The 185,194-nt window shown below is 70.2% G+C and carries 167 protein-coding genes and 5 pseudogenes; 74 read left to right on the forward strand and 98 right to left on the reverse strand.

The window, feature by feature from the left end:
• The coding region (locus IE198_RS17980) for a DivIVA domain-containing protein (RefSeq protein WP_189887682.1) at window positions 1-267 on the reverse strand (267 nt) is incomplete at its 3' end.
• Between the two features lie 143 nt (window positions 268-410).
• Here IE198_RS17980 and folP point away from each other — a divergent pair.
• The gene (folP, locus tag IE198_RS17985) at window positions 411-1,271 is read left to right on the forward strand and encodes a dihydropteroate synthase (protein ID WP_189887684.1); all 861 of its coding nucleotides are present in this window, start codon (window positions 411-413) and stop codon (window positions 1,269-1,271) included.
• 230 nt (window positions 1,272-1,501) lie between these two features.
• On the opposite strand, the gene IE198_RS17990 is transcribed toward folP, so the two are convergent.
• The gene (locus IE198_RS17990; RefSeq protein WP_189887686.1) at window positions 1,502-2,251 is read right to left on the reverse strand and encodes an LOG family protein; all 750 of its coding nucleotides are present in this window, start codon (window positions 2,249-2,251) and stop codon (window positions 1,502-1,504) included.
• A gap of 97 nt (window positions 2,252-2,348) precedes the next feature.
• Window positions 2,349-3,428: a succinyl-diaminopimelate desuccinylase gene (gene dapE, locus IE198_RS17995; RefSeq protein ID WP_189887688.1), complete on the reverse strand. Its 1,080-nt coding sequence runs from the start codon at window positions 3,426-3,428 to the stop codon at window positions 2,349-2,351.
• 79 nt (window positions 3,429-3,507) lie between these two features.
• On the opposite strand from dapE, the gene IE198_RS18000 reads away from it, so the two are divergent.
• Together IE198_RS18000 and IE198_RS18005 are read left to right on the forward strand one after the other, a co-directional pair.
• A complete protein-coding gene (locus tag IE198_RS18000; protein ID WP_189887690.1) occupies window positions 3,508-4,473 on the forward strand; it encodes a VldE C-terminal domain-containing protein in 966 nt (321 codons plus the stop codon).
• Between the two features lie 297 nt (window positions 4,474-4,770).
• Window positions 4,771-5,199 (forward strand): ATP-binding protein, encoded by a 429-nt coding sequence (locus IE198_RS18005; RefSeq protein ID WP_189887692.1) that lies wholly within the window; start codon window positions 4,771-4,773, stop codon window positions 5,197-5,199.
• A 76-nt stretch (window positions 5,200-5,275) separates the two neighbouring features.
• On the opposite strand, the gene dapC is transcribed toward IE198_RS18005, so the two are convergent.
• Entirely contained in the window at window positions 5,276-6,370 is a 1,095-nt protein-coding gene (dapC, locus tag IE198_RS18010) for a succinyldiaminopimelate transaminase (protein WP_189887694.1), read from the reverse strand.
• 140 nt (window positions 6,371-6,510) lie between these two features.
• Window positions 6,511-6,831 carry a ferredoxin gene (gene fdxA, locus IE198_RS18015; protein ID WP_003985062.1) on the reverse strand — a complete coding sequence of 107 codons (321 nt, stop codon included), beginning with the start codon at window positions 6,829-6,831 and terminating at the stop codon, window positions 6,511-6,513.
• Window positions 6,832-6,945: 114 nt separating this feature from the next.
• On the opposite strand from fdxA, the gene IE198_RS18020 reads away from it, so the two are divergent.
• Window positions 6,946-7,944 carry a GNAT family N-acetyltransferase gene (locus tag IE198_RS18020; RefSeq protein WP_189887696.1) on the forward strand — a complete coding sequence of 333 codons (999 nt, stop codon included), beginning with the start codon at window positions 6,946-6,948 and terminating at the stop codon, window positions 7,942-7,944.
• 20 nt (window positions 7,945-7,964) lie between these two features.
• Window positions 7,965-8,789 (forward strand): transglutaminase-like domain-containing protein, encoded by an 825-nt coding sequence (locus IE198_RS18025; protein WP_189887698.1) that lies wholly within the window; start codon window positions 7,965-7,967, stop codon window positions 8,787-8,789.
• Window positions 8,790-8,875: 86 nt separating this feature from the next.
• Here IE198_RS18025 and IE198_RS18030 read toward each other — a convergent pair whose 3' ends face one another.
• Window positions 8,876-9,229 (reverse strand): hypothetical protein, encoded by a 354-nt coding sequence (locus IE198_RS18030; RefSeq protein WP_189887700.1) that lies wholly within the window; start codon window positions 9,227-9,229, stop codon window positions 8,876-8,878.
• A 312-nt stretch (window positions 9,230-9,541) separates the two neighbouring features.
• Here IE198_RS18030 and IE198_RS18035 point away from each other — a divergent pair, with 312 nt between their 5' ends.
• The 6 genes from IE198_RS18035 (at window position 9,542) to IE198_RS35265 (ending at window position 16,168) form a co-directional block, all read left to right on the forward strand.
• The gene (locus IE198_RS18035; protein ID WP_229834056.1) at window positions 9,542-14,413 is read left to right on the forward strand and encodes an RHS repeat-associated core domain-containing protein; all 4,872 of its coding nucleotides are present in this window, start codon (window positions 9,542-9,544) and stop codon (window positions 14,411-14,413) included.
• A gap of 8 nt (window positions 14,414-14,421) precedes the next feature.
• Window positions 14,422-14,790 carry a DUF6193 family natural product biosynthesis protein gene (locus IE198_RS18040; protein ID WP_189887991.1) on the forward strand — a complete coding sequence of 123 codons (369 nt, stop codon included), beginning with the start codon at window positions 14,422-14,424 and terminating at the stop codon, window positions 14,788-14,790.
• The gene (locus IE198_RS35255; protein ID WP_268246484.1) at window positions 14,787-15,125 is read left to right on the forward strand and encodes a DUF6193 family natural product biosynthesis protein; all 339 of its coding nucleotides are present in this window, start codon (window positions 14,787-14,789) and stop codon (window positions 15,123-15,125) included. Before IE198_RS18040 ends, IE198_RS35255 begins: the two co-directional genes overlap by 4 nt.
• Window positions 15,122-15,475 (forward strand): DUF6193 family natural product biosynthesis protein, encoded by a 354-nt coding sequence (locus IE198_RS18045; protein WP_189887702.1) that lies wholly within the window; start codon window positions 15,122-15,124, stop codon window positions 15,473-15,475. The genes IE198_RS35255 and IE198_RS18045 overlap by 4 nt, the downstream gene beginning before the upstream one ends.
• Window positions 15,476-15,647: 172 nt before the next feature.
• Window positions 15,648-16,007: a DUF6193 family natural product biosynthesis protein gene (locus IE198_RS35260; RefSeq protein ID WP_229834076.1), complete on the forward strand. Its 360-nt coding sequence runs from the start codon at window positions 15,648-15,650 to the stop codon at window positions 16,005-16,007.
• A 44-nt stretch (window positions 16,008-16,051) separates the two neighbouring features.
• Window positions 16,052-16,168, forward strand: coding sequence for a DUF6193 family natural product biosynthesis protein (locus IE198_RS35265; protein WP_373299892.1), 117 nt, complete (start codon window positions 16,052-16,054; stop codon window positions 16,166-16,168).
• A 17-nt stretch (window positions 16,169-16,185) separates the two neighbouring features.
• Here the strand turns inward: IE198_RS35265 and IE198_RS18050 are convergent, their stop codons facing one another.
• On the reverse strand, window positions 16,186-17,628 hold the full coding sequence (locus IE198_RS18050; protein WP_189887704.1) for an ATP-binding protein: 1,443 nt from the start codon (window positions 17,626-17,628) through the stop codon (window positions 16,186-16,188).
• A 160-nt stretch (window positions 17,629-17,788) separates the two neighbouring features.
• Here IE198_RS18050 and IE198_RS35270 point away from each other — a divergent pair, with 160 nt between their 5' ends.
• Window positions 17,789-18,001 carry a DUF6193 family natural product biosynthesis protein gene (locus tag IE198_RS35270; RefSeq protein WP_229834078.1) on the forward strand — a complete coding sequence of 71 codons (213 nt, stop codon included), beginning with the start codon at window positions 17,789-17,791 and terminating at the stop codon, window positions 17,999-18,001.
• Here the strand turns inward: IE198_RS35270 and IE198_RS18055 are convergent.
• Window positions 17,994-18,197, reverse strand: a complete 204-nt coding sequence (locus IE198_RS18055; protein WP_189887706.1) for a DUF397 domain-containing protein — start codon at window positions 18,195-18,197, stop codon at window positions 17,994-17,996. The two genes, IE198_RS35270 and IE198_RS18055, sit on opposite strands and share 8 nt — an antisense overlap.
• Window positions 18,184-19,008, reverse strand: coding sequence for a helix-turn-helix domain-containing protein (locus IE198_RS18060; RefSeq protein WP_189887708.1), 825 nt, complete (start codon window positions 19,006-19,008; stop codon window positions 18,184-18,186). Before IE198_RS18060 ends, IE198_RS18055 begins: the two co-directional genes overlap by 14 nt.
• 117 nt (window positions 19,009-19,125) lie before the next feature.
• Between IE198_RS18060 and IE198_RS18065 the strand changes: the two genes are divergently transcribed.
• The 4 genes from IE198_RS18065 to IE198_RS18080 all read left to right on the forward strand — a co-directional run bounded on the left by IE198_RS18065 (window position 19,126) and on the right by IE198_RS18080 (window position 21,263).
• A complete protein-coding gene (locus IE198_RS18065; protein WP_189887710.1) occupies window positions 19,126-19,350 on the forward strand; it encodes a hypothetical protein in 225 nt (74 codons plus the stop codon).
• Between the two features lie 248 nt (window positions 19,351-19,598).
• On the forward strand, window positions 19,599-20,477 hold the full coding sequence (locus IE198_RS18070) for a hypothetical protein (protein WP_189887712.1): 879 nt from the start codon (window positions 19,599-19,601) through the stop codon (window positions 20,475-20,477).
• Between the two features lie 22 nt (window positions 20,478-20,499).
• Window positions 20,500-20,817 carry a hypothetical protein gene (locus tag IE198_RS18075; protein WP_189887714.1) on the forward strand — a complete coding sequence of 106 codons (318 nt, stop codon included), beginning with the start codon at window positions 20,500-20,502 and terminating at the stop codon, window positions 20,815-20,817.
• Complete coding sequence (locus IE198_RS18080; protein WP_229834059.1) at window positions 20,814-21,263, forward strand: hypothetical protein; 450 nt, start codon at window positions 20,814-20,816, stop codon at window positions 21,261-21,263. Before IE198_RS18075 ends, IE198_RS18080 begins: the two co-directional genes overlap by 4 nt.
• 98 nt (window positions 21,264-21,361) lie before the next feature.
• On the opposite strand, the gene IE198_RS18085 is transcribed toward IE198_RS18080, so the two are convergent.
• The 4 genes from IE198_RS18085 to IE198_RS18100 form a co-directional block, all read right to left on the reverse strand.
• Window positions 21,362-23,533, reverse strand: a complete 2,172-nt coding sequence (locus IE198_RS18085) for a hypothetical protein (RefSeq protein WP_189887716.1) — start codon at window positions 23,531-23,533, stop codon at window positions 21,362-21,364.
• A gap of 233 nt (window positions 23,534-23,766) precedes the next feature.
• Window positions 23,767-24,267: a DUF6113 family protein gene (locus IE198_RS18090; RefSeq protein WP_189887718.1), complete on the reverse strand. Its 501-nt coding sequence runs from the start codon at window positions 24,265-24,267 to the stop codon at window positions 23,767-23,769.
• Window positions 24,264-25,151, reverse strand: coding sequence for an N-acetyl-1-D-myo-inositol-2-amino-2-deoxy-alpha-D-glucopyranoside deacetylase (gene mshB / locus IE198_RS18095; protein ID WP_189887720.1), 888 nt, complete (start codon window positions 25,149-25,151; stop codon window positions 24,264-24,266). Before mshB ends, IE198_RS18090 begins: the two co-directional genes overlap by 4 nt.
• Window positions 25,152-25,189: 38 nt before the next feature.
• Window positions 25,190-25,384, reverse strand: a complete 195-nt coding sequence (locus IE198_RS18100) for a hypothetical protein (protein WP_100108922.1) — start codon at window positions 25,382-25,384, stop codon at window positions 25,190-25,192.
• A 169-nt stretch (window positions 25,385-25,553) separates the two neighbouring features.
• On the opposite strand from IE198_RS18100, the gene IE198_RS18105 reads away from it, so the two are divergent.
• Window positions 25,554-27,713 carry a S9 family peptidase gene (locus IE198_RS18105; RefSeq protein WP_189887722.1) on the forward strand — a complete coding sequence of 720 codons (2,160 nt, stop codon included), beginning with the start codon at window positions 25,554-25,556 and terminating at the stop codon, window positions 27,711-27,713.
• A gap of 7 nt (window positions 27,714-27,720) precedes the next feature.
• Here the strand turns inward: IE198_RS18105 and IE198_RS18110 are convergent, their stop codons facing one another.
• The 15 genes from IE198_RS18110 to IE198_RS18180 form a co-directional block, all read right to left on the reverse strand.
• The gene (locus IE198_RS18110) at window positions 27,721-28,773 is read right to left on the reverse strand and encodes a hypothetical protein (RefSeq protein ID WP_189887724.1); all 1,053 of its coding nucleotides are present in this window, start codon (window positions 28,771-28,773) and stop codon (window positions 27,721-27,723) included.
• Between the two features lie 220 nt (window positions 28,774-28,993).
• A complete protein-coding gene (locus IE198_RS18115; RefSeq protein ID WP_189887726.1) occupies window positions 28,994-30,082 on the reverse strand; it encodes an ABC transporter ATP-binding protein in 1,089 nt (362 codons plus the stop codon).
• Window positions 30,075-31,058: an ABC transporter ATP-binding protein gene (locus IE198_RS18120; protein ID WP_189887997.1), complete on the reverse strand. Its 984-nt coding sequence runs from the start codon at window positions 31,056-31,058 to the stop codon at window positions 30,075-30,077. Before IE198_RS18120 ends, IE198_RS18115 begins: the two co-directional genes overlap by 8 nt.
• Before the next feature lie 63 nt (window positions 31,059-31,121).
• The gene (locus tag IE198_RS18125; protein ID WP_189887728.1) at window positions 31,122-32,147 is read right to left on the reverse strand and encodes an ABC transporter permease; all 1,026 of its coding nucleotides are present in this window, start codon (window positions 32,145-32,147) and stop codon (window positions 31,122-31,124) included.
• Entirely contained in the window at window positions 32,140-33,063 is a 924-nt protein-coding gene (locus tag IE198_RS18130) for an ABC transporter permease (protein WP_189887730.1), read from the reverse strand. The genes IE198_RS18125 and IE198_RS18130 overlap by 8 nt, the downstream gene beginning before the upstream one ends.
• A gap of 69 nt (window positions 33,064-33,132) precedes the next feature.
• The gene (locus IE198_RS18135) at window positions 33,133-34,761 is read right to left on the reverse strand and encodes a peptide ABC transporter substrate-binding protein (RefSeq protein WP_189887732.1); all 1,629 of its coding nucleotides are present in this window, start codon (window positions 34,759-34,761) and stop codon (window positions 33,133-33,135) included.
• Between the two features lie 66 nt (window positions 34,762-34,827).
• Entirely contained in the window at window positions 34,828-35,772 is a 945-nt protein-coding gene (locus IE198_RS18140; RefSeq protein WP_189887734.1) for a GNAT family N-acetyltransferase, read from the reverse strand.
• Between the two features lie 50 nt (window positions 35,773-35,822).
• Complete coding sequence (locus IE198_RS18145) at window positions 35,823-36,311, reverse strand: GNAT family N-acetyltransferase (protein ID WP_189887736.1); 489 nt, start codon at window positions 36,309-36,311, stop codon at window positions 35,823-35,825.
• A 103-nt stretch (window positions 36,312-36,414) separates the two neighbouring features.
• Window positions 36,415-37,563, reverse strand: a complete 1,149-nt coding sequence (locus IE198_RS18150) for an ABC transporter ATP-binding protein (RefSeq protein ID WP_189887738.1) — start codon at window positions 37,561-37,563, stop codon at window positions 36,415-36,417.
• Window positions 37,556-38,614, reverse strand: coding sequence for an ABC transporter ATP-binding protein (locus IE198_RS18155; RefSeq protein ID WP_189887740.1), 1,059 nt, complete (start codon window positions 38,612-38,614; stop codon window positions 37,556-37,558). The genes IE198_RS18150 and IE198_RS18155 overlap by 8 nt, the downstream gene beginning before the upstream one ends.
• Window positions 38,615-38,628: 14 nt before the next feature.
• Window positions 38,629-39,591 carry an ABC transporter permease gene (locus tag IE198_RS18160; protein WP_189887742.1) on the reverse strand — a complete coding sequence of 321 codons (963 nt, stop codon included), beginning with the start codon at window positions 39,589-39,591 and terminating at the stop codon, window positions 38,629-38,631.
• Window positions 39,584-40,513 carry an ABC transporter permease gene (locus tag IE198_RS18165; RefSeq protein WP_189887744.1) on the reverse strand — a complete coding sequence of 310 codons (930 nt, stop codon included), beginning with the start codon at window positions 40,511-40,513 and terminating at the stop codon, window positions 39,584-39,586. Before IE198_RS18165 ends, IE198_RS18160 begins: the two co-directional genes overlap by 8 nt.
• Window positions 40,514-40,644: 131 nt before the next feature.
• On the reverse strand, window positions 40,645-42,261 hold the full coding sequence (locus IE198_RS18170) for a peptide ABC transporter substrate-binding protein (RefSeq protein WP_189887746.1): 1,617 nt from the start codon (window positions 42,259-42,261) through the stop codon (window positions 40,645-40,647).
• A 419-nt stretch (window positions 42,262-42,680) separates the two neighbouring features.
• Complete coding sequence (gene typA, locus IE198_RS18175; protein ID WP_189887748.1) at window positions 42,681-44,588, reverse strand: translational GTPase TypA; 1,908 nt, start codon at window positions 44,586-44,588, stop codon at window positions 42,681-42,683.
• 314 nt (window positions 44,589-44,902) lie between these two features.
• Entirely contained in the window at window positions 44,903-47,260 is a 2,358-nt protein-coding gene (locus tag IE198_RS18180) for an ABC transporter family substrate-binding protein (RefSeq protein ID WP_189887750.1), read from the reverse strand.
• 315 nt (window positions 47,261-47,575) lie between these two features.
• Here IE198_RS18180 and IE198_RS18185 point away from each other — a divergent pair, with 315 nt between their 5' ends.
• From IE198_RS18185 to IE198_RS18200, 4 genes are all read left to right on the forward strand, one after another.
• Window positions 47,576-47,821 carry an Rv0250c family protein gene (locus IE198_RS18185; protein ID WP_189887752.1) on the forward strand — a complete coding sequence of 82 codons (246 nt, stop codon included), beginning with the start codon at window positions 47,576-47,578 and terminating at the stop codon, window positions 47,819-47,821.
• Window positions 47,822-47,910: 89 nt separating this feature from the next.
• Window positions 47,911-48,732: a succinate dehydrogenase subunit SdhC gene (sdhC, locus tag IE198_RS18190; protein ID WP_189887754.1), complete on the forward strand. Its 822-nt coding sequence runs from the start codon at window positions 47,911-47,913 to the stop codon at window positions 48,730-48,732.
• A gap of 26 nt (window positions 48,733-48,758) precedes the next feature.
• Window positions 48,759-50,675, forward strand: coding sequence for a fumarate reductase/succinate dehydrogenase flavoprotein subunit (locus IE198_RS18195; protein WP_189887756.1), 1,917 nt, complete (start codon window positions 48,759-48,761; stop codon window positions 50,673-50,675).
• The gene (locus IE198_RS18200) at window positions 50,672-51,442 is read left to right on the forward strand and encodes a succinate dehydrogenase/fumarate reductase iron-sulfur subunit (protein WP_189887758.1); all 771 of its coding nucleotides are present in this window, start codon (window positions 50,672-50,674) and stop codon (window positions 51,440-51,442) included. Before IE198_RS18195 ends, IE198_RS18200 begins: the two co-directional genes overlap by 4 nt.
• Window positions 51,443-51,477: 35 nt before the next feature.
• Here IE198_RS18200 and IE198_RS18205 read toward each other — a convergent pair whose 3' ends face one another.
• The gene (locus tag IE198_RS18205; RefSeq protein ID WP_229834060.1) at window positions 51,478-52,557 is read right to left on the reverse strand and encodes a glycoside hydrolase family 18 protein; all 1,080 of its coding nucleotides are present in this window, start codon (window positions 52,555-52,557) and stop codon (window positions 51,478-51,480) included.
• Between the two features lie 87 nt (window positions 52,558-52,644).
• Here IE198_RS18205 and IE198_RS18210 point away from each other — a divergent pair, with 87 nt between their 5' ends.
• Entirely contained in the window at window positions 52,645-54,732 is a 2,088-nt protein-coding gene (locus IE198_RS18210; protein ID WP_189888002.1) for a TPM domain-containing protein, read from the forward strand.
• Between the two features lie 168 nt (window positions 54,733-54,900).
• Here the strand turns inward: IE198_RS18210 and IE198_RS18215 are convergent, their stop codons facing one another.
• From IE198_RS18215 to IE198_RS18245, 7 genes are all read right to left on the reverse strand, one after another.
• Window positions 54,901-57,483, reverse strand: coding sequence for a SpoIIE family protein phosphatase (locus IE198_RS18215; RefSeq protein WP_189887760.1), 2,583 nt, complete (start codon window positions 57,481-57,483; stop codon window positions 54,901-54,903).
• Window positions 57,484-57,630: 147 nt separating this feature from the next.
• Complete coding sequence (locus IE198_RS18220) at window positions 57,631-58,047, reverse strand: ATP-binding protein (RefSeq protein WP_189888004.1); 417 nt, start codon at window positions 58,045-58,047, stop codon at window positions 57,631-57,633.
• A 124-nt stretch (window positions 58,048-58,171) separates the two neighbouring features.
• Window positions 58,172-58,591, reverse strand: coding sequence for a (deoxy)nucleoside triphosphate pyrophosphohydrolase (locus tag IE198_RS18225; protein WP_189887761.1), 420 nt, complete (start codon window positions 58,589-58,591; stop codon window positions 58,172-58,174).
• A gap of 45 nt (window positions 58,592-58,636) precedes the next feature.
• Window positions 58,637-58,816, reverse strand: a complete 180-nt coding sequence (locus IE198_RS18230; RefSeq protein WP_189887763.1) for an SPOR domain-containing protein — start codon at window positions 58,814-58,816, stop codon at window positions 58,637-58,639.
• Window positions 58,817-58,984: 168 nt separating this feature from the next.
• On the reverse strand, window positions 58,985-59,737 hold the full coding sequence (locus IE198_RS18235; protein ID WP_189887765.1) for a GntR family transcriptional regulator: 753 nt from the start codon (window positions 59,735-59,737) through the stop codon (window positions 58,985-58,987).
• 699 nt (window positions 59,738-60,436) lie between these two features.
• A complete protein-coding gene (locus tag IE198_RS18240) occupies window positions 60,437-61,519 on the reverse strand; it encodes a DUF4190 domain-containing protein (protein ID WP_189887767.1) in 1,083 nt (360 codons plus the stop codon).
• Window positions 61,520-61,684: 165 nt separating this feature from the next.
• Entirely contained in the window at window positions 61,685-63,268 is a 1,584-nt protein-coding gene (locus IE198_RS18245) for a S8 family peptidase (protein WP_189887769.1), read from the reverse strand.
• Window positions 63,269-63,459: 191 nt separating this feature from the next.
• Between IE198_RS18245 and IE198_RS18250 the strand changes: the two genes are divergently transcribed.
• Complete coding sequence (locus IE198_RS18250; RefSeq protein WP_189887771.1) at window positions 63,460-64,548, forward strand: threonine synthase; 1,089 nt, start codon at window positions 63,460-63,462, stop codon at window positions 64,546-64,548.
• A gap of 73 nt (window positions 64,549-64,621) precedes the next feature.
• Window positions 64,622-65,125 (forward strand): hypothetical protein, encoded by a 504-nt coding sequence (locus IE198_RS18255; RefSeq protein ID WP_189887773.1) that lies wholly within the window; start codon window positions 64,622-64,624, stop codon window positions 65,123-65,125.
• Window positions 65,126-65,175: 50 nt separating this feature from the next.
• Here IE198_RS18255 and IE198_RS18260 read toward each other — a convergent pair whose 3' ends face one another.
• Window positions 65,176-66,009, reverse strand: coding sequence for an aldo/keto reductase (locus tag IE198_RS18260; protein ID WP_189887775.1), 834 nt, complete (start codon window positions 66,007-66,009; stop codon window positions 65,176-65,178).
• A 100-nt stretch (window positions 66,010-66,109) separates the two neighbouring features.
• Here IE198_RS18260 and IE198_RS18265 point away from each other — a divergent pair, with 100 nt between their 5' ends.
• Together IE198_RS18265 and IE198_RS18270 are read left to right on the forward strand one after the other, a co-directional pair.
• The gene (locus IE198_RS18265; RefSeq protein ID WP_189887777.1) at window positions 66,110-67,405 is read left to right on the forward strand and encodes an ATP-binding protein; all 1,296 of its coding nucleotides are present in this window, start codon (window positions 66,110-66,112) and stop codon (window positions 67,403-67,405) included.
• Window positions 67,402-68,532, forward strand: coding sequence for a tetratricopeptide repeat protein (locus tag IE198_RS18270; RefSeq protein WP_189887779.1), 1,131 nt, complete (start codon window positions 67,402-67,404; stop codon window positions 68,530-68,532). Before IE198_RS18265 ends, IE198_RS18270 begins: the two co-directional genes overlap by 4 nt.
• A gap of 159 nt (window positions 68,533-68,691) precedes the next feature.
• On the opposite strand, the gene IE198_RS18275 is transcribed toward IE198_RS18270, so the two are convergent.
• The 8 genes from IE198_RS18275 to IE198_RS18310 form a co-directional block, all read right to left on the reverse strand.
• On the reverse strand, window positions 68,692-69,417 hold the full coding sequence (locus tag IE198_RS18275; protein ID WP_189888007.1) for a GntR family transcriptional regulator: 726 nt from the start codon (window positions 69,415-69,417) through the stop codon (window positions 68,692-68,694).
• 92 nt (window positions 69,418-69,509) lie between these two features.
• Window positions 69,510-70,889, reverse strand: a complete 1,380-nt coding sequence (locus IE198_RS18280) for an aldehyde dehydrogenase family protein (protein ID WP_189887781.1) — start codon at window positions 70,887-70,889, stop codon at window positions 69,510-69,512.
• Window positions 70,886-71,890 carry a proline racemase family protein gene (locus tag IE198_RS18285; RefSeq protein ID WP_189887783.1) on the reverse strand — a complete coding sequence of 335 codons (1,005 nt, stop codon included), beginning with the start codon at window positions 71,888-71,890 and terminating at the stop codon, window positions 70,886-70,888. The genes IE198_RS18280 and IE198_RS18285 overlap by 4 nt, the downstream gene beginning before the upstream one ends.
• Window positions 71,891-71,922: 32 nt before the next feature.
• Window positions 71,923-72,843 carry a dihydrodipicolinate synthase family protein gene (locus IE198_RS18290; RefSeq protein ID WP_189887785.1) on the reverse strand — a complete coding sequence of 307 codons (921 nt, stop codon included), beginning with the start codon at window positions 72,841-72,843 and terminating at the stop codon, window positions 71,923-71,925.
• A gap of 72 nt (window positions 72,844-72,915) precedes the next feature.
• The gene (locus IE198_RS18295; RefSeq protein WP_189887787.1) at window positions 72,916-74,463 is read right to left on the reverse strand and encodes an FAD/NAD(P)-dependent oxidoreductase; all 1,548 of its coding nucleotides are present in this window, start codon (window positions 74,461-74,463) and stop codon (window positions 72,916-72,918) included.
• A complete protein-coding gene (locus IE198_RS18300; protein WP_189887789.1) occupies window positions 74,444-74,767 on the reverse strand; it encodes a (2Fe-2S)-binding protein in 324 nt (107 codons plus the stop codon). Before IE198_RS18300 ends, IE198_RS18295 begins: the two co-directional genes overlap by 20 nt.
• The gene (locus tag IE198_RS18305) at window positions 74,757-75,953 is read right to left on the reverse strand and encodes an NAD(P)/FAD-dependent oxidoreductase (RefSeq protein WP_189887791.1); all 1,197 of its coding nucleotides are present in this window, start codon (window positions 75,951-75,953) and stop codon (window positions 74,757-74,759) included. Before IE198_RS18305 ends, IE198_RS18300 begins: the two co-directional genes overlap by 11 nt.
• A gap of 88 nt (window positions 75,954-76,041) precedes the next feature.
• Window positions 76,042-77,415 carry an aminopeptidase P family protein gene (locus IE198_RS18310; RefSeq protein ID WP_189887793.1) on the reverse strand — a complete coding sequence of 458 codons (1,374 nt, stop codon included), beginning with the start codon at window positions 77,413-77,415 and terminating at the stop codon, window positions 76,042-76,044.
• A 111-nt stretch (window positions 77,416-77,526) separates the two neighbouring features.
• Here IE198_RS18310 and IE198_RS18315 point away from each other — a divergent pair, with 111 nt between their 5' ends.
• From IE198_RS18315 to IE198_RS18345, 7 genes are all read left to right on the forward strand, one after another.
• Window positions 77,527-79,275, forward strand: a complete 1,749-nt coding sequence (locus IE198_RS18315; RefSeq protein ID WP_189887794.1) for an ABC transporter substrate-binding protein — start codon at window positions 77,527-77,529, stop codon at window positions 79,273-79,275.
• Between the two features lie 14 nt (window positions 79,276-79,289).
• Window positions 79,290-80,219, forward strand: coding sequence for an ABC transporter permease (locus tag IE198_RS18320; protein WP_189887795.1), 930 nt, complete (start codon window positions 79,290-79,292; stop codon window positions 80,217-80,219).
• On the forward strand, window positions 80,216-81,202 hold the full coding sequence (locus tag IE198_RS18325) for an ABC transporter permease (RefSeq protein ID WP_189887796.1): 987 nt from the start codon (window positions 80,216-80,218) through the stop codon (window positions 81,200-81,202). Before IE198_RS18320 ends, IE198_RS18325 begins: the two co-directional genes overlap by 4 nt.
• Complete coding sequence (locus tag IE198_RS18330) at window positions 81,202-82,230, forward strand: ABC transporter ATP-binding protein (protein WP_189887797.1); 1,029 nt, start codon at window positions 81,202-81,204, stop codon at window positions 82,228-82,230. The genes IE198_RS18325 and IE198_RS18330 overlap by 1 nt, the downstream gene beginning before the upstream one ends.
• On the forward strand, window positions 82,227-83,243 hold the full coding sequence (locus IE198_RS18335; RefSeq protein WP_189887798.1) for an ABC transporter ATP-binding protein: 1,017 nt from the start codon (window positions 82,227-82,229) through the stop codon (window positions 83,241-83,243). The genes IE198_RS18330 and IE198_RS18335 overlap by 4 nt, the downstream gene beginning before the upstream one ends.
• Before the next feature lie 211 nt (window positions 83,244-83,454).
• Complete coding sequence (locus IE198_RS18340) at window positions 83,455-85,851, forward strand: collagenase (protein WP_189887799.1); 2,397 nt, start codon at window positions 83,455-83,457, stop codon at window positions 85,849-85,851.
• Window positions 85,852-86,201: 350 nt separating this feature from the next.
• Window positions 86,202-86,783: a Uma2 family endonuclease gene (locus IE198_RS18345; protein WP_189887800.1), complete on the forward strand. Its 582-nt coding sequence runs from the start codon at window positions 86,202-86,204 to the stop codon at window positions 86,781-86,783.
• Between the two features lie 110 nt (window positions 86,784-86,893).
• Here IE198_RS18345 and ychF read toward each other — a convergent pair whose 3' ends face one another.
• A complete protein-coding gene (gene ychF, locus IE198_RS18350; protein ID WP_189887801.1) occupies window positions 86,894-87,982 on the reverse strand; it encodes a redox-regulated ATPase YchF in 1,089 nt (362 codons plus the stop codon).
• A gap of 207 nt (window positions 87,983-88,189) precedes the next feature.
• Here ychF and IE198_RS18355 point away from each other — a divergent pair, with 207 nt between their 5' ends.
• A complete protein-coding gene (locus IE198_RS18355; RefSeq protein WP_189887802.1) occupies window positions 88,190-88,747 on the forward strand; it encodes a DUF6542 domain-containing protein in 558 nt (185 codons plus the stop codon).
• 81 nt (window positions 88,748-88,828) lie between these two features.
• On the opposite strand, the gene ppgK is transcribed toward IE198_RS18355, so the two are convergent.
• Both ppgK and IE198_RS18365 read right to left on the reverse strand, forming a co-directional pair.
• Complete coding sequence (gene ppgK, locus IE198_RS18360) at window positions 88,829-89,566, reverse strand: polyphosphate--glucose phosphotransferase (protein WP_189887803.1); 738 nt, start codon at window positions 89,564-89,566, stop codon at window positions 88,829-88,831.
• Between the two features lie 30 nt (window positions 89,567-89,596).
• A complete protein-coding gene (locus tag IE198_RS18365) occupies window positions 89,597-90,580 on the reverse strand; it encodes a 4-hydroxy-3-methylbut-2-enyl diphosphate reductase (RefSeq protein ID WP_189887805.1) in 984 nt (327 codons plus the stop codon).
• Window positions 90,581-90,902: 322 nt separating this feature from the next.
• Between IE198_RS18365 and xseA the strand changes: the two genes are divergently transcribed.
• The 3 genes from xseA (at window position 90,903) to IE198_RS18380 (ending at window position 93,130) form a co-directional block, all read left to right on the forward strand.
• Window positions 90,903-92,111 (forward strand): exodeoxyribonuclease VII large subunit, encoded by a 1,209-nt coding sequence (xseA, locus tag IE198_RS18370; RefSeq protein ID WP_189887807.1) that lies wholly within the window; start codon window positions 90,903-90,905, stop codon window positions 92,109-92,111.
• 54 nt (window positions 92,112-92,165) lie between these two features.
• Complete coding sequence (locus IE198_RS18375) at window positions 92,166-92,396, forward strand: exodeoxyribonuclease VII small subunit (RefSeq protein WP_189887809.1); 231 nt, start codon at window positions 92,166-92,168, stop codon at window positions 92,394-92,396.
• A gap of 143 nt (window positions 92,397-92,539) precedes the next feature.
• Entirely contained in the window at window positions 92,540-93,130 is a 591-nt protein-coding gene (locus tag IE198_RS18380) for a malonic semialdehyde reductase (RefSeq protein ID WP_189887811.1), read from the forward strand.
• Between the two features lie 168 nt (window positions 93,131-93,298).
• On the opposite strand, the gene IE198_RS18385 is transcribed toward IE198_RS18380, so the two are convergent.
• Window positions 93,299-93,874 (reverse strand): DUF4245 domain-containing protein, encoded by a 576-nt coding sequence (locus IE198_RS18385; RefSeq protein WP_189888010.1) that lies wholly within the window; start codon window positions 93,872-93,874, stop codon window positions 93,299-93,301.
• Window positions 93,875-94,009: 135 nt separating this feature from the next.
• Here IE198_RS18385 and glpX point away from each other — a divergent pair, with 135 nt between their 5' ends.
• A complete protein-coding gene (gene glpX, locus IE198_RS18390) occupies window positions 94,010-95,041 on the forward strand; it encodes a class II fructose-bisphosphatase (protein ID WP_189887813.1) in 1,032 nt (343 codons plus the stop codon).
• 93 nt (window positions 95,042-95,134) lie between these two features.
• On the opposite strand, the gene IE198_RS18395 is transcribed toward glpX, so the two are convergent.
• Both IE198_RS18395 and IE198_RS18400 read right to left on the reverse strand, forming a co-directional pair.
• Window positions 95,135-95,488 (reverse strand): WhiB family transcriptional regulator, encoded by a 354-nt coding sequence (locus IE198_RS18395; protein WP_100108866.1) that lies wholly within the window; start codon window positions 95,486-95,488, stop codon window positions 95,135-95,137.
• A 187-nt stretch (window positions 95,489-95,675) separates the two neighbouring features.
• On the reverse strand, window positions 95,676-96,341 hold the full coding sequence (locus tag IE198_RS18400; protein WP_189887814.1) for a DUF1707 SHOCT-like domain-containing protein: 666 nt from the start codon (window positions 96,339-96,341) through the stop codon (window positions 95,676-95,678).
• 456 nt (window positions 96,342-96,797) lie between these two features.
• Here IE198_RS18400 and IE198_RS18405 point away from each other — a divergent pair, with 456 nt between their 5' ends.
• Entirely contained in the window at window positions 96,798-98,474 is a 1,677-nt protein-coding gene (locus tag IE198_RS18405; protein WP_189887816.1) for a fumarate hydratase, read from the forward strand.
• 221 nt (window positions 98,475-98,695) lie between these two features.
• On the opposite strand, the gene IE198_RS18410 is transcribed toward IE198_RS18405, so the two are convergent.
• Window positions 98,696-100,237 (reverse strand): ricin-type beta-trefoil lectin domain protein, encoded by a 1,542-nt coding sequence (locus IE198_RS18410; protein WP_189887818.1) that lies wholly within the window; start codon window positions 100,235-100,237, stop codon window positions 98,696-98,698.
• 106 nt (window positions 100,238-100,343) lie between these two features.
• Here IE198_RS18410 and IE198_RS18415 point away from each other — a divergent pair, with 106 nt between their 5' ends.
• The 3 genes from IE198_RS18415 to IE198_RS18425 all read left to right on the forward strand — a co-directional run bounded on the left by IE198_RS18415 (window position 100,344) and on the right by IE198_RS18425 (window position 104,773).
• Entirely contained in the window at window positions 100,344-101,738 is a 1,395-nt protein-coding gene (locus tag IE198_RS18415) for a class II fumarate hydratase (protein ID WP_189887820.1), read from the forward strand.
• 70 nt (window positions 101,739-101,808) lie between these two features.
• Window positions 101,809-102,540, forward strand: coding sequence for a cytidylyl-2-hydroxypropylphosphonate hydrolase (fomD, locus tag IE198_RS18420; RefSeq protein WP_189887822.1), 732 nt, complete (start codon window positions 101,809-101,811; stop codon window positions 102,538-102,540).
• Window positions 102,541-102,874: 334 nt separating this feature from the next.
• Entirely contained in the window at window positions 102,875-104,773 is a 1,899-nt protein-coding gene (locus tag IE198_RS18425) for a SpoIIE family protein phosphatase (protein ID WP_189887824.1), read from the forward strand.
• Window positions 104,774-104,907: 134 nt separating this feature from the next.
• Here the strand turns inward: IE198_RS18425 and IE198_RS18430 are convergent, their stop codons facing one another.
• Entirely contained in the window at window positions 104,908-107,151 is a 2,244-nt protein-coding gene (locus IE198_RS18430) for a transglycosylase domain-containing protein (protein WP_189887826.1), read from the reverse strand.
• 236 nt (window positions 107,152-107,387) lie between these two features.
• Here IE198_RS18430 and IE198_RS18435 point away from each other — a divergent pair, with 236 nt between their 5' ends.
• Together IE198_RS18435 and IE198_RS18440 are read left to right on the forward strand one after the other, a co-directional pair.
• On the forward strand, window positions 107,388-108,335 hold the full coding sequence (locus IE198_RS18435; protein ID WP_373299887.1) for an SPFH domain-containing protein: 948 nt from the start codon (window positions 107,388-107,390) through the stop codon (window positions 108,333-108,335).
• Window positions 108,332-108,577 carry a type II toxin-antitoxin system antitoxin gene (locus IE198_RS18440; RefSeq protein WP_189887830.1) on the forward strand — a complete coding sequence of 82 codons (246 nt, stop codon included), beginning with the start codon at window positions 108,332-108,334 and terminating at the stop codon, window positions 108,575-108,577. The genes IE198_RS18435 and IE198_RS18440 overlap by 4 nt, the downstream gene beginning before the upstream one ends.
• Window positions 108,578-108,887: 310 nt before the next feature.
• On the opposite strand, the pseudogene IE198_RS35280 reads toward IE198_RS18440, so the two are convergent.
• From IE198_RS35280 to IE198_RS18450, 3 genes and pseudogenes are all read right to left on the reverse strand, one after another.
• Window positions 108,888-109,022: pseudogene (locus IE198_RS35280) on the reverse strand (ABC transporter ATP-binding protein); the annotation flags it as partial.
• A gap of 12 nt (window positions 109,023-109,034) precedes the next feature.
• Window positions 109,035-109,246 (reverse strand): annotated as a pseudogene (locus IE198_RS35285) (PadR family transcriptional regulator); the annotation flags it as partial.
• A 204-nt stretch (window positions 109,247-109,450) separates the two neighbouring features.
• Window positions 109,451-110,386 (reverse strand): LysR substrate-binding domain-containing protein, encoded by a 936-nt coding sequence (locus tag IE198_RS18450; protein ID WP_189887834.1) that lies wholly within the window; start codon window positions 110,384-110,386, stop codon window positions 109,451-109,453.
• Window positions 110,387-110,527: 141 nt separating this feature from the next.
• On the opposite strand from IE198_RS18450, the gene IE198_RS18455 reads away from it, so the two are divergent.
• On the forward strand, window positions 110,528-111,082 hold the full coding sequence (locus tag IE198_RS18455) for a peroxiredoxin (protein WP_189887836.1): 555 nt from the start codon (window positions 110,528-110,530) through the stop codon (window positions 111,080-111,082).
• 3 nt (window positions 111,083-111,085) lie between these two features.
• The gene (locus IE198_RS18460; RefSeq protein ID WP_189887838.1) at window positions 111,086-111,619 is read left to right on the forward strand and encodes an alkyl hydroperoxide reductase; all 534 of its coding nucleotides are present in this window, start codon (window positions 111,086-111,088) and stop codon (window positions 111,617-111,619) included.
• A gap of 108 nt (window positions 111,620-111,727) precedes the next feature.
• Here IE198_RS18460 and IE198_RS35290 read toward each other — a convergent pair.
• The 8 genes and pseudogenes from IE198_RS35290 to IE198_RS18495 form a co-directional block, all read right to left on the reverse strand.
• Window positions 111,728-112,043: pseudogene (locus IE198_RS35290) on the reverse strand (hypothetical protein); the annotation flags it as partial.
• 5 nt (window positions 112,044-112,048) lie between these two features.
• Complete coding sequence (locus IE198_RS18465) at window positions 112,049-112,510, reverse strand: hypothetical protein (RefSeq protein WP_189887840.1); 462 nt, start codon at window positions 112,508-112,510, stop codon at window positions 112,049-112,051.
• Between the two features lie 13 nt (window positions 112,511-112,523).
• Window positions 112,524-112,889: a hypothetical protein gene (locus tag IE198_RS18470; protein ID WP_229834063.1), complete on the reverse strand. Its 366-nt coding sequence runs from the start codon at window positions 112,887-112,889 to the stop codon at window positions 112,524-112,526.
• A 306-nt stretch (window positions 112,890-113,195) separates the two neighbouring features.
• The gene (locus IE198_RS18475; RefSeq protein ID WP_189887842.1) at window positions 113,196-113,948 is read right to left on the reverse strand and encodes a hypothetical protein; all 753 of its coding nucleotides are present in this window, start codon (window positions 113,946-113,948) and stop codon (window positions 113,196-113,198) included.
• The gene (locus IE198_RS18480) at window positions 113,945-115,285 is read right to left on the reverse strand and encodes an AI-2E family transporter (RefSeq protein ID WP_189887844.1); all 1,341 of its coding nucleotides are present in this window, start codon (window positions 115,283-115,285) and stop codon (window positions 113,945-113,947) included. The genes IE198_RS18475 and IE198_RS18480 overlap by 4 nt, the downstream gene beginning before the upstream one ends.
• Before the next feature lie 159 nt (window positions 115,286-115,444).
• Window positions 115,445-116,137 (reverse strand): aggregation-promoting factor C-terminal-like domain-containing protein, encoded by a 693-nt coding sequence (locus IE198_RS18485; RefSeq protein WP_189887846.1) that lies wholly within the window; start codon window positions 116,135-116,137, stop codon window positions 115,445-115,447.
• A 426-nt stretch (window positions 116,138-116,563) separates the two neighbouring features.
• Window positions 116,564-117,880 carry an RNA 5'-3' helicase PhoH2 gene (phoH2, locus tag IE198_RS18490; protein ID WP_189887848.1) on the reverse strand — a complete coding sequence of 439 codons (1,317 nt, stop codon included), beginning with the start codon at window positions 117,878-117,880 and terminating at the stop codon, window positions 116,564-116,566.
• 582 nt (window positions 117,881-118,462) lie between these two features.
• Window positions 118,463-119,224: an isoprenyl transferase gene (locus tag IE198_RS18495; protein ID WP_189887849.1), complete on the reverse strand. Its 762-nt coding sequence runs from the start codon at window positions 119,222-119,224 to the stop codon at window positions 118,463-118,465.
• 107 nt (window positions 119,225-119,331) lie between these two features.
• Between IE198_RS18495 and mgrA the strand changes: the two genes are divergently transcribed.
• Both mgrA and IE198_RS18505 read left to right on the forward strand, forming a co-directional pair.
• Complete coding sequence (gene mgrA, locus IE198_RS18500; RefSeq protein ID WP_189887851.1) at window positions 119,332-120,369, forward strand: L-glyceraldehyde 3-phosphate reductase; 1,038 nt, start codon at window positions 119,332-119,334, stop codon at window positions 120,367-120,369.
• A gap of 329 nt (window positions 120,370-120,698) precedes the next feature.
• Window positions 120,699-121,865: a winged helix DNA-binding domain-containing protein gene (locus IE198_RS18505; RefSeq protein ID WP_189887853.1), complete on the forward strand. Its 1,167-nt coding sequence runs from the start codon at window positions 120,699-120,701 to the stop codon at window positions 121,863-121,865.
• Between the two features lie 40 nt (window positions 121,866-121,905).
• On the opposite strand, the gene IE198_RS18510 is transcribed toward IE198_RS18505, so the two are convergent.
• A complete protein-coding gene (locus IE198_RS18510) occupies window positions 121,906-122,619 on the reverse strand; it encodes a prepilin peptidase (RefSeq protein ID WP_189887855.1) in 714 nt (237 codons plus the stop codon).
• Window positions 122,620-122,660: 41 nt separating this feature from the next.
• On the opposite strand from IE198_RS18510, the gene IE198_RS18515 reads away from it, so the two are divergent.
• The 4 genes from IE198_RS18515 (at window position 122,661) to IE198_RS18530 (ending at window position 127,041) form a co-directional block, all read left to right on the forward strand.
• Complete coding sequence (locus IE198_RS18515) at window positions 122,661-123,068, forward strand: DUF192 domain-containing protein (protein WP_189887857.1); 408 nt, start codon at window positions 122,661-122,663, stop codon at window positions 123,066-123,068.
• A gap of 166 nt (window positions 123,069-123,234) precedes the next feature.
• On the forward strand, window positions 123,235-124,170 hold the full coding sequence (locus IE198_RS18520; RefSeq protein WP_189887858.1) for a hypothetical protein: 936 nt from the start codon (window positions 123,235-123,237) through the stop codon (window positions 124,168-124,170).
• Window positions 124,167-126,362, forward strand: a complete 2,196-nt coding sequence (locus IE198_RS18525; protein ID WP_229834064.1) for a bifunctional polysaccharide deacetylase/glycosyltransferase family 2 protein — start codon at window positions 124,167-124,169, stop codon at window positions 126,360-126,362. Before IE198_RS18520 ends, IE198_RS18525 begins: the two co-directional genes overlap by 4 nt.
• Window positions 126,363-126,864: 502 nt before the next feature.
• A complete protein-coding gene (locus IE198_RS18530; RefSeq protein WP_189887860.1) occupies window positions 126,865-127,041 on the forward strand; it encodes a hypothetical protein in 177 nt (58 codons plus the stop codon).
• Between the two features lie 208 nt (window positions 127,042-127,249).
• On the opposite strand, the gene IE198_RS18535 is transcribed toward IE198_RS18530, so the two are convergent.
• Together IE198_RS18535 and IE198_RS36365 are read right to left on the reverse strand one after the other, a co-directional pair.
• Complete coding sequence (locus IE198_RS18535) at window positions 127,250-127,945, reverse strand: RNA polymerase sigma factor (RefSeq protein WP_229834065.1); 696 nt, start codon at window positions 127,943-127,945, stop codon at window positions 127,250-127,252.
• Window positions 127,946-127,967: 22 nt separating this feature from the next.
• Window positions 127,968-128,045, reverse strand: coding sequence for a hypothetical protein (locus IE198_RS36365; RefSeq protein ID WP_308426833.1), 78 nt, complete (start codon window positions 128,043-128,045; stop codon window positions 127,968-127,970).
• Here IE198_RS36365 and IE198_RS18540 point away from each other — a divergent pair.
• The 3 genes from IE198_RS18540 (at window position 128,044) to IE198_RS18550 (ending at window position 129,674) form a co-directional block, all read left to right on the forward strand.
• Window positions 128,044-128,388, forward strand: coding sequence for a hypothetical protein (locus IE198_RS18540; protein ID WP_189887862.1), 345 nt, complete (start codon window positions 128,044-128,046; stop codon window positions 128,386-128,388). The two genes, IE198_RS36365 and IE198_RS18540, sit on opposite strands and share 2 nt — an antisense overlap.
• 478 nt (window positions 128,389-128,866) lie before the next feature.
• Window positions 128,867-129,085, forward strand: a complete 219-nt coding sequence (locus IE198_RS18545; protein WP_189887864.1) for a hypothetical protein — start codon at window positions 128,867-128,869, stop codon at window positions 129,083-129,085.
• Window positions 129,069-129,674: a hypothetical protein gene (locus IE198_RS18550; protein WP_189887866.1), complete on the forward strand. Its 606-nt coding sequence runs from the start codon at window positions 129,069-129,071 to the stop codon at window positions 129,672-129,674. The genes IE198_RS18545 and IE198_RS18550 overlap by 17 nt, the downstream gene beginning before the upstream one ends.
• A 3-nt stretch (window positions 129,675-129,677) precedes the next feature.
• Here IE198_RS18550 and IE198_RS18555 read toward each other — a convergent pair whose 3' ends face one another.
• The 12 genes from IE198_RS18555 to IE198_RS18610 form a co-directional block, all read right to left on the reverse strand.
• Window positions 129,678-130,292, reverse strand: coding sequence for an OmpA family protein (locus tag IE198_RS18555; protein ID WP_189887868.1), 615 nt, complete (start codon window positions 130,290-130,292; stop codon window positions 129,678-129,680).
• Window positions 130,289-130,870 carry a hypothetical protein gene (locus IE198_RS18560; RefSeq protein WP_229834066.1) on the reverse strand — a complete coding sequence of 194 codons (582 nt, stop codon included), beginning with the start codon at window positions 130,868-130,870 and terminating at the stop codon, window positions 130,289-130,291. Before IE198_RS18560 ends, IE198_RS18555 begins: the two co-directional genes overlap by 4 nt.
• 43 nt (window positions 130,871-130,913) lie before the next feature.
• Window positions 130,914-131,546: a pilus assembly protein TadG-related protein gene (locus IE198_RS18565; RefSeq protein ID WP_189888018.1), complete on the reverse strand. Its 633-nt coding sequence runs from the start codon at window positions 131,544-131,546 to the stop codon at window positions 130,914-130,916.
• Entirely contained in the window at window positions 131,543-131,782 is a 240-nt protein-coding gene (locus tag IE198_RS18570; protein WP_189888021.1) for a Flp family type IVb pilin, read from the reverse strand. The genes IE198_RS18565 and IE198_RS18570 overlap by 4 nt, the downstream gene beginning before the upstream one ends.
• A 183-nt stretch (window positions 131,783-131,965) precedes the next feature.
• On the reverse strand, window positions 131,966-132,856 hold the full coding sequence (locus tag IE198_RS18575) for a DUF5936 domain-containing protein (protein ID WP_189887872.1): 891 nt from the start codon (window positions 132,854-132,856) through the stop codon (window positions 131,966-131,968).
• A 31-nt stretch (window positions 132,857-132,887) separates the two neighbouring features.
• Window positions 132,888-133,826, reverse strand: a complete 939-nt coding sequence (locus tag IE198_RS18580) for a type II secretion system F family protein (RefSeq protein ID WP_189887874.1) — start codon at window positions 133,824-133,826, stop codon at window positions 132,888-132,890.
• Window positions 133,823-135,307: a TadA family conjugal transfer-associated ATPase gene (locus IE198_RS18585; protein ID WP_229834068.1), complete on the reverse strand. Its 1,485-nt coding sequence runs from the start codon at window positions 135,305-135,307 to the stop codon at window positions 133,823-133,825. The genes IE198_RS18580 and IE198_RS18585 overlap by 4 nt, the downstream gene beginning before the upstream one ends.
• Window positions 135,304-135,675: a TadE/TadG family type IV pilus assembly protein gene (locus tag IE198_RS18590; RefSeq protein ID WP_189887876.1), complete on the reverse strand. Its 372-nt coding sequence runs from the start codon at window positions 135,673-135,675 to the stop codon at window positions 135,304-135,306. Before IE198_RS18590 ends, IE198_RS18585 begins: the two co-directional genes overlap by 4 nt.
• The gene (locus IE198_RS18595; RefSeq protein WP_189887878.1) at window positions 135,672-136,061 is read right to left on the reverse strand and encodes a hypothetical protein; all 390 of its coding nucleotides are present in this window, start codon (window positions 136,059-136,061) and stop codon (window positions 135,672-135,674) included. The genes IE198_RS18590 and IE198_RS18595 overlap by 4 nt, the downstream gene beginning before the upstream one ends.
• Window positions 136,058-137,308, reverse strand: a complete 1,251-nt coding sequence (locus tag IE198_RS18600; protein WP_189887880.1) for a CpaE/TadZ family protein — start codon at window positions 137,306-137,308, stop codon at window positions 136,058-136,060. Before IE198_RS18600 ends, IE198_RS18595 begins: the two co-directional genes overlap by 4 nt.
• Window positions 137,309-137,315: 7 nt before the next feature.
• Window positions 137,316-138,029, reverse strand: a complete 714-nt coding sequence (cpaB, locus tag IE198_RS18605) for a Flp pilus assembly protein CpaB (protein WP_189887882.1) — start codon at window positions 138,027-138,029, stop codon at window positions 137,316-137,318.
• A gap of 66 nt (window positions 138,030-138,095) precedes the next feature.
• A complete protein-coding gene (locus IE198_RS18610) occupies window positions 138,096-138,956 on the reverse strand; it encodes a hypothetical protein (RefSeq protein ID WP_189887883.1) in 861 nt (286 codons plus the stop codon).
• Window positions 138,957-139,213: 257 nt separating this feature from the next.
• Between IE198_RS18610 and IE198_RS18615 the strand changes: the two genes are divergently transcribed.
• Window positions 139,214-140,917, forward strand: coding sequence for a chitinase (locus tag IE198_RS18615; RefSeq protein WP_189887886.1), 1,704 nt, complete (start codon window positions 139,214-139,216; stop codon window positions 140,915-140,917).
• 88 nt (window positions 140,918-141,005) lie between these two features.
• On the opposite strand, the gene IE198_RS18620 is transcribed toward IE198_RS18615, so the two are convergent.
• Window positions 141,006-142,313: an Nramp family divalent metal transporter gene (locus tag IE198_RS18620; protein ID WP_189887888.1), complete on the reverse strand. Its 1,308-nt coding sequence runs from the start codon at window positions 142,311-142,313 to the stop codon at window positions 141,006-141,008.
• A gap of 222 nt (window positions 142,314-142,535) precedes the next feature.
• Here IE198_RS18620 and IE198_RS18625 point away from each other — a divergent pair, with 222 nt between their 5' ends.
• Complete coding sequence (locus tag IE198_RS18625) at window positions 142,536-143,867, forward strand: M14 family metallopeptidase (RefSeq protein WP_189887890.1); 1,332 nt, start codon at window positions 142,536-142,538, stop codon at window positions 143,865-143,867.
• Window positions 143,868-144,032: 165 nt separating this feature from the next.
• Window positions 144,033-144,761 carry an SCO2400 family protein gene (locus IE198_RS18630; RefSeq protein WP_189887892.1) on the forward strand — a complete coding sequence of 243 codons (729 nt, stop codon included), beginning with the start codon at window positions 144,033-144,035 and terminating at the stop codon, window positions 144,759-144,761.
• A 388-nt stretch (window positions 144,762-145,149) separates the two neighbouring features.
• On the opposite strand, the pseudogene IE198_RS18635 reads toward IE198_RS18630, so the two are convergent.
• The 4 genes and pseudogenes from IE198_RS18635 to IE198_RS18655 all read right to left on the reverse strand — a co-directional run.
• Window positions 145,150-145,675: pseudogene (locus IE198_RS18635) on the reverse strand (GntT/GntP/DsdX family permease); the annotation flags it as partial.
• A gap of 94 nt (window positions 145,676-145,769) precedes the next feature.
• A complete protein-coding gene (locus tag IE198_RS18640; protein ID WP_189887905.1) occupies window positions 145,770-146,174 on the reverse strand; it encodes a RidA family protein in 405 nt (134 codons plus the stop codon).
• Window positions 146,171-146,935 (reverse strand): IclR family transcriptional regulator, encoded by a 765-nt coding sequence (locus IE198_RS18645; RefSeq protein WP_189887907.1) that lies wholly within the window; start codon window positions 146,933-146,935, stop codon window positions 146,171-146,173. Before IE198_RS18645 ends, IE198_RS18640 begins: the two co-directional genes overlap by 4 nt.
• Window positions 146,932-148,341 carry a sugar kinase gene (locus tag IE198_RS18655; protein WP_229834070.1) on the reverse strand — a complete coding sequence of 470 codons (1,410 nt, stop codon included), beginning with the start codon at window positions 148,339-148,341 and terminating at the stop codon, window positions 146,932-146,934. The genes IE198_RS18645 and IE198_RS18655 overlap by 4 nt, the downstream gene beginning before the upstream one ends.
• Before the next feature lie 128 nt (window positions 148,342-148,469).
• On the opposite strand from IE198_RS18655, the gene IE198_RS18660 reads away from it, so the two are divergent.
• The 4 genes from IE198_RS18660 to IE198_RS18675 all read left to right on the forward strand — a co-directional run bounded on the left by IE198_RS18660 (window position 148,470) and on the right by IE198_RS18675 (window position 153,872).
• On the forward strand, window positions 148,470-149,744 hold the full coding sequence (locus IE198_RS18660; protein ID WP_189887910.1) for an amino acid deaminase: 1,275 nt from the start codon (window positions 148,470-148,472) through the stop codon (window positions 149,742-149,744).
• Window positions 149,745-149,868: 124 nt separating this feature from the next.
• Window positions 149,869-151,524 carry an N-acyl-D-amino-acid deacylase family protein gene (locus IE198_RS18665; RefSeq protein WP_189887912.1) on the forward strand — a complete coding sequence of 552 codons (1,656 nt, stop codon included), beginning with the start codon at window positions 149,869-149,871 and terminating at the stop codon, window positions 151,522-151,524.
• 150 nt (window positions 151,525-151,674) lie between these two features.
• Window positions 151,675-152,397 carry a sugar nucleotidyltransferase gene (locus IE198_RS18670; protein WP_189887914.1) on the forward strand — a complete coding sequence of 241 codons (723 nt, stop codon included), beginning with the start codon at window positions 151,675-151,677 and terminating at the stop codon, window positions 152,395-152,397.
• A gap of 776 nt (window positions 152,398-153,173) precedes the next feature.
• Complete coding sequence (locus tag IE198_RS18675; RefSeq protein ID WP_189887916.1) at window positions 153,174-153,872, forward strand: collagen-like domain-containing protein; 699 nt, start codon at window positions 153,174-153,176, stop codon at window positions 153,870-153,872.
• A 477-nt stretch (window positions 153,873-154,349) separates the two neighbouring features.
• Here IE198_RS18675 and IE198_RS18680 read toward each other — a convergent pair whose 3' ends face one another.
• Both IE198_RS18680 and IE198_RS18685 read right to left on the reverse strand, forming a co-directional pair.
• Window positions 154,350-155,624, reverse strand: coding sequence for a glycosyltransferase (locus IE198_RS18680; protein ID WP_189887919.1), 1,275 nt, complete (start codon window positions 155,622-155,624; stop codon window positions 154,350-154,352).
• Window positions 155,621-156,205 carry a tetratricopeptide repeat protein gene (locus IE198_RS18685; protein ID WP_189887922.1) on the reverse strand — a complete coding sequence of 195 codons (585 nt, stop codon included), beginning with the start codon at window positions 156,203-156,205 and terminating at the stop codon, window positions 155,621-155,623. The genes IE198_RS18680 and IE198_RS18685 overlap by 4 nt, the downstream gene beginning before the upstream one ends.
• 859 nt (window positions 156,206-157,064) lie before the next feature.
• Here IE198_RS18685 and IE198_RS18690 point away from each other — a divergent pair.
• Window positions 157,065-157,313, forward strand: coding sequence for a chaplin (locus IE198_RS18690; RefSeq protein WP_189887926.1), 249 nt, complete (start codon window positions 157,065-157,067; stop codon window positions 157,311-157,313).
• Window positions 157,314-157,496: 183 nt separating this feature from the next.
• On the opposite strand, the gene IE198_RS18695 is transcribed toward IE198_RS18690, so the two are convergent.
• Window positions 157,497-157,997: a DUF5949 family protein gene (locus tag IE198_RS18695; protein ID WP_189887928.1), complete on the reverse strand. Its 501-nt coding sequence runs from the start codon at window positions 157,995-157,997 to the stop codon at window positions 157,497-157,499.
• A gap of 918 nt (window positions 157,998-158,915) precedes the next feature.
• Here IE198_RS18695 and IE198_RS18700 point away from each other — a divergent pair.
• Window positions 158,916-159,215 carry a hypothetical protein gene (locus IE198_RS18700; protein WP_189887931.1) on the forward strand — a complete coding sequence of 100 codons (300 nt, stop codon included), beginning with the start codon at window positions 158,916-158,918 and terminating at the stop codon, window positions 159,213-159,215.
• A gap of 219 nt (window positions 159,216-159,434) precedes the next feature.
• Here the strand turns inward: IE198_RS18700 and IE198_RS18705 are convergent, their stop codons facing one another.
• A complete protein-coding gene (locus tag IE198_RS18705; protein WP_229834071.1) occupies window positions 159,435-160,079 on the reverse strand; it encodes a vitamin K epoxide reductase family protein in 645 nt (214 codons plus the stop codon).
• 233 nt (window positions 160,080-160,312) lie between these two features.
• Here IE198_RS18705 and IE198_RS18710 point away from each other — a divergent pair, with 233 nt between their 5' ends.
• Both IE198_RS18710 and IE198_RS18715 read left to right on the forward strand, forming a co-directional pair.
• Window positions 160,313-160,723 carry a rodlin gene (locus tag IE198_RS18710; protein WP_189887936.1) on the forward strand — a complete coding sequence of 137 codons (411 nt, stop codon included), beginning with the start codon at window positions 160,313-160,315 and terminating at the stop codon, window positions 160,721-160,723.
• Window positions 160,724-161,009: 286 nt separating this feature from the next.
• Window positions 161,010-161,243 carry a chaplin gene (locus tag IE198_RS18715; protein ID WP_189887939.1) on the forward strand — a complete coding sequence of 78 codons (234 nt, stop codon included), beginning with the start codon at window positions 161,010-161,012 and terminating at the stop codon, window positions 161,241-161,243.
• A gap of 93 nt (window positions 161,244-161,336) precedes the next feature.
• Here the strand turns inward: IE198_RS18715 and IE198_RS18720 are convergent, their stop codons facing one another.
• On the reverse strand, window positions 161,337-162,128 hold the full coding sequence (locus tag IE198_RS18720; protein ID WP_189887942.1) for a putative protein N(5)-glutamine methyltransferase: 792 nt from the start codon (window positions 162,126-162,128) through the stop codon (window positions 161,337-161,339).
• Window positions 162,129-162,503: 375 nt separating this feature from the next.
• Here IE198_RS18720 and IE198_RS18725 point away from each other — a divergent pair, with 375 nt between their 5' ends.
• The gene (locus IE198_RS18725; RefSeq protein WP_189887945.1) at window positions 162,504-163,715 is read left to right on the forward strand and encodes a pyridoxal phosphate-dependent aminotransferase; all 1,212 of its coding nucleotides are present in this window, start codon (window positions 162,504-162,506) and stop codon (window positions 163,713-163,715) included.
• A gap of 98 nt (window positions 163,716-163,813) precedes the next feature.
• Window positions 163,814-164,200 (forward strand): SCO4983 family protein, encoded by a 387-nt coding sequence (locus IE198_RS18730; protein ID WP_189887947.1) that lies wholly within the window; start codon window positions 163,814-163,816, stop codon window positions 164,198-164,200.
• Between the two features lie 104 nt (window positions 164,201-164,304).
• Here IE198_RS18730 and IE198_RS18735 read toward each other — a convergent pair whose 3' ends face one another.
• Both IE198_RS18735 and IE198_RS18740 read right to left on the reverse strand, forming a co-directional pair.
• Window positions 164,305-166,038 (reverse strand): WD40 repeat domain-containing protein, encoded by a 1,734-nt coding sequence (locus IE198_RS18735; RefSeq protein WP_229834073.1) that lies wholly within the window; start codon window positions 166,036-166,038, stop codon window positions 164,305-164,307.
• Window positions 166,039-166,268: 230 nt separating this feature from the next.
• Entirely contained in the window at window positions 166,269-168,089 is a 1,821-nt protein-coding gene (locus tag IE198_RS18740; protein ID WP_189887950.1) for a phosphoenolpyruvate carboxykinase (GTP), read from the reverse strand.
• Between the two features lie 207 nt (window positions 168,090-168,296).
• Between IE198_RS18740 and trhA the strand changes: the two genes are divergently transcribed.
• Both trhA and IE198_RS18750 read left to right on the forward strand, forming a co-directional pair.
• Window positions 168,297-168,974, forward strand: a complete 678-nt coding sequence (gene trhA, locus IE198_RS18745; RefSeq protein WP_189887953.1) for a PAQR family membrane homeostasis protein TrhA — start codon at window positions 168,297-168,299, stop codon at window positions 168,972-168,974.
• Between the two features lie 244 nt (window positions 168,975-169,218).
• A complete protein-coding gene (locus tag IE198_RS18750; RefSeq protein ID WP_373299890.1) occupies window positions 169,219-169,842 on the forward strand; it encodes a TetR/AcrR family transcriptional regulator in 624 nt (207 codons plus the stop codon).
• A gap of 179 nt (window positions 169,843-170,021) precedes the next feature.
• On the opposite strand, the gene IE198_RS18755 is transcribed toward IE198_RS18750, so the two are convergent.
• The 5 genes from IE198_RS18755 to IE198_RS18775 form a co-directional block, all read right to left on the reverse strand.
• A complete protein-coding gene (locus IE198_RS18755; protein WP_189888027.1) occupies window positions 170,022-172,394 on the reverse strand; it encodes a galactose oxidase family protein in 2,373 nt (790 codons plus the stop codon).
• 122 nt (window positions 172,395-172,516) lie between these two features.
• Window positions 172,517-173,719 carry a glycosyltransferase gene (locus IE198_RS18760; protein WP_189887959.1) on the reverse strand — a complete coding sequence of 401 codons (1,203 nt, stop codon included), beginning with the start codon at window positions 173,717-173,719 and terminating at the stop codon, window positions 172,517-172,519.
• The gene (locus IE198_RS18765) at window positions 173,716-175,500 is read right to left on the reverse strand and encodes an ArnT family glycosyltransferase (RefSeq protein ID WP_373299891.1); all 1,785 of its coding nucleotides are present in this window, start codon (window positions 175,498-175,500) and stop codon (window positions 173,716-173,718) included. Before IE198_RS18765 ends, IE198_RS18760 begins: the two co-directional genes overlap by 4 nt.
• Window positions 175,497-176,768: a glycosyltransferase gene (locus IE198_RS18770; RefSeq protein ID WP_189887962.1), complete on the reverse strand. Its 1,272-nt coding sequence runs from the start codon at window positions 176,766-176,768 to the stop codon at window positions 175,497-175,499. The genes IE198_RS18765 and IE198_RS18770 overlap by 4 nt, the downstream gene beginning before the upstream one ends.
• A gap of 155 nt (window positions 176,769-176,923) precedes the next feature.
• Window positions 176,924-178,957, reverse strand: a complete 2,034-nt coding sequence (locus IE198_RS18775; protein WP_189887965.1) for a thioredoxin domain-containing protein — start codon at window positions 178,955-178,957, stop codon at window positions 176,924-176,926.
• 163 nt (window positions 178,958-179,120) lie between these two features.
• Between IE198_RS18775 and IE198_RS18780 the strand changes: the two genes are divergently transcribed.
• On the forward strand, window positions 179,121-182,330 hold the full coding sequence (locus tag IE198_RS18780) for a tetratricopeptide repeat protein (RefSeq protein WP_189887968.1): 3,210 nt from the start codon (window positions 179,121-179,123) through the stop codon (window positions 182,328-182,330).
• Window positions 182,331-182,340: 10 nt separating this feature from the next.
• A pseudogene (locus IE198_RS35295) lies at window positions 182,341-182,713 on the forward strand (signal peptidase I); the annotation flags it as partial.
• An 88-nt stretch (window positions 182,714-182,801) separates the two neighbouring features.
• Here the strand turns inward: IE198_RS35295 and IE198_RS18785 are convergent.
• The gene (locus IE198_RS18785) at window positions 182,802-183,050 is read right to left on the reverse strand and encodes a hypothetical protein (RefSeq protein WP_189887971.1); all 249 of its coding nucleotides are present in this window, start codon (window positions 183,048-183,050) and stop codon (window positions 182,802-182,804) included.
• Entirely contained in the window at window positions 183,043-183,924 is an 882-nt protein-coding gene (mca, locus tag IE198_RS18790; RefSeq protein WP_189887973.1) for a mycothiol conjugate amidase Mca, read from the reverse strand. Before mca ends, IE198_RS18785 begins: the two co-directional genes overlap by 8 nt.
• 97 nt (window positions 183,925-184,021) lie before the next feature.
• Here mca and IE198_RS18795 point away from each other — a divergent pair, with 97 nt between their 5' ends.
• Both IE198_RS18795 and greA read left to right on the forward strand, forming a co-directional pair.
• Window positions 184,022-184,429, forward strand: a complete 408-nt coding sequence (locus IE198_RS18795) for a DUF4307 domain-containing protein (protein WP_189887976.1) — start codon at window positions 184,022-184,024, stop codon at window positions 184,427-184,429.
• Window positions 184,430-184,591: 162 nt separating this feature from the next.
• Complete coding sequence (gene greA / locus IE198_RS18800) at window positions 184,592-185,089, forward strand: transcription elongation factor GreA (protein ID WP_189887979.1); 498 nt, start codon at window positions 184,592-184,594, stop codon at window positions 185,087-185,089.
• Window positions 185,090-185,194: the final 105 nt, after the last annotated feature.

Consider the following 185,194-nt stretch of genomic DNA (forward strand, 5'->3'; position numbering starts at 1 on the left):
TTCGGCGATTCGGGCGTCCCGCTCGGCGAGCTCCGCGCCGAGGCGGCCGAGCACCTCGTCCACGTCAGCCATCCGGTAACCGCGCATGCCAACAGGGAGCCGTAGTGCGTCGACGTCGGCGCGGCCGACGGGCCGGTCCAGGGGCAGCGGGTCGACCAGCTGCTCGGGGGCGGCCTCGGGCAGTGCCGCGGAGTCGCTGCCGCCGATCACGACGAGGGTGACAGCCGCGATGACCACGACCATCGCGATCAGCAAGAACCAGAACACGAGCGACCCTCTCCCCGACTCCCGCGGCTTCCGGTACGTCCCCGGGGAACTTACCCGAGCGGAAAACCGTCCGGTGCTGATCGTGCCACGGGACACCGACAGCTAGGGTCGCAGGCGTACGAGCACAGAGGAGGAAACAGCGGATGCTGCGGCTGGGACGGCGCGAGTTCGACGCGCACGAGCCGGTGATCATGGCGATCGTGAACCGGACGCCGGACTCCTTCTACGACCAGGGGGCGACGTTCCGCGACGAGCCCGCCCTTTCCCGCGTCGAGCAGGCGGTGGCGGAGGGTGCCGCGATCATCGACATAGGCGGGGTGAAGGCAGGTCCCGGCGAGGAGGTGACCGCCGAGGAGGAGGCGCGTCGCACGGTCGGTTTCGTGGCCGAGGTGCGGCGGCGCCATCCGGACGTGGTGATCAGCGTCGACACCTGGCGGCATGACGTGGGCGCGGCGGTCTGCGAGGCGGGCGCCGATGTGCTGAACGACGCGTGGGGCGGCGTGGACCCGAAGCTCGCGGAGGTCGCCGCCCGGTACGGCGCGGGGCTGGTGTGCACACACGCGGGCGGCGCTCAGCCGCGTACGCGTCCGCACCGGGTCGCGTACGACGATGTGATGGCGGACATCCTGCGGGTGACGCTGGGCCTGGCGGAGCGGGCGGTCGAGCTCGGTGTCCGCCGCGACGGGATCATGATCGACCCCGGTCATGACTTCGGCAAGAACACCCGGCACAGCCTGGAGGCCACTCGACGGCTCGGGGAGATGACGGCGACGGGCTGGCCGGTGCTGGTCTCCCTGTCGAACAAGGACTTCGTCGGCGAGACGCTCGACAAGCCGGTCAAGGAACGGGTGCTGGGCACCCTCGCGACGACCGCGGTCTCGGCCTGGCTGGGCGCGCAGGTCTACCGGGTGCACGAGGTGGCGGAGACGAAGCAGGTCCTGGACATGGTGGCCTCGATCGCGGGCCACCGCCCGCCGGCCGTCGCCCGCCGCGGCCTCGCCTGACCGCCGTTCGGGAACGCTGGTCGCTGCCCCCGGCATACGGGGCGCCTGCCCCGGGCGGGAACTCGTGGCCCGGGTCCACTCCGCGAGCGCCCGCCTCCGACACCGGTCCGGAAGACCGCGGCCGGCCGACGGCAGGGCCGGCGCCACCACCGCCCATGCGCGACCGTCCGCCGCGGCCGACCCGGGGCCCCGGACGCATCCGGGGCCCGCACCGGTCAGTGCCGGGGCAGTTACCTGCCCGTCTCCTTCGAGACCATCGCCACCGCCTCGTCCACGTCGTCGGTGACGTGGAACAGCATGAGGTCCCTCTCCGACGCCTTCCCCTGGGCGATCACGGTGTCCCGCAGCCAGTCGATCAGGCCGCTCCAGTAGTCCGTGCCGAACAGCACGATCGGGAAGCGCGTCACCTTGCGGGTCTGGACCAGGGTCAGCGCCTCGAACAGTTCGTCCAGGGTGCCGAGACCGCCCGGCAGCACGACGAAGCCCTGCGCGTACTTCACGAACATCGTCTTGCGGACGAAGAAGTAGCGGAAGTTCACCCCGATGTCGACATGCGCGTTGATGCCCTGCTCGAAGGGCAGCTCGATGCCGAGGCCGACGGAGATGCCCTTGGCCTCGCGGGCACCCTTGTTCGCGGCCTCCATCACGCCCGGGCCGCCGCCCGTGATCACCGCGAAGCCCGCGTCGGCCAGGGCTCTGCCGAGCCGGACGCCGGCCTCGTACTCGGGCGTGCCGACGGGAGTCCGGGCGGAGCCGAAGACGCTGATGGCGCCGGGCAGTTCGGCGAGAGCACCGAAGCCCTCGACGAACTCCGACTGGATGCGCATGACCCGCCACGGGTCGGTGTGCACCCACTGGGAGTCGCCCTCGGTGTCGAGCAGCCGCTGGTCCGTGGTGCCCGGCCTGATCTGTTCCCTGCGGCGCAGTACCGGTCCCAGCCGCTGCTCCTCCAGCGCCCGCAATCCCTCGGGGTTGCTCATGACCTGCTCCCTCCGCCGAACATCATTCGCTTTGGCTCAGGGTAGGTCTGTCAACGTTACGAATGGCGAAATCGGGGCGATCCGCCAGGGTGCGGTGTCAGGAAGTGAGCCAGTCACGCAGCCGCTCCTCGCAGTGCGTGATCCTGTCCACGGCGACGTGCTCGTCCCGCTTGTGCGCGAAGAGCGCGTCGCCGGGGCCGTAGTTGACCGCGGGCACGCCGAGCGCGCTGAAGCGTGAGACGTCGGTCCAGCCGAACTTGGGCTGCGCGGTCCCGCCGACGGCTGCCATGAACGCGGCCGCCGCCGGGTGGGAGAGGCCGGGCAGGGCACCGCCTGTGTGGTCGTCCACCACGATCTCGCTCACACCGCAGTCGGCGAACACCTCGCGGACATGGGCCTCGGCCTCAGCCATGCTGCGGTCGGGGGCGTAGCGGTAGTTGACCACCACGGTGCACTCGTCGGGGATGACATTGGTGGCCACACCTCCCTCGATACCGACGGCGTTGAGGCCCTCGCGGTACTCGAGTCCATCGATGACTGGTCGGCGCGGCTCGTACGAGGCGAGGCGGGCGAGGATCGGGCCGGCTGCGTGGATGGCGTTGGACCCCATCCAGCTGCGTGCGGAGTGTGCGCGCTCCCCCTTCGTCCGCAGATGGACCCGCAGCGTGCCCTGGCAGCCGCCCTCGACCTGAGCGTCGGACGGCTCCAGCAGGACGGCGAAGTCGCCGTCCAGCCAGTCGGGGTGGGCCTCGGCCACATGTCGCAGACCGTTGAGGTGGGCGGCGACCTCTTCGTTGTCGTAGAAGACGAAGGTGAGGTCGCGGTTGGGCTCGGGAACGGTCGCGGCGATCCGCAGCTGGACCGCGACGCCCGACTTCATGTCGCTGGTGCCGCAGCCCCACAGGATGCCGTTCCCGTCGAGCCGCGACGGCACATTGTCGGCGATCGGAACCGTGTCGATGTGCCCGGCGAGCACGACCCGCTCGGTCCGGCCGAGGTGGGTCCTGGCCACGACGTTGTTGCCGTGCCGGTCGACGGTGAGGTGCGGCAGTTCGCGCAGCGCCTCCTCGATGGCGTCGGCGAGGGGCTTCTCGGTGCCGCTGACCGACGGGAAGTCGACCAGGGCGGCCGTGAGCGCGGGTGCGTCGAGGGTGAGGTCAAGCGCGGTCCGGTACATGGCTCGACGATATGCCGTCGCGGGCGGCGCTCGACCGGCACACCCCCTGGATCCGCGAGGGCTCCAGTACGGTAAGCGAGTGTCCGAGACCGCCTCTCCCGTCCGGCGCGGCCGCTCCTTGCGCTTCGTGGCCGCGTTTCTCGTGCTGCTGGCCCTCGTCGGTTACGTCGTGGTGCAGTACGTCACCGGCCCCGGGGCCCCGCGCTGCGTCGTGCGAACGGCCGAGGGCGACGGCCCGTCGTACGAGCTGACCTCCGAGATGGCGGGGAACGCCGCGACGATCGCAGCGGTCGGCACGACGCGCGGGATGCCGGAGCGGGCGGTCACGATCGCGCTGGCGACCGCCCTGCAGGAGTCGGCGCTGCGCAACATCGAACACGGCGACCGGGACTCACTCGGCCTCTTCCAGCAGCGCCCGTCCCAGGGATGGGGCACCCCGGAGCAGATCCTCGACCCCGTCTACGCGTCGGGGAAGTTCTACGAGCACCTCGCCGAGGTGCCCGGCTATTCACGGCTGCCGCTGACGGTCGCAGCGCAGCGCGTGCAGCGCAGCGGTTTCCCACAGGCGTACGCGAAGCACGAGCCGGACGCCACCTTGCTGGCCGCGGCTCTCACGGGCCGGGCATCGGCGACATTGACGTGCCGGACCGGGAGCGGGGGCCTGCCGGGCGACCCGGCCCAGGTGCGGGCGGAGCTGACCCGGGCGTTCGGGGCCGGAGTGCTGCCGAAGAGCGGGAGCGGCCGGGGCCGCGCGGGCGACGCGGACTCGCCGGACGTGACCGTTGCGGTGCAGTCACCCATGGGCGCCGAGGGCGCTGCCGGCGGAGGCGGCGGCAGCGGCCGGGGCGGCGGCCAGGCCGACGCCGCCGGCAGGCGCGGCTGGGAGCTCGCGCACTGGGCTGTCGCGCGGGCGGACGAGCTGCGCATCGACGAGGTCTCCTACGGCGGCCGGGTGTGGAGCGCAGCGGAGTCGCAGGACGGCTGGCGCCCGTCGGGCGCTGCCGCGGACGGCACGCGCGAGGTGCGGATCCGTATCGCACGGTAGTGCTGGACCGCCCTCGAACGAGGCAGTCCACTCTGTTTTGGCGCCGCTTCTTCCCCTCGCCGCGCCCACTCTCGCCGGCGACGCGAATTCCCTTGCGGTCGACGGGAAGTGACGGTTCGGCAGGCGGTGGCACATAGCCGTGTTTGCCCGTTTTCATCCGAGACCGATAATGCGATGCATTACCAACTCTTTACCTCGGCCCACCGCAACTTCTCCCCGCCTCCCCCCGGTTGTCAGGACGTCCGAACGCTCGGACACGCACCACATCCCGAACGTCCTCTCGTCCCAAGGAGCATCATGTCCCTCCCTCTGACCCGCCGGATCGCCCGTGCCGCGCTGATCGTCGCGGCGGGAGCAGCCCCCGTGGTCGGTGCGGCCGGCTCCGCAGGCGCCGTGGATCTCCCGCAGGCTCCGGTCGGGGGCCTCTCGGCCCTCGACGCGGACGACGTCAGCGGCACGGTCGACGGCGTCTCCAGGGAGACCACCGAGGTGGCCGGCCAGGTCGGCGGAAAGACGGCGCAGAAGGCTGCCCCTGTCGCGGCCAAGACCGTCGGCAAGGCGGCCGGGTCGACGGCGCCGGTGGCCGAGAAGGTCGCCGGTGACACCGCCGGGCAGGCCGGCGGCCTGGTCGGCGGCGCGGCCGAGGGCGGCGACCTGCCGACCGACGCCCTGACGGACGGCAGCCTGCCCCCCAGCTCCCTCGGCGGCCTGCCGCTCGGCGGCTGACGCCACGGACCACGTACAGGAAGGGCCACGGAAGAACGGCGGTTTCCAAGGGCCCTTCCTGTACTCGGCGGGGTGCTCAGCCGAGGCGCTTGACCGCAGCCTCGACGCGCTCATCGGTCGCGGTGAACGCCACGCGTACGAAACGCTCGCCGGCCTCCCCGTAGAAGTCGCCGGGCGCCACCAGGATGCCCAGCCCGGCCAGGTACTCGACCGTGTCCCAGCAGGGCTCGTCGCGGGTCGCCCACAGGTAGAGGCTGGCCTCGCTGTGCTCGATCCGGAAGCCGTGCGCCTCGAGCGCGGTCCGCAGGGCGGTGCGGCGGGCGGCGTACCTGGCGCGCTGCTCGGAGACGTGCGCGTCGTCGCCGAGCGCCGCGACGGTGGCCGCCTGCACCGGGGCCGGCGACATCATTCCGCCGTGCTTGCGGATCTGCAGCAGCTCGCCCAGCACGTCGGCGTCGCCCGCGATGAACGCGGCGCGGTAGCCGGCCAGGTTCGAGCGCTTGGAGAGCGAGTGGACGGCCACCACGCCCGCGTACGAGCCGCCGCAGACGTCCGGGTGGAGGACGGAGACGGGCTCCACCTCCCAGCCGAGCTCCAGGTAGCACTCGTCGCTGAAGACCAGCACGCCGTGCTCACGCGCCCAGGCGACGATACGGGTCAGCTCGTCCTTGCCCAGCACCCGGCCGGTCGGGTTGGACGGCGAGTTGAGCCAGAGCAGCTTCAGACCCTCCGGGTCGAGCTCGGTCGGGTCGTCGTAGACCACCGGCGTCGCCCCGCAGAGCCGCGCGCCCACCTCGTAGGTCGGGTAGGCGAGGCGTGGGTAGGCGATCCGGTCGCCCGCGCCCAGGCCGAGCTGGGTCGGCAGCCAGGCCACCAGCTCCTTGGAGCCGACGACGGGCAGGACGTTGGTGTGCGCCACGCCCACCGCGCCGAGCCGCCGCTCGACCCATGACGCGAGCGCGTCGCGCAGCGCCGCCGTGCCCCAGACCGTCGGGTAGCCCGGTGAGTCGGCGGCCTCCGTGAGCGCCCTCCTGATGACCTCGGGGACGGGGTCGACCGGCGTACCCACCGAGAGGTCCACGATGCCGTCGGGGTGGGCGGCGGCCATGGCCTTGTAGGGCTCGAGCTTGTCCCAGGGGAAGACGGGGAGTCGCGAGGAGACTGAGGGCACGGCGGCGCTCACTTTCGGGTCACGGGGCGCTTGCGGGTACGGGGACGTCCGGCGGGTCGGGCGTTGCGGCAGGCGGACGTCAAACGCCTCGGTCCCGTACGGACGACGAACCGTACGGGACCGGGGACATGCGGATCGGATCAGCCGTTCTGCGGCGGCAGGGCGGCGATGAAGGGGTGGTCCCGCTCGATCAGGCCGAGCTTGGAGGCACCACCGGGCGAACCGAGCTCGTCGAAGAACTCGACGTTCGCCTTGTAGTAGTCCTTCCACTCCTCCGGGGTGTCGTCCTCGTAGAAGATGGCCTCGACCGGGCAGACCGGCTCACAAGCACCACAGTCGACGCATTCGTCCGGGTGGATGTACAAGGACCGGGAGCCCTCGTAGATGCAGTCGACGGGGCACTCCTCGATGCACGCCTTGTCCTTGACGTCGACACAAGGCTGCGCGATGACGTAGGTCACGCTGTCGTTCCTCCTCGATAAGGGCTGGCTTGCGCGGGAGCGCGGCGTCGTCGATGCCCGCCTCTAGTATCTCCGTTCTTGGTAACGATCCGAACAGGAGGGGCTCACAGAGCTGTGGAATTCACTGCGGGCGGACAGCTCGAGATCCGGATCACCCCTGCTGACGTGGGCAAAAGGGTCTCGGTGCGACGCTTGAACGACACTGAAGCCTCGATCGCGAAGTTCACCGACACGGTCGGTGTTCTCGCATCCTGGACTGATGGAGTGCTGCTGATCACACGCCGGACCGGCGAGAGTGTCCGCATCCCGGAAACCTCTCTCGTCGCGGGCAAGGTCGTACCGGCGGCGCCCGCGAGGCGCAGAGGTGTCCCCGCGGCGGACTTCCTGGAGCTCGCCCGGGTCACTGCGCGCGCGTGGCGGCCCGTGGAGAGCGAGCGGCTCGGCGACTGGGAGCTGCGGGCGGCCGCCGGGTTCACCCGGCGCGCCAATTCCGTGCTGCCGCTCGGCGACCCCGGCCTGCCGCTGGACGGCGCGCTGGCCCGGGTCCGGGACTGGTACGCGGCTCGCGGCCTTCCCGCGTACGTCCAGACGGCGACCGGCGCGGCAGGGACACAGGAGGAGCTCTGCACCGAGCTCGAGGCACGCCGCTGGCGCCGTGAGGTCTCCGCACAGGTGCAGGTCGGGGGGCTGGCGGCGGTGGGCGACCTGGACGCCGACGTGTCGCGTGTCGTGCTCTCCCGTTCCGCCGACGAGGCATGGCTACGGCGTTACCAGCGGTTCGCTGTGCCTGGACCACATGTGCTCAGGGTCCTGGGCAGCGGCCCTTCGGTGTGGTTCGCCTCGATACCGGGCTCTGAAGGTGCTCCCGCTGCCATCGGCCGGTGTGTGGTCGACGGACGCTGGGCCGGCTTCATGGCGGTGGAAGTGGACCCGGCGAACCGCCGGCAGGGTCTTGCCTCGTCGGTCATGGCCGCCCTGGCCCGCCGGGCCCTCGACGAGGGCGCGTCGGCCGCCTGGCTGCAGGTGGAGTCCGACAACGACGGAGCGCGTGCGCTGTACGCCGCCATGGGATTCTCGGTACACCACCACTACCACCACTACCGGGCACAGTAGGCCGGGGGTACGAGTCACCCATGCAGGAGAACGAGCGGCGGTCCCGCTTCGCGGAGGAGGCCCGCTCCGAGCGCCCGGACCTGGCCCTGCTGTGCCTGCTCATCGGTGCGGAGGCGGACCCGTCGCTGGACGAGGCGGGCATGGACGCGGCCCAGATCGAGCTGGACCGCCTGGCCGGGATGCTCCCGTACGGGCTGCGCGGCCCGCAGGCCTGGGCGGCGGCCCTCGGGGACCTGCTCGGCGGCCGCGAGGGCTTCCACGGCACCCCCGGCGACTACCAGCACCTGGAGTCCTCGCTCCTGCACCAGGTCCTGCGCCGCCGCCGCGGACTGCCGATCCTGCTCTCGGTCGTATGGACGGAGGTCGCCCGCCGGGCGGGCGGCCATGTCTACGGGGTGGCCCTGCCCGGTCACTTCGTCGTCGGGTTCGGCGACCCCGACGAGCAGGTGCTGGCCGACCCCTTCGCGGCCGGCCGCGTCCTGTCCGACGCGGACACAGAACTCCTCGTCACCAGCACAACGGGCACCTCCCCGACCCCGTCCATGCTGACGCCCGCCGATCCGCTCACCGTGGTGTCGCGCATGCTCAACAACATCCGCGCCTGGGCAGCCCTGCGCCCGGAGCAGTCCGCGGTCGCCCTCTGGGCGCTCGACCTCCTGCTGCTCCTCCCCTCCCACCCGGCCCGCCTCCGATTCGAGCGTGCCCAGTTGCTCGTACAGCGCGGCGACTTCGTGACGGGCGCGGCGGAGATGGACGCGTACGCGGAAGTCGTGGACGCGGTCGAACCGACGGCGGCGGAGACGATCAGGGGCCAGGCACGGGCGGCCCGGGCCAGACTGAACTGAGGCGGTCGTGGGGTGTGGGGATGTCACACTTCGCGCTCGGGGAGGTCGACCCCACGCCCGCGGCGGTACGCCGGCGCGGGCACGACTCACCGGAACTCGTGCACGACCTCGATCTCGCCGACGATGTGGGCGTTGAACTCGTCCAGGTCCTCGGCCGGCACCCACAGCTCCAGAATCGTCTCCCCGCCGGCCTGCTGGACGGGGTACCGCGCGGCGAACTCCGACTCGACCTCGAAACGCGTGACGAATCCGGCGCCGTCGTGCTTGACGTTCCAGTCACGGGCGATGCGGATCGCGTAGTCCTCGTTGAGCACGGGATAGAAGATCGGCTGCTCCGGCAACCGCGGCGGCCAGGCCCGCCACCCCGACTCCCGTACGAGATCGAGCTCGACAGGGCCGGTGGGACGCCAGAGGGTGGTAGTGGCAGGGCTGCTGGTCATGAGATCGGACGATAACGCCGGGGCAGGCCACGGGCCACGGGTTTCCGAACGGGGCCGGGGGAGACGGAGAGCAGCGCCCCCACGGGCGGACCTTGCAGGTCGGTCCCACGCGATCGGCACGGCCTGCCGGTGTTCGTGACGTCGATGCTCCTGGGCGGCTCGGCCTGCCACTCCCGTACCGCAACGTCCTTGTGACGTTGGTCGCTTGTCGGGCCGTCAGCCCATAACCACCTTGGTCGACAGACCACGAAGTGAGATCTTTTTCGCACATGCATTCTGCGAACACGGGCTCGCACGGGGGGAATTCGCACTGTGGCCGTAACTGTGCCCGACTGGGCCGACACCCTGCTTGACGTCATCGGCGTCAACTGGCCGAACGTCGACGAGGACGCCTACCGCGACATGGCGGACACCCTTCGGGAGTTCGCCGAGGACCTCGAGGACGACGGCCATCTGGCGAACCAGCATGTGCAACGTTTGCTGTCGTCCGGCCACGGCGAGGCCATCGACGCCCTGAACGGCCACTGGGGCAAGGTCAAGGACAAGCACATCAAGGACATCGCCGGGGCCGCCCGCATCATCGCGGGCGCCCTGGACAAGGCCGCCACGGCGATCGAGGCGATGAAGTACGTCGCCATCGGCCATCTGGGTGTCCTCGCCGGCAAGGCAGGCGTCTCCATGGCCCTCATACCCGTGACCGGCGGCCTCTCGATGCTCCTCGGCGCGGCGGCCATCGGCGTCTGCCAGCAGGCCGTCCGCAAGGTCATCAAGGAGTGCATGGAGGAGGTCGTCGCCTACATCGTCGCCGCGATGACCGAACCGGCCGTCGCCGCGCTGGAGAACATGGCCGCCGACCTCGCCATCCAGCTCGGCGCCGACGCGCTGGGCCTCCAGAACGGCGTCGACATGAACCAGGTCGGCCAGGCGGGCAAGGACGGCTTCAAGGAGGGTGTGCAGGGAGCCAAGGACGCCATGCACCTCGCCTCCGCCGGCGGCTCGGCCGGCCCCGGCGCCGGCAAGGGCGTCCACATCGAGCACTCCGAGCATGAACGCGCCGGTACCAAGCTGAACCTGGTCAGCATCGGCGTCCACGGCAAGACCGCCGGCAAGCTGACGAAGGCCAAGTCCCACCACGGCCGCACCCGCGGCAGGGACGACATCGCCGGCGCGCTGGACCCGGTGGTCGACAAGGCCATGGAGGCCCTGGGCAAGGCCACCAAAGAGATGGGCGACCACCTCGGCAAGAAGCTGCCGAAGGCCGTCAAGGACATCTCCGACAACCAGAAGAAGACCGACCAGGACATCAAGGACAGGCTGGCCCGGCAGAACAAGGGGGACGGCGACGGGCGCGACGGCGCGAAGGGCGGCACCGGCTCCGGAGGCAGCCGGTCCAAGGACTCCGCCCACACCAAGCCGAATTCGCTCAAGGACGCCAAGGACGATCCGCGCCGCAACGGCATCTCGCTCGAGAAGAAGACCTGTGAGAACGACCCGGTGGACGTCGCCACCGGCGAGATGACACTGCCCCAGACGGATCTGTCCCTGCCGGGCGTCCTGCCCCTCGTCCTCCGGCGCACGCACCTCTCCGAATACCGCTACGGCCAGTGGTTCGGCCGTAGCTGGGCCTCGACCCTGGACGAGCGGATCGAACTCGACCCGCTCGGCGGGGGCGCGGTCTGGTCACGCGAGGACGGCTCCCTCCTGATCTACCCCCGGCTGCCGCTGCCGGACGACCTCGACGGCGTCCTGCCTCTTGAGGGGGTGCGTCTGCCTCTCCTGCACGGCGGCGAGGGCAACGGGGAGACCACCTATCGCGTCACCGATCCGCACTCCGGCCTGACGCGCTCGTTCACCGGCAGCCCTTACAACGAGTCGTCCGCGTACTGGCTCAGGGAGATCGAGGACCGCAACCTCAACCGGATCACGTTCACCCGCCGCGGCGACGGCAGTCCAACGGCCGTCACTCACGACGCCGGCTACCGCGTCACCCTTGTCGTCGAGGACTCCCGCGTACGCGAACTCGCCCTGCGCACCCCCGACGGACCGGTCACCGTCATGCGCTACGGCTACGACCCACAGGGCAACCTCGACGCCGTCACCAACTCCTCCGGCCTGCCGCTCCGCTTCACATACGACGCCGACGCCAGAATCACCTCCTGGACCGACCGGAACGACTCGACGTTCCGGTACGTGTACGACGCTGCCGGCCGTGTCGTCCGCACGATCGGCCCGGACGGCTACCTGTCCTCCACGTTCGCCTACGACGCCCACCCCGAGACCGGCGACCCCATCACGCGTTACACGGACTCGGTCGGCGCCACCAAGATCTACCAGTTCAACGACCGCCTCCAGGTCGTCGCCGAGACCGACCCTCTCGGCAACTCGACCCGGCAGGCCTTCGACCGGTACGACCGCCTCCTCTCGCGCACCGACGCCCTCGGTCGGACCACCACGTACACCTACGACGACCGCGGCAACCTCACCCGTGTCGACCACCCGGACGGCACCGCGGCCACCGTCGAGTACAACGAGCTGAACCAGCTCACCTCGGTCACCGGCCCGGACGGGGCGACGTCACGGCAGGAGTACGACGAACGCGGCAACCCCACCCTCTTCACCCGCCCGAACGGGTCGACGACCCGGCTCACGCACGGCCCGCGCGGCCAGCTCACCGGAGTCGACGACTCCCTGGGCGCGCTGGACCGACTGCACTGCGACGCGGCCGGTCTGCCGCTTGCGATCCGCGGCCCGCTCGGCACGATCACCCGCTACACGCGAGACGCATTCGGCCGGGCGACCAGGATCACCGATCCGCAGGGCCGCACGACCGAGTTGGAGTGGACGGTCGAGGGCAAGCTTGCCCGCCGGACCGACCCGGACGGCTCGCAGCAGTCGTGGACGTACGACGGCGAGGGCAACTGTCTGGTCCACACGGATGCGGTGGGGGGCGAGACCCGCTTCGAGTACACCCACTTCGACCTGGTCGCCGCCCGCATCACACCCGACGGCGCCCGTCACGAGTTCGCGCACGACACGGAGCTGCGTCTCGCCGCCGTGACGAACCCGCTTGGCCTCACCTGGAGCTACGAGTACGACGTGGCCGGGCGTCTCACCTCGGAGACGGACTTCGACGGCCGCACCCTCGCCTACACCCATGACGCGATGGGCCGCCTGTCCGCCCGTACGAACGGCCTCGGGCAGACGGTCCGCTACGAGCGCGACTCGGCGGGCCGCGTGATCACGAAGGATGCGGACGGTGCGGTCACCCGCTTCACCTACGACATCCACGGTCACCTCGCCAGTGCCGTAAGCCCGGACGCCGAACTGTCCTTCGTGCGCGACAGCTCGGGCCGCATCCTCCAAGAGATCTGCAACGGCCGGGAACTGAGCAACGCCTACGACGAGACCGGCCGCCGCATCCGCCGCACCACCCCCTCGGGAGCGGTCAGCACCTGGTCCTTCCCCGCGGACCTCCACGCCGAGCTGAACGCCTCGGGCCACCCTGTGGTCTTCGAGTTCGACGAGTCGGGCAGGGAGAGCACCCGCCGCATCGGCGACACACTGGCCATCGAGCACGGCTACGACGCCGGCGGCCGCCTGACCGACCAGCGCGTCCGGGGTGCCGGTGACCGGACCCTCCAGCACCGCACCTACACGTACCGCGCGGACGGCCACCTCACCTCGGTCGACGACCGGCTCGGCGGCCGACGGCAGTTGGAACTGACCCGCGAAGGCCGGGTCACGGGCGTCACCGCCGAGAACTGGAGCGAGCGGTACGCCTACGACGAGGCCGGCAACCAGACGGCAGCGTCCTCCCCCGGCGACGGTGACACCGACGGCCCGCGCGAGTACGTCGGTACCCGCATCACCCGCGCGGGCAGGGTCCGCTACGAACACGACGCGCAGGGCCGGGTCGTCCTGCGCCAGAAGGCCCGTCTCTCGCGCAAGCCGGACACCTGGCACTACGGCTGGGACGCCGAGGACCGCCTCGTCTCTGTCACCACACCCGACGGGACGCGCTGGCGCTACCTGTACGACGCGCTGGGCCGCCGAATCGCCAAGCAACGGCTGTCGGCGGACGGGACGACGGTCGCCGAGGAGGTGACCTTCGCCTGGGACGGCGACACCCTGTGCGAACAGACCACGTCGCTCGCCGACTCCCCCGATTCCATCGCCCTGACCTGGGACCACGACGGCGTGAAGCCGGTCACCCAGGTGGAACGCCGGCTCCTGGACCAGTCGGAGGTCGACCGCCGCTTCTTCGCGATCGTCACGGACCTGGTCGGGACGCCACGCGAACTCGTCGACGAGCAGGGCGAGGTGGCATGGCGCACCCGCGCGACCCTGTGGGGCACGACGACGTGGAACCGCGGCGCGAGCGCGTACACGCCGCTGCGCTTCCCCGGGCAGTACTTCGACCCCGAGTCGGGCCTCCACTACAACCGCCACCGCCACTACGACCCCGAGTCGGGCCGCTACATCTCCCCGGACCCGCTCGGCCTGACCCCGGCACCGAACGCGGTCACCTACGTCGACAACCCGACACGGTGGATCGACCCGCTGGGGTTGGCCACATGCCCGCACAGGGCGAAGGAACCCCGCCACAGCGTGGTGCTGGGCGTGAACCAGAGGCCCACATTCGCGTCGAATACGCTGGCGAGGTACCTACGCAATGACCCCAACGACCCGGATCACGACCCGAACAGGCCCCAGGACCCGGGAGCGCACACCTACAACGGTGGAGACTACGCCGGGATCGAAGGTGGAGCGCCCGTGTGGATGACCAATGTCATGGAAGCCATCCAGGATCGCAACAGCACCCTTTCCATTACCCTCGACGGAATGCAGCAAAGGGGCGGCGCCACCGGCGACTGGAACACGCCTGAGACGATCGTCGCAGCGTTCCAGAATGCAGTGGCGGACGGCTCTCCGTACTCCACCAAGGAAGGAAACAGGCCGCCCGACGGGCTTGGAACAGCCTGGGAAATGAGCCAAGTTGCCTACTACGTGAAGAAGTACGAGATGGATGTCGCGGACGGATACCCAGAGAACCTGCGCGACGGGCGCCCCTGGGAAGAGATCCACTGGTACACACGCGACGACGAGAACGGGGGCTACAGGGAGATCAAGATACCCAAGCCGGATATTCCTGAAATCCAAGTGCCCAAACTGAATGGACAGTGAAGCGCGAAATGCAGAACAATGATTCCATGGAGGCTGCAGCCATGGTGGCCTCCGAATGGCGGGCGATCCTGGAGTACGACCGCGACCTCATCGATCCCGCTATGGTCCGTGCCGCCTACGCCCAACCCCGCCTGCAGGAACTGTTTCCTCGCGTCAGCCACGGGATCCTGCACCTGAGCCGGTGCACGGGCTTCCCCTCATCGCATGACATCCCCCTGGTATACCCCCTGGTCAAGGGAGGCTTCCAGGTCTCTGGCACATCCGACACCGGAATCCTGGGCGAGGTGGCCACGCTCGAGGAGGCGTTCGCCCTGGTAGCGGTCAACCTGCCAGAAGGCTGCGGGCCAGCCATCATCGGAACGGCCAATGACCTGTGACCGCAGACAGCGTTACCGCTCAGTGGCTAGATCTCCTGCAGGCTCCATCGGACCTAGTCGATCCAGTGATGGTCCGAGCGGCATACGCACAGCCACGGCTGCGGGAGCTTTACCCCGGTGTGAGTCACGGCATCATGTTCTTCAAGCAAGGCGACGGACTCACGGGCACTCCCGTTGGAGGCTATGTATATCCCAGGGAGACCGGCCGCTTCTGGGTTCGCGGGCCCCTCGGCGTGGGCTCACTCGGTGAAGTAGACACACTTGAGGAGGCGTTCGCACTGGTCGTGGCGAGTCTCCCCCAGGACAGCGAGTCGGCCCCCACGGAGGAGCTATGACGCGGGCTGCGGAGATTGTGGCTGCCCAGTGGCAGCAGGTCCTGGCGTACGCCGATAGCGTGGTCGATTCGGTCATGGTCCGCGCCGCGTACGCGCAGCCGCGGCTGCGGGAGCTGCACCCCGCGGTGAGCCACGGCACCCTGTTCCTCAGCCGGTGCACCGAGCTGCCGGGCTCCCTCGTGCCCGTGGTGTACCGCAAGGTCGAAGGCGGCTACCAAGTGGACGCCCACGGCATCGGCAGCCTCGGCGAGGTGGACGCCGTCGAGGAGGCCTTCGCGCTTGTCGTGGCCAACCTGCCCAAGGGCTGTGGCCCGGCCGTCATCGGTACGGCGGTCGACGTCCCTGGCTGAGGTCGCCGGCCCGGACGGCGGTGGTGAAGGAAGCCCAAGCGGCCGGGGCAAACGTCACCGACGGGGCGGGTCAGCGCGAGGTGGCTCCGCCGCTGGTTGGAGTCGGCCTCCAAACCTCCATGCCACAAAGAGGAGCGTGACTCAGGTGGCGAAGGATAAGGGTGACCCGGGTGTGCCGGAGTCGGTCACCAAGGAGTGGCTCAGCGTCCTGTCGGAACCATCGAGTGTCATCGATCCCGCCCTGACGCGCGCGGCGTACGAGAATCCACAACTGCGGTCATTCCTTCCCCTGATCAGTCACGGATCTCTTCAATTCAGCCGCTGCACGCGGTACCCGTGGTCCCGGGACGTACCCGCGCTCTTCAGGAGGCGCGCCGGTGGCTTCTCAGTGATCCGTATGTGGGAAACGGGAGAGTCCGGCCGTCGCGAAGTAGGGGTGGCGGACACTGCGGAAGAGGCAGTCGCACTGCTCGTGGCAACTCTTCCCAGGGAGTGGGGACCTGCAATCGAAGGGACGTACGACGACCTGTGAATTCCAGGGAGACCGGCCGCTTCCGGGTACGAGAACCACTCGGTGTGGGGTCGCTTGGCGAGGTCGACACGCTCGAGCAGGCCTTTGCGCTCGTGGTGGCAAACCTGCCCGAGGGGTGCGGCCCGGCCGTCATCGGTACGGCGGACGACGTGCCTGGCTGAGCTCTCCCGACCGCTCGTCACGCCGGTGCCCACGCCCCCATGAGCTCTTCGGGACCGTACGCCGCCGTGACACCATCGGCCTTGAACCCGGACCGTGACACCGCCACCAGCTGGGTCCTGTCGTCAGCACCGGGAACGGCCAGGGCATCGCGGGCAAGGGCCGCCAGGTCCCTCGTGTCGAACGGCGTCCGCTCATGCCACTTCACCGAGCCGACGAACGAGATCTTCCGAGCGGGCACCCTGTCCGCAGCGACGATGTCCACCTCGGGGTTGTTCGTCCGCGGCCACCAACCGCCGATCTCGTACGCGTCCGGCCATGTGTCGTCCGGAAGCAGCCGGGCCAGTGCCGTTCGTACGACAGGTTCGATGGCTCGGCCTCGCCACGAGGTCCAGCCCTTCTCGACCGCCTCGGCGACCAGACGCCCCCGCCCACGTTCGACCTCGGCGATGCCACGCTCGAAGAAGGCGAGCCACAGCCTCAGGTACGGGTCCGCCACGCGGTATCGGCGGTCGCGGTCGCCGGGACGCGACGAAAGAGGGACGTCCACCGCGACCAGTCCCTTGTCGATGAGCTGCTTGAGCGCGGGGTTGAGCGACCCGGGGGGCATCGCCTTGTCCACCGATCCGGCCTTGGCTGCGATGGATGTGAAGGTGCGTTCCCCGGTTCCGATCACGGACAGCACATGCCTCGGCTGCAGGACTGCAGGGAACTCGGCCGCCAGTATCCGCTCGCCCGACACCAGTAGCGCGGAGGTCGGATCCGTCAGGCTGCGCCCCAGGAACGACGGGCGGTCCTCGCCCTCCCGCCACTCCTGGCAGACGAGGGGCAGCCCACCGGTGATCAGAAAGGCGTCGAACGCCTCGGCAGGCGGAAGGGCCGTCATCTGCATGACCTCGTACGGGGAGAGCGGCGGCAGCACCATTTCCACTCCACGCTGGTGGAAAGGACGCCCGTACGTCGACAGTTGCTCCATCATCGCGAGATCGCTGCCGATCAGGACGAGCAGAACGGGCTTGCGGCTGAGGACCCGGTCCCACACCGTCTGCAGCGTGCCCTCCATCACCGGGTCCTGTTCGAGGATCCAGGGAAGCTCGTCCAGTACGACGATGCTCGGGGAGTCGTCCTGCAGCACTGCTGCCAGTTGGCGCAGGGCTGTGTCCCAGTCCGCCACGCGCTCGACACCCGTCAGCAGAGACACATCCGGCAGCGACGAGTCACGGGCAGCCGACAGCAGCCGAGCCCGCTCACGCTGCGGATCCTCGCCGCGGGTCGCCTGATGTACGACATACGGAACGCCTGCCCGCTCGCAGAAGACATCGATCAACCGCGACTTGCCGACCCGGCGACGTCCACGCAACAGCAAGGCTCGGCCGCGCTGGTCGCCCCGGCCTTCGCGCACCCATTCCAGGTGGCGGTCGAGTGTCGCCAGCTCCGACTCCCGCCCGACGAAACCAGCCATGGCAGCTCCCGAGACTCGCCCCCAACTTACTCAATTCAATCATAGTAAGTTGAAAATGAGTAACAACCCAGTCACGCTGGGCGAGGGCGGCCCGCAACGGCGCAGGCACAGCGCCGCACGCATACCACGGTGACGACTACACGTACGGCACGCCGCCGGGCTGGAGACGGTCGATCCGGCCGGTCCCCCGCACCACGTACGCGCGGCCGCGGCTGCGGCTGCGGCTGCGGGCAGCCACAAGCTGTCGGCACGTGGCATCGGCGGCCTCGGCGAGGTGCACACCGTCGAGGAGGCCTTCGCGCTCGTCGTGGCCAACCTGCCCAAGGGCTGTGGCCCGGCCGTCAACGGTACGGCGGACGACGTCCCTAGCTGAGGTCGCCGGCCCGGACGGCGGTGGTGAAGGAGGCCCAGGCTCCCGGATCGAAGGCGACCGACGGGCCGGTGAGGCGCTTGCTGTCGCGGACCGGGACAGCGGTCGGGTGGGCCGCGTCCACCTCGAGGCAGTCGCCGCTGTTGCCGCCGCTGTGACTGGACTTCCGCCAGTCCGGAGCGTGTTCACTGCGCTTCATGCTCGTAATCCTCCGCGACGGACCTGATCAGCGCCAGGGACTTGCGGTGCGACAACGCGTCGCCCAGAGCGTGATCGTAGGCGACGTGGCAGTCCCGGACCACGGACGGGATCTCCCAGACGCGGCCCGTCTTCAGGCCTTCGACGTAGGCGATGGGCGGCAGGTCGTCGAACCGCATGAGCTTCACCTCGCCTTCCATCAGGGTGTGGTAGCCGACATCGAACGGCAGCACATGCACCCGGATACGGCTGCTCTCCCCCAACGCCACGATGTGACGAAGCTGTTCGCCCATCCCGGACGGTCCACCGACAGGACGGCGCAGCACCGACTCGTCGAGGATCGTCCACACCACAGGTGAGTCGAAGTTGTCGAGGATGCGCGCACGCTCCAGGCGTGTGACGAGCAGCCTGTCACGCTCTGACGCGCTCCTCGGCGGGTAGCCGGAGCTCAGCACTTCACGGGCGTACGCCTCGGTCTGGAGGATGCCCGGCACGACCTTCGGCGCGTACTCGCGGATCACCGTCGCCTTCTCCTCGAACTCCAGCGCCTCCGCGAAGTGTTCCGCCACCACCTTGCCGTCCAGCGCCGGGAGGAAGCGCAGGAAGAAGCCGCCCGCACCCAGCACCTGGTCCAGCCGCCGGGCGTCCGCCTCGTCCGGGCGGCGGCGGCCTGCCTCGATGTGGGCGATGTGGGTGCGGGACATGACCGCTCGTTCGCTCAGCTCCTCCTGCGTGAGGCCGGCCGCCTCGCGCCTGCGCTTCAGCTCCTCGCCGTACCTGGTTCGCGAGTGCGGGTTGTCCTCGATCGCCATCCGCCAAGGTCCTTTCGTGCCATACGCGTTGTCACGCGCAAACCCCTACCGAGCGTAATTGCGTCCCCGCCAGGCTGTGAGCGGTTCGGCACAGAGAGCTAGGAGATCAACGGAATTATGGGTGCAGCACACGTAGTAGGCGCCTTTGTCGCCCACGCCGGGACGGACGCCTACGGGCCCGGAAAGGTCATCGGTATGGACGGCGAACACAGACGCGTCAGGTTTGTGTACTTCGTCGCCACCATCCGGGCCACCGACCTTCGAACCGCTTCAGACCTGGAGACCGCGCTGGTCAGGGAGTGGCTGCAGCAGAAGGAGGCGCGATACGGGGGCCGATGGTGATGACCTTGCGCATCTCGCGCGACGGCGGGCGGACCTGGGAGCGGGCAGTCCTGTACCGGCCCGGGCGCGGGGTCGCCCCCATCGATTCGGGGATGCGATGGCCGCCCTGCACATGCCTCCGGTGCATTCACATGAAGTGACCGTGTGTATACAGAAGTTGATGTACGGTGAGCGCAAGACGGCCCCCGTCGCTGGTTGCAGCCGGCGCCGAGGGCCTACACCCCAGTGCTGTGGAAGGAGCACCGGAAATGCTTCGTCATGCTATCCCGCCTGCGCGTTTCTTCTCGCAGATCCCGAACGAGATCCTGCGCCATCCCCGCCTCAACTCCGACGCCGTACGGCTCCTGAGCTGGCAGCTCTCCCTCCCCGCCGACAAGCACGAGTCCCTGTCGGCCACCGCCGCCCGCGCAGGGATCAAGCCCACGGCCTTCCAGCGGGCGAAGAAGCAACTCCTTCAGGAGGGCTTCTTCCACGAATGGAAGGAGCAGGGCCGCGGCGGCCTCTGGCGCACCAAGCAGCTTGTCTCCAACGTCCCGCTGACCGGCGACGCAGCCGCTGCGCTCCGGGACGGGGAACCGGCCCACGCGAAACCGGTCGTCGGTGAACCGGCACCCCGGCCGGTCGGTCGTCATCCAGACCAAGAACGAGAGAAAGACACCTCCAACCCTCCGCAGGAGGCGGGCCCGGAGGCCCGCCAATTGGTCGGCACCCTGCGGGCGCTGGACCCCCGGCTGCGCGTCCCGCGCGGGATGCTCCCCGAACTCGCCGCCCTCGCCGCGCAGTGGCTGAGACTCGGCCACACGGCCGACAGCGTCCGGGAGAACATCAAGCGCTGCCTGCCCACCCCCACCGAGCCCATCCACCGGCCCGGCGGCCTGCTCCGCCACCTGCTGCGCGAAGCGCCACCGGTCCCGGTCCCACCCGAGCCGCCCCGCGTCGCCCGTATGCGCGAGTGCGCGGGCGACGGGCACACCCAGCCGCTGCTGTTCCGTCCGGTCGCCGACGAGGAGCTGTGCCCCGACTGCCGCCAGGAGCAGGCCGGGACGACGACCCGGCCGCCCGCAGGCGTCCTCGCGGCCGTAAAGGGCGTCGCCGCAGCCCGGTCCTTGCTCCGAGGAGGGGCGTAATATGCAGTGTTACGCTGACGTCATGGCCAAGACGCGCATCTCCATCAGCCTGGATCCGGCCGATGCCGACCTGATCCGGACGGTCGCTGCGGAGCACGGCCTGGACGTGTCCGCCTTCCTGGTGATGGCCGGTCGCAAGGAGGCGGCGCGACTGGCCCGCGTAGCAGCGTCGTTTGCGGATATCGACGACGCCATCGCGACGGCCGAGGCGGAGGCGGACGCTCTCACCTGGCCCCCGGAGCCGGACGTACATCCGGAGGAGGCCGCCCGGATCCGGGCCGAGATCGAGGTTGCCCGGGCACGGTCGGCCGCCCGGCGTCGCGGAGGTACGGCGGCGTGAACCTGGGCTGCCCCACGTGCCCCGACCTCTCGGCCCTCGGCGATGTGGTGTACGACGCCGGCATGCTGATCGCCCTTGCGGACAAACGACCGGGCACAGCGCTGGTCCGCCATCGCGAGTTCGCCCGAGGCGGTCGGCCTGTCGTGCCCGCTCCCGTGGTCGCGCAGGCCTGGCGCAGCGGCGCCACCCGGGCCCACCTCGCCCGAGCGCTCAAGGACTGCGCCGTAGTGTGCTGCTACACCGAGACGGAGTGGCGGCGGATCGGTGAACTCATCGGCCGCGCAGACGTTCCGGCCAAAAAGCGACCGGATCCCGTGGACGGGCTTGTCGCACTCACCGCCGTACAGATCGGCGCGACCGTCGTGGCGACGTCCGACCCCATGGACATCCAGGCATATCTGGATCAGCTGCCGGGCGCCGAGTTCGTGGTGCCTCTGCGGGTCTGATCGAGCAAGCCGGACCGGTCGTCCCGGTCTCGCGGAGAGGGACACGGCCCCCCGCCCTGCCGGGCAAGGGGCCATGTGAACCGTGGGAAGCCGGTGGCTCAGCTCGGGTTCAGCTCGATGACCGCCGTGCGCTCCGCCGGGGTCTTGCCGCGGAGGGCCGGGCCCATCGCCTGGGCGACGTCGTCCGCGGTGACCTCGTGCTGCTTGCCGTCGCCCTTGGTGATCATGACTCCGTCGAAGACGCCCTCGAGCAGGGTGTCGATGGCCTTCTTGTCGTAGACCTCGACCAGCCTGCCGTCGATCGCCTTCATCGACAGGATCTTCGGCAGCGACTTCGCCGGGCCGAACTGGATCGACTTGTCGCCCGCCTTGATCGTGATCAGGTCCGACATCGCGGGCTCCGCGAACTCCTTCATCGCCCGGTCGATCTCGGCCTGGGTGATCGTCGGCTCGCGGGTGGTCATGGGCAGTTCCACCACGTTGGGATCACCCGTCTGCACCTGGGTCCGGTAGGCGTCCTTGACCGAGATCATCGAGCGGCCCACGTCCAGCGACCGGCCGGGCTTGCCGGGGACGGCGACCGCTTTGCCGGGCTCGAACCGAATGGTGCCGTCGGTGGATGATCCGGCGGTGCCCGCCAGGTCCGCGAGGGCGACGCTCAGCTTCTCCTCGTCGACGACGATCACCGCCTCGGCGACGCGCTCGCCGCCGAAGAGGGAGCCGATGACGGAGACCGGGTTGTAGTCGCTGCCGGCGGCCCCGCGGACGGTTGCCTGGCTGTCGAGGGACAGTCCGGCCTTGTCCGGGGCGAGCTCGGCTTTCTCCCCGCCGATGGAGAGCTGCAGCGGGGCCTTGGCCCGCTCACCGAACGCCGCCTCGAGCTTGTTGACCGCCTCGTCCTTCGTTCCGCCGCCGATGTCGACGCCGAGGACCGTGGTGCTCTTGGGCACGTCGGAGTGGTTGAGCAGCAGCCCTGCCCCGTAGGCGACACCGAGCAGGCCGACCACGGCCGCGGCGGCCAGTACCAGCTTGGAACGGCCCCTCTTGGCCGGCGCGGGCGCCGGCGTCGGCCGGGGTGCGGGCCTGTCCGCCTCGCCGGGGCCCTCGGGGGCACCACCCCCGGGACCGGCCGGGAACTCCGGTAGGGAGAAGTCCGCGTCGTCGGCCCGCGGCGGGGCGGGCCGCTGGGACAGGATCGGATTGGGGCCGGTACCGGGACCGGTCTGCGGTCCGCCGAGCGGCGGGAACGGCGAACGGTGGGCACCGGGGACCACCGGCATGCCGCTGGTGAGCGTGTCACCGGAGACATGGCCATGGCCCGCGCCGCCCTCGGGCGCGGGCTTCTGCGGCGTGAGCACGGCCGTGTCGTCGGACATCCGCGGCGGGGGCGCGCCGATGCCCGGCGCCGGGGTGCCGGTGCGCGGGCCGAGCGGCATGCTGCCGGCGGCCGGCCCGGCCGTCGGCCCTGCGGGGCCGCCGTTGCGGTCCGGTGCACCGGGCGGACGGGCGCCGGGCGGAGGCGTGCCCGGCCCGGGCGGCGTGAAGCCGTTGCCGGGGCCACCAGGGCCGGCCGCGCCGGGTCCCCGGCCGGCGGGGCGGGAGGGCTCCGCGGGGGAACCGGCCTGCTCCGCGAGGGCCGCCAGACCCGAGCGCGGGGCCGCGGGTCCAGAGGCGCCGGGGCCCTTCGGGGCGCCCGGACCGCCAGGCCCGGGCACCGAACCGGCGGGCGCACCCGCACCCGTGCCGGCACCCGTGCCCTGCCCGGCCGTCGTCCCGGCCGCCGGCTTGCGCGGCGCGAACCAGTCGCTGGTGGCGGACTTCTCCTCGGCCGTCGGTGCCGACGGGCCCGTGGTCTCGCGCGCCGCTCCGGGGCGCGGCGTGCTGCCCGTACGCTCGCTCTCCCGCTCGGTGGCGGCCGATGCGGCTGCGGAAGCAGACCTGGAGCCCGAGCCCGACCCCACGCCGGAGCCCGACGCCTTGGCCGCGTCGGCGTCCGGCCCTGCGCTCACGTCGCTCATCGGCGTACGCATCACGACCGGCGGGATCGGCCGCGAACCCGGGATGTTGATCCGGATGCGCGTCGTCAGCGTCGTCTCGGTCTTCTTCTCTTCCGGCTGCTGCTCGGGCGCCGCTCCCCCGGTCTCGTCCGGGGCGTCCTGCGGGTGCAGCGACGGATACTGGCGCGATCCGTACGGCGGTGTCCCGGAGGGGTACGCGGCTCCACCGCGCCCCTGGGGGCCGGAGGACGAACTGTCAGTTTCACGACTCAAAGCAGGTTCTCCCGGTTGGCTTCGCCGCCCGTTCTTACTGGATAGCTACTGCTGCGGGCGGCTCGGCGGCGCGCACCACCATACTGGCCGCCGCCGACGGACACCCCGGGACTGCGGGAAGCAGCCCTGCGCCGACCGTACGGGCATGGTCAGTTCAGCGGCCTCCCACCCCGTGGGGCGACCCACCCTAGGGGGCGGGTCGAACCGGCTGCTTGCTGGGGTCCTGTCTGCGGCTACCCGCCAAGTCGACCCGGTCCACCGCCGGGTTGCGGCAACCGCGACATGGTGGCACACATCACAGCGACCGCCATGCCGCCGAGCATGAAGACGAGCGGTCCGATCCCGGCGCCGAACATCGCGTCGCCCTCCGGGCGCCCGGCGCTGAGCACGACGATCGCCGCCAGCCAGCCCACGGCCGACGAGGCCACCCCGAGCTGGGTGCCCGTCGCCCGTACGGAGGCGAGGAACAGACCGGCGGAGGCGAGCAGCGCCAGGGCCAACCCGCCGGGGAACCAGGCCGCTTGGACAAGTGAGCCCGCGGCGCCGACGACCGCGCCGAGGATCAGGAGCCCGAGGTACGCCGCGATCCGGCCGGGCCGGGGAGGCTGCGGGGACCGGGTGAGCCAGGAGCCGGGCACGTCCTGTCCGCCGCCGCTCCTGCCCGCGTTGCGCCTGTCCGCATTGCCCCTGTCCGCGTTGCCGCCGCTCCTGCGCGCGTTGCTGCTGCCGCTCATTCCGAGACCCCCGCGAAAAGGTCGTCCTCGCGCTCACCGGGCGCCGCGCCGGACTCCCCGGCGACCAACTGGTAGTACTCGGTGGTGAACAGGGGCTGGCCCAGATCGTTGGAGAGCGCGAAGAACGGTCCGTCCACCGCGATCTGGGTGGCATGAGCCCGCATCGCGGCCGCTTTCCGGTCCGCGTACGGCGTGCCGTCGATCTCCGCAGTGATGTCCGAATCATCCACTACACCGGGAACATCACTGATGTCGGCAACGCCTGGAAAGCCAGCTCCGGCGGCACGCAGCCGCGCGAAGCCTTCCTCAGCCGCCGATCGCGCGACACGGTTCCAGTAGATCTTCGTGATCCTGTGCGGGGTTCCGAGGTCCTGCCGGAAGCCGGAGTCCGCGGCCAGTTCGGCGGCGCGCATGGCCACACGGTGGGCCTGGATGTGGTCCGGGTGCCCGTATCCCCCGTCGGGGTCGTACGTCACGAGCACCTGGGGACGCACCGAGCGGATGACCTCCACGAGATGTCCGGCCGCCTCGTCGACGTCCGCGCTCCAGAACGCCCCTTCGCGGTGGTTCTGCTCGAGCCCCATCATCCCGGAGTCCCGGAAGCGGCCCTGACCACCGAGGAAGCGGTGGTCGGTGACGCCCAGTTCCTTCATGGCGGCGGCCAGTTCCGCGACCCGGTGCGGCCCCAGCCGGTTCTCCCGGTCCGGCGCAAGATGAGCGAGATCGTCCGGAATGACCTCGCCCTCCTCGCCCAGGGTGCACGTCACCAACGTGACGTGCACGCCGGCGTCGGCGTACAGGGCCATCGTGGCGCCGTTGTTGATCGACTCGTCGTCCGGGTGGGCGTGCACCAGGAGCAGACGGCGGGCGGGGAGATCCTTCATACGGACACCCTAGAGCGCACGTCCCCGCAGTGCCCCTGTCAGAACTTGATGCCCCCGATCATCCCCGCGACATTCGTCGTCAGCTCCGTGATGGTCGGCGCGATCGAAGAACTGGCGAGGTAGAACCCGAGCAGAACGCAGACCGCCGCGTGTCCCCCCTTCAGCCCGGATTTCCGGATCAGCAGGAAGACGACGATCGCCAGCAGCACCACCGCCGAAATCGAGAGTGCCACGGCGGTTCACCTCCACAGATATTCGGTCGGGACGGACCAGTTGCATGTGCCGGGACATGTGCCAGGAGGTTCATACCCACCTTGCGCTACGGATCATAACTATCCGTACCTAGGCATCGATCGGTGCACGGCAGCACACGGGGGCGCACACCGCCTAAGGTTCGGTCGCATGACGTCGACGCAGCCGCTCTCCTTTCCGCGTCAGTCCGCGCGGACGCAGCGCTTCACCCTGGGCGCCCCCCGCGCCTTCACCGTGTCGCCGGACGGGTCGCGTGCGGTGTTCCTGCGCTCGGCCTCCGGAACCGACCGGTCCGGGCTGCTGTGGGTGCTCGATCTGGACGGCAACGGCCCGCCGCAGGAACGACCGGCCGCCGATCCTCGGGAGTTGCTGGGCGGCGGCGCCGAGAAGCTGTCCGCCAAGGAGCGGGCCCGGCGCGAGCGCAGCAGGGAGGGTTCTGCGGGGATCGTCGGCTACGCGGTGGACCGGGCGGTCGAGTTGGCGGCGTTCACCCTGTCCGGGCGGCTGTTCACCGCCGAGCTGCGGGCCGGTACCGCACGCGAACTGCCCACTCAGGGGCCGGTACTGGACCCCCGGCCGTCCCCGGACGGCCGTCTCGTGGCGTATGTGGCGGACGGCGCCCTGCGGGTGACGGGCGCGGAGGGCGAGGGGGACCGTGCGCTGGCCGAGCCGGAGGACGAGCACACCACCTACGGCCTCGCGGAGTTCATCGCGGCCGAGGAGATGGACCGCTCGCGCGGCTTCTGGTGGTCACCGGATTCGGACCGGCTGCTCGTCGCCCGCGCCGACGAACGGGACGTGCGGCGCTGGTGGATCTCCGACCCGGCGCATCCGGACCGGGAGCCCGCGAAGGTCGCGTATCCGGCCGCGGGAACGCCCAACGCCGACGTACGGCTGTTCTTCGTCACCCTCGACGGGCAGCGCACGGAGGTGAGCTGGGACCGGAAGCGCTACCCCTACCTGGCGCGTGTGCACTGGTCGGCGGCAGGTCCTCCGCTGCTGCTCGTGCAGTCGCGGGACCAGCGCATCCAGCTCCATCTGGCGGCCGATCCGGAGTCGGGCACGACCCGGACGGTGCACGTGGACGAGGACGCCGCGTGGCTGGAACTCTTCCCCGGTGTGCCGGCCTGGGCCCCCGAGTCGTCGCACGCGCACGGCTTCGGCGGCGGGCGGCTGGTGCGGATCGCCGACGAGGGCGGGGCGCGGGTGCTCGCCGTCGGCGACCGGGTGCTGACCGGCGCACAGCTGCAGCTGCGCGCGGTACTGGACATCGGCGAGAGCGATGTGCTGGTCTCGGCCGCGGCGGGTGAGGAGGCCGCGCAGCCGGAGACCGGGGAGATCCACGTGTACCGGGTGAACGAGCTGGGCGTCGAGCGCGTCTCGGAGGGTCCCGGCGTCCATGCGGCGGTGCGCGCGGGCGGGGTGACCGTCCTCGCCTCGTCGCGTCCCGGAGTGAGCGGCGCCTCGGTACAGGTGCTCAGGGACGGCAAGCAGGTCGCGGTCGTCGCCTCGAACGCCGAGCAGCCGGTGCTGCGTGCCCGGCCGACGCTGACGGAGGCGGGCGAGCGGCGGATTCCGTGCGCGGTGCTGCTGCCGTCGGGACACCGGGACTCGGACGGCCCGCTGCCGGTGCTGATGGACCCGTACGGGGGCCCGCACGGCCAGCGGGTGGTGGCCGCACAGAACCCCCATCTGACCTCGCAGTGGTTCGCCGACCAGGGCTTCGCGGTCGTCGTCGCGGACGGCCGGGGGACCCCCGGCCGCTCCCCCGGCTGGGAGAAGGCGATCGCCGGCGACTTCACTCCCACGCTGGACGACCAGATCGAGGCGCTTCACTCGTTGGCCGGATCCTTCCCGCTCGATCTGACGCGGGTGGCCGTTCGCGGCTGGTCGTACGGCGGTTATCTGGCGGCCATGGCGGTGCTGCGCCGCCCCGACGTCTTCCACGCCGCCGTGGTGGGCGCCCCGGTGACCGACTGGCGGCTCTACGACACCCACTACACCGAGCGCTATCTGGGCGATCCGGCTGCGCACCGGGCGGCGTACGCGAAGAACTCGCTGGTCACCGACGACGGGCTGACGGCTGCGGAGGGCCCGGCACGGCCACTGATGATCGTGCACGGTCTGGCGGACGACAACGTGGTGGTGGCCCACGCACTGCGGCTTTCCTCCGCGCTGCTGGCCGCGGGCCGCCCGCATGAGGTGCTGCCGCTGACCGGAGTGACCCATATGACGCCGCAGGAGCAGATCGCGGAGAACCTGCTGCTGCTCCAGGTCGACTTCCTCAAGCGCTCACTCGGGCTGGAGTGAAGGGCAGTCACCAGTTCGGCGGCCGTGACGAGGGAGGCGGCGGACCGCCGTAACCGGACCCGCCGGGCGGATGTCCGTAGCCGGGCGGTGGCTGCTGGGCGCCGGGCCGGGGATCGTCCATCGGTCCCCTCTCGCCGCGCCGGGTCAAGAGGACGATCAGCACCGGCCCGGTGATCACCTCGAAGAGCGACGTGGCGGTGACCAGCTGGTACTCCAGCGGCACCGCACCGAAGTTCTCGAAGATCCGCAGATGGACGGCGACGTAGGTCCCCACCGCTCCGGACACGAAGGTGTTCACTGCCAGCATCGCGCCGAGCGGGCGGGAGAACACGGCCCTGGCGAGCAGGCCGACGCCCGCCGTCAGACCGAGGACCACGGCGGTGGCCGCCAGCCAGCCCGACGGCGGCGCGAGCAGTCGCTGCGCGACCCGCTCGCCGCCGACCATGCTGTCGAGATAGACCTCCTGGCCGACCGCGTACCCGAAGCGGATCTGCCACACCGTGATCAGAGCCGCGTCCAGGAGCAGCAGCGCCCCGGCGAGCCAGGCCACCACCGACGTCGGCCTGGTGGGCATCGGCCTGGCCGGGGCGGCACGCGGATCCTGGGGTCGGCCGGCCGCATCCGGCGGGCTTCTGCCGGCCACCGCGGTGATCGCGAGCCCGATGGCCAGCCCCAGCACGGCGAAGGTGCTCAGCAGACCGCGGGTGCGCAGCGATTCGGTGGGCTGGAGATATGCCCAGGAGGCGGTGAGGACCCACAGACCGGGCAGCCGGACGGCCAGGGTGAGCACCGCGGTCGCCAGCAGCGCGGAGGCCGCGACCGACGAGCGCAGCACGGCGACGGCCGTGCCCACGTACACCGCGACGAGCGCTCCGTCGACCGGCGAGCTGACCTGCGTGGGCATGGACAGGCTCTGCCGCGGGTCGGAGGCCCACTGCTCGAGGAAGTCGGCGAGGTCGTCCGACGCCGAGATGTCCCGAACGATCCACGCCCCGGTGATCAGTGCGAGCACGCCGCACAGCGCTGCTCCGGTGATCCGGGCCCCCCGCGTAAGAGTCACGCCGTCGATCCTGCAACGGGGGCATGACTCGAACAAGGCAGCGATCGGACAGTCCCGGACAACCGGCGCGCGGTGGTACGGCAGGACCGGCCGGGTCCGCATGGCACGGATCCGGCCGGTCTACGGCACCCGCACGGCCGTACGCTGCTGAGAATGGAGCGTCCGTATATCGGAATCGCGTCGGCCGAGTTGCCTGTCTGTAAACAGAACTGACGGCAACTCACACCGTGCCGGCGTCCCCGCTTCCGCCGGGCTGCGGTCCGCTCGGCACCACGTGCCGCTCCTCCGCGAAGTGGCAGGCCGACGGGTGCTGCACGGCCCCTTCGGCCGTCCGCAAGTGCGGCGGCACGGCCAGCAGCGGAACCTCCACCGCACACCGCTCCTGCGCTTTCCAGCAGCGGGTACGGAATCGGCAGCCGGACGGGATGTTGGTCGGCGACGGCACGTCCCCCGTGAGGATGATCCTCCTCCTGGCCTCGCCGGGGGGACCCCCAGCCGGTGCTCGCGCCTCGGGGTCGGGAATCGGCACGGCCGACAGCAGCGCCTGCGTGTAGGGGTGGGTGGGGTGGTCGTAGATCTCGGCGTCCCTGCCCACCTCCACGATCCGTCCCAGATACATCACGCCGACGCGGTCCGAGATGTGCCGGACGATGGACAGGTCGTGGGCGATGAACACATAGCTGAGCGAGAACTCGCTCTGCAGCTTCTCCAGCAGGTTGATGACCTGTGCCTGCACCGACACGTCCAGCGCGGACACCGGCTCGTCGGCCACGATGATCTCGGGCTGCAGGGCGAGTCCCCGGGCGATGCCGATGCGCTGGCGCTGCCCCCCGGAGAACTGGTGCGGGTAGCGGTTGATGTACTCGGGGTTGAGCCCGACGACGTCCAGGAGGTCCTGCACCTTCCCCCGGCGCGACCCCTTGGGCGCCACCTCCGGATGGATCTCGTACGGCTCGCCGATGATGTCGCCGACCGTCATCCGCGGGTTGAGCGAGGTGTACGGGTCCTGGAACACCATCTGGATGTTGCGCCGCACCGCCTTGAGCGCCCGCCCGGACAGCTGGGAGATGTCCTCCCCCCTGTACCGGATCGAGCCGGCCGTCGGCCGCTCCAGATGGACCAGCATCCTGGCGAGCGTGGACTTGCCGCAGCCCGACTCCCCCACGATGCCGAGCGTTTCGCCGGCGAACAGGTCGACGTCGACGCCGTCGACGGCCTTGACCGCCCCGACCTGCTTCTTGATGAGCACACCCCGGGTGAGCGGGTAGTGCTTGTACAGGTCGCGGACCTCGAGGATCGCCTCAGCCATGGAGTGTCGCCTCCCAGAAGTGGCACGCGCTGCGGCGCTCCTCGTTCACCTCGTACAGCGGCGGAGCGTCGGTGCGGCACACGTCCTGGGCCATCGGGCAGCGCGGGTTGAAGGCACAGCCGGGCGGGATGTGCATCAGATTCGGCGGCAGGCCCTTGATCGCGTACAGCTCCTGTCCCTTCTGGTCCAGACGCGGGATCGACTCCAGCAGCCCCTTGGTGTACGGGTGGGCGGGTGCCCGGTAGATGTCGTGGACGGGGGCGGTCTCGACGATCCGGCCGGCGTACATCACGGCGATCTTGTCGGCGACGTCGGCGACGACGCCGAGGTCGTGCGTGATCAGGACGAGCCCCATGTCGAGCTCGCGCCGGAGCTCGGCCAGCAGGTCCATGACCTGCGCCTGCACGGTCACGTCGAGTGCGGTCGTCGGCTCGTCGGCGATGATCAGGTCCGGCTCCAGCGACAGGGCCATCGCGATCATGATGCGCTGGCGCATGCCGCCGGAGAACTGGTGCGGGTACTGGCCGACCCGTTCCGCGGCGGCGGGGATGCGGACCCGGTCCATCAGCTCGACCGCCTTGGCCTTGGCGTCCTTGCGCGACATCCCCTGGTGGACGACGAACATCTCGCCGAGCTGGTCGCCCACGCTCAGTACCGGGTTGAGGGAGGAGAGGGCGTCCTGGAAGATCATGGCCATCCCGGCGCCTCTGATCTTCCGCCGCTCGTCCTCCCGCATCTTCAGCAGGTCCTGGCCCTTGAAGAGGATCTCGCCCCCGGTGATCCGGCCGGGCGGCATGTCCAGGATCCCCATGACGGCCTGCGCGGTGACGGACTTGCCGGACCCGGACTCACCGAGCACGGCCAGCGTCTCACCGGCATCGACGGTCCAGTCGACGCCGTTGACCGCCTTGGCGACCCCGTCGCGGGTGCGGAACTCCACCTGCAGGCCGCGCACGTCGAGCAGGCTCCCCGGCATGTCCGGCTCCGCGGACATCACTGCCTCGTAGGACGTGGCGGGCATGGCGGCTCCTCAGCGTGGTCAGCGCAGCTTGGGGTCGAGGGCGTCGCGCACCGCGTCGCCGAGCATGATGAAGGCGAGCACCGTGATCGCCAGTGCTCCGGCGGGCCACAGCAGCATGTGCGGGGCGTTGCGGACGTAGGGGGAGGCCGACGAGATGTCGATCCCCCAGGAGACGGTCGGTGGCTTGAGGCCTACGCCCAGGAAGGAAAGCGTCGCCTCCAGCGAGATGTAGGTGCCGAGCGCGATGGTCGCCACCACGATCACCGGGGCGACGGCGTTGGGAGCGATGTGCCGCAGCAGCATCCGTGAGCTGGAGGCCCCGAGCGCCCGGGCGGCCTGCACATAGTCGTTCTGCTTGGCGGTGATGACGGAACCGCGGGCGATACGGGAGATCTGCGGCCAGCCCAGCAGCACCATGAAGCCGACGACCGGCCAGACCGTGCTGCTGGTGATGACGGACAGCAGGACCAGGCCGCCGAGGACGACGGGAATGCCGAAGAAGATGTCGGTGAGCCGGGACAGGGCCGCGTCCCAGGCGCCGCCGAAGAACCCGGCGAGCCCGCCGAGCACCGAGCCGAGCAGCGCCACCCCGAGGGTGGCGCACACGCCGACGGTCACGGAGGCGCGCGCCCCGTAGACCGTACGGGTGTAGACGTCGCAGCCCTGCCCGTTGAACCCGAAGGGGTGGCCCGGCTGGGAGCCCTGCTGTGCCTTGGCGAGGTCGCACGAGTGCGGGTTGCCGGACGCGATCAACGAGGGCCACAGCGAGATGAGGATCAGGAAGAGGATCACCAGGGCGGAGACGATGAAGACCGGGTTGCGCCGCAGGTCGCACCAGGCGTCCGACCAGAGGCTGCGCGGCTTGGCCGAGGGTCCGGTGCCCTCCCGGCCGTCGGGGACCCGTCCGCCAAAGACGACCGACGGATCGCGTTCCAGGGTCTCGCCCTCGCTCATGGCGAGGTCCGTCGCACCGCCTGCTCCGGTGGCGGCGACGGCCGAGTGCGCGGGGTCGTCGAAGTGCGGGTTCTGCCGTGGCTCAGGCATAGCGGATCCTCGGGTCCAGAACGGCGTACAGAAGGTCCACCAGCAGGTTCGCCACGAGGAAGACGATGACGAGGACGCTGACGAAGCCGACGACGGTCTGTGTGTTCTGCCGCAGGATGCCCTGGTAGAGCTGGTATCCGACGCCGTGGATGTTGAAGATCCGCTCGGTGACGATCGCGCCACCCATCAGGGCGCCGATGTCGGTGCCGATGAAGGTGACCACCGGGATCAGGGAGTTGCGCAGCAGATGCCTGCGGATCACCCGGCTCCGCGGCAGGCCCTTGGCCTTCGCCGTGCGGACGTAGTCGGCGCGGGTGTTCTCCGCGATGGACGTGCGGGTGAGCCGGGTGACGTAGGCGAGCGAGACGGAGGCGAGCACGAGTCCGGGGACGATCAGTTCGTCGAGCCTGGCGTCGGTGGAGACGGACGGGTCGATGACGTCCCACTTGTAGCCGAGGAGCAACTGGAGCAGCAGCCCGGTGACGAACGTGGGCACCGAGATGACGACGAGGGTGAGCAGCAGTACCCCGCTGTCGACGGGCCGGCCCCGGCGCAGGCCGGTGACGACGCCGAGGACGATGCCGATGACGATCTCGAAGACGATGGCCACCAGGGTGAGCCTGATCGTGACCGGGAAGGCCTCGCCCATCAGCTCGGTGACCTGCTGTCCGTTGAAGGCGGTGCCGAAGTCCCCGGTGAAGACGTTGCCCATGTAGGTCAGGTACTGCTGCCAGACGGGCATGTCGAGGCCGAACTCCTTGCGCAACTGCGCGGCTGTCGCCGGGTCGCACCGCCGCTCGCCGCAGAGTCCCGCGATGGGGTCGCCCATCACGTTGACCATGAGGAAGATCAGCAGTGTGGCGCCGAGGAAGACGGGGATCATCTGCAGCAGACGCCGGATCACATAACGTCCCATGAAGGGCTCCGGGGGTCATGGGAAGGGTGACGGCCCGGAACTCGTGGCGCCGGGCCGGGCCTTCCGCCGTCAGTCGACCTTGATCTCGTTGTAGACGGGGACGCTGAACGGGTTGAGTGCGAGGTTCGAGATGCGTTCCGAATAGCCGGCGCTGCCGTTCTGGTACCAGAGAGGGATGGCGGCCATCTCGTCCCGTACGACCCTCTCGGCCTCCTTGAAGGTCTCGACGGCCTGGGCGGGGTCGCTCTCGGCGTTGGCGCGGTCGATCAGGCCGTCGAACTTCTTGTTGCTCCACTTGCCGTCGTTGGAGGAGGCGTTGGTGTAGTAGAGCGGCTGCAGGAAGTTCTGGATCAGCGGGTAGTCCATCTGCCAGCCGGCCCGGAAGGGGCCGGACATCTTGGACTGGGTGATCTGGTTGCGGAAGTCGGCGAAGGTGCCGATCGGGTTGCCGACGCAGGCCCGGTCGTTGCCGAGGGCGTTCTTGATGGAGTTGCAGACGGCGTCGACCCAGTCCTTGTGAGAGCCGGTGTCCGCGTTGTACGAGATCGTGATCCGCCCGCCCGGCAGACCGCCGGCCTCCGCGATCAGCTTCTTCGCCCGGGTGGGGTCGTACTCGCACGCCTGGCCGCAGAGCGTCGGATCGTAGCCGCCCTCCTCGCCGAGCACCGGCGAGGTCCAGTCCTTCGCCGGTGTGCGGGTCTGCTGGAAGATGGTGTCGGTGATCTGCTTGCGGTTGATCGCCATGGACAGGCCGGTGCGGAGCTTCGCCCCGTCGGGGGTGTTCCACTCCTTGTCGTAGAAGGGGAAGGCAAGGGTCTGGAGGATGCCGGCAGGGCTGTTGATGTACCGGTCGCCGAGGTCTGCCTGCACGTTCCCCAGCTGGGAGGCGGGCACGTCGTCGACGAGGTCGAGGTTGCCGGCGATCAGGTCGGTGTAGGCGGTGTTGTTGTCGGTGTAGACCTTGAGGTCGATGCCGCCGTTCTGCGCCTTGTCGGGGCCGGTGTAACCGTCCCAGCGGCGCAGCGACATCTGGGAGCCCTTGGCGTACGAGTCGATGGAGTACGGGCCGTTGCCGACCGGCTTGGCGAGCCAGGCGTCGTGGTCGTCGAAGAACGCGCGGGGCAGCGGGGAGAACGCCGCATAGCCGAGGGTCTCCGGCCAGGTGGAGAACTTCTGCGAGAGCTTGACGGTGAAGGTCCTTTCGCCGGTGACCTTCAGACCTGACAAGGTGTCGGCGCGGGCCTCGCCCTCCTCGGGGTGGACCTCGTCGTAGCCGTCGATGTAGCCGAAGAAGTAGGCGTTGCGCTGGTTGTTCTTCACATGGGCGCCGTAGTTCCAGGCGTCCACGAACGACTCGGCGGTGACGGGCTCACCGTTGCTGAACTTCCAGCCGGGCTTGACGGTGACGGTGAAGTTGACCGAGTCACTGGTCTCGATCTTCTCGGCGACCATGTCCTTGGCCTCGCCGGTCCTCGGGTCGTACTGCTTGAGCCCGCGGAAGATCATGTCGAGCACCTTGCCGCCCTGCACCTCGTTGGTGTTGGCGGGCTCCAGGGGGTTCTGCGGGTCGCCCCACGAGGAACTGATGATCCCGTCGGCCCCACTGCCGCCGCTGTCGCTCCCGCCGCCGCAGGCCGCCGTCGCGAGGACGACGGCGGCCGCGCATGCAGCCCACTTCGCGTGGGTGGCTCCGCGCATGGAGTGCCTCCTAGATCCCAAGCCGACTTGGGCCCAATATCGCTCCAGCCGGGATCTAACGCACTTTCAGGACACCCGGTCGGCGGGTGAGGGCAGCGGCAGGACGAGCTCCCAGGTGTCGATCGCGTAGTGCGGTGCCATCCCGTGCGCCTCGTAGAGCGACGCCGCCCGGCTCTCGTTGCGGGTGTCCACCGCCAGCCCGATGGTGTCCCGGCCACGGGCGGCGTACGTACCGAAGGCATGGCGAAGGAGGTGGCCGCCGAGACCGCGGCCCCGCGCGGACCTCCGTACGCCGAGGCTTCCGATCCAGCCCATGGTCTCCTTGTCGTCCCTGGTCAGCAGGACGGCCATGTCTCCTTCGCCCTCGACGGAGGCGATCCACATGAGCGAGCGGTCGCGGCGGCCGGAGTCCGCAAGCCACTGCTCGTAGGTGCGCGGGTGGTGGTCGACGTGCTCCGCGAAGGTCTCCTCCACCAGCGCATGGGCGGTCCGGTGGTCGGCCTCGGCGACGCAGTTGCGCAGCGTCACTCCGGCGGGCGGCTCCGGGACCCGGTCGTCGGCACTCAGCTGACGGGTCATGACCTGGTAGCGCCGCACGGTACGCCAGCCTCGGGCCTCGAGCAGCGTGGTGTCGAGCGTGGGCCGGATGTTGAGGTTCAGACGGAGCACCGCCCGATCGGCACCGCTCGGCGCGGCCTTGCGGGCCGCGCGCTCCTCGATCCTTTCGAGAACCAGCACGGCGGCGTCGGACCGGCCGGGCAGGACGTAGTGGTCGACGCCGATGTCGCCCTTCCCCGAGTCGCTCCACAGAATTCCGTACGCCACGAGGTCACCGTCGTCGTGCACCAGCCAGGAGTCCACCCCGAGGTCGACCTCGGGGTGCGGCAGGTCGGTCTCGACGGTGTGCAGCTCGGTGTCCGGGTGGCCGATCTCGGCGATGTCGACGGCGTTCAGCAGAGCGCATATGACGGGTGCGTCCACGGGCGTCGCGGGCCGGACGGTGAGTGACATGGCGCCACTGTTCGCTCCCCGCCCCCGCGCCCGCAACGCATTTTCGCCTCTCAGGCCGCCGGCTCCCGGGGGACGGTCAGGGCGACCACGACCTCGTCGTCCTCGAAGTCCCCGGTCGGCGTGAAGCCGAGGGCCGCGTAGAGCTTGGCCGCACCGCTGTTGTCCGGGTGGTAGGAGAGACGGATCTCCCGGCAGTCCGGGCGCTCGGACAGCAGCCGGATCATCGCCTCCATGGCCGCTCGCCCCACACCTCTGCCCTGTTCGTCGGCGTCGACGACCACGCCCCCGACCCAATGGGCGCCGTCGTTCTCGTCGAATCCCCACATGATGTGGCCGACCACGGTGTCGTCCGCCAGGACACCGAGCGATGTCCATGCCCCGCCGCGCATCGAGAGCAGCAGATAGCGGGCGGCGAGAGCGGCCACGAAACCGCGCTGCTCGTCGCGCGGCGCGACGTCGGCGACAGCCCGCCAGTTGCCGTCGTCGACCGTGCACAGCGCGATGCGACGGCCGGCTCGATCGGTCAGTCCGTAGTCCATTCGGACACCTTCCGGTGCAGGCGCCGTCCGGCGCAATGCCATTCCACGACGCACAGGGCGCCCACCCCCGAGGGGGCAGGCGCCCTGTGCGTGGGAGAGGGGACTACGCCGCGTGGACGACGTCCTTCTCCTCGGCGAAGTGGCACGCCGACTCGTGCGCGGCCGGGGTGTCCTGCCCCTTGAAGCGCTCGGGCACCGCGAGCAGCGGCACCTCGGTGGCGCACTTGTCCTCGGCCTTCCAGCAGCGAGTGCGGAAGCGGCAGCCCGACGGCGGGTTCGCCGGCGACGGCACGTCGCCGGTGAGGATGATCCGCTCACGGCCCTCGCGCATCTGCGGGTCGGGGACCGGGACGGCGGAGAGCAACGCCTGCGTGTAGGGGTGGGTCGGGTGGTCGTAGATCTGCACGTCGGTGCCGATCTCCGCCATCTTGCCCAGGTACATCACGCCGACCCGGTCCGAGATGTGCCGGACGATGGACAGGTCGTGGGCGATGAAGATGTAGGAGAGGTTGAACTCGTCCTGCAGTTTCTCCATCAGGTTGATGACCTGCGCCTGCACCGACACGTCCAGCGCCGAGACCGGCTCGTCGCAGATGATGATCTCCGGGTTGAGCGCCAGACCGCGCGCGATACCGATGCGCTGGCGCTGACCGCCGGAGAACTGGTGCGGATAGCGGTGGATGTACTCCGGGTTGAGACCGACGACGTCCAGCAGCTCCTGCACCTTGCGGCGCCGGTCGCCCTTCGGAGCCACCTCGGGGTGGATGTCGAAGGGCTCGCCGATGATGTCACCCACCGTCATACGCGGGTTGAGCGAGGTGTACGGGTCCTGGAACACCATCTGGATGTTGCGCCGGACGGCCTTCAGCGCACGCCCGGACAGCCTGGTGATGTCCTGGCCCTTGTAGAAGACCTCGCCGGCTGTCGCCCGCTCCAGCGTCATCAGCAGCTTGGCGACGGTGGACTTGCCACAGCCGGACTCGCCGACGATGCCGAGCGTCTCGCCCTGGTAGAGGTCGAAGGAGACCCCGTCCACGGCCTTGACCGCGCCGACCTGCTTCTTGAAGAGGATGCCCTGGGTCAGCGGGAAGTGCTTGACCAGGTTGCGCACCTGCAGGATCGGCTCACCGCGGCCCACCGGGGCCTCGATCGCCTGGACCGCCGCCTCCTCGGTGGCGGCCTCGACCGTCTCCACCTCGGAGACGTTGGGGGTCGCGTCCACGGCCTCGTTCGTCTTCTTGAGCTCAGCCATGGATCGTCTCCTTCCAGAAGTGGCACGCGCTTCCGCGGCCGGGCAGCTCGCTGCCGTCCTGCTCGGTCACCGGAACCAGCGCCGGGATCTCCGTACGGCAGATGTCGTCCGCCTTGGGGCAGCGCGGGTTGAAGGCGCAACCGGTCGGGATCTTCAGCAGGTTGGGCGGCAGACCCTTGATCGCGTACAACTCCTGGCCCTTCTGGTCCAGGCGCGGGATCGAGTCGAGCAGACCCCGGGTGTACGGGTGCGCCGGCCGCTTGTACAGCTCGTGCACGGGTGCGGTCTCGACGATCCGGCCCGCGTACATCACGGCGATCTTGTCCGCGACGTCGGCGACGACACCGAGGTCGTGGGTGATCAGGATCAGACCCATGTTGTACTCGCGCTGCAGCTCCGCGAGCAGGTCCATGACCTGCGCCTGCACCGTCACGTCGAGCGCGGTGGTCGGCTCGTCGGCGATGATCAGGTCCGGCTCGAGGGCCAGGGCCATGGCGATCATGATGCGCTGGCGCATACCGCCGGAGAACTGGTGCGGGTAGTCGCCGACCCGGGCCTTGGCGGCCGGGATCTTCACCTTGTCCATCAGCTCGATGGACTTGGCCTTGGCTTCCTTCTTCGACAGGCCCTGGTGGACCCGGAACATCTCGCCGAGCTGGTAGCCCACAGAGAGGACCGGGTTGAGGGAGGAGAGCGCGTCCTGGAAGATCATCGCGATCTTCCGGCCGCGGATCTTCCGCCGCTCGTCGTTGCTCATGGTGAGCATGTCCTGGCCGCGGAAGAGGATCTGACCGTGCGGGATCTTCCCCGGCGGCATGTCGAGGATGCCCATGATGGCCTGGGCGGTCACGGACTTGCCGGAGCCGGACTCGCCGAGCACGGCCAGGGTCTCGCCGGAGGCGACGCTGTAGTTCACCCCGTTGACTGCCTTGGCGACACCGTCACGGGTGTGGAACTCGACGTGCAGGTCGCGCACTTCGAGCAGCGGGCCGGACGCCTCGCCGCCGGCGCGGGGCGCCGGGACGCCTGCGGTTTCTTCGATGATGGTCACGTCGTACGCCCTCCTCAGCGCAGCTTGGGGTCGAGGGCGTTGCGAACCGCATCGCCGAACATCAGGAACGAGAGCACCGTGATCGAGACCATCACCGACGGGATGATCAGCACGTGGGGTGCGTTGCGCAGCTGCTCACGTCCACTGGACACGTCGACGCCCCACGAGACCGTCGGTTCGGCGAGGCCGACACCGAGGAACGACAGCGTCGCCTCCGCGGCGATGTAGCCGCCGAGGGCGATCGTCGCGACGACGATGATCGGCGCGACCGCGTTGGGCAGGACGTGCCGGGTCAGGATGCGCGTGGTCGAGGCGCCGAGCGCCTTGGCGGCCACCACGTAGTCCGCCTGCTTGATGGTGATGACCGAACCGCGGGCGACACGGGCGATCTGGGTCCAGCCGAGGAACACCAGGGCGAGGATGACGACCCAGATGGCGCGCTTCTCGAAGCTGGTGAGGACGACGAGCGCGCCCAGCAGGAACGGGATGCCCATGAAGATGTCGGTGATGCGCGACAGGATGGTGTCGACCCAGCCGCCGAAGTAGCCGGCGATCATACCGACGAGCGTGCCGAGGATGGTCACCAGGGCGGTGACGCCGACACCGACGATGATCGAGGCGCGGGCCCCGTAGACGACACGGGAGTAGATCGAGCGGCCCTGTCCGTCGTAACCGAACCAGTCGGGCTGGAAGAAGTGGCTCCAGTTCGGCTGGCCGAGGTAGTGGTTCGCCAGGTCGGCGTCGCGCGGCGAGGCACTGGTGAACAGGCCCGGGAACGCGGACACGATCAGGAGCAGGACGATCAGGCCCGCCGAGACCAGGAAAAGCGGGTTGCGGCGCAGGTCGTGCCAGGCGTCCGACCAAAGGCTGCGCGCCTTGGGCGCCTTGGTGACCAGCACGGTGTCGGGAGCGGCGGCGGTGGTGGTGACCGTCTCGGTCCCGGTGGACGCCGTGGTGGCCGCGGTCTTCTCAGGCATACCGGATCCTCGGGTCCAGGACCGCGTAGAGCAGGTCGACGAGCAGGCTGGTGAGCAGGTACACGAGAACGATCAGCGAGGCGATGCCCACGACCGTCGCGCCCTCGCGGCGGGTGAGCGCATCGAAAATCGTCTTGCCAATGCCCTGGACGTTGAAGATGCCCTCGGTGACGATGGCGCCGGTCATCAGGTTGCCGATGTCGGTACCGAGGAACGTGACCACCGGGACGAGCGAGTTGCGCATCAGGTGGACGCCGATGATCCTGTGGCGCGGCAGGCCCTTGGCGACCGCCGTGCGCATGTAGTCGGAGCGAAGGTTCTCCGCCATGGAGGTACGGGTCAACCGGGCCACGTACGCGAGCGACAGCGAACCGAGAACGATGGCCGGCAGCATGAGGTCGCCGAAGTTCTCGGAGTCCTGAACGGTCGCCGTGGTGACGCCCAGCTGGAAGGCGAAGATGTACTGCATCAGGTAGCCCAGCACGAAGGAGGGCATCGAGATCAGTACGAGGGTGAGGGCGAGCAGCCCACGGTCCCGCACGGAGTCGGGGCGGAGACCCGCGATCACTCCGAGACCGATGCCGACCAGCACCGTGAAGGTGAAGGCGAAGAGCGTCAGCCGGAGAGTGATCGGGAACGCCTGAGCAATGATGTCGGCGATCTCGCGCTTACTGGCGATCTCCGTGCCGAAGTCACCCTGAACCAGGTTGCTCATATAGGTGAGGTATTGCTGCCAGAGCGGCTGGTCCAGGCCGAGATCGCTCCGGATGGACGCCACGACCGCGGGGTCGTACGCCTGGTCCCCCATGAGCGCTCTGACGGGATCGCCGGGCAGCGCGTACATCATGGCGAAGATCAAAAAGGTTGACCCGATGAACACCGGGATCATCTGGAGCAGTCGTCGTGCGACGTAGCGCCCCATGGGTGCCTCCGTGAGGGGTTAACTGGGTCCGCGGGGCTGCCCAATGAGCGGACAGCCCCGCGGACCACCGCCGCCGCCGGATGACCGACGGCGGCGGGTGACGGCCGAGTGGGGATGAGGCCCGCAGGCGCTTACTTGACGGTGACTCCGGTCAGTTCCAGGTCACCGTGGAAGTCGACCTTCACGTTGTCGACGGCCTCGCCGTGGCCACCGTTGATCCGGTAGTACCACAGCGGGATGGCCGGCATCTGCTCGAGAAGCTTCTTCTCGACCTCCTGGTAGCCCTTCACGGCCTCTTCCAGGGAGCTGGCCTTGTCCGCCTTCGCCATCAGGCCGTCGATCTCCTTGTTGGAGAAACGGCCGTTGTTGGACTCGGCGCTGGTGTGGTAGAGCTCCTTGATGAAGTTCACGTTGACGGGGTAGTCGGCCACCCAGCCACCGCGGTACATCGACTTCACCTGGTCGTTGTCACGGGCCTCGAGGTCCGTGGGGAAGTCCGGCTTGGCGTCGCCGACGCAGTCGACACCGGTCGCCTTGCGGATGGACTCGCAGACCGCGGTCACCCACTCCTTGTGGCCGCCGTCGCTGTTGTACTGGATGAACAGCTTGTTCTCCGGGACGCCGCCGCCCTCGGTGATGAGCTGCTTGGCCTTCGCCGGGTTGTACGTGAAGACGTCCGTACCCAGGTCTTGGTTGCCCTTGACCTGCGGCGGCGTGAAGCTCGTCGCGGGGGTACGGGTGTTGTTCAGGACGGTCTTGGTGATCGTGTCACGGTCGATCGCCATGGACAGACCCTGGAGGACCTTGGGGTCGATGTCCTTGAACGTCTTGCTGTAGAACGCCGGAACCAGCGACTGGATGGCGGCGTAGGGCTGCTCAATGGCGCCCTTGCCGAGGTCCTGCTTGTACTTCGGCAGGTCCGTCGGGCCGACCTGGCGGATGATGTCCAGGTTGCCGGAGACGACGTCCTGGTACGCGGCCTCGAGGGTCGTGTAGCTCTTGAACTGGATGCCCTTGTTCTGCGCCTTGTTGGGGCCCTGGTAGTCAGGGTTGGCCGCAACCTGGATCAGCTTCTTGTGGGTCCACTTCTCGAACTTGTACGGGCCGTTGCCGACCGGCTTCTGGCCGAACGCCTTCGGGTCGTCGAAGAAGACCTTCGGCAGCGGCGCGAACGTCGCGTAGCCGAGCTTGTAGTTGAAGTACGGGACCTTGTCCTTCAGCGTGATCGTGAAGGTGGTGTCGTCCACGACCTTCAGGCCGGACATCTTGTCGGCCTTCGGGTCACCCTTCTCGGGGTGCACGTCGTCGTAGCCGGCGATGTCCGCGAACCAGAAGCTGTTCTGCTGGTTGTTCTTGATGTTCGCGTACCAGTTCCACGCGTCGACGTACGACTGCGCGGTGACGGCCTCGCCGTTGTGGAACTTCCAGCCGGACTTGAGCTTGACGGTCCAGGTCTTCGAGTCCTGCGTCTCCACCGACTCGGCGTTGGTGTAGACGATTTCGCCCTGGGCGTCGAAGTCCAGCAGTTGCGTGAAGAGCGACTGGATCACGTACGAGCCGTTGGTCTCGTTCGTGTCGGCCGGGATCAGCGGCTTCTGCGGCTCACCGACGTCGATCGAGACGTAGCCCTCGGGCTTGCCCGACGCGTTCTTCTTCCCCTCATCACCGCTGCCACTACCACAGGCAGTGGCCGCCAGGGCGACAACGATCGCTCCCGCGACCCACTTGGCGCTCTTGGCACCACGCATGGGTTCCTCCTCATGAGTCCACTTGTCACTACAAGAGGGACACGGTTCTACGCGCGCTGACACCCCTGACAGCGCTCGTCAAGTGCCCCGAGTGTGCTCGTGAGTCGGCGCTCCCCACAGCGCATGACCCATTGACCCGAGCTCAATGGAGCCAACTATTAAGTAGGACAGGCCTGTAAACCACACCTAAAGGGTCTCGTTTTGACAACATCAGAGAGGGGCTCCAGCCCGAAACCTGGACAAAGCGATCCCAGACAGACACCCGCGAAACGGACCGTTAACACATGTTCCGGAGCGCGGTGGCCGATATGCGGACACTCGGGCCAGGAAAAGGATTTGACGAACGGCCCGGCCCTCCGCAGTGTCTGCGGAGGGCCGGGCCGTGTGTTCAGCGATTTTGCCAGAGGTCTGGCGATCCGTCAGCCGTGCTTGGCGCGCGAAGCCGCGCGGCCGCGCTCCTTCTGGTCCAGGACGACCTTGCGGATGCGGACCGCCTCCGGGGTCACCTCGACACACTCGTCGTCGCGGCAGAACTCCAGCGACTGCTCCAGCGAGAGCTTGCGCGGCGGGACCACGTTCTCGGTGTTGTCCGCGGAAGCGGCACGCATGTTGGTGAGCTTCTTCTCCTTGGTGATGTTCACGTCCATGTCGTCGGAGCGCGAGTTCTCACCGACGATCATGCCCTCGTACACCTCGGTGCCCGGCTCCACGAAGAGCACACCGCGCTCCTGCAGGTTGATCATCGCGAACGGGGTGACGGCACCCGAACGGTCGGCGACAAGGGATCCGTTGTTGCGCGTGACCAGCGGCCCGAACCACGGCTCGTGACCCTCGTGGATCGAGTGGGCGATGCCGGTGCCGCGGGTGTTGGTCAGGAACTCCGTACGGAATCCGATCAGGCCGCGGGACGGGACGACGAACTCCATGCGCACCCAGCCGGAGCCGTGGTTGGACATGTTGTCCATGCGGCCCTTGCGGACACCCATGAGCTGGGTGACGGCGCCCATGTGCTCCTCGGGCACGTCGATCGTCATGCGCTCGACGGGCTCGTGCACCTTGCCGTCGACCTCCTTGGTGACGACCTGGGGCTTGCCGATGGTCAGCTCGAAGCCCTCGCGACGCATCTGCTCGACCAGGATCGCCAGCGCCAGCTCGCCGCGGCCCTGCACCTCCCACGCGTCGGGGCGCTCGGTGTCCAGCACGCGCAGCGAGACGTTGCCGATCAGCTCGCGGTCCAGGCGGTCCTTGACCTGACGGGCGGTCACCTTGCGGTCCTTCACCGCGGACTTGGCGTCGGCGCCCTTGCCGGTGCCACCACGACCGACCAGCGGCGAGGTGTTCGTACCGATCGTCATGGAGATCGCCGGCTGGTCGACCGTGATCAGCGGCAGCGCGATCGGGTTCTCCGGGTCGGCCAGCGTCTCGCCGATCATGATGTCCGGGATACCGGCGACGGCGCAGATGTCACCTGGGCCGGCCACCTCGGCGGGCTTGCGGGTGAGCGCCTCGGTCATCATCAGCTCGCTGATGCGGACGTTGGAGATCGTGCCGTCGCGCTTGATCCAGGCAACGGTCTGGCCCTTGCGCAGCTCCCCCTGCTCGACCCGGAGCAGCGCGATACGGCCGAGGAAGTTGTCGGCGTCGAGGTTGGTGACGTGCGCCTGCAGCGGGGCGGACTCGTCGTACTCGGGAGCCGGAACGTGCGCGAGCAGCGTGGTGAAGAACGGCTCCAGGCTGTCGCTGTCTGCCGGAACGGTGCCGTCCTCGGGCTTGGTCAGCGAGGCGACGCCGTCACGGGCGCAGGCGTAGACGATCGGGAACTCGATCTGCTCCTCGGTCGCGTCCAGGTCCAGGAACAGGTCGTACGTCTCGTCGACGACCTCGGCGATCCGGGAGTCGGGGCGGTCCGTCTTGTTGATGCAGAGGATGACCGGCATCTTCGCGGCGAGCGCCTTGCGCAGCACGAAGCGGGTCTGCGGGAGCGGGCCCTCCGAGGCGTCGACGAGGAGGACGACCGCGTCCACCATCGACAGACCGCGCTCGACCTCGCCGCCGAAGTCGGCGTGACCGGGGGTGTCGATGATGTTGATGGTGATCGGGGCCCCGCCGGCCTTGGGGTGGTACTTCACGGCGGTGTTCTTGGCCAGGATCGTGATGCCCTTCTCACGCTCCAGGTCGTTCGAGTCCATCATGCGGTCGTCGAGCTGCTCGGCGGCGTGCGCGGCGAAGGCACCGGCCTGCTTCAGCATGGCGTCGACCAGGGTGGTCTTGCCGTGATCGACATGGGCGACGATGGCGACGTTACGGATGTCGTGGCGCGTGGGCATGCGTGCTGGCGCTTCTCTCGATCGTGGGATACAGGCGTTGGATGTGTTTTCCTCATCCGCCCGCCGGGCGGACATGCCACGGCTTGTCCCATGGTACGGGGCCGCTGGGACAGGAGCCTCCCGGAACGATGGGGTCCGGGGCGAAGGAGGCGGGGATCACGCCGCGGCAGGGGGTGCGCCGGCGCGGTGGGGAGCGGACACACAGGGGTCGGCCCGGGTCGAGGGTCGGGCACGAGCTTGCCCGCCGGCGACGCCGGCGGGCAAGGAACTTGAGCCAGTTCTGAGGTTGTGACCTGCTGTTTTCCGTTCAGTCGCTACTTCTTGGCGCCAGCGCCGGGCTTTTTGAAACCGATGTCCTGGTAACGGGGGTCCGCGAACCCGAAGGCTCCCGCGTTGACGACGTTCTTGCGTGCCGCGACCAGCTCGGGCCGCTGGTAGAGCGGAACGGAGCCCGCGGCGGCCCAGATCCTGGCGTCGGCCTTGCGCATCAGATCGCGGGCGGCATCCTTGTCGAGCTCTCCGGCGGCCTGGGTGAAGAGCTGGTCGATGTAGTCCGTGCCGACCCGGGTGTAGTTCTGCTCGACCAGGAGCGAGCCGTCGGAGGCCGGCTTGGGCTTGGCGTAGATCGGCCTGGCGTCGGTCGCCGGGTAGGGGCTGGACGGCCACGAGTACAGGGCCAGGTCGTAGTCGCCGGAGGCGATGTGGTCCTTGAAGAAGCTCGCGTCGTCGACCTTGACGATCTCCGTCCGCACCCCGATCCGGTCGAGCATCTGCGCGATCTTGTCGCCGATGGTGCGCAGCACCTCGGAGCCGGGACCGGACGGCAGGACGAAGCGGAGGCGGAGCGGCTTCCCGTTCTTGCCGAGGGCGCCGCCCGCTGTGGCGCCCTCGGGTGCAGCGGTGCCGCTCGGGGCGTAGGCACCGGCCATACCGTCCTTCTCCCGGGCCTTCTTGTCGCTCGTGTCGCCGGAACCCTCCGCGTCGTCGCGCAGCGACGCGGCCTGGCGGTGCAGCGCGATGCTCTGGAGAGCGGCGGCGGGGGCCGGGGCGAGGATGTGCGTTGCGCGGGATCCGCTGCGTGGGTCGTGGTCGGCGGGCTTGTCGTCGCCGACGGTGTAGCGCCCGTCGCTCGAGGCGACGTCCTCGTTCTTCTCCGATGCCGCCTCCGCGGGTTCGGAGGAGGACCTCGACGAGGGCCCGCCCGAGGGCTCCCCCTCCTTCTTCCCGGCGTCCTTCTGCGCGTCCTCGGCCCTGCCCTTGTTCCCGGCCTCGCCTCCCGCCTCGGCCGGCTCCTCGAGCAGCCCGTCGGGCGTCCAGCCGGCGTCGGCGAGCAGCGCCTGCGCCTCCTGGGTGTCCTGCTTCCCGAGCGCGGCACTGCTGTCCGCGTAGGCGGCCTGGCCGGCGAGCGCGACATGACTGCCGGGCGGCTCTGCAGGCAGGCCGAGCGGAGTGAGGACGGTTTCGGCCAGTTCCTTGCGGTTCACTGCGCGGGCGATCGCGCGGCGGACCCGGTCGTCGGCGAGCGGCCCGGACTCGCCGTTCAGCGCGAGCTGGGTGTGGGCGGGCTCCAACGACTTGCGGACCTCGTACCTGCTGAGGGCCGACTGCTCCTGCGCGTACTTCTTCTCGGCTTCCGCCGCCCGTTTGCGGGCTTCCTGGGCGACCTCGGCGAGCTCCTCGTCGGAGCCGTGGGCCAGTGCCCAGGACTTCAGCGCGGTGGACGGGGCGGTGGCGGCGACGGGGCCGTAGGCGAGCGGGCGGCCACCGCGCCCGGCGTCCTTCACCGCGTAGGAGATACGTTCCGCCGCCGACGGGTCGATGTCCGCCAGGTCGAGCGTCCCGGCAGCCAGTGCGGCGACGCGCCCGTCGCGCGGCACGGCGCTCAGGACCAGCTCGTCGAGCTTGGGCCGCTCCCCCCACCAGCGGGGGTTGCGCACCAGAGTGGTCGTGTTGGCCTGACGGTCGATCCTGGAGATCCGGAAGGGGCCGGCGGTCACGTCCAGCTTGGTGCGGGCGCCGTCGTTGAAGGCCGCCGGTGTCCCGGTCACGTTCTTGGGATAGAGCGGTGTGAACAGCGACTGCCAGTCCGCGTACGGCTTGGTGAAGGTGACCTTGACCTCGAGATCGCTCTCGCCGCGCTCGATCTTCTGGATCCGGTCGTACCCGGCATTGCGGGCCGTCCAGTAAGAAGAATCCTTTCCGCTCAGGGCGCGCCACTGGGTGAGGAAGTCGGGTGCACCGATCTCGCGGCCGTCGCTCCACACCGCTTGCTGGTTGAGCTTGTAGAGCACGACCTGCTTGGGCTCGCGTTCGACGACCTCGGCGGATTCGAGATAGTCCGGATTACGCTGCGGCCGTCCGCTCTCGTCGAGGACGAACAGGGCGGGCAGCACGGCTCCGGCGATCCGGCCGGTGGTCGCATCCGCGTCCGCCTGGAAGGTGTTGAGGGTGGCGGGCATCGAGTCGACGGCCCAGCGCAGGGTGCCTCCGTCGGCCACGAGGCTGCGCTCGGCGGGCGAGATGTCCTGGGCCGGGGGCTTGCCCCGGTCCTGGTCCTCACCCGAGCTGCAGCCGGCGAGGACGGGGAGTACGAGCACTCCGCTCGCGAGCAGTGCGACGGGGCGGAGCCTTCGGGAGCATGTCCGCCCGCGAGGGGCTTCGACCTGGGACATGGCTTGTACCTCTTCGTCCTGTTTTGTCGAATTTAGAGATGATCACACCGATTCCCCACACTGAAGTGGACGGAGCGCCGCACCCGGCGGAGGCACGGCGCACCCGCCGCCAATGCCACCCGTGCGGGCGAACCAAGAACGCCGCACAACCGGACACAAGGGGCGAATATGGGGGGAGTGAGACAACAACCACCAAGGGCGCGCCGGTGGCGCACGCACCGGAATCGCGTACGTCCCCTTCACAAGCGGGGATGTGACGCGCGACACTCGCAGGCGCATGAACGACGCCGCACCCTGCGGAAGTGAGGGCAAGTCATGTCACAGCAGGAAGATCTGGCAGCGGTCCAGAGCCGCCTCGACGAGCTGGTCCGGCGCGTCGGACAGCTGGAGCAGACCGTGGACCAGCTGCGCGCCGCCGGCCCCGTCACGGCCGCCGCCGCGGCTCCGGCCGCCAAGGTCCGTACCGACCTGGTCACCATCCCCGACACTCCGTACGACAACGCCCTGTGGACGGACTCGGACGACGAGGGCCTGGGCGTCCGCGACCGGCACGCGCCCTGACCGGGGCGACGGCAGGACCGGCCCCTGACAGCGGCCCGTGAGGCCGCCGACCCAGTCCACACCCCGACCCACTCCACCCGGAGTCTTCGTTGGCCACTGGTACCGAACCACCACAAGTCAATACGGGCGTGCACGGGGACACGCGCGCCACCATCGCGCCCCGCCATCTGCGGACGGACCGCTGGTGGCTCGCCCCGGCCCTGACCGCCGCCGGACTGCTCGCCTTCATCGTCTACTCGACGTGGCGCGCCTTCGCGAACGACGACTACTACGCGGCGCCCTACGTCTCACCGTTCTACTCGCCCTGTCTGGCGGAGAACTGCCAACCGATGCACGCGGGCCCGAACTGGGAGATCTTCGGCAGCTGGTGGGGCCTGTCCCCCGCGCTGCTGATCCTGATCTTCCCGCTCGGCTTCCGGCTGACCTGCTACTACTACCGCAAGGCCTACTACCGGGGCTTCTGGGCCTCCCCACCGGCCTGCGCCGTCGCCGAACCGCACAAGAAGTACACCGGTGAGACCCGCTTCCCGCTGATCCTCCAGAACATCCACCGGTACTTCTTCTACGCGGCCCTGCCGGTCGCCGCGATCCTCACCTACGACACGGTGCTGGCCTTCCGCGACGAGAACTACGAGTGGGGCCACATGGGCCTCGGCACTCTCGTCTTCCTGGTCAACATCGTGCTGATCTGGGCGTACACCCTCTCGTGCCACTCCTGCCGGCACATCATCGGCGGCAGGCTGCGGCACTTCTCCGAGCACCCGGTGCGCTACCGGCTCTGGGGGTGGGTCGGCAAGCTGAACGCCCGCCACATGCAGCTCGCCTGGGTGTCGCTGTTCAGCGTCGCGCTCGCCGACTTCTACGTCTATCTCGTCGCGTCCGGCGCCTTCGACGATCCGAGGCTGTTCTAGATGGCTGTTGCAGAGGGAAGGTCCTGATGACTGAGCTCGAACGGCAGCAGTGGGACGTCGTCGTGGTGGGAGCGGGCGGCGCGGGCCTGCGCGCCGCCATCGAGGCGCGCGAGCGGGGCGCGCGTACGGCGGTGATCTGCAAGTCCCTGTTCGGCAAGGCGCACACCGTGATGGCCGAGGGCGGCATCGCCGCCTCCATGGGCAACGTGAACTCCAACGACAACTGGCAGGTGCACTTCCGGGACACGATGCGCGGCGGCAAGTTCCTCAACCAGTGGCGGATGGCGGAGCTGCACGCCCGGGAGGCGCCGGACCGGGTGTGGGAGCTGGAGACATGGGGCGCACTCTTCGACCGCACCAAGGACGGCCGGATCTCGCAGCGCAACTTCGGCGGCCACGAGTACCCGCGCCTCGCGCACGTCGGTGACCGCACCGGGCTCGAGCTGATCCGCACCCTCCAGCAGAAGATCGTCTCGCTGCAGCAGGAGGACGAACGAGAGCTCGGCGACTACGAGGCCGGCCTGAAGGTCTTCCAGGAGTGCACGGTGACCCGTGTCCTCAAGGGCGACGGCCGGGTTTCCGGGGTCTTCTGCTACGAGCGGGAGTCCGGCCGTTTCTTCGTCCTCGAAGCGCCCTCCGTCATCCTGGCGACGGGCGGCATCGGCAAGTCCTTCAAGGTGACCTCCAACTCCTGGGAGTACACCGGCGACGGGCACGCCCTGGCGCTGCTGGCGGGCGCCCCGCTGATCAACATGGAGTTCGTGCAGTTCCATCCGACGGGGATGGTCTGGCCGCCGTCGGTGAAGGGCATCCTCGTCACCGAGTCGGTGCGCGGCGACGGCGGGGTGCTGCGCAACTCCGAGGGCAAGCGGTTCATGTTCGACTACGTTCCGGACGTCTTCAAGGAGAAGTACGCCCAGTCCGAGGACGAGGGCGACCGCTGGTACGACGACCCGGACCACAACCGCCGCCCCCCAGAACTGCTGCCGCGCGACGAGGTGGCCCGCGCCATCAACGCCGAGGTCAAAGCGGGCCGCGGCTCCCCGCACGGCGGGGTGTTCCTCGACGTCTCCACCCGGATGCCGGCCGATGTCATCCGGCGCCGGCTGCCGTCGATGTACCACCAGTTCAAGGAGCTGGCAGACGTCGACATCACGGCGGAGGCCATGGAGGTCGGCCCCACCTGCCACTACGTGATGGGCGGCATCGCCGTCGAGTCCGACACCGCCGCCGCTCTCGGCGTACCCGGGCTGTTCGCGGCCGGTGAGGTGGCCGGCGGGATGCACGGCTCCAACCGCCTCGGCGGCAACTCCCTCTCCGACCTGCTCGTCTTCGGCCGCCGCGCCGGTCTCCACGCGGCCGAATACGCCCAGCGGCTCCCCGCGCGGCCCACCGTCGACGAGACCCGGATCGACGCCGCGGCGGCGGAGGCGCTGCGCCCCTTCAGCGCGGAGGGTCCGGCGGACGGCGCGGCCCCGGAGAACCCGTACACGCTCCACCAGGAGCTCCAGCAGACGATGAACGACCTGGTCGGCATCATCCGACGGGCGGGCGAGATGGAACAGGCCCTGGAGAAGCTGGCGGAGCTGCGGGTGCGGGCGAGCCGGGCCGGGGTCGAGGGACACCGGCAGTTCAACCCCGGCTGGCACCTCTCCCTGGACCTGCGGAACATGCTGCTGGTCAGCGAGTGCGTCGCACGGGCGGCCCTGGAACGCACGGAGAGCCGCGGCGGTCACACCCGCGAGGACTGCCCAGGCATGGAGCGTGAATGGCGCCGGGCGAACCTGGTCTGCCGGCTGGCCCCGGCGGCCGGCGCCGATCCGGCGAGCGGCCGGATCGAGCTCGAACGGAAGACGACCGATCCCATCCGTCCCGACCTGCTCGCCCTCTTCGAGAAGGAAGAGCTGGTCAAGTACCTCGCCGAAGAGGAGCTGACCGAGTGAGTGCGTACCGAGCCCACTTCAGGGTCTGGCGGGGTGACCAGGAGGGCGGCGGCCTCGAGGACTTCACCGTGGAGGTGAACGACGGAGAGGTCGTCCTCGACATCATCCACCGTCTCCAGGCCACGCAGGCGTCCGATCTCGCCGTTCGCTGGAACTGCAAGGCCGGCAAGTGCGGCTCGTGCAGTGCGGAGATCAACGGCCGGCCGCGTCTGCTGTGCATGACCCGTATGTCGGTCTTCTCCCGCGAGGAGACCGTCACGGTCACACCGCTGCGCGCGTTCCCCGTGGTGCGGGACCTGGTCACCGACGTCTCCTTCAACTATGCGAAGGCCAGGGAGGTCCCCTCGTTCGTGCCGCCACCGGGTGTCGCGGCCGGTGAGTACCGGATGCAGCAGATGGACGTGGACCGGTCGCAGGAGTTCCGCAAGTGCATCGAGTGCTTCCTGTGCCAGGACACCTGCCATGTGGTGCGCGACCACGAGGAGAACAAGCAGGCCTTCGCCGGACCGCGCTTCCTGATGCGGGTGGCCGAGCTGGACATGCATCCCCTCGACGCGGCCGCGGAGACGGGACTGGACCGCAGGGCGACGGCACAGGACGAACACGGACTCGGCTACTGCAACATCACCAAGTGCTGTACGGAGGTCTGCCCGGAAGGCATCAAGATCACCGACAACGCGCTGATCCCGCTGAAGGAACGGGCCGCCGACCGGAAGTACGACCCGCTGGTGTGGCTGGGCAACAAGATCAGGCGCCGGGAGGGCTGACCGCTCCCCCGGACGGCGGCGGGCCGGCCGGCCCGTCAGCACCACCCTTCGCGGTAGGCCTGCCAGTCGCCTTCCTCCGCCGCGAAGTCCACGTACAACGCGACGCCGAAACGCTTCCGGTCGCGGTCCGTGCGCCCGAGGCCCAGCCGGGTGCCGCGGACCGCGGCCGCGACCGTCTCCGCGTTCTCGTGGTGGCCCAGGTCGTCCTCGTGGAAGAACGGCAGCCCGACCAGCAGATCGGTGCTCTCCGGAGTCACCTCGAGCGCCAGCTCCGTCTGGTGCGCCACATAGCCGCCGTACATGAACTCCCGCGGCATCCAGGTGTCGTAGGACATGACCGCGATCTGGTCGACCCGTCGCGCCACCTGGCCGAAGAACTCCTGCGACCACCACTTCTCGCGGCCGGTGACGGCGGCGTTCACGCTGTGCGCGGCGGGCAGAGGGTCGATCTGGTGGGCGGCGATCGACAGCTGCGCCCTGCGGTGCCTCGTCAGGGTGCGCAGATCGTCGAGCAGGGACAGATAATCGCGGTCGCCGGAGAGGAGCGGCTCGAGGTCGAAGTGGACCCCCGCGAAGCCGGTGTCCAGGATCTGCTCGGCGGAGACCACCACCGCGTCGCGCGACCCCTTGTCGTCGAGGTGCAGTCCGTCGGGGCCGTCGTTCGCGAGTACGTCGCCGAGCCACGCCTGGACCCGGATGCCCGGCATCTCTCGGTGCACCGCGTCGATGAACCACCGGGCGCGGGGGTAGCGGCCGGCGGGCAGCGTGCCGTCGTGCTCCAGCGGGCCCGCGTGCACATACAGGTCCTTGATGCCGGTGCCGCGTATCTGCTCGGCGAACGCCTTCACGTCCGCGTCCTTCTTGCGGCCGTCCACCCACGCGTGGCCGAGCCAGATCGCGTCCTTGCCGCGGGTGCGGGTGCCGTCCTGCAGGTCGCCCGCGTAGTTGATGCGCAGCGTCACCGCCACGGCGAGCGGCGGAACGAGCAGGACCACCGCCAGCGCGAGGGCGACCCGCTTGGGCCACTTCAGCCTCGGGCTCCGCCATCTCCGCCGCAGCGCCCCTCCGCTGCCCTCCGGCCGAGTTCCTGTTGCCCCATTGCCGTTGATCTCCATGCGATGCAGGACTACGACCGGGCACCCGTGGTTCCGGGCGGTGCCGGGTCGCGGCGGGACAGACCGCGACTTAGCCTCCGAAATGTGATGCGAACAGCCGCCCGGGTCCTCCTCGCCGTGCTGACGGCGGCATGGTGGCTGATCGTGCCCGCCGCGGGACCGGTCACTGCCGACGACCCACTGGACCTCTCCCGGCAAGGCCGGATCACCGACCGCGTGGGTGCTCTCGACGACCGCGCCGCACAGGTGTCCCGCGCGCTCGACCGCCTCTACGACGAGCGGCGGCTTCAGCTCTTCGTCGTCTTTGTGTCCGGCTTCTCCGGCCGCTCCCCCCAGGAGTGGACGGCCACGACAGCCGCCAGGACCGGGCTGGGCCAGGAGGACGCCCTGCTCGCCGTCGCCACCCGCGAGCGGCAGTACGCGCACTGGGTCCACGGCGCCTCCCGCCTGACCGACGCCCACCTGGCCGAGGTGGCGGCGACGGCGGTGGAGCCCGCCCTGCGGGAGAACGACTGGGCGGGCGCCGCGATCGGCGCCGCCGACGGCTACGGCGCGGTACTGTCCGGCGCGCCCGTCCCCACGGTGAACATCACGCCCGGCAAGGCGCATCCGGGCTCGGGCGGCGGCGCCGGTACGAGGGCCGACCTGGTGCTGCCGATCGCGGTGGTCGGCGCCGCCGGAGTGTTCGCCGCGTACGCGTACATCAAGCGCAGACGGCGCACGGAAACCCGCACCACCCCCCAGGGCGGCCAGGAGGGCTGGGGCGCGCCGGAGGAGCCCCCGCTCCCGGAGCTCGACGCCAGGTCCAAACAGGCGCTGGTGGACACCGACGACGCGGTACGCACCAGTCAGGAGGAACTCGGCTTCGCAGCGGCGCAGTTCGGGGTCGAGGCAGCGCTGCCGTTCCAGGAGGCGGTGGAGCACGCCCGGCAGGAGCTGACCGCTGCTTTCCGGCTGCGTCAGCAGCTGGACGACGCCCGTCCCGGGGACGACGCCACCCGGCGCAGGATGCTGGACGAGATCGTCTCCCGGTGTGCGGCGGCCGATCGCCGGCTCGACGCCGAGTCGGAGGACTTCGACCGGCTGCGCGACCTGGAACGGAACGCGCGGCAGGCACTGGCCGCCGTAGAAGCCGCCTTCGAGGACATCAGCGGCCGGGTCGTCAGCGCCGAGGCCGCGCTCGGTGTGATGCGGGACCGGTACACACCCTCAGCCGCGGCGCCGGTCGCGAATGACGTGGAGCAGGCCAAGGACCGGTTGGAGTTCGCGACGAACAGTCTCGGCCGGGCCCGGCAGGCCGTCGGGGCGGACGACAACGGCACGGCCGCCGTTCAGGTGCGGGCTGCGGAGGCGGCCGTCGCCCAGGCCACCCGGCTGATCGAGGCCCTCGACCGCCGGGCTCAGGAACTGGCAGAAGCAACCGGGAAACTGCCGGACGCGCTGACCGAGACGGAGACGGACCTGGCAGAGGCACGCGGACTGCTCGAGGGAACCGAGGAAGGCACGTCGACCGCCACGCTCCAGGGCCGGATCACCCGCGCGGAGAAGGTCGTCGCAGAGGTACGAGGCGCCACGGAGGCCGGTCCGTACGACCCGATCGACGCGCTGCGCCGGTTGGGCGAGGCGTATGCGGGACTGGACGCGGCTCTCTCCGGGTCCAGGGAGCAGGAGCAGGGGACACGGCGCGCCCGGGCCCTGCTGGACCGGGCGATGCTCGGCGCACGCTCCGGCATCGGCGCCGCCGCCGACTACATCAGCACGCACCGCGGCGCCGTCGGCAGCGAGGCCCGGACGCGGCTGGCGGAAGCGCAGCGCCGGCTGGAACGGGCAGCGGCACCGGCCGGGGACGACGACGGGACGGGCGGCGATCCGCAGACATCGCTGGCGGAGGCGCAGCGGGCGGACTGGCTGGCGCAGCAGGCGCAGAGCCTCGCGGAGAACGATGTGCGCGGATTCGGGAACCCCTTGGGGCCGGGGGGTGCAACAGGAGTAGGAAGCGCTGGGGGTGGTCTCGGGGGCGCGGTGCTCGGCGGGATCCTCCTCGGCGGAACGCTCGGCGGAGGAAGGGGCGGCGGCCATGGCGGAGATCTCGGGGGCTTCGGCGGTTTCGGCGGCGGGCCCGGCAGCTTCGGCGGCGTCGGCACTCGCGGCCGGATGGGCGGTGGCCGTTTGTGACGCATGGCCGGTGTCCCGGATGGCGTTCAGGGAGCAGTGGCATGACCTACCAGACCGTTCCCGGGCGGGTCGCCCACGCGGCGGAGCCGCACGTCAATACAGCGGGAAGGGGCGGGGTGGCAGAAGGGTCCGCCGCACCCGCACCCACCACGCCGGACGGCGCCCCCCTCAGAACATGCTCAGCAACTGCTCCACCGTCGGCTCCGCCGACCCCTCTCCGTCCGGCAGCGCCAGTTCGAACCACACCGTCTTGCCGCGCGGGGTCCGCCGTGAGCCCCATGCCGCGCTCAGCAGGCCGACCAGTTGCAGTCCACGTCCGCCCTCGTCCGTGTCACGTGCCCGTCGGCGTCTCGGCTGGACCAGGCCCGCGTCCCACACCTCGCACACCAGCGTCCGGTCCCGCAGCAGCCGGAGCCTGATCTCGCCCTCGCCGTACCGCAACGCATTGGTGACCAGTTCACTGACGAGGAGTTCCACCGTGTCGACCAGGGCGTCGAGGCCCCAGGCCGTGAGCTGGCCGCGGGTCAGCTCACGGGCGCGGCCCACGGAGCGGGGCTCCCGCGACAGCCGCCAGTCGCCTACGGCTTCCGCGGGCAGCCCCTGGATACGGGCCATCAGCAGCGCGATGTCGTCCTCGCCGTGCCGGGTGTCGAGCGTGCTGAGCACGTGGTCGCAGACGTCTTCCAGCGGGCGTACCGGATCCGCGAGCGCGGTGCGGAAGGCGCGCAGGCCCTCGTCGAGGGGATGGTGACGGGACTCGACCAGGCCGTCGGTGTAGAGCGCGAGGAGGGAACCCTCGGGGACTTCGACCTCCACCTCCTCGAAGGGTTCGCCGCCCACGCCGAGCGGCATCCCCGGCGGCACGTCGAGCAGCAGCGCCTCTTCGCCGGGCTCGACGAGCACGGGCGGCAGATGGCCGGCGTTGGCGAAGGTGCAGCGGCGGGTGACGGGGTCGTAGACGGCGTAGACGCAGGTGGCGAGGTAGACCTCGGAGAGGTCGGCGTCGCGGGACTTGTGGGCGACCCGGGACGGGACCTGACCCCCGCCCCGGGGGCGGCCTGCCTTCGCGGGGCTGCCGAGCCCGCGGGCGATCTCGTCGAGCGCGGAGAGCACCTCCGCCGGTTCCAGGTCGAGCAGCGCCAGGGTCCGTACGGCGGTGCGCAGTTCGCCCATGGCGACGGCGGCCCGCAGGCCGCGGCCCATCACGTCGCCGACGACCAAGGCGGTGCGGTGGCCGGGCAGTTCGATGACGTCGAACCAGTCGCCGCCGACCTCGGTCGCGGTGGTGCCGGGGAGGTAGCGGCAGGCGATGTCGAGGCCGGCGGCTTCGGGGTCGCCGGGCGGCAGCAGGCTGCGCTGGAGGATGAGGGCTCGCTCGTGCTCCCTGCGGTACAGGCGGGCGTTGTCGATGCAGACGGCGGCACGTGCGGCGAGCTCGACCGCGAGCGCCCGGTCCCTTTCCCCGAACGGCTCGCTGCCCTTGGCCCTGGAGAACTGCGCGAGTCCGACGACGGTGTCGTGCGCCACCATGGGCACGGCAAGCGTCGACTGGACGAGGCTGCCGTCCTGACCGGGGATGGTCCGGACACTGGCTGTACGCAGAGCCCCGGCGCAGGGGGAGTTGAACGGGTAGCGGTGGACCTCGCCGACCGCCGTGGGGGCGCTGCCCTCGGGTGCGCAGCCCGGGGTGGTCATCAGCGGGGCGCCGGAGACGGCGCTGGCGAAGGCGACCCGCCGCAGTTCCGCGCTGCCGCCCCCGTAGCTCTCCGACCTGGCGGATCCCCACTGTCCCGGCGGGGCCTCGTCACCGGTGAGGAGGCCCTGGTAGAGGTCGACGGAGGCGAGGTCGCAGAAGCCGGGGACCGCGACGTCGAGGAGTTCGCGGGCGGTGGTCTCCAGGTCGAGGGAGTTGCCGATGCGGGCGCTCGCCTCGTTGAGGAGGGCGAGGTTGCGGCGGGCGTTCGCGGCTTCGCGGGCGGCTATGTGACGACGTGTGACATCGGTGCCGAGCCCGGCCACACCGACGGGCCGGCCGGATCCACCGTGTACGCGATAGAGGTTGATCGACCAGTGCCTGCGTTCCGTGCTTCCCGGTGCCGTGCCGACGATCTGCAGGTCGGTGACGGACTCGCCGGTCTCCAGGACCCGGCGCAGGGCGGCGTTCATCCGCTCGGCCTCGGGGCGGGAGAGGTAGTCGTGGACCGTGCGGCCTCGGTGGTCGTCGGCGGCGCCGCCGAAGACGGTGGCGAAGCGCTGGTTGGCGCGCTGGACGGTGAGATCCATACCGAAGAGGAGGAAACCGAATGGAGATTGGCCGAATATCGCCTGCGATGCGGCAAGGTCGGTCTCTATCCGGCGCAACGCCCGGACGTCCAGGACGATACAGAGCGCGGCCTGTTCGCCCCTGACCGTCTCACTGGGCATTACATAGATCTCGGCGAGGCCGTGGGCCCGGCCTCCTCCTGGCATACGGAAGGGAACGATTCCCGTCCATTCCTTGCCGTCGAGGACCTCGGCGACCCTGCGGTGGCCTCGTGGGCGAAGCTCCGCGGGCATGAAGACCTCGACCGGATCCTTGCCTCTGACCTCGTCGGCGGTGATGCCGAACAGTTCCACGGCCCGGTCGCTCCACTGGTCGACCAGTCCGTCGTGGCCGATCGAGAAGGAGGCCACCTTGATGTAGTCATAGATCGAGCCAGGCGGGCTGCTCTGCCATACGACATCACTCGCCGTCTCAGGTATTTCGCTCACGCGACCGTCCCCTCCAGCTCACCGCACCGGACCGGCCATGACCGCAGTATTCAGCACTACGGCTCCCACCGGCACGGCGTTCACGATCACAGAGAGGTCTCGTTCGTTTTGAGCCGACTCAGACGTGATCGTCGTCCCTGAAGACTCCTAACCAGCCAGGGCCAGCTCGAACCACACGGTTTTGCCCGTCCTTCCGCGCCGGGTGCCCCAGCGCCGAGCGGAACAGGCCACCAGCTGCAGCCCGCGTCCGCTCTCGTCCTCGGCGCGCGCGGACCTTTCGACCGGCGGATCCGGAAGCGGATCGGAGACTTCGACCAGCAGGACAGGGACCGTGTCGCCGCTCTCCGGGCGGAACAGCCGGAGGGTGATCGGGCCGGGGGTGTACCGCTGGGAATTGGTCACCAGCTCACTGACCAGGAGAACCGTCACATCCCCGACAGCGGTGTCCAGTCCCCATTGCCTGAGCGTTTCCCGGACGGCGTGCCGGGCTGTGCCCACCACGTTCGGTTCGGCCGGAAAAGTCCACTCGGCGCATTCGCCTCGGGTGCCGATCACCCCGATCACTTCCCCGATCACCAGCGGAACCGTGTCCCATTTAAGGGGGTTAATCAGCACATACCCTGTTTGCGGCGCGCCTTACCGTGCGCGGACCGCAATGGATGCACCCGCGGCTCGAACGGCGCACGGTTCAGCGGCGCGCACTCTCCCCGACTCCCTCGCGTCGGCGGCGGGCGCACGCGGCAACCGCGGGCCGGTCCTGGTCGAGCCAGTCGACCGCGTCGAGCTCGTCGGGGGCGAGCCAGCGCAGGGCGTCGTGGTCCTGAAGGGGCTCGGGCTCGCCGGAGACCAGCCGGGCCGTCCAGACCTGGAGCACATATCCCGGCCGCAGCGGCCACTCGCCGGGGACGCGCTCCACCGGCTCCGTCTCGATGCCCAGTTCCTCACGCAGTTCGCGCACCAACGCCTGCTCGGGCCGCTCCCCCGGCTCCACCTTGCCGCCGGGGAGCTCCCAGCGGCCGGCCAGTTCCTCGGGCGCGCTGCGGCGTGCCGCAAGGAGCCGGCCCTCCTCGTACACGGCACCGGCCACGACCACCACACGATCAGTCATGCGCCGGAGCGTACTGCCCGTCGCAATGCCGGGGGCGAGGCACCCTCAGCGCGCCGACCGGCCGATCCGCTCGACCCAGTAGAGCTGCTTGTGGCCGCGGCCGTCGAGCGAATCCGCGATCTTCTGTGCCTCGGCTTCGGTGGCGTACCTGCCGACGCGGTAACAGTTGCCGTTGTCGTCCTGCCGAATGACGAGCCATGGAAGAACAGCACCGCCGTCGGTCATCGCAACCCTCCCTCGGCCCGCCCGAGTATCCGTAACGATCGCCAGGAAACCGCAGTATGCATATGCGGAAGCCTACGCCTGGCCTTCACTGAGCGGATACGGGTTTTTACAAAGAGGCATGAAGAGGGGGCGCATCCGGCCGGATACACCCCCTGCTTGCCTACTGGCTCACTTCACCGGCAGGTGGTAAGCGATCCGGTAGCGGTCCGCCGGCACGACGACCTCGGCCGTCTCCACCGCGCGCCCCGAGGCGAAGTACGTCCGCTCGATGACCATGACCACATGCCCCGGGACGCCGCCGAGCGCCAGCAACTCCTCCGCGAGGCCGGGCCGGGCGCCGACCTCCTCCGTCACGTTGTCCACGACGATGTCGATGGCGGCCATCCGCTCGACGACACCGCAGCCCCCGAGCGGGCCGTCCTCGGGCAGCATGACCGGTGTGCGGCCGGTGACTTCGAGGGGCTCCCAGGAGGTGGAGAGCATCATCGCCTCCCCCGCGTCCCTGAAGAGGTAGCGCGTACGCATCACGCGGTCGCCGGTCTCGATGCCGAGCCGCGCCGCCACCTCCGGCGACGCCCCCTCCTGCTCGCTGCTGGACTCCCAGCTTCCCCTGGCCTCCTCCGCGGCCTGCTCCTGCCGGAACGGACTGGCGCCCGACGGCGGCCGGAAGCCGGATCGGGCGACCCTGCGCGGCACGGGCCGCTCGCGCACATACGTGCCCGAACCGGAGCGGCCCTCCACCAGGCCCTCGGCCATCAGGACCTTGCGCGCCTCGAGCGCGACCGTGTCGGAGACGCCGTACTCCTTGCGGATGCGGGCCTGCGAGGGGAGGCGGGTGTGCGGCGGCAGCGAGCCGTTCACGATCTTCTCGCGGAGATCGCTCGCAACGCGCAGATAGGCGGGCTGCTCACCGAATGTCACTGGCCACTCCCAACGGGTTGACAGACTGCAACAGCCTGGCAACCCTCGGTTGTGAACCGCAAGTATGGGCCAGGGTTTCACCCGAAGTGATGATTTGCCGCTGAGCAGAGGTTTAACGGGGGTACGGGCAGCCGGGCCACCCACCCTTGACCCAATGGTCCATACCAATATGTTTCCTGCGCACACGACTCCGTTCAGGAAGTCCGTTGCCGGTCCGTGCACAGGAATGAGTCCCCTGCGTCGAAGAACCTTTGCCCGGGCGGCTGTTGCCGTCAGCTCGCTCTCGCTCCTCGCCGCCCTCGCGCCTGCGGCGGCCGCGACCTCCGCCCTGGAAGCCCGCCACGGCGGCGGCCGGGGCCACCACCCGAAGCAGTCGTACAAGCGCGTCGGCTGCTTCACCCAGTGGGGTGTCCACGGCCGCGACTTCCAGGTCACCGACATGGACACCAGCGGCCGGGCCGGGAAACTCACCCACATCGACTACGCCTTGGGCAACGTGAACGCCGAGGGCAGATGCTTCACCGGCAACGTCCCCGGTGAGGCCGACACCTGGGCGGACTACGCCCGGCCGCTGTCGGCGGCCGACTCGGTGGACGGCATCGCCGACGCACCGGAGCAGCCGCTCGCCGACAACTTCAACCGGTTGCGGGAGCTCAAGGCCGAGTACCCGGGTCTCAAGGGTTTCGTCTCGCCGGGCGGCTACTCCTCCTCCGGCGGCGGGGTCGTGCTCAGACCGAGCACGTCACGGGCCGCGATCCGGGCCTGCTGGGTCAGCGTCTCCTCCGCCGTCGTCACCTGCGTCCAGAAGGTCTCCTCGTCCGCCGCCTTCGCGGCAAGGTCCCAGTGCCTGCCGGACGCCTCGAACTGCCGCGCCCTCGTACCCAGTGCGGCCGACGCCTCCTCGGGCCAGGAGCGGGCGCGCAGCGCTGTCGCCTGCTCGCGCAGGGCGCCCGACGTCCTTCGCGCCCAACTCCGGTACGCCACGGGGTCGTCGGCGAAATCGGCCTTCGGCTGCTCCGACCGCACCGTCTCCACCATGTGCTCGGCGTTGATGTAGGAGAGCTGGTCCGGGTCGTGGCTGTCCGGGCCCACGCGGAGCGACCCCTTGAGGGCGTCACCGGTGAAGGCGCAGGTCAGCATCCGGTCGCCGCCGGACCAGCTTTCCTCGGTCGGAATGTAGTAGTACGTCTCGAGGTCCTTCGGGAGCGCCCATGAGTCGCGCGCGTAGGCGGCGTTGATGTCCAGGCAGCGTTCTTCGGCGAACGTCTCACCCTTGGGGCCGGCGGGCGCCGGGTCGGACTTCTGCAGCCGGTGGGTGCCGCTCACCTCGGCGTCGTGCTCCTCGTCGCAGGGGACGATCTCGACGTTCACCACCACCCGCTCCAGATCACCGCCCGGCACGTTGAAGCAGTCGCCCCGGCGCAGGTCCTGGGTTCCCTTCGACCGGGCGGCGTCCTCGAAACCCGTCCGGAACCCGTTCCACGCCTCACGCGCGCCGCCCGTCACCACCATGAGCAGCACCAGCAGGGTGCTGATCGAGGACAGGACGATGCCCGCGATCGCCATGCCCTTGCCCCGGCCGCCCTTCCGGCGGAGCTGTCGGAGCGCGACGGTGCCGAGGATCAGTCCGAGGGGTGGCAGACAGCAGACGATGCCCACGACGAGGGAGGTGATGGCGAGCCCGTTCACCGGCACCGGCTGCGGCGGCCGGGGATACGGCAGGAGCTGCTGGTACGGCTGGTACTGCGTGTAGGGCTGCCCGCCCCGTGCGGAGGGGTCCACGGCAAGGCGCTCCTCGTCGGGTCCGCTGCTCGCACCCGACGCGAACAGGCGCGCGAATGATACGCGTGAGGAACGTCGAGGTGGGCGGCCCGGCGTGACACGGCGAAGGGGCGGCCGCGCGAGCGGCCGCCCCTGTGCTGCTGTGCCGGTCACCGGCTCATGGGCTCAGAACTGCAGTGCCCAGGAGTCGATCTTTCCGGTGTCCCACCAGGCGTTGTCGCTGACCCGCAGCTTCCAGGCGCCGTTGGCGGCCTCCGCCGAGGCGTTCACCGTGTAGGTGGTGTTGATGTTGTCGGCGCTGCCGCCGGTGCCGTAGTCCTTCAGCGTGTACGCGGTGCCGTCCGGAGCGACGAGCTGGACCCGGAGGTCACCGATGTAGGTGTGCTGGATGCTGACCGGCACGCTCAGGTCGGAGGGTGCGTTGCCCGAGATTCCGCTCACGGTGACCGGCGACTCGACGGTGGCGTTGTCGTTGATCGCGTAGTCGGTGGTGTTCTCGAAGCGGTCACCGGTCGGCGGCTCCGGGTCGGTGCCCCCGGTGCCCACGTACAGCAGGCGGTTCGGGGAGCCGGTGCCCGGGTTGCCCACGACGCCGCTGGAGGCGGCGGTGGTCAGGGCCGAGGAGACCTGGGCCGGGGTCGCGCTCCTGTTCTGCGCGAGGTACAGGGCCGCCGCGCCCGCGACGTGCGGGGTGGCCATCGAGGTGCCGGAGATGGTGTTCGTCGCCGAGTCGCTGCTGTTCCACGTCGAGGTGATCGACGAGCCCGGGGCGAAGATGTCCAGCACACTGCCGTAGTTGGAGAAGCTCGACCGGGCGTCCGAGTTGGTGGTGGAGCCGACGGTGATGGCTTCCGTGACCCGGGCGGGCGAGTAGTTGGAGGCGTTGGAGCCGTCGTTGCCCGCGGCGACGGCGTAGGTGACGCCGGACGCGATGGAGTTGCGTACGGCGGTGTCGAGGGCGGTGTCGACCCCACCGCCGAGGCTCATGTTGGCGACGGCCGGCTTGACGGCGTTCTGCGTCACCCAGTCGATGCCTGCGACGACCTGCGCGGTGGTGCCGGACCCCTGGTTGTTCAGCACGCGTACGCCGACGATCTTGGCCTTCTTCGCCACGCCGTGCGCGGAGCCCGCGACGGTGCCTGCGACGTGGGTGCCGTGGCCGTGGCCGTCCTGGGCCGTGTTGTCGTTGTCGATGGCGTCGTAGCCGTAGGAGGCACGGCCGCCGAAGTCGGTGTGCGTGATGCGCACGCCGGTGTCGATGATGTACGCCGTGACCCCCTCACCCGCGCTGTCGGGGTAGGTGTAACTCTGGTTCAGCGGCAGGGCCTTCTGGTCGATCCGGTCGAGGCCCCAGGAGGGAGGGCTCGGCTGCGTGCCGGAGATCGTGAAGACGCGGTTCTGCACGACGGACTCGACGGCCGGATCCGCGGCGAACTTCTTGGCCTGCTTCTCGGAGAGTTCGACGGCGTAGCCGTTCAGCGCGGCACTGTACGTCTTCTTGATCTCGGCGCCGTATTGCGCGGCGAGGGCCTTGCCCGCCTTGGATCCCGCGTCGGCCGCGGATTCGTCGAGTGTGACGATGTAGCTGCCCGGTACGGAGTTAGGGGCGCCGGCGTTCTGGATGACGCCGTCGGGCGCAGGCTCCACCGCGGCGGCCGGAAGGGCGGAGACCGTACCGAACGCGAGAGCGGCGACGGCTGTGGCACTGACCGTGGCGAGTCTTCGCCGGGAATCACGCATCACTGACATGTGAGGGGTCCTCCTCATTGGTGGTGCGTTGCTGTGGGGGATGTGGACAGGAGCATGACAAGGTCTGCCGACGGGTTCGCGGCGTTCCCTGTCCACCTGCCGAGCGAAAGGTTGGCCGATCCATAGGAATCCCACAAGAGGTCCGACCGCCAAGTAACAGAGACGCCATACGAATGCCATGCTGCGAAGCCATGACGACCTATCACTGCCCGGACTGCGGCAGCCACTTCGCAACCAGCTCCCTGAGCTGGTGCTGCCCCGACTGCCGCGGCCCCTTGGACCTGGCCTTCAGCGCCTCCCCCGTCCCCCTCGAAGCGCTGGCCGGCCGGGTGAATTCGCTGTGGCGCTACGAGGAGGCGCTGCCCCTCTCCGACCCCGCAGCCTCCCTCGGCGAAGGCCGCACCCCACTCGTCGAACTCACGCGGACCGTCTCCGCGAAGCTCGACTTCCTGACGCCGACGCTCTCCTTCAAGGACCGCGGGGCCGTCATGCTGGCCGAACTCGCCCGGCGTCTCGGACCACGCCGCGTCATCGCCGACAGCAGCGGGAACGCGGGTACGGCGGTCGCCGCGTACTGCGCCCGGGCCGGGCTGGACTGCACCGTATACGTCCCCGAGGCCACGTCCGCCAAGAAGGTCGAACAGATCCGGGCACACGGCGCACGGCTGGAAATCGTCCCCGGCGACCGGGAGACCACCGCGTCGGCCGCCCGCACGGCGGCCGACGCGGAGGGGGTCTTCTACGCGAGCCACGTCTACAACCCGTACTTCCTGCACGGCACCAAGACCTACGTCTACGAGCTGTGGGAGGACCTGGGCGGCCGGCTCCCGGAGGCGGTCGTCGTCCCCGTCGGCAACGGCACCCTGCTGCTGGGCGCGGCCCAGGCACTGTCCGAACTCCACGCGCACGGACTGATCGACTCCCGCCCCGCGCTGATCGCCGTCCAGGCGGAGGCGGTCTCACCGCTGGCTGCGGCGTTCCACGCCGGCGCGGACGGGCTGCTCGACGGCTCCCCCGCCCGGCCGACCCTCGCCGAGGGCATCGCCATTCCGAGACCGCCCCGGGCCCGTCAGATCCTGCGGGCGGTACGGGAGTGGGGCGGGACGTTCCTGACCGTCACGGAGGACGAGATCCGGGCCGCCCAGCGCGATCTCGCCGCCCGCGGCCTGTTCGTCGAATCCACGGGAGTGGCCTGCTGGGCGGCGGCCGGCACATGGACGGACCGCACGGCCGTCGTGCCGCTGTGCGGAGCGGGGTTGAAGACGGGGCTGGCTCCCTGAGGCTCCCCTCGTGCGCGCCCGAGCCGCCGGGTCGCCTTGTCGGTACGATCAGCAACTCGTCGAGGAGGCGTGGATGTCACAGGTGTCGCGGCGGCTGGTGCTGGCCATGGGGGCCGTGGCGCTGACCTCCTCATGCAAGGCCGTCGCCGCCTCCGACGGCCCCGACGAGGGCCCGCTCCGTGCGGAAACGGAGCCGCTGGAGAAGCGCTTCCCCCAGCTCGGCCCGCTGAGAGAGGCCCACTGGCTCGGCTACGACCTCGTGAAGAACAACGACGGCCGGTCACTCCCGGGCCCGTCCGACATCCGCGTGGTGGGGGTCGCCCGCCTCGCGGACGGCACGGTCGAGCGGCTGCTGTCGGTGACGACCCGCGACTTCCGACCGGACGCACCCGTCGACGTGCCCGGGCGCCTCGCTGCCCATGTCCCGGACGGAGCCGGGTGGGTCCACAGCAAGAGCTTCGACAGCGAGATCAGCAAGAACGCCTACACCGGCCGGTTCCTGCTGTCGACGGCAGAGGGGCTGGTCTGGTTCGACGCCGTGAACCCCACGGTGCCGGCGGCCGCGCCCTCCGGATGATCCGAGTCGGGGATCCGCCGCCCACTGCCGACGAATCTCCGACCTTGAGTTCACCGGCCCAGCCGGTCGAGGCGGTCGCGGTGGACCGGGCTCAGTCGCAGGTGCGCCGCGGCCAGGTTCTCCTCGAGGTGGTCGATCCGGGCGGTGCCGGGGATCGGGAGCACGACCTGCGATCGGCCGAGGAGCCATGCGAGCGCGACCTGGGTGGCGGTGGCGCCGAGTTCGGCCGCCACCGCGGCGACTTCGGCCCGTGCACCCGACGCGCCCGCCGCAACAGGGCGCCACGGAAGGAACGCGATTCCCGCCGCCTCGCAGGCCTCGAGCACCGGCTCGTGCTCCCGGTCGACGAGGTTGTAGCGGTTCTGCACGCTCACGATGTCGACGATCTTCCGTGCCTCGTCGAGTTCCGTGGCGGTGACCTCGGACAGTCCGATCCGGCCGAGCTTGCCTTCGCTCCCGAGGTCCCGCAGCGTGCCGAGTTGGTCGGCGAGAGGCGTCCTGGGGTCGATGCGGTGCAGCTGGAGCAGCTCGATGCGCTCGACGCGGAGCCGGCGCAGGGCCTGCTCGACCTGGGCCCGCAGGACGTCCGGCCGGCCGTCCAGCTGCCACTCGCCAGAAGGGCCCGATCGCGCGACGCCGACCTTGGTGGTGACGAGCAGCCCGTCCGGGTAGGGGTGGAGCGCATCGGCGAGGAGCTCCTCATTGGCTCCGCCGCCGTACAGGTAGGCGGTGTCGATCAGCGTGACGCCGAGCTCGACGGCCCGCCGTGCGACCGCCATCGACGCCTCCCGGTCGGCGGCCGACCCGGTCGGCAGGTGCATGGCTCCGAACCCGAGCCGCTGTACGGTCAGTTCCCCGCCGATTCGAAACGTGCTCGATGTCATCCGCTGTCTTCGCCCCTCGGTCAATTCGTCACCCCAGCAGCGACGGGGCGCATCAAGGGCACCTGAAAGGCGCCCGCGCCGCATACGTAAAGTGTGGGCCATGACGGCGGAATCCCCCCTGATACACAGCATGCGTACGGCCGTTGCTGCCGCGCCCGAGGACGTACCCCTGCGGCTGCACCTGGCCGAGCTGCTGCTGGAGGCGGGGCACGCGGATGCCGCGGTGGCGGAGATCGCCGTGACGCTGCAGCACGCGCCCGGTGACGCCCGCGCACGCGAGCTGATGGCCCGGGCCATGGGAGCCGGGCCCTCGCCCGCGGTCATACCCGAGCCGGCTGCCACACCCGGTCCGCCCGCGCCCGTGCCCGATGCCCCGCCCGCATCCGAGGTGCGGCCCGCCGCGGGCTTCGACTGGAGGGCCGCCGAGAACCAGGTCGGTGATGTCGTGCCGCCCCGGTACACCGAGGCGCCGCTCACCGTGGACGGCAGTGGCGATCCGGGTGACGCCGACGCCTGGGACGTGGAGTCGCCCGGGACCGTCCGCCTCGCCGACGTCGGCGGTATGCAGGAGGTCAAGGAGCGTCTGGAGGCGGCCTTCCTGGCGCCACTTCGCAACCCCGAGCTGCGCCGTCTGTACGGCAAGAGCCTGCGCGGCGGGCTTCTGCTGTACGGGCCGCCCGGCTGCGGCAAGACCTTCATCGCGCGGGCCGTCGCCGGTGAACTCGGCGCGAGTTTCCTCTCCGTGTCGGTCAACGACGTGCTGGACATGTGGATCGGGAACTCCGAGCGCAACATGCACGAGGTCTTCCAGACGGCCCGCCGGCAGGCCCCCTGCGTGGTGTTCCTGGACGAGCTGGACGCGCTCGGCGGCAAGCGCAGCCGCACCCAGAGCAATGGCATGCGCACCACCGTCAACCAGCTGCTGACAGAGCTGGACGGCGTGGACGCGGGAGCGAACGAGGGCGTCTTCGTGCTCGCCGCCACCAATGTGCCCTGGGACGTGGACATCGCCCTGCGCCGCCCCGGCCGACTGGACCGGACCCTGCTGGTGCTGCCGCCCGACGGGCCCGCCCGGGAGGCGATCCTCCGCTACCACCTGCGCGAGCGACCCATCGAGAACGTCGACCTGGGCAAGCTGGTCAAGGCCACCGACGGCCTGTCCGGCGCCGACCTGGCCCATGTCTGCGAGGCTGCGGCCGAGCACGCGCTGCTGGATTCGGCCCGCACCGGCACCGTACGCATGATCGGTATGAAGGACCTGCTGGCCGCCGCCAGGAAGATCGCGCCCTCGACGGAACCGTGGTTCGCGGCTGCCCGCAACGTGGCGATGTATGCGAACGACGGCGGGATGTACGACGACCTGGTGACCTATCTCAAGAAGAAGCGGAAGCTGTGACCACACTGCACCCGACCGTCGAACAGGCCCAGGCCCTCATCGACTTCGAACGCTTCGACCAGGCCGCGGCGCTGCTGGGGCGGCACCTCGCCGAGGAGCCCGACGACATACGCGCCTGGGTCAAGATCGGCTACTGCCGTCTGAACACCCAGCGGCCCCAGCAGGCCCTGGAGGCTTCGGACGCGGCCCTGGAACTCGCCCCCGAGGACCACGGCGCGCTCCTGCTGCGCGCCGACGCGCTGGTGCGCCTGCCGGGCAGCGGAGCCTGGCGCGCGGCCGAGCCCGTGCTGCGCGAGGCGGTCCGTGTCGCCCCCCACGACTGGTACGCCTGCGCGATGCTCGCCGACGCCGTCTGGCGCATGTCGGTGGTCCGGTACGCCCAGGCGACGGGCGCCACAGAGCTGCAGCACCACGAGCTCGCCGGCCTGGCCCAAGAGGCGACCGACCTGGTCAGGGAGGCGATACGCCTGGGCCCCGAGGAGGTCTACCCCCTCGTGGTGGCCCAGCAGATCGCCGACTTCACCGGGAACGCCACCGAGGCCGACCGGCTCGAACGCGCCATCCTCCGGCTCGACCCCACCCACCGCGCCGCCCTGGAGGCTCAGACAAGGAAGGCCGCCGGCGCGCCCGGCGTCAAGGCCCCTCGGGCCGCCGACCTGTACGCCGCCGGGCTCGCCGCCGCACCGGACTCCGCCGCGATGCAGGACGGCCTCGACCGGGCCACGTACCGCATGCTGCGCGGCATGCGCTGGCTCGCCCTGCTCGGTGTCGGCCTCGCAGGAGCGATGATGGACCTGTACATCGAAGAGGGCGAGGTGCCAAGCGAGTTGCCGCTCCCGCTCGGTCAGCGCCTCTGGTACCTCGTACCGATGACGGCCATCTGGATCGTCGGCGCCCTGCTCCGCCACCGCCGGCGTCGCACCGGTGTCCGGCTCAACGTCCGGTCACTGCTGCGCCGCGCCGTATGGGCCCGCATCGTGATCGCCCAGGCGGCCTGGGCGATGCTGTGCGCGCTGCTGATCGCCGAGGTCCCGTGGACGGACAGGCTCCTGCCGCAGGTGCTGTTCTGGGCCGGGCTCGTGCCCACACTCGCCACAATCTGGTTCGACCGCCCGAAGGCGGGATGAGCGAAAGCCACGCGGTCGATCGAGGACGGCTGCCACCATGACTTCCCGGAGTCGCACCACCTCCTCGAAGCGGGGACGCCGGAGCCCGGGTCGGACATGCCGTCCGCCGGCGCTGTGCGCGCGATGTCCCGCACGGGGCCCGGCGCATCGCGACCGGGCTCAGCGGGTCGCGCCCAGCCTCCGTCCGGTGGCGCGGCCGGCGGGCCGGCCCTCCTTCTCCTGCGCACCCTCGGCCCAGAGCGAGCGCACATGTCCCAGGTGGCGGGCCATGCACTTCTCCGCACCCTTCGCGTCACCCGCCACCATCAGGTCGAGCAGCTCGATGTGCTCCTCGGCCGACGGGATCAGCTGGTCACGTTCGTCCAGGGCGGTCAGTCCGTACAGCCGCGAGCGCTTGCGCAGATCGCCGACGGTCTCGACGAGCCGGTCGTTGCCGGCGAGTGCGAGCAGGGAGAGATGGAACTGCCGGTCGGCCTCGAGATAGCCGATGAGGTCGTGATCGCACGCGGCGCGCACGATCTCCTCGGCCACCGGCCGCAGCGCCTGAAGGTCCTCGACGGAGGCGCTGCGGGTGATCCGGCCGACCATGGGGACCTCGATCAGGGTGCGGATCTCGGTGTACTGGTCGAGATCGCGTTCATTGACCTCGGTGACACGGAAGCCCTTGTTGCGGACCGGCTCGACGAGGCCCTCGCGGGCCAGGTCGAGCATCGCCTCCCGCACCGGTGTCGCGGAGATCCCGAAGTCCTCGGCGAGGCCGGGCGCCGAGTAGACCTCGCCGGGGCGCAGTTCCCCGGAGATGAGCGCGGCGCGCAGGGCGTGGGCGACCTGGTCGCGCAGCCGCTCCCTGGCGGTGATGAGGTTGCGCTGCTTCAGGTGGCCCATGCCGGTCGTGTTCCCTTCGCCCTGTGCCCTCGTGGCCGAGAGAGTCACCAGCGTACAATGTCACGTTGTTTTCGCAGGTGCCCACGGGGGAGCTACCGGTCGGCCGGCACCAGGGTGTAGGTCCGGCCGGAGGTGTAGAACTCCAGGGCGGCCCGTCCCTGCTCCCGCGGTCCGTGGCTGGATGCTTTCGTTCCGCCGAAGGGCAGATGGAAGTCGACGCCGGTGGAAGGCGCGTTGACGCGCACCAGGCCGGTGTCGAGACCGTCGAGCCCGTGCAGTGTCGCATCGAGCGAGGCGGTGTGCACGGAGGTGACCAGGCCGTACGGAACGGAGTTGGTGATCCGTACCGCGTGGGCCAGGTCGTCGGCGGGCAGCAGGGCCGCCAGCGGTCCGAAGACCTCCTCGCGCAGCAGCCGGTGACCGTGCGGCACCTTCTCGACCAGTGCAGGCGCCGCGTACCAGCCGTCCGTCCCCTCGGGGGCAGTGGCGCCCGCGAGTTCGGCGAGGCCCTCCCGCGCGCGGAGCACCGCGTCGCGGGCCCGCCCGTCGATGAGTGGTCCGCATACCGTGGCGGGATCGGAGGGATCGCCCACGGGGACCGCGCGCAGCGCCTCGGTGAGGGCCTCGCGCAGCGGATCGAGGGCGGCGCCGACCGCGATCACACGGCTGGTTGCCGTGCACTTCTGTCCCGCGTACCCGGCGATCGCGGCGGCGATGTGCGCCGCGGCCCGGGCGATGTCGGAGTCGGGGAGGACGATCGCCGCGTTCAGGCCGCCCATCTCGGCCTGCACCGGAATGCCGCGCGTGGTGGCGGTACGGACCACCGCACCGCCCGTCCTCGTGGACCCGGTGAAGGAGACGACGTCGACGGCGGAGACGACCGCGTTGCCCTCGGTGGGCCCGCCCGGCAGCACGGTGAACACTCCGTCCGGCACCATCCGGCAGACGATCTCGGCCAGGCGCTCGGCGCATGCGGTCGCTTCGGGTGCCGGCTTGAGCACGACGGTGTTGCCGGCCGCGAGCGCCGGGGCCGCCTTCCAGCTGGGGATGGCGAAGGGGAAGTTCCACGGGGTGATGACGCCCGCGACTCCGCGCGGGCGGCGGCGGGTGAGCAGTAGCCCCGCACCGTCGGCCGTCTCGTGAACGGCGCCGACGGGGTCGAAGGGGGTCTGGGCGTAGTACCGCCAGATCGCGGCGGTGCGGGCCACTTCGGCGCGTGCCTCTGCGACCGGCTTGCCCACCTCTCGTACGGCGAGGGCTGCCAGCTCCTCCCCGGCGGCCTCGACGGCGGCGGCGACCGCGCCGAGCGCCGCCGAGCGGGCGGCGGCCCCGCCCGTGAACCAGTCGGGCCGGGCGGTGCGGGCCCGCTCCACGGCGGAGACGGCGGCGAAGGCACCCGGGGCGGGCAGCCGCACGAGAACGTCGGAAGGGTCGGTCGGGTTGTGCGACACGACCTGGCTGGTGGTGGTCACAGGAGGAAACCTCCGGGGAACGGGTCGTCCGGGTCGAGGAAGTACTGGGCGGTGCCGGTGATCCAGGCGCGCCCGGTGATACGGGGGACGACGGCGGGCACCCCGCCGACCTCACTCTCCGCCACCAGACGGCCGGTGAACTCGGTCCCGATGAAGGACTCGTTGACGAAGTCGCGGTGCAGCGGCAGGGCTCCGCGGGCGTGCAGCTGCGCCATCCGCGCGGAGGTGCCGGTGCCGCACGGCGAGCGGTCGAACCAGCCCGGGTGGATGGCCATGGCATGGCGTGAGCGGTGCGCGTCAGAGCCCGGGGCGGCGAGATAGACGTGTTTGACCCCGGCGATCTCGGGCTGCTCCGGGTGGACCGGGCGGTCCGGGGACGCGTTGATCGCGTCCATGACGGCGAGCCCGGCCGTGAGCAGCTCGCCCTTGCGGGACCGGTCGAACGGCAGCCCCAGCGCGTCCAGTTCGACGAACGCGTAGAAGTTGCCCCCGAAGGCGAGGTCGTACCTCACCGTCCCGTGCCCGGGCACGTCCACCTTGCGGTCCAGGCCGGCGCAGAACGCGGGGACGTTGGTGAGCGTGACCGCCTCGGCCGCGCCGTCCTCGACCCGCACGTCGACGGAGACGAGCCCGGCCGGGGTGTCGAGGCGGACGGTGGTGACGGGCTCGGTGACCGGAACCATGCCGGTCTCGACGAGGACGGTGGCCACGCCGATGGTGCCGTGTCCGCACATCGGCAGCAGGCCGGAGACCTCGATGTACAGGACTCCGTAGTCGGCGTCGGGGCGGGTCGGCGGCTGAAGGATCGCGCCGCTCATGGAGGCGTGGCCGCGCGGCTCGTACATCAGGAGCGTGCGCAGATGGTCGAGGTGCTCGATGAAGTGGAGCCTGCGCTCGGCCATCGTGGCGCCGGGGACCACCCCGACGCCTCCGGTGATCACACGCGTGGGCATGCCCTCGGTGTGCGAGTCGACGGCGTGGAAGACATGACGGGTCCGCACGAATGTCCCTTCCTGCGAGGGCGGATCGGGGGTCAGTGGTGGCCGTCGGCGACGGCCTTCCCGGTCGCCGCGCGCACCGTGGCGGCGTCCTTCGCGGACAGCGGCACACGAGGCGGGCGAGTGGGGCCGCCGCGGCGGCCCACGAGGTCCATGGACAACTTGATGGCCTGCACGAACTCGGTCCTGGAGTCCCAGCGGAGCAGCGGATGCAATGCCTTGTAGAGGGGCAGTGCGGTGTCGAGGTCCCCGGCGACGGCGGCGTGGTAGAGCTCGGCGCAGGTCGCGGGAAAGGCGTTCGGACAGCCGGCGATCCAGCCGACGGCGCCCGCGAGGGAGAGCTCGAGCAGAACGTCGTCCGCGCCGACCAGCAGATCGAGGTCCGGAGCGAGTTCGCCGATCTCGTAGGCCCGGCGCACATCACCGCTGAACTCCTTGACGGCCACGATGCTGCCGTCGCCATGGAGCCGGGCCAGCAGATCGGGGGTGAGGTCGACCTTGGTGTCGATGGGGTTGTTGTAGCCCACGACGGGCAGTCCCGCGCGGGCGACCTCCACGAAGTGGGCGCGTACCGCCGGCTCGTCGGCGCGATAGGCATTGGGCGGCAGCAGCAGGACGCTTCCGCAGCCTTCCTCGGCGGCCTGTTCCGCCCAGCGGCGTGACTCAGCGCTGCCGTAGGCGGCGACCCCGGGCATCACGCGGGCTCCGTCGCCCGCGGCTGCGACGGCGGTGCGGACCACGCGGGCCCGCTCGTCGTCGGTGAGGCTCTGGTACTCGCCGAGTGAGCCGTTGGGCACGACGCCGTCGCAGCCCTGGTCGATGAGCCCGCGGACGTGCTCGGCGTAGGCGTCGAGGTCGACGGACAGGTCCTCGCGCAGGGGGAGCGCCGTGGCGACCATGATGCCGCGCCAGGGGCGGTCGGTGGTCCAGGTGGCGGTGGCCTTGGTGGCGGTCATTACAGGACCTCTTCCATAGGGTGTGACATTTGACTAAGCGTTGTACGACACCCACAAGGGGGCGCCCGGACCTCAGTCGCCGGAGGTGGCGGCTCCGTCCGGGCCTGCGGTGTCGGGCCGTTGGGCCGGGGCGGCGGGCGAGGATGTCGGCGCGGTCGTGTCGAGGGAGCCGAGCAACTCCAGCGCGACGGGCACGGCGAGCGGCCGCCGTTCGGGAGAGGGCGGCACGGCCGGGGCGCCCCCTCCCGCCGCGAGGCGGGCCACGGCCGCCCCGCACACCCGGCCCTGGCACCAGCCCATGCCCGCACGGGTGAGCAGCTTGACGGTGCGGGCGTCACGGGCCCCGTGCTCGTCCACCGCCTCACGGATGGCGCCTGCCCGTACCTCCTCGCAGCGGCACACTTCCGTCGCGTCGTCCAGCCAGTCGACCCAGCCCGGCCCCGGCGCGTGCATGGCGGTCATCGCGCCGGCGAAGGCCCGCATGCGCTCGCGCCGCCGCTGAAGCTCCCGCACCCGCCCGTCGCGGGCCGGTTCGTGCCCTCCGCGCACCTGGGCGGCCACCGCGAACCCCGCAAGCTCCCCTTCCACGCGGGCGAGTTGCGCGCCCCCGATGCCACCGGTCTCACCCGCCGCCCACAGGCCCGGCACCGAGGTCTGCTGCAGTGCGTCCAGCGCGAGGGCATACGTCCCGTCCTGCGTACGCCGCGTCGCACACCCGAGGCTCGTGGCCAGCTCGGTCTGGGGGACCAGACCGTGCCCCACCGCGAGCGCGTCGCAGGCGATCCGGCGGCCCGACCCCTGTACGGGCCGCCAGTCGCGGTCGAGCCGGGAGACGGTGACCGCCTCCACCCGGTCGGCGCCGTGGACATCGGTCACCGCACTGCGGGTGCGCAACCGTACGCCGTGCCGCAGCAGCGCGGCGCCGTGGACCACGGCCTCGGCCAGCTTCTGCGGGTTGACGGCGAGTACGTCCGGGCGACGTGCGTACCCGAGATAGCCGGATGCCTCCACCACCAGGGGAACGCGCGCCCCGGCGGCGGCGAGCGAGGAGGCGACGGCGAGCAGCAGCGGGCCGCTGCCCGCCACGACGACGCGCCTGCCGGGCAGGACGAGCCCCGACTTCAGCATCGCCTGCGCTCCTGCGGCGCCCACGACTCCCGGCAGCGTCCAGCCGGGGAAGGGCAGTTGGCGTTCGTAGGCGCCGGTCGCCAGCAGGACGGCGCGGGCATGTACGCGCACCGGGCGCTCGCCGTCGCCGTCCACCCCGGTGACCGCGTGCACCGTCCAGCGCGGGTTCGCCCCGTCCTGCCGTGCCACGGTCCAGACGTGGTGCCCGGCGAGATGGACGACGTCGCTCGCCTCGAGGCGGTGGCGCAGACCGGCGAAGGCGGACCAGTCGTGGTGCAGGGCCTCCGGGCGCACGGCGCCGATGGCCGGGGCGGGGTGGCGGTAGAACTGGCCGCCGATCCGGCCGGCCGTGTCCAGCAGGGCGACCGAGAGCCCCTGTTCGAAGGCGGTGACGGCGCCTGCCAGGCCCGCACAGCCCGCGCCGATCACCACGAGGTCGTGCACCGCGCCGTACGGGTCGTCGGCGGCACGGTCAGACGGCGAGTTCGGCATGGCCGTGTCCTTCCTGAGTGGTGATCGTGTCTCCGGGACGGGCGGGCACCAGACAGGCCCGCCTGTTGGGCCGGCCGTTGATCGTGGCGAGGCAGTCGTAGCACTGGCCGATGCCACAGAACGCTCCGCGCGGACGGCCGCCTCGGCGCGTGGTGCGCCAGGCGAGGACCCCGGCCGACCACAGGGCGGCGGCGACGGACTGCCCGGGCAGCGCGGTGATCGCCCGCCCGTCGAAGGTGATGTCGAACGGGGGCTGTTCGGGTGCCGCGCCGACGAGTTCGGCGGGGGTGCGGTCACGCGCCATGGCGCGGCTCCTTCCGCGGTTGCGAGGTCCCCTCGAACCGGTCGGGTCCGAACGGAGTGATGTCCATGGGGAGCCCGGCCCCGGACACGATCCGGGCGACGATGGTCCCTGTGGCCGGGGCGAGCCCGATCCCCGCGCCTTCGTGCCCGCAGGCGTGCAGCAGGCCGGGTACGCGCGGGTCGGATCCGATCGCGGGCAGATGGTCGGGCAGGTAGGGGCGGAATCCGGCGTACGTCCGTATCGCGTGCACCCCGGCGAGTACCGGGAACAGGCGGGTCGCCTGGGCCGCGAGGCGGCGCAGCGCCTCCACCGACAGGGCGCGGTCGAAGCCGACGCGTTCCCGGCTCGCGCCGATCAGGACCGGCCCGGCCGGGGTGCCCTCGACGACGGCGGAGGTCTGGAGCGCCGCCGAGCCACTGGCGACATCGGCGACGTAGTCGGCCGTGTAGACCTTGTGCCGCACCACGCGCGGCAGCGGCTCGGTGACCAGGACGAAGCCCCGACGGGGGAGCACCGGCAGGTCCACTCCCGCGAGCCGGGCCAGCCGGCCGCCCCAGGTCCCGGCGGCGTTCACCACATACGGAGCGTGCAGATCACCGCTCGCCGTCCGTACGCCCCGTACCTCGCCGCTCGCCCCCTTGAGGATGCCGGTGACCTCCTCGCCCAGCCGCAGGAAGACCCGGCCGGGGCCGTGCCCGCCCACGGCGCGCAGCAGATGTGCCGCGGCGAGCGCGGGCTGCACCTGGGCGTCCTGCGGGTAGTGGAAGCCGCCCGCCAGGTCCTCGGCCAGATGGGGCTCCAGGTCGCGGAGCCGGCCGCTCCCGATCTGCCGGACCCTCACGCCCGCCCGCTCCTGGCGGGCCGCGAAGTCCCGCAGGACCGCCAGGGACGCCTCGCCGGAGGCGACCACCAGGCCGCCCTTGGCCTCGTACTCGATACGGGGCGGCAGCACGTCGGCCAGTTCGCGCCACAACCGGGTGGACAGCAGAGCGAGTTCGAGCTCGGGGCCCGGCTCCTTGTCGGAGACCAGCAGGTTGCCCTCTCCGGCTCCCGTGGTCCCGCCCGCGACGGCGCCGCGGTCGATCACGGTGACGGAGAGGCCGGAGCGTGCGGCGTAGTAGGCGCAGGCGGCGCCGACCACGCCCGCTCCGACGACGACGAGATCCGGGGAGTTCCTCGTGAGCACGTCAGTAATATTTCACATTGCACTGCCACGTGCCAAGAGGCAGGCCACCAAGAGGCGCTCCGAGCCCGGGGCGGGCTCGACCCCTTGATCAGTGCCCCTCGGCCAGCGCCCCCATCCAGGCCTCGATCGCGTCCGGGGTGCGCGGCAGCGCCCCCGACATCAGCCGTGCTCCCTCGGCCGTGATGACGAGGTCGTCCTCGATGCGCACACCGATACCGCGCAGTTCGACCGGGAGCGTCTCGTCGTCCGGCTGGAGGTAGAGGCCGGGCTCGACCGTCAGCACCTGTCCCTCCTCCAGCACCCCGTCGAGATAGGCCGTCGCCCGCGCCTGAGCGCAGTCGTGCACGTCGAGCCCGAGCATGTGCCCACTGCTGCACAGGGTGTAGCGCCGGTGGAACTCGCCCTCGGGGCTCCCCAGGACGCCCCACTCCGTGAGCCCCTCCGCGATCAACCGCATGGCAGCACCGTGGAAGTCACGGAACCGTGCCCCCGGCCTGAGCGCGGCGATGCCCGCCTCCTGGGCGGCGAGCACGAGTTCGTAGACCTGCCGCTGCACGGGCGAGAACCGCCCGGAGAGCGGGAGGGTGCGCGTGATGTCCGCGGTGTACAGACTGTCCGTCTCCACGCCCGCGTCCAGGAGCAGCAACTGTCGCGGGTCCAGCGGCCCGTCGTTGCGTATCCAGTGCAGGACGCAGGCATGGGCACCCGCCGCCGCGATGGTCTCGTAGCCGGTGCCGTTACCCTCGGCGCGGGCACGCAGGCCGAAGACGCCCTCGATCCAGCGCTCACCCCGCGGATGGGCGAGTGCTCGCGGCAGGGAACGCACGACATCCTCGAAGCCCGCGGCGGTGTGGTCCACGGCGAGTTGGAGCTGCTCCACCTCCCAGGCGTCCTTCACCAGCCTCAACTCGCTCAGTGCCGAGGCCAGTTCGGCGTCGACAAGGGCGTCGCGGCCCGGCGGCAGCGTCCCCCGCCCCTCCAGATCGGCGCAGCGGATGCCGGTCAGGTGCTCCGCCTCGGCCAGGTCGGGGCGCCGTCCGACCCAGAACTCGCCGTAGCGGCGGTCCCGGTGGAAGCCGGCGTCGGTGCGCGGCGAGCGCGGCCGCACATACAGCACCGCCTCGTGCCCGTGCAGCCCGTCCGGCTCCATGACCAGGACGTGTCCGGCCTGCTCCTCACCGGTCAGGCCGGTGAGCCAGGCGTACGCACTGTGCGGCCGGAAGCGGTGGTCGCAGTCGTTCGAGCGGACGCTCAACTCCCCCGCCGGGACGATGAGCCGCTCGCCGGGGAAGCGGGCCGACAGCCGGGCACGGCGGCTGGGCGTGAGGCCGGCGACGGGCAGCCGGACGTCGCCGGCGAGCGGGGACGGTGCCCAGCCGCCCGCCATGAATGCCTCGAACTCCGGTGACAGCGGGAGGTCGTGGCTGACCGTCCGGTGGGCGCTCGCCGCGGTTTCCTTCATGCGGTCCTCCTTGATTCGTGCGGGCCTCTTGTGCAGTACAATTTCACATTACTATGTTACGGGTCACATTCAGCCGGCTCGGCTGTCCGACTGTTCACGGAGTGACCACTGATGAACAAGCGCACCCGCACCGCCCTCGCCGCCGCCCTGGTGACGACCCTCGCCCTCGGCGCGGCCGGCTGCTTTGGCGGCACGCGGTCCACGGACGGCAAAGGCCGCGGCACGAATCCCGCCCTCGCCAACCAGGGCGCCGCCATCGGGGGCACCCCCACGAAGGGCGGCACCCTCACCGTCCTGTCGAACCAGGACTTCACCCACCTCGACCCCGCCCGCAACTGGGTCATGGGCGACATGGACTTCGGCACCCGGCTGCTCTACCGCACCCTCGTCACGTACCGTGCCGAGCCGGGCGCCGGCGGCGGGGAGCTGACCCCCGACCTCGCCGCGGACCTCGGCACCTCCTCCAACGGGGCCAGGACCTGGACCTTCAGGCTCAAGAAGGGGCTGAAGTACGAAGACGGGTCGCCCGTCACCGCCCACGACATCAAGTACAACGTCGAGCGGTCCTTCTCCCCCGACCTGCCCGGCGGCCCCGACTACGCGGCCCGCTACCTCGCCGGCGCCGAGGGCTACCAGGGCCCGGCCACGGGAAAGCACCTCGACTCCGTCAAGGTGCCCGACGACCACACGATCGTCTTCGAACTGCGCAAGCCCTTCGCCGAGTTCCCCTACGCCACCGTGCTGCCGACCTTCGCGCCGGTCCCGAAGGCGCGGGACAAGGGCCCCCGGTACGACAACCGCCCCTTCTCCTCCGGTCCGTACAGGATCGAGAGGTACGCACGGGACAAGCAGCTGGTGCTGGTGCGCAACCCCCACTGGGACCCGGGTTCCGACACCGTGCGCAAGGCATACCCGGACAGGATCGTCGTCACGATGGGCCTGAAGGGCAACCAGATCGACGACCGCCTCATCGCCTCCTCCGGCGCCGACTCCTCCGCCGTTCCCTGGGGCAAGCTGCGCCCCGAAAGCGCCTCCAAAGTGCTCACCAGGCCCGACGTCAGGGCCCGGTTGCTGGCCGAGTCCACCAACTGCACCGAGATGGTGCAGATGCACACGGGCCGGGCGCCGTTCGACCATGTGAAGGTCCGTCAGGCCGTGCAGTACGCCCTCGACCGCGAGGCCGTTCTGACCGCATCCGGCGGCCCGGCGCTGGGCGACCCGGCCACCGCCCTCATGCCGGGCTCCCTCTTCGGCGGCAGGCAGCCCGACACCCTGAAGATCCCCCTCGCCGGTGACGTGGCGAAGGCCAGGCAGCTCCTCAAGGAGGCCGGCCGCCCGGACGGCTTCGCCACCAGCATCACCGTCTCGAGCGGCGACAAGGGCGTGGGCGAGGCGATCCAGCAGTCGCTCGGCCGGGCCGGGATCAAGGTCACCATCGAGACCGTCGACCCGTCCGCCTTCTACGACACGATCGGCGACACCGAGAACCGCACCGACCTCGTCTACACGGGCTGGTGCCCCGACTACCCGTCCGGCTCCACCTTCCTGCCCTTCGTCTTCGACGGCCGCTACATCAAGGAGAAGGGCAACTCCGGCAACCACTCGCTCTTCCGCGACAGGGTGACCATGAAACGGATGGACGAGATCGCCGCCATGACCGACGCCCGGCAGGCCGCCAAGGCATGGCAGGACCTGGACGGACGGATCCTCGCCGAGGCCCCCACCGCACCCGCCGTCATCGAACGCATGCCACTGCTGCTCGGCACCAACATCGCCGGAGCATTCGGTCACACCTCCTTCGGCGGCCAGATCGACTACGCCACCGTCGGCCTCAAGGACCCTGCCAAGAGCGGCCGCTGAGGATCCGACCGCTCATGGCAGCCACCACTTCCCCGGCCGTCCCTGCGGGCCGCGGCCCCTGGCAGCTCGCCCGCGCGGAACTGCGCCGGCGGACCTCCGTGAAGCTCTCCCTCGCCGTGGTCGCCCTCTTCGTCTTCATGGCGGCGGCCGCCCCGCTGCTCAGTTCGCTGAGCGGCTGGGGCCCCGACGAGTTCGACAAGAGCGCCGTCGACCCCTATCTCGGCGGGCAGCCCATCGGACCGCTCGGCGGCGTCTCGGCCGAGCACTGGCTCGGCGTCGAACCCGTCACCGGCCGCGACCTGTTCGCCCGGGTCGTGCACGGCGCTCAGGTCTCGCTGCTCATCGCCTTCGCCGCCACAGCCATCGTCGTCGTCACGGGTGTCGCGGCCGGGACCGCGGCCGGCTACTTCGGCGGCGGCACCGACGCCGTGCTCTCCCGGCTGATGGACCTGACCATGTCCTTCCCTTCCCTCATCTTCATGATCGCCATGATGTCGGTGGCCCGTGACGTCAACCGGATCGTGCTGATGACCGCGGTCATCGGCCTCTTCGGCTGGCCCGGCATCGCCCGCGTCGTGCGCGGACAGACGCTCTCGCTCAAGCACCGCGAGTACGTCGACGCCGCCCGCGTCGGCGGCGCCGGTCCCTGGCGCATCCTCACCCGCGACATCCTGCCGGGCGTGGCGGGACCCGTCATCGCGTACACCACCCTGATCGTCCCCGGGATGATCGCCACCGAGGCCGCCCTGAGCTATCTGGGCGTCGGCGTCCGCCCGCCCACCGCGTCCTGGGGGCAGATGATCGCCGAGAGCGTCTCCTTCTACGACACGGATCCCATGTACTTCATCGTCCCGAGCACCTGCCTGTTCCTGACGGTGCTTGCCTTCACCCTGCTCGGCGACGCCCTGAGGGACATCCTCGACCCGAGGAGCGCCCGCGCATGATCCTCTACACGCTGCGGCGGCTGGCCGCCGTCATCGGTGTGCTGACCGCCGTCGCCGCCGTCACCTTCACCATCTTCTACGTCCTTCCCTCCGACCCCGCAGCCGCGGCCTGCGGAAAGGCGTGCAGCGCCGAGCGACTGGCCGCGATCCGCGCCCACATGGGACTCGACCAGCCGCTGTGGCGGCAGTTCTGGGAGTTCGTCAGCGGCATCTTCACCGGCCGCACCACGGGCAGCGGCCAGTACGCCATGCGCTGCGGCTTCCCCTGTCTGGGCTACTCGTACGAGAACAGTGAGGCCGTCTGGGACCTGTTGACGGACCGCCTGCCCGTCTCCGCCTCGCTCGCGATCGGCGCCGCGGCGCTGTGGCTGGCACTCGGTCTGAGCGCCGGCACGGTCGCGGCCCTGCGCAAGGGCACCCTCACCGACCGGGTCCTGATGGTCGGTGCTGTCGGCGCGGCATCGCTGCCGGTCTACTTCACCTCGATGATGCTGATCTACGGCGTCATCCGGGTGGCGGGCCTGCTCCCCTACCCCCAGTACGTGCCCTTCGGCGACGACCCGGTGGGATGGGCGTCGAACCTCCTGCTGCCCTGGCTGGCCCTCGCCGTCCTCTACGCGGCCATGTATGCGCGCCAGAGCCGCAGTTCGATGATCGAGACGATGGCGGAGCCGTACATCCGCACCGCCCGCGCCAAGGGCCTCCCGCGCCGCACCGTCGTCGTCAAGCACGGTCTGCGGGCGGGCATGACGCCCGTCCTCACCCTCTTCGGCATGGACCTCGGCGGCCTGCTCGCCGGCGCGGTGATCACCGAGTCCATCTTCGGACTCCCCGGTGTCGGGCGGCTGTTCTACGGCGCCCTGTCCACCGGCGACCAGCCGGTGATCCTCGGCGTGACCCTTCTCGCGGCAGCCTTCATCGTCGTCGCCAACCTGGCCGTTGACCTGCTCTACGCCGTCGTCGACCCGCGAGTGAGGCTGTGATGGCCGTCGAACCCCTGCTGTCCGTACGGGACCTGACCGTCACCTTCCCGACCGGCGACGGCCCGGTGCGCGCGGTCGACTCGCTCTCCTTCCGCGTCGAACGGGGACGGACCCTCGGCATCGTCGGCGAGTCCGGCTCCGGCAAGTCCGTGACCTCGATGGCGGTGATGGGCCTGCTCACCGGTGCCGAGGTCAGTGGCTCCATCACCCTGGAGGGCCGTGAACTGGTCGGACTCACCGAGCGCGAGCTGAACCGGCTGCGCGGCCGGAAGATGGCGATGATCTTCCAGGACCCGCTCTCCAGCCTGCACCCCTACTACACGGTGGGCGAGCAGATAGCCGAGCACCACCGGGTCCACTTCGGCTCCCGCCGCGCCGCCGCCCGGGCTCGCGCCGTCGAGATGCTCGCCGAGGTCGGGATTCCGGAACCGCGGCGCCGGGCCGGCGAGTACCCCCACCAGTTCTCCGGAGGGATGCGCCAGCGGGTGGTGATCGCCATGGCGCTGGCGTGCGAACCGGACCTGCTCATCGCGGACGAGCCCACCACCGCTCTGGACGTGACCGTCCAGGCCCAGATCCTGGAACTGATCGCCCGGATCCAGCAGGAGCGCTCCCTCGCCGTCGTCCTGATCACCCATGACCTCGGTGTCGTGGCACGCGTCGCCCACGACGTCCTGGTCATGTACGGCGGAAGGGTGGCCGAACAGGCCTCGGTGGAAGCCGTGTTCGCCGCCCCGGCCCACCCCTACACGCGGGGCCTGCTCGACTCCCTGCCCCGGCTCGACGACCCCGACGACGCCCCGTTGCGGGCGATCCCCGGCAACCCACCGTCGCTGCTCGCCCCGGCGCCCGGGTGCGCCTTCGCGCCGCGCTGTCCGCGGGCCGCCCTCGCAGGCGCCGAGGCGCTGGAGCGGTGCGAGCGGATCAGGCCCCGCCCGGCGGCCGTCGCGGGGCACACGGTTGCCTGCCATCTGCCGCTGGGCCCGACCGCGGCCCCGTACACCCCGCCCAGGGAGGCCACCCCATGACGCAGGACGACGCACCAGGTCCGGACCCCTCACGGCCCGGACCCGAACCTCTGCTGTCCGTACGGGACCTGAGCATGACGTTCCCCGGCGGGCGTGGCCGCTCGGCCCGCCCCGTGCGGGCCGTCGACAGAGTCGGCTTCGACGTGGCGAGGGGCGAGACCCTCGGGCTGGTCGGTGAGTCCGGCTGCGGAAAGTCCACCACGGGCCGGATGATCGTGCGCCTCCTCGAGCCGACCGGCGGCTCGGTCAGCTACGACGGCCGCGACATCAGCCATCTCTCCCAGCGCGAGCTGAGGCCGCTGCGGCGGGAGATACAGATGGTGTTCCAGGACCCGCACTCCTCCCTCAACCCGCGCCAGACCGTGGCCCGGATCATCTCCGATCCCCTTCTGGTGCAGGGCAGTACCGCCACTGACGCGCGCCGCCGGGCCACCGAACTGATAGAGCTCGTCGGGCTGATCCCCGAGCACATCGACCGCTACCCGCACGAGTTCTCCGGCGGCCAGGCCCAGCGCATCGGCATCGCCCGCGCACTGGCCACGAGCCCGCGGCTGATCGTCGCGGACGAACCGGTCTCGGCGCTCGACGTCTCCGTGCAGGCCCAGATCGTCAACCTGATGGACCGTCTGCAGCGGGAGCTCTCTCTCGCCCACCTCTTCATCGCCCACGACCTCTCGGTGGTCAAGCGAGTGTGCGACCGGGTCGCCGTGATGTACCTCGGCCGCATCGTCGAGATCGGCCCCAAGGAACGGGTGTACACCGCCCCCGCCCACCCCTATACGCGGTCCCTGCTGTCCGCCGTGCCGCTGCCCGATCCGGTCGGCGAGCGGGCCCGTGAGCGGATCACGCTGCTCGGGGATCCGCCGAGTCCGGCGTCTCCCCCGCCCGGCTGCACCTTCCACCCCCGCTGCCCCAAGACGCAGCGGATCTGCCGGACCGAGGCACCGGAACTCAGGGCCCCGGCACCCGGCGAGGCCCGTCAGGTGGCCTGCCACTTCCCCGAGGCCGTCTGAAACGGGCACGGCTGTGCCTCGGCCCCCTGGGGGTCCGAGGCACGGAGTGATCGATCGCGATCCACGGCGCACATCTCTTTACAGTGCCATTTCACATTACTACGTTACACATCACATGGCGCTCAACTGCCGTTCGAATCAAGGCAGTTGGATCCCGAGAAGCTTTCCGCCACACAGCGCATCTCTTGCCACCTCCCACACAGGAGCCAATGTGTTCCAGTCGAGAAACCCGCGCCGACCTCTGCGTGCGGCCCGGCGCACATCCCTGCGCGCGGTACTGCCCACCGCCGTGACGGCGCTCACGCTCTGCGTGACGGCCGTCCAGCCCGCCCAAGCGGCCGAACCCGCTCCCACCTCGCCCCTCACGCCCACCACCCCTTCGGCGATACGGCCGGCCTCCCCACCGGATTCCGCCGACAGGGTCGACCGCCTGGCCGAGGCCCCGGACCGCGCCGCCCGTCCGCTCCCGGCCCCCAGCGGCGTCAGCCGCGGCCGCGTCCCCGGCCCCCGCACCCCCGCGCAGAAGGGCAGGGCCGAGGCCGGCGTGCCGCGAGCCACCCTCGGCGCGGCAGACGTGCCCTGCACCCTCGACGGCGTCACGGGCCTTTCCCCGAGCCGGTTCGCCGACTTCCTCGCCGACCCCGCCGTCACCGCCGACGGCTGTCTGCGGTCGGTCCTGTGGGCCTGGGACCAGCGCCTCGTACCCGTCATGTCGGACGCGCACGTCCAGACCGTCTCCCGCCGCATCGCCGGCCTCGCCGCCTCCCACGACGGCAGGAACAGCAGCCATCTGCTGGAGATGTTCACGTATCTCCACGCCGTCGCGTACCACGACTTCTCGCGCGACGAGATCGACATCACCGACACACCGACCTTGACCACCATGCGCCGTGGCGTCGCCGCCTTCGGTTCGGCGGCCCGCACCTTCGAAGCCACCCGCACCAACGCCGAGACCCTGCGCGAGGGGCTCTACGCGGCCTCGGCCCCCGGCCTGCGCCAGTACCAACTTCCACTGGTCAAGCGGGTGCTGGCCACCATGGACGCCCGGCACCCCGACACCGCCCAGGACACCTCGTGGGCCGGGGCCGCCCTCGCCGCGCTCAGCCTGAACTACCTCGGCGTCTACCCCGGCAACCAGGACACCGCCTTCCACGCCGCGGCGAAGGCCACCCCCTCCTACCGGGCCGCCTTCAGGGCCTCCGCCCGTCACGCGCACCTCAAGGACAGGCCCAACGCCTGGGTGGTGCGCGACGCGCTGAACGAGTACGGCCGCTTCGGTCAGATAGACGGACTCCGCAAGGAGACCGTCTCCGGCCTGGGCACCCTCCTGGGCGTCACGGCACGCACCTTCGGTGACAGCAGCGAGCCCTGGGCCAAGGTCGCCACCTGGCTGGGCGTGTACGACGCCTGCGCCCCCTACCGCGTGTGCAAGTCCGACATCGAGAAGCGCCTCTTCCCGTACACCTACCTCTACGGCGTCGACGGCCTCGACCGCATCAGGGTCCGCACCGGCCTCGACCGGGCCACCGTCGACCAGCTGTACTACGCGAGCAAGCAGGTCAAGGCCCAGTTCCATCGCGTGGTCGGCAGTGAGGATCCTCTCGCGGGCGACCCCAACCCCGCTCTGAACATCGTCCTGTACTCCTCCCGCAAGGAGTACGAGATCTTCCATCCCCTCCTGACCGGCATGGGCACCGACAACGGCGGCATCTACATCGAGAAGGGCGCGACCTTCTACACGTACCAGCGCCGTGTGCCGCAGGACTCCTCACTGACCCTGGAGGAGCTGTTCCGCCACGAGTACGGTCACTACCTCAACGGCCGGTGGGCGGTGCCCGGCTTCTTCGGCGAGGGCCCCTGGTACGAGGGCGACCGCACCACGGCCATGGACGAGGGCACGGCGGAGTTCTTCGCCGGTGCCAGCCGCAGTGACGGCGTCAAGGTCCGCAAGTCGCTCGTCCAGGGCGTCATCGACGACACGGCGAACGGCGGACCGCGGATGAGCGTGGACCAGTTGCTGCACGCCACGTACGACGGCGACGGCTTCCGCTTCTACGACTACGCGGGCACCTTCTTCGAGTTCCTGTGGACGCAGCACCCCTCACTGCTGCGGGAGATGTACCGCAGCCTGCGCGCCGACGACCCGGCGGCGTTCGACGCCTGGCGCGACCGGCTCGGCAAGGACACGAGCCTGCAGAGCGCGTACGACGCCTTCCTCGACGCGCAGATCGCCCATGTCGACGACCTGTTCGTGCCGAACACCGGCTACGTCCCCCTGGACCAGCTGCGCAACGACTCCGCCGACGGGGCCCGCGCCTCCTTCGTCGCGACGACCGGCAGCATCCCCGCGTGCCACGGCAGCGGCACGGCAGAGCGGCCCCGGTTCGTCTGCACCGGCCGCATCACCGCCAACCTGACCGACGCGGGCGACGCCGACCTCGTCTTCAAGGACATGTCCGAGACGGTCGACCACTTCCTCCTCGACCGCGCCGCGGGCGGCGACAACAACCTGACGGACATGAACTGCTCGTTCGGCGACGTGGACATCTGGTCCGACCGACGCGCGGGCACCTCCGACTACCTCTGCGAGGGACCCCTCCGCAGCTGACGCACCACGCGACCCCTGCGCGCCACCGCCCCCACACGGTGGCGCGCGGGCGACGATGCCTACTTCATCGACGTCCCCGGCCTGGTCGCGCCGTAGCCACGGGACGACGCAAGTCCTTCCGGGCACCGCAGTGCCGGGGCCCGGAAGGGGGTAGCCGTCACCATGCACCGGGCGCCGGCACGAAGCTGCTGCTCCCTGGCGGCGCCCACTGCCATTCACGGAAGAAGTACAGGCTCCGTGGTCACCCCGCTCACCGGCGCGGGGGGCTCGGCGTCCTGCGGCGTACGGCGCGATTATGGATCAGCAGCACAACTTCCCCTCGTGACGGCCACAATCGCTAGGGTTGTCCCATGACCGCACTGCCCGACTGGATGCGCCCGCCGCGCGCGGAAGGCTGGTTCGCGGAGGACCTGGACCGCCTCCCCGAGGCACCACGCCACACCGAGCTCATCGACGGAGCCCTCGTCTTCATGATGTCGCCACAGCGGTCCTGGCATGGCCGCCTCGTCACCGCCCTGACCACCACGCTCATGGCGCAGGCGCCGACTGGCTTCGAGGTCGAGCGGGAGATGACGATCCGCCTCGATGCCCGCAACCGCCCCGAGCCGGACCTCTTGCTGACGGACCTGCCCTATGACCCCGACCGCACGTGGTACGCCCCGGAGGACGTGAAGCTCGTCGTGGAGGCCGTGTCCCCCGAGTCCGCCCACCGCGATCGCACAGTGAAACTTCGCAAGTACGCAGAGGCCGGCATCCCGCACTACTGGTGCATCGAGGACGAGGACGGGGCGCCCGTCGTCCACGTCTACGAGCTCGACGAACCCACCGGCGCCTACGCGCCCGCCGGTATCTTCCGGGGCACCCTCCAGCGCCCGGTGCCCTTCGAGATCAGCCTCGATCTGGACAAGCTGAGCCCGCCTCGACGCACCTGACACTCAGCACGAAGCCAGCACCGGAACGCCGAAGGGGTCGGACTCGTCAGAGTCCGACCCCTTCCGATCTGCATACTTGACGGATCACTTAGCAGAAAGTAAGCGTTCGCCTACACATTGAACCGGAACTCCACCACGTCTCCGTCCTGCATCACGTAGTCCTTGCCCTCCATGCGCGCCTTGCCCTTCGCGCGGGCCTCGGCGACGGAGCCGGTCTCGACCAGGTCGGCGAAGGAGATGACCTCGGCCTTGATGAAGCCCTTCTGGAAGTCGGTGTGGATCACACCGGCCGCCTCGGGGGCGGTGGCGCCCTTCTTGATGGTCCAGGCGCGGGTCTCCTTGGGGCCTGCCGTGAGGTAGGTCTGGAGGCCGAGCGTGTTGAAGCCGACGTGGGCGAGGGTGGCGAGACCCGGCTCCTCGGCGCCGACGGACTGGAGGAGTTCCAGGGCGTCCTCCTCGTCGAGCTCGGCGAGGTCGGCCTCCAGCTTGGCGTTCAGGAAGATCGCCTCCGCGGGCGCGACCAGCGTGCGCTGCTCGTCCTTGAAGGTGTCGTCCGTCAGCTCGTCCTCGTCGACGTTGAAGACGTAGAGGAACGGCTTGGTGGTGAGCAGGTGCAGGTCGTGGAGGAGCTCGGCCTTCTCCGAGCCCTGGACGATGCCGTGCGCGAAGAGCGTGTCGCCCTTCTCGAGGATCTCCTTCGCCGCCTCCACGGCCGCGACCTTGGGGGCCACGTCCTTCTTGATCCGCGACTCCTTCTGCAGACGCGGCAGGACCTTCTCGATGGTCTGGAGGTCCGCGAGGATCAGTTCGGTGTTGATCGTCTCGATGTCGTCCTTGGGCGAGACCTTGCCGTCGACGTGCACGACGTTCTCGTCCTTGAAGGCGCGGATGACCTGGCAGATCGCGTCGGACTCACGGATGTTCGCCAGGAACTTGTTGCCCAGGCCCTCGCCCTCGCTCGCGCCGCGCACGATGCCGGCGATGTCGACGAAGTCGACCGTCGCGGGGAGGATGCGCTGCGAGCCGAAGATCCCCGCGAGCACGGCGAGGCGTGGGTCGGGAACCCCGACGACGCCCACGTTCGGCTCGATGGTGGCGAACGGGTAGTTGGCCGCCAGCACGTCGTTCTTGGTCAGGGCGTTGAACAGGGTCGACTTGCCGACATTCGGCAGACCGACGATTCCGATCGTGAGCGACACGTTGGCGACTTCCTGACGTGGAGAGTTTGGAGGATCGAGGACTGGCGGGAGGCCCCTCGCAGCCCGGGAGGGTGGGGCCGATCCACCAGTTTACGGGCGGCCCGAGCGGCCCTGCGACGGCCGCCCGGGGTCGAACGCAGCGCCAAGGTCGTCCAAAGGGCGTGTCTAGTGCCGGTTTCGCACCTCCTCTCGACCTAGTTTGTCCGGGTGGAGCAGCACAGGACAGGTCGCCCCCAGCCCCGGCAGCAGCCGAAGCCCCCTCTCTCGGCACCAGGCACGCTCGCGGACGCCACCGCGTATCCGGTGCCGGCCCGCCCCCCACGGCCTGTCCCTCCGCTGGTGCAGGCGCTGCGCCGGTTGCCGAACCCCCGGCTGACCGGGCTCGGCGCCGGGCTGTTCGGTGCCGCGACGATGCTGGCGCTGGGCAGCCTCGACCAGCTTCTGTTCAACGGCTCGGCGATCGTCTACGGGCTGCTGTTCCTGCCCGTCAGCGCGCTGACGGCGCTGTGGGTGCGCGAAGCCGACCTGGTCATCGCGCCGATCATCGTGCCGATCGCGTTCACCGTCGGGATCGTGCCGATCTCCGGCGGCAGCGGTGGGTTCGGCGGTCAGACGATGGCCGTGGTGACGGCGCTCGCCGTGCACGCGGGATGGCTGTACGGAGGGACGCTGGTGGCCGGGGTCATCACCTGCGTACGCAAACTGCGGACGATGGGGCGGCGGCAGCGCCGGGGCCGTACGGGCGGCTCCGGCCGGCGCGGCTGAACGCCGACCGGCCGGGCGCGGTTGATTGGGGCAGGCACAGAGGACCGGGGCAGGCACGGACGACCACGCCGGCCGCGGCTCCTACCGGCTCGCCGCCATCGCCGCTCCCACGATCCCCGCGTCGTTCTGCAGCCCCGCCGGGACGATCTCCGCCCGCACGCCCTCGATCAGCGGCAGGAACTTCTCCGACTTGCGGCTCACCCCGCCGCCGATGATGAACAGCTCCGGCGAGAACAGCATCTCCACATGGGCCAGGTACTTCTGCACCCGCCGCGCCCAGTGCGACCAGCTGAGGTCGGCGTCCTCCTTGGCCTTGGTCGACGCCCGCGTCTCCGCGTCGTAGCCGTTCAGTTCGAGATGGCCCAGCTCGGTGTTGGGGACCAGGCGGCCGTCGATGAAGAGGGCGCTGCCGATGCCCGTGCCGAAGGTCAGCAGGATCACAGTGCCCTTGCGGCCGAGGCCGGCACCGAACGTCATCTCGGCAACGCCGGCCGCATCCGCGTCGTTCAGGATCGTGACGGGCAGCCCGCCGATGCGCTCGCCGAGCAGCGAGGCGGCGTCCGTGTCGACCCAGCCCTTGTCCACGTTGGCCGCGGTGCGGGTGATGCCGCCGGTGACGACGCCGGGGAAGGTGATGCCGACCGGTCCGGTCCAGCCGAAGTGACCGATCACCTCCGCGACGCCGTCGGCCACGGCGTCGGGCGTCGCCGGGTGCGGGGTGAGGACCTTGTGGCGCTCCAGCGCCAGATCACCGCGATCCAGGTCCACGGGAGCGCCCTTGATCCCGGATCCGCCGATGTCCACTCCGAAGACGTTCATGGACACAACGTTACGGGCTGGAGCTGGCCGTCACTGCCCCGCGAGGCGGCTCGCCTCGGCGCGCAGGTCGCGGCGGAGCTCCTTCGGCAGCGAGAAGGTGATCGACTCCTCGGCCGCCTTCACGATCTCGACGTCCTCGAAGCCGCGCTGCGACAGAAACTCCAGCACGCCCTCGACCAGCACCTCCGGCACGGAGGCGCCCGACGTGACGCCGACGGTGGAGACGCCTTCCAGCCAGGCTTCGTCGATCTCGTCCGCGAAGTCGACCAGGTGGGCCTCCTTGGCGCCGGCGCCGAGGGCGACCTCGACGAGGCGGACCGAGTTCGAGGAGTTCTTGGAGCCGACCACGATGACCAGGTCGGCCTCGGCGCCCATCTGCTTGACGGCGGTCTGGCGGTTCTGGGTGGCGTAGCAGATGTCGTCGCTCGGGGGCGAGACAAGGCCGGGGAACTTCGTCTTCAGGGCGTCGACGGTCTCCATGGTCTCGTCGACGGACAGGGTGGTCTGGGAGAGCCAGACGACCTTGTCGGGGTTGCGAACCTCCACGTTGGCCACGTCCTCCGGGCCGTCGACCAGGGTGATGTGGTCGGGGGCCTCGCCGGACGTGCCGATGACCTCTTCGTGGCCCTCGTGACCGATCAGGAGAATGTCGTAATCCTCCTGGGCGAAGCGCACGGCCTCCTTGTGGACCTTGGTGACCAGCGGGCAGGTCGCGTCGATCGTCGCGAGCCGGCGCTGCGCCGCCTCCTCGTGCACGGTCGGCGCGACGCCGTGCGCGGAGAACATCACGATCGAGCCCTCCGGCACCTCCGCCGTCTCGTCGACGAAGATCGCGCCCTTCTTCTCGAGGGTCTGCACGACGTACTTGTTGTGGACGATCTCGTGGCGGACGTAGATCGGCGACCCGTACTGCTCCAAGGCCTTCTCGACGGCGATCACGGCACGGTCCACACCTGCGCAGTAGCCGCGGGGAGCGGCGAGGAGGACGCGTCGGGCGGGAGGCGTAGCAGTCATGCCCCCCATCGTAAGGCCGGGCCGAAGCCTCGGTTGATCAGCCACGGGCAGCGGTCGGGGCGGTGCGTGGCCGAGGGCTGCGATGCGCCCCAAGCCCTCCGGGCGGGGCTGACGCCCTCAGGTACGCGGCGCGGGACCGATCGTGCTTCGCGCAGGGCCGGGCGCCCGGGCACCACCTGCCCGGCGGCAGCTTCGCGCCGCCACGCGCCGAGGGGCATCGCGGCCGGCCCGGGGACGCGTGCCGTGCGGCACGCCCGCATCGGCCCGGAGGCCGCTGTGCGGGGGCAGGGGGTTGTCGGAGGGGGCCGTTACGCTCGCCCCTATGGCTCTCAACACGTCCGCGGAATCTCCTCTGCCGGTCGGCGAGGTGTCACGGCTCATCGGCGGGTGGATCGACCGGCTCGGGGCGGTGTGGGTGGAGGGACAGATCACCCAGTTGTCGCGGCGGCCGGGTGCCGGGGTCGTGTTCTTGACGCTGCGCGATCCGTCGTACGACATCTCGCTGAGCGTCACCTGCTTCCGCCAGGTGTTCGACGCCGTGGCCGACGTGGTGGCCGAGGGTGCCCGTGTGGTCGTGTACGCCAAGCCCGAGTGGTACGCGCCCCGGGGGCAGTTGTCGCTGCGGGCCGTGGAGATAAGGCCGGTCGGCATCGGTGAACTGCTGGCCAGACTGGAGCAGTTGAAGCGGTCGCTCGGCGCGGAGGGGCTGTTCGCGCCGGAGCGGAAGAGGGCGCTGCCGTTCCTGCCGCACCGGGTCGGCCTGGTCTGCGGGCGGGCGTCCGCGGCCGAGCGCGACGTGCTGGAGAACGCCCGCCGGCGGTGGCCGCACGTCCGCTTCGAGGTTCGCAACGTCGCCGTGCAGGGCGTGCACGCCGTGCCGCAGGTGGTCCAGGCCGTCAAGGAACTGGACGGCCTGGACGAGGTGGACGTGATCATCGTGGCGCGCGGCGGCGGCAGCGTCGAGGACCTGCTGCCGTTCTCGGACGAGCAGCTGGTCCGCGCGGTGGCCGCATGCACGACACCGGTCGTCTCGGCGATCGGTCACGAGCCGGATTCCCCGCTGCTGGACCTGGTGGCCGATCTGCGCGCCTCCACGCCGACGGACGCGGCGAAGAAGGTCGTGCCGGACGTCGGCGAGGAGTTGGACCGGGTGCGGCAGCTGCGGGACCGGGCGCTGCGCACCGTGCAGGGGCTGCTGGACCGGGAGGAGCGCGGTCTCGCGCATGCGCTGGCCCGGCCGTGCATGGAGCATCCGCAGCGGATGGTGGACGAGCGGGAGGCCGAGGTGGACGCGCTGGTCGCCCGGAGCAGGCGGGTTCTGGGCCATCTGCTGGACCGCGCCGACTCGGAACTGGCGCACACGCGGGCCCGGGTCGTCTCGCTGTCGCCTGCGGCGACGCTTGAGCGGGGCTATGCGGTGCTGCAGCGCACCGACGGCGCCGTGGTCCGCTCGCCGGACGAGGTGCGCGCGGGGGACGCGCTACGAGCTCGCGTCTCGGAGGGTGAGTTCCACGTGCGGGTGACCGAGTGACGCCGCCGGCCGGTGCCGGATCTGTTGTCGTACCTCATGCATAGGGTGGATGGCATGGCTGCCAAGACGGAAGAGGCCGCGCTCGGTTACGAGCAGGCGCGGGACGAGCTGATCGAGGTCGTACGCCGGCTGGAGGCGGGCGGCACGACGCTCGAGGAGTCGCTGGCGCTGTGGGAGCGCGGCGAGGAGCTGGCGAAGGTGTGCCGCCACTGGCTGGAGGGCGCCCGGGCCCGCCTCGACGCGGCCCTGGCGACGCCGGAGGAGGACGGGGCGGACGGCGAGTAGGCGCCACGCGCTCCGCGGCGGCCTCAGCGGGAGACCAGAAGTGTGAAGAGGGTCACAATCCGCAGGTAGTTGAAATTTAATGCATTGCTCGGCGGTTGGCAGCGCCTGTAAGGCATTTTCCACTGATGCGGAAGGCACGCCCGATGTCCCTCGTTCTTGACCCCGCCGCCCAGGACCTCCTCTTCCGTGAGGCCCGCACCGCCAACACCTTCACCGATGAGCCGGTGACCGAGGAGCAGGTCCAGGCGATCTACGACCTGGTCAAGTTCGGCCCGACCGCCTTCAACCAGAGCCCGCTGCGCGTCGTGCTGGTTCGCTCCGACGAGGCCCGTGAGCGTCTCGTCGCGCACATGGCAGGGGGCAACCAGGCCAAGACCGCCTCCGCGCCACTGGTCGCCATCCTCGCTGCCGACAACGAGTTCCACGAGGAGCTGCCGGCCCTGCTGCCGCACTTCCCGCAGGCCAAGGACATGTTCTTCACCGAGCGCCCGGTCCGCGAGCAGGCCGCCGGTCTGAACGCCGCGCTGCAGGCCGCGTACTTCATCGTCGGCGTGCGCGCCGCCGGCCTGGCCGCCGGCCCGATGACGGGCTACGACGCCGCCGGCGTCCAGAAGGAGTTCCTGGACGACGACCACACGCCGCTGATGGTCGTCAACATCGGCAAGCCGGGCGAGGACGCCTGGTTCCCGCGCTCCCCGCGCCTGTCGTACGAGGACGTCGTCACCACCGTCTGAGCAACCCCCGCGCGCCCCGAGCGCGCGCGGACACCGAAAAGCCGCCGCGCCGTCGGGGCGCGGCGGCCTTTCGCCGCCTGCGCGACGCCGCCGGCGCGCGCGGTGCCGGCGCGCGCGGTGCCGGTCACCACGCCGGGCGGCGTGGAGCCGTCCGCGACGCCGGTGCGGTCAGGAACCGGCGGACGGCTTCGCCGACGGGCCGGCCGACGCTCCGTCGCCCGCGCCGCCCGGCTCCTCGGACTCGAGGGCCGCGGCCATCTCGGCAAGCCGCTCCGGCGTCGCCGTGCCGGTCACCACCGTCGTCGATCCGTCGGCGGTCAGCACGAGGGCGTCGTACTTGGGGCCCTCCCAGTACTGCCAGGTCCTGCCGGCCACCTGCCGGGTCCGCTCCGTCTTCGCGGCCTCGTGGGTGACCTCTCGGACATACTTGTCGGCGGACTGCGCCGTGGACTGCTCGACGGCGACGTACTGGTCGTCCGGGTCGAGGAAGCCGAGGTGCCACGCGTGGGCGTTCTCCCGCTCGAAGGTGACCGACGTCGCCCGCCACCCCTTGCCGAGGCCCTCGGGCGCTGCCACCGGGTACGGCGCGGCCCGCTGCGCCGTCACCAGCTCGACGCGGTAGTCGACCGTCCTGATCGGGTCCTTGTTCTCGTCATGCGGAACGAGCATGTAGATGCCCGCCACGACGACGCCGATCACCGCCATGGACTGGAACATTCCACGGATCGTCTGCTTGCCTCGCATACCTGCCACGCCCCCATGTTCGCATCCGACAGATGTGCTCAAACGTGGCCCCCACTGCTCAATTTGTCGACGTACCGATAGAGTCGCCCCACCCTCTTTATTTACGGCCGTCGTCGTACAGAAAGGTGCGCTCCGATGACCGAGAATCATCTGCCGTCCCAGCTCGAGGTCTCCCCCGAGGCCCCCGACCGCAACCTCGCCCTGGAGCTCGTCCGGGTCACCGAGGCCGCCGCCATGGCCGCCGGCCGCTGGGTCGGGCGCGGTGAGAAGAACGGCGCCGACGGCGCCGCGGTCAAGGCCATGCGGACCCTCGTCTCCACCGTCTCGATGAACGGCGTCGTCGTCATCGGCGAGGGCGAGAAGGACGAGGCGCCGATGCTGTTCAACGGCGAGCGGATCGGTGACGGGACCGGCGCCGAGTGCGACATCGCCGTCGACCCGATCGACGGCACCACGCTGGCGGCCAAGGGCATGCCCAACGCCATCGCCGTGCTGGCCGCCGCGGACCGCGGCACCATGTTCGACCCGTCGGCCGTCTTCTACATGGACAAACTGGTCACCGGCCCGGAGGCCGCCGACTACGTCGACATCAACGCGCCCGTCTCCGTCAACATCCGGCGGGTCGCCAAGGCGAAGCACTCCTCGCCCGAGGACGTCACGGTCGTCATCCTCGACCGCCCGCGCCACGACGGGATCGTCAAGGAGATCCGGGAGACCGGCGCACGGATCAAGTTCATCTCGGACGGCGACGTCGCCGGTTCGATCATGGCCGTCAAGGAAGGCACCGGCGTCGACCTGCTGCTCGGCATCGGCGGTACGCCCGAGGGCATCATCTCGGCCTGCGCGATCAAGTGCCTGGGCGGCGTCATCCAGGGCAAGCTGTGGCCGAAGGACGACGCGGAGCGGCAGCGCGCGCTCGACGCCGGCCACGACCTGGACCGTGTCCTGAGCACCAACGACCTGGTCTCCGGCGACAACGTCTTCTTCGTCGCCACCGGCATCACGGACGGCGAGTTGCTGCGCGGCGTCCGCTACCGCGCGGAGACCGCGATCACGCAGTCCCTGGTGATGCGCTCCAAGTCGGGCACCATCCGGCAGATCGACTCGACGCACCGGCTGTCCAAGCTCCGCGCGTACAGCCAGATCGACTTCGACCGCGCGCAGTAGGCGGTCGCCGGGCGGACACGGTCCGGGCCCGGCAGGCAAACGGAAGGGGCGCCCTGATGCGGGGCGCCCCGTTTCCGTACGGCCGTCTGTTGGTCAGGCCGCGGACGCCGGCTTCTTCAGCTCCACCTCACGACGCCGGCGACGGGCCAGCACCACCCGGCGCTCCGCCGCCGTCAGGCCGCCCCACACACCGTACGGCTCCGGCTGCAGCAGGGCGTGCTCCCGGCACTCCACCATCACGGGGCAACGGGCGCAGACCCGCTTCGCCGCCTCCTCCCGCGCCAGCCGCTCGGCCGTCGGTTCCTTCGACGGGGCGAAGAACAGGCCCGCCTCGTCCCGGCGGCACACCGCCTCCGCGTGCCAGGGACCTGCCTGGTCCTCCCGGGCAGGAATGCGCTGGTGCGGCACGGCGGCCACCTGCAGGGACTGATGCGGCAGTTGCAGCACGGTCTACTCCTGACGACGGGATTCGCGAGCGAGAGACGATGCAGCAGTCCCTACCCGCTGTGCGCACGCCTATGCACTGAGTGGCACTGAGTTCCGACGCACGGAATTACGCATCGGCGCGTGCGGCGCGAAAGTGCCCCCTGCCCAGGTCGTGTCCCGCCGCCCCTGCTGCTGCCCGTCGTCCGTTTCAGCGCAGGTGCTTGCGCAGCTTGTCGTGGAGGTCGGAGATACGCCGGCCGCGCTTCGGCTTCGCCTCGACATTGCCGAAAACGGAGTAGCCGTTGACGACGACGACCGGCGCCTCGGGATCCGCTGCCTCCAGCGTCACCACTTCGAAGTTCCCGAAGAAGCCGGTTCCGCTGCCGCGCAGGGAGATGTTCTCCGGGACCCGCACCTCGACGTTGCCGAAGATCGCGGTCGCGTTGATCACGGAGAGCCGCTGGCCGTAGAGCGCCTCGGTGAGGTCGATCTCGATGCTGCCGAAGAGCGAGAAGGCGTTCGTCCTGCGGCCCACCCGCCAACGGCCCTTGCGGGTCGAGCTGGAGAAGACGGCGACGAGGTTCTCCGCCGATCCGCCCGGATCGGCGCAGTCGTCGTAGTCGCGCACGGCGGCGGTGCCGGACCGCCGGCCGGCGGCGGGCAGGTCCCGGACGATCGGCTCGAGCTCGCCGACCGTCTTGGCGCGGTAGACCGCGTCGATGCGTTCCGAGTGCTCCTCCGCGTCGAGCCGGCCCTCGGCCAGGGCGTCCCTGAGGATGTCCGCGATCCGGTCGCGGTCGGCATCGGAGGCGCGGATGGCACCGGCCGGGTCCAACGGGGCGGCCGGCTTCTGGGGCTGCTTCTCGAGGTCCACGGCACCAGCCTAGCGAAACGCGATAGATCGCGACTAGTGGTCCACGCCGTTCCGGCCGATGGCGGCCGCCCGGTCCGGCGCGCGCCGCCACCGCAGGTGCCGGCGGAAACCGGCCTGGCGGGAACCCGCCGCCGATTCCGGCGTTTCTGCGGGGTCCGCCTCTGGCGGTGTCCCGCACGGGCGGCCGCCGTAAGCAGTCCGGCAGCAACCGGAAGGCGCGGCCGGCGTGCGGGGGCCGAAGCCGTGGGGGCCGGCGTCATGAGCCCGCAGGGCCGGCCATGAGGAGGCGATGCTCGAGAGTCCGGCGATGATCACCGAGTAGCCCCTGCCGCCCCGTGCGGTCCACGCGACCCCGGCCCGGGAAGTGAGCCTTACCTCACAGGATCGGGGCTGCGCGGGCGTCTTACGCTGGATGGCGCTGCCGACGGAGGCATGCTGCTGTCTGCGAAGTGAGGAATGGGCGAAATGCCGGAGTTCGCGTATACGGATCTGCTCCCGCTGGGCGAGGACACCACCCCGTACCGGCTGGTGACCGCCGAGGGAGTCTCCACCTTCGAGGCCGACGGCCGTACGTTCCTCAAGATCGAGCCGGAGGCCCTGCGCAAGCTGGCCGCCGAGGCGATCCACGACATCCAGCACTTCCTGCGCCCGGCCCACCTCGCGCAGCTGCGGCGGATCATCGACGACCCGGAGGCTTCCTCCAACGACAAGTTCGTCGCCCTCGACCTGCTGAAGAACGCGAACATCGCCGCCGCCGGCGTGCTCCCGATGTGCCAGGACACCGGCACCGCGATCGTCATGGGCAAGCGCGGCCAGAACGTGCTCACCGAGGGCGGCGACGAGGAAGCGCTGTCACGCGGCATCTACGACGCCTACACCGAGCTGAACCTCCGGTACTCGCAGATGGCCCCGATCACCATGTGGGAGGAGAAGAACACCGGCTCCAACCTCCCGGCGCAGATCGAGCTGTACGCGACCGACGGCGGCGCCTACAAGTTCCTCTTCATGGCCAAGGGTGGCGGCAGCGCCAACAAGTCCTTCCTCTACCAGGAGACGAAGGCCGTCCTCAACGAGGCGAGCATGATGAAGTTCCTGGAGGAGAAGATCCGCTCGCTCGGCACGGCCGCGTGCCCGCCGTACCACCTGGCGATCGTCGTCGGCGGCACGAGCGCGGAGTTCGCGCTGAAGACCGCGAAGTACGCGTCCGCGCACTACCTGGACGAGCTGCCTTCCGAGGGGTCGGAGCTCGGGCACGGCTTCCGTGACGAGGAGCTGGAGAAGAAGGTCTTCGAGCTCACCCAGAAGATCGGCATCGGCGCGCAGTTCGGCGGCAAGTACTTCTGCCACGACGTGCGCGTGGTGCGCCTGCCGCGGCACGGCGCCTCGCTGCCCGTCGCCATCGCCGTCTCCTGTTCCGCCGACCGGCAGGCCGTCGCAAAGATCACCGCGGAAGGCGTCTTCCTGGAGCAGTTGGAGACCGACCCGGCGCGGTTCCTGCCGGACACGACCGACGAGCAGCTCGCCGAGGACGGCGACGTCGTCGAGATCGACCTCAACCGGCCGATGGACGAGATGCTCGCCGAACTGTCCAAGTACCCGGTGAAGACCCGTCTCTCACTGACCGGCCCGTTGGTCGTGGCCCGCGACATCGCGCACGCGAAGATCAAGGAGCGGCTGGACGCGGGCGAGGAGATGCCGCAGTACCTGAAGGACCACCCGGTCTACTACGCCGGCCCCGCGAAGACCCCGGAGGGCTACGCCTCCGGCTCCTTCGGGCCGACGACGGCCGGCCGGATGGACTCCTACGTGGAGCAGTTCCAGGCGGCGGGCGGCTCCAAGATCATGCTGGCCAAGGGCAACCGCTCCAAGCAGGTCACCGACGCGTGCGGCACGCACGGCGGCTTCTACCTCGGCTCCATCGGCGGACCGGCGGCGCGGCTCGCGCAGGACTGCATCAAGAAGGTCGAGGTCGTCGAGTACGAGGAGCTCGGCATGGAGGCGGTCTGGAGGATCGAGGTCGAGGACTTCCCCGCGTTCATCGTCGTGGACGACAAGGGCAACGACTTCTTCACGGAGCCGGCTCCGGCGCCGACGTTCACGTCGATCCCGGTGCGCGGCCCGGGCCTGGCGTAGCCGTCGGGCGTGCCGGGGCGGGTCTCGGGCACCGCACGGGGACGTTCCCCACGAGAGGCCCTGGCCGCCCTCTTCCCGATGTGCCGATTGCGGCTGCGCCGCGCTCGGCGTGACCCTGGCCCCGGGACACCGCGCTCCGCGCGGTGTCCCGGGGGCCGCCGAACGGCTCCTTCGAAGCCCCGGTTCGCAGGGGGAGGGCGGGCGGGGAAGGCAGCCCCCGCCTACGCCACGCGCTGCTCCGCCGAGCCGTCGCACCGCGACAGGCGGACAGCGTCACCCGCCACCGCGGGGAACGTCACGCACAGGGACTGCGCCGACGCCGGCCGAATCGTGCCGCCGGTGCGGACGAACTGCTGGTTCGCGCCGCCGTGGCAGTTCCACACCGCCGGCTCCGCCCCCTCGCGGTACTCGCCGCCCGGGATGTCGAGGCAGCGGTCCTGGGACAGCTCGGTGTGCAGTGAGCGGCGGGTGGTGTCGTACCACCAGCCCTGGTTGCGCCCGCCGTGGCAGTCCCAGCCGATCACGGCCGTGCCGTTGCGCGTGACCGCACCCGCGACGTCGGCGCACGGGCCTGAGGCCGACGCGGCCTTCAGCGGCCGGTAGGCGTCGTCCCACGCCGCCGGGAACAGGCGCGGCGTGCCGCTGGACGAGACGTCCGCGCAACCCGCCTCGCGCAGCGAGGAGTTGTAGATCTGCGTCAGGCAGGAGGCGAAGGCGGCGTGCCCCCGGACGTTGGGGTGGAAGGACTGCCGGACCGAGTTGGCGTCCGGCGGGAACGGGTTGGTGACGTCGATGTAGAGCCCGCGCGCCCACGGGTCGTCCATGCAGACCTCGTGGCCGTGGAAGAGGCGGGAGTTGTCGAGGAAGACGGCACCCGTGTTCCGCGCGGCCTCGCGCATGCCGCGTTCGAAGGCGGGGACCGCGCCGTCACGGGCCCAGGCGGCGTCCTCGTCGTAGCCGGTGCAGCCGCCGGGGATCTTGCCGGGGTAGCGCGGGTTGTCGCGGATGTCGGGTCCGATGGGGCCGGGGTAGCCCATGACGACCAGCTTGTAGTCGGAGTCGGAGTACCCGGCGTCGCGCATGACCGTCCGCAGGTCGCGTACGGTCGCCTCCACCTTGGGCACGAGTCCCTCTACCCTGGCCTGCCAGCCGGGCCGGTACTTGGGGGCGCAGGCCCCCTGGAAGGTGAACCAGCGGGTGACGCAGTCCGTGATGACGGGCCCGAACTGCAGGTCGTCGTTGGCGCCGGCGACGAGCACCACCATCTTGATGCGGGTGTTGCGTGCCTTGACGGCGAGGTTGTCGCTCTGGACCAGCTCGTCGGCGTACTGCTTGCTGCCGCCGATGCGGATGTTGGCGGTGGAGGCGCCGGAGCAGGAGACGTTGTAGGTCACGTCCGCCGCGATGCCGGTGCGGTGGATGGCGGCGTCGGGCGAGCGGTGGCACCAGTTGTCGGGCCCGTTGGTGCCGGGTTCGTAAGTGCCCGTGCCCTCGCCGGAGATCTCGCTGTCGCCGAGCGAGATCAGGCCGGTCATGCGGTCGGCGAGCGGTCGCTGGGCAGGGTCGCCGTAGAGTGCGGTGGCCTCGGCAGCCCGGACCGCCTCGAGCTCGGCCGGCAGTGGTAAGGCGGTCAGGGGTACGGCCGCCGGGCCGGCGGGCTCCGCGGCGGCGGGAGCGGCCACGGCCAGGCCGCCGAGGACGGTGGCGAGGGCGGCGGCCGCGAGGGTGCGGCGGAGTCGAAGTCTGGGAACGGTGCCTTTCATTGCGCCTCCCCGAGTTGTGGTTACTCGGGGTATTTACTGGCGGGTAGCGCAGTTGGGAATAGACAGAACGAGACAAGTGCTCAACTTTTTCAGGAGGTACGACACGATGAGCGACGCGAGCGAGTACCGGACCGAGCACGACTCCATGGGCGACGTGCGGGTCCCCGCCCACGCCAAGTGGCGGGCACAGACCCAGCGTGCGGTCGAGAACTTCCCCGTCTCCGGTCAGCACCTGGAGCGCTCGCACATCGAGGCACTCGCCCGTATCAAGGCCGCGGCCGCGCAGGTCAACGCCCAACTCGGCGTGCTCGACGAGGACATCGCCCGCGCGATCGCGCAGGCGGCGGAGGAGGTCGCGGAGGGACGATGGGACGAGCACTTCCCGGTGGACGTCTTCCAGACCGGCTCCGGCACCTCCTCCAACATGAACACCAACGAGGTCATCGCGACCCTGGCCACCGAACGGCTCGGCCGCGACGTCCATCCCAACGACCATGTGAACGCCTCCCAGTCGTCCAACGACGTCTTCCCCTCCTCCATCCACATCGCGGCGACCGCGGCCCTCATGCGCGACCTGATCCCCGCACTGGACCACCTGGCCTCCTCGCTGGAGCGCAAGGCCACCGAGTTCGCGGCGGTGGTGAAGGCCGGCCGTACGCATCTGATGGACGCCACCCCCGTCACCCTGGGCCAGGAGTTCGGCGGGTACGCGGCGCAGATCCGTTACGGGATCGAGCGGTTGAAGGTCTCGCTGCCGCGCCTCGCCGAACTGCCCCTGGGTGGCACGGCCGTGGGCACCGGCATCAACACGCCGCCCGGGTTCTCCGCCGCCGTCATCGCCGAGGTGGCCCGCGCGACCGGACTGCCGCTGACGGAGGCCCGCGACCACTTCGAGGCGCAGGGCGCACGCGACGGGCTGGTGGAGACGTCCGGCCAGCTCCGTACGGTCGCGGTCTCGCTCACAAAGATCTGCAACGATCTTCGCTGGATGGCCTCCGGACCGCGCACCGGTCTCGCCGAGATCGCCCTCCCCGACCTCCAGCCCGGCTCGTCGATCATGCCGGGCAAGGTGAACCCGGTGATCCCCGAGGCGGTGCTGATGGTCACCGCCCAGGTCACCGGCAACGACGCCACCGTCGCGGCGGCCGGCGCGGCCGGGAACTTCGAACTCAACGTCATGCTCCCGGTGATCGCCAAGAACCTGCTGGAATCGGTCAGGCTGCTGGCCAATGCCTCGCGGCTGCTGGCGGACCGCACCGTCGACGGCATCACCGCCGATGCCGAACGGGCCCGTGAGTACGCGGAGTCCTCCCCCTCGGTCGTCACCCCCCTCAACAAGTACATCGGGTACGAGGAGGCGGCGAAGGTCGCCAAGAAGTCGCTCGCCCAGCGCCGGACCATCCGCGAAGTGGTGCTCGAGTCGGGCTATGTGGAGCGCGGGGAGCTGACCCTGGAGCAGCTGGACGAGGCGCTCGACGTGCTGCGCATGACCCACCCCTGAGGCCGGATCCGTGACACGGCCGGTGACACGTGTCGCAGCGTGGATCCCGGCGAACTCCTAAGATCTGCTCATGACAGGCACGGGAGGCCCGGCACGCGACACGGGCAGGACGGACCAGCGCAGGACGGACCCGGAACGCAGGGCACTTTGGGAGCCCGGGGACCACATCCTCTGGCGCTACCGCGGCCATGCGCCGGCTCCGGCGGGCGGCGCTGCCTTCCACATCTGCCGGCCCGTGACGGTCGTCCAGGACACGGACGAACTGCTCGCCGTGTGGATGGCCCCCGGCACCGAATGCGTGAAGCCGCAGCTCGCCGACGGCACGCCGGTCCACGAGGAGCCACTGGCCACCCGCTACACCGCACCGCGCACCACCACCCGCGCCCGCTGGACCGGCAACGGCGTGCTGAAGTTGGCCCAGCCCGGCCTGCCCTGGTCGGTGTGGCTCTTCTGGGAGCACGGCTGGCAGTTCCGCAGCTGGTACGTCAACCTCGAGGAGCCGCGCACCCGCTGGTCGGGCGGCGTCGACTCGGAGGATCATTTCCTCGACATCTCCGTCTACCCGGACCGCAGTTGGCTGTGGCGGGACGAGGACGAGTTCGACCAGGCGCAGCGGGTCGGCCTGATGGACGCGCGGACCGCGCGGGCCGTGCAGGAGGCGGGCCGGGCGGCGGTCGAGGTGATCCGCTCCTGGGGCGCGCCGTTCTGTGACGGCTGGGAGCACTGGCGACCGGACCCGGGCTGGCGGGTACCGGTCCTGCCGGCCGACTGGGACCGCCTTCCGGGGCGTCAGGCGGCCTGATTCGAGCTCCGTGGCCGGTTCCGGACGGGATTACGCTCCCGCTTGTACGACCTCGTGAGACTCTTGATGCGCCCCCTGGGGTCAAACGTAGGATCGTCGTCCGCAAGGCTGCGCCGTACGAGGGAGCAGGAGCAGAGGGCCCTGACCGCAAGTCATCGACCAGTCACAGAGCGTCCAGTCACCCAGCATCTCGGACGAGACACGAGTCAGTCACAACAGGGGGTTGAGCTGTGCCGGAAGCCCGCCACCCTGTCGACGTCACCCCCAGAGCGGGTATACCGCCCCTCGAGGCGATTGCATCGCACAACCGGCCCGGATGGACGGAATCCCACGCGTGACGGAGCATCCCACCTCCCACGAAGGCCGGCAGCCGCTCGCTGCCCGGCCCCAGGAACGCACCCGGCCGCGGGCGCAGGCGGCCGGGGCCTCTCCCGCGCCCGCCGGGCCGCCGCCGAAGCCTCAGCCGCAGACTCAGCCCCAGGTGCACGCAGCTCAGTTGCAGGCCCAGGACATCGCGGGAACGGCGAGACGCGAGGGCGACCGGCTGCGGTTCGTGGGAGCGGCGACGCGGCGGATCGCTCGCGGCATCGACCTCGACGAGATCGTCCTCGGCCTGTGCCGGGCCACGGTGCCGACCTTCTCGGACGCGATCCTCGTCTATCTCCGTGACCCGCTGCCGGTGGGCGACGAGCGGCCGATCTCCCCGTTCGTGCTGCGCCTGCGCCGTACCGACAGGCTGCGTCTGAACGCGGACGACGCGGACCAGGGCGTCGCCGGTGCCATGCCGCTGCTGGAGGCGGGGATCGACCCCGTACCGGCCCCCGAGCTGTGCGAGGTCCGCTCCGGGGGGGCACTGTCCGAGGTGCTGCGCGGGGTGCGGCCGGTCTTCGGCGACTCCGCCGCGGCCCGCGCTGCCCTGCCCGAGCTGCTCGGCGACGGCCGTTCCGTGCCGACCGGCCACCGCGCGATACTCGCCCCGCTGCGCGGCCGCCGCCGGGTGATCGGCGCCGCGGTCTTCCTGCGCCGCCCCGACCGGCCCGCCTTCGAGCCGAACGACCTGCTGGTCGCGGCCCAGCTGGCGACCCACACGGCGCTCGGCATCGACAAGGCGGTGCTGTACGGCCGCGAGGCGTACATCGCCGACGAGCTGCAGCGCACGATGCTGCCCGACTCCCTGCCCCAACCGACCGGTGTACGGCTCGCCTCCCGCTACCTTCCGGCGGCGGAGACGGCCCGCGTGGGCGGCGACTGGTACGACGCGATCCCGCTGCCCGGCAGCCGGGTCGCTCTGGTGGTCGGCGACGTCATGGGCCACTCCATGACCTCCGCCGCGATCATGGGCCAGCTGCGGACCACGGCCCAGACGCTGGCCGGCCTGGACCTGCCGCCGCAGGAGGTGCTGCACCACCTGGACGAGCAGGCCCAACGGCTCGGCACCGACCGCATGGCCACCTGCCTGTACGCGGTCTACGACCCGGTCTCGCACCGGATCACCATCGCCAACGCGGGACACCCGCCGCCCATCCTGCTGCACCTGGGCGGGCGGGCCGAGGTGCTGCGGGTGCCCCCCGGCGCGCCCATCGGCGTCGGCGGCGTCGACTTCGAGGCCGTGGAGCTGGACGCCCCGGCCGGAGCGACGCTGCTGCTCTACACCGACGGACTGGTCGAGTCACGGCTGCGCGACGTGTGGACGGGCATCGAGCAGCTCCGTGAGCGGCTCGCCGACACCGCGCAGCTCACCGGCCCGGACCACTCGCCGCCGCTGGAGGCCCTCTGCGACGACGTGCTCGACATGCTGGGCCCCGGCGACCGCGACGACGACATCGCGCTGCTCGCGGCCCGCTTCGACGGGATCGCGCCGAGCGACGTCGCCTACTGGTTCCTGGAGCCGGAGGACGCGGCGCCGGGCCGCGCCCGCCGCCTCGCCCGCCGGGCCCTGGCCCGCTGGGGCCTCGAGGAGCTGTCCGACTCGGTGGAACTTCTGGTCAGCGAGGTCGTCACCAACGCCGTGCGGTACGCGGAGCGGCCGGTGACACTGCGGCTGCTGCGCACCGATGTGCTGCGCTGCGAGGTCGGCGACGATTCACCGCAGCTGCCCAGGCAGCGGCGGGCGCGGGACACGGACGAGGGCGGCCGCGGCCTGTTCCTGGTGAACCGCCTCGCCCGGCGATGGGGCGCGACACGGCTGTCCACGGGCAAGGTCGTCTGGTTCGAGCTGCCGGCCCGCGCGTAGGCGGCCACCCGCAGGGCGATCCACCGTGGTGTCGCCGAGGCCGGTGAAGGTCAACGGCGGCCGACTCCGCACACGGCGGCGCCCGCACCCAGGTCCTCGGGTGCGGGCGCCGCCGTGTGTGTCCTGACGGCCGCTCAGGGATTCAGCGGGCGGCGTTCCTCGTCCCGGTTCGCTTCGTCCTCGCCGTCGCCCGTCTCGACCGGCGGGGTGAAGGTCCCCGTCGGCGGTGTCAAGGTCGGCGTGATCGGCGCCTCGTCCGTCGGGGCCGGGTCCCCGGTCCCGGTGTCCGTCGGCGTCGGGTCCGGGTCCTCGCTCTCGGTGCCGGTGTCCGTCGGCGTCGGGTCCGGGTCCTCGCTCTCGGTCCCGGTGTCCGTCGGCGTCGGGTCCGGGTCGGGGGCGGCGATCTCCGCCACGTCCAGGTCGAACTCGGCGTCGGAGCCGCCGTTCAGCGCGCCCACCGTGTAGTCGGCCCAGATCCTGGCGGGGAAGCCTCCACCGTTGGCGCGGCCGGCCTCGGCCGTGCCGGTGAGGGAGACCTGGCCACCGCCGTCCTTGGGCGACTCACCGAACAGAGCGACCACGGTGGTGAGTTCGGGGGTGAAGCCCGCGAACCAGGCGGACCGGTTCTTCTCCGAGGTGCCGGTCTTGCCGGCCGCCTCGTAGGCACTCGACTTCGCCGCGATGCCGGAGCCGTTCTTCACCACGCCCGTGAGGCCAGCGGTCACGGTGTCGGCCGTCTCGCGGCTGATCACCTGGCTGCCGATCGGGTCCTGGACCTCGAACTCCCGGTCCTTGTGCTCGGCCTTCGCGACGATCGTCGGAGTGACCTTCTTGCCGTGGTTGTCGAGGGTGGCGTAGACACCGGCCATGTCCCATGTGGAGGCGCCCATGGTGCCCAGTGCGATCGCGGGGCGCTCCGGGAAGTTGACGTCGGGGACGCCCAATTCGAGCGCTGTCTCCTTCACCTCGTCCAGACCGACGTCGACGGCCATCTGCGCGAACGCGGAGTTGATGGACCGGTTGAGCGACGTCTGCACGGTGACGGGGCCATAGCTCTTGTCGAGGTCGTTCTGCGGCGCGAAGGAGGTGTCACTGCCTTCGACCGGGCGCTTGCTGGTGCCGTCGTACATCGTGTTGAGGCCGATCGGGTCGCCGTCCTGCGTCTCGGACTCGTTCTCCAGGGCGGAGGCGAACACCACGGGCTTGAAGGTCGAGGCGGGCTGGTAGTCGCGACGGGTGGCGTTGGAGAGCCAGTGCTCCGTGGCGTCGACCCCGCCGTACAGCGCCACGACCTTCCCCGACTCCGGGTCGACGGAGGTGGCGCCGGCCTGCACGGTGGCGTCGACCTTGCTGCCCTTGCGGTCGAGCTCGTCCTCCAACTGCTCCTGGACCGCCCTCTCCAGTTCCTTCTGGCGCTTGGAGTCGATGTTCAGGGTGAACGTCCAGCCGCCGGCGTCGATGTCCGCCTCGTCGAGCCCCTGGCGTATCAGTTCCTTCTTGGCGGCGTCGACGATGTACCCGACCTGGCCGCCGAGGCCGAACGCAGCCTTCGGCGCCTTGGGAACGGGGAACTTCAGCCCGTCGCGGGTGCTCTTGTCGAGCCAGTTCTCCTCGACCATGTTGTTCAGCACGTAGTTCCAGCGGTTGGTCACCGCCTCCTTGGTCTCGTCGGAGGCGACCGCCCAGTCGAAGCGGCTGGGGGCCTGGACGAGCGACGCGAGGTAGGCGCCCTGGGAGACGTTCAGCTGCTCGGCGTCGACGCCGTAGTACGCCTGGGCGGCGGCCTGGATGCCGTACGCGTTGCGACCGAAGTAACTGGTGTTGAGGTAACCGGCGAGGATCTCGCTCTTCTCCTTGTTCCGGTCCACCTTCAGCGAGATCACCAGCTCCTTGAGCTTGCGGGTGACCGTCCGGTCCTGGGTCAGGTAGTAGTTCTTGACGTACTGCTGGGTGATCGTCGAGCCACCCTGCTTGCCCTGACCGGTGACGGTGTTCTTCAGGCCGCGAACCGTGCCCTTGATGTCGACGCCGGAGTCCTCGAAGAAGGTCTTGTTCTCGGCGGCGACGAAGGCGTACTGGACCTCCTTGGGGATCTTGGACAGGCCGACGATCTCGCGGTTGACCTCGCCGGTCCGGGCGAGGATCTTGCCGTCGCTGTCCTTGTAGACGTTGCTCTGCAGCTTCGCGTGCGCGTTCGCCTCGGGGACCGGGACGAGCATGTAGGCCACGAAGAACGCGCCCATCGCCAGCAGGCACAGGCCGAAGAACGTGCCGAGGATCTTCCTGAAGGTGAAGAAGCGGCGTATGCCCGAGGGCCCGGATTTCTTCGCCCGGCGCGCACCGCGCTGCCGGGCCTGTCGCGCTTCCGCTCGGCCCATCGCTTCGTCGCTCCGCTCTGTCGGCTGTGGGTGTCTGTCCGGAATCAGCTCAGAAAGTTAACACCGGTCATGCAGACAAAGAGGCATCGATCCGCCCTTTTCCGGACGTGAGAATCAGCACCTCGTGTCATGGGAACCGACTCACGAACGGCACACAGGGTTGCCACATACGATAAAGTGATATCACTCTGCTAGGGACCCGCAGAGGCGTACGAGACACAGAAACGGGGATGTCCATGCCTGCCACCAGCGCGATCGACCACGACAAGGGCCCGGCCGACGTACCGGAGATGCCACAGCCGCGGGTGCGCGAGTTCTCCGCCCACAGCATCGGAGGCGGCCTCGCCCTGCTGCTCGGACTGCTCGGACTGGCCGCCGGGGTGGCACTCGTCGTCACCGCGACGGCATTCGACTCCGCCGGCTCCAAGGCCGTACTGATCGTCCTCGGCATCCTGATCGGCATCGCCGCGTTCCTCGCCATGTGCGGCCTCAACATGGTCGCGCCCGGTGAGGCCCGCGTCGTCCAGCTCTTCGGCCGCTACCGCGGCACGATCCGCACGGACGGGCTCCGCTGGGTCAACCCGCTCACCTCACGGGCCAAGATCTCGACCCGCGTACGCAACCACGAGACGGCCGTACTGAAGGTCAACGACGCGTACGGCAACCCCATCGAGCTGGCCGCGGTGGTGGTGTGGAAGGTCGAGGACACCGCCCAGGCGATGTTCGAGGTGGACGACTTCCTCGAGTTCGTCTCCACACAGACCGAAGCGGCGGTCCGGCACATCGCCATCGAGTACCCGTACGACGCTCATGACGAGGAGGGCCTGTCGCTGCGCGGCAACGCGGAGGAGATCACGGAGAAGCTCGCCGCCGAGCTGCACGCGCGGGTCGAGGCGGCCGGTGTCCACATCATCGAGTCCCGTTTCACGCACCTCGCCTACGCACCCGAAATCGCCTCCGCGATGCTGCAGCGCCAGCAGGCGGGCGCTGTCGTGGCCGCCCGGCGCCAGATCGTCGACGGCGCGGTGGGCATGGTCGAGGCGGCCCTGGTACGGATCGCCGAGCAGGACATCGTCGAACTGGACTCCGAGCGCAAGGCGGCGATGGTGTCCAACCTGATGGTGGTGCTGTGCGGCGACCGGGCGGCACAGCCGGTCCTCAACACGGGCACGCTCTACCAGTGACACCGCCGCCCCCCTCCGAGCGCAAACAGGTACTGCTGCGACTGGACCCGGCGGTCTACGAGGCGCTGGCCAGGTGGGCCGGGGACGAGCTGCGCAGCACGAACGCGCAGATCGAGTTCCTGCTGCGGCGGGCGCTGGCCGATGCGGGACGGTTGCCGGGCGGTGCGCGGCCGATCACCCGGCGGGGACGCCCACCGAAGACGCCACCGGCGGGGCCGGGGCCGGGGGACGCGACGCCGTAGGGCCGGGCCGCCGTCGGGGGGGCCGCCGCGCGGAGTCGTTCCCCCGCCCGCACTCCCCCTCCCCTGCGCCTGGCGGCGTTGGCGGTACCCCGTCCCGAACGGGGGCAAGGCCCGGATGCCGTACCGTCCTTCGAGCGTGTCCGGGGCCGCCGGACGGGCTGACTGCGCGGCGAAACCCAGCTTCGCCGGCGGTGGCGGCGCGGGCAGTCCGCCGCAGGTGGCGCCCCACCCGCCGTCACTTTGCCCGTAGGTCCTCCGGCCGCATCAGACGCCACAGCAACGGCAGGCGCAGCAGCATCACCGCCGGCGTCAACAGGGTCGACGTACCCCGAGCCGGAGGGCCCATGAGGGCGACGACCTGCCGGGGGTGGATGGAGAACGCGGCACCATCGAGCGCGGTGGTCGCACCGAAGGACTTGAGCGGCTCGCCGGCGACGAGCGGCGAGCGGCGAGAACATCACGCGCGAACCTCCGCGGCGAGCTGGTCGAGCCGGGCGGCGGTCGGATCCAGCCGGCGCAGATCGGCTTCGAGACGGAACAGCGCGTGGTCGCAGATTGAGCTGGTCGGCGCGGGCGCTCGCGGTCGGCGAGGACGCGCATCAGACGCAGATGTTCGGCGCGCCGGGCGTCCAGGATGCCGGCGGCGGCGCGGCCGGTGAGCAGCGCGAGCCCTGGCGGCCGTGGGCGCGGGCACCTCCTCAGCCGCCAGGCGCAGGGGGAACACTCTCGGCGAGGCCGGTCTCACGGCGCGTGATCCAGCCCCGGTACGGCACCCCGGGCACCGCCCGAAGCGGGGCCAGGCCCGGAAACTTCCGCCCACACACGCGGCGGAGCCGCAATTCGGCACAGCGGGAAGGCAGGCGGAAACGCCCCTCAAGCAGCCACCCGCACGGGAAGCGCCCGCATCGCCTCCCGCAACGCCACCGCGAACTCCTCGAACTCGCCGCCCCTCGCCGTCCCCGACCGCATCGCAAGGGCGATACGCCGCGACGGGGCCGGGTCCGTGAACCAGCCGGTCTGGAGGCGGCCGGCGCGGCCCGTCTCGACGTCGACGGCCGTGCGCGGCAGCAGCGTGACGCCGAGGCCGCCCGCAACCAGCTGGACGAGCGTGGCCAGACCGGCGGCCGTCGTCGTCACCGGGGCGCCCTCCGTGCGGCCGGCCTCCCGGCAGATGTCGAGCGCCTGGTCCCGCAGGCAGTGGCCCTCGTCGAGCAGCAGCAGATGCAGCTCGCGCAGCGCCTCGCGCGGGATGTCGTGGCGGCCGCCGAGCCAGTGGTCCTCCGGCGTGACCAGCACGAAGTCCTCGTCGAAGAGGGGAAGTTCGGTGACGCCCGGCACGCCCAGCGGCACCGCGAGCAGCAGCAGGTCCAGCCGTCCCGCCGACAGCCCCTCCAGCAGGGAGGAGGTCTGCTCCTCGTGGACCTGGAGGTCCAGCTCCGGGTACCGCTCGTGGACCAGTTTCAGCACAGTCGGCAGCAGATACGGCGCGACCGTCGGGATCACCCCCAGCCGGAGCACACCCGTGAACGGGGCCCGTACCGCTTCCGCCTCCTCCATCAGCAGACCGACGGCATCCAGCACGGCCCTGGCCCGTACCGCGAGCCGTTCACCGGCCGGCGAGAGGAGCACCTTACGGGTCGTACGCTCGAGGAGCTGGACACCGAGTGCCTCCTCGAGCGCCGAGACCGCGCCGGAGAGCGCCGGCTGACTCATCCCGATTGCTGCCGCCGCGTCCCGGAAGTGCAGATGCTCGGCCACAGCAGCGAAGGCGCGCAGTTGTGCGAGGCTCGGCTGTTTGACCCTGTTCATCGATACCACTGATAACTACCTCCGATCGCCATGACCGAGTCTAGCTATTTCCGCGATCAATGCCCCCTGTGCCACTATCAAGATCCGTCCAACCCCACCGGATGACCCCAAAAGGGAAATCCTGTTCCGCAAGGAGAGCGCGTGCTCACTGTCGGTGACCAGTTCCCCACGTTCGAGCTGACCGCCTGCGTCTCGCTGGAGAGCGGCAAGGAGTTCGAGCAGATCAACCACAAGTCCTACGAGGGCAAGTGGAAGGTCGTGTTCGCGTGGCCCAAGGACTTCACCTTCGTCTGCCCGACCGAGATCGCCGCGTTCGGCAAGCTGAACGAAGAGTTCGCCGACCGTGACGCCCAGATCCTCGGCTTCTCCGGCGACTCCGAGTTCGTCCACCACGCCTGGCGCAAGGACCACGCCGACCTGCGTGACCTGCCCTTCCCGATGATGGCCGACTCGAAGCACGAGCTGATGCGGGACCTCGGCATCGAGGGCGAGGACGGCTTCGCCCAGCGCGCCGTCTTCATCGTCGACCCGAACAACGAGATCCAGTTCACCATGGTGACCGCCGGCTCCGTCGGCCGTAACCCCAAGGAGGTCCTGCGGGTGCTGGACGCCCTGCAGACCGACGAGCTGTGCCCGTGCAACTGGAGCAAGGGCGAGAACACCCTCGACGCCGTCGCGCTGCTGGCCGGTGAGTGACCCATGTCCCTCGACGAGCTGAAGGCCGCCGTACCGGACTACGCCAAGGACCTGAAGCTGAACCTCGGCTCGGTCATCGGCAACAGCGAGCTTCCGCAGCAGCAGCTGTGGGGCACCGTGCTGGCCTGCGCGATCGCTTCCCGTTCGCCGCGGGTGCTGCGTGAGCTGGAGCCGGAGGCGAAGTCCAACCTCAAGCCGGAGGCGTACGCCGCTGCCAAGTCGGCCGCCGCGATCATGGCGATGAACAACGTCTTCTACCGGACCCGGCACCTGCTGTCGGACCCGGAGTACGGGACGCTGCGCGCCGGTCTGCGGATGAACGTCATCGGCAACCCGGGCGTGGAGAAGGTCGACTTCGAGCTGTGGTCGCTCGCCGTCTCCGCCATCAACGGCTGCGGCCAGTGCCTGGACTCGCACGAGCAGGTGCTGCGCAAGGCCGGTGTGGACCGCGAGACGATCCAGGAGGCCGTCAAGATCGCCGCGGTGATCCAGGCCGTGGGTACCACGCTGGACGCCGAGGCCGTCATGGCCGAGTAGTAGCGACCAGGAACAAGGCTGAGCAGGGGCCCGCCGAACCGGACACGGTCGGCGGGCCCCTCACATGCGGAGCCCCGCCGCCTGCGGGGCTCCGTTCGAGCAAAGGATTCAGGCTTGCTGGGCAGCGAGCCGCTCGGCGGCCTTGCGGCGCGCGGCTGGAGGGGGTCCACGAGAACACCCGAGCCTCGGCCGGGCGTATAGGTCCAGCCGCGGATCTTCGCCCCGACCTTGATGAGACGCTCGTCGCCCGGCGGCACGTCGATGTAGAACAGCGACTCGTCCGGCTTGCTGTCGTCGCCGCCCCAGCGCACCACGCCCTCGCACTCTGCCAGGAGTCCCGGACGACCAACTCCTCCATGGGACAGAAGCCCCCGCGAGCCCCGGAAGGATACGAGCCCGGCCGGATCCGTACCGCCGTACCGGACACGGTCACTTGTTGGTCTCCTCATGCTGGTTGTGGGAGCGCGCAGCGAGTGTCAGGGCAGCGGCAGTTACTCCGAGGATGCCTGTCGCAGGATTCACGTAACCGGGCACCACAGCCTCGTACGTCTGCCCGGTCGTGACACGGCACCTGAACCGCAAGGGAATGAAGGAGTACTCATATCCGTCGACGTACGTGGCCTGCTCCGCTTTCAATCTCTCTCTGCACGCCAGGGCTTGGCTGCTCTCATCCAGGAACAAGAGGTGCAGTACGCCGCAGGCGTACACGCCGACCGCACATGCCCAGGCCATGAAAGCAGCGCCCTTGAGGGCTGTGTGCCTTGTCCGCCTGGCGCCCCGACGGGTCAGCAACACCACTCCACGGACGGCGAGCCACGGTGTGACGACGAGACCCGCCATACTCAGAAGGAGCACGAGGCCGATGTAGACGTCGCTGGAAGCGTCTGTCATGCGATGGAGCTTGTCAGACGTTCCGGGAGATGGAGTTGTACTTCTCCATGATCTGGCACAGCGCCATCCTCTGCTTGGCGTGGGGTGTGGCCTCCGAGTCGGCCGGCCCCTGGTACCGGCGCAGAATCTGGAATATCTCGCTCTCCGTGTAGTCCAGGCGCATGGGGCGCAGGAGCTTCTCTTCGAAGATGTTGCCCGGGGCCCCGTCCGCGTTCCACATGTGGATCAGCGGGACGGTGGGTATGGCGAACTGGTCGTCATCCATACAGTCCCGCCATATCACCACCGCCCGGAAGCACACCTCGTGCGTATGCGACCTGAAGGCCCCGTCATTGGGGAAGCCGATCGACTCCATGTACTTGCCGACGTCCGTCTGCATGGCGGTGAGAACGGACGAGTTGAGGCGGGTGTCCGGGAGGGGGCCACGGGGCGGGTCGAACGAGTTCTGCCCGGTGTCCCGCCCCGAGGCGATGTTCCTCCCATCGCCGCGCCGCCGTGTGCCCGCGGCGCTGGGGGCGCATGGAAAGCCTTTGCCACTGACGAGAAGGGAATTCCTTGGCTGGAACCGGACGCAACCCTGTTACACCGCACGGAGCGTGATCCAGCTCCGGTTGCGGGCACTGCGCCCGACAGCGGGGCACTTGATCACCGATGCTGCTGACGCCTGTCAGGCCGACCCGATGCGTCAGTTCTTCAACTTGACGATCAGCGCTCTCATGTCCTCGACCAGCAGCGGCTCGACCTCGGAGAGATCGACCGCGGGCTCTCCCGACTCCCCGTCCCAGTAGCTGGTGAGCGAAAGCCTCAGGACCGCCTGCCCGTCCAGCACTTCCAGCTGGATTCCAACACCCTCACTGTCCCGGAGCACGAACGCCTGCTCCCCCAGACCGTCGACGCGGCGGATCACGCTCTGCTCGCCGAACATGTCGCGCCGTGCCTTGACGTTGCCCTCGAACTCGGGGCCGGGGTCGGTCTTCTTGTGCAGGGTGTAGCCGACCGACACCGAGGGCAGCGAGCCCATCTCGTTCCCGTCCTCGTCCACCGGGATCTCGTACCCCTTCGGCTCGAGGTCGGTGTCGCACACCGCCTCGTCGAGGGTCCGGTGCGTGCTGTCCCAGGCCGATCCCCGTTCATCTCCCGTACGTTCGCCGATGGCCGCCGTCAGGGCCTTCAACTCCGCGTCCAGACAGAGATCCCGGCTGGTCCGGTAGCCGCCGAGGTCCGGGTCGGCGGTCCCGTACACGTACAGCCCGCCCGCCCACACCGCCGACGCGACGGCCGCGCCGCCGAGGGCCCACAGCCACGCGGGGCGTGGCGGGCGACGCGGAGCGGCGGGCTCGCCGTCCGCCGCCACCAGGTCGTCGGACGACGGCCGCTGCGAGGGGAATTCGGCCGCGCCGAAATGCCCCTCGGGCACCATTTCCGGTTCCGAGATCACTGCTGTCCCTCCGATGCCGGGGGCTGCTCGGGCGCGTCCGGCGCTGGGCCGGCCGCCGCGTCGAGGGAGGTCGACCCGTGCGGCGGCGGCGAGTGTCTCAGCGCCTGCTCCCTGCCGTACACGTTCAGATAGCCGACCACCGTGTTGGTCACGGCCACCAGCGGCACCGCGACCACCGCGCCCCCGATGCCGGCGACCAGGCCGCCGCACGCGACGGCGAGGACCACGGCGAGCGGATGCACCCGCACCGCGCGGCCGAGGATGAACGGCTGCAGCACATGGCCCTCGAGCTGCTGTACGGCGAGGACCACGACCAGCACCATCAGGGCGGTGAACACGCCCTGGGTGACCAGCGCGACGACGACCGCGAGAGCGCCGGAGACCACCGCGCCGACGAGCGGGATGAAGGCGAAGAGGAAGATGAACACGGCGAGCGGCACGGCCAGCGGGACGTCGAGGAAGTAGATCCCGAGGCCGATGAAGATGGCGTCGATCAGCGCGACTATCACCGTGCCCCTCACATAAGCGGTCAATGTGCGCCAGGCGCGCGGGCCGGCACCCGCCACTCCCGGGCGCGCCTGTGACGGGACGAGCTTCAGCACCCACTGCCACACCCGCTTGCCGTCGTACAGCAGGAACAGCGTGGAGAACATCGCCAGCAGTATCCCGGTGAGCACCTCGACCATCACGGTCACGCCCTGCAGACCGGCGGTGGTGATCTCCTCCGTGTTGGTGCCGATCGTGTCGCTGAGGTTCTCCGCGATGTCGTTGATCTGGCTCTCTGTCACATGGAAGGGGCTGTCGAGCAGCCAGCGCTTCAGCTCCTCGATGCCGTCCCTGACCCGGTCGGAGAGGTTGTCCAGGTTCTCCATGACCTGCCAGACCACGAACCAGCCGACCAGCCCCATGACGACGAAGCCGAGGATCGCCGTCCCCGCGGTGGCGACACCCCGCGGCAGGCCGAGCCTGCGCAGCCGGGCCACGGTCGGCTGGAGCATCGCGGTGACCAGCAGAGCCGCCACGAACGCCAGCACCACCAGCTGCACGGCGCTGATGACCCTCATCAGCACCCAGAGGGTGCCCGCCAGTACGAGCAGTCGCCAGCCCGCCTCGGCCGCCACCCGCATGCCCCACGGGATCGCGGCGACCGGGTCGGGCTTCGCCGCCACCGCGGGTGCGTAGGAAGGCGGCGGCGGAACACTCTCGGGCGGCGCTACGGCGTCGGGCAGGTCACCGTCGGCGTCCACCGCGCCCTCGCTGCGGCGCTCTTCCAAGCGCTCTCCCATCCGGGTCAGCTCGGCGCCCACTCGGCCGAGCCATCCTGGAACCTTCGACATGATGCTTCCTCTTCCCCCGCCGCTCTCCCTTGTGCCCTCAGGGGCACGGGTGTGGCACCGCCCGGGAGTACCGGATGCCGACCGTACACGCACGGAGCCCCTCACCGTAGGACGGTGAGGGGCTCCGGAAAGTTGAGCGACCGGCGAACCGGTACCCGACTAGTACCAGTTGTTCGCCTGCCAGAACGACCAGGCGCCGCACGGGCTGCCGTAGCGGCTGTCCATGTAGTTCAGGCCCCACTTGATCTGGGTCGCCGGATTGGTCTGCCAGTCGGCACCGGCCGAAACCATCTTTGAGCCCGGAAGTGCCTGCATCAAGCCGTAGGCACCGGAAGACGGGTTCTGCGCCCGGTAGTTCCAGCTCGACTCGTGGTCGACGATGTTGCTGAAGCACTGGAACTGATCGGCGGGCACCATCTGGCGCGCCATCGCCTGGACCTGCGCGACCGTGTAGGACGACTGCGCGGCGAAGCTGGACGCGTCGCGGACGGCGTCGCGGTTGGCGCGCGCCTGCGCCTCCTCGCGAGCCTTCTCCGCACTCTCCTCGGCGGCTGCCTTCTTCGCCTCGGCGGTCTTGGCGGCCTGAATACGGGCCGACTCCTCGGCGGACTTCTTCGCGGCCGCATCCGCGGCGGCGGCCTGGGCGTCGGCCTGCTGCGTCAGGGACGACACCTGGATCTGGGCCTGCTCGCCCATGGGAATGTCCGCGAGGAGCGTCGTGTCGGCAGCGGTCGCCTCGAGGTTGTCGCCCGAGGGCTGAGTGTTGCCCGACGCGACGCCGACGACGGCGCCGACGGTGGTGACCGCAGTAGCCGAGGCGACTGCGAATCCCCGGACCGAGATCCGGCTCACACGGTTTCCTTCCAGCATGCCCGCTTAGGTGACCTCGCGAGCGCAATCGTGCCCCTGGCGCTGGCCTCCCCATTGATCGGGTCACGGGAGGCGCGGGCCCGGTGGGCATCTCCCCGGGGGGAGATGCCGCGTTGTGCTCGCGGGCGGCATGCGACGGACAGGTCTTGAGTTGTGTGTTGCTGTGCACCGGTTGTGGTGCGGATGTGTCGCATGCGGGGCCTGACGGAAGCAAGACTCTGCCGGAAGCCGACACCGCAAGGCAATTCTTCGTTGCGTGTGAAAGCTCACACCCCGTTTGCGCCTGGGGTTTTGCCGAAAACGGCGGACAGTGCGACGCCGCCCGGCTACGCTCTTGCGCTTTGCCGGGCGGCGTCAACTGGCTTGCCCCTTTTGCCGGATAGGCCGAGGGCTCCTACCTGGGCAAATCTATCCATCCTCCAGCATTTCGGTCACCAGTGCGGCGATCTGCGAACGCTCGGAGCGGGTGAGGGTGACATGCGCGAAGAGCGGATGCCCCTTCAGTTTCTCGACCACGGCGACCACTCCGTCGTACCGGCCGACCCGCAGATTGTCCCGCTGGGCCACGTCATGCGTGAGGACGACCCGGGAATTCGCCCCGATACGGGACAGAACGGTGAGCAGTACGTTCCGCTCCAGCGACTGGGCCTCGTCGACGATGACGAACGCGTCGTGCAGGGAACGGCCCCGGATGTGGGTGAGCGGCAGAACCTCCAGCATGCCGCGGTTGAGGACCTCCTCGATGACCTCACGGCCCGCCACCGCGGAGAGGGTGTCGAAGACCGCCTGCGCCCACGGGCTCATCTTCTCGGCCTCGGTGCCCGGCAGATAGCCGAGCTCCTGCCCGCCCACCGCGTACAGCGGCCGGAAGACCATCACCTTCTGGTGGTGTCTGCGCTCAAGGACCGCCTCCAGGCCCGCGCACAGCGCCAGCGCCGACTTGCCGGTGCCGGCCCGGCCGCCCAGCGACACGATGCCGACCTCCTGGTCCAGCAGCAGATCGAGCGCAATGCGCTGCTCGGCACTGCGGCCGTGGATGCCGAACACCTCGCGGTCGCCGCGCACCAGACGGACGTTGCCCTCGGCCGTGATACGGCCCAGCGCCTTGCCGCGCTCGGACTGCAGCACGAGACCGGTGTGCACGGGCAGGTCGGCCGCCTCCGGCACGTACAGCGTCTCCTCCCCGTACAGCAGATCCACCTGTTCGGCGGACAGGGGCAGCTCGGACATACCGGTCCAGCCGGTGTCGGTGATGGCGAGCTCCGCGCGGTACTCCTCCGCGAGCAGGCCGACCGAGGACGCCTTGATACGCAGCGGGAGGTCCTTGGACACGACCGTCACGTCGTACCCCTCCGCCTGCAGATTGCGCGCGACCGCCAGAATCCGCGAGTCGTTGTCCCCCAGCCTGAAACCGGCCGGCAGCACGCCGGGATCCGAGTGGTTGAGCTCGACGCGGAGCGTGCCACCGAGGTCGCCGATCGGCAGAGGCGCGTCGAGACGGCCGTACCGGACCCGGAAGTCGTCCAGCAGGCGCAGCGCCTGACGGGCGAAGTAGCCGAGCTCCGGATGGTGCCTCTTGGCCTCCAGCTCCGTGACCACCACGACGGGGAGCACGACCTCGTGCTCGTCGAAGCGGCTCATGGCGTTCGGATCCGCCAGCAGGACGCTGGTGTCGAGAACATAGGTGCGCCTGTCGTTCATACGGCGCTTTGTGCTGTTCACCACGGAAGGACGTACCCCCTCGGACGAGGTCGGGGTGCGACGGCGTCGCGGGCCATGGGTCCACCCGCCGAAGCGGGCGACGGGCCGGGCTCAGGCCACGATGCGCGGACCGAGCGCCGGCCCTCCGCGTGGTCCGCACCGTTGGTGCAGTCCTTCGTGTGCAAAGGGCCTCCCGGGTGAGCGGTGTGGGCCGCTCACTGAGATACGACGTTCGTGGATCGGACGTCGACCTGCAAGTGGTATTCCCTCGAACAAGTGCGGCCATGCCAGGACGTGGGGCGTCGCGTCGATGAACAGGGGGTGACGTGGGCGCGGGCGGTCCGCCGCGCGGGGCCACGCCCCACGCCGCCCCTTCCCGAAACCGGCTCTGCCCGGACCCGTTCACCGCAGTGCGTGCGGCGCTTCAAGGGCTCCGCCCCCCACGGTCCCCGCGCCTCAAGCGCCGGAGAGGCTGGATTTCGCTCGCGATACCAGCCCGTCCGGTGTTTGAGGACACCGCGCGAAGCGGTTATGGAGGTGCGGGGCTTGACCCGGTTTCGGGAAGGGGCGGGTCGGGGAACCAGGGCGGCCGCAGGCGACAGGCGGTCAGGAGCCGTAGCGCCGATGCCGCGCCGCGTAATCCCGCAGCGCCCGCAGGAAGTCCACCTTCCGGAACGCCGGCCAGAAGACCTCACAGAAGTAGTACTCGGAGTGCGCGCTCTGCCAGAGCATGAAGCCCGACAGCCGCTGCTCCCCACTCGTGCGGATCACCAGGTCGGGATCCGGCTGGCCCCGCGTGTACAGGTGCTCCGAGATGTGCTCCACGTCGACGATCTCGGCGAGCTCCTCGAAGCTCGTGCCCTTCTCCGCGTGTTCCAGCAGCAGCGACCGCACCGCGTCCGCGATCTCCTGGCGGCCGCCGTAGCCGACAGCGACATTCACCAGTATTCCGGACACGTCCGCCGTGGCCTGCTCGGCTTCCTTCAGAACGGTCTGCGTGTGTCCGGGCAGCAGGTCCGGCGTGCCGACGTGGTGCACGCGCCAGCGCCCGTCGGCGGCGAGGTTGCGGACGGTGTTCTCGATGATGCCGAGGAGGGGGGTCAGCTCTTCCGCCGGGCGGTCCAGGTTGTCCGTGGAGAGAAGCCAGAGAGTGACGACCTCGACGTCCGTCTCCGCGCACCAGCCGAGCAGCTCGGAGATCTTGTCGGCACCGGCCTGGTGTCCCTGTGCGGCCGTACCGCCCGACGCCTTGGCCCAGCGGCGGTTGCCGTCGAGGATCACGCCGATGTGCTTGGGCACCTGGGCATGGTCGAGGCGGCCTTCCACCCGGCGTGCGTAGAGCCCGTACACCAGGTCGCGCAGGTTCACTGTTCTTTCACCCCTCCGTGCGGCAGTCCCCGAAGCCGCAACAGTACTGCGGCCCGGTCACAGCGGCCCAACCCGGTGTGTCACAAGTCCGTGATAAGGAGAGAAGCGTGACTGATTCCCCTTACTATCTGGCAGCCGCCGACCGCTACGGGGCCATGGAGTACCGCCGCTCCGGCCGCTCGGGCCTCAAGCTGCCGGCGCTCTCGCTCGGCCTGTGGCACAACTTCGGCGACGACCGCAGCCTCGGCTCGCAGCGCGCGATCCTGCGGCGCGCCTTCGACCTGGGTGTGACCCACTTCGACCTGGCGAACAACTACGGGCCGCCGCCCGGGTCGGCCGAGCTGAATTTCGGCAAGGTCTTCTCGCAGGACTTCGCGCCGTACCGGGACGAGCTGATCGTCTCCACCAAGGCCGGCTATCTGATGCACCCCGGCCCGTACGGCGAGTGGGGCTCGCGGAAGTATCTGCTCTCTTCCCTGGACGCGTCCCTGAAGCGGATGGGACTCGACTACGTCGACATTTTCTACTCGCACCGCTTCGACCCCCACACTCCGCTCGAGGAGACGATGGGAGCGCTCGCGTCCGCCGTCCAGCAGGGCAAGGCGCTGTACGTGGGCGTGTCCTCCTACAACGCGGAGCAGACGGCACAGGCGGCCGGGCTGCTGAGGGAGATGGGTGTCCCTGCCCTCATCCAGCAGCCCTCCTACTCGATGATCAACCGCTGGATCGAGAACGACGGCCTGCTGGACACGCTGGAGAGCGCCGGTATGGGCTGCATCTCCTTCGTGCCGCTCGCGCAGGGCCTGCTCACGGACAAGTATCTGAAGGGCATCCCGGAGGGCTCGCGGGCCACCCAGGGCAAGTCGCTCGACCCGGGCCTGCTGTCCGAGGAGGTGCTGCGGCGGCTACGCGGTCTCAACGACATCGCCGCGCGCCGCGGCCAGTCGCTGGCCCAGCTGGCGATCGCCTGGGTGCTGCGCGATCCGCGGATGACGTCCGCCCTGATCGGCGCGTCGAGCGTGCAGCAGTTGGAGGAGAACGTCGCGGCCCTTGCCGGGGCGCCTCTCACCGACACGGAGCTGGAGGAGATCGACACCTTCGCCGTGGACACGAAGGGCACCAACATCTGGGCCGACCGCGGCTGAGCCCTGCGCAGGCTGAGGCGGGAAAGAAAACGGGCCGGTCCGTGGGGGGGGGGATACGGACCGGCCCGAGGGGGGGTTTCCACCATAACCCTTCGTAAGTGGTGCCGAGTGCCACGCCGTGCCGGAAGTCTCCGGCGAATTCGCCTCAGGACACGGAGGCAGGTGCGTCAGCAGGCCTGATGCCCCGGAGCCGTACCTCCCACGGGTGACCCCGACCATGAGGCGCGACATTGACGAACGCAGTGACGCTCCGTCAACTGCGCGATTTTGCCGGGCCCTTGGGTCTTTGCGGACAGTATCCGACCTATATCGCTCCTACCGTCTCCCCTATGACGACGACCGACGTGACCTGGACGCAGGCGAACGCCCGCCGACTGGCCCGCCAGGGCCTGGCAGGCGCCGAAAGCCCGGCCTTCGACTCCCCCGCCGACGTCACCGGCGCGATGCTCGGCGCCCACGCACAGGTGCTGTCCGCCGGGGAACTGTCGGTCGCCCTGCGGCTGCCTTCCGGTGCGACCCGGGCGGACGTACGCGAGGCGCTGTGGACGGACCGGACCCTGACCAAGACGTACGGGCCGCGCGGAACCGTCCACCTGCTGCCCAAGGCGGACCTCCCGATGTGGACCGGCGCACTCTCGGCGGTCCCTGCCGGTCCGAACCCCTGGCCGGACCACGTGCGGATGACGCCGGAGCAGACGGACGAGGTCGTCGCCGCCGTCCGCGACGCGCTGGCGGGTCAGCCCCTGACGGTCGACGAGCTGACCGACGCGATCGTCGACCGTACGGGCACCTGGGCAGGGGACCGGGTCATGGAGGCCTTCCAGGACAAGTGGCCGCGCTGGCGACAGGCCACCCACACGGCCGCCCACCGGGGCGCCCTCGCCTTCGGCCCGAACCGCGGCCGCAAGGTCACGTACACGAGTCCCGGGGTCACACCGATGGACGGGCATGCTGCGGTGGACGCACTCGTACAGCGCTACCTGTACGCCTACGGCCCGGCCACGCCCGCACACTTCGCCACGTGGCTGGCGGCGCCCAAGGCGTGGGCGGCTGAAGTGTTCACGGGCCTGGCGGCCGCCGGACGTGTCGAAGAGGTCGGCTTCGAAGGCTCCCCGGCCTGGGTCGTCTCCGGCGACACCTCCTTCCGGGACGCCGCGCCGCCACGAGGCGTACGCCTCCTCCCCTACTTCGACGCGTACGTGATCGCCTGCCGGCCCCGCGAGCGGCTCTTCCCCGGGGCGGCTTTCGGCCGTGCCCTGGCGGGCGGGCAGGCCGGCAACTACCCGGTGGTGCTGGTGAACGGGACCGTCGCCGGCGTCTGGCACCAGCGGCGCTCGGGCAGACGCATCGCGCTGACGGTGGAACCGATCGGCACCGCCCTCGCAACGGCCGGGGCCCGTAACGACCTCGCCGCGCAGGTGAACCGGGTCGCAGAAGCACTCGAGGCACGGGCCGAGCTGACCGTCGGCAGGGTGACGGTGGGCCCGCACGCCTGACGGGGCCGGCCGGATGCCCGGTGTCGTCTCACATTCGGCGTCAACGCACAGCGAGCGCCCCGAGCAGAACCCCCAGCCAGGCACCCGCCATCATGAACGGGCCGAAGGGGATCGCGCTCCTGCGACCGGCCCGGCGCAGGGCGATCAGCCCGAGCCCGTACACCGAACCCAGCAGAAACCCGGCGAAGGCCCCCGCGAACAGCACCGCCCAGCCGTACCAGCCGAGGACGACGCCCAGCGCCAGGGCGAGCTTCACGTCCCCGAAACCCATGCCGTCGGGACGGATCAGGAACAACACGAAGTACGCCGCTCCGAGCACCGGCCCGCCGAGCAACGCGGTCGTCCAGGACCCCGCCGCACCCGGTGCGACGGCGGCGGCTCCGAGCAGGGTCAGCGCCCCGGCCGCCAGCGGCAGGGTGAGGTGGTCCGGCAACCGGCGCACGCTCACGTCCACCAGTGCGAGCAGTACGGCAAAGGGGGCGAGCACCAGCCAGACCACCAACTCGGGCCGCCCACCGACCGCCACGGAGAGGGCGGCGCACACCAGCCCGGTGACGAGCGGCGCCGTGACCCGGGCCGGCAGCGGTGCCGGGCAGCAGGGCCCACCGACCCACCCGCCGTACGGGTGCCCGGCCGGACACGCCGCACGCCACGTCTCCCCCGGCTCGACGGAGAGCCGATACGCCGCCCGCGGACACAACCAACCGGCCCCGGCCCCCCACAGGGCGGCAACGACAACCAACGCTGCTTCCACGCCCCTGACCCTAGGCCGCCCCGGCCGTTACCGTGAACGCCATGGGGACAGCACGGCGTTGGCACGACGGCCCGTACACGTTGACGATCGACGGCCGCCCGGTCGCCGAGGTCGAGATCGCCGCGACCTACGGCACCCGCCGCCGCGGCCTCCTCGGCCGCGACGGCATCGCGGGCGCGATGCTCCTGACCCCGTGCAACAGTGTCCACACGATCGGGATGCGCTTCCCGATCGACGTGGCCCACCTGGACGCCGACTTGCACGTCCTCGCCGTCACGACCATGCGCCCGGGCCGCGTCGGGCTCCCGCGCCTGCGGGCGAGGCTGGTACTGGAGGCGGAAGCGGGAGCGATGGCGGGCTGGGGGGTGCGCCAGGGCGGCGAACTGACTCTCACCCCCGGAACCGATGCTGATGCCGCTCTTTTCCCCGGCTCGCGTACCACGGAGTGAGCCGTATGCATCCATGCGGAGATCGTCCGATTTCCGCTTGTCGTTCCGCCGGAACGAGGCCGGCGCCTCGACTCGTTTCGGAGGTTGCTGAGAAAGGAGTGGGCGGTTTGAGCCATTTTTTCCTCAGCTACACAGCAGTCCCCAGGAACCTCTACACTGCGCCCTCATGCATTGGCCCCCTGAGCACGACGATGGTGCGTACGGCGTAGGCGGCGCGAATGGCGCATATGACGCCCACCACGCGCACCACGCGAACGGCGCGCTTGGCGTGTACGCCGGGAACGGCGCCTACCGGGATGGTGGCCAGACCCAGGGCGTGCCCCTCGTGTACCACCCGTACGGGGACAGCGCTTCGACCCATGACGGATACGCGGATCCGCCGGCGGCGTACGGGTGGTACGAGCCGGCGGCGACCGGTCACGGGATCCCGCCCGGCGATGCTTACGGACACCCGCAAGGCACGAACCTGGACGTTGACTACACCTACGGGGGCGGTCACGACGCCTACGAGGGGGGCCACGGCCGCCAAGGTGCCGACGGTGGGGCCTACGGCACCGAGCACCAGCACCTGCACGGGGACGGCGGAAACGCTCACGGCACCGCCGACGACGACCATGACGGTGACCACGACCACGGCACCGGACACGACGACGGCTCGGTCTTCGTCGACGCATCGGGCCGCCGCGGACGGCTGGTCCGTCCCGTGGGCCTTGCTTTCGCGGCGGCCTGCGTGGTCTTCATCGCCGTCGTGATCGCCGGATTCTTCGGTTCGGCGCCCTCCGGCGGCCCGTTCTCGCTGCCCTGGGTCCAGGAGAAGAACGAGGAGCCGAAGCCGAGCCAGGAACAGAAGCAGGAGCAGGACGGATCGACGAAGGCCACGGAGAAGCCCGGCTCCACCGCCGGACCCACGGCCGCCCCGTCCGCCAAGGCCGGGGAGTCAGCGGCCCCGAGCCCCTCCGTGAGCAGTTCCAGGACCGCGACCGAGGAACCCAGCACCGAGGCGCCCCGGACCGCGGCGCCCTCCACCACGACCGCGCCGGGCCTGGGGAACTCCGGCAACCGTCCTGGCCAGGGCCAGACGCCGACCAAGGGACCCAGGTGAGCCCCGTACCACGCAAGACCGGAACAACCCGTTCCACCGGCCGCGGCCGTTCCCCCCGCAGCAAGCGCTCGGCCCGATCATCCGCGAGAACCCGCTCGACGCGGACCGCACCGCCTGCCAGAACCCACCGGCATGTCCGGCAGCGCGACCCTCGCGGCCACTGGCTGCTGCTTCTGCTCACTCTCGCGGTCGCCGCCACCGCGCTGCTGTTCAGCGGTTACGGGCGGCACGAAATAGCGCCCGCCGCCGCCCCCGTACGCCACTGCGCCGCTGCCGCCCCCGCGGCGGTACGCGAAGGCGGCCCCGTTCTCAGCGAGATCGACGGAAAGCTGCGCAGCGCCCAAATTCCCGCCCGGACGGTCGCCCTCACCTACGACGGCGGCCCGGGCCCCTCCTGGACCCCGCGTCTGCTCGACGTCCTGAGGAAGCATGGCGCCAGGGCCACGTTCTTCCTCACCGGCACACAGGTCGCGGCCCACCCCGATCTGGTCCGCCGAATCCACGACGAGGGCCATCAGATCGGCTCGCACACCTACACCGACGCCGACCTCGCGCAGGTCTCGGCGGTGCGTGCGCGCCTCGAACTCGCCCTCACCCAGAACACCCTCGCGGGCACGGCGGGCATCGGCACCCGTCTGCTACGGCTGCCGCACACCAAGGAGACCGCTTCCCTGTGCGCCGACCAGTGGGAGGCGGGCCGCCGCGCGATCGACGACGGCTATGTCCTGGTCGCCGCGGATGCCGCCGACCGGAGTCCGGAGCAGGGGGTGATCCGCCAGTTCACCGGCTCCCGGGAGGCCGTCGACGCCACCGAGGAGATCTTGTCGTCCCCGGCCGACGGCCTGCGGTTCACGACCGTCGGCGCCTCGCTGCGGACAGACGGCGTCAGCTACCCGGTGACGGCGGCCGCCGCGGCGAAGGGCACCGCCGTCGTCTGGGCGCAGAGGCTGTCCAGGGGTTTCACCGACGCCATGGGCTGGCTGCTGGTGGCCGCCGGAGGGGTCACCGTGGCCCGCCTCGTGCTGCTGTTCACGGTCGCCCGTGTCCACGTACGCCGCACCCGGGCCGGACGGCGCCGCGGCAACCGGCTGCCGCCGGTCAACGATCCGGTCACCGTGATCGTGCCCGCGTACAACGAAGAGGCGGGCATCGAGGCGACACTGCACTCGCTGCTCGCGTCCACGCACCCGTACATCCAGATCATCGTCGTCGACGACGGGTCGAGCGACGGCACCTTCGAGATCGCCGAGTCGGTGAGGGCCCAGGACCCGCGGGTCATGGTGGTCCGCCAGCCCAACGCGGGCAAGGCGGCAGCCCTCAACACCGGACTGTCGTGGGCTCAGTTCGACATCGTGGTGATGATCGACGGCGACACGGTCTTCGAGCCGGACGCGATCCGCAACCTGATCCAGCCGCTCGCCGACCCGCGCGTGGGCGCCGTCAGCGGCAACACCAAGGTGGGCAACCGGCAGGGAGTGCTGGGCCGCTGGCAGCACCTCGAATACGTCATCGGGTTCAACCTCGACCGCCGCATGTTCGACGTACTCGAATGCATGCCGACCGTGCCGGGCGCGATCGGCGCCTTCCGCCGCCAGGCGCTCGCGGGCGTCGGCGGGGTCAGCGAGGACACCCTCGCCGAGGACACCGATCTGACCATGGCGCTGTGCCGCGCGGGCTGGCGGGTCGTGTACGAGGAGTCGGCGATCGCCTGGACGGAGGCACCCTCCACCGTCCGGCAGCTCTGGAAGCAGCGCTACCGCTGGTGCTACGGCACTCTCCAGGCGATGTGGAAGCACCGCGGGTCGCTGTTCGAGACCGGAGCAGCAGGCAGGTTCGGCCGCCGCGGACTGACCTATCTCGCCGTGTTCCAGACTCTGTTGCCGTTGCTGGCTCCGCTCGTCGACGTGTTCGCCGTGTACGGGCTGCTGTTCCAGAGCGCCGCCCAGGCGGGGGCCGTGTGGCTCGGCTTCACGGCCGTGCAGGTGATCAGCGCCGTCTACGCGCTCCGCCTCGACAAGGAGAAGTTCGAACCGCTGTGGACGCTGCCGCTACAGATCTTGATCTACCGGCAGCTGATGTACCTGGTGGTGGTGCAGTCCGTCGTCACCGCGCTGCTCGGCAGCAGGCTGCGCTGGCACCGGATGCAGCGCACCGGTTCGGCGACGGACACCCTGCAGCGGCAGCCGGCGTGAGCTCGCACGGCCGGTCGGAATCGCCTGAGGCGACGTGAGGGAGGAACGACCGAGCGCCCTTGACGCACGGCCCGGAGCCCCGACCAGCGGGACCAGGAGGGCGGCCCCTACGCCACACCGGACAACCGGGCGGGGCGGAGGGCGATCGGGTCCTGCCCAGGGACTGGAAATGCCCTCGCGCCTTGGCAGGGATACGCCATCTGGGCAGGAGCACCCAGGACTTGGCGTCCCGGTGGGATGGCTGCATCCGACAGATGCCCCACTTGCCGCCCCGGTGTCCACGACGGCCGCGATCAGCCGGAGTGCGGGCGGCGGTCCTCGCAGAGGTAACGAGCCACCGGGTCCGCGTGGGGGGCGGGCTGGTCCCGGACGACGAGGCGCGCGGTTGGCGGCGTGGGGCGTGCGGGCCGGGATCCGGTCGCGGTCACACCTGATCGGCGAGATGCGCGCGTCACGGGCATCCGTCGCTCATGGCGGGGTGGCTCCCGGAGTGGGGGCGGCCGTGGACGGCACTGCGGACCCGTGGTCGGGCAGGCTGCTGCTCGGCTGGGGGTTCGGCGTCGTGCTGGTCGGCGTCGTGTTGCTCGGCGTCGTGCTCGGGGTCGGTGAGGTGATCCCGGGCGGGCCAGCCGGCGGGACGGGGCGCGAGTCGGCCGGCGCCGGGGCCAGCGTCAGGTAGACGGCGCCGGCCAGGGCGGCGGTCGCGAGTCCGGCCAGACCGGCGAGGCCGACCCGGGACGTCGGGCTTCGCCTCCACCACAGCAGCCGACGGCCCGGGCGGGGCGGCGCGGCCGGACGCAGATCGCTTACGGTCACCGACTCCGCTCGGGCTTCGAGCGCCTGCCGGAGCCGGCGTTCCACGAGGTGTTCGCGTCCCCCACCGGCCGTCATGTCCGTCCCTCCAGAATCCGTTCCAGCGCGTCGAGGGCGCGGCTGGCGTTCGACTTGACCGCCCCCCGGCTGATCCCCAGGGTCTGGGCGATCTCCGCCTCGCTGAGGTCCGCCCAGTAGCGCAGCACCAGGACCTGGCGGCGCCGCGGGGTGAGCCTGCCCAGTGCGGCGAGCACCTCGCGGTGTGCCTCGTCCAGCACGACGTGCTCCTCTGCGGAGGGAACGTCGGCCGGGGTGGGTGGTGTCCAGGCGCGGACGGTCCTGCGGCGCCGCAACACCGAACGGGATGTGTTGACGACCGCAGTGCGCAGGTAGCCCAGCGCGTTGTCGACCTCGGTGATGTGCTCGCCGTGGCGACGGTAGAGGGCGGTGAAGGCGTCCTGGACGACATCCTCGGCGGTGGCGAGGTCATCGACGAGGAGCACCGCGAGGCGGACCATGCCGAGGCGGTGCGCGTGGTAGAGGTCGGTGACGGTGGGAGGTTGCGGGGCCGTGGTGCCGTACGGGGCCGTGGTGCCGTACGGGGGCGCGGGCAACGGGGAGCTTGCGAGCGGGCGGTCGGCAGGCGGGGCCGACCGGTCGCTGCGCAGCAGCAGTGCGCGCAGGGCCGCGCGCACGCCCCGCCCGCCGCCGGGCCGCACCCGGGGGAATCCGGGCGCGGCGGGGCGGAACGGCGGGGCGTGGTGCAGCACGGGGTTCCTCGGGTCGAGCACGTCAGCGAACAGCGCGCCGCCGCACGACGAACAGGGTCCCGGCCCCGAGCACGACGAGCCCGGCGGCACCCGCGCCTATGACGGTGGTGGCGCTGGAGCCACCGGTATGCGCGAGTTCGGGCCCGGCGGAGGACTGCGCGTCGCCGGGGGCACTGCTGAAGACCGGGGTCGGCACGGCCGACGGCGTAGCGCTCGGCGGAACGCTCGTCACAGGGGTCGGCGCGGCCGAGGGCGTCGCACTCGGCGGAACGCTCGTCACAGGGGTCGGCGCGGCCGACGGCGTCGCACTCGGCGGAACGCTCGTCACAGGGGTCGGCGCGGCCGACGGCGTCGCGCTCGGCCCGGCCGCCGCCCAGGCGGGCACGCCGATGACGGCCAGTGCGCCGGTGGCGGCGGCGGTGACAACTGCGCGCTTCAGGTAATGCACGGTGGTTCTCCCGACTCGGGTGGGGGCGGCGGATCACGCCCTTCAACCTGCACGACGTGCGAGTGGGCAGGGGGTTGCCGCCCTCCGCGAAAAACTTTCGCGTGCGGCCGGGGCGGGCTCGCGCGGCTCCGCCCCGCCGGCGGGCAAGCCTCCGGGGCGCATCGGCGTGCCCCGCTGTGCGCACGGCACGTACGGCCGGAGGGACGGGGAAGTCGGCGGCGTGGGGCGTGCGGGTCCGGGCCCGGGTACGGGTCCGGGTCACGCCGTGCAGCGTGGTTCCGGCACCGCTTTGTTGAGCGCGGCCCGGGACCGTGGTGTCGTACCCCCGCCTTAAGCTGCGCGCGACGCCGCAGTTCCTGTTGGAGGACCCATGCCGCCGGTCGCCGCCCGCCTCGTAGCCACCGTCGCCGCCCGGCGTGCGCTCGACGCGGCGCACGCCCCGCGTGTGGAGGCATGGCTGGCAGGAGCGGCGGTTGCTCGTGCAGCGCGGCGACGAGGAGATGTGGCGGCTGATCGATGGTCAGGGCAGCGACGAGTGCCGCATGGGGGTGAGCGGGCAGGTCGCGTACCCGTTCCCGGTTGCGGGCGCACCGCGTGTGCTCGGGAACGGCAACCGGTGCACGGTGACGGAGTGGGGCGACGCGCTTCACGTGTGGGCGTTGCGAGGGAGGAACAGTGGGGTTCTCGGGTGAGATCGTGTTCGGTCGCAGTGAGCGTCCGTTGCACGAGGCGCCGGTCTTCGACGGGGGGAGGGCCGACGGAAGTGACATCGACGCGGGCCGGCCGCGCCCCGGTGGCTGGCAGACCCTGCACGTCTTCGACGGTGCGGTGCAGGAAGGGGAGGACCTTCTCGAGGCCGTCGTCGACTGGACCGGCGCGCCCGCCTGTGTCGCGTCCGTGTACGACAGCGACGTCGCGCTCGTGACCGGGCTCGCGCCCGACGGCCGCTGGTGGCAGGCCGCTCTGAACGTCGACCTGGCTGCCGCCCTGTGGACCGAGGTTCCTGATGACGTCGACGACACCAGCGAGTGGGCGGACAGCCCCGAATTCGCCGCGGCGGTCGAGCTCCGCCGCGCCGAGCTGCACGCGGAGATACCCGCGGCCGCGACCGGCGCCGTGGCATGGGCGCGGTCGGCCGGCGTCGAGGTCACGACGCCGGTGGCGGCCGTCGAGGGCCTGCTGCGGGCGCGGGAGGTGTTCGTGGAGGACCTCTTCGGCGAACTGCTGGACCGGCTGGGGTTCCCCGAAGCGGCCGAGCCGCAGGACGACGACACGGACTGAGGGTCACTCCCGGGGGAACGACACCTCCACGCGACGGTTCTTGCGGCGGCCTTCCTCCGTCGTGTTGCTCGCGATCGGGTAGTCCTCGCCGTAGCCGCGGATCTCGTACGTGATGCCCTCGGCGCCCAGCTGCTGCGACAGCATGCTGTGGACCGCGTCCGCCCGCTCCTTCGACAGCTTGTCACCGTGCGCCTCGGAGCCGAGATCGTCGGTGAAACCGAAGACGCGGATCTTCTTGGCGTCCTGGTTCTTGATCTCGGCGGCGATGGCGGCGATACGGGACGTGGCTTCGCCGGAGAGCTTCGAGCTGTTCTTGCCGAACAACACCTCGGCCTGAAGGGCGAACTTGATGTCCGAGTTCGTCTCCTCCCTGCGCTCCTCGCCGCTGATGTCCTCGACCACGGACTTGATGTCGATGACCTTCGGCTGGGCGAGCGTCGCGCCCTCCGGGATCTTGAGGTCCGAGTCCCTCGCGTCGATCTTGACCGGCGCCTCGGCCGGGGGCGCCGCGTACGGGCCGTCGTCGGCGGACGCGTCGCCCGTGGCGAGGAGGCCGAGGGAGAGTGCGCCTGCGAGGACGGCGGCGGTGGCGGCGGTCCTGGTCGCGGGGGTCGTCATGACAGCTCGATCGTGGTGCTGGGGAAGCCGGGCAGTTGGAGTGCAAGCTGGGTCGTGTCGCCGGGTGGTGCCGGAAACTGGGCAAAGAACGAGAGACTGTCGCCCGCCTTGATGAAGGGTGCATAGGCGTAGGTCGTGAGCGGCCGGTTGTCGGTGTCGCGAAGCACGTAATAGCGCTTCTTTCCCTTGGAGTCCACCAAGGTCATTCCAGCGAAAGAGCGCCCCGTGGCCGCAACGGACTGCTCCATTCCGTTCCAGCGCACCGGAGTGGTGAACCCTTCGGAACTGGTGTTCTTGATTTCTCCGTCGACCGTGAGGAAACCACCTTCGTCGCGCTTCGCCGAGAAGATGGACATCTCGACCCCCTTTTCACCCCTCACCGTTGCGATGGGTTCGCTCGGCGTGCTGGAAACGGCTTCCGGAGCGGCACTGCCCTTGTCGCCGTCGTCCGCCCTGTCAGGCGCTGACGAGTGGCTACTCCGATCCGGCTCATCACCGGCCCCGCCGCAGGCCGACAACATGAAGATCAAGGCGGACGGCAGCACAACTGCCGCCCCGGCCCGGCGCATGGTGCTCATGTGCCGCATGCTCATCAATCCTGTTCCTTTGCGCTCATCGGGCTCAGTCCTCGGCGAGGCGGACGGTGAAGAGGTCTGCCATGTCGGGCAGTAGATCCAGGTTCTCGGGGTCGATGGCCCAGTCCTCGGAGTCACAGCGCAGCTTTCCGGGCGAGGGCTCCTTCTCGTCGTCCTCGGCTCCCTCGTCGGGTTCCGGAACTTCACTCTCCTCGGGTGTGAAGGTGCAGCGCGGTTCGATCACGGCGGTGGCGGATGCCGTGGCGTGCTTGCTCCCGGTTCCGTCGATGATGCTGTCACCCATCGACTTTCGGGACTTCACGTTGACGGTGTAGCCCCAGCGGCCGTCATTGAGCGGCAGGCAATCGTCATATCCCGCCACCGCGTCGTTCCTGGCCGCGAAGTCCACGGCCTGCATGCATCCGTCGGGGGAATCGGTCGGTACCTGGCCGCCGAAGATCGCTTCCAGGTCGTCTATGACATCTGCGATGTCCAGCCCGTCCCTCGACTCCTTGGCTGCGGCCAGAGCAGCGGCATCCGCCGCAGTCTGCGTGCCGTTACGGGTCACGTCGGCCTGCCCGAAGGCCAGGTACACGAGGACCAGGAAGAGCAGGCCGACGACCGCCGCCATGTAGAGGGGTGTGGCCTGGCCACGATCGCCGACACGTGAGTTGGTCAGCCGCCGCCACCACCACCGCCGCCGCCTCCCCCACCGCCGTTGAGGACAGAGTTGATCTTCTCGGTAAACGTGTCGGCGATCGAAGCGCCGAGATTCGTGTTGAGCAGCAGCACCACGATCGCCACCACCAGGATCGTGATCCCCACGTACTCGATCGACCCCTGCCCCCGATCCCCACGCAGGTACCTGCGGAGCCTCGTCGCAGCCGCGGCCCCGAGCAGGCCGAAGTCCTTCATGGCTTACCCCTCGTTCCCCATCGACGGACCGCTCGTTCATGCCGGTCCGGCCTCCCTCGCCGCCGATCACTCCGTGGAGTCTCCCGGCTACACCGGGCCTCCGGAGGAAATCTCCCACATTCGCTTGCGTGAGCGAAGACAGTTGGGCCAATCATCCGTAAATCAGCACCTGTTCATGCCTCCTCAGCCGCCGAAGATCGCCGTGAAGTCGACATCGGCCGCGTAGTAGAAGCCCGCCACGATCAGGATCATCGTCCCGGGAAGCATGAAGCTCGTGACGATCAGTGTCGCCTTCGGGACCGCCTTCGCTGCCTTCCTGCGGGCGTTCTGGGCATCGGTACGGCGCATGTCGTTGGCGATCTGGATCAGGGTGTCGACGATCGGGGCGCCGAGTTCCTCCCCCTGTTGCAGCGCGGAGACGAACATCGACACCTGGTCCGACCCGTTGCGGCGACGGAGCTGTTCGAAGGCTTCGCGGCGGCCCATGCCCATGTCCATCTGACGCAGCGTGATGCGCAGTTCGTCGGACCACGGGCCCTCGTACTTCTCCGCGACTCGTTCCAGGGCCTGGCGGAACCCGAGGCCGGCGGAGACGACGACCGCGAGCACGTCGAGGAAGTCCGGCAGGGTGCGTTCGATGTCGTCGCGGCGGCGGGCGATGGCGGCGCGCAGCAGGACTTCCGTCCAGAACAGGCCGTAGAGCAGGAACAGTACGGCGAGGACGTTGTGCCCGTTCATCAGCATGCCGAAGGCGACGAGCGTGCCGAGGCCCCCGTACACGGCGCGGCGGGCCGCGTAGCGGTCGACAGTCAGGCCGCCGGGGTTGCCGGCCATGTCGAGTCGGCGGCGGACGCGGTCGACCCGGCGCGCGCCCATCAGCCTCAGCACGAAGGGCGCCCAGCGCATGCCGAGGCGGTCGATGGCCATGCCCGGGTAGCTGGTGCGGGTGGCGCCGATTTCGAGGGCGACGGCGAGGTCGCCGGGGAGTTTGGCCTCCGCCCGGTACATGCGGATGCCGTGGAAGACGCCGTAGACGGCGAGGCCCAGTACGGCGGCCAGCGCGGGTCCGAGCATGTGTGCCTCCCTCCGGGTTCCAGGTCTGGCGTCAGATACGGACGCGGGTGAGTCGGTTGATGAGGATGAAGCCGAGTGCGTACAGACCGGCGGCGATCAGTACGGCGATCCGGCCGCCGAGCGCGCTGGTCATGTCGTCGAGGGCGCCTTCCCGCATGCCGTTGATGACGAGAAGGAAGCCGAGACCGAGGACGGGGACGGCCACGGCCGTCACCTTGACCTGCGAGAGCAGGGTGGTGACCTCTCGCCGGGTCTCCTTGCGCTCCTCCAGGGTCTCGGTGAGGTTGCGGAGAGAGGTGACGATGGTGCCGCCCGCCCGATTGGAGAGGATCAGGGTGGAGACGAGCACGGTCAGTTCGCGCGAGGGAAGGCGTTCGACGAGGTCGCCGAGCGCGTCGTCGAGCGAGCGCCCGAGCGCCAGTTGGTCCGCGACGCGGCGCAGTTCCTCGCGGGCGGGGTCGTCGAGTTCCTCGACCGCCATGCCGATGGCGGTGCGCAGGGCCAGCCCGGCCTGGGTGGCGTTGGCGAGGACGCGGGTGAGTTCGGGGAGCTGGTTGATGAACGCCTCGGTGCGTTTGGCGCGCTGCCAGTCGAGGAAGCCTTGTGCTCCCCAGAGCCCGATCACCACCGCGAGCAGGCCGAAGAAGGGGGCGAAGACCGAGCCCACGACGAAGTACAGGGTGACCAGCGCGGTGGCGACGTAGACGGCGTATTCGCCGGCAGTCAGGTCGAGGCCGGTCGCGGAGAGGGACCGTTCGATGCGCCTGCCCGGCCGGGTGCGGCGCACTCGGCGATCGAGGCGCGCGAAGCGGCGCCGGCGGCCGCTCTCGATCGCGAGGGGGTCGGTCTGCGACATGCGGTCCACGAGGGCCTGGTGCTGTGCTTGTCCGGCCGACCAGGCGCGCACGCCGAGGACGGCGAGTACGCAGCCGAGCAGGGTGACGCCGAGGGTGAGGAGCGGGAGGTTCATCGCGGCTGGTGGCCTTCCGGTGAGGGGCCCGTCCAGGGTTCGCCTTCCGGCGCGTGGCCCGTCCGGGGGGCCGCCTGGGGCCCCTCGACTGCTCGGGGGTCCTGCCCGGCCCGTGGGCCGGGCACCGGGCTCAGGCCCGGCGGCACCCGGGTCGCCAGCTCCAGTGGTGTGTCCCCCACCCCGAAGGCCGGCGGGATCGCCTCGCCCGCCATGTAGAGGCGTTCCGCGGCCCGCCGCGGCAGCGGGAAGTACCGGAAGCGGCCGTGCACGCGCCCGTCCCCGGCCGGTGGCTCCGCATCGAATCGGCAGACGGTCACGAAGCGGTAGTCCTCACGGCCGTACGAGTCGACGACGGCGATCTCGGTGATCCTGCGTGACCCGTCCGCGTGTCGGGTGAGCTGGACGATGATGTCGACGGCGCTGTTGATCTGGTCGTGGATGGCCACGAACGGCAGCTCGACCTCCGACATGGAGCTCAGGGTCTGCAACCGCATCAGCGCGTCCTCCGCGCTGTTGGCGTGGACGGTGGCCAGCGAGCCGTCGTGGCCGGTGGACATGGCCTGGAGCATGTCGAGTGTCTCGCCGCCGCGGACCTCGCCGACGATGATGCGGTCGGGGCGCATGCGCAGGGAGTTGCGTACGAGGTCGCGGATGGTGATGCGGCCCTTGCCCTCGACGTTGGCGGGGCGGGACTCCAGCGTGATCACATGGGCCTGTTGGAGCTGGAGCTCGGCGGAGTCCTCGATGGTGACGATTCGTTCGCCGTCCGGGATGAGGCCGGAGAGGGCGTTGAGGAGAGTGGTTTTGCCGGTGCCCGTGGCGCCGGACACGATCACGTTGAACTTGGCGCGAACCAGGCCCGCGAGCAGCATCAGGATGTGCTCGTCGAGCGAGCCGAGGCCGATCATCTCCTGGAGGGTGAAGGCGCGGGGGAAGCGGCGGATGGTGAGGACCGGGCCGGTCAGCGAGAGCGGCGGGATGATGACGTTGACGCGCTCGCCGGTGGGCAGCCGGGCGTCGACCATGGGGTTCGCCTCGTCGACGCGGCGGTTGACGGTGGAGACGATGCGTTCGATGGTCTGCATCAGCTGATCGGTCGAGGAGAACCGCAACGGCAGCTGCTCCAGCCGGCCGCCGCGTTCGACGAAGACCTGCTCGGGGCCGTTCACCATGATCTCGCTGATGGACGCATCCTCGAGGAGCGGTTCGAGGATGCCGAGGCCGAGCGCCTCGTCGACGACGCGGCGGATGAGGTGCGAGCGTTCACCGCCGGACAGCACGGGGCCCTCGCGGCTGATGATGTGGCCGAGTACGCGCTCCAGCCGTTCCCGCCGTTCGGCGGCGGCGAGGGTCGACATCTCGGCGAGATCGATCTCTTCGAGGAGTTTGGCGCGGTAGACACCGACGAGCCTGCTCTCCTCACTCTGGCCGTTCGCCGGTTCCGGGCCGTCGATGCGCTGGATACGGGCACGCAGGCTCATCGTGTCGACTCCTCGTCGAGGGGCATCGTGGCGCTCTTGGTGACGGTGCCGAAGCTCACCCCGGGGACGACCTGAGGGATGACGACGGTGACGTCCGCGGTGACCGCGTCGCCGCCCTCGCTGGTCACGACGTCGGCCTGGAGCCAGGAGCTGAGCGCCTGCCGTCCGGCCGCCTGCCCGCTGGTCGTCGCGTCCGGCCGGGACGCCACCCGCGCCGCCGCACGGGCGGCCGTGCCGGCCTGCTGGGCCGCGTACACGGCGAGGCCGACCTGGACGGCGACCGTCATGACGAACAGGAGCAGGAACAGCCAGCCGCCGTACTCGATGGCGCTCTGGCCGCGGTCGCCGCGTATCGCACGCTTCCTCACGGGGCGTCCCTCCGCTCGGCCGCCGCACCCGCACGGCCCTGGACGGTGATGGGGAGGTTGACGCCGGGGAACAGCAGCGGCACCTTCAGGTCGACCTCGGCCCGGTAGAGGTCCCCCTCGGGCCTGCACCTCACGTCCGCCGACCAGGCGCCCGTGACGTCCTCCTGCGCGGCCGCCGCGCAGGCCGCCGCGCCGCCCCCGTCCGCGCGCGCTCCCGCCGACACGCCCTTGTCGGCCGCGTTGCCGGCCAGTACGAAGGTGTAGCCGACGAGCGCCGACTGCCACAGCACCGCCAGCGTCACCAGGATGATCGGCACCATGCCGGTGAACTCGATCACCGACTGGCCCCGGTCTTTCAGGTCCCCTCCGGACGCCCGGCGGGTCATTTCGCGCGCCCGTGCCGTCGTCCGCCTCCGAAGAGGCCGCTCTGCCTGGCGTCCGGTCGCGCCGCGGAGGCCGCGTCCTTCACCAGCCCGAGTTCGCCGGCCAGTGCCCACATGGCCTGTTTGACCGAGGATCTGGCCTCCAGGTCCTGCATCCGGCCGGCGTCGACGGCGCCCTGGAGCTCCCGGAAGTTCGCGGGGATGGCCGATCTCGCCACACGTGTCGCGGTGATCTTCGAGACGAGCGCGGGCTGGATCTCGCTGCCGCGCGTATGGCGGTTGACGACGGTGACGGTCTCCTCCGCCTTGCGGATCTGGAGCCGGTCCCAGAGTCTCACCATCCGCTTGGTGGCCCGTACGGTCACCACGTCCGGAGTGGTGAGCAGCAGTGTCGTGTCGGCCGTCTCGATGGCGGCGGCGTTGGCGGTGTCCACGTGCGTGCCGCAGTCGACGACGACGGTCTCGTACCGCTGCCGAAGGGCCGCGAGCGTCTGCCGTACGAGCCGGTCGCTGACGTCCTCAGCCCGTTCGCCCTCCGCCGGGGCGAGCAGCAGCGCCACGCCCGTCTCGTGGTTGAAGACGGCGTCGGCCAGCACGCGTGCGCCGATGTCCTGGATGGCGGCGAGGTCCACGATGGAACGCCGGAACTGGACGTCCAGGTACGAGGCGACGTCGCCGCTCTGGAGGTCGAGGTCGACGAGCGCGACGGACCGGCCGGAGGCCGCCGAAGCGAGGGCGAGCTGGATCGCCGTGACCGTCGTGCCGACGCCGCCCTTGGCGCCGCTGACGGTGACGACGGTGCCGTCCGGGCCGCCGAAGCCGGCTTCCGGGCCGTGGCCGAGGTGCCGCCGTACCCCCGCGGCCCAGCCGGCCGCGGCCTGGACGCGTTGCGCCAGTTCCTCGTACGTCAGGGGGAGGGCGGCGAGGCCGCGTGCGCCGGAGTCCATCGCCGCCGAGTACAGGCCGGGGCCGGTGTCGGCGGTGACGAGCACGACGCCGACGGCCGGGAAGCGCAGGGCGACGTCCCTGATCAGCTCGAGCGCGGGCAGAGGCCCGATGCGTTCGTGGACGAGCACGACCTCGGGCAGTTCGTCGAGCGAGTCGGCGGCGAGCCCGGCCAGTGTGTCGACGAGCGAGGTGGAGTCGCCGACCGCTGCGAGCGGTTCCGCGTCGGGGAGCCGGCCCAGCAGGCTGCCGATGGACCGGGCGGCGTCGGGGTCGCCGACCGCGGGGAGGATACGCGTCGTCATCCGGCCCTCACTTGTTCCTGTCTTCTGAGAGGTCGTAACTGCCTTCGCCGGGCCGCAGGATGGTGGTGCTCCCGTCGGGCAGCAGCGCGAGGCGCACATGTTCGGCGAAGGACTCGGCGTGGGCGACCCGCTGGGCGTCGGCGGTGTCCAGCGCGAAGGTGATGGGCACTGCCTCCCGGGGGCCGTCCGCGCGCTCGCCGCTCCTGCGGTCGAGGGCGGTGAGCTCGCCGACGTCGATGACCTTGGCGTTTGCGACGATGAGCCGGGACTGGTCGGTGCCGGAGTCGTTCTGCGCGGCGAAGGTGGCGAAGATGTTGACCAGGTTGCCCGGTCGGATCTTTCCGGCCACTCCCGTCGCCGCGTCGATCATGATGGCGATCTCCTGCTGGCCGCTCTCAAGCTGCGGCTTCTGCACGATCATGTCGCTCTGGAGCAGTGACCCGCTGCGCAGCCGGGTGACGGCGATCTTCCCGTGCAGTGCGCCGAGGTCGGTCACCGCGCTGTCGGACAGCCAGCGTTCGGGTATGGAGACCTTCTCGAACTGGCCGGCCTCGAGCGGCGTGTACGGGGCTATGTCGGCCTTGACACGGTACGCGGTGGTCTCCGGCCCGACCTTGGAGTTCACATCGGCGATCACGGTGAGCACGCCGGCGAACGCGGCGAGGCCGCAGACGACCGAGAGCAGAATGAGGAGAACGCCGCGGCGCTGCCGTGAATTCATGGGTGGGGCGACCTCGTTCGATGGCGTGGGCTTGGGACGGGTGGTGGCGGACGCGGGAGCCGGCCGTCAGGGGCCCGCGGTCAGGGCCCTTTGTGCGCCGGTGCGGCTCGATGCGGCGGTGAGGGGCGCGGAGCAGAAGCCGCAGCGGTCACCGATCAGTTGGATGCCGCACCATGTGCACACCTCTCGCCGTACGGAAGAGACCAGTTGGTACAGGACGGAGATGTCCGGGAGGAAGGCGGCGAACTCGATCAGCCGGCCGGTGCCCCACCAGCGGGCGGAGTCGGCGGGCAGCGGTGCCTCGTGGATGTGCTGGACGTGCCAGGCGGGGGCGAGGGTGCCGGTCACCCACTCCGACTCCAGCTGTCCCCGTGCGAGGACCAACTGGGTGGCGTATTCGGGGCCGGAGAGTTCACCGCCGCCGATCCTGACCAACTGGGGACGCGGGTTGGCCAGCACGCCGAACTGGGTCCCGGGCATCCATGACTTGGCATGGGTCTTCAGGCTCACGGGTATCCGGTCGAGCCGGGCGACGGAGCCGAGCAGGGCGCCGGCGTGGACGTAGTGGGAGAGCAGCCGAGCGGCACAGGCAACGACCCCGGCGCCGAAGTCGCAGATCGACAGCTGCCGCAACTGCCGGGCCAGCACGGCGACACCGAGCGGTGGCAGGTCGAGTTTGAGGAGGGCGATACGGTCGCTCTCGAGCACGGCGCGAATCGTGTACAGCCGGCGCTCGTGGGCGGCGGGGAGCGAAGCCGGGTACAGGGCGACGACGTAGCCGTGCTGTTCGAGCAGCACGCTCATGTCGGTGATCGCGGCGTCGAGCGGCTGGTCGTCCGGTGCGTGGAGCAGGGCGGCCGTGGGCGTCTGGTGATCGGTGGGCGGTAGCACCAGGTCGGCGCTGGTGACTGCTATTGCGGTCGGCACGCTGTTCCCCGTTCAGCTCCGGACACCGGGGCTTCCGGCGGCCGCAGTTCCCTATGCTCCGTGCTCCTGCTGCTCCGTGTCCGCTACTCCGTGTTTCTGCATGAGCACTCTAGCGACGACTGCCCAGGCAGAGAACACCGAACCGAAGACCAATCACTGCCAGAGGTCTTGACAACATGATTGGTCTGGACCAGCTTTACGCCGAACGGTGGCCACCGTACGCACCCGCCCCCCAACTCCCCCACCGGAGGCCGCAAGTGGACCGCACGACACGCTCACGGAGATGGCTCGGCGCCGGCCTGGCGCTGGCCGTCGGCACCGGACTCGCGCTCATGGGCACGGCCGGGACCGCGCAGGCCGCCGATGTCAACGTCGCCAAGAACGCCGGTTTCGAGTCGGGTCTCGCCAACTGGGCCTGCTCCGGCGGCAGTGGCGCCACCGCCTCCTCCCCCGTGCGCAGCGGCGCCTCGGCCCTCAAGGCCACGCCGGCCGGCCACGACAACGCCAAGTGCAGCCAGACCGTGTCGGTGAAGCCCAACTCGACGTACGCGCTGAGCGCATGGGTGCAGGGCGGCTACGCCTACCTGGGCGCTACCGGGACCGGGACGACCGACGTCTCCACCTGGACGCCCGGCAGCAGCAGCTGGACGAAGCTGTCCACCTCCTTCACCACCGGCGCCGACACCACCTCGGTGACCGTCTACACGCACGGCTGGTACGGACAGGCCGCCTACCACGCGGACGACGTGAGCGTCTTCGGCCCCGACGGCGGTGGCGGCACCGACCCCGACCCGGTGGTCCCGGCCGCTCCTGGCGCGCCCTCCGTGGGCGCCGTGACATCGTCCTCGGTGACCCTGAGCTGGGGCGCGGTCTCCGGCGCGACCGGCTACAACGTCTACCGTGACGGCGCCAGGGTCCAGTCGGTCTCCGGCACGTCGGCGACCGTGACCGGTCTTGCGGCGAACACCTCGTACCAGTTCCAGGTCACCGCCACCAACGCGGCGGGCGAGTCGGCCAAGTCGGCGGCCGCCGCCGGCCGTACGAGCGAGGGCGGCGGCGACCCGGGCCCGAACCCGTCGGTGCCGAGGCACGCGCTGACCGGCTACTGGCAGAACTTCGACAACGGCGCCGCCGTGCAGAAGCTGCGGGACGTGCAGTCGCAGTACGACATCATCGCCGTGTCGTTCGCCGACTCGACGGCCACCGCGGGCCAGATCGTCTTCAACCTCGACCCGGCCGTCGGATACGCCTCGGTCGCCGACTTCAAGGCCGACATCGCCGCGAAGAAGGCCGCCGGCAAGTCGGTGGTCATTTCGGTGGGCGGCGAGAAGGGCAACGTCACCATCAACAGTGACGCGTCCGCCACGGCCTTCGCGAACAGCGCCTACGCGCTGATGCAGGAGTACGGCTTCAGCGGCGTCGACATCGACCTGGAGCACGGCATCAACTCGACGTACCTGACGAAGGCACTGCGCCAGCTCTCGCAGAAGGCGGGCTCGTCGCTGGTGCTGACGATGGCGCCGCAGACCATCGACATGCAGAACACCGGCACGGAGTACTTCAAGACGGCGCTCGCCGTGAAGGACATCCTCACCGTCGTCAACATGCAGTACTACAACAGCGGTTCGATGCTCGGCTGTGACGGCAAGGTCTACTCGCAGGGCTCGGTCGACTTCCTGACCGCGCTCGCCTGCATCCAGCTCGAAGGCGGCCTCGCCCCCTCCCAGGTCGGCATCGGCGTCCCCGCCTCCACCCGCGGCGCGGGCAGCGGCTACGTCAGCCCGACCATCGTCAACAACGCCCTCGACTGCCTGACGCGAGGCACGAACTGCGGTTCCTTCAAGCCCTCGAAGACCTACCCGGGCCTGCGGGGTGCGATGACCTGGTCCACCAACTGGGACGCGACGGCCGGCAACGCCTGGTCGAACGCGGTCGGACCGCACGTCCACAACCTGCCGTAGCCCCACCGGCTCCCCTGACCGGGCCTTCGCCGCCGCTCCCCCGCCGGCGAAGGCCCGGCCGTGGGCGTTGCCCGCCGGCAAGCAGCACCTACCAGGGCAGTTCGCGCACCTGCTGGACGCACAGCACGATGAACAGCAGCCCCGCCGCCGCCAGCATCACATTGCTCAGCATGCCGTTGCGCCACTCTGCCGGGGTGCGCGAGGAATTGAGAAGCCAGATCAGGGTGAGTGCCAGGAACGGCATGAAGAACGCACCCAGCACGCCGTAGGCGATGACCAGCCCGAACGGCTGGTTCAGGAAGAGCAGCACCATCGGCGGGAACGTCAGCCACAGCAGATACGCGCGGAAGGGCAGCGAACGCTCCTTCCTTCCGGCCGCCACCTCCTCCACCGTTCCCTCGTCGGGCGGCACCCCCTTGCGGTCGCGCTGCAGCCGCTCCACGAAGTCGGCGAACATCAGGCTCACGCCGTGCCACACGCCGATCAGCGACGAGAACGAGGTGGCGAAGAAACCGACCAGGAACAGCTTGGCGGTCGCCGCGCCGTACCTTTCCTCCAGGATCGCTCCGAGGTCGATCAGCCCCCGGTCACCCTTGGTGAGAGCGAGCTGCGAGGCGTGCAGCAGCTCCGCGCCCACGATGAGCATGGCGACGACGAACACGCCGGTGGTGATGTAGGCGACGCGGTTGTCGAGCCGCATGACCTTCATCCAGCCGGAGTCGGTCCAGCCCTTGGCATTCACCCAGTAGCCGTACGCGGCCATCGTGATGGTGCCGCCGACGCCGCCGATGAGGCCGAGCGTGTACAGCAGGGATCCGTCCGGCAGCACCGGCAGGAGGCCGGCGAAGGCGGCACCGATGTCCGGTGTGACGCGGATCGCGACGTACACGACGACGACGAACATCACCCCGATGAGCACCGTCATGGCCTTCTCGAAGACGGCGTACCGGTTGAACCATACGAAGAGCAGGCCGATCAGGCCGGTGATGACGGCCCAGAACTTGAGGCCGGGTCCGTCGGGCCAGAGCGCCACGATCGGCAGAGCGCTGGAGGACATGGCGGTCGCGCCGTAGACGAACCCCCAGACGACCACGTAGATGGCGAAGTAGACGGTGGTCCACCTGCCGAGCGAACGCCAGCCCTCGAAGAGGGTGCGTCCGGTCGCCAGGTGCCATCGCCCGCACGCCTCGGCGAGCGAGATCTTGACGAGGCAGCCGATGACCGCCGCCCACATCAGGGTGTATCCGAACTTGCTGCCCGCGATGAGCGTCGCGACCAGGTCGCCTGCCCCTACGCCGGTCGCCGCGACGACGATCCCGGGCCCGATGTACTTCCAACTCGACTTCCGCGGTGCCAAGAGCGCCTCGTCCACGCCGCGCTCGGTGGTGCCTGCCATGGCACAGCCGCCTTCCCACTCGTCCCAGGTGTGACCCGTGTCACGAAAGCGGTGTGGGCGTGATCGCGCAAGAGGGGGGTTTTGGATCGGGCGGCGGCGAAGGGATTGACCAAAGGACTCCTTGACCCGTCCATGTCAGCCCGCCACGATGTGCACGGACACCCGCACCACCCCGTACGTCGCACCTGAGCACCCCCCACAACTCCCCACCCAGGAGACAGCATGCGACTTCGCACACGGGCGAACCGGAGGAAGGCCGCCACCCTCGCCGCCGTCCTCGCACTCGCCGTGGCCGCGCCCATCAGCGCCAACGCCTCACCCTCCGCGGACCGGCAGGCTCCCGTCACCGAGGAGCAGCAGACCAGGCAGTACCTCATCCACGGGCCCGACACGGTCGGCGACCGTACCGCCATCGCCCGCACCGGGGTGTCGATCGACGAGGCCGACGACCACACCGTCGTCGTCAGCGCCGACGCCACGCAGGCAAAGCGGCTGCGTGCCCTCGGCCACACGCTCGAGGCGCTGCCCGCGCCGCCGCAGAACAGGGCGGCGGCCGACGCCAAGCCGTTCGACTTCCCGTCGGCCGACTCCCGGTACCACAACTACGCCGAGATGACCGCGGAGATCGACCGGCGGGTGGCGCAGTACCCGAGCATCATGAGCAAGCGGGTCATCGGCAAGAGCTACCAGGGCCGTGACATCGTCGCCGTCAAGATCAGCGACAACGTGGCGACCGACGAGAACGAGCCCGAGGTCCTGTTCACCCATCACCAGCACGCCCGCGAACACCTCACCGTCGAGATGGCGCTCTACCTGCTGCGTGAGTTCGGCGAGGACTACGGCAGCGACTCGCGGATCACAGGCGCCGTCAACGGCCGGGAGATCTGGATCGTCCCCGACCTCAACCCGGACGGCGGCGAGTACGACATCGCCACCGGCTCCTACCGCAGTTGGCGCAAGAACCGCCAGCCCAACTCGGGTTCGTCGTCCGTCGGCACCGACATGAACCGCAACTGGGCCTACAAGTGGGGCTGCTGCGGCGGCTCCTCCGGCTCCGCGAGCTCCGACACCTACCGCGGCCGCGCCGCCGAATCCGCGCCCGAGGTGAAGGTCGTCGCCGACTTCGTCCGCAGCCGCATCGTCGGCGGGACGCAGCAGATCGCCACGGCCATCGACTTCCACACCTACAGCGAGCTGGTGCTCTGGCCGTTCGGCTGGACCAACTCCGACACGGCACCCGGAATGACCCAGGACGACCGGGACGCCTTCGCCGCGGTCGGGCGGAAGATGGCCGCCGCCAACGGATACACGGCCGAGCAGTCGAGCGACCTCTACATCACCGACGGGTCGATCGACGACTGGCTGTGGGGCAACCAGCGGATCTTCGGCTACACCTTCGAGATGTACCCGTCGGGATTCGGCGGTGGCGGTTTCTACCCGCCCGACGAGGTGATCGAGCGCGAGACCGGCCGCAACCGTGACGCGGTGCTCCAACTGCTGGAGAACTCCGACTGCATGTACCGGTCCATCGGCAAGGAGCAGCAGTACTGCTGAACCGGACCGCGCAGCCGTGCGGCGGGCCCCGCCGGGGCCCGCCGTCAATCTTTGCAAAAGCATCACGGCAACTGCGCACCACCTTCGGGGCCGGTCGTTAGCGTTGCTCGCCGACCGGCCCCAGCACGCACACGGCGTAGTCAGCGTCAGCACAGGAAGAAGACCATGGACTACTGCTCCACCTGTCGTCGGCACCTGAACGGCGCCCTGGTGTGCCCCGGCTGCGGCGCGTACGCACCGGACATAGCGCCGCCGCCCGTGCACGCGGCCGGAGCAACGGCCCCCTCGTGGCAGCCGCACGGCGCCGACGAGACGCCGGTCGAGGCGGCGACACCCGTCGGACCGAGCGGTCAGGGCCGTGCGGCGCGGCGCCGGCAACTCGCCCGCTGGAAGAAGCACAAGCGACGCGCGGCGGCCGGATCCGCGATCGCGATCGTCGGCGGCGCGCTGACGATCGCCGCGCTGCCCACGGATTCCGGCCGGAGCCGGGCGATCGCGGCCGATGCGCCCGACACCGCGCCGACGCATCGGCAGGCTGCGTCGGCGGCGCAGCCGCAGGAGCGGGCCGCCCTGCGGTCGAAGGCCCCGCGTCCGTCCGCCACCGAGACGGTGAAGGCCGTTCCGCGGCAACGGAACACGGGTGCCGTGTCGGAGTCGGTGCCGACCGCGGTGTCGGCGGCCGGGCCGGCTTCGCGTACGGTGTCGGCCCCGCCGTCGGCACCTGAGGCGCCTCGGACCGAGGCACCTCGAGCCACCGCCCCGGCGGCTCCCGCTGCCCCCGCGGAACCGCCCGCTGCGTCCGCGCCCACGGCCGACGAGCCGCAGACGCGTCCGACGCAGACGGCGACGACCTCACCCACGGAGGTCTGCCTGCTCGTTCTCTGCGTCGGCTGACGCCAGGACCGCCGCGTCGGGATGTTCCCTCACGCCGCCCATGACCGCTGTACCGGATTGCGGCTCCGCCGCGTGGGGGCAGGCCCAGGACTCCGTACCGCGCTTGGCGCGGTACGGGGTCGCCGGACGGGGCTGGGTTTCCCTCGGCGGACCAGCCTCGCCGGGGACCTTCTCCTACGGCCGGCTGTCGTTGCAAGAGGCGCCCCGCCAACGGCAATGACACGTAGGGCGGGCCGTGGGTTCGGGTGGAGGTCTCGGCGGCCCGCCGGGCCCAGGGGGAGGAAGCCCTCATGAAGCGCGTCCGGGCCGAGCCCGTTCCGGGATGGTGGTACCACCCACGCCCCCAGGCTCAGGGGAGGGGGAGGGGGAGCAGCCCCCCGCGCAGCGGTCAAGGGCACCGGCGCGCCCCTCTCGTCTGGACGACCGGACTCAGCACCGCCGCCACCGCGAAGCCCGCCACCGAGAGGACCGACTCGAGGACCGTCCACGACTTGAGCGTGTCGCGTTCCGAGATGCCGAAGTACTTGGCGACGATCCAGAATCCGCCGTCGTTGACGTGGGAAGCGAAGATCGATCCGGCCGAGATCGCCATGATGACCAGCGCCAGGAACGCCTGCGAGTGGCCGCCGTTGTCGACGAGCGGCAGCACGATGCCGGCCGTGGTGACGATCGCGACCGTCGCCGAAGATCAGGCCTGTGAGGCCCATGGCGGGCGGGGCCCGCTTCTCGCCGAAGAGGTTCAGCAGACGGGAGGACAGGACCTCCGCCCCGCCGCTGACTTCGAGGATCGCGCCGAGCATGGTGCCCAGGCCGTTGATGACGGCGACGTGGCCGAGGATGCCGCCCATGCCGGACTCGATGACCGAGACGGCGGCGGACTTCTGGACGGTGCCGAAGAGTTCGGTGACGGACACTCATTTCCGTTTTTGGCGCTTTTCGGCAAGGGGGGATCGCGGCACGGCGTTTCGGGGAGGGCCGCCGTGCCGTGGAACTGCCGGTACAGAGGGATCAGTCCAGTACTGCCAGGGCGTCGATCTCGATGAGCAGGCCGGCCGGAAGGCCGACGTAGACCGTCGTACGGGCGGCGGGGTCCACCGTCAGATCGGCGAAGTACTCGTTGTAGATCTCGTTCATCTCGGCGAAGTGGTCCACGTCCGTGAGGTAGACGCGGATCATCATCACGTCGTCCCAGCTCGCGCCGCCCTCCTCGAGGATCGCCTTGACGTTGGCGAAGGTCTGGAGGGTCTGCTCGCGCAGGGTCGGTCCGGCCGGGGTGGGCGCCCGGCCCGGCACGGCGGGCAGGAAGCCGACCTGGCCGGCGACCTGAAGGATGTTGCCCTTGCGGACACCGTGGGAGAACCTGGCGGGCGGCGCGGTGTGGGTGCTCGGGGTGAGGGCGGTCTTTTCGGTCATGCGCGTCCTTCCTGTCGGGGTGCCTGTCCTGAGTACTCCCGGGTGATCACGTCGGCGGTGCGGCGCACCAGCGGGAGGAGGGCGAGGAGTTCCTCGGCCGTGACGACGACGTTCGGTGCCGACACCGACATGGCGGCGACGACCCGTCCGTCCGCGCCGCGGATGGGGGCCCCGATGCAGTTGATGGACTCCTCGTGGCCACCCAGATCGGTGGCCCAGCCCTGTTCGCGTACGGTCGCCAGCTCCTTGAGGAACGCGGCGGCGTTCGGGATCGAACGGGACGTGTACATGGGGAAGTCGAGCTTCTCGGCGAGTGCGCGCCGCTCGGCCTCCGGCAGATCGGCCAGCAGCAGCTTGGCCACGGCCGCGACGGTGATCGCGACGGGCTTGCCGATACGGGAGTACATCCGCACCGGGTAGCGGCTCTCGACCTTGTCGATGTAGAGGACCTCGCTCTCCTCGTACACGGCGAGATGGACGGTGTGCCCGATCTGCTCGTTGAGGGCGACGAGATGGGGGTGGGCGATCTCGCGCACGTCGAGGTTCTCCACGGCCTCCTGCGCCAGCGCGAACAGGCGGGCGCCGAGCCGGTAACGCTGGTCCTGCTGACGGTAGACGAGGCCGTGCTCGTGAAGTGTGCGCAGCAGTCGCAGCGCGGTGGACTTGTGCACGCCGAGGCGGTCGGCGACCTGTCCGAGGTCGGCCGGCCCCTCCGCGAGCAGCGGAAGGATGCTCAGTGCGCGGTCGACGGTCTGGCTCATGGCGTACGTACCTCCTGGTCGTCCCCGTGCCCTGTCCACCCGGGGCCGAGGTGCAGTCTCCCCCAGGCGTCGTCGTCCAGGGCCACCAGCCGGTCGGCGTGGGCGGCGGCGGGCGGCGCAGCGAGATCCCCGGGTGCGGTGAGCGCGGCGGCGGCCCACAGATGCCCGTGCCGCAGCCGCTCCTTCATGGGCAGCGCGCGCAGCGTCGCGGCCAGGAATCCGGCGGCGAAGGCGTCCCCCGCACCGACGGGAGCGGTGACGGTGACGCGGGGGGCGGGGGCATGGGTGACGGTGTCGGCGGCGGGGGGTGCGGCGTCGGGGGCGACGCTGCACGGAGCCGTTCCGCTGCGCGCCGGCCCCCTGCGCCTGGCGGCGTGGGTGGTACTCCCGTCCCCAACCGCGCCGGGCTCCGGCGCCCTTGCCGCACTTGGCGCGGTGTCCGGCGTCGTCGCAGGGCGGGCTGGATTTCGCTCCGCGAAATCAGCCCCGCTCGGGGTACTCCCACTGCGCCAGGCGGCGTGGGAGGCACCCCCGCCCTCGGCCGCCGGGCCGCAGGGGGAGTTCGAGGCACAGGGGCCCGGTCGTGGTCCCCCCGGGCCGCCGGGCGCAGAGGGAGCCCCCGGAGACGGGGTCCGGGGCGCAGCGCCGGTTTCGGCAAGGGGCGGGGAGGACAGAGCGCCACGGGCGAACGCCACCACACCCGCCGCGCCCCGCTTCACGACCAGCACCGCGGGCTCATGCAGCGCCTCCCGTACCGCGTGCGCGCCCCGCACCCCCCACGCCTCCTCCGCCTCGTCCTCCCCGACGAACACGATGTCCGCGCCCTGCGCCAGGTCCAGCAGGACCCGGGCCTCTGCGGGGTCACGCCACAGACCGGGACGGTGGTTCACGTCGAACGAGACGAGAGGGCGGTCCTCCCGCCGAGCCATGAGGTCGCGCATCAGGTCGAGGCAGTCCGGCGACAGCGCGGCCGTGATGCCGGAGACGTGCAGCACCCGGCCCGACCGCAGGACGTCGTACGGCGCGGTCGCCGGGGACATCGCCGACGCCGCCGAACCGGCGCGGTAGTAGACGACCTCGTGCGCGTCCGTCGCACGGTCGGTCGCCGTGCGGAAGTAGACGCCCGTCGGGCGCGAGTGGTCTCGCGTCACCGCCGAGGTGTCGACCCCGTATGCGCCGATGGCCTCGACCAGGTGCTCGCCGAATCCGTCCGCGCCCACGCGCCCCACCCAGCGGGTGCGGTGGCCCGCCGCCGCGAGCGCGCAGGCCACGTTGGACTCCGCGCCGCCGATGCCGCGCACGAACGACGGCACATCGGCCAGGCGCCCTGCCCGGGTGGGCAGGAACGTGACCATGGACTCGCCGAGACAGACGACGTCCACGGGCCCGTGCACGCTCGCGGTCATGATCGCGGGGGCTCCTCGCTGGTCGGTCGCCGAACCCATTGACCCGGCGTCGGCTCGGATGTTAGACAGCGACAAGCGAAGTACGCAATGAGCGTTGCATATGATGCAACACCACGGAGGAGGCTTCCATGGCAGCCGACAACGCCGTCGCACGGCTCGCCGACGAACCGGTCGACCACCGCTTCAAGGCGCTCCCGCCCGACGCGGCCGGCCTCACCGTCGGCGAGCTCGCAGCCTCTCGCCGCAATCTCTTCACCGGCGGCTTCACCACCCCTGTCCTGGCCCTGTCCGCCGAGTCCGTCGAGCACAATCTGGTCCTGCTCGAGACGTACTCGCAGCGGCACGGCCTCGCCTTCGCCCCGCACGGCAAGACGTCGATGTCCCCCCAGCTCTTCGCCCGCCAGCTGGAGCACGGCGCCTGGGGCATCACCGCGGCCGTCCCCCACCAGGCCCGCGTCTACCGCGCATACGGGATCCGGCGGATCTTCCTCGCCAACGAGGTCGTCGACGCGGCCGCCCTGCGCTGGATCGCCGGCGAACTCGACGCCGACCCGGAGTTCCGTCTCATCTGCTACGTGGACTCCGTCCGCGGCGTCGAGCTGATGGACGAGGCCCTGCGCGGGGTGTCCCGCCCGCTGGACGTCGTCGTCGAACTGGGCGCGGGCGACGGTGCCCGGACCGGGGCCCGCACGGAGGCCGACTGCGCGGCCGTCGCCGACGCCGTCGCCGGCACGGCGACACTGCGTCTGGTCGGCGTCGCGGGCTACGAGGGAGAGGTCCCGCAGGCGGACGCCGAGCGCGTACACGACTGGCTGCGCCGGCTCGTCGCGCTCGCCGCGGACTTCGACAAGGCGGGGCGCTTCGGCGCTGCGGAGGAGATCGTGATCAGCGCCGGCGGCAGCGCATGGTTCGACGCGGTCGCCGACGTCTTCGCGGACGTCCCGGAGCTGTCCGCCCCGGTCCTGAAGCTGCTCCGCTCCGGAGCGTACGTCTCGCACGACGACGGCCACTACCGGCACCTCACGCCCTTCAACCGGGTACCGCACGAGGGTGCGCTGCAGCCCGCGTTCCGGCTGTGGGCGCAGGTCGTCTCACGGCCTTCGGCCGGGCAGGCCTTCGTCAACGCGGGCAAGAGGGACGCCGCGTACGACCTCGACCTGCCCGAGGCCCAGGTCGTCCGCGCCGCCCGCACCGGCCGGACCCGCCCCGCCGACGGCATCACGGTGACCGGCCTCTCCGACCAGCACGGGTGGCTACGGACGGCGCAGGGGGCGGAGTTGGAGGTCGGCGACTGGGTGGGGATGGGGTTGTCACACCCGTGCACGTCGTTCGACAAGTGGCAGCTGATCCCGGTGGTGGAGGCGGACGGCACGGTGACGGACTTCATCCGCACGTTCTTCTGACCCTGCGCGGCGGCTTCCCCGACCGGCCCTCCCCGCTGCACCGATGTGCGGCCCGGCCCCGCAGCGGCCACCCCATGCCGGCCGCACCAGCGCCCCCGCCCTCGCCCCCCGAAAGGCGCCCCCCATGGACCTCGTCATCCGCGACGCCCGCGTCATCGACGGCTCCGGCGGCGCCTCGTACCGTGCCGACGTCGGTGTCGGGGACGGCCGTATCGCCGAGATACGCGGCCCCGGCCGCCGCCCCGCCCTGTCGGGCAAGCGGGTGCTCGACGCCGGCGGCCTGGCCCTCGCCCCCGGATTCATCGACATGCACGCCCACTCCGACCTCGCTCTTCTCCGCGACCCGGAGCACACCGCCAAGGCCGCGCAGGGCGTGACCCTCGAGGTCCTGGGCCAGGACGGGCTGTCGTACGCGCCGGTGGACGACACGACGCTCGCCGCCGTGCGCAAGGCCGTCACCGGATGGAACGGCGACGGTTCGGACATCGACTTCGACTGGCGCACGGTCGGCGAGTACCTGGACCGGCTCGACCGGAACTTCGGCGGACAGGGCATCGCGGTCAACGCCGCGTATCTGATCCCCCAGGGCACCGTCCGTATGCACGCCATGGGCTGGGAGAACCGGCCGCCCACGGACGCCGAGCTCACCCGCATGAAGCAGCTCGTGGCCGAGGGCATGGAGCAGGGCGCGGTGGGCATGTCGTCGGGCCTGACGTACACGCCCGGCATGTACGCGAACGACTCCGAACTCGCCGAGCTGTGCCGGGTCGTCGCGCGGTACGACGGCTACTACTGCCCGCACCACCGTTCCTACGGCGACCGTGCGCTCAAGGCGTACGAGGAGATGGTGAACCTGACCCGCGAGGCCGGGTGCGCCCTGCATCTCGCGCACGCCACCATGAACTTCGGCGTGAACAAGGGCAAGGCACCCGATCTGCTGGCGCTGCTGGACGACGCGCTGGACCGCGGCGCCGACATCAGCCTCGACACCTACCCGTACACCCCCGGCTGCACCACGCTCGTGGCGATGCTGCCGAGCTGGGCGGGCGAGGGCGGACCCGACGCGGTGCTGGCGCGGCTTCGGGACGAGGAGACCGCCGAGAAGATCAGGCGCCACCTCGAGGTCGTCGGCTCCGACGGCTGCCACGGCGTCCCGATCGAATGGGACACCATCGAGATCTCGGGCGTGAACGACTCCGCGCTCGCCGACCATGTCGGCCGCACGATCCGGCAGACGGCCGACGAGCGCGGCGAGGCACCATGGGTGACGGCGCGGCGGCTGCTGATCGAGGACCGGCTCGGTTCGACGATCCTGCAGCACGTCGGCCATGAGGAGAACGTGCGGCAGATCATGCGCCACCGGGTCCACACCGGCGGCAGCGACGGCATCCTCCAGGGCCACAAGCCGCACCCGCGGGCGTACGGCACGTTCCCCCAGTACCTCGGCCGGTACGCACGCGATCTCGGCATCCTCTCGCTCGAGGAGACGGTCGCCCATCTGACCTCGCGGCCGGCGGCCCGGCTGCGGTTGCCCGACCGGGGTCTGGTGCGCGAGGGATACCGGGCCGACCTGGTGCTGTTCGACCCCCGAACGGTGGCGGCGGGCTCGACGTTCGACGAGCCGCGCACGCTGCCGGTCGGCATCCCGTACGTGCTGATCGACGGCCGGTTCGTCATCGAGGACGGGGCCCGTACGGACGTGCTCGCCGGCCGGGCCCTACGCCGCACGGCCTCCCCATGGCCTCAGGCACAGCCGTCCCCCTCTCCGGAACTGCAGTGAGGCGGCGGATTCGAGAGGTCAACTCGTAGTCGGCAGATACGACATCACGGCCCAGAGAAATACCTTCTCGCCGGGACCACCTCTGCGCACACCACCTGCTCTCCGCATCGGAGCCGCCGGATTCACGGGCAGTTCATCTATGGTGATGCCATGCGAGGAATTCTGCTGGCCGGCGGCACCGGCTCGCGACTGTGGCCGTTGACGCCGGCCGTCTCCAAACAATTGCTGCCGGTCTTCGACAAGCCCATGATCTATTACCCGCTTTCCACGTTGGTGATGGCAGGGATCAGAGAAATTCTGATCATCACCACTTCCGGGGACCAGTACCAGTTCCGCCAGTTGCTCGGCGACGGCAATCAGCTGGGGCTGCGGCTGGAATACGCCACGCAAGAGCGTCCGGCGGGCATCGCTCAAGCCTTCGTACTGGGTGCCGACTTCATCGAAGGCGAATCGGTCGCCCTGATCCTGGGCGACAACATCTTCCACGGCAGCGGCCTCGGCACACAGTTGACCAACCATGACGAGATGGAGGGCGGCAGGGTATTCGCCTATCAGGTCGCCAATCCCGAGGCCTACGGCGTGGTGGAGTTCGACGAGCTGGGCCGGGCACTGTCCATCGAGGAGAAACCGGCCCGGCCCAGGTCCCGGTACGCCGTGCCCGGACTGTACTTCTACGACAACCATGTCGTGGACATCGCCCGGAGCCTGCGGCCCAGCGGGCGTGGTGAGTTGGAGATCACGGACGTCAACCGCGTCTATTACGGCGACTATCTGCTGGGACTTCTGAAGGACTTCCGACCTGCCGTCACGCGCCAAAGGGGGAGGGAATCGCTTCGGAACGAACTGCTGCGAGCAGGACCGGCTCCCACGTGATCCCCCCGAGCGCGTGCCCTCGCTCGGATGCGAACGGCAGCCCGAGCACGGTCACCCGATCGGCACCGGGCCTGCACGGCGCATCCCGGCAACGGCCCCGCACTACCGCGCCCGTTCTTCCAACAGTCCACACAAGGCGGTTGACTCGCGCCGTGGCCGCATTCGACCCAAGTAGCCGAGAAATGCGGCCGCTTGGACTCGCCCAGCACGACCTCTTGGCTTCCCTGGTCCTCCCACGAGACTGGTGCCGGTCCGATCCGGACCCGCGGAAAGGCGGAACCAGGAGATCGCCGCCGCAGAACAAGGAATGAACCCAAGGCTGCCGCTGCATGGCCCGGAAATCCTCACCCAAGGCCCCTCTCCACCTGATCGACCTGGAAACCGAAGAACCCGGCCCGCCGACCGAGTTTTCACCGCCCCGCCTGAAATCGCATCACCGAATGGCCGTCGGTCCACCACGCCCGCGAATGTGCCCTGCCTTGACAACCCCATTGGCCTGCTCTGCCGGCGCGTGCGAGATTTCGCGGCCGCTCGGGTGATCCTCGTCCGCGACACGGGCCGAGTTGTGATCATTCGGTGGCGAGGAGTGAAGGATGGCCCTGTCCGTGGCCGTGGGCGACGTGACACGCAGGCGAATCAAGCGCCCTTAAGAAGTGGGCACGCTTGCGGTGTGGTCACTCCAGTTCCGTGAGGAAGGTTCTCTTGTGAGCCGTAAAACGATCCGAAGTTCCCGCATGAAATCCGCAACTCTGGTTTCGGCGGGAACCCTTGCCGTTGTGCTCAATGTTGTCCCGAGCACGACGGCCATCGCCGACGCGATCCAGCGGTCCGGCACCGAGCACAGCATGGGGCTGCCGGGCCCCAATGGCGCCACCAGTGCCGACCGCGACAAGGACCGCGACCGTGGCCCGCAGGGCGAGCGCGGGAAGCGAGGCCCGCAGGGCTACCAGGGACCGCAGGGCTACCAGGGCTTCCAGGGTTTCCAGGGCGCACCGGGTGTGCCGGGTGTGCAGGGCCCGCAGGGTGCGCAGGGTGACCCCGGTGGCCCCCAGGGTGCCCAGGGCGCCCAGGGTTTCCAGGGCGCACCGGGCCCGCAGGGTGACGACGGCGCTCAGGGCGCGCAGGGCGCCGACGGCGCGGACGGCGCACAGGGTGCCCAGGGCGCGCAGGGTGCCGACGGCACCGACGGCGTCGACGGCACCCAGGGCGCGCAGGGCGCGCAGGGTGCCCAGGGCGCGCAGGGCGCTGCGCTGCTTGAGACCTACGTCGTGACCGGAGCCCAGGGGGCACAGTCGACCGCCCTCTGCGGCGCTGACGACGTCGCCACCGGCGGCGGATACCAAGGGTTCCAGGACGTCGTCCTGCTCACCGTCAACGTCTCGGAGAGTGCGCCGGTCGGCGACCCTGCCACTGGCTGGCAGGCCAGCGCGACCGTCGGTGAGGTCGTCGCCTTCGCCGTCTGCCACGACGCGTAGGACATCGCGGGAAGGAGTGGGCGGTGCCCCGAGGCCTCGGCCTCGGGGCACCGCCCACATTCTGTGCCCGCCGAACACCTCCACCGGGTCAAACCGCCCCGTCAACCTGCCGTTCTACGTCCCGCACCGACAAACAGGTGCGGCTGCACCCATGGGCGGCCGTTCGCGTACCACTGCTTGGATCAGCCATCGGCGGCCGCGTCGAGCTGGTAGACGTGACGCGGCAGACGATCTTCCTCCCAGGGTGGCACGGCGATGGGATCCGATGCCCGTGATCGATGAGAACTGACGGCATGCGCCGGCAAGGGCCCGCGCCGCACCATGCTGTACGCACCGCACGTCGCAATGGCCCCGCCGAAGACGGGGCATTGCCTTGTGTCGATGACGTGCGTATGCCCTCACGCCGTCCGACACGAAGGCGCCCGGCAGGAGCTGACAGCCCGCCGGGCGCCTTGCCGGACATGTCCTGGGCCGCCCCTAGACCCGCAGCGGTCCGCCGCACCGCGCGGCGCCCTCCTTCACCGCGATGAGGTTCGCCACGACGTAGGAGATGTTGTTCTTGGAGTGCCAGTCGGTCGGGTAGTAGGTGACCAGCCGTGAATTCTGGAATCGTGCCTGGATCTCGGGCACGAAGGTCCGGTACTGGTTGTCCGTGTAGTACCAGAAGGAGTTCTCGTTGTAGAAGGCGACGTGCGTCGGATCCTGGTACGCGCCGCGGCCGTCGGCGCTGGGCGTCATGGTGAGGAGCATGCCCCCGGGTGCCAGCAGCCGGTACAGCTCGTTGATCAGCGGCACCTTGGCGGGCACGTGCTCGAGGAAGTCCACCGCCCGCAACAGACCGACGGAGCCGTCGGGCAGGTCCAGCTTCCCGGGCAGGGTCGCGACGATGTCGACGCCCTCTCCCGGGTACTGGTCGACCCCCAGGTAGCCGGGCGGCTTCCGATGGGCTGCGCCGAGGTCCAGCGCGTACAGTCCGCGACGCTGGGTCCAGGCCAGGGCGTTGGCTTCGATGTACTTGTCGTACAGAGCGACCGTCTCACGCTGGATGTGCGCGTTGATCTCCGGATCGCGCTGCGTGTTCGCGGGGTGGATCCGCTGGAGGTACAGGCAGCGAGGAATGTGGTGGAAGTCGCCGGCTTGGAAGAGGCGGCACATCAGGTCCTGGTCGTCCAGTACCGTACGGGTGGCGTCGTATCCGCCGACCTTTTCGTAGACGTCCTTGCGGAACGCCCGCACGTGGTTGGGCGCGTACCAGATGTACGAGACGTTGTGCGGCGTCGGAGCCATGGACATGGCCTGCATCAGTCGGCGGCCGTCGACGTCCACATCTTCGTACTGCCAGCCGTGCGCCTCGTTGAAGCGGGTCTCGTCGCGCTTTCCGTCTTCGGTGATCTGCGCGGTGTTGCTGTAGACGAAAACAGCGTCGGGATGAGCGTCGAATGCCTCGGCGAGCTCCGCCAGGCACCCCTTCGCCAGCAGATCGTCGTGGTCGAGTTCTACGAGGACCTCTCCACGCGCCAGTTCACAGGCCCTGCGTTTGGCCGCCCCGACGCCGTGAATTTCGTCCGCAATCTCCACGCGGACACGCTCGTCGGGGCGCTCCGGCCGCCACCGGGCGCCGTTGTTGAGCAGGACGATCCACTCCCAGTCCGCACAGGTCTGCGCCTGCAGGGACGCCAGGCAGTCATCAAGGAAACGCGGCCTGTGGCTGGGAGTGAAGACGGAGAACCTCGGTGTCGCAGTCGACGTCATCTGGTGGTACCTGCTTGGCTCGTTGACGGTGATGGGCTTACGGAATCCTGGAACGATTCCGGGACGAGAGGGTGCAGCTTGGGATCGGTCTCAACGGCACGACGGAAAGCGTCTTCGGCCTCGTCGTCGCGACCTTGCTTCGACAGGGCCCGCCCGAGGCGCAGGTAGGCCGTGGAGGCCTTCGGGTTGGCAGCGACAGCACGCTTGAGAAGCGTGACGGCCTGGTCGGGGTCGCTCGACTCGAGCAGCACCGCCTCGTTGAAGAGAGCAGATGCGAATTTCGGATCGATCTCCAAGGCCTTGTGGTAGGCCTCGCGCGCATCAGCCGTCCTGCCGTCGCGCTGTGCGATGACACCCAGGTTGTACCAGGCCAGTTTGTTTTCCGGATCCAGTTCCAGAACGCGCCTGAACGTGCGTTCCGCCCCGGAGAAGTCCTGGTACTGCGACTGCATCAGGCCGGCCTGCACAAGTGCCTGCGCCTCAGAAACGGTCTGGGTCGCCGACTTGGCCTCGGATTCCGGGTTCGTGGCCGGCTGGGAAAGAATCGCCCATGCCGTTACCCCAACGGCGACCATCGCCATTACGGCGAACCCTGTCCACAATCGACTACGTTTCACTTGGTCACATCTCATGGAGTTGGTGTGGGAAGGGATGGATCCGGCCGATGTCAGGTGGCTGACACGAGGTCTCGACAGCGGTGCCGACGAGAACGGAGTCCGAACCCCCGTCATTGTCACCAAAGTTACGAGGTGACCGTTATGACATCACCCGTTGTCGGGCACTTGGGCCACACATACCACCCGAACGTACGCATCGGAGCACAGCTCGTCAGAGGTGGATGTCGCGAATACCGGCGAATCACAAGGCGCTTGGGCGCCCCTTTCTCATTCGTCCGCTGATAATCCGGCATGTGATCGCTCGCGGGTCGATGTGGCCGTGGGTCGAATGCCAATCCGATGAGCCGACGGTGAAAGCGGCCGGTTCCACCGCCAGTTCACCGGCCCAGGCGTCGGCCGACTCCGCGCGATCGCCGAAGGACCGCTTGCCGCCCTCCAATCAAGGTGCGGCCGCGTGGAGTTGATGGGGGGCGGCGCATTCGCCACCTCGCCGGCCGACTGCCGTCCGAGCCCGGTCTCTCTCGCACGGTGCCGCACAGGCCCACAGCCCGGCGGCCGGGCTGCTGCCCATCGCGGCTTTGCCCGGCCGCGCTCGCCATGAAGTGCGGGGCCTTGGCGACGAGCGCCTGGGCCACCGGTCGGTGCCGTCCTCGACGTTGCCCCTGCTCCCTCTCGTCCGGCGGCGTCCCGCGCAAGGGTGTCGACGAAACCGTTGGTGTCTTACTTTGCGGTGATCCGTTACCGGCGTCCGCTTTCCGCGTTGAACGGGACGTCAAGGCCGCAACACCTGCGGCCGCCTCTATCGTCTTGCAAGGAGAAGTTGATGTCGCGTATCGCGAAGGCCGCCGCCGTTGTCGCCGGCACGGGTGCCATCCTCGTCGGCGGTGCCGGCATGGCCGCTGCCGACGCCGGAGCGCTCGGTACGGCCACCGGTTCCGCGGGTATCGCCTCGGGCAACGTCGCCCAGCTCCCCGTCCATGTGCCGGTCAACCTCTGCGGCAACTCGGTGGACGCCGTCGGCCTGCTCAACCCGGCCTTCGGCAACGGGTGCGCCCTCTCCGACGGCGCCTGAGCACCGGACAGCGGATGAACGCTGCGGCCTCCCCTGTACCACACAGGGGAGGCCGCAGTCCGTAGGAGTGCGGGCCGCGCAGGCCGACCGGTCGATCCCGGCCGGCCGCTGCGACCTGAAACGGACGCAGCATCGGCGGGTGTTGCCCGACAGGGCCGACCGCTGCGTACGGGTCCGTCGCTGTCAGCGTCGTAGCTGGGACACCGGCAGCAGGACGTGGGCCGTGGCGTTGAGCGCTTCTTCGTCGCCGAGGTGTGCCTGCAGGGTCTGCTCGCTGACGGGCAGGCCGGGCTTCGCCTGCGGCCACGCGCGTCCGGAGATCATGAAGTGCACATGGCCCCGCCGTTCGGCGGCCGCCAGCCACTCGGCGGGGACGCGGCACTGCGCGTTCAGATAGGGCATGTTGACGACGGCCTGCCCACCCTGGACGAGCAGTTGGATCGGGGAGACGCCTTCGCCGGTGTGGTCGTGCATGACGTCGCCCGGGGTGAGACCGAGCTCTTCGATCATCGCCAGGGAGGCGGCGGCCGCCGCCTCGCCTCCCCCGGCGCCGTCGCCGAGGGAGTACGCGATCAGATACGGCGTGTCATGACCCTGGGCCGGGTCACCGGTCCAGGCGAGCAGGGCGAGGGTGCCCAACTCGGCTCGATCGACGGTCGTTTTGGGGGTTTTGGCTGTGGTCATGGCTCGGCACCCTAGCGCCCTGCCACCTCCCGGCCGCTGTCCCGTTCACCTGCCCGGGTGAACGGGCCCGGTCCGCACCCTCACCGGGTCCAGCAGCGTTCGACGGTCTCGACGGTCCCAGTGCTGCCATACGGGACGGGCGACGTGAGGCATCTCGAACACCCCTCGTCCGCCCTTGTGTTCGCCGAAGCGGGTGCCACCGACGCCGCCGTGCCGCCGACGCCTGCGGGCTGACTCACTGGGCTCAGCCGCGGGCTCGAAAGGCCGTTCCTCCCGTACCCCGGCGTCCCCGCGTGGCAGTGACCTCCGGTAGCGCGTGCGCGTTGGCCGCGGCATGGCAAGGACTACCGCTCCGGCTCGTTGGCAGCGCGTGCAGACGAGAACGGATCCCGCACCGTCGGCAACGCCGCCCGGCAGCAGCCCGATCTACGACCAGCTGACACGCGAGTGGGCGGCCGCCGGCCGGACCATGCCGGGTCGGCCGGACGGGGAGTGGACACGGCTCATCCTGTTCCCGCCCCCGTCGGCGGAGGAGCAACGGGTCCGCCCCACTCCCCCACCGCCGCGCCGGGGCTGGCTCCACGACCGGCACACCGCGTGGCCCCCGTCCGACGCCGGGCGCCGACCACTGCCGGCAACGGCCAACCGCCCCGGTCCCGGCGGGCCATGGCCGGGCAACGCCTGATGCCACCCCTCAACGAGCTGGAGAGTGCGGCGTAACGCCCGGCGGGGCGCCGAGGAGTGCGGCAACCGGACGGTGGCCGGCCCTGCGGCAATGCCGTCCGTGGAACACGGCGGCGAGCCGCTGCCTCGTTCGCATGCGCGTGACAGGCATGAGAGCGACAGGGTTTCCCGTACGAGGACGGCTCGTTACGCCTGTCGACGGCGGAGAACTCCGCCGGGAAAGGGATACGCAACATGAAGTACTCGAGGGCCGCTGTCATCCTCGCCGGTTCCGTGGCGGCGCTGGGGGCGGCCACTCCCGCGTTCGCCGCCGACCCGGCGGGCATGCCACCCATGAGCCTGAACGGCGGTCTCGGCGAGGTCGTCTCCTCCGTCCCGCAGTTGGACGACGGCACCCCCGCCGTGACCGCCCTTGGCCGGGTGGGCGACGTCGCCACCGACCTGAACACCGTCAAGGGCAATGCGCCCGAGCAGGTGCTGGAGAGTGCCGCCGCGACCACCCCGATGCTGGGCGGTGTCTCGCTCGGCAGCTGATCCGCCCCTGCCCGCAGCGCATCGGAGTCGGAATCGGAATCCGAATCGGCCGAGCGGTACCGGCCGTACGGACCTCAGCGATCCCGGTCCTCGCGGGAACGGCGACTCCACCCGCGGATCGAAGCAGGAGCCCCGGCGCCGTGAGGCCGCCGGGGCTCCTTCGCGTTGCGCTCCGGTACGCCTGCGGCAGCGCTCACGTACGCCTCACTTACGCGGGGATCAGCTCGTCCAGAAGTCCCACCAGCGGGTCAGTACCAGCACGCCGATGATCCCGATGTGCAGTACGGGGAGCACCCAGGTGAACTCGCCGAAGAAGCCTCGCAGCGCGGCCGGGGCGGGCAGGATGCCGTTGCGGACGTTGTGGGAGGTCACGTACCACAGCATGATGGTGGTGGCGACCCACGCCAGCGAGCACCACAGGCACAGAGCGTTGATCTCGTACAGCGACTGGTACTGCAGCCAGGTGCAGAAGACGACGCCGAAGCCCGTGCCGGCATTCAGGCCCAGCCAGAACCACCTTCGGTAGCGCGCTCCCGCGAGCAGCGCCATCCCGATCGCGATCACCATGCCGTAGGTGACGAGTCCCAGCATCGGATTGGGGAAGCCGAAGACGACGGCCTGTTCGCTCTTCATGATGTTGCCGCACGACACCACTGGATTGAGGCTGCAGCCCGGCGTGAAGCCCGGGTCCTCCAGCAGCTTGAACTTGTCGATGGTGATGACCCACGCCGCCAGCAGTCCGGCTGTACCGGTGGTCACCAGCATCCAGGCGAAGGCCCGACTCGCGCCGACCGCCCCGCGGCCGGGTTCCTCGACGGCCCGCCGCCTCCCCCTCTGTTCGGCGGACAGATATCCGGTAGACATAATTGTCATATTGAATTCACCGCTCGTTCGGCCCGATGGATTCACCTATTGTGCCGCAACGGAAAGCGGCATCCGGGACGGAGAATCCATTCGGCAGAACGGGTGAACGCGATACGCCAATGGCGCACATCGGCCGTGTGCGGCATTCGAGTGAACGCCCGAAACCAAACTTCCGGGGCCCCGTTGACCAGGCTGCACCGCGTTCGCGCGTTCAAACGAAAAGGGACAAGTAAGTGATCAAGAAGATTCTGACGACGGCCATGGTCACCGCTTCGATGGTGGGCGCCGGCGCGGCGATGGCCCCGCAGGCTCTGGCTGTCGGCGACGACCAGAGCACCTCCACCGCGAGCGGGGTCGGCGCCATGCAGCACTTCGGCAACGCCGCCACCTACGGCGCCATGAGCCCGCAGATGAGCCTGATCCAGGGCTCGCTCAACAAGCCCTGCGTCGGCCTGCCCGCCAAGGCCAACCTCGGCTCCCTGGCCGGCGTCGTTCCGGTCGGCGTCCAGGACATCCCGGTCCTGTCGGCCCCGCAGAACCAGCAGTGCGTCGAGAACTCCAACCAGGCCAAGGGTGACGAGCCCCTGTCGCACCTCCTCAGCGACATCCCGGTCCTCTCGGAGAACGGCACCTCCACCCGCTGATCACCGGGCCGAAGTGCTGCCCCCCGTCCGCGTCGCGCACGGGGGCAGCATCGCGCCGCAATGGAACTCCTGGAATCGGGGATTCCCTCCGCGGATTCCGCGCATCGGTTCGGAAAGTTTTCCGTGAGGCATACGAGTGACTTTTCGAACCGGCAGTCGCGCGGCGGTTTCCCGGCGGGAACCGATTCGTTACTAGTTCTGCGGAGGCGCATGTCTGCATGGCTGAAATGCAGCTTCGCGACACGAAGGCCGTACCGCGTACAGCGCCCCTGCTGAAAGGATCGAAATGAAGTACACAAAGGCTGCCGCCGTTGCCGCCGGTCTCGTCGTGGCGCTCGGCAGCGCCGCGCCCGCCATGGCCGATGCGGGTGCCCAGGGCACTGCTACCGGTTCCGCAGGCGTCCTGTCCGGCAACGTAATCCAGCTTCCGGTCAACGTTCCGCTGAACCTCACCGGTAACTCGGTGAACGTGCTCGGCCTGCTGAATCCGGTGAGCGGCAACACCTCCATCATCGGCTGACCCTCCACGCGGCGCCCCCTCGGGCGCGGTGACGGAACGGCCCCGAGGAGCGATCGCGCTCCTCGGGGCCGTTCCGCTGTTCACCTTCTCCCCTTATACGGGCCTGGTCCCGATCACCACGGTGGCGTCCAGTTCCTCGTGAACGGCGACACGGGGGCAGAGACCGTGATCGGCGAAGGCGGCAACGGTTCGCGGGGCCTGCCGCTCGCTCGTTTCGACGAGCAGCGCCCCGCCGGGAGCCAGCCACCGTGCCGCACCGGCGCTCACCCGCCGCTGGATGTCCAGCCCGTCGGCCCCACCGTCGAGCGCGGCCAGCGGCTCGTGGTCCCTCGCCTCGGGCGGCAGGAACCCGATCTCGGCGGTCGGTACGTAAGGGGCGTTGACCACGAGCACGTCGACACGGCCGACCAGCTCTGCGGGCAGGGGATCGTAGAGGTCGCCCTCGTACACCCGCCCCCCGACCGCCCCGACGTTGCGGCGCGCGCAGCTCACGGCAGTCGGCTCGATGTCGGCGGCGTGCAGTTCGCCGCCGCCGAGCGCCCGCACCACGGCTGCGCCGAGCGCACCCGAACCGCAGCACAGATCGACGACGACCGCCGAGGGCGGGGCGAGGGCGACGGCGCACTCGACGAGGAACTCGGTGCGGCGCCGGGGCACGAACACCCCGGGGTCGACGTCCATTCGCGTACCGAGGAACTCCGCCCAGCCGAGGACGTGTTCAAGGGGCATGCCCGCGACACGACGGTCGGCCATCACGGCGAGTTCGGCGGCGTCGCGGGCCGTTGCGATCAGTAGCTCCGCCTCGTCCTCGGCGAAGACGCAGCCGGCGGAGCGAAGGGTGGTGACGAGAGAGCGGAAGGAGGAGTCGGTCGGTGAAACCGGCATGAAACGCCTTTCGGGTACTGAAGGGCACCCTCGCGGTCACCTTGACCCGGTCGACCGCACGGCCAAGAGAGGGAGCACCCTGCGTGCTGCTGCGGAAATGGGGCTCACCTCCCGAGTCGGTACGTGCACCACTGGTCGTGCACCGCGGGTCGCACACACTATCGCGTCCCGGACCCACCCGTCGGTCCCCTGGGTGACGAGCGCAACAGTTGGTTGCCCACAGGTTGAATCACAGGTTGCCCGCCCGTTCACGCAGTGCATTCCAAGGGCTCCGGGGGCCCCCGCCACGGGAAGCAAACAAACCAGACATTCGCGTCATGTGTTCGTCGCCAATAACACGAAGCGATCACTTCCCGGCCCCCGTAAGCTCGCGTCATGCAGGTGATCCAGTCCACGAAGCTCGCAAACGTCTGTTACGAAATCCGGGGCCCGGTCCTCGAGGAGGCGATGCGGCTGGAGGCGGCAGGTCATCGCATCCTCAAGTTGAACACCGGCAATCCCGCGGCCTTCGGATTCGAGTGCCCGCCGGAGATCCTCGAGGACGTCCTGCGCAACGTCGGCGGCGCGCACGGATACGGCGATGCGAAGGGGCTGCTCTCCGCCCGCCGTGCCGTCATGCAGCACTACCAGACCAAGGGCATCGATCTCGACGTCGAGGACATCTATCTCGGCAACGGTGTCTCCGAGCTGATCCAGATGTCGATGCAGGCGCTGCTCGACGACGGCGACGAGGTGCTCGTGCCCGCGCCCGACTATCCGCTGTGGACGGCCTCCGTGTCGCTGTCCGGCGGAACCGCCGTGCACTACCGCTGCGACGAGCAGTCGGACTGGATGCCCGACCTCGCGGACATCGAGCGCAAGATCACGGACCGCACCAAGGCGATCGTGATCATCAATCCGAACAACCCCACCGGCGCCGTCTACGACGACGAGATGCTGCGCAGCCTCGCGGAGATCGCCCGGCGCCACAATCTGGTCGTCTGCTCCGACGAGATCTACGACAAGATCCTCTACGACGGCGCCACGCACACGCCGACGGCCGCGGTCGCTCCCGATCTGATGGTCCTCACCTTCAACGGGCTCTCCAAGAACTACCGCGTCGCCGGGTACCGCTCCGGCTGGCTCGCGGTGTGCGGGCCGAAGGCGCACGCCTCCTCGTACATCGAGGGGCTGACGATCCTGGCCAATATGCGGCTGTGCGCCAATATGCCCTCGCAGCACGCGGTGGCCACGGCGCTCGGCGGCCGGCAGTCGATCGAGCAGCTGGTCCTGCCGGGCGGGCGGCTGCTGGAGCAGCGCGACGCGGCGTACGACCTGCTGACACAGATCCCCGGCATCACCTGTGTGAAGCCGAAGGGTGCGCTGTATCTCTTCCCGCGCCTGGACCCCTCGGTCTACAAGATCAAGGACGACCGGCAGATGGTACTCGATCTGCTGCGCACCGAGAAGATCATGGTGGTGCACGGAACGGGCTTCAACTGGCCCGAGCCTGACCACTTCCGCATCGTCACGCTGCCGCCGACGAAGGACCTGACGGACGCGGTCACCCGGATCGGCAACTTCCTGGACGGCTACAGCCAGCACTGAGCGGTGAAGCGTCCGGCAAAGAATTTCCGGACCCCACTCAACTTTAGACTGAATCCAATGTAGGATTGGTCTCCTGACCGGAGCAGGAGGCCATCCCCATGTACGAGCCGATCCGCACCAAGTCGGTCCACTCGATGGCCGACCAGGCGCAGTACCCCCACCGCAGTCGCGAGGAGGAGCTGGACATCCAACTCGCCGGGCACCTCGCCGCCCTCCTCGCCGTCACCGACGAGCTCGGTCTCGAGGCACCCGCCGAAGCCATCGCGGCCCAGGTGTCGCGGCTGCGCGGCGCACCGCCCGCCCGCCATGCCGCACTGACCCACGCCGATGCCGACGCCCTGCACCGGCGGGCCCTCGCCCTCGCGGGCCGCGCGCTGGTCGTCGCCGCGTCCCGCGCCGACACGGCCGCCGCGATCCTGTCCGCCGAGCGGATGGACGCCCATACGGCCGCCCTGAAGAGCCGCGATCTCGTCGGCGCCCCCTGAACGGCCCCGGTCCACGGCCGGGGAGGCGCGTGGACCGGGTGCCATCATCGCAGCAGCGCGTGCCGTGCCCGGAAGCGTCCGGGCACGGCTCCTGTGCGTGCGGCTCAGCGCGTGACGTACACCGTCGCCGAGGCACTGCTGCCCGTGTGCAGGTCGTCACCCTCGTACGACACCGTGTAGGTCACATCCCGCCGTGCGCGCGGCATGTCGTTGACCGTGAACGTGCCGTCGGCCGCCACCGGGACGGACGAGAGCGAGCCCGTGCCCAGCCGGTCGGTGCGCCGGACGGCGAGCGTGACGCCGGCGGGGAGGGCGCGGCCCTGGGCGGTCAGCTTGCCGGTGATCTCGACACCCCCGCTCATCGAGGCCTCCTGAGGGGCCGTCAGCGCGATGGACGTCGGCGCCTTGGCCACGTCGACGGTGATCGAGACGTCCTCGGCCGGGCGGTGCGTGATGTCGCCGAGGAACGACAGCGTGTAGGTGGCGCTGCCGACGGCGTCCGGCACGTCCAGGACGGTGAACGTGCCGTCCGCGGCCACCTCCGCGGCGGCGAGCGCACGGGTGCCGTCGGCGGTGGTGCGTACGGCGGTCACCTCGGCCGGCTCGGCCGGTGCGGGACCGTCCAGTTCGAGACGGCCGCGGATGCCGACCGGTTCGCCGACGACGGCCTGGGCCGGCGTATGCGTCAGCGGCCCGCTGAAACGGGAGTCGTACTGCGCGGCGGGCGGCTGGATGACGTGCAGCCAGAAGGCGTTGCCGTACGCGTTGGTGGTGAGGGCGAACAGCCGGGAGCCGTCCTTCGACCACTCGAGGCCGCGGTTCACGACACGGTTGCCGTCGAGGTCGCCCTCGTAGGCGAACTCCGTCGCGGTCGTGCCGTTCGCCGGGTCCGCGGGCTGGACCAGCAGATCGGGCGTGCTGCCGGCGGCGGAGGCGCCGCGCGCCACGTACTTCCCGTCGCCGCTGAACGCGACGGCCGACGAGGTGGCGCCCGCGGGCAGGGGCTGGTAGACACCGGCATCCGTGAGGTCGCCCGAGTTGAGCAGGCGGGTGCCGTACGCGGCGTCGGCGACGGCGAGGTGCTTGCCGTCCGCGCTGACCGCGATGTCCTTCGGGTCCAGGCCGCCCTTGTCCTCGGCGTCCGCGAAGCGGCGGGAGTCACCGCGCACGGGGGTGGGACCGGAGGTGTCGAAGGACGTGAGGAACGGGTCGGTGGCGTTCGGGCCCTTCGCCTGGCCCATGAACAGCCGGTTCGGCGCCCCGCCACCGGTGGCGAGCAGGATCTTGCCCGCCGCGTTCCAGCCGGTGCGCGCATGGAGGCCGTCGGTGATCGAGTCCAGATCGGTCTGGTTCTTGTCGCAGTAGTAGTCGCTGTACGCCGGGGTGGTCGTGTGCCAGCTCTTGGTGCCGGTGACGGCGAGTTCGCGCCCGCAGTCGTCCGTGTACGCGCCGGTGCGGCCGGTCTCCTGCAGCGTCTGCGTGTCATAGGCGACGACGTGGCTGCGCTGGCCCACGTACAGCGTGCCGGCGTCCTCGCTCAGCGCCAGGCCGGAGGCGCGTGACGTGGTGTAGAATGTACCGACCTTCTGGCCCTGGAAGTTGTACGAGACGACCGTGCCGCCGTAGTGCGCGTACCCCGCCCTGTCGGAGACGAAGACGCGCTCGTGGACCGAGTCGACCACCATGTCCGAGAACGAGGAGATCGGCAGCTTGGCGACCACGTCGGACGCCTCCGCCGCGTGTGCGGCCGGTGCCGCGACGAGAAGGCCTCCCCCACCGATGACAGTGGCCGCCACCATGGCGGCGAGACGTCGTCCCGTGTACTGAATCGTGCTCAACCATGCCCCCCACAGGCTCAGTTCATGCCCATCGTCGAACATGAAGATCCCATGGAACATGTGGGCGAGCCGTGGACACAAGACGCCGCACCCGGATTTCGCGAAGAGTTCGGCCCCCGGAGTCTGAGGGGACTCCGGGGGCCGTTCACACGTGACGGTTCGTTCGTGACCCCCACTGGTCAGGGCGGATGTCGGGGCGCCCCGCCACGTGGCTCACAGGGCCCGGCGGGTCAGCCGAGGCGGGCGACCAGCGCGCGGTACTCGTCCCACAGCTCCTTGGGCGTGTGGTCACCGAAGGTGTTGAGGTGCTCGGGGACCAGGGCCGCCTCCTCGCGCCAGACCTCGGCGTCGACCTTGAGCAGGAAGTCGAGGTCCTCCTCCGGAAGGTCCAGGCCCTCGGTGTCCAGCGCGTCACGCGTCGGCAGGATGCCGATCGGGGTCTCCACGCCCTCGGCCTTGCCCTCGAGGCGCTCCACGATCCACTTCAGGACACGGCTGTTCTCGCCGAAGCCGGGCCAGACGAACTTGCCGGCGTCGTTCTTGCGGAACCAGTTCACGTAGTAGATCTTCGGCAGCTTGGCAGCGTCCGCGTTCGCGCCGACCTTGATCCAGTGGGCCATGTAGTCGCCCATGTTGTAGCCGCAGAAGGGCAGCATGGCGAACGGGTCGCGACGCAGTTCGCCGACCTTGCCCTCGGCGGCGGCGGTCTTCTCGGAGGCGACGTTCGCGCCGAGGAAGACACCGTGCTGCCAGTTGAAGGACTCGGTGACCAGCGGGACGGCCGAGGCGCGGCGGCCGCCGAAGAGGATCGCCGAGATCGGCACGCCCTTCGGGTCCTCCCACTCGGGCGCGGCGATCGGGCACTGCGCGGCCGGGACGGTGAAGCGGGCGTTCGGGTGGGCGGCCGGCGTCCCGGACGCGGGCGTCCAGTCGTTGCCCTTCCAGTCGGTGAGGTGGGCCGGGGCCTCCTCCGTCATGCCCTCCCACCAGATGTCGCCGTCGTCGGTGAGCGCGACGTTGGTGAAGACGGCGTTGCCCCAGAGGGTCTTCATGGCGTTGGCGTTGGTGTGCTCGCCGGTGCCGGGCGCCACGCCGAAGAAGCCGGCCTCGGGGTTGATCGCGTAGAGGCGGCCGTCCTCGCCGAAGCGCATCCAGGCGATGTCGTCACCGATGGTCTCGACCGTCCAGCCGGAGATCGTGGGCTCCAGCATGGCGAGGTTGGTCTTGCCGCAGGCGGACGGGAAGGCGGCGGCCACGTACTTCGCCTCGCCCTGCGGCGGGGTGAGCTTCAGGATCAGCATGTGCTCGGCGAGCCAGCCCTCGTCACGGGCCATGACGGAGGCGATACGCAGCGCGTAGCACTTCTTGCCGAGCAGGGCGTTGCCGCCGTACCCGGATCCGTAGGACCAGATCTCACGGGTCTCGGGGAAGTGCGAGATGTACTTGGTGGAGTTGCACGGCCACGGCACGTCGGCCTCGCCGTCCGCAAGTGGCGCACCCAGCGTGTGGACGGCCTTGACGAAGAAGCCGTCGGTGCCGAGCTCGTCCAGGACGGGCTGCCCCATACGGGTCATGGTGCGCATGGAGACGGCGACGTACGCGGAGTCGGTGATCTCGACGCCGATGGCGGACAGCGACGAGCCGAGAGGGCCCATGCAGAAGGGCACGACGTACATCGTGCGGCCCTTCATCGAGCCGCGGAAGATGCCCTTCTCACCTGCGAAGATCTCCTTCATCTCCGCCGGGGCCTTCCAGTGGTTCGTGGGGCCGGCATCCTCCTCCTTCTCGGAGCAGATGAAGGTGCGGTCCTCGACGCGGGCGACGTCGGTGGGGTCGGAGGCGGCGTAGTACGAGTTGGGGCGCTTGATCGGGTCCAGTTTCTTGAACGTGCCCTTGGCCACCAGTTCCTCGGCCAGCCGCTCGTACTCCGCTTCCGAGCCGTCGCACCAGACGACGTTGTCCGGCTGCGTGATTGCTGCGATCTCGTCGACCCAGGAGACCAGTTCCTGGTGGTTGGTGGGGACGCTGGGAGCCGCGATGTCGCGCGCCACGATCGCTCCTAAGTGAGGGGTTGTTGGTTTGTGCCCCGTGGGGGCTGCGACCCGGATGCTTCGTACCTACTTGTGGCTGGCGCTCATCCGGTGCCGACCGCACTCATCTGATCATCGATGCCGAATGCCCATATGTCCAGAGGCCCTCTCACGTGAGCATGGCCACTTGTAATTGTCACCTACGGTTGCGTAGGTAGCATGCGGGGCATGAATGCAGCCGCACCCGAAGTGACCGAGATCGACCCTCCGCCGGTGAAACCGCGGCTGCGCGGCTGGCTGCACGCGGGAATGTTCCCGGCCGTACTGATCGCCGGGATCGTCCTCACGGCGCTCGCGGACTCGACCCGCGCCAAGATCGCCTGCGGCATCTACATACTGACCGCATGCCTGCTCTTCGGCGTCAGCGCGCTCTACCACCGCGGCAACTGGGGACCCCGCGCCACGGCCGTGCTGCGCCGGCTGGATCACGCCAATATCTTCCTGATCATCGCGGGCACCTATACCCCGCTCACCCTGCTCCTGCTCCCCGACTCCACCGGACGGGTGCTGCTGTGGGCGGTCTGGGCGGCCGCGGTGGCGGGCATCGCGTTCCGGATCTTCTGGGTCGGCGCCCCTCGATGGCTCTACACACCCTGTTACATCGCGATGGGCTGGGCCGCGGTCTTCTTCCTGCCCGACTTCATGCGTGAGGGCGGCATCGCGGTGCTTGTCCTGGTGATCGTCGGGGGGCTGCTCTACAGCGCGGGCGGCGTGATCTACGGGATCAAGCGGCCCAACCCGTCACCGCGCTGGTTCGGCTTCCACGAGGTGTTCCACTCCCTCACGCTGGCGGCGTTCGTCGTCCACTACGTGGGCATCTCGCTGGTGGCGTACCGGCACTCCTGAACCGGGCGTGCCCGCCCACAGGGCAGTGGAATATTGACATCCAACACCTTTTGAGGGTCACTGCCATTTGGCACGTGCTCTCCGACGAGACGCGCCATGTCCGCACCCCGGTCCCTGCCCGGCGGGCACTGGCAGCGGTGGTCACGAGCCGCCCGTCCTGGCTTCGACAGGACAATCCCCGACATCGACCCGCGGTGGCCGGGGCATGGCCCGGGGTGCGGCCGATTGCCCGACAATGACGACCATGCCCGCCACCCCGCCCCTCCCCTTCGAACAGCACCAGCGCCCGATGGGGCTGCGGGAGCGCAAGAAGCTCAAGACCCGTATCGCCATCCGCAAGGCCACGTACCGGCTGATCGCCGAACAGGGTTACGACGCGACCACCATCGAGCAGATCGCGGCGGCGGCCGAGGTCTCCCCCTCCACCGTCTTCCGCTACTTCCCCACCAAGGAGGACATCGTCCTCACCGACGAGTACGACCCGGTCATGGAGGCGGCGCTGCGGGCACGGCCGGGGGACGAACCTCCGCTCGAGTCCCTGCGGGCCGTCCTGACCGGTGCCGTCGCCTCGATACTCGAGAAAGAGCCCGAGGAGATGGGGCGGCGGACCCGGCTCATGCTGGAGGTCCCCGCCCTGCGCGCCCGGATGACCGAGACGATGGCCGAGACCTCGTCGCTGCTCGCCCGCCCGATCGCCGACCGGGCCGGGCGGGAACCGGACGACCCGGAGGTACGGGTCTTCACCGCCGCCGTCATGGGCGCGCTGCGCGAGGCGCTGTTCCACTGGGGCGAGCGCGGCCGGCAGGACGACCTGGTCGCGCTCGTGGACCGCACGCTGGATGTGCTCAAGGGCGGCCTGCGGCTCTGAAGTACACGGTTGCACCGCACCTGACGGGCGCGACGTCCACGAGGCCTACGGCACGGTCGACTTCCAGGCCCTCGGCACCGGCGACGGCGCCTCCGGCTGACCGGCCCGGAGCGGAAGCAGGCCGAGCCCTGCCGGCCGGCCGGCAGGGCTCGTACCACGTCCGGCTCACCCGCGGACGCTCACCGGCTTCGCATGTCCCCCTTCCCGCACGCCACCCCGTCCCCGTTCCGGTCGAGCCGCAGCGGATCGTCCGCGCCGTTGACCTTCAGGCGGCCGTAGTCGTGCGCCGCGAGCCAGGCGCAGCGCGCGGCCGTCGTACGGGCGACCTTCTTCGGGAAGGCGGTCGGGACGCAGACGGCCGCGTTGCCGTAGTGCCGGTCGCAGCCGGCGATCTGCGGGTCCACGTCCACCGAACTCCGCTTGTTCAACGGCTTCTTCGGCGCCCTGGCCAAGTCGGTGGCGAAGTCGTGGACATGGGCCGAGGGATGGTCCGCCGCCGCCATGGCGGACGGGCCGCCGAGGTGGACCCACTCCGCCACCGAGGGCACCCCGTTCGCGTCGACGGCGAACAGCATGTACCAGCCGGGCGGTGCCAGGTTGGGGTTGCTGGTGACGTTGAGGTCGACGTTGTTGCCTTCGACGGTCATCGGCAGGTCCACGAAACGCTGGTTGGGGTCGGACGAGTGCGTCACCGCAGCCGGGCGGATCAGCTCAGCCCTGGCGATCGGCCGGTCGACCGTGATCCGTTGCGTGTCTCCGTACGTCCACTCCCCGTCGAGCACCGAAGTGACCTGCGGCCGCGGCCCCTTGAGCAGGTACGGCGGCGTGTAGATCGACACGTTGTGGTTGTACGTGCCGTTGCCCGGGTTGTCGCCGACCGACATGACACGGCCGTCGGGGAGCAGGAACGACGACGAGTGGTAGCCGCGCGGGATCGGGTCGCTCGCAAGCCCCGCCTGGTATGTGTCGGTCACCGGGTCGAAGAACGACGCCTCGTACACCGGGTCGGCCCGGTCGTGCAGCGCGCCGCCGGTCTCGAAGACCTTGCCGTCGGGCAGCAGCACGGCCGAGACGTACATCTTGCCCTCCGCCCCGGTCTGCGGGCGGCGGCCCTGGCCCTGGTCGACCTCGCCCTGCGGCAGCGGCGGGCCGTGCACATAGGCCGGATTCGGTTCCTTGAGGTCGATGATGTCGGTGTAGCGGTTGGCGACCGGGTTGGTCTCGTTGTTGCCGCCTCCGATCGTCAGGACCCGCTGGTCCTGCGCGGGCGGCAGCAGCACGCTCGCCGACTCGTCACGCTCGTCCTTGGCCCGCAGCCCCGGCACGTCGGTGATGCTGTTGGCCTCGTAGTCGTAGATCGAGGCGCCGGTGCCGGCCGTGCCGTTGCCGAAGGTGTGGCTGCCGGAGTAGAAGAGGCGGCCGTCCTGCATCAGGATCATCGACGGGTACAGACCCCAGTACGACCAGGTCTGGTTCACCTCGTTGATCGGCAACCACTTGTTCTGCTCGGCGTCGAACAGCTCGGCGGTCACATTGCCGGTGGAGTCCTCCTTCAGCCCGCCGAAGGAGATGACGTCACCGTTGCCCAGGATCGTCGCCGACGGGTACCAGTGGCCGCCGTTCATGTCGCTGGTACGGGTGTAGGTCTCGGTCTGCGGGTCGAAGACGAAGGAGTCCTTGAGCCCCTGGTAGCCGATCGTGCCGTCGGCGGACGGGTAGCCCTTGTTGCCGGACATGATCAGGATCTTGCCGTCCCGGAGCTGCACATGGCCCGCGCAGAACATGTCGACAGGGGTGGGGATCGTACGGAAGGTGCCGTTCGCCGGGTCGTGGACGGCGGAGGTGAAGGTGCCCGCCTCGAACAGCCCCGGGTCGTTGCCCGAGCCGGCGATGACGAGCACCTTTCCGTTGTGCATCACGACCGAGTGCATGGAGCGCACCGGGTTCTGTACCGGAAGGACGTCCCATCGGCCCTTCAGGCACTCCTCGGGCGTGCCCGTGCACTGCGGTTCCGGGACAGGGACCGCGACCTCCTCCATCACATAGTCGTCGGTGGTCACCGAGCCCGTGCCGTACACGGACACGCCCCACGCGATCCGGTCGGTACCGGGCGGGACGCTGGGGGTGCGGACCTCGGCGCGCCGGTATTCGGCACTCGTCTCGAGGGTCTTCAGGTCCGTCCAGTACTGCCAGCCGGCCGTGGTGTCGTGCCGGAAGAGCGTGACGGAGGTGTCGGGAGTGGTGGACTTGTACCAGAGGGACAGGTCGTACTGCTTCTCCGGCGTCACCTGCGGCGCGCAGGCCGTCGTCTCGGTGATCAGGGCCTTGCGGTCGCCGTCGACGCGACGGGTCAGGGAGACCTTCATCGCCTTCGCGCCCGAGTGGGCGTCCGCGACCGTCTCGAAGGTGAAGTCGTTGTCGCCCCAGCCGGACTTCGACCAGCAGGCCGGCATGTCACCGGTGCCGGCCGTCTCGAAGCCCGGGTTGGAGACCAGATTCGGCGGTCCGGCCTGGGCGGTCTGCGGCACGGACATCAGCAGAGCGGTGGTCATGGCACCGACGGCGAGCAGCGCGGTTCTGCGTCTGCGGCGGCGGGCGGTGGTCCTGAGCGGTGGAGGCATGGCGGTTCCCTTCGCGACTCTTCCAGGGCTTCCGGGTGACGTCGGGGGGTGGTTCAGGGGCCGACCGGCGCGTCCGCCTGTGCGGTTCGGGGCGCCCCCTGCCTGCGCGGCAGGTAGACCAGCGCCTCCGTCGCGGCGAACCGCACGACGAACGTGGTCAGCAGCGCCAGCGCGGTCGCCGGCAGCACCTCCATGCCCAGCCGGGCGACGAACAGCGCGATCAGCGGGATGCGCAGCAGCAGATCGGCGTTGGCGAGCAGGACGAAGCGGCCGGTCCGGTCCGCCCAGTGCCGGTGGCGTCTGCGGTCGCGGAACAGCAGGACCTCGATGAGGAGGAAGTTCCAGCCGACGCCGAACTGGTTGGCCAGGATCTCGGCCGGGAGATAGTGCATGCCCGCACCGGTCAGCAGATGCAGCCCGAGCAGGTTCGGTACGAAACCGGTCAGTCCGATCAACCCGAACGCGATCATCCTGGCCATCGGGGAAGCGGTGCGCAGTCCGACGAGATGGCCGAGGAAGCGCAAGCCTTCCCTGGCCGTCGACTTGGACTCGCCGGCGAACCGGTCCTGGAAGACGAACGGCACCTCGGCAACCGTCTCGGGACGGCAGCGCACCGCCAGCTCCAGCAGGATCTTGTAGCCGAGCGGCTTCAGCGCATCGGCCGTCACCACGCTGCGCCGGATCGCGAAGAAGCCGCTCATCGGATCGCTGATCCCGCGCAGCCGCCGCGGGAACAGGGCTTTGGTCAGCCAGGTCGCGCCGCGCGAGACGGCGATGCGGTAGCTGCCCGCGAGACCCGCCCGGCTGCCGCCGCGGATGTAGCGGCTGGCTACGACGAGGTCGGCGCCCGCCCCCTCCCCCGCAGCGACCAGCTCCGGTACGAGCGCGGGCGGATGCTGCAGATCGGCGTCCATGACGACGATCCAGTCGGAACCCGCCTTCCGTATGCCCTCCACGACCGCCCCACCGAGCCCGCCGGCCGGGGTGCCCCGGTGCAGCACGTCCACCGGGAACGGGCAGTCCTGCGCGGCACTGCGGATGACGTCCGGGGTGTCGTCGGTCGAGTCGTCGACGAAGAGCACCTCGCAGGGCAGCCGTGCGGGCACCGACTCGGTGAGCCTGCGCAGCAGTTCACGGATGTTGCCCGACTCGTTGAACGTCGGGACGACGATGGTGACGGCGCCGGGCTCGGCGACCTGGGTAGCACTCAGCTCCGGGTCGCCGAGTTCTTCGGCGCCCGTACGGGGGGTGGTCACTGTGCGCCTCCAGCGGGGCTGATCCGGCGGATCTCGATGCGGTCCTCGCCCGCGCCGAAGACGGCGACCGGCGTCGAATGCTCCAGTGCGGACCTGACGCCCGGCAGGTCGGCGGCGTCGCGCCGCACAGTGGGCGAGGACACGACGTAGTCCAGGTCGCGCCAGCCGCGGGGCATGGTCTTCGCCACGGCGGGGTCGAGGTCCGCCTTGTAGAACCAGATCGCCCCGGTACCGGGTTCGAAACCGTCGTGGACCAGATCCAGCCAGAGGGCGTCGTCGACGAGGACACGGGTGCGGGCCGGGTCGTCGACCTCGTTCTGCATCCAGGCGGCGGCGGCGCGGTAGGGGGCGTTGGCGTCGGCGGTGAGGGCGGCGCGGTTGCCCTCGTACCAGCGGGGTACGACGTACGCGGCTGCCGCGGCTGCGAGCACGAGGAGGGTGGCCACCGTCGGGCGCGTGGCGCGCGCGGCCCGCCCCGTCGTGGGCGCGTCCGTTGCCCGGGCTTCGCCCGTCGGCGGCTCCGCGCCGAAAGCCCCGCGCCTCAAGAGCCGGCGGGCCCGAAGTCGCCCGCCCGCCAGGCCGGTTCGGCGTGGCACGGTCGGCAGGACGCGTCCGAGGGGCCGCTCGAGCAGGGCGTGGACCATGGTCGCCGCGCCGCCCGCGAGGACCAGTGCCAGGAAGGGCAGGGCCTGGATCACGTACATCGCCGGGAGGTAGCCCGAGGGCCGCATCGCGACGAGGGTGAGGAGCGCCACCACCAACGCCGGACCGGCCAGCGCCCGTGCCGTGACCGACCAGCGCACGGTGAGCAGCAGCAGCACGGCACCGGCCAGCCCGCCGATCGGCAGCACCGTGTCGTAGTAGAGCCAGGAGCGGAGCACCCCGTGGGAGCCGGAGCCCTCGTCGAGGATGAAGCCGGAGCCCTCGCGGCTCATCTGGTACGTGATCCCGTCGATCAGCGACACATGGCCCTCGCCCGGGAACAACTCGTTGTTCAGCAGCGCGAAGAGCGGGTACGACAGGCCGATCAGCGCACACGCCGTGATCGCTCCGGTCACCGCGAACTTGCGGGTGTCACGGTGACTGTGCCGCCACATCGTCACCAGCAGCGCCGGCAGCACCACCAGCATCGTCTCCTTGGTGAGCACGGAGACGGCCGCGGTGAGCCCCGCGGCGAAGTGGTGCCACAGATGCCGTTTGGGCGACGCGGCCAGGCAGAAGGCCAGCAGCATCCACATCACGGCGATGTTGTCGAGGAAGATCTCGCGCTGCAGCACCACGGACAGCGGCGACAGACCGAACAGCGCCATCGCCAGTCCGGCCGCCCAGCGCGGGAGGAACAGCCTGCGCGCCAGGACGTAGAGCAGCACCGCGCACGCCGCGCTGACCGCGAGCATGGCGAACCGCATGGAGGCGACGTTCATCGTCTCCGGGGCGACCAGCGACGGTACCCAGGTCAGGAACGCGATCTGGATCCAGCCGAGCGGCGGGTGGTCGTACCAGTACGTGTAGTGGGCGAGGCCGTCGCCCTGCTGGACCGCCCACGCCTGGGCGAGATAGGTGCCTTCGTCGTCGCTGAGCGTCGGGAAGTGGGTGATGTTCCAGCCCTGGACGAGCAGGATCACGCACAGCAGAACGCCGCACAGCAGCAGATCGGGCCGCGAGCTGCGGAACCGTATGACGGGGCGGACATGTGCGGGAGCGGCGGTCGCCACGGCCCGCGCAGCGGCGGCGGGCGCCGGCTGCGTTGCGTCCGGGGCCGGAGGCAGGGTCGTCGTCACCGGCGGACGTCCTCTCTGGTCTCGGTCACCTCTGTGAGATGCGCGCCGACGTGGCTGGTCAGTTCCCACTCGTTGCGGCCGCGCTGCTCACGCCAGACGGCGCGCACGGCGGCGCCGGCGAGCAGGACCTGGTAGAAGGGGCCGCCGACGATGAGCTTGAGGTAGTGGACGGCACGGACCTTGAGCCCGTACTGCTTGCCGAAGTCGTGCAGTCCGACGATCTCGAAGGCGACGGTGACCATCGCCGTGATCAGCGGCAGGAAGGTCACGATGGCGACCCCGACCGGCACGTCGAGGAAGAGTGCGATCGCGACGTTGAGCGGGATGACGACACCGGAGTACGCCTGCAGGAACGGCGTCATCAGGGTGTAGCGGGCGAGCATGCGCTGGCCGCGTCCCGGGAGCTGCTTCCAGTCCTTCTTGCGGTAGACCTGCAGGAAGCCCTGGTTCCAGCGGGTGCGCTGCTTGAGCAGGCTCATCAGGGTGCCCGGGGTCTCCTCGCGGGTGACCATGTCGCTGTCGTACGCGACGACGACCTTCTTGCCCACGGACGACAGCCGGACGCCGAGGTCGCAGTCCTCCGCGAGGCAGTCGGGGTCCCAGCCGCCGGCCTCCCGCAGCACCGTCGTGCGGACGAAGACGGTGTTGCCGCCGAGCGGGATGAAGCCCTTCTTGGCGTGCAGGTGGAGCCTGCTGCGGAACCAGAAGAAGTACTCGAGGCAGTTGCGGAGGCTGTACCAGCTGGAGTGGAAGTTGATCAGCTGCACCCCGCCCTGCACGACGTCCGCCCCGGTGGAGGTGAAGGCGTGGTCGACGTGAGCCAGCAGCGCGGGGTGGACCTGGTCCTCCGCGTCGAAGACGCCGACGATGTCGCCGCGGCAGTGCGGCAGCGCGGTGTTGAGCGCCTTGGGTTTGTTCTTGGTCTCGTGCGTGTCGGTGATGACCCGCACCCGGACCGGGTCGCGGGAGGCGGCGCGTTCGGCGACCGCCGCGGTCTCGGGATCGTCGTGGCCGACGATCACGATGATCTCGAAGTTGGAGTGGCTGGATTCCAGCAGCCGCTCGATGGTGTGCTCGAGCACCGCCTGTTCGTGGCGGGCCGGCAGCAGCAGCGAAAATGACAGTCCGACGCCGCCCTCTGGCCGGTCGAAGCGTGTCGCCGCAAGTATTTCGGGCGTGCGCCAGGCGTGCATCTGCCACCACAGCGTGAACGCCGCCATCCAGAACAGCGCCACCGAAATGGCAGCGACGAACAGCGATAACAGCATGAAAAAGGCCCCCCTGCCCCTGTGTCGCGGCAGGACCCCCCTGGCCGGCGACACGTACTTCCCCCACGCGCGTCACTCCCCAGTACGCGCGCCGACGTTTGTGCGTTCAGGACAATAGAGGCGGAGCATTTCGTTCCGTAGGCCGTCGGATAAATTCACCCGTTTCTGTCCGAGTCGGAGAGTTTCCGGGCAAGTTCTGATGCGTCTGTGGTGGGTGAATCGCACACGAAACCACGGCAGACGTAGGCGGCCGAACTTCCGTTGATCAATGGACGGTTCCGCAGCAGCGGGAATTCCTCGCCGTCGGGCTCGCCCACGGCGACTGCCGCCCCGGGGGCGGTGCCCAGCAGTGCCGTCAGATGCAGTTCGCGTGCCGCCGGGTCCCCTGCCGTGCCCACGACCGCCACCTCGCGCGGCCCGTCGAGCAGCGCCTCCGCCGCCGCGAGCCCCCACCCGATGAACCGCGGCGCCCGCGGCCCGAGCGCCTTCACCACGCCGAGCGCCCCTTCCGCGGCGGTGCGATGGGCCTGTGAGCCGGTGTGCGCCGCGTACAGCAGCAGCGCGCCGGCCGCCGCCGACCAGCCGGAGGGGGCGGCGTTGTCCGTCGGGTCCTGCGGACGGCGGATCAGCTGCTCCGCGTCGTGCGCCGTGTCGTACAGCGCTCCGCCCTCCCCGGTGAACCGGTCGATCACGATGTCCAGCAGAAAGCCGGCGAACTCCAGCCAGGCACCCTCGCCGCCGACCGCCGCGAGCGCGAGAAATCCCTCGGCGACGTCCGCGTAATCCTCCAGCACACCGGCGTGGGGACCGGCCTCGCCGTCCTTGGACGTACGGGCGAGGCGTACGCCGCCGGCCGAGAAGTCCATGTGCACCCGGACCAGTAGATCCGCCGCCTCGGTGGCCCGTTCGACCAGATCCGGGCGGTCGAAGTACGCCCCGGTCTCGGCGAGCGCGGCGATCGCGAGTCCGTTCCAGGCAGCCACGATCTTGTCGTCCCGGCCGGGGCGCGGCCGCTGCTCCCGTGCGGCGAGCAGTCGCTCCCTGATGCCGGAATCCGCTTCGCCCCGCGGCAGTCGGAGCACCGAGGCGCCTTCCTCGAAGGTGCCCTCCTCCGTCACGCCGAAGACCGCCGCCGCCCGTGTCCCGTCCTCGTCGCCGAGCACCTCGCGCAGCTGCGCGGGCGTCCACACGTAGAACGCGCCCTCGGCATGACCGCCGTCCGGCGTGTCGCTGTCGGCGTCCAGCGCGGAGGCGTACCCTCCCTCGGCGGTGCGCAGTTCCCGCACCATGAAGTCCGCCGTCTCCAGTGCCACCCGCTTGGCGAGGTCGCTGCCGGTGGAGCGCCACAGATGGGCGTAGACGCGACAGAGCAGCGCATTGTCGTAGAGCATCTTCTCGAAGTGCGGCACCACCCACTCACGGTCCACCGAGTAGCGCGCGAACCCACCGCCGAGCTGGTCGTAGACACCTCCCCGGGCCATCGCCTCGCAGGTGTCCGCCGCCATCTCCAGGGCGCCCTCGGCACCCGTCCGCGCATGGTGGCGCAGCAGGAACTCCAGCACCATCGACGGCGGGAACTTCGGCGCCCCGCCGAACCCCTTGTACCGCTCGTCGTAGTCCCGGGTCAGCCCGAGCAGCGCCTGCGCCAGCTCGTCCTCGCCGGGAACGCCGGCACCGCCGAACGCGAGGGAGCGTCCCGCGAGGTCGGAGGCGATCCTCCGGGCGACCTCGCCGACCTCCTCACGCCGGTCGGTCCAGGCCGCGCCGACGCCCTCCAGCACCTGCCGGAACGACGGCATGCCATGGCGCGGCTCGGGCGGGAAATACGTCCCGAAGTAGAACGGCTCCCCGTCGGCGTTCATGAACACGGACATGGGCCAGCCGCCCTGCCCGGTCGCCGCCTGCACGGCCTCCATGTAGACGGCGTCGACGTCCGGCCGCTCCTCGCGGTCGACCTTGATGTTGACGAAGTGCTCGTTCATGTACGCGGCGGTCTCGGTGTCCTCGAAGCTCTCGTGAGCGAGAACATGACACCAATGGCACGAGCTGTATCCCACGCTCAGGAACACGGGCACATTGCGCCGCCGCGCCTCCTCGAAGGCGCCGGGTTCCCACTGCCACCAGTCGACCGGGTTGGCGGCGTGCTGAAGGAGGTAGGGGGACGTGGCCTGCGCAAGTCGGTTCGCCATGCTCCAATCCTCCCGCACGCCGCCCGGCGCTGCCCGCGCGGCACGGCCGCCGCGTAACCGCGCCCGGGGGGGTCCCCTCCCCTTCACGACCTTGGACGGGGAAACTTGGCGGCGCGCCAAGTGGGTAGCTGAACGGAACCGGAGCTCTTCGAGGGGGACGCATATGCGGGACGGCCACCGGGCTGAAGCGGAGCGACTGTTGGCACGGGCGGTGGAGGAGGATGTGCGGCGCTCGGGCGCCGGCTCCGACGCGGGGACGCTGCTCGCGCGCGGCAGGGCCGCCCTGGACGGCATGGCGGCGAACGCCGGCGAGGAGTACGCGACGTACGAGCAGGCGCTCGCCGAGATCGAGGCCGGGCAGCTGCCGTTGTCCGAGCGGTTCAGCCGGAAGAACATCGGCGCGCCCGCCCTGGTCACCGCCGTCGCGGCCGTTGCCGCGTTCGGCGCGGACGTAGCGCTGGGGACGGCGACGGGCACCGCGTTCGGTGCCGGTGCCGCCGTGGCCGTCGCCGGGGCCGCGACCACCGTCGCCAAGGTGACCGCCTCGCACTGGCCCGCCGCGCACCGCAGGGCGGGGGCGCTCGCCCAGCCGGGCGGCGCGGAGCAGCTGCGGCTGCAGTGGCTGACCGCTCTGGAGGTACGGGGCATACGCCCGTTCCTGGACCAGCAACGGATGCTGGCCTCCTCGACGCGACCCGTCACCGCCAAGAAGGCCGCCGTCGTACCGAAGCTGCGCGGCGTGGACCGGTCGGCCACCGCACGGCGCAGGTCCGTGCTGGAGCAGTCGTTCGGTCATCTCCCGGAACCGGTGGGCCCGTTCGCCGGCCGGCGCGAGCAGATCGCGCGGATCACCCAGTGGGTGCACGCGGCGCGCGCGTCGACGCAGACCCTGCCGGTCGTCGTGGTGCTCCACGGCGATCCCGGCTCGGGACGCACGATGCTCGCGGTGCGCGCCGCGCACCATCTGAAGGACCTCTTCCGCGGCGCCTGCGTGGTCGACCTGCGAGGCGAGGGCGAACAGCCGCTGCCCACCCGTGACGCGCTGCTGCACCTGCTGAACCGGCTGGGCGCGCCGCGCGAGCAACTCCTCTTCCGTGAACGGTCGTCGGCGGAACAGCAGGTACGCCGGTTGGGCGAGCTGTACCACCAGCATCTGACCGGGTTGCCGGTGACGGTGGTCCTCGACGACGCGAGCGACGCCGAACAGGTGCGCACCCTGGTGCCCGAACGGTCGGACAGCCTGGTGCTGGTGACCTGCCGCGCGCCGCTGGACCTGCCCGACGACCTGCCGGCCCGGGTCCACCAGCTGCCCGTCGAGGCACTGGAGGCGGCCGGCGCGGAGGAGTTGCTGAAGGCCGCCGCACCGGAGCCGCTGCCCGGGCCGTACGACGCCCGGTCCGCCGACGCGGTACGGGAGTTGTGCGGCGGGCTTCCGCTGGCCCTGCGGATCGCGGGCTCCTCGCTCGGCGAGCGTTCCGCGGACCGTCTCGCGGCGGACCTCGGGAAGTACGGGCCGGTCGAACCGGTCGAGCGGGCGCTGTGGCTGCGCTACACCGACCAGTCCGAACAGGCACGGCGGCTGCTCCGCCGGCTCGCGCTGGTGGGTCGGGCATCGCTCGGCCCGGCCGCCGCGGCGGCGCTGCTGGCCACGGACGAGCAGGAGGCGAAGCGGCTGCTGGGCGAGCTCGCGAAGGCGGGTCTGGTCGACCATGTGCGCTCCCAGCGCTTCCGGCTGCACGATGTGGTGCGTGCCTTCGCGCGGGCCCGGCTGCTGGACGAGGAGGACGCCGTGGACCGCGCGGCCGCGCAGGAGCGGCTGATTCGCAACTACGCGGAACTGGCGGGCGCGGTGATCCGCATGGTCGACGGCAAGATGTCGACGCGGGCCGGGCAGTTCGGGGCGTACGGCTTCCCGTCCCTGGACGCGGCGCTGCGCTGGCTGGACGACGAGTCGAGCTTCATCACCTCGGCGCTGCGCCACGCGGAGGGCGTGGACCAGCAGGCGGTGCTCGGGCTGCTGGGCGCGCTGTGCGACTACTGCCTGCTGCGCGGTGACCTGTACCGGCTGGGTGAGATCAGCGAGCTGACGCAAGGCATGGACCAGGGGCTGATGGAGCGCTCGGTGCGCTGGCGTACGGGTATCGCGGCCCGGCAGCTCGGTGAGCTGGACACGGCGCGTACGACGCTTTCCTCGGTGGTGGGCCTGTACCGGGAGGCGCACCACGACGCGGGGGCGGCGCTCGCGCTGTGCTCTCTGGGCATCACGCTGCACCACCAGGGCAACCTGACGGAGGCTGCGGCCAGGCTGCACGAGGCGATCGAGCTGCAGGGCTCGCCCGAACAGGCCGAGGACCGCGCCTGGTCGCTGCACGCCCTCGCCGCCGTGGAACGTGACCGTGCGAACCTCGCGGAGGCGCTGAAGCTGCTGGAGACGGCGCTGGCGCTGCACCGGGAGGGCGAGTCCCTGCACGGTGAGGCGTGGACGCTGTACCACCGGGGCCAGGTGTGTCTGCGCATGGGTGACGTGCCCGGCGCCGAGTCGGCGCTGCGGGACGCGCTCGACCTGTACGGCCGCACGCACGACGGTCGTGGCGAGGCATGGGCGCTGACCCAGCTGGCCCGGGCCAGGCTGGTCGCCGGCGACCCGGGCCCCGCGGTGGACGAACTGCGTCAGGCCCTGACCCGGCACCGCGAGAACGAGGACGCGCGCGGCGAGGCGTGGACGCTGTACTACCTGGGCCAGGCCCTGGAGGAGTCCGGCGATCGCGACCAGGCCGTCCGCGAACTGGAGCGCGCCCGCACGATGTTCTCGCGGATGCGGGACGTGTACGGGCTGGCCTGCGCCCGCCACCACTCGGGCCGCGTCACCCGCGACCAGCTCGCGGCGCGCACGGGCAGCCTGCGCAACTCTGGCTTCGCCCGCCAGCTCCTGGTCGACGCCCGCGCAGACTTCGCCCGTATCGGCGTCGCGCACGGCGAGGCGTGGACCTGCCTGGAGCTGGCGATGATCGACGCGGGCAACAACCGCGCCACGCAGGCACTGGAACTGTCCGACGCGGCGGCGTCCCTGTTCGCGTCGTACGGCGACGAACGCGGCGCCGACTGGGCCCGTTTTCTGCGTTGCACGATCCTGCCGTACGCGTCCCCGGGCGGCATCGAGGTCGGCACGGTCGTGGCCCAGGAGGAGTTGTCCGAGCTGATGACGGCCCGCCACACGTCACGCGACGCCAAGCTGGAGGACTGCGCGGAGGCACTCGCGGTGATGCTGGAGCGCGGTGTGCGGTTGGAGGACGGCTGGCAGGCCTGGCACCTGAACCTGGTCCCGAACCGGCACGCGAGGGAGGTCATGGGGGTGCCGGTGCCCGCCCAGTAGCGTCCGGCCCATGGGCGACGACGCGGACGACGGCGTGTACGTGGGCAACGCGGAAGGACGCGGCGCTGGGCCGGGGGTGGCTGCTCGTGCACTTCAGGGACGCCGGCGATCCGCGGCGCAGCGGGGTGGAGAACAAGTGGGGCGTCCACCCACGGGCGAGCAACGCTCGCAATGGGTCACGCGCAAGCAGCGGACGGGCTGCTCGTGCTGATCAGCGGCCGCTTCCGGTCCGTCGCCCGGCCGGGACGTCGTGCTGGAGGACCGGAGGAGCAGGGCGACCATGTGGTCCGGGGTGGGCGGTCGACCACTCGTGGGTGGCGGAGGAGGAGTCCGCGGCCCTCACGGTCCGCCGGCCGTCGGTGCCCCGATACGCCGTGGCGCCGCCGGTGGGTCCGGCCGGGACAGCACACGGCGTGACTGCACGGCACCGCGCGGTGCCGTGCAGTCACGCCGGAAAGACCGTTCGCCCCGTCAGGCCGCCGAGCCGCGGGCCTGCTTCCTCGAGGCGCCGGCAGCGGTGTCCGGCTCCGGCTCCTCCTCGAAGTTCACCCGGCCCATGTGGCGGTTCATGGACTTCATCAGGGCCCACACACCCACCGCCAGCGCCGCGAAGACGAGGAAGCCCAGGACGCCCGGGGTGACCTTGTTCTCGTCGAGCTCCTTGGCGAGGGTGGCCATGTGAGTCATTGCGAGGTTTGCGCTTGCGCTCATGTCAGGCATTGTCGCGGATGCCCGCGAAGAGGTCGTCCTCGGGGAGGGAGGTGTCGACGAGCGACCGGGCCAGCTCGTACTCCTCCGTGGGCCAGACCTCCTTCTGGATCTCCATCGGCACGTGGAACCAGCCGCCCTCGGGGTCGATCTGCGTGGCGTGCGCGATCAGCGCCCGGTCGCGGGTCTCGAAGAAGTCGGCGCAGGGCACGTGTGTGGTGAGCGTCCGCTCGGCGCGCTGGAACTCCTTCCAGCGCTCCAGCCACTCCCCGTACGGCGACTCCAGGCCGCGCTCCAGCAGCGCCTCGTGCAGCGCGAGGGTGCGGGGCCGGTTGAAGCCCTGGTTGTAGTAGAGCTTCTGGGGCTGGAAGGCCGGTCCGTACTCGGGCTCGGGGAACTTCTCCGCGTCGGCCGCGCCGTCGAAGGCCACCATCGTGATCTTGTGGGTCATGATGTGGTCGGGATGCGGATAGCCGCCGTTCTCGTCGTAGGTCGTGATCACCTGCGGACGGAAGTCACGGATCTTGCGCACCAGCTCGCCGGCCGCCTTGTCGATGTCCTCGAGGGCGAAGCAGCCCTGCGGGAGCGGCGGCAGCGGGTCGCCCTCGGGCAGGCCGGAGTCGACGAAGCCGAGCCACTCCTGCTTGACGCCGAGAATCTCACGGGCCTCGTCCATCTCCTTCCGGCGGACCTCGTGGATGTTCTCCTCGATGTAGGCGTCGCCCTGGAGCTTCGGATTGAGGATGGAGCCGCGCTCGCCTCCCGTGCAGGTCACGACCAGCACGTCCACCCCCTCGGACACATACTTGGCCATCGTCGCCGCGCCCTTGCTCGACTCGTCGTCGGGGTGGGCATGCACGGCCATCAGTCGCAGCTGCTCAGTCAAGACTCGATCCTCAATGAATAGTCGCGTCGTGCAACTTCTATAGTGACGGAATCGGTGGTCGGAAAATTCCGGCCTCCGGCGCTCGAAAGGAACGATCATGGCGGCTGTCGGCGAGAAGCTCCCCCAGGGACGCTACGGGCGCTCTGCGGACGAGCGCGCCGACCGCAGGCTGCGGATCGTGGGCGCCGTGCTCGGCACCGCCATGCTCGGCCTGGTCGGCTGGTTCGGCTACGACTACGTCGCCGGTACGCGGATCAGCGCCGAAGTGATCAAGTTCGATGTGACGGAGGGCGCCGACGAGGTCCAGGTGCACCTCGAGGTGCGCAAGGACGAGCAGGCGACCGGCAGCTGCACGCTGCGCGCCCTCGCGAAGGACGGCGGCGAGGTGGGCCGGCTGGACGTGCGGATCGACCGGCAGGGTGGGAACCGCATCGACGAGGTCGTCACCATCCGTACGACCCGGCAGGCGACAGCCGCGGAACTGATGGGCTGCACCGCCGCGTGACAATCCGCCCACTCCGCTGAACTGGGATTCTTCATCTCCAGCGGGTTTCGTCCTCCCCCTTTCGCGCCGGAATTGTTAGGCTCGTGGTTTCGCCCGCCCAGGGAGGAACATCCTTCTCGGTAGGGCGATGCTTTGTATTCCCAGTACCTACGAGGAGCACCTGTGACCCAGACCAGCGACAACGTCACCTGGCTTACCCAGGAGGCGTACAACCAGCTCAAGGCCGAGCTGGAGTACCTGTCTGGTCCCGCGCGCACCGAGATCGCCAAGAAGATCGAGGCGGCGCGTGAGGAGGGCGACCTGCGGGAGAACGGCGGGTACCACGCGGCCAAGGAGGAGCAGGGCAAGCAGGAGCTCCGTGTGCGCCAGCTGACCCAGCTCCTGGACAACGCGAAGGTCGGCGAGGCCCCGGCGGACGACGGCATCGTCGAGCCCGGCATGGTCGTCACGATCGCCTTCGACGGCGACGAGGACGACACCCTGACGTTCCTGATGGCGTCCCGCGAGTACGCGAGCGCGGACATCGAGACGTATTCGCCGCAGTCGCCGCTGGGCGCCGGCGTGAACGGCAAGAAGGTCGGCGACGACGCGGAGTACGAGCTGCCGAACGGCAAGACCGCCTCGGTCAGGATCCTCGCGGCCAAGCCGTACTCCGGCTGAGCCGGCAGACGGACACACGAAGGGGCCGGACCGCGTCACGGCGGTTTCTAGGGATCGTCGCAACACGTGGTCGTGTTGATCAGGCCGCGAGTAGTTTATGCAGGC

Origin of the sequence: Streptomyces xantholiticus (assembly GCF_014651015.1) — a bacterium.
Taxonomy (GTDB): Bacteria; Actinomycetota; Actinomycetes; order Streptomycetales; family Streptomycetaceae; genus Streptomyces; species Streptomyces xantholiticus.

What these genes read in the sequence shown, in the direction of transcription:
- IE198_RS18295 (WP_189887787.1), bottom strand. Translation starts at nt 74,463, where the DNA reads ATGCCGAACTCGCCGTCTGACCGTGCCGCCGACGACCCGTACGGCGCG.
- IE198_RS18405 (WP_189887816.1), top strand. Translation starts at nt 96,798, where the DNA reads ATGGGCGAAATGCCGGAGTTCGCGTATACGGATCTGCTCCCGCTGGGC.
- IE198_RS18210 (WP_189888002.1), top strand. Translation starts at nt 52,645, where the DNA reads ATGCGAACAGCCGCCCGGGTCCTCCTCGCCGTGCTGACGGCGGCATGG.
- IE198_RS18320 (WP_189887795.1), top strand. Translation starts at nt 79,290, where the DNA reads ATGGCAGCCACCACTTCCCCGGCCGTCCCTGCGGGCCGCGGCCCCTGG.
- IE198_RS18385 (WP_189888010.1), bottom strand. Translation starts at nt 93,874, where the DNA reads ATGCGAGGCAAGCAGACGATCCGTGGAATGTTCCAGTCCATGGCGGTG.
- IE198_RS18705 (WP_229834071.1), bottom strand. Translation starts at nt 160,079, where the DNA reads ATGTCTACCGGATATCTGTCCGCCGAACAGAGGGGGAGGCGGCGGGCC.
- IE198_RS18775 (WP_189887965.1), bottom strand. Translation starts at nt 178,957, where the DNA reads ATGGCGAACCGACTTGCGCAGGCCACGTCCCCCTACCTCCTTCAGCAC.
- IE198_RS17990 (WP_189887686.1), bottom strand. Translation starts at nt 2,251, where the DNA reads ATGAGCAACCCCGAGGGATTGCGGGCGCTGGAGGAGCAGCGGCTGGGA.
- IE198_RS18380 (WP_189887811.1), top strand. Translation starts at nt 92,540, where the DNA reads ATGTCCCTCGTTCTTGACCCCGCCGCCCAGGACCTCCTCTTCCGTGAG.
- IE198_RS18115 (WP_189887726.1), bottom strand. Translation starts at nt 30,082, where the DNA reads ATGGCTGAGGCGATCCTCGAGGTCCGCGACCTGTACAAGCACTACCCG.
- IE198_RS18265 (WP_189887777.1), top strand. Translation starts at nt 66,110, where the DNA reads ATGACGGCGGAATCCCCCCTGATACACAGCATGCGTACGGCCGTTGCT.
- IE198_RS18345 (WP_189887800.1), top strand. Translation starts at nt 86,202, where the DNA reads ATGACCGCACTGCCCGACTGGATGCGCCCGCCGCGCGCGGAAGGCTGG.
- IE198_RS18660 (WP_189887910.1), top strand. Translation starts at nt 148,470, where the DNA reads ATGGCAGCCGACAACGCCGTCGCACGGCTCGCCGACGAACCGGTCGAC.
- IE198_RS18665 (WP_189887912.1), top strand. Translation starts at nt 149,869, where the DNA reads ATGGACCTCGTCATCCGCGACGCCCGCGTCATCGACGGCTCCGGCGGC.
- IE198_RS18720 (WP_189887942.1), bottom strand. Translation starts at nt 162,128, where the DNA reads ATGCCGGTTTCACCGACCGACTCCTCCTTCCGCTCTCTCGTCACCACC.
- IE198_RS18750 (WP_373299890.1), top strand. Translation starts at nt 169,219, where the DNA reads ATGCCCGCCACCCCGCCCCTCCCCTTCGAACAGCACCAGCGCCCGATG.
- glpX (WP_189887813.1), top strand. Translation starts at nt 94,010, where the DNA reads ATGACCGAGAATCATCTGCCGTCCCAGCTCGAGGTCTCCCCCGAGGCC.
- IE198_RS18205 (WP_229834060.1), bottom strand. Translation starts at nt 52,557, where the DNA reads ATGGAGATCAACGGCAATGGGGCAACAGGAACTCGGCCGGAGGGCAGC.
- IE198_RS18415 (WP_189887820.1), top strand. Translation starts at nt 100,344, where the DNA reads ATGAGCGACGCGAGCGAGTACCGGACCGAGCACGACTCCATGGGCGAC.
- IE198_RS18125 (WP_189887728.1), bottom strand. Translation starts at nt 32,147, where the DNA reads ATGCCTGAGCCACGGCAGAACCCGCACTTCGACGACCCCGCGCACTCG.
- IE198_RS18505 (WP_189887853.1), top strand. Translation starts at nt 120,699, where the DNA reads ATGACGACGACCGACGTGACCTGGACGCAGGCGAACGCCCGCCGACTG.
- xseA (WP_189887807.1), top strand. Translation starts at nt 90,903, where the DNA reads ATGGCTCTCAACACGTCCGCGGAATCTCCTCTGCCGGTCGGCGAGGTG.
- IE198_RS18070 (WP_189887712.1), top strand. Translation starts at nt 19,599, where the DNA reads ATGCTTCGTCATGCTATCCCGCCTGCGCGTTTCTTCTCGCAGATCCCG.
- IE198_RS18430 (WP_189887826.1), bottom strand. Translation starts at nt 107,151, where the DNA reads ATGGGCCGAGCGGAAGCGCGACAGGCCCGGCAGCGCGGTGCGCGCCGG.
- fomD (WP_189887822.1), top strand. Translation starts at nt 101,809, where the DNA reads ATGACAGGCACGGGAGGCCCGGCACGCGACACGGGCAGGACGGACCAG.
- IE198_RS18725 (WP_189887945.1), top strand. Translation starts at nt 162,504, where the DNA reads ATGCAGGTGATCCAGTCCACGAAGCTCGCAAACGTCTGTTACGAAATC.
- IE198_RS18685 (WP_189887922.1), bottom strand. Translation starts at nt 156,205, where the DNA reads ATGGCGATGGTCGCCGTTGGGGTAACGGCATGGGCGATTCTTTCCCAG.
- IE198_RS18580 (WP_189887874.1), bottom strand. Translation starts at nt 133,826, where the DNA reads ATGAACCTCCCGCTCCTCACCCTCGGCGTCACCCTGCTCGGCTGCGTA.
- IE198_RS18310 (WP_189887793.1), bottom strand. Translation starts at nt 77,415, where the DNA reads ATGAAGGAAACCGCGGCGAGCGCCCACCGGACGGTCAGCCACGACCTC.
- IE198_RS18470 (WP_229834063.1), bottom strand. Translation starts at nt 112,889, where the DNA reads ATGCAGACGGACGTCGGCAAGTACATGGAGTCGATCGGCTTCCCCAAT.
- IE198_RS18515 (WP_189887857.1), top strand. Translation starts at nt 122,661, where the DNA reads ATGGGGACAGCACGGCGTTGGCACGACGGCCCGTACACGTTGACGATC.
- IE198_RS18180 (WP_189887750.1), bottom strand. Translation starts at nt 47,260, where the DNA reads ATGTCCCAGGTCGAAGCCCCTCGCGGGCGGACATGCTCCCGAAGGCTC.
- IE198_RS18755 (WP_189888027.1), bottom strand. Translation starts at nt 172,394, where the DNA reads ATGACCACCGCTCTGCTGATGTCCGTGCCGCAGACCGCCCAGGCCGGA.
- IE198_RS18160 (WP_189887742.1), bottom strand. Translation starts at nt 39,591, where the DNA reads ATGCCTGAGAAGACCGCGGCCACCACGGCGTCCACCGGGACCGAGACG.
- IE198_RS18595 (WP_189887878.1), bottom strand. Translation starts at nt 136,061, where the DNA reads ATGACCCGCCGGGCGTCCGGAGGGGACCTGAAAGACCGGGGCCAGTCG.
- ppgK (WP_189887803.1), bottom strand. Translation starts at nt 89,566, where the DNA reads ATGAACGTCTTCGGAGTGGACATCGGCGGATCCGGGATCAAGGGCGCT.
- folP (WP_189887684.1), top strand. Translation starts at nt 411, where the DNA reads ATGCTGCGGCTGGGACGGCGCGAGTTCGACGCGCACGAGCCGGTGATC.
- IE198_RS18585 (WP_229834068.1), bottom strand. Translation starts at nt 135,307, where the DNA reads ATGAGCCTGCGTGCCCGTATCCAGCGCATCGACGGCCCGGAACCGGCG.
- IE198_RS18225 (WP_189887761.1), bottom strand. Translation starts at nt 58,591, where the DNA reads ATGACTGATCGTGTGGTGGTCGTGGCCGGTGCCGTGTACGAGGAGGGC.
- IE198_RS18575 (WP_189887872.1), bottom strand. Translation starts at nt 132,856, where the DNA reads ATGCTCGGACCCGCGCTGGCCGCCGTACTGGGCCTCGCCGTCTACGGC.
- IE198_RS18255 (WP_189887773.1), top strand. Translation starts at nt 64,622, where the DNA reads ATGTCACAGGTGTCGCGGCGGCTGGTGCTGGCCATGGGGGCCGTGGCG.
- IE198_RS18480 (WP_189887844.1), bottom strand. Translation starts at nt 115,285, where the DNA reads ATGTCGAAGGTTCCAGGATGGCTCGGCCGAGTGGGCGCCGAGCTGACC.
- IE198_RS18275 (WP_189888007.1), bottom strand. Translation starts at nt 69,417, where the DNA reads ATGGGCCACCTGAAGCAGCGCAACCTCATCACCGCCAGGGAGCGGCTG.
- IE198_RS18135 (WP_189887732.1), bottom strand. Translation starts at nt 34,761, where the DNA reads ATGCGCGGAGCCACCCACGCGAAGTGGGCTGCATGCGCGGCCGCCGTC.
- IE198_RS18600 (WP_189887880.1), bottom strand. Translation starts at nt 137,308, where the DNA reads ATGACGACGCGTATCCTCCCCGCGGTCGGCGACCCCGACGCCGCCCGG.
- trhA (WP_189887953.1), top strand. Translation starts at nt 168,297, where the DNA reads ATGAATGCAGCCGCACCCGAAGTGACCGAGATCGACCCTCCGCCGGTG.
- IE198_RS18335 (WP_189887798.1), top strand. Translation starts at nt 82,227, where the DNA reads ATGACGCAGGACGACGCACCAGGTCCGGACCCCTCACGGCCCGGACCC.
- IE198_RS18435 (WP_373299887.1), top strand. Translation starts at nt 107,388, where the DNA reads ATGCCTGCCACCAGCGCGATCGACCACGACAAGGGCCCGGCCGACGTA.
- IE198_RS18170 (WP_189887746.1), bottom strand. Translation starts at nt 42,261, where the DNA reads ATGCGTGGTGCCAAGAGCGCCAAGTGGGTCGCGGGAGCGATCGTTGTC.
- IE198_RS18330 (WP_189887797.1), top strand. Translation starts at nt 81,202, where the DNA reads ATGGCCGTCGAACCCCTGCTGTCCGTACGGGACCTGACCGTCACCTTC.
- IE198_RS18260 (WP_189887775.1), bottom strand. Translation starts at nt 66,009, where the DNA reads ATGACATCGAGCACGTTTCGAATCGGCGGGGAACTGACCGTACAGCGG.
- typA (WP_189887748.1), bottom strand. Translation starts at nt 44,588, where the DNA reads ATGCCCACGCGCCACGACATCCGTAACGTCGCCATCGTCGCCCATGTC.
- IE198_RS18060 (WP_189887708.1), bottom strand. Translation starts at nt 19,008, where the DNA reads ATGGCGATCGAGGACAACCCGCACTCGCGAACCAGGTACGGCGAGGAG.
- IE198_RS18075 (WP_189887714.1), top strand. Translation starts at nt 20,500, where the DNA reads ATGGCCAAGACGCGCATCTCCATCAGCCTGGATCCGGCCGATGCCGAC.
- IE198_RS18105 (WP_189887722.1), top strand. Translation starts at nt 25,554, where the DNA reads ATGACGTCGACGCAGCCGCTCTCCTTTCCGCGTCAGTCCGCGCGGACG.
- IE198_RS18630 (WP_189887892.1), top strand. Translation starts at nt 144,033, where the DNA reads ATGGACTACTGCTCCACCTGTCGTCGGCACCTGAACGGCGCCCTGGTG.
- IE198_RS18780 (WP_189887968.1), top strand. Translation starts at nt 179,121, where the DNA reads ATGCGGGACGGCCACCGGGCTGAAGCGGAGCGACTGTTGGCACGGGCG.
- IE198_RS18150 (WP_189887738.1), bottom strand. Translation starts at nt 37,563, where the DNA reads ATGGCTGAGCTCAAGAAGACGAACGAGGCCGTGGACGCGACCCCCAAC.
- IE198_RS18250 (WP_189887771.1), top strand. Translation starts at nt 63,460, where the DNA reads ATGACGACCTATCACTGCCCGGACTGCGGCAGCCACTTCGCAACCAGC.
- IE198_RS18140 (WP_189887734.1), bottom strand. Translation starts at nt 35,772, where the DNA reads ATGTCACTCACCGTCCGGCCCGCGACGCCCGTGGACGCACCCGTCATA.
- IE198_RS18025 (WP_189887698.1), top strand. Translation starts at nt 7,965, where the DNA reads ATGCAGGAGAACGAGCGGCGGTCCCGCTTCGCGGAGGAGGCCCGCTCC.
- mshB (WP_189887720.1), bottom strand. Translation starts at nt 25,151, where the DNA reads ATGAAGGATCTCCCCGCCCGCCGTCTGCTCCTGGTGCACGCCCACCCG.
- IE198_RS18300 (WP_189887789.1), bottom strand. Translation starts at nt 74,767, where the DNA reads ATGGCGCGTGACCGCACCCCCGCCGAACTCGTCGGCGCGGCACCCGAA.
- IE198_RS18770 (WP_189887962.1), bottom strand. Translation starts at nt 176,768, where the DNA reads ATGCTGTTATCGCTGTTCGTCGCTGCCATTTCGGTGGCGCTGTTCTGG.
- IE198_RS18145 (WP_189887736.1), bottom strand. Translation starts at nt 36,311, where the DNA reads ATGGACTACGGACTGACCGATCGAGCCGGCCGTCGCATCGCGCTGTGC.
- IE198_RS18325 (WP_189887796.1), top strand. Translation starts at nt 80,216, where the DNA reads ATGATCCTCTACACGCTGCGGCGGCTGGCCGCCGTCATCGGTGTGCTG.
- IE198_RS18055 (WP_189887706.1), bottom strand. Translation starts at nt 18,197, where the DNA reads ATGAAGCGCAGTGAACACGCTCCGGACTGGCGGAAGTCCAGTCACAGC.
- IE198_RS18645 (WP_189887907.1), bottom strand. Translation starts at nt 146,935, where the DNA reads ATGAGCCAGACCGTCGACCGCGCACTGAGCATCCTTCCGCTGCTCGCG.
- IE198_RS18045 (WP_189887702.1), top strand. Translation starts at nt 15,122, where the DNA reads ATGACGCGGGCTGCGGAGATTGTGGCTGCCCAGTGGCAGCAGGTCCTG.
- IE198_RS18690 (WP_189887926.1), top strand. Translation starts at nt 157,065, where the DNA reads ATGTCGCGTATCGCGAAGGCCGCCGCCGTTGTCGCCGGCACGGGTGCC.
- IE198_RS18450 (WP_189887834.1), bottom strand. Translation starts at nt 110,386, where the DNA reads ATGAACAGGGTCAAACAGCCGAGCCTCGCACAACTGCGCGCCTTCGCT.
- IE198_RS18195 (WP_189887756.1), top strand. Translation starts at nt 48,759, where the DNA reads ATGACTGAGCTCGAACGGCAGCAGTGGGACGTCGTCGTGGTGGGAGCG.
- IE198_RS18165 (WP_189887744.1), bottom strand. Translation starts at nt 40,513, where the DNA reads ATGGGGCGCTACGTCGCACGACGACTGCTCCAGATGATCCCGGTGTTC.
- IE198_RS18555 (WP_189887868.1), bottom strand. Translation starts at nt 130,292, where the DNA reads ATGACGACCCCCGCGACCAGGACCGCCGCCACCGCCGCCGTCCTCGCA.
- IE198_RS18785 (WP_189887971.1), bottom strand. Translation starts at nt 183,050, where the DNA reads ATGCCTGACATGAGCGCAAGCGCAAACCTCGCAATGACTCACATGGCC.
- IE198_RS18560 (WP_229834066.1), bottom strand. Translation starts at nt 130,870, where the DNA reads ATGAGCACCATGCGCCGGGCCGGGGCGGCAGTTGTGCTGCCGTCCGCC.
- IE198_RS18040 (WP_189887991.1), top strand. Translation starts at nt 14,422, where the DNA reads ATGCAGAACAATGATTCCATGGAGGCTGCAGCCATGGTGGCCTCCGAA.
- IE198_RS18065 (WP_189887710.1), top strand. Translation starts at nt 19,126, where the DNA reads ATGGGTGCAGCACACGTAGTAGGCGCCTTTGTCGCCCACGCCGGGACG.
- IE198_RS18695 (WP_189887928.1), bottom strand. Translation starts at nt 157,997, where the DNA reads ATGACCACAGCCAAAACCCCCAAAACGACCGTCGATCGAGCCGAGTTG.
- IE198_RS18245 (WP_189887769.1), bottom strand. Translation starts at nt 63,268, where the DNA reads ATGTCAGTGATGCGTGATTCCCGGCGAAGACTCGCCACGGTCAGTGCC.
- IE198_RS18120 (WP_189887997.1), bottom strand. Translation starts at nt 31,058, where the DNA reads ATGCCGGGGAGCCTGCTCGACGTGCGCGGCCTGCAGGTGGAGTTCCGC.
- IE198_RS18670 (WP_189887914.1), top strand. Translation starts at nt 151,675, where the DNA reads ATGCGAGGAATTCTGCTGGCCGGCGGCACCGGCTCGCGACTGTGGCCG.
- IE198_RS18730 (WP_189887947.1), top strand. Translation starts at nt 163,814, where the DNA reads ATGTACGAGCCGATCCGCACCAAGTCGGTCCACTCGATGGCCGACCAG.
- IE198_RS18570 (WP_189888021.1), bottom strand. Translation starts at nt 131,782, where the DNA reads ATGAAGGACTTCGGCCTGCTCGGGGCCGCGGCTGCGACGAGGCTCCGC.
- dapE (WP_189887688.1), bottom strand. Translation starts at nt 3,428, where the DNA reads ATGTACCGGACCGCGCTTGACCTCACCCTCGACGCACCCGCGCTCACG.
- IE198_RS18640 (WP_189887905.1), bottom strand. Translation starts at nt 146,174, where the DNA reads ATGACCGAAAAGACCGCCCTCACCCCGAGCACCCACACCGCGCCGCCC.
- IE198_RS18700 (WP_189887931.1), top strand. Translation starts at nt 158,916, where the DNA reads ATGAAGTACTCGAGGGCCGCTGTCATCCTCGCCGGTTCCGTGGCGGCG.
- IE198_RS18185 (WP_189887752.1), top strand. Translation starts at nt 47,576, where the DNA reads ATGTCACAGCAGGAAGATCTGGCAGCGGTCCAGAGCCGCCTCGACGAG.
- IE198_RS18540 (WP_189887862.1), top strand. Translation starts at nt 128,044, where the DNA reads ATGACGGTGGTGGCGCTGGAGCCACCGGTATGCGCGAGTTCGGGCCCG.
- IE198_RS18795 (WP_189887976.1), top strand. Translation starts at nt 184,022, where the DNA reads ATGGCGGCTGTCGGCGAGAAGCTCCCCCAGGGACGCTACGGGCGCTCT.
- cpaB (WP_189887882.1), bottom strand. Translation starts at nt 138,029, where the DNA reads ATGAATTCACGGCAGCGCCGCGGCGTTCTCCTCATTCTGCTCTCGGTC.
- IE198_RS18465 (WP_189887840.1), bottom strand. Translation starts at nt 112,510, where the DNA reads ATGACAGACGCTTCCAGCGACGTCTACATCGGCCTCGTGCTCCTTCTG.
- IE198_RS18050 (WP_189887704.1), bottom strand. Translation starts at nt 17,628, where the DNA reads ATGGCTGGTTTCGTCGGGCGGGAGTCGGAGCTGGCGACACTCGACCGC.
- IE198_RS18090 (WP_189887718.1), bottom strand. Translation starts at nt 24,267, where the DNA reads ATGAGCGGCAGCAGCAACGCGCGCAGGAGCGGCGGCAACGCGGACAGG.
- IE198_RS18030 (WP_189887700.1), bottom strand. Translation starts at nt 9,229, where the DNA reads ATGACCAGCAGCCCTGCCACTACCACCCTCTGGCGTCCCACCGGCCCT.
- IE198_RS18230 (WP_189887763.1), bottom strand. Translation starts at nt 58,816, where the DNA reads ATGACCGACGGCGGTGCTGTTCTTCCATGGCTCGTCATTCGGCAGGAC.
- IE198_RS18715 (WP_189887939.1), top strand. Translation starts at nt 161,010, where the DNA reads ATGAAGTACACAAAGGCTGCCGCCGTTGCCGCCGGTCTCGTCGTGGCG.
- IE198_RS18460 (WP_189887838.1), top strand. Translation starts at nt 111,086, where the DNA reads ATGTCCCTCGACGAGCTGAAGGCCGCCGTACCGGACTACGCCAAGGAC.
- IE198_RS18365 (WP_189887805.1), bottom strand. Translation starts at nt 90,580, where the DNA reads ATGACTGCTACGCCTCCCGCCCGACGCGTCCTCCTCGCCGCTCCCCGC.
- IE198_RS18655 (WP_229834070.1), bottom strand. Translation starts at nt 148,341, where the DNA reads ATGACCGCGAGCGTGCACGGGCCCGTGGACGTCGTCTGTCTCGGCGAG.
- IE198_RS18375 (WP_189887809.1), top strand. Translation starts at nt 92,166, where the DNA reads ATGGCTGCCAAGACGGAAGAGGCCGCGCTCGGTTACGAGCAGGCGCGG.
- IE198_RS18290 (WP_189887785.1), bottom strand. Translation starts at nt 72,843, where the DNA reads ATGACCGCCACCAAGGCCACCGCCACCTGGACCACCGACCGCCCCTGG.
- IE198_RS18620 (WP_189887888.1), bottom strand. Translation starts at nt 142,313, where the DNA reads ATGGCAGGCACCACCGAGCGCGGCGTGGACGAGGCGCTCTTGGCACCG.
- IE198_RS18680 (WP_189887919.1), bottom strand. Translation starts at nt 155,624, where the DNA reads ATGACGTCGACTGCGACACCGAGGTTCTCCGTCTTCACTCCCAGCCAC.
- IE198_RS18005 (WP_189887692.1), top strand. Translation starts at nt 4,771, where the DNA reads ATGTCCCTCCCTCTGACCCGCCGGATCGCCCGTGCCGCGCTGATCGTC.
- IE198_RS18625 (WP_189887890.1), top strand. Translation starts at nt 142,536, where the DNA reads ATGCGACTTCGCACACGGGCGAACCGGAGGAAGGCCGCCACCCTCGCC.
- IE198_RS18520 (WP_189887858.1), top strand. Translation starts at nt 123,235, where the DNA reads ATGCATTGGCCCCCTGAGCACGACGATGGTGCGTACGGCGTAGGCGGC.
- IE198_RS18315 (WP_189887794.1), top strand. Translation starts at nt 77,527, where the DNA reads ATGAACAAGCGCACCCGCACCGCCCTCGCCGCCGCCCTGGTGACGACC.
- IE198_RS18410 (WP_189887818.1), bottom strand. Translation starts at nt 100,237, where the DNA reads ATGAAAGGCACCGTTCCCAGACTTCGACTCCGCCGCACCCTCGCGGCC.
- IE198_RS18130 (WP_189887730.1), bottom strand. Translation starts at nt 33,063, where the DNA reads ATGGGACGTTATGTGATCCGGCGTCTGCTGCAGATGATCCCCGTCTTC.